232 protein-coding genes, 2 pseudogenes and 2 riboswitches (2 of these 236 running past the window's edge) are annotated in these 230686 nt (G+C 41.7%); of the genes and pseudogenes, 170 read left to right on the top strand and 64 right to left on the bottom strand.

The window, feature by feature from the left end; genetic code table 11:
* The 10 genes from MHB41_RS15470 to MHB41_RS15425 all read left to right on the top strand — a co-directional run.
* A protein-coding gene (locus MHB41_RS15470; RefSeq protein WP_034280922.1) for a histidine kinase N-terminal 7TM domain-containing protein crosses the window boundary here: on the top strand, positions 1–717 show its 3' end. Its footprint begins 885 nt before the window's first position; the window shows 717 of its 1602 coding nt (coding positions 886–1602); the start codon falls outside the window, past its left edge; the stop codon is at positions 715–717.
* Between the two features lie 257 nt (positions 718–974).
* On the top strand, positions 975–1430 hold the full coding sequence (locus tag MHB41_RS15465) for a DUF6376 family protein (RefSeq protein ID WP_034280921.1): 456 nt from the start codon (positions 975–977) through the stop codon (positions 1428–1430).
* Positions 1431–1536: 106 nt separating this feature from the next.
* Positions 1537–1842, top strand: a complete 306-nt coding sequence (locus MHB41_RS15460; RefSeq protein WP_012011272.1) for a metal-sensing transcriptional repressor — start codon at positions 1537–1539, stop codon at positions 1840–1842.
* A 72-nt stretch (positions 1843–1914) separates the two neighbouring features.
* Positions 1915–2121 carry a copper chaperone CopZ gene (copZ, locus tag MHB41_RS15455; RefSeq protein ID WP_024423475.1) on the top strand — a complete coding sequence of 69 codons (207 nt, stop codon included), beginning with the start codon at positions 1915–1917 and terminating at the stop codon, positions 2119–2121.
* Positions 2122–2201: 80 nt separating this feature from the next.
* Positions 2202–4637, top strand: coding sequence for a heavy metal translocating P-type ATPase (locus tag MHB41_RS15450; RefSeq protein ID WP_034280920.1), 2436 nt, complete (start codon positions 2202–2204; stop codon positions 4635–4637).
* Positions 4634–4768 (top strand): hypothetical protein, encoded by a 135-nt coding sequence (locus tag MHB41_RS15445; protein ID WP_255290992.1) that lies wholly within the window; start codon positions 4634–4636, stop codon positions 4766–4768. The genes MHB41_RS15450 and MHB41_RS15445 overlap by 4 nt, the downstream gene beginning before the upstream one ends.
* Before the next feature lie 175 nt (positions 4769–4943).
* Positions 4944–6221 carry a cation:dicarboxylase symporter family transporter gene (locus MHB41_RS15440; protein WP_024426051.1) on the top strand — a complete coding sequence of 426 codons (1278 nt, stop codon included), beginning with the start codon at positions 4944–4946 and terminating at the stop codon, positions 6219–6221.
* Between the two features lie 18 nt (positions 6222–6239).
* Entirely contained in the window at positions 6240–7685 is a 1446-nt protein-coding gene (aspA, locus tag MHB41_RS15435; RefSeq protein ID WP_024426050.1) for an aspartate ammonia-lyase, read from the top strand.
* A gap of 116 nt (positions 7686–7801) precedes the next feature.
* Positions 7802–9118, top strand: a complete 1317-nt coding sequence (locus MHB41_RS15430) for a sensor histidine kinase (protein ID WP_061110091.1) — start codon at positions 7802–7804, stop codon at positions 9116–9118.
* Positions 9115–10047, top strand: coding sequence for a response regulator (locus MHB41_RS15425; RefSeq protein ID WP_101676477.1), 933 nt, complete (start codon positions 9115–9117; stop codon positions 10045–10047). The genes MHB41_RS15430 and MHB41_RS15425 overlap by 4 nt, the downstream gene beginning before the upstream one ends.
* A gap of 19 nt (positions 10048–10066) precedes the next feature.
* Here MHB41_RS15425 and MHB41_RS15420 read toward each other — a convergent pair whose 3' ends face one another.
* Entirely contained in the window at positions 10067–10672 is a 606-nt protein-coding gene (locus tag MHB41_RS15420) for a TetR/AcrR family transcriptional regulator (RefSeq protein ID WP_034280915.1), read from the bottom strand.
* 88 nt (positions 10673–10760) lie between these two features.
* On the opposite strand from MHB41_RS15420, the gene MHB41_RS15415 reads away from it, so the two are divergent.
* Positions 10761–11309: a hypothetical protein gene (locus MHB41_RS15415; RefSeq protein WP_034280914.1), complete on the top strand. Its 549-nt coding sequence runs from the start codon at positions 10761–10763 to the stop codon at positions 11307–11309.
* A gap of 37 nt (positions 11310–11346) precedes the next feature.
* On the opposite strand, the gene MHB41_RS15410 is transcribed toward MHB41_RS15415, so the two are convergent.
* The 3 genes from MHB41_RS15410 to MHB41_RS15400 are packed head-to-tail and all read right to left on the bottom strand — an operon-like array spanning position 11347 to position 13914.
* Entirely contained in the window at positions 11347–12285 is a 939-nt protein-coding gene (locus MHB41_RS15410) for a metal ABC transporter substrate-binding protein (RefSeq protein WP_041115667.1), read from the bottom strand.
* A gap of 13 nt (positions 12286–12298) precedes the next feature.
* Positions 12299–13171, bottom strand: a complete 873-nt coding sequence (locus tag MHB41_RS15405) for a metal ABC transporter permease (protein ID WP_101676476.1) — start codon at positions 13169–13171, stop codon at positions 12299–12301.
* Entirely contained in the window at positions 13171–13914 is a 744-nt protein-coding gene (locus MHB41_RS15400) for a metal ABC transporter ATP-binding protein (protein WP_024423467.1), read from the bottom strand. The genes MHB41_RS15405 and MHB41_RS15400 overlap by 1 nt, the downstream gene beginning before the upstream one ends.
* A gap of 412 nt (positions 13915–14326) precedes the next feature.
* Here MHB41_RS15400 and MHB41_RS15395 point away from each other — a divergent pair, with 412 nt between their 5' ends.
* The 7 genes from MHB41_RS15395 (at position 14327) to MHB41_RS15365 (ending at position 22597) form a co-directional block, all read left to right on the top strand.
* A complete protein-coding gene (locus MHB41_RS15395) occupies positions 14327–16426 on the top strand; it encodes a heavy metal translocating P-type ATPase (RefSeq protein ID WP_041115669.1) in 2100 nt (699 codons plus the stop codon).
* A gap of 141 nt (positions 16427–16567) precedes the next feature.
* On the top strand, positions 16568–17254 hold the full coding sequence (locus MHB41_RS15390; RefSeq protein ID WP_034280910.1) for a DsbA family protein: 687 nt from the start codon (positions 16568–16570) through the stop codon (positions 17252–17254).
* On the top strand, positions 17251–17664 hold the full coding sequence (locus tag MHB41_RS15385; RefSeq protein WP_024423464.1) for a disulfide oxidoreductase: 414 nt from the start codon (positions 17251–17253) through the stop codon (positions 17662–17664). Before MHB41_RS15390 ends, MHB41_RS15385 begins: the two co-directional genes overlap by 4 nt.
* Before the next feature lie 149 nt (positions 17665–17813).
* Positions 17814–18425, top strand: a complete 612-nt coding sequence (locus MHB41_RS15380; protein ID WP_024423463.1) for a trimeric intracellular cation channel family protein — start codon at positions 17814–17816, stop codon at positions 18423–18425.
* A 309-nt stretch (positions 18426–18734) separates the two neighbouring features.
* Positions 18735–20750, top strand: coding sequence for a Na+/H+ antiporter (locus tag MHB41_RS15375; RefSeq protein WP_340900007.1), 2016 nt, complete (start codon positions 18735–18737; stop codon positions 20748–20750).
* A 62-nt stretch (positions 20751–20812) separates the two neighbouring features.
* Positions 20813–21682 carry an ROK family protein gene (locus tag MHB41_RS15370; RefSeq protein WP_034280908.1) on the top strand — a complete coding sequence of 290 codons (870 nt, stop codon included), beginning with the start codon at positions 20813–20815 and terminating at the stop codon, positions 21680–21682.
* Positions 21683–21751: 69 nt separating this feature from the next.
* The gene (locus tag MHB41_RS15365; RefSeq protein ID WP_039181397.1) at positions 21752–22597 is read left to right on the top strand and encodes an aldo/keto reductase; all 846 of its coding nucleotides are present in this window, start codon (positions 21752–21754) and stop codon (positions 22595–22597) included.
* Positions 22598–22636: 39 nt separating this feature from the next.
* Here MHB41_RS15365 and modB read toward each other — a convergent pair whose 3' ends face one another.
* The 4 genes from modB to MHB41_RS15345 form a co-directional block, all read right to left on the bottom strand.
* Positions 22637–23302 (bottom strand): molybdate ABC transporter permease subunit, encoded by a 666-nt coding sequence (gene modB, locus MHB41_RS15360; protein WP_065215167.1) that lies wholly within the window; start codon positions 23300–23302, stop codon positions 22637–22639.
* Entirely contained in the window at positions 23302–24081 is a 780-nt protein-coding gene (gene modA, locus MHB41_RS15355) for a molybdate ABC transporter substrate-binding protein (protein ID WP_046313201.1), read from the bottom strand. The genes modB and modA overlap by 1 nt, the downstream gene beginning before the upstream one ends.
* A 115-nt stretch (positions 24082–24196) precedes the next feature.
* A complete protein-coding gene (locus MHB41_RS15350) occupies positions 24197–26047 on the bottom strand; it encodes an LTA synthase family protein (protein WP_061110085.1) in 1851 nt (616 codons plus the stop codon).
* Positions 26048–26170: 123 nt separating this feature from the next.
* Entirely contained in the window at positions 26171–26656 is a 486-nt protein-coding gene (locus MHB41_RS15345; RefSeq protein WP_034280902.1) for a metal-dependent hydrolase, read from the bottom strand.
* A 170-nt stretch (positions 26657–26826) separates the two neighbouring features.
* Here MHB41_RS15345 and MHB41_RS15340 point away from each other — a divergent pair, with 170 nt between their 5' ends.
* The 3 genes from MHB41_RS15340 to MHB41_RS15330 all read left to right on the top strand — a co-directional run bounded on the left by MHB41_RS15340 (position 26827) and on the right by MHB41_RS15330 (position 29379).
* Entirely contained in the window at positions 26827–27255 is a 429-nt protein-coding gene (locus MHB41_RS15340) for a MarR family transcriptional regulator (RefSeq protein ID WP_034280901.1), read from the top strand.
* Positions 27256–27336: 81 nt separating this feature from the next.
* On the top strand, positions 27337–27480 hold the full coding sequence (gene sspJ, locus MHB41_RS15335) for a small acid-soluble spore protein SspJ (RefSeq protein WP_034280900.1): 144 nt from the start codon (positions 27337–27339) through the stop codon (positions 27478–27480).
* 121 nt (positions 27481–27601) lie between these two features.
* Positions 27602–27780, top strand: a riboswitch (Lysine riboswitch).
* Between the two features lie 192 nt (positions 27781–27972).
* A complete protein-coding gene (locus MHB41_RS15330) occupies positions 27973–29379 on the top strand; it encodes an amino acid permease (RefSeq protein WP_034623868.1) in 1407 nt (468 codons plus the stop codon).
* A gap of 40 nt (positions 29380–29419) precedes the next feature.
* Here MHB41_RS15330 and MHB41_RS15325 read toward each other — a convergent pair whose 3' ends face one another.
* Entirely contained in the window at positions 29420–30358 is a 939-nt protein-coding gene (locus MHB41_RS15325) for an iron-hydroxamate ABC transporter substrate-binding protein (RefSeq protein WP_340900008.1), read from the bottom strand.
* A gap of 259 nt (positions 30359–30617) precedes the next feature.
* Between MHB41_RS15325 and MHB41_RS15320 the strand changes: the two genes are divergently transcribed.
* From MHB41_RS15320 to pdxA, 20 genes are all read left to right on the top strand, one after another.
* A complete protein-coding gene (locus MHB41_RS15320; protein WP_024423451.1) occupies positions 30618–31670 on the top strand; it encodes an iron ABC transporter permease in 1053 nt (350 codons plus the stop codon).
* Entirely contained in the window at positions 31671–32693 is a 1023-nt protein-coding gene (locus MHB41_RS15315; RefSeq protein WP_048237425.1) for an iron ABC transporter permease, read from the top strand. It abuts the gene before it with no gap.
* Positions 32694–32713: 20 nt separating this feature from the next.
* A complete protein-coding gene (locus MHB41_RS15310) occupies positions 32714–33529 on the top strand; it encodes an ABC transporter ATP-binding protein (protein WP_024423449.1) in 816 nt (271 codons plus the stop codon).
* A gap of 174 nt (positions 33530–33703) precedes the next feature.
* Positions 33704–34426, top strand: a complete 723-nt coding sequence (locus tag MHB41_RS15305) for a response regulator transcription factor (protein WP_024423448.1) — start codon at positions 33704–33706, stop codon at positions 34424–34426.
* 3 nt (positions 34427–34429) lie between these two features.
* A complete protein-coding gene (locus tag MHB41_RS15300) occupies positions 34430–36184 on the top strand; it encodes a HAMP domain-containing sensor histidine kinase (RefSeq protein WP_024426036.1) in 1755 nt (584 codons plus the stop codon).
* Between the two features lie 135 nt (positions 36185–36319).
* Entirely contained in the window at positions 36320–37747 is a 1428-nt protein-coding gene (gene uxaC, locus MHB41_RS15295) for a glucuronate isomerase (RefSeq protein WP_340900009.1), read from the top strand.
* 66 nt (positions 37748–37813) lie between these two features.
* Positions 37814–38824, top strand: a complete 1011-nt coding sequence (locus tag MHB41_RS15290; protein WP_340900010.1) for a LacI family DNA-binding transcriptional regulator — start codon at positions 37814–37816, stop codon at positions 38822–38824.
* Positions 38825–38882: 58 nt separating this feature from the next.
* Positions 38883–40340 (top strand): tagaturonate reductase, encoded by a 1458-nt coding sequence (locus MHB41_RS15285; protein WP_101676473.1) that lies wholly within the window; start codon positions 38883–38885, stop codon positions 40338–40340.
* A complete protein-coding gene (locus tag MHB41_RS15280) occupies positions 40337–41830 on the top strand; it encodes an altronate dehydratase family protein (RefSeq protein ID WP_101676472.1) in 1494 nt (497 codons plus the stop codon). Before MHB41_RS15285 ends, MHB41_RS15280 begins: the two co-directional genes overlap by 4 nt.
* A 20-nt stretch (positions 41831–41850) precedes the next feature.
* The gene (locus tag MHB41_RS15275; protein ID WP_101676471.1) at positions 41851–43266 is read left to right on the top strand and encodes a glycoside hydrolase family 28 protein; all 1416 of its coding nucleotides are present in this window, start codon (positions 41851–41853) and stop codon (positions 43264–43266) included.
* 148 nt (positions 43267–43414) lie between these two features.
* Complete coding sequence (locus MHB41_RS15270; RefSeq protein ID WP_034280888.1) at positions 43415–44365, top strand: ABC transporter substrate-binding protein; 951 nt, start codon at positions 43415–43417, stop codon at positions 44363–44365.
* Positions 44331–45389, top strand: a complete 1059-nt coding sequence (locus MHB41_RS15265; protein ID WP_041115703.1) for an iron ABC transporter permease — start codon at positions 44331–44333, stop codon at positions 45387–45389. The genes MHB41_RS15270 and MHB41_RS15265 overlap by 35 nt, the downstream gene beginning before the upstream one ends.
* Complete coding sequence (locus MHB41_RS15260) at positions 45386–46672, top strand: heme ABC transporter ATP-binding protein (RefSeq protein ID WP_101676470.1); 1287 nt, start codon at positions 45386–45388, stop codon at positions 46670–46672. The genes MHB41_RS15265 and MHB41_RS15260 overlap by 4 nt, the downstream gene beginning before the upstream one ends.
* Positions 46673–46852: 180 nt before the next feature.
* Positions 46853–47752, top strand: coding sequence for a 4-hydroxy-tetrahydrodipicolinate synthase (gene dapA / locus MHB41_RS15255; protein WP_217008744.1), 900 nt, complete (start codon positions 46853–46855; stop codon positions 47750–47752).
* Between the two features lie 7 nt (positions 47753–47759).
* Positions 47760–48932, top strand: coding sequence for an iron-containing alcohol dehydrogenase (locus tag MHB41_RS15250; RefSeq protein WP_340900015.1), 1173 nt, complete (start codon positions 47760–47762; stop codon positions 48930–48932).
* 63 nt (positions 48933–48995) lie between these two features.
* Positions 48996–50402, top strand: a complete 1407-nt coding sequence (locus MHB41_RS15245) for a sodium:solute symporter family protein (protein ID WP_034280883.1) — start codon at positions 48996–48998, stop codon at positions 50400–50402.
* Positions 50399–51574, top strand: coding sequence for a sialidase family protein (locus MHB41_RS15240; protein WP_065215179.1), 1176 nt, complete (start codon positions 50399–50401; stop codon positions 51572–51574). Before MHB41_RS15245 ends, MHB41_RS15240 begins: the two co-directional genes overlap by 4 nt.
* A 147-nt stretch (positions 51575–51721) precedes the next feature.
* On the top strand, positions 51722–53503 hold the full coding sequence (locus tag MHB41_RS15235) for a PrpR N-terminal domain-containing protein (protein WP_340900016.1): 1782 nt from the start codon (positions 51722–51724) through the stop codon (positions 53501–53503).
* A 25-nt stretch (positions 53504–53528) separates the two neighbouring features.
* The gene (locus MHB41_RS15230; RefSeq protein WP_101676466.1) at positions 53529–54872 is read left to right on the top strand and encodes a four-carbon acid sugar kinase family protein; all 1344 of its coding nucleotides are present in this window, start codon (positions 53529–53531) and stop codon (positions 54870–54872) included.
* Complete coding sequence (pdxA, locus tag MHB41_RS15225) at positions 54848–55873, top strand: 4-hydroxythreonine-4-phosphate dehydrogenase PdxA (RefSeq protein ID WP_101676465.1); 1026 nt, start codon at positions 54848–54850, stop codon at positions 55871–55873. The genes MHB41_RS15230 and pdxA overlap by 25 nt, the downstream gene beginning before the upstream one ends.
* A gap of 17 nt (positions 55874–55890) precedes the next feature.
* Here pdxA and MHB41_RS15220 read toward each other — a convergent pair whose 3' ends face one another.
* The gene (locus tag MHB41_RS15220) at positions 55891–56637 is read right to left on the bottom strand and encodes a 3-oxoacyl-ACP reductase family protein (protein WP_024423430.1); all 747 of its coding nucleotides are present in this window, start codon (positions 56635–56637) and stop codon (positions 55891–55893) included.
* Between the two features lie 187 nt (positions 56638–56824).
* Here MHB41_RS15220 and MHB41_RS15215 point away from each other — a divergent pair, with 187 nt between their 5' ends.
* The 7 genes from MHB41_RS15215 to MHB41_RS15185 all read left to right on the top strand — a co-directional run bounded on the left by MHB41_RS15215 (position 56825) and on the right by MHB41_RS15185 (position 62282).
* The gene (locus MHB41_RS15215; protein WP_101676464.1) at positions 56825–57394 is read left to right on the top strand and encodes a cob(I)yrinic acid a,c-diamide adenosyltransferase; all 570 of its coding nucleotides are present in this window, start codon (positions 56825–56827) and stop codon (positions 57392–57394) included.
* Between the two features lie 349 nt (positions 57395–57743).
* Positions 57744–58136 carry a membrane protein gene (locus MHB41_RS15210; RefSeq protein ID WP_041115718.1) on the top strand — a complete coding sequence of 131 codons (393 nt, stop codon included), beginning with the start codon at positions 57744–57746 and terminating at the stop codon, positions 58134–58136.
* A 15-nt stretch (positions 58137–58151) separates the two neighbouring features.
* Complete coding sequence (locus tag MHB41_RS15205) at positions 58152–58820, top strand: PspA/IM30 family protein (RefSeq protein WP_024423427.1); 669 nt, start codon at positions 58152–58154, stop codon at positions 58818–58820.
* Positions 58821–58924: 104 nt separating this feature from the next.
* Positions 58925–59794 carry a DUF4097 domain-containing protein gene (locus tag MHB41_RS15200; RefSeq protein ID WP_101676463.1) on the top strand — a complete coding sequence of 290 codons (870 nt, stop codon included), beginning with the start codon at positions 58925–58927 and terminating at the stop codon, positions 59792–59794.
* A gap of 30 nt (positions 59795–59824) precedes the next feature.
* Positions 59825–60589, top strand: coding sequence for a cell wall-active antibiotics response protein LiaF (liaF, locus tag MHB41_RS15195; RefSeq protein ID WP_034281438.1), 765 nt, complete (start codon positions 59825–59827; stop codon positions 60587–60589).
* The gene (gene liaS / locus MHB41_RS15190; RefSeq protein WP_034280874.1) at positions 60586–61650 is read left to right on the top strand and encodes a two-component system sensor histidine kinase LiaS; all 1065 of its coding nucleotides are present in this window, start codon (positions 60586–60588) and stop codon (positions 61648–61650) included. Before liaF ends, liaS begins: the two co-directional genes overlap by 4 nt.
* A complete protein-coding gene (locus MHB41_RS15185; protein ID WP_024423423.1) occupies positions 61647–62282 on the top strand; it encodes a response regulator transcription factor in 636 nt (211 codons plus the stop codon). The genes liaS and MHB41_RS15185 overlap by 4 nt, the downstream gene beginning before the upstream one ends.
* 42 nt (positions 62283–62324) lie before the next feature.
* On the opposite strand, the gene MHB41_RS15180 is transcribed toward MHB41_RS15185, so the two are convergent.
* The 4 genes from MHB41_RS15180 to MHB41_RS15165 are packed head-to-tail and all read right to left on the bottom strand — an operon-like array spanning position 62325 to position 66354.
* Entirely contained in the window at positions 62325–62693 is a 369-nt protein-coding gene (locus MHB41_RS15180) for a hypothetical protein (RefSeq protein ID WP_034280872.1), read from the bottom strand.
* Between the two features lie 37 nt (positions 62694–62730).
* A complete protein-coding gene (locus MHB41_RS15175) occupies positions 62731–63852 on the bottom strand; it encodes a Ger(x)C family spore germination protein (protein ID WP_065215186.1) in 1122 nt (373 codons plus the stop codon).
* Positions 63849–64943 (bottom strand): endospore germination permease, encoded by a 1095-nt coding sequence (locus MHB41_RS15170; RefSeq protein ID WP_034280869.1) that lies wholly within the window; start codon positions 64941–64943, stop codon positions 63849–63851. The genes MHB41_RS15175 and MHB41_RS15170 overlap by 4 nt, the downstream gene beginning before the upstream one ends.
* On the bottom strand, positions 64930–66354 hold the full coding sequence (locus MHB41_RS15165; RefSeq protein WP_034280868.1) for a spore germination protein: 1425 nt from the start codon (positions 66352–66354) through the stop codon (positions 64930–64932). The genes MHB41_RS15170 and MHB41_RS15165 overlap by 14 nt, the downstream gene beginning before the upstream one ends.
* A 112-nt stretch (positions 66355–66466) precedes the next feature.
* Between MHB41_RS15165 and MHB41_RS15160 the strand changes: the two genes are divergently transcribed.
* Together MHB41_RS15160 and fumC are read left to right on the top strand one after the other, a co-directional pair.
* On the top strand, positions 66467–66634 hold the full coding sequence (locus MHB41_RS15160) for a YvzF family protein (RefSeq protein WP_003213147.1): 168 nt from the start codon (positions 66467–66469) through the stop codon (positions 66632–66634).
* A gap of 89 nt (positions 66635–66723) precedes the next feature.
* Entirely contained in the window at positions 66724–68118 is a 1395-nt protein-coding gene (gene fumC, locus MHB41_RS15155) for a class II fumarate hydratase (RefSeq protein ID WP_061110061.1), read from the top strand.
* Positions 68119–68164: 46 nt separating this feature from the next.
* Here the strand turns inward: fumC and MHB41_RS15150 are convergent, their stop codons facing one another.
* Positions 68165–69043 carry a TetR/AcrR family transcriptional regulator gene (locus tag MHB41_RS15150; protein WP_061110060.1) on the bottom strand — a complete coding sequence of 293 codons (879 nt, stop codon included), beginning with the start codon at positions 69041–69043 and terminating at the stop codon, positions 68165–68167.
* Positions 69044–69235: 192 nt separating this feature from the next.
* Between MHB41_RS15150 and spxO the strand changes: the two genes are divergently transcribed.
* Positions 69236–69400 (top strand): anti-adapter protein SpxO, encoded by a 165-nt coding sequence (gene spxO, locus MHB41_RS15145; RefSeq protein ID WP_003212782.1) that lies wholly within the window; start codon positions 69236–69238, stop codon positions 69398–69400.
* 20 nt (positions 69401–69420) lie between these two features.
* Here the strand turns inward: spxO and MHB41_RS15140 are convergent, their stop codons facing one another.
* Together MHB41_RS15140 and MHB41_RS15135 are read right to left on the bottom strand one after the other, a co-directional pair.
* On the bottom strand, positions 69421–70752 hold the full coding sequence (locus MHB41_RS15140; protein WP_061110059.1) for a HAMP domain-containing sensor histidine kinase: 1332 nt from the start codon (positions 70750–70752) through the stop codon (positions 69421–69423).
* A complete protein-coding gene (locus MHB41_RS15135; protein ID WP_034280861.1) occupies positions 70749–71423 on the bottom strand; it encodes a response regulator transcription factor in 675 nt (224 codons plus the stop codon). The genes MHB41_RS15140 and MHB41_RS15135 overlap by 4 nt, the downstream gene beginning before the upstream one ends.
* Positions 71424–71750: 327 nt before the next feature.
* Between MHB41_RS15135 and MHB41_RS15130 the strand changes: the two genes are divergently transcribed.
* Positions 71751–73157, top strand: a complete 1407-nt coding sequence (locus MHB41_RS15130) for a trypsin-like peptidase domain-containing protein (RefSeq protein ID WP_101676462.1) — start codon at positions 71751–71753, stop codon at positions 73155–73157.
* Between the two features lie 46 nt (positions 73158–73203).
* Here MHB41_RS15130 and MHB41_RS15125 read toward each other — a convergent pair whose 3' ends face one another.
* Positions 73204–74046 (bottom strand): oxidoreductase, encoded by an 843-nt coding sequence (locus MHB41_RS15125; RefSeq protein ID WP_101676461.1) that lies wholly within the window; start codon positions 74044–74046, stop codon positions 73204–73206.
* A 113-nt stretch (positions 74047–74159) separates the two neighbouring features.
* Here MHB41_RS15125 and MHB41_RS15120 point away from each other — a divergent pair, with 113 nt between their 5' ends.
* From MHB41_RS15120 to MHB41_RS15110, 3 genes are all read left to right on the top strand, one after another.
* Positions 74160–74606, top strand: a complete 447-nt coding sequence (locus tag MHB41_RS15120) for a YusW family protein (protein ID WP_176544474.1) — start codon at positions 74160–74162, stop codon at positions 74604–74606.
* A 146-nt stretch (positions 74607–74752) separates the two neighbouring features.
* Positions 74753–75583 (top strand): ABC transporter ATP-binding protein, encoded by an 831-nt coding sequence (locus MHB41_RS15115; RefSeq protein ID WP_008347057.1) that lies wholly within the window; start codon positions 74753–74755, stop codon positions 75581–75583.
* 71 nt (positions 75584–75654) lie between these two features.
* Positions 75655–75906 carry a YusU family protein gene (locus tag MHB41_RS15110; RefSeq protein WP_024423411.1) on the top strand — a complete coding sequence of 84 codons (252 nt, stop codon included), beginning with the start codon at positions 75655–75657 and terminating at the stop codon, positions 75904–75906.
* A 33-nt stretch (positions 75907–75939) separates the two neighbouring features.
* Here the strand turns inward: MHB41_RS15110 and MHB41_RS15105 are convergent, their stop codons facing one another.
* The 3 genes from MHB41_RS15105 to MHB41_RS15095 are packed head-to-tail and all read right to left on the bottom strand — an operon-like array spanning position 75940 to position 76714.
* Positions 75940–76287, bottom strand: coding sequence for a spore coat protein (locus tag MHB41_RS15105; RefSeq protein ID WP_024423410.1), 348 nt, complete (start codon positions 76285–76287; stop codon positions 75940–75942).
* Between the two features lie 11 nt (positions 76288–76298).
* The gene (locus MHB41_RS15100) at positions 76299–76532 is read right to left on the bottom strand and encodes a hypothetical protein (protein ID WP_224426662.1); all 234 of its coding nucleotides are present in this window, start codon (positions 76530–76532) and stop codon (positions 76299–76301) included.
* Between the two features lie 44 nt (positions 76533–76576).
* On the bottom strand, positions 76577–76714 hold the full coding sequence (locus tag MHB41_RS15095) for a YuzL family protein (protein ID WP_003212904.1): 138 nt from the start codon (positions 76712–76714) through the stop codon (positions 76577–76579).
* Between the two features lie 199 nt (positions 76715–76913).
* On the opposite strand from MHB41_RS15095, the gene MHB41_RS15090 reads away from it, so the two are divergent.
* The 21 genes from MHB41_RS15090 (at position 76914) to MHB41_RS14990 (ending at position 96755) form a co-directional block, all read left to right on the top strand.
* Positions 76914–79301: a 3-hydroxyacyl-CoA dehydrogenase/enoyl-CoA hydratase family protein gene (locus MHB41_RS15090; protein ID WP_061110057.1), complete on the top strand. Its 2388-nt coding sequence runs from the start codon at positions 76914–76916 to the stop codon at positions 79299–79301.
* Between the two features lie 12 nt (positions 79302–79313).
* Positions 79314–80489 (top strand): acetyl-CoA C-acetyltransferase, encoded by a 1176-nt coding sequence (locus MHB41_RS15085; protein ID WP_024426007.1) that lies wholly within the window; start codon positions 79314–79316, stop codon positions 80487–80489.
* Between the two features lie 14 nt (positions 80490–80503).
* Complete coding sequence (locus MHB41_RS15080) at positions 80504–82285, top strand: acyl-CoA dehydrogenase family protein (RefSeq protein WP_061110056.1); 1782 nt, start codon at positions 80504–80506, stop codon at positions 82283–82285.
* Positions 82286–82403: 118 nt separating this feature from the next.
* Positions 82404–82760, top strand: a complete 357-nt coding sequence (locus tag MHB41_RS15075; protein WP_024423406.1) for an arsenate reductase family protein — start codon at positions 82404–82406, stop codon at positions 82758–82760.
* A gap of 66 nt (positions 82761–82826) precedes the next feature.
* Entirely contained in the window at positions 82827–83210 is a 384-nt protein-coding gene (gene gcvH / locus MHB41_RS15070) for a glycine cleavage system protein GcvH (protein ID WP_008347039.1), read from the top strand.
* Positions 83211–83254: 44 nt separating this feature from the next.
* The gene (locus MHB41_RS15065) at positions 83255–83491 is read left to right on the top strand and encodes a YusG family protein (RefSeq protein ID WP_061110055.1); all 237 of its coding nucleotides are present in this window, start codon (positions 83255–83257) and stop codon (positions 83489–83491) included.
* A 131-nt stretch (positions 83492–83622) separates the two neighbouring features.
* Positions 83623–83967, top strand: a complete 345-nt coding sequence (locus MHB41_RS15060) for a toprim domain-containing protein (RefSeq protein ID WP_034281437.1) — start codon at positions 83623–83625, stop codon at positions 83965–83967.
* Between the two features lie 12 nt (positions 83968–83979).
* The gene (locus tag MHB41_RS15055; protein ID WP_061110054.1) at positions 83980–84282 is read left to right on the top strand and encodes a thioredoxin family protein; all 303 of its coding nucleotides are present in this window, start codon (positions 83980–83982) and stop codon (positions 84280–84282) included.
* A gap of 120 nt (positions 84283–84402) precedes the next feature.
* Positions 84403–84744, top strand: a complete 342-nt coding sequence (locus MHB41_RS15050) for an SCP2 sterol-binding domain-containing protein (protein WP_024423403.1) — start codon at positions 84403–84405, stop codon at positions 84742–84744.
* 102 nt (positions 84745–84846) lie between these two features.
* Positions 84847–84955, top strand: a riboswitch (SAM riboswitch).
* 154 nt (positions 84956–85109) lie between these two features.
* Positions 85110–86135 (top strand): methionine ABC transporter ATP-binding protein, encoded by a 1026-nt coding sequence (locus MHB41_RS15045; RefSeq protein ID WP_061110360.1) that lies wholly within the window; start codon positions 85110–85112, stop codon positions 86133–86135.
* Positions 86128–86796, top strand: a complete 669-nt coding sequence (locus MHB41_RS15040; protein WP_024423401.1) for a methionine ABC transporter permease — start codon at positions 86128–86130, stop codon at positions 86794–86796. Before MHB41_RS15045 ends, MHB41_RS15040 begins: the two co-directional genes overlap by 8 nt.
* A gap of 14 nt (positions 86797–86810) precedes the next feature.
* On the top strand, positions 86811–87632 hold the full coding sequence (metQ, locus tag MHB41_RS15035) for a methionine ABC transporter substrate-binding lipoprotein MetQ (RefSeq protein WP_024426003.1): 822 nt from the start codon (positions 86811–86813) through the stop codon (positions 87630–87632).
* 103 nt (positions 87633–87735) lie between these two features.
* The gene (locus MHB41_RS15030; protein WP_003212803.1) at positions 87736–88104 is read left to right on the top strand and encodes a carboxymuconolactone decarboxylase family protein; all 369 of its coding nucleotides are present in this window, start codon (positions 87736–87738) and stop codon (positions 88102–88104) included.
* 215 nt (positions 88105–88319) lie between these two features.
* Entirely contained in the window at positions 88320–88454 is a 135-nt protein-coding gene (locus tag MHB41_RS15025; RefSeq protein ID WP_254965641.1) for a hypothetical protein, read from the top strand.
* 213 nt (positions 88455–88667) lie between these two features.
* Positions 88668–89453 carry a Fe-S cluster assembly ATPase SufC gene (gene sufC / locus MHB41_RS15020; protein ID WP_007500355.1) on the top strand — a complete coding sequence of 262 codons (786 nt, stop codon included), beginning with the start codon at positions 88668–88670 and terminating at the stop codon, positions 89451–89453.
* Between the two features lie 18 nt (positions 89454–89471).
* Complete coding sequence (gene sufD, locus MHB41_RS15015) at positions 89472–90785, top strand: Fe-S cluster assembly protein SufD (protein WP_061110052.1); 1314 nt, start codon at positions 89472–89474, stop codon at positions 90783–90785.
* Positions 90785–92005, top strand: coding sequence for a cysteine desulfurase (locus tag MHB41_RS15010; RefSeq protein WP_046313268.1), 1221 nt, complete (start codon positions 90785–90787; stop codon positions 92003–92005). Before sufD ends, MHB41_RS15010 begins: the two co-directional genes overlap by 1 nt.
* Positions 91995–92441, top strand: coding sequence for a Fe-S cluster assembly sulfur transfer protein SufU (sufU, locus tag MHB41_RS15005; RefSeq protein ID WP_041115744.1), 447 nt, complete (start codon positions 91995–91997; stop codon positions 92439–92441). The genes MHB41_RS15010 and sufU overlap by 11 nt, the downstream gene beginning before the upstream one ends.
* Before the next feature lie 17 nt (positions 92442–92458).
* Positions 92459–93856, top strand: coding sequence for a Fe-S cluster assembly protein SufB (gene sufB, locus MHB41_RS15000; RefSeq protein ID WP_007500362.1), 1398 nt, complete (start codon positions 92459–92461; stop codon positions 93854–93856).
* 418 nt (positions 93857–94274) lie between these two features.
* Positions 94275–94841 carry a TetR/AcrR family transcriptional regulator gene (locus MHB41_RS14995; RefSeq protein WP_061110051.1) on the top strand — a complete coding sequence of 189 codons (567 nt, stop codon included), beginning with the start codon at positions 94275–94277 and terminating at the stop codon, positions 94839–94841.
* A gap of 57 nt (positions 94842–94898) precedes the next feature.
* Positions 94899–96755: an alpha/beta fold hydrolase gene (locus MHB41_RS14990; protein ID WP_061110050.1), complete on the top strand. Its 1857-nt coding sequence runs from the start codon at positions 94899–94901 to the stop codon at positions 96753–96755.
* A 166-nt stretch (positions 96756–96921) separates the two neighbouring features.
* Here MHB41_RS14990 and MHB41_RS14985 read toward each other — a convergent pair whose 3' ends face one another.
* Positions 96922–97566 (bottom strand): NAD(P)H-dependent oxidoreductase, encoded by a 645-nt coding sequence (locus tag MHB41_RS14985; protein WP_061110049.1) that lies wholly within the window; start codon positions 97564–97566, stop codon positions 96922–96924.
* Positions 97567–97648: 82 nt separating this feature from the next.
* On the opposite strand from MHB41_RS14985, the gene MHB41_RS14980 reads away from it, so the two are divergent.
* Positions 97649–98581, top strand: a complete 933-nt coding sequence (locus MHB41_RS14980) for a WYL domain-containing protein (protein WP_061110048.1) — start codon at positions 97649–97651, stop codon at positions 98579–98581.
* Positions 98582–98659: 78 nt separating this feature from the next.
* On the opposite strand, the gene MHB41_RS14975 is transcribed toward MHB41_RS14980, so the two are convergent.
* A complete protein-coding gene (locus tag MHB41_RS14975) occupies positions 98660–99865 on the bottom strand; it encodes a DUF418 domain-containing protein (protein ID WP_061110047.1) in 1206 nt (401 codons plus the stop codon).
* 250 nt (positions 99866–100115) lie between these two features.
* On the opposite strand from MHB41_RS14975, the gene MHB41_RS14970 reads away from it, so the two are divergent.
* From MHB41_RS14970 to MHB41_RS14905, 14 genes and pseudogenes are all read left to right on the top strand, one after another.
* Positions 100116–100811 (top strand): response regulator transcription factor, encoded by a 696-nt coding sequence (locus MHB41_RS14970; RefSeq protein WP_061110046.1) that lies wholly within the window; start codon positions 100116–100118, stop codon positions 100809–100811.
* On the top strand, positions 100798–102105 hold the full coding sequence (locus tag MHB41_RS14965; RefSeq protein WP_061110045.1) for a HAMP domain-containing sensor histidine kinase: 1308 nt from the start codon (positions 100798–100800) through the stop codon (positions 102103–102105). Before MHB41_RS14970 ends, MHB41_RS14965 begins: the two co-directional genes overlap by 14 nt.
* 37 nt (positions 102106–102142) lie before the next feature.
* Complete coding sequence (psiE, locus tag MHB41_RS14960; protein ID WP_041115758.1) at positions 102143–102571, top strand: phosphate-starvation-inducible protein PsiE; 429 nt, start codon at positions 102143–102145, stop codon at positions 102569–102571.
* Positions 102572–102766: 195 nt separating this feature from the next.
* The gene (locus MHB41_RS14955) at positions 102767–103567 is read left to right on the top strand and encodes an HAD family hydrolase (RefSeq protein ID WP_061110044.1); all 801 of its coding nucleotides are present in this window, start codon (positions 102767–102769) and stop codon (positions 103565–103567) included.
* Between the two features lie 319 nt (positions 103568–103886).
* Positions 103887–104798, top strand: a complete 912-nt coding sequence (locus MHB41_RS14950) for an alpha/beta hydrolase (RefSeq protein WP_061110043.1) — start codon at positions 103887–103889, stop codon at positions 104796–104798.
* A gap of 65 nt (positions 104799–104863) precedes the next feature.
* Positions 104864–105142 (top strand): hypothetical protein, encoded by a 279-nt coding sequence (locus MHB41_RS14945; RefSeq protein WP_254114557.1) that lies wholly within the window; start codon positions 104864–104866, stop codon positions 105140–105142.
* Positions 105134–105415: pseudogene (locus tag MHB41_RS14940) on the top strand (phosphate-starvation-inducible protein PsiE); the annotation flags it as partial. The gene MHB41_RS14945 and the pseudogene MHB41_RS14940, both read left to right, overlap by 9 nt.
* Before the next feature lie 281 nt (positions 105416–105696).
* Positions 105697–106656, top strand: coding sequence for a DUF1837 domain-containing protein (locus MHB41_RS14935; protein WP_034282667.1), 960 nt, complete (start codon positions 105697–105699; stop codon positions 106654–106656).
* Positions 106657–106660: 4 nt separating this feature from the next.
* Positions 106661–108811: a DEAD/DEAH box helicase gene (locus tag MHB41_RS14930; protein ID WP_034282665.1), complete on the top strand. Its 2151-nt coding sequence runs from the start codon at positions 106661–106663 to the stop codon at positions 108809–108811.
* A gap of 173 nt (positions 108812–108984) precedes the next feature.
* Complete coding sequence (locus MHB41_RS14925; RefSeq protein ID WP_051627355.1) at positions 108985–109269, top strand: hypothetical protein; 285 nt, start codon at positions 108985–108987, stop codon at positions 109267–109269.
* 139 nt (positions 109270–109408) lie between these two features.
* Positions 109409–110362, top strand: a complete 954-nt coding sequence (locus MHB41_RS14920) for an iron-siderophore ABC transporter substrate-binding protein (protein ID WP_041115763.1) — start codon at positions 109409–109411, stop codon at positions 110360–110362.
* A gap of 73 nt (positions 110363–110435) precedes the next feature.
* Positions 110436–111452, top strand: a complete 1017-nt coding sequence (locus MHB41_RS14915; RefSeq protein ID WP_034282660.1) for an iron ABC transporter permease — start codon at positions 110436–110438, stop codon at positions 111450–111452.
* Positions 111445–112482, top strand: a complete 1038-nt coding sequence (locus MHB41_RS14910) for an iron ABC transporter permease (protein ID WP_061110041.1) — start codon at positions 111445–111447, stop codon at positions 112480–112482. Before MHB41_RS14915 ends, MHB41_RS14910 begins: the two co-directional genes overlap by 8 nt.
* Positions 112483–112503: 21 nt before the next feature.
* On the top strand, positions 112504–113247 hold the full coding sequence (locus MHB41_RS14905; RefSeq protein WP_340900022.1) for an IucA/IucC family C-terminal-domain containing protein: 744 nt from the start codon (positions 112504–112506) through the stop codon (positions 113245–113247).
* Between the two features lie 13 nt (positions 113248–113260).
* Here the strand turns inward: MHB41_RS14905 and MHB41_RS14900 are convergent, their stop codons facing one another.
* Positions 113261–114139, bottom strand: coding sequence for an endonuclease (locus MHB41_RS14900; protein ID WP_340900023.1), 879 nt, complete (start codon positions 114137–114139; stop codon positions 113261–113263).
* Between the two features lie 171 nt (positions 114140–114310).
* On the opposite strand from MHB41_RS14900, the gene MHB41_RS14895 reads away from it, so the two are divergent.
* From MHB41_RS14895 to MHB41_RS14885, 3 genes are all read left to right on the top strand, one after another.
* Positions 114311–115546 (top strand): alanine--glyoxylate aminotransferase family protein, encoded by a 1236-nt coding sequence (locus tag MHB41_RS14895; RefSeq protein ID WP_046313296.1) that lies wholly within the window; start codon positions 114311–114313, stop codon positions 115544–115546.
* Positions 115547–115704: 158 nt separating this feature from the next.
* Positions 115705–116904: an MFS transporter gene (locus MHB41_RS14890; protein WP_327828539.1), complete on the top strand. Its 1200-nt coding sequence runs from the start codon at positions 115705–115707 to the stop codon at positions 116902–116904.
* A 280-nt stretch (positions 116905–117184) separates the two neighbouring features.
* A complete protein-coding gene (locus MHB41_RS14885; protein WP_041115772.1) occupies positions 117185–117913 on the top strand; it encodes an NPP1 family protein in 729 nt (242 codons plus the stop codon).
* A 64-nt stretch (positions 117914–117977) separates the two neighbouring features.
* On the opposite strand, the gene MHB41_RS14880 is transcribed toward MHB41_RS14885, so the two are convergent.
* Complete coding sequence (locus MHB41_RS14880; protein WP_061110037.1) at positions 117978–119135, bottom strand: oxalate decarboxylase family bicupin; 1158 nt, start codon at positions 119133–119135, stop codon at positions 117978–117980.
* 64 nt (positions 119136–119199) lie between these two features.
* Entirely contained in the window at positions 119200–120369 is a 1170-nt protein-coding gene (locus MHB41_RS14875; RefSeq protein ID WP_061110036.1) for a helix-turn-helix domain-containing protein, read from the bottom strand.
* A 305-nt stretch (positions 120370–120674) separates the two neighbouring features.
* Here MHB41_RS14875 and MHB41_RS14870 point away from each other — a divergent pair, with 305 nt between their 5' ends.
* The 4 genes from MHB41_RS14870 to yunB all read left to right on the top strand — a co-directional run bounded on the left by MHB41_RS14870 (position 120675) and on the right by yunB (position 124179).
* The gene (locus tag MHB41_RS14870) at positions 120675–121526 is read left to right on the top strand and encodes a DUF72 domain-containing protein (RefSeq protein ID WP_034282640.1); all 852 of its coding nucleotides are present in this window, start codon (positions 120675–120677) and stop codon (positions 121524–121526) included.
* 66 nt (positions 121527–121592) lie between these two features.
* Positions 121593–122966: a bifunctional UDP-sugar hydrolase/5'-nucleotidase gene (locus MHB41_RS14865; protein ID WP_061110035.1), complete on the top strand. Its 1374-nt coding sequence runs from the start codon at positions 121593–121595 to the stop codon at positions 122964–122966.
* Between the two features lie 67 nt (positions 122967–123033).
* Positions 123034–123339, top strand: coding sequence for a DUF1805 domain-containing protein (locus MHB41_RS14860; protein WP_034282637.1), 306 nt, complete (start codon positions 123034–123036; stop codon positions 123337–123339).
* A gap of 69 nt (positions 123340–123408) precedes the next feature.
* On the top strand, positions 123409–124179 hold the full coding sequence (yunB, locus tag MHB41_RS14855; RefSeq protein ID WP_080701219.1) for a sporulation protein YunB: 771 nt from the start codon (positions 123409–123411) through the stop codon (positions 124177–124179).
* 26 nt (positions 124180–124205) lie between these two features.
* Here yunB and MHB41_RS14850 read toward each other — a convergent pair whose 3' ends face one another.
* The gene (locus MHB41_RS14850; RefSeq protein WP_340900288.1) at positions 124206–125150 is read right to left on the bottom strand and encodes a M23 family metallopeptidase; all 945 of its coding nucleotides are present in this window, start codon (positions 125148–125150) and stop codon (positions 124206–124208) included.
* 326 nt (positions 125151–125476) lie between these two features.
* Here MHB41_RS14850 and lipA point away from each other — a divergent pair, with 326 nt between their 5' ends.
* Positions 125477–126373, top strand: a complete 897-nt coding sequence (gene lipA, locus MHB41_RS14845; protein WP_008360456.1) for a lipoyl synthase — start codon at positions 125477–125479, stop codon at positions 126371–126373.
* A 39-nt stretch (positions 126374–126412) separates the two neighbouring features.
* Here the strand turns inward: lipA and MHB41_RS14840 are convergent, their stop codons facing one another.
* Positions 126413–127048 carry a YhcN/YlaJ family sporulation lipoprotein gene (locus tag MHB41_RS14840; protein ID WP_024425978.1) on the bottom strand — a complete coding sequence of 212 codons (636 nt, stop codon included), beginning with the start codon at positions 127046–127048 and terminating at the stop codon, positions 126413–126415.
* Positions 127049–127168: 120 nt separating this feature from the next.
* Between MHB41_RS14840 and MHB41_RS14835 the strand changes: the two genes are divergently transcribed.
* The 3 genes from MHB41_RS14835 to MHB41_RS14825 are packed head-to-tail and all read left to right on the top strand — an operon-like array spanning position 127169 to position 128690.
* Complete coding sequence (locus MHB41_RS14835) at positions 127169–127444, top strand: YutD family protein (RefSeq protein WP_024423368.1); 276 nt, start codon at positions 127169–127171, stop codon at positions 127442–127444.
* Positions 127445–127463: 19 nt separating this feature from the next.
* Positions 127464–127898 (top strand): DUF86 domain-containing protein, encoded by a 435-nt coding sequence (locus MHB41_RS14830; protein WP_034282630.1) that lies wholly within the window; start codon positions 127464–127466, stop codon positions 127896–127898.
* Between the two features lie 18 nt (positions 127899–127916).
* On the top strand, positions 127917–128690 hold the full coding sequence (locus tag MHB41_RS14825) for a TIGR01457 family HAD-type hydrolase (protein WP_087978090.1): 774 nt from the start codon (positions 127917–127919) through the stop codon (positions 128688–128690).
* A gap of 39 nt (positions 128691–128729) precedes the next feature.
* Here the strand turns inward: MHB41_RS14825 and MHB41_RS14820 are convergent, their stop codons facing one another.
* Positions 128730–129230 (bottom strand): phosphatidylglycerophosphatase A, encoded by a 501-nt coding sequence (locus tag MHB41_RS14820; protein ID WP_025094161.1) that lies wholly within the window; start codon positions 129228–129230, stop codon positions 128730–128732.
* Between the two features lie 132 nt (positions 129231–129362).
* Here MHB41_RS14820 and yutH point away from each other — a divergent pair, with 132 nt between their 5' ends.
* The 6 genes from yutH (at position 129363) to MHB41_RS14790 (ending at position 137016) form a co-directional block, all read left to right on the top strand.
* Entirely contained in the window at positions 129363–130385 is a 1023-nt protein-coding gene (yutH, locus tag MHB41_RS14815) for a spore coat putative kinase YutH (protein ID WP_061110033.1), read from the top strand.
* A gap of 74 nt (positions 130386–130459) precedes the next feature.
* A complete protein-coding gene (locus MHB41_RS14810; RefSeq protein WP_340900024.1) occupies positions 130460–131428 on the top strand; it encodes a D-glycerate dehydrogenase in 969 nt (322 codons plus the stop codon).
* A gap of 223 nt (positions 131429–131651) precedes the next feature.
* On the top strand, positions 131652–132956 hold the full coding sequence (locus MHB41_RS14805; protein ID WP_041115785.1) for a homoserine dehydrogenase: 1305 nt from the start codon (positions 131652–131654) through the stop codon (positions 132954–132956).
* Complete coding sequence (gene thrC, locus MHB41_RS14800; RefSeq protein WP_034282619.1) at positions 132953–134014, top strand: threonine synthase; 1062 nt, start codon at positions 132953–132955, stop codon at positions 134012–134014. Before MHB41_RS14805 ends, thrC begins: the two co-directional genes overlap by 4 nt.
* Positions 134011–134943 (top strand): homoserine kinase, encoded by a 933-nt coding sequence (thrB, locus tag MHB41_RS14795; protein WP_034282618.1) that lies wholly within the window; start codon positions 134011–134013, stop codon positions 134941–134943. Before thrC ends, thrB begins: the two co-directional genes overlap by 4 nt.
* A gap of 102 nt (positions 134944–135045) precedes the next feature.
* On the top strand, positions 135046–137016 hold the full coding sequence (locus tag MHB41_RS14790) for a S9 family peptidase (protein ID WP_061110031.1): 1971 nt from the start codon (positions 135046–135048) through the stop codon (positions 137014–137016).
* Positions 137017–137232: 216 nt separating this feature from the next.
* Here MHB41_RS14790 and MHB41_RS14785 read toward each other — a convergent pair.
* Positions 137233–137532: pseudogene (locus MHB41_RS14785) on the bottom strand (NifU family protein).
* Between the two features lie 121 nt (positions 137533–137653).
* Between MHB41_RS14785 and MHB41_RS14780 the strand changes: the two are divergent.
* Positions 137654–137983: a YuzD family protein gene (locus MHB41_RS14780; RefSeq protein ID WP_034282615.1), complete on the top strand. Its 330-nt coding sequence runs from the start codon at positions 137654–137656 to the stop codon at positions 137981–137983.
* Between the two features lie 100 nt (positions 137984–138083).
* A complete protein-coding gene (locus tag MHB41_RS14775; protein WP_061110030.1) occupies positions 138084–138314 on the top strand; it encodes a hypothetical protein in 231 nt (76 codons plus the stop codon).
* Between the two features lie 50 nt (positions 138315–138364).
* Here MHB41_RS14775 and MHB41_RS14770 read toward each other — a convergent pair whose 3' ends face one another.
* Positions 138365–139432 carry an NAD(P)/FAD-dependent oxidoreductase gene (locus MHB41_RS14770; RefSeq protein WP_034282611.1) on the bottom strand — a complete coding sequence of 356 codons (1068 nt, stop codon included), beginning with the start codon at positions 139430–139432 and terminating at the stop codon, positions 138365–138367.
* Between the two features lie 255 nt (positions 139433–139687).
* Here MHB41_RS14770 and MHB41_RS14765 point away from each other — a divergent pair, with 255 nt between their 5' ends.
* The 3 genes from MHB41_RS14765 to MHB41_RS14755 all read left to right on the top strand — a co-directional run bounded on the left by MHB41_RS14765 (position 139688) and on the right by MHB41_RS14755 (position 141485).
* The gene (locus MHB41_RS14765) at positions 139688–139924 is read left to right on the top strand and encodes a YuzB family protein (protein ID WP_061110029.1); all 237 of its coding nucleotides are present in this window, start codon (positions 139688–139690) and stop codon (positions 139922–139924) included.
* 270 nt (positions 139925–140194) lie between these two features.
* On the top strand, positions 140195–141049 hold the full coding sequence (gene dapF / locus MHB41_RS14760; protein ID WP_061110028.1) for a diaminopimelate epimerase: 855 nt from the start codon (positions 140195–140197) through the stop codon (positions 141047–141049).
* A gap of 73 nt (positions 141050–141122) precedes the next feature.
* A complete protein-coding gene (locus MHB41_RS14755) occupies positions 141123–141485 on the top strand; it encodes an iron-sulfur cluster assembly accessory protein (protein ID WP_024423354.1) in 363 nt (120 codons plus the stop codon).
* 121 nt (positions 141486–141606) lie between these two features.
* Here the strand turns inward: MHB41_RS14755 and MHB41_RS14750 are convergent, their stop codons facing one another.
* Positions 141607–142023: a hypothetical protein gene (locus tag MHB41_RS14750; protein WP_061110027.1), complete on the bottom strand. Its 417-nt coding sequence runs from the start codon at positions 142021–142023 to the stop codon at positions 141607–141609.
* Between the two features lie 192 nt (positions 142024–142215).
* On the opposite strand from MHB41_RS14750, the gene MHB41_RS14745 reads away from it, so the two are divergent.
* Complete coding sequence (locus MHB41_RS14745) at positions 142216–142422, top strand: hypothetical protein (protein WP_024425965.1); 207 nt, start codon at positions 142216–142218, stop codon at positions 142420–142422.
* A 46-nt stretch (positions 142423–142468) separates the two neighbouring features.
* Here the strand turns inward: MHB41_RS14745 and yumC are convergent, their stop codons facing one another.
* A complete protein-coding gene (gene yumC / locus MHB41_RS14740) occupies positions 142469–143467 on the bottom strand; it encodes a ferredoxin--NADP reductase 2 (protein WP_034282604.1) in 999 nt (332 codons plus the stop codon).
* 391 nt (positions 143468–143858) lie between these two features.
* Here yumC and MHB41_RS14735 point away from each other — a divergent pair, with 391 nt between their 5' ends.
* The 4 genes from MHB41_RS14735 (at position 143859) to MHB41_RS14720 (ending at position 146483) form a co-directional block, all read left to right on the top strand.
* A complete protein-coding gene (locus tag MHB41_RS14735) occupies positions 143859–145076 on the top strand; it encodes an NAD(P)/FAD-dependent oxidoreductase (RefSeq protein ID WP_170825856.1) in 1218 nt (405 codons plus the stop codon).
* Between the two features lie 135 nt (positions 145077–145211).
* Positions 145212–145337, top strand: coding sequence for a YuiA family protein (locus tag MHB41_RS14730; protein WP_157840088.1), 126 nt, complete (start codon positions 145212–145214; stop codon positions 145335–145337).
* 81 nt (positions 145338–145418) lie between these two features.
* Positions 145419–145739, top strand: a complete 321-nt coding sequence (locus tag MHB41_RS14725; RefSeq protein WP_024423349.1) for a YuiB family protein — start codon at positions 145419–145421, stop codon at positions 145737–145739.
* 99 nt (positions 145740–145838) lie between these two features.
* Positions 145839–146483 carry a 3D domain-containing protein gene (locus MHB41_RS14720; protein WP_061110026.1) on the top strand — a complete coding sequence of 215 codons (645 nt, stop codon included), beginning with the start codon at positions 145839–145841 and terminating at the stop codon, positions 146481–146483.
* A 40-nt stretch (positions 146484–146523) separates the two neighbouring features.
* Here the strand turns inward: MHB41_RS14720 and MHB41_RS14715 are convergent, their stop codons facing one another.
* The gene (locus tag MHB41_RS14715; RefSeq protein ID WP_024423347.1) at positions 146524–147000 is read right to left on the bottom strand and encodes a divergent PAP2 family protein; all 477 of its coding nucleotides are present in this window, start codon (positions 146998–147000) and stop codon (positions 146524–146526) included.
* A gap of 324 nt (positions 147001–147324) precedes the next feature.
* Between MHB41_RS14715 and MHB41_RS14710 the strand changes: the two genes are divergently transcribed.
* From MHB41_RS14710 to MHB41_RS14700, 3 genes are all read left to right on the top strand, one after another.
* On the top strand, positions 147325–148815 hold the full coding sequence (locus MHB41_RS14710; RefSeq protein WP_034282598.1) for a leucyl aminopeptidase: 1491 nt from the start codon (positions 147325–147327) through the stop codon (positions 148813–148815).
* Positions 148816–148955: 140 nt separating this feature from the next.
* A complete protein-coding gene (locus MHB41_RS14705; protein WP_034282597.1) occupies positions 148956–150284 on the top strand; it encodes a Na+/H+ antiporter family protein in 1329 nt (442 codons plus the stop codon).
* Between the two features lie 158 nt (positions 150285–150442).
* Positions 150443–151219, top strand: a complete 777-nt coding sequence (locus MHB41_RS14700) for a sporulation protein (RefSeq protein WP_034282596.1) — start codon at positions 150443–150445, stop codon at positions 151217–151219.
* Positions 151220–151258: 39 nt separating this feature from the next.
* Here MHB41_RS14700 and MHB41_RS14695 read toward each other — a convergent pair whose 3' ends face one another.
* From MHB41_RS14695 to MHB41_RS14685, 3 genes are all read right to left on the bottom strand, one after another.
* The gene (locus MHB41_RS14695) at positions 151259–151855 is read right to left on the bottom strand and encodes a biotin transporter BioY (protein ID WP_034282595.1); all 597 of its coding nucleotides are present in this window, start codon (positions 151853–151855) and stop codon (positions 151259–151261) included.
* 116 nt (positions 151856–151971) lie between these two features.
* A complete protein-coding gene (gene ald, locus MHB41_RS14690; protein WP_034282594.1) occupies positions 151972–153108 on the bottom strand; it encodes an alanine dehydrogenase in 1137 nt (378 codons plus the stop codon).
* 110 nt (positions 153109–153218) lie between these two features.
* Positions 153219–154448 carry a PucR family transcriptional regulator gene (locus MHB41_RS14685; RefSeq protein WP_024423341.1) on the bottom strand — a complete coding sequence of 410 codons (1230 nt, stop codon included), beginning with the start codon at positions 154446–154448 and terminating at the stop codon, positions 153219–153221.
* Between the two features lie 406 nt (positions 154449–154854).
* Between MHB41_RS14685 and MHB41_RS14680 the strand changes: the two genes are divergently transcribed.
* From MHB41_RS14680 to MHB41_RS14645, 8 genes are all read left to right on the top strand, one after another.
* A complete protein-coding gene (locus tag MHB41_RS14680; RefSeq protein WP_003213769.1) occupies positions 154855–155148 on the top strand; it encodes a WXG100 family type VII secretion target in 294 nt (97 codons plus the stop codon).
* Between the two features lie 95 nt (positions 155149–155243).
* A complete protein-coding gene (locus MHB41_RS14675) occupies positions 155244–155483 on the top strand; it encodes an EsaB/YukD family protein (protein WP_003213579.1) in 240 nt (79 codons plus the stop codon).
* A gap of 14 nt (positions 155484–155497) precedes the next feature.
* Positions 155498–156808, top strand: a complete 1311-nt coding sequence (essB, locus tag MHB41_RS14670) for a type VII secretion protein EssB (protein WP_061110025.1) — start codon at positions 155498–155500, stop codon at positions 156806–156808.
* Positions 156809–156859: 51 nt separating this feature from the next.
* Positions 156860–161335 (top strand): type VII secretion protein EssC, encoded by a 4476-nt coding sequence (gene essC, locus MHB41_RS14665; protein WP_061110024.1) that lies wholly within the window; start codon positions 156860–156862, stop codon positions 161333–161335.
* Positions 161332–164241, top strand: a complete 2910-nt coding sequence (gene esaA / locus MHB41_RS14660) for a type VII secretion protein EsaA (protein WP_342502601.1) — start codon at positions 161332–161334, stop codon at positions 164239–164241. Before essC ends, esaA begins: the two co-directional genes overlap by 4 nt.
* Positions 164231–164716, top strand: a complete 486-nt coding sequence (gene essA, locus MHB41_RS14655) for a type VII secretion protein EssA (protein WP_061110022.1) — start codon at positions 164231–164233, stop codon at positions 164714–164716. The genes esaA and essA overlap by 11 nt, the downstream gene beginning before the upstream one ends.
* Before the next feature lie 99 nt (positions 164717–164815).
* Complete coding sequence (locus MHB41_RS14650; protein ID WP_034282708.1) at positions 164816–165559, top strand: (S)-benzoin forming benzil reductase; 744 nt, start codon at positions 164816–164818, stop codon at positions 165557–165559.
* A gap of 299 nt (positions 165560–165858) precedes the next feature.
* Entirely contained in the window at positions 165859–166392 is a 534-nt protein-coding gene (locus MHB41_RS14645; protein WP_024423336.1) for an HD domain-containing protein, read from the top strand.
* Here the strand turns inward: MHB41_RS14645 and MHB41_RS14640 are convergent.
* A complete protein-coding gene (locus MHB41_RS14640) occupies positions 166389–167876 on the bottom strand; it encodes an alpha/beta hydrolase (RefSeq protein WP_254114529.1) in 1488 nt (495 codons plus the stop codon). The two genes, MHB41_RS14645 and MHB41_RS14640, sit on opposite strands and share 4 nt — an antisense overlap.
* Positions 167877–168052: 176 nt before the next feature.
* Here MHB41_RS14640 and MHB41_RS14635 point away from each other — a divergent pair, with 176 nt between their 5' ends.
* The 9 genes from MHB41_RS14635 to MHB41_RS14595 all read left to right on the top strand — a co-directional run bounded on the left by MHB41_RS14635 (position 168053) and on the right by MHB41_RS14595 (position 174430).
* The gene (locus MHB41_RS14635; protein ID WP_034282580.1) at positions 168053–168289 is read left to right on the top strand and encodes a YuzF family protein; all 237 of its coding nucleotides are present in this window, start codon (positions 168053–168055) and stop codon (positions 168287–168289) included.
* 183 nt (positions 168290–168472) lie between these two features.
* Positions 168473–169576: an AI-2E family transporter gene (locus MHB41_RS14630; RefSeq protein ID WP_034282578.1), complete on the top strand. Its 1104-nt coding sequence runs from the start codon at positions 168473–168475 to the stop codon at positions 169574–169576.
* 66 nt (positions 169577–169642) lie between these two features.
* Positions 169643–169864, top strand: coding sequence for a spore germination protein (locus MHB41_RS14625; RefSeq protein ID WP_003213446.1), 222 nt, complete (start codon positions 169643–169645; stop codon positions 169862–169864).
* A 98-nt stretch (positions 169865–169962) separates the two neighbouring features.
* Positions 169963–170184 carry a spore germination protein gene (locus tag MHB41_RS14620; protein ID WP_024425952.1) on the top strand — a complete coding sequence of 74 codons (222 nt, stop codon included), beginning with the start codon at positions 169963–169965 and terminating at the stop codon, positions 170182–170184.
* Between the two features lie 96 nt (positions 170185–170280).
* The gene (locus MHB41_RS14615; protein ID WP_061110359.1) at positions 170281–170529 is read left to right on the top strand and encodes a YueH family protein; all 249 of its coding nucleotides are present in this window, start codon (positions 170281–170283) and stop codon (positions 170527–170529) included.
* A 27-nt stretch (positions 170530–170556) separates the two neighbouring features.
* On the top strand, positions 170557–170964 hold the full coding sequence (locus tag MHB41_RS14610; protein WP_034282575.1) for a YueI family protein: 408 nt from the start codon (positions 170557–170559) through the stop codon (positions 170962–170964).
* 60 nt (positions 170965–171024) lie between these two features.
* Positions 171025–171576 carry an isochorismatase family cysteine hydrolase gene (locus MHB41_RS14605; RefSeq protein ID WP_024425949.1) on the top strand — a complete coding sequence of 184 codons (552 nt, stop codon included), beginning with the start codon at positions 171025–171027 and terminating at the stop codon, positions 171574–171576.
* Positions 171577–171593: 17 nt separating this feature from the next.
* On the top strand, positions 171594–173066 hold the full coding sequence (locus MHB41_RS14600; protein WP_041115814.1) for a nicotinate phosphoribosyltransferase: 1473 nt from the start codon (positions 171594–171596) through the stop codon (positions 173064–173066).
* A gap of 137 nt (positions 173067–173203) precedes the next feature.
* Entirely contained in the window at positions 173204–174430 is a 1227-nt protein-coding gene (locus MHB41_RS14595) for an HDOD domain-containing protein (RefSeq protein WP_061110020.1), read from the top strand.
* A 35-nt stretch (positions 174431–174465) separates the two neighbouring features.
* Here the strand turns inward: MHB41_RS14595 and MHB41_RS14590 are convergent, their stop codons facing one another.
* Positions 174466–174822 carry a hypothetical protein gene (locus MHB41_RS14590; protein ID WP_061110019.1) on the bottom strand — a complete coding sequence of 119 codons (357 nt, stop codon included), beginning with the start codon at positions 174820–174822 and terminating at the stop codon, positions 174466–174468.
* Between the two features lie 505 nt (positions 174823–175327).
* Here MHB41_RS14590 and degQ point away from each other — a divergent pair.
* The 6 genes from degQ to MHB41_RS14560 all read left to right on the top strand — a co-directional run bounded on the left by degQ (position 175328) and on the right by MHB41_RS14560 (position 180202).
* Entirely contained in the window at positions 175328–175468 is a 141-nt protein-coding gene (gene degQ / locus MHB41_RS14585) for a degradation enzyme regulation protein DegQ (protein WP_003213123.1), read from the top strand.
* Positions 175469–175619: 151 nt separating this feature from the next.
* On the top strand, positions 175620–176534 hold the full coding sequence (locus MHB41_RS14580) for a polyprenyl synthetase family protein (RefSeq protein WP_034282569.1): 915 nt from the start codon (positions 175620–175622) through the stop codon (positions 176532–176534).
* Positions 176531–176701 carry a competence pheromone ComX gene (gene comX, locus MHB41_RS14575; protein ID WP_073207246.1) on the top strand — a complete coding sequence of 57 codons (171 nt, stop codon included), beginning with the start codon at positions 176531–176533 and terminating at the stop codon, positions 176699–176701. The genes MHB41_RS14580 and comX overlap by 4 nt, the downstream gene beginning before the upstream one ends.
* 53 nt (positions 176702–176754) lie before the next feature.
* Positions 176755–179067: an ATP-binding protein gene (locus MHB41_RS14570; protein ID WP_061110018.1), complete on the top strand. Its 2313-nt coding sequence runs from the start codon at positions 176755–176757 to the stop codon at positions 179065–179067.
* Between the two features lie 80 nt (positions 179068–179147).
* Positions 179148–179789, top strand: a complete 642-nt coding sequence (locus tag MHB41_RS14565; protein WP_034282566.1) for a response regulator transcription factor — start codon at positions 179148–179150, stop codon at positions 179787–179789.
* A gap of 23 nt (positions 179790–179812) precedes the next feature.
* Positions 179813–180202, top strand: coding sequence for a hotdog fold thioesterase (locus MHB41_RS14560; protein ID WP_061110017.1), 390 nt, complete (start codon positions 179813–179815; stop codon positions 180200–180202).
* Positions 180203–180294: 92 nt separating this feature from the next.
* Here the strand turns inward: MHB41_RS14560 and mnhG are convergent, their stop codons facing one another.
* From mnhG to MHB41_RS14525, 7 genes are read right to left on the bottom strand one after another with little or no spacing between them, the layout of a single operon-like run.
* Positions 180295–180669 (bottom strand): monovalent cation/H(+) antiporter subunit G, encoded by a 375-nt coding sequence (mnhG, locus tag MHB41_RS14555; RefSeq protein ID WP_024423320.1) that lies wholly within the window; start codon positions 180667–180669, stop codon positions 180295–180297.
* The gene (locus tag MHB41_RS14550; RefSeq protein WP_024425942.1) at positions 180653–180934 is read right to left on the bottom strand and encodes a Na(+)/H(+) antiporter subunit F1; all 282 of its coding nucleotides are present in this window, start codon (positions 180932–180934) and stop codon (positions 180653–180655) included. Before MHB41_RS14550 ends, mnhG begins: the two co-directional genes overlap by 17 nt.
* On the bottom strand, positions 180934–181413 hold the full coding sequence (locus MHB41_RS14545) for a Na+/H+ antiporter subunit E (protein WP_024425941.1): 480 nt from the start codon (positions 181411–181413) through the stop codon (positions 180934–180936). The genes MHB41_RS14550 and MHB41_RS14545 overlap by 1 nt, the downstream gene beginning before the upstream one ends.
* Positions 181414–181419: 6 nt before the next feature.
* Complete coding sequence (locus MHB41_RS14540) at positions 181420–182898, bottom strand: Na+/H+ antiporter subunit D (protein WP_024425940.1); 1479 nt, start codon at positions 182896–182898, stop codon at positions 181420–181422.
* Positions 182891–183232 carry a Na(+)/H(+) antiporter subunit C gene (locus MHB41_RS14535; protein ID WP_024423316.1) on the bottom strand — a complete coding sequence of 114 codons (342 nt, stop codon included), beginning with the start codon at positions 183230–183232 and terminating at the stop codon, positions 182891–182893. The genes MHB41_RS14540 and MHB41_RS14535 overlap by 8 nt, the downstream gene beginning before the upstream one ends.
* Positions 183232–183663 carry a Na(+)/H(+) antiporter subunit B gene (locus MHB41_RS14530; RefSeq protein WP_024423315.1) on the bottom strand — a complete coding sequence of 144 codons (432 nt, stop codon included), beginning with the start codon at positions 183661–183663 and terminating at the stop codon, positions 183232–183234. The genes MHB41_RS14535 and MHB41_RS14530 overlap by 1 nt, the downstream gene beginning before the upstream one ends.
* Complete coding sequence (locus MHB41_RS14525; RefSeq protein ID WP_034282561.1) at positions 183660–186065, bottom strand: Na+/H+ antiporter subunit A; 2406 nt, start codon at positions 186063–186065, stop codon at positions 183660–183662. Before MHB41_RS14525 ends, MHB41_RS14530 begins: the two co-directional genes overlap by 4 nt.
* A gap of 218 nt (positions 186066–186283) precedes the next feature.
* Here MHB41_RS14525 and MHB41_RS14520 point away from each other — a divergent pair, with 218 nt between their 5' ends.
* A complete protein-coding gene (locus MHB41_RS14520; protein ID WP_024423313.1) occupies positions 186284–186493 on the top strand; it encodes a hypothetical protein in 210 nt (69 codons plus the stop codon).
* Between the two features lie 74 nt (positions 186494–186567).
* On the opposite strand, the gene MHB41_RS14515 is transcribed toward MHB41_RS14520, so the two are convergent.
* The 7 genes from MHB41_RS14515 to malK all read right to left on the bottom strand — a co-directional run bounded on the left by MHB41_RS14515 (position 186568) and on the right by malK (position 195551).
* Positions 186568–187905, bottom strand: a complete 1338-nt coding sequence (locus tag MHB41_RS14515) for a 2-hydroxycarboxylate transporter family protein (RefSeq protein WP_046313348.1) — start codon at positions 187903–187905, stop codon at positions 186568–186570.
* A gap of 176 nt (positions 187906–188081) precedes the next feature.
* A complete protein-coding gene (locus MHB41_RS14510) occupies positions 188082–189041 on the bottom strand; it encodes an ABC transporter permease (RefSeq protein ID WP_024423311.1) in 960 nt (319 codons plus the stop codon).
* Positions 189042–190088, bottom strand: a complete 1047-nt coding sequence (locus MHB41_RS14505; RefSeq protein ID WP_061110016.1) for an ABC transporter permease — start codon at positions 190086–190088, stop codon at positions 189042–189044.
* Positions 190081–191616, bottom strand: coding sequence for an ABC transporter ATP-binding protein (locus MHB41_RS14500; RefSeq protein WP_046313354.1), 1536 nt, complete (start codon positions 191614–191616; stop codon positions 190081–190083). Before MHB41_RS14500 ends, MHB41_RS14505 begins: the two co-directional genes overlap by 8 nt.
* Positions 191617–191775: 159 nt before the next feature.
* Entirely contained in the window at positions 191776–192858 is a 1083-nt protein-coding gene (locus MHB41_RS14495; RefSeq protein ID WP_061110015.1) for a BMP family protein, read from the bottom strand.
* A 394-nt stretch (positions 192859–193252) separates the two neighbouring features.
* Positions 193253–193960, bottom strand: coding sequence for a response regulator (locus MHB41_RS14490; protein WP_024423307.1), 708 nt, complete (start codon positions 193958–193960; stop codon positions 193253–193255).
* The gene (malK, locus tag MHB41_RS14485; protein ID WP_024425933.1) at positions 193953–195551 is read right to left on the bottom strand and encodes a malate sensor histidine kinase MalK; all 1599 of its coding nucleotides are present in this window, start codon (positions 195549–195551) and stop codon (positions 193953–193955) included. Before malK ends, MHB41_RS14490 begins: the two co-directional genes overlap by 8 nt.
* 186 nt (positions 195552–195737) lie before the next feature.
* Between malK and MHB41_RS14480 the strand changes: the two genes are divergently transcribed.
* Complete coding sequence (locus tag MHB41_RS14480; RefSeq protein WP_061110014.1) at positions 195738–196295, top strand: YufK family protein; 558 nt, start codon at positions 195738–195740, stop codon at positions 196293–196295.
* A gap of 42 nt (positions 196296–196337) precedes the next feature.
* Here MHB41_RS14480 and MHB41_RS14475 read toward each other — a convergent pair whose 3' ends face one another.
* From MHB41_RS14475 to MHB41_RS14465, 3 genes are all read right to left on the bottom strand, one after another.
* Complete coding sequence (locus MHB41_RS14475) at positions 196338–196748, bottom strand: thiol-disulfide oxidoreductase DCC family protein (RefSeq protein WP_024425932.1); 411 nt, start codon at positions 196746–196748, stop codon at positions 196338–196340.
* A gap of 18 nt (positions 196749–196766) precedes the next feature.
* A complete protein-coding gene (locus MHB41_RS14470; RefSeq protein ID WP_061110013.1) occupies positions 196767–198668 on the bottom strand; it encodes a transglycosylase domain-containing protein in 1902 nt (633 codons plus the stop codon).
* A 107-nt stretch (positions 198669–198775) separates the two neighbouring features.
* Positions 198776–199954 (bottom strand): MFS transporter, encoded by a 1179-nt coding sequence (locus tag MHB41_RS14465; protein ID WP_286072006.1) that lies wholly within the window; start codon positions 199952–199954, stop codon positions 198776–198778.
* Between the two features lie 218 nt (positions 199955–200172).
* Between MHB41_RS14465 and kapD the strand changes: the two genes are divergently transcribed.
* Positions 200173–200790, top strand: a complete 618-nt coding sequence (kapD, locus tag MHB41_RS14460; protein WP_061110011.1) for a 3'-5' exonuclease KapD — start codon at positions 200173–200175, stop codon at positions 200788–200790.
* On the opposite strand, the gene MHB41_RS14455 is transcribed toward kapD, so the two are convergent.
* The gene (locus tag MHB41_RS14455) at positions 200787–201179 is read right to left on the bottom strand and encodes a kinase-associated lipoprotein B (RefSeq protein WP_061110010.1); all 393 of its coding nucleotides are present in this window, start codon (positions 201177–201179) and stop codon (positions 200787–200789) included. The genes kapD and MHB41_RS14455 overlap by 4 nt on opposite strands.
* Positions 201180–201271: 92 nt before the next feature.
* Between MHB41_RS14455 and MHB41_RS14450 the strand changes: the two genes are divergently transcribed.
* Positions 201272–201451 carry a hypothetical protein gene (locus tag MHB41_RS14450; RefSeq protein ID WP_034282549.1) on the top strand — a complete coding sequence of 60 codons (180 nt, stop codon included), beginning with the start codon at positions 201272–201274 and terminating at the stop codon, positions 201449–201451.
* Here the strand turns inward: MHB41_RS14450 and MHB41_RS14445 are convergent, their stop codons facing one another.
* The gene (locus MHB41_RS14445; RefSeq protein WP_070325962.1) at positions 201452–202744 is read right to left on the bottom strand and encodes a HAMP domain-containing sensor histidine kinase; all 1293 of its coding nucleotides are present in this window, start codon (positions 202742–202744) and stop codon (positions 201452–201454) included.
* A 133-nt stretch (positions 202745–202877) separates the two neighbouring features.
* Positions 202878–204053 carry a MalY/PatB family protein gene (locus MHB41_RS14440; protein ID WP_268422650.1) on the bottom strand — a complete coding sequence of 392 codons (1176 nt, stop codon included), beginning with the start codon at positions 204051–204053 and terminating at the stop codon, positions 202878–202880.
* A gap of 83 nt (positions 204054–204136) precedes the next feature.
* On the opposite strand from MHB41_RS14440, the gene MHB41_RS14435 reads away from it, so the two are divergent.
* Entirely contained in the window at positions 204137–204397 is a 261-nt protein-coding gene (locus MHB41_RS14435) for a YugE family protein (RefSeq protein ID WP_024423298.1), read from the top strand.
* On the opposite strand, the gene MHB41_RS14430 is transcribed toward MHB41_RS14435, so the two are convergent.
* Complete coding sequence (locus MHB41_RS14430; protein WP_224426588.1) at positions 204394–205218, bottom strand: alpha/beta hydrolase; 825 nt, start codon at positions 205216–205218, stop codon at positions 204394–204396. The two genes, MHB41_RS14435 and MHB41_RS14430, sit on opposite strands and share 4 nt — an antisense overlap.
* A 175-nt stretch (positions 205219–205393) precedes the next feature.
* Between MHB41_RS14430 and MHB41_RS14425 the strand changes: the two genes are divergently transcribed.
* The 3 genes from MHB41_RS14425 (at position 205394) to yugI (ending at position 207679) form a co-directional block, all read left to right on the top strand.
* Positions 205394–205894, top strand: coding sequence for an Lrp/AsnC family transcriptional regulator (locus MHB41_RS14425; RefSeq protein ID WP_003213765.1), 501 nt, complete (start codon positions 205394–205396; stop codon positions 205892–205894).
* The gene (locus tag MHB41_RS14420) at positions 205895–207088 is read left to right on the top strand and encodes an aminotransferase (RefSeq protein WP_024423296.1); all 1194 of its coding nucleotides are present in this window, start codon (positions 205895–205897) and stop codon (positions 207086–207088) included.
* Positions 207089–207286: 198 nt separating this feature from the next.
* Positions 207287–207679, top strand: coding sequence for a S1 domain-containing post-transcriptional regulator GSP13 (yugI, locus tag MHB41_RS14415; RefSeq protein WP_008345795.1), 393 nt, complete (start codon positions 207287–207289; stop codon positions 207677–207679).
* Positions 207680–207913: 234 nt separating this feature from the next.
* On the opposite strand, the gene MHB41_RS14410 is transcribed toward yugI, so the two are convergent.
* Complete coding sequence (locus tag MHB41_RS14410) at positions 207914–208150, bottom strand: DUF378 domain-containing protein (protein WP_003212952.1); 237 nt, start codon at positions 208148–208150, stop codon at positions 207914–207916.
* Positions 208151–208294: 144 nt separating this feature from the next.
* On the opposite strand from MHB41_RS14410, the gene MHB41_RS14405 reads away from it, so the two are divergent.
* The 5 genes from MHB41_RS14405 to MHB41_RS14385 all read left to right on the top strand — a co-directional run bounded on the left by MHB41_RS14405 (position 208295) and on the right by MHB41_RS14385 (position 212995).
* Positions 208295–209458 (top strand): iron-containing alcohol dehydrogenase, encoded by a 1164-nt coding sequence (locus tag MHB41_RS14405; RefSeq protein ID WP_061110006.1) that lies wholly within the window; start codon positions 208295–208297, stop codon positions 209456–209458.
* A gap of 121 nt (positions 209459–209579) precedes the next feature.
* Complete coding sequence (locus MHB41_RS14400; protein ID WP_034282532.1) at positions 209580–210752, top strand: iron-containing alcohol dehydrogenase; 1173 nt, start codon at positions 209580–209582, stop codon at positions 210750–210752.
* 126 nt (positions 210753–210878) lie between these two features.
* Entirely contained in the window at positions 210879–212234 is a 1356-nt protein-coding gene (locus MHB41_RS14395) for a glucose-6-phosphate isomerase (RefSeq protein WP_041107612.1), read from the top strand.
* Between the two features lie 111 nt (positions 212235–212345).
* Entirely contained in the window at positions 212346–212564 is a 219-nt protein-coding gene (locus MHB41_RS14390; RefSeq protein ID WP_046313371.1) for a spore germination protein, read from the top strand.
* 29 nt (positions 212565–212593) lie between these two features.
* Positions 212594–212995 carry a YugN-like family protein gene (locus MHB41_RS14385; RefSeq protein WP_024423291.1) on the top strand — a complete coding sequence of 134 codons (402 nt, stop codon included), beginning with the start codon at positions 212594–212596 and terminating at the stop codon, positions 212993–212995.
* On the opposite strand, the gene MHB41_RS14380 is transcribed toward MHB41_RS14385, so the two are convergent.
* Positions 212992–213978, bottom strand: coding sequence for a potassium channel family protein (locus MHB41_RS14380; protein ID WP_046313373.1), 987 nt, complete (start codon positions 213976–213978; stop codon positions 212992–212994). The genes MHB41_RS14385 and MHB41_RS14380 overlap by 4 nt on opposite strands.
* A 126-nt stretch (positions 213979–214104) precedes the next feature.
* Between MHB41_RS14380 and MHB41_RS14375 the strand changes: the two genes are divergently transcribed.
* The 6 genes from MHB41_RS14375 to MHB41_RS14350 all read left to right on the top strand — a co-directional run bounded on the left by MHB41_RS14375 (position 214105) and on the right by MHB41_RS14350 (position 218262).
* Complete coding sequence (locus tag MHB41_RS14375) at positions 214105–214329, top strand: hypothetical protein (RefSeq protein WP_024423289.1); 225 nt, start codon at positions 214105–214107, stop codon at positions 214327–214329.
* An 81-nt stretch (positions 214330–214410) separates the two neighbouring features.
* Positions 214411–215085, top strand: a complete 675-nt coding sequence (locus MHB41_RS14370) for a zinc metallopeptidase (RefSeq protein WP_024423288.1) — start codon at positions 214411–214413, stop codon at positions 215083–215085.
* A gap of 48 nt (positions 215086–215133) precedes the next feature.
* Complete coding sequence (locus MHB41_RS14365; protein ID WP_024423287.1) at positions 215134–216426, top strand: hemolysin family protein; 1293 nt, start codon at positions 215134–215136, stop codon at positions 216424–216426.
* A 113-nt stretch (positions 216427–216539) separates the two neighbouring features.
* Complete coding sequence (locus MHB41_RS14360; RefSeq protein ID WP_034282527.1) at positions 216540–216941, top strand: secondary thiamine-phosphate synthase enzyme YjbQ; 402 nt, start codon at positions 216540–216542, stop codon at positions 216939–216941.
* Positions 216942–216957: 16 nt separating this feature from the next.
* The gene (locus tag MHB41_RS14355) at positions 216958–217989 is read left to right on the top strand and encodes a nitronate monooxygenase (RefSeq protein WP_061110005.1); all 1032 of its coding nucleotides are present in this window, start codon (positions 216958–216960) and stop codon (positions 217987–217989) included.
* A 24-nt stretch (positions 217990–218013) separates the two neighbouring features.
* On the top strand, positions 218014–218262 hold the full coding sequence (locus MHB41_RS14350; RefSeq protein WP_034282525.1) for a hypothetical protein: 249 nt from the start codon (positions 218014–218016) through the stop codon (positions 218260–218262).
* A 21-nt stretch (positions 218263–218283) separates the two neighbouring features.
* Here the strand turns inward: MHB41_RS14350 and MHB41_RS14345 are convergent, their stop codons facing one another.
* Complete coding sequence (locus tag MHB41_RS14345) at positions 218284–219024, bottom strand: protein-glutamine gamma-glutamyltransferase (RefSeq protein WP_041115839.1); 741 nt, start codon at positions 219022–219024, stop codon at positions 218284–218286.
* A gap of 156 nt (positions 219025–219180) precedes the next feature.
* Here MHB41_RS14345 and MHB41_RS14340 point away from each other — a divergent pair, with 156 nt between their 5' ends.
* The 5 genes from MHB41_RS14340 to MHB41_RS14320 all read left to right on the top strand — a co-directional run bounded on the left by MHB41_RS14340 (position 219181) and on the right by MHB41_RS14320 (position 228413).
* The gene (locus tag MHB41_RS14340; protein ID WP_061110004.1) at positions 219181–221172 is read left to right on the top strand and encodes a methyl-accepting chemotaxis protein; all 1992 of its coding nucleotides are present in this window, start codon (positions 219181–219183) and stop codon (positions 221170–221172) included.
* Between the two features lie 125 nt (positions 221173–221297).
* Positions 221298–223289: a methyl-accepting chemotaxis protein gene (locus MHB41_RS14335; RefSeq protein ID WP_041115843.1), complete on the top strand. Its 1992-nt coding sequence runs from the start codon at positions 221298–221300 to the stop codon at positions 223287–223289.
* A 173-nt stretch (positions 223290–223462) separates the two neighbouring features.
* Positions 223463–225439 carry a methyl-accepting chemotaxis protein gene (locus MHB41_RS14330; RefSeq protein WP_041115845.1) on the top strand — a complete coding sequence of 659 codons (1977 nt, stop codon included), beginning with the start codon at positions 223463–223465 and terminating at the stop codon, positions 225437–225439.
* 370 nt (positions 225440–225809) lie between these two features.
* Entirely contained in the window at positions 225810–227798 is a 1989-nt protein-coding gene (locus MHB41_RS14325; protein WP_041115847.1) for a methyl-accepting chemotaxis protein, read from the top strand.
* Between the two features lie 90 nt (positions 227799–227888).
* Entirely contained in the window at positions 227889–228413 is a 525-nt protein-coding gene (locus MHB41_RS14320) for a type 1 glutamine amidotransferase domain-containing protein (RefSeq protein WP_024423278.1), read from the top strand.
* A 62-nt stretch (positions 228414–228475) separates the two neighbouring features.
* On the opposite strand, the gene MHB41_RS14315 is transcribed toward MHB41_RS14320, so the two are convergent.
* The gene (locus MHB41_RS14315; protein WP_061110003.1) at positions 228476–229468 is read right to left on the bottom strand and encodes a Gfo/Idh/MocA family oxidoreductase; all 993 of its coding nucleotides are present in this window, start codon (positions 229466–229468) and stop codon (positions 228476–228478) included.
* 197 nt (positions 229469–229665) lie between these two features.
* Between MHB41_RS14315 and MHB41_RS14310 the strand changes: the two genes are divergently transcribed.
* Entirely contained in the window at positions 229666–230058 is a 393-nt protein-coding gene (locus tag MHB41_RS14310; protein WP_061110002.1) for a DoxX family protein, read from the top strand.
* 66 nt (positions 230059–230124) lie between these two features.
* Positions 230125–230686, top strand: partial view of an AI-2E family transporter gene (locus tag MHB41_RS14305; protein WP_024423275.1) — the 5' portion only. 581 nt of this gene lie beyond the right edge of the window; 562 of the gene's 1143 nt are visible here — the first part of the coding sequence; the start codon lies at positions 230125–230127; its stop codon lies off the right edge, out of view.

Raw genomic sequence — 230686 nt, 5'->3', positions numbered from 1 at the left:
ATTCAATGGCTGCGCTCTCCGCAGGATCATTCGCAATATGATTTAATGTGGAAAAAAGAAAAAGACCAGTCCTATTATTATCATCTGACCGCTTCCTCTCTATTTAATAGAAGAGGAGAGATTGAGGGCAGGCAAATAGTGATCAGTGATGTTACAGAGCAGCGTTTGCTGCAGGAAGAGCTGGAGCGTCGTGCGTATATCGATGGTTTGACGAATATTTTCAATCGATCTTCTTTCATCGAACGAACGCAGTTGATCCTTGAAGAGGATGCGCAGGATACCGCTGTTATGCTGTTTGATATTGATTTCTTTAAACAAATCAATGACACACACGGACATCATATCGGGGATGAAGCGCTGCGTCATGTTGTCTCTATTTGTCAGGAGCATTTACAAATGGATGATTTATTTGGACGATATGGGGGAGAAGAGTTTGCCATTTGTCTGCCTCATCAGTCATTTAAAGAGGCATGTCATATCGCGGAACAAATAAGACATTCGTTTGAAGCAAGTTTCTTTACGAATGATAAGGAAAAAGTGCGAGTGACAGCGAGCTTTGGAATTGCTCACACAGCCAATGATCCTTGTGTATTAGAGACACTTCTATTTGAAGCGGACCAGGCCTTGTATATGTCAAAACGCCAAGGACGGAACCGGATTTATGCATCCACTGGTAAGGGCCATGTGCTGTATCAAGAGCAGGATCTTCCGCATTGACTGTTGTCCTGACATTCGATATGATAAACATAACATTTGAACGGTTTCCTAAAGGGGAGTAGCTTTTACGGTTTTGGTCGTCACTACAGAAACATTCGTTGTTTCTCGGCCATTCCGGCATGAACAATGTTAGCCAGACCTTTGCCTATCACACATGAGGCAAAGGTCTGGCTATTTTTAAGGTCTTTTTGCATCTGTGTGATAGGGAAGCGGAACAAATGATGCTTTTAATCCTACAGATGAAAGGATGATCGATCTTGAAAAAATACGTGATGGCTTGTCTATTTTCCGGAACGCTTGTATTAAGCGGTTGCTCCGGCTTGCTTGATCAGGTCAACGATACAACGACATATGTCACTGAGGCAAATGACTATGTGACGGACATTCAGCAATTTACAGAGGAATTTCCAAAGCTCGCTGAAGAAGCTGTGCAAAACGCCGCCAAAAAGGCAGAATTAACGCAGCAGCTAGAATCGTTGAAGGCAGACATTCAAGATTTTAATGAAGTCACAGCGCCAAAAATGGCAGAAGACCTTCATGCACAAATCATTGAAAAAAATAAAGTGCTGTCAGAGGAGATCCAAACATATATACAGCAATTGAAAGCAGGCGATATCGATGTTGCCGCCATACTGGAGGATCAGCAGGGATTGATGAAACAGCTTCAGCAATCCGTCAATCTTTTGCAGGATATCGAACAATTAACAAATTAGGACAAACACAGCTTTATATGCGGTGCTCAGCATATCTTTGCCTTTTTCGGTGGAGATATGCTTTAATTTAGGTAAAGACAAGTCATAATGAAAAAAAGGTGATCACATGACAGAACATGAAGAAAGACATATGGCTTCGCCTAGAGCCGAAAAGGAAAAGGACCAATTGATCAATCGCTTGAAACGAGTGGAAGGACAAGTTCGCGGGATCCAGCAAATGATTGAAAACGATCGTTACTGTATAGATGTTGTGAATCAAATCTCTGCAGTCAATGCGGCTTTGAAAAAAGTCAGTCTTCATTTGATGGAAAAGCATACACATCATTGTGTTGCAGATGCTATCAAGAGCGGCAATGGGGATGAAGCCATTGAAGAGTTAATGACGGTCTTTACGAAACTGACAAAATCGTAGCATTTATGTTTACATCGATACCCTACTAGGGTATAGTAAATTGTAGAAAATGATTGATGGAGGCGATGAGAAGTGGAACAAGCAACACTTCAAGTGCAGGGCATGTCTTGCGGACATTGCGTGAAAGCAGTCGAAGGAAATGTAGGAGAATTAGCAGGTGTGGAATCTGTGAAAGTCCATTTAGACAAAGGACAGGTGGAGGTTTCATTTCATCCGGATCAAGTCACGTTACACCGTATTTCTGATGTGATTGAAGAACAGGGATATGATGTCGTATAAATAAGTATACGTGCTGCAGTACAGCACGTATTTTTTTCAAAAAATAATACCCCCATGGAGTATGTGGAGAGGTGAGATCAATGAAAAAGGAAATTGACTTTCAAATTACGGGGATGACCTGTGCTGCTTGTGCAGGCCGTATCGAAAAGGGATTGAACAGGCTGGAAGGTGTGGAGGATGCCAGTGTGAATTTGGCGCTTGACACTTCCCATATTGTCTATGAAACAGAGAAACTAACACCAGATGATTTAAAGCGAAAAGTTCAATCGCTTGGCTATGATGTGGTGATGGAGCAAGCAGAATTTGATATAGAGGGAATGACGTGTGCGGCTTGTGCAAACCGAATCGAGAAAAAAATTAACCGAATGGACGGTGTCGATCACGGGTCTGTAAATTTTGCGCTTGAGACACTTCAGGTCACATATCATCCGGGCCAAACGTCTACAAATGACATAAAAGATGCGGTGCAGTCTATTGGGTATTCTTTAATTGAACCAGCTGCAGATCAAGCAGAGGAAGGAAAGAAAGATCACCGCCAAGCAGCAATAGAGAAGCAAACGGCACGCTTTTTATTCTCGATGATTTTGTCACTGCCGCTTCTTTGGGCAATGGTCAGCCATTTTTCTTTTACGTCCTTTATTTGGCTGCCTGAAGCGTTTATGAATCCATGGGTACAGCTGGCGTTAGCAGCGCCTGTGCAGTTCATTGTCGGCTGGCCCTTTTATGTAGGGGCGTATAAGGCTTTAAGAAATAAAAGTGCCAATATGGATGTTCTTGTCGCTCTTGGGACATCTGCCGCGTTTTTCTATAGTTTATATGAAAGCATTCAGTCAGCGGTTCAAGGCACACATGAGGCAGCCCTCTATTATGAAACAAGTGCTGTCCTCATTACGTTGATCGTGCTCGGAAAATTAATGGAAGCAAGAGCAAAAGGAAGATCATCAGAAGCGATTCAAAAGCTCATGGGCTTACAAGCGAAAGAAGCGGTTATCGAGCGAGATGGCAAACAGATGACTGTGCCTATTTCTGACGTGAAAGTGAATGACCTTGTGTTTGTCAAACCCGGGGAAAAAGTACCGGTAGATGGGGAGATCATGGAGGGGACATCCGCAATAGATGAGTCCATGATTACAGGAGAAAGTCTGCCTGTTGATAAAACAGCAGGAGATATGGTCATCGGGGCAACGATCAATAAAAATGGATTCATCAAAATAAAAGCGACTAAAGTCGGGAAAGAGACCGCTCTTTCACAGATTATCCGAGTTGTAGAACAAGCGCAGGGCTCAAAAGCACCAATTCAAAGAATGGCAGATCAAATATCAGGAATATTTGTTCCCATTGTTGTAGGAATTGCTGTGCTCACATTCCTCATATGGTTTTTCTTTGTTGACCCAGGAAATGTGACGTCAGCACTTGAAACCTTTATAGCCGTCATTGTCATTGCATGTCCGTGTGCGCTCGGCCTTGCGACACCAACCTCTATTATGGCTGGCAGCGGCCGTGCGGCTGAATCAGGCATTCTGTTTAAAGGCGGAGAGCATTTAGAAGTGACTCAATCACTCGACACGGTCGTGTTAGATAAAACAGGGACTGTAACAAAAGGAGAGCCTAGTCTGACAGATGTACTGGCATATGCCAACTGGACAGAAGATACGCTGCTTCAGCTAGCAGGATCGGCAGAACAGCAGTCGGAACACCCGCTTGCCCGGGCGATCACAGACGGTATGAAAGAACAAGGTCTTGAAGCAGTCGAAATTGAAGCCTTCCAAGCAGATCCAGGTCATGGAATTGAAGCAAAGGCAGCAGGACACAAGCTTTTGATTGGAACGCGTAAGCTATTACAGAAACATCATATCCAATATGAGCAAATAGAAGCATCTGTCACAACGCTGGAGGAGCAAGGAAAAACGGCTATGCTTGTTGCGATTGACGGCGAAGTCGCCGGCATTGTCGCGGTCGCAGATACAATCAAAGTATCCTCTCCTCAAGCCATCGCTCGTCTGAAAGAGCAGGGGATTCACGTTGTGATGATGACAGGTGATAATAAACTAACAGCAGAGGCGATTGCGAAACAGGCAGGCATTGATCATGTCATTGCTGAAGTGCTTCCTGCAGAAAAAGCGGCTCACATTACGGCACTTAAGGAACAAGGAAAAAAAGTCGCCATGGTCGGAGACGGTATCAATGATGCCCCAGCTCTTGCAACAGCGAATATTGGGATGGCTGTGGGAACAGGGACAGACGTTGCCATGGAAGCAGCAGATATTACGCTCATGACGGGAGATCTCCATGCCGTTGCAGATGCGCTGGAATTTAGTAAAAAAACAATGAGAAACATTAAACAAAACCTATTTTGGGCGCTTGCCTATAACTGTATTGGGATACCGATCGCTGCATTTGGTTTCCTTGCACCATGGCTTGCAGGAGCAGCAATGGCCTTTAGCTCCGTGTCCGTTGTGCTGAATGCACTCAGATTGCAGCGATTGAAGCCAGTCAGAGAGGGAGTGGCAGAATGAAGATGAATGTCAAATGGGTTTGGACCGTTAGTGCATTGCTCTATGTTGCTCTTGTGCTCATTGGATATACGATTTATGATGAATTTTTTTCAAATCAACTTACACCAAGTGAACAGATGCAAAATCATTAAGACTTCGCCAAAAGCGAAGTCTTTTTTTAACAATATTGTGGAAAAACCCACCTTTTTAAAGATTTTTCATAAAAAATTCACTTCTTTTTGTTCTTTTTTGTCGTTTTTTGTAGGTTCGTCGTTAAGATGCGATTAAGCAACAAAGAAAGCGTTATCAATAAAAGGGGGTTCACGTATGAAAAAGTTAGGGTTAGCTTCTCAAATACTCATTGCACTTGTTCTGGGTGTTGTCGTGGGAGCGCTGTTTTATCAAAATGAAACCGTTATTAATGTGTTAACGCCGATTGGCGATATATTCATCCATTTAATTAAAATGATCGTTCTTCCAATTGTTATTGCTGCATTGATTGTAGCAGTTGCAGGTGTTGGAGATATGAAAACGATCGGAAGACTCGGCGGAAAAACCATTCTGTACTTCGAGATTGTGACAACGATTGCATTAGCAGTTGGACTGCTTGCAGCAAACTTGTTCCATCCTGGTACAGGAATTGATATGAGCAACATGGAGAAAGGCGATATCTCTAAATATGAAGAGACATCTAAGGCTTCTTCTGAAAAAGCGACTTTCTCAGAAACGTTGGTGCATCTTGTACCGACAAACGTTTTCCAATCCATTGCAGAAGGTGATCTATTACCAACCATCTTCTTTACAGTCTTATTCGGATTAGGAATTGCCGCAGTTGGAGACAAAGGAAAACCAGTATTAGGATTCTTTGAGGGTATACTCGAAGCCATGTTCTGGGTAACCAATAAAGTGATGAAGTTTGCACCATTTGGTGTATTCGCGCTCATCAGTGTGACGGTGATCAAATTCGGGGTCGGAGCGCTTCTCCCGCTAGGCAAACTGGTACTTGTCGTTTACGGTACAATGGCATTCTTCGTCATTGTTGTACTTGGCATTATTGCGAAAATGGCTGGAACAAGCGTCTTTACACTATTTAAAGTATTAAAAGAAGAAATCATTCTTGCATTCTCAACAGCAAGTTCAGAAGCTGTACTGCCTAGATTAATGGACAAAATGGAGAAGTTCGGCTGCCCGAAAGCGATCACGTCGTTCGTTATTCCAACAGGCTACACCTTTAACTTAGATGGAAGTGCCATCTATCAATCCATTGCTGCGATATTTGTTGCACAAATGTACGGCATGCCGCTTTCCATCTATGAGCAAATTACGTTACTATTAATTTTAATGCTGACATCTAAAGGAATGGCTGGTGTACCAGGTGCATCGATCGTTGTTGTCATCACAACTCTTGGTGCCATGGGACTGCCGCTTGAAGGACTTGCCTTCATCGTTGGGATCGACCGACTTCTTGACATGGTTCGTACAACAGTGAACGTATTTGGTAACTCACTTGCAGCCATTGTCATGTCTAAGTGGGAAAAAGTATTTGATCAAGAGAAATCGAAGAAGTATATTGAGGAATTAAAACAACAAACAAAAGCAGCGTAAAAAAGGAGATCTTTTCAAATGACGAAGCTACAGGACAAGCAAGTTCGAATCGAACGAGACTTTCTAGGTGAAAAGGAAGTAGACACTCAAGCATATTATGGAATTCAAACATTACGTGCAGTGGAGAACTTTCCAATTACAGGCTACCGTATTCATGAGGAACTCATCAAAGCATTAGGGATTGTCAAAAAGGCAGCCGCACTTGCAAATATGGATACACAGCGACTATATTCTGGTCTTGGAGAAAAAATTGTTCAAGCCGCAGATGAGGTCATCGAAGGAAAATGGAACAATCAATTTATTGTCGATCCAATTCAAGGCGGGGCTGGCACTTCAATGAATATGAATGCCAATGAAGTCATTGCAAACAGAGCGCTTGAACTACTAGGAAAGGAAAAAGGCGCTTATACTGAGCTAAGTCCAAACACGCATGTGAACATGTCGCAGTCAACAAACGACGTTTTCCCAACAGCGATTCATATTTCAACATTGAATATGATTGAAAAACTACTTTATACGATGGAAAACATGCATCAAGTCATGACCGAAAAAGCGCAGGAATTCGATCATGTCATCAAAATGGGACGCACGCATCTTCAGGACGCTGTTCCAATCAGACTTGGACAAGAGTTTAGTGCTTATGCAAAAGTTCTTGCTCGTGATATTAAACGTATCAAGCAGTCTAGACAGCATTTATATGAAGTCAATATGGGTGCAACAGCAGTCGGAACTGGATTGAATGCAGATCCTAAGTATATTCGCCAAGTGGTTGGCTACCTATCTGACATTAGCGGATTACCGTTAGTTGGTGCTGAAGACTTAGTCGATGCAACGCAAAATACGGATGCTTATACAGAAGTATCGGCTGCGCTTAAAGTATGTATGATGAACATGTCCAAAATGGCGAACGATATTCGTCTAATGGCTTCAGGTCCAAGAGCGGGCTTTGGTGAGCTGCACCTGCCGCCGAGACAGCCAGGTTCATCCATCATGCCAGGAAAAGTCAACCCAGTTATGCCTGAGGTCATGAACCAAGTGGCATTCCAAGTTATTGGGAACGATCACACAATCTGTCTTGCATCAGAGGCTGGTCAGCTTGAACTAAACGTTATGGAACCAGTGTTAGTGTTCAACCTGCTTCAATCTCTCAGCATGATGAAAAATGTATTCGAGTCCTTCGTGGACAACTGCTTGCGTGACCTAAAAGCAGATGAATCTAGATTAAAAGAATATGTAGAAAAGAGTGCCGGTGTCATGACGGCGGTGAACCCGCACATTGGTTATGAAGCGGCTGCACGAATTGCAAGAGAAGCCATCCTTACAGGTGCATCTGTACGTGAGCTTTGTCTGCAAAATGATGTGTTAACAGAGGAAGAGCTTGATGTCATCTTAAATCCTTTTGAAATGACAAAACCAGGTATTGCTGGTGCATCACTTTTAGAAAAGGATCGTTTAGAAGATTAAGCGGCATCATGAGAAGCGCACACCGGCAAAGTTCCGGTGTGCGCTTTTTCATGGAGGTTTGTTTTTCTTTAGCTCACATAGTATACTATCGTCAATTATTAGGGATGTGACTGCGTTTGAATCTACTGAAAAAATGGCTGAATACAGAGCCTTATTTAATTGTGCTGCTCATTGTACTGACGCCGATTGGCGGAGAGTTTAAATTTTATCCATTTGAGGACAGCTTTCGGGTCAGCTTTGGAACCGTTGTCTTTTTCTTTATCCTGCTTCAAATGAAAAGATTTCCGGCATGGGCAAGCGGCATCATCGCTGGGATATCTGTTTTTGCGTTTCGTGTGCTGGTTGATACAGCTGTGACAGGGCATCTTCCGCTTGAAGAGGCAGTTTCATTAAGATTTCCTTCCCTGCTTTATTATGTTGTCTATGGCACACTCTTTTATTTATTGAAGGTCAGACGTTTCCGCGATCAGCCATGGCTGATTGGCGCAACAGGCATTGTCATGGAGCTGTGCGCAAGCGTTGTTGAGATCATCGCACTTCGAGGCACGATGGATGAAATGTTAACGGTGCGGACGCTGTTTCAATTATTTGTTTTGGCGATATTCAGAAGCTTTTTCGTGTTGGCTTGTTATACAATGATTCGCTTATATGAAGAGCAGGCGAGAGAGCGTCAGATGAAAAAGGAAAAGGAACATCTGCTGATGCTCCTGTCCAACCTTTACACAGAATCTACATATTTTCATAAAACACTCGCACATGCTGAGCATATTACGGCTACATCCTATCAATTGTATCAATCCCTTCACCACGCAAAGGATGCGGAATCATTGGATTTGAAAAAGCTCGGTAAAACCGCCTTGCAAATTGCAGGAGAGGTGCATGAAATCAAAAAGGATAACCAGCGGATTTTTTCTGCCTTATCAAAGCTGATTCATGAGGAAAACTTCCAGGCTTATGAGAGTCCTTCTCATATCGCTGGGCTTGTCATTCGCATTCATGAAAATTACGCAGAATCTCTTAAAAAAAACATCGTCTTTCATTATGATGAAGATGGGAAGCATCCCGCCTATCACGTGTATACCATTCTATCTTTGTTAAATAACATCGTATCCAACGCTGTTGAAGCCATTCCTGTAGATGGAGAGGTGTCACTTTCTATTTCACAGAAAGAAAACCACGTGATTTTTCAGATCAGCGACAACGGGCCTGGCATAAAAGAACGTAATCATCATGTGATTTTTAAACCGGGCTTCACTTTGAAATACGACCAGGCTGGGAATCCATCTAGCGGTATCGGGCTTGCCTATGTAAAGGATACAGCGGAGAAGCTTGGCGGAAGTGTTGAGATGAAGAGTATCCCAAATAAACAAACGATTTTCACATTAACGATACCAGTAGATCAAGTCAGTAGAAAAGAGGGGATTGGGAGATGAGATTTTTTATAGTTGATGATGATGAAGCCGTTCGTTCTTCACTGGCTCAGCTCATTGAAGAAGAAGAGCTTGGCATTGTGGCCGGGGAAGCAGAGGATGGCGCAGAGTTAACAGCCAGCTACTTAAATGATTTGCACATTGATATCTTATGTATTGATCTATTGATGCCGGAAAGGGACGGGCTTGAAACGATTCGAGCGATCAAGGATGAGTTTCATGGGAAATACTTAATGCTGTCACAGGTTGAAACAAAGGAATTAATCGGACAGGCGTATACGCTTGGCGTCGAATATTACGTGACAAAGCCGATCAATCGTGTAGAGGTCTTAAGTGTCCTTCATCTGATGATTGAACGTCTTCATTTAGAGCATTCAATTGAAAATATTCAGCACTCACTCAAATCGGTCATGCAATTTCAGCAGCGCGGTCAGACGAAAACGAAGCAGCGGGGGAAAAGTCTTGCAGAGGCAGGTCAGTTTTTGCTGGCGGAGCTTGGTATTGTTGGTGAGAAGGGATCTAAAGATTTATTAGATATGATTCTGTTTACAGACCAGTATTTAGCGCTGCATGCTGATCATCATGATTCCTTTCCTTCTTTAAAGATCATTTTTACTGGGATTACGGAGGATAAGTTAAGTGAGCCCTACACATCGGCAGACATCGCAAGAGAAGCAAAGGCAGCCGAACAGCGGGTAAGACGTGCGATCAACCAATCATTAAAGCACATCGCATCACTTGGGCTAACCGATTTTTCTCATCCAACGTTTGAAAATTACGCATCTAAATTTTTCGATTTCACCATCGTACGAAAGAAAATGAGTGAATTGACGAAAGAGATGAGCGGAAGAGAAGAACACACCCGCATCAATGTGAAGAAATTTGTGCAGGTGCTTTACTACGAAGCGAAACGTATTTTTATGGAAGATTAAAAAAAGACATGCTCTCCAATTAAGGAGACATGTCTTTTTTTGTGATGGATTGCAAGTGCATCTGCAGTACGGAGCGTATGAGCTGAGGCGGTATACGTTCGGGCTGCACGATTCCATTCAATGCAAGCCCATTGATGACCGCATAAAGCCGTTCGGTTTCTAATAAAAGATCGATATCATTTAGCAGCAGCCCATCCTCTTTCAATTTCATTAAACAATATTGGACCGTTTGGAAAAGCTCGTCATACATCTTTGCATTGAGCGGCTGTAAATCTGGTTCAGTCAGCGCCTTGACTGCAAAAGCCTGCCACACCTCCATTTCAAATTTTCTTTCTTCATCAAGTGGAAGAAGCTGCTCCAATAAAGTGAGGACATTTTCCTCCGTTGAACCGTTTAATGAAAGCCCTGTAATCCGCTCCTTGACTCTTTCTTGAATTAAATTCATAGAGAATAGAAATAACTCTTGCTGTGTGGAAAAATAATGACGCATAGAGCCGGCTGAAATTCCAGCTTCGACTGCTATTTTTCGTACAGAAGCGCTTTCCAATCCCTCTTGTTTAATCACTCTCATTGCAGCTTGAGCGACCTTTTGTTTTTGTTTATGGTGATCGACGATTTTTGGCATACATTGATTTTAGCATAGCTGTTGTTTTTTTAACACATCTGTGTTATTTTTTATTTAATACAATCGTATTAAAAAGGATGTGGAGAAATTGGTCGGTTTATTGATTGTGGCATGTGAAATTGGTTTTTGGCTGTTTATTCTAATGGGCTTAACGCTGCGTTATGTGTTTAAACAGAAAAAGTTGGGTGCTTTCTTTCTTGTCTGTACGCCGATTTTGGATTTAATCCTTCTTGCTGCAACTTATATAGATTTAAGGCAAGGGGCTGTGGCGAGTGTCATCCACGGGCTTGCGGCTGTTTATATTGGTGTGAGCCTTGCCTTCGGACATCAAATGGTGAAATGGGCAGATGCTAGGTTTGCCTATCGATTTGCAGGAGGTCCTAAGCCAAAGGGAAAACCAAAGTACGGGAAAGAGCGGTCTGTGTATGAAATGGTCGGCTGGGCGCGGCATTTCATTTCTTATGTTATTGGAGCGGGGCTGTTATATGGATTAACCTATCTCATCCAAGCACCAGAGCGGACGGAAGCACTGATGCAGCTTGTCAATACATGGGGGATGATCTTAACTATTGATTTCATCATTAGCATCAGCTACGTCATTTGGCCGAAAAAACATCCAGAAAATATAACAGGCTGACAAAAAAGACAGGCGGATTCACTCCACCTGTCTTTTCTTATGATGACAGCCCTTTGTAAATGGTGTCGATATTCCATTTCATCATCTTATAGTAGCTGTCTCCATCTTCCCCTTCTTTTCCAATAGAGTCAGTGAAGACTTTTCCTTTGATCGGAACCCCGGTTTCCTCAGAGAGGCTTTCAAGGCTGCGTTTATCAACACTTGTTTCAAGAAAGAGCGCAGGAACTTGATGATCTTTGACAAAATGAATAATGCGCTTCATTTGTCCTGGTGTTCCTTCACTTTCTGTGTTGATCTCCCAAATATAGCCGGCTTTCAATCCATACGCTTCTGCAAAATACTTGAATGCACCTTCACTTGTGACAAGGAGCTTTTTATCTTTTGGCAGCTGATCAAACTTGTCTTTTGCTTCATCGTGAAGCGCTTGAAGCTTTTTGATGTAGACTTCTGCATTTTTTTCGTAATCCTCTTTATGCTCAGGGTCTGCTTGAATGAGCGCATCTCGGGCATTTTGGGCATAAATGATCCCGTTCTCGACATTCAGCCATGCGTGCGGATCCTGCTGGCTTTCAAGGCCTTTTGATGACAAATGCTTCACTTTGACGCCTTTACTCAGCTCGGCTACAGGTGCATCATCCCCGTCCTTGCCGCTCGATTCAAGCAGCTTTTGAAACCAGCCGTTTCCTGTTTCAAGGTTCAAGCCATTATATAGAACAAGGTCTGCATCCGTCGTATACTGAACATCCTTTGGCAGCGGGTCAAATTCGTGTGGATCTGTACCAATGGGAACAATGCTGTGAATAGAGACATGCTGCCCGCCTACTTCCTTCACAATGTCATAAAGAATGGAGTAGGTCGTGACAACTTTTAATGTGCCGTCATCTTTACCGGAATTACTTTGCTGGGTCGAACAGCCTGCGATGATCATAAGGGCAATGAATACTGCGGTCAAACGGATAGCAAATACCTTCTTCATATATGTCCTCCTTTTACATAGACGCTTCCTTTTTTAAGTGCGTTCGTTTTCGTTTAGATTTTAATGCTCTCCATAGAATGCCTTGTTTTGGTGAAAAGATAAAGGCACTGCCGAATAAAATGGTCGCGACCAGCACGATGGAAGCGCCTGATGACAAGTTATAGGTAAAACTAAGCCCTAGACCTACGACAGCAGAAACAGCACCGAAAAAAGCAGATAAATAAATCATGATCCATAGCCGGTCCGTTAAGAGATAAGCGGTGGCTGCCGGCGTAATCAACATGGCAACAACAAGAATAATCCCAACGGTTTGCAGTGATGCAACGGTCACAAGGGTCAATAAGGTCATGAGAAAATAATGAATCATACGATTCGGCAAACCGTAAACCGAAGAAATCACCGGATCAAATGAACTAATGAGCAGTTCCTTGTAGAAAACTATGACAGCTAGCAAAATAAAAATACCGATTCCCAGTGTAATCCACATATCAGATGATCGAACAGCTAGAACGTTTCCAAATAGAATATGATATAGGTCACTTGAACTTTTCAAAAATGTGATCAAAATAATTCCGATTGAGAAAAAGGCTGTAAAGACAATGCCGATGGCAGAATCATTTTTTATGCGGCTGTTTTGACTCACATAACCGATCCCAATCGCTGTTAACACCCCAGTTAAAACGGCCCCGAAGAAAAAGTTAATTCCAAGCATATAAGAGATGGCGACCCCTGGCAGTACGGCGTGAGAAATGGCGTCTCCCATCAGGGCCATGCCGCGTAAAATGATAAAGCAGCCGATAACGCCGCAAATGATGCCTACCATGACAGATGTAAATAGCGCTTTTTGTAAAAAAGCATATTCAAAGAGTCCGGTTAAAAATTCCATTACACGTCTCCTCCTGCTGATTTTAAGAATGGCAGCTGTGTTTCATATGCTTCCAGCATGATTTCTGGGCGAAGGATGTCGTGTACAGGCCCTGCTTTGATGAGTTTTTTATTTAACAGAACAAGATGGCTGAAATAATCATCTGCCTTACTCAAATCATGATGGACAACCAAAATGGTTTTCCCTTCATCTCGTAATTCCTTCAAAATGCGAACCATCGTTTCTTCACTTGCCATATCAATCCCGACAAATGGTTCATCCAAACAGAAAAGCTGTGCGTTTTGAGCAAGTGCCCTTGCAAGGAAGACACGCTGCTGCTGTCCGCCGGATAACTCACCGATTTGTCTTTTGGCAAAGTCCTGCATCCCGACTTTTTCTAAACAGTGATACGCATATGCCCGGTCTTCTTTTTTTGGACGTTTGATTAGTCCGAGCTTCGGATATGTTCCAAGTAGTACGGTATCCAGTACATGAATCGGAAACGTCCAATCTAAATCATTTCTCTGCGGTACATAGGCGATTTGTTTTCTGACTTGTTTAAAGGGCTGCTCAAAAAAACGAATATCCCCTTGGTCTTTTTCAATGAGATCCAAACATGCCTTGAGTAACGTCGATTTACCAGCACCATTTGGACCGATGATTCCTGTCATTGTCCCTTCCTGTATGGAAAGAGAGACATTCTCTAATGCATCCTGTCCGTGATATGAGACATGAAGACGGTCGATTGTTAAAGCATTTGACATCTCTTGCGGCCCCTTTCAATCATCATTGCACTTCCTAAAGATATATGCATACATTAAATAATTTTGACTAAAGGATGAAATGATTCACTAACGCTAATTTGTTTCCTTAGGGAAACTTTTATTTTATTCTAAGCTTATGTCCTTCTTTTGTAAAGAGAAAAACTGCAAATGATCGTTTTTATGTTATGCGGGGAGCGGGGGACATGAGCTTGGTTTATTGAAAATCCGTGTGACAGAATTGGACACAAAAAACCAATGATTTCTTCAGAAATGATTGACAGAAGACAAGAACTCCTCATATAATAAAGGTAATCTAATATATGAATATATGCTCATATATAAAGTTTTTGATTTTTAATAGGTTTCATCGATCCAGGGAACGTTACTTATCATATAGAAAAAAGGTGAGAACATGAAAAAAATGAAGGATGAATACGTATTAAGCGGTCTTGATTGTGGAAACTGTGCACGTAAAATTGAAACAGGTGTCAGCAAAATGGATGGCGTTGAAGCTTGTTCCGTTAATTTTGCGACAGGGACATTGACTGTCACACATGCAGATAAGCAAGAAACGATGTCAAAGCGTATTGAAAAAACGGTTCAGTCCATCGAACCTCATGTGAGTGTATCACCAAAAGAAGAGGGACATCACCACGATCATGATCATGGGACAAAGAATTTAAAAGCGATTGTGCTGAAATTAATTGGCGGTGCAGTTATTGGAACAGCAGCTTATTTTATACCAGAAGATGGCTTACTGAAATTTATCATGTTTTTCGCAGCGTATTTACTAGTCGGCGGTGATGTGGTTTTTAAAGCGCTGAAAAATATCGTGCGCGGCCAAGTATTTGATGAGAACTTCTTAATGACCATTGCAACAGCTGGCGCTTTTGTGATTCAGCAATATCCAGAGGCACTGGCAGTGATGCTGTTTTACCAAATTGGAGAGCTGTTCCAAGGGGCAGCAGTGAATCGTTCAAGACGATCCATTAGTGAATTAATGAATATTCGCCCTGAATATGCAAATCTCAAAGTAGGAAATGAAACAAAAAAAGTGAAGCCGGAAGAAGTAAAAGTCGGTGACCGTATCGTCGTAAAACCGGGCGAAAAAATTCCACTTGATGGTCTTGTCATTGAAGGATTTTCACTTGTGGATACCTCTGCATTAACAGGTGAGTCTGTGCCGCGGGATGTAGAAGCAGGGAAAGAAGTTCTTGCAGGATTTGTGAATCAAAACGGTATTCTTGAAATTGAAGTGCAAAAAGGGCTAAGTGAATCGGCCGTGACGAAAATTTTAGATTTGGTTGAAAATGCGAGCAGCCGAAAAGCACAGACAGAAAACTTTATCACAAAGTTTGCAAAATACTATACACCGGCTGTCGTTGTATTAGCATTGCTGCTTGCCTTTGTGCCGCCGCTTCTCATTCCATCAGCACAATTGTCTGACTGGGTTTACCGGGCACTCGTTTTCCTAGTGATTTCTTGTCCTTGTGCGCTTGTCGTGTCCATCCCACTAGGGTTCTTCGGGGGAATTGGGGCAGCTTCTAAACGAGGCATCTTAGTAAAGGGCAGTAACTATTTAGAAGCACTAAACTCTGTGAGCTATGCTGTATTTGATAAGACGGGCACACTCACAAAAGGGAACTTTACGGTGACCAATATCGTGACAACGAGCGACAAGTGGTCAGAAGAGGAGCTGCTTTCTTTTGCAGCTTTAGCAGAAGCTCACTCCTCACATCCGATTGCTGAATCGATTAAAGCGGCATATGGTTCGCCGCTTGATGAAAGCCAGATCGAAGCCTATGAGGATATTGCTGGACATGGAATTAAAGCGACCATCAGTGGTTCACAAGTGTTAGCGGGTAATCATCGCTTGATGGAACGAGAAGGCATTTCGTATGAAAAAGAAAAACGAAGCGGAACAGTTGTGTACATGGCCATTAACGGTGAGTTTGCCGGATCGATCTTGATTGCAGATGAATTAAAGGATGATGCAATTGAAGCGGTCTCAGCTCTAAAAGCATCTGGCATTCAAACAGTCATGCTGACTGGTGATGCCAAGCAAGTTGGAACAGCGGTCGCCCAGCAAATTGGCATTGATGAAGTACATGCCGAATTATTACCGCAGGATAAAGTAACGAAATTAGAAGAAATTGATCAGAAAAAAGCGCCTCAAGAAAAATTATTATTTGTTGGGGACGGCATTAATGATACACCGGTATTAGCAAGAGCAGACATAGGAATTGCGATGGGCGGACTTGGTTCAGATGCAGCGGTAGAAGCGGCTGATATCGTCATTATGACAGACCAGCCGTCAAAAGTAGCAGAAGCCATCGCTGTCGCTAAACGAACAAGAAGAATTGTATGGCAGAACATTGCATTTGCTCTTGGAGTTAAAGGGGTTTTCCTATTACTCGGAGCATTTGGTATTGCGACCATGTGGGAAGCCGTCTTCTCGGATGTCGGTGTGACTGTACTCGCTGTTTTAAATGCCATGAGGGTAATGAAATAAAATTGTTAGGAAAAATTCATGAATACCATCTTTCATAATGAACCCCCTCTTGTTAAAATAGAAGAAGTTGGATAATGGCATTATTCTAAGCTATTATCCTTTTTCTTTTGAAGGAATGAAAAAGATAAGGTAGGTGCTTATGTGAGTAAAAAAAATAATCAATCATCATCCATTAAATTTGCTGTCATTTTAACCATTATCGCAGCTCTTCTCATCGGATTATTCGTCGTCATTGGAAATAACAACAGCAAAGAAGCACAAACGGTTGACAGTAAGCCTTCTATTAAAGGACAGCCTGTCATGGGAGATAAAAACGCAGCCGTACAAATTGTCGAGTTTGGGGATTATAAATGTCCATCATGTAAATCATTTGAAACAGACATTTTCCCAAAGCTGAAAGCGGACTACATAGATAAAGGTGATGTATCATTTTCGTTTATTAACTTGCCACTTCCTGTTCATGGAGATGGCGCAGTGCTGGCAGCACTAGCTTCTGAAGAAGTGTGGAAAGAAGATCCGAAAAACTTTTGGGCATTTCATGAAGCTGTCTATCAAGCACAGCCAGATAGTGAAGCAGAATGGGTCACGCCTGCTAAGCTGACAGAGCTAGCGAAAAAGACAACAAAAATAGACACGGACAAGCTTAAAGATCATCTATCAAAGAAAACATATCAGCCGCAGCTGAACACAGACGATCAGCTTGTGAACCAATATAAAGTGAATGCAACACCAACTCTTTTCATTAACAATAAACAAGTCGAAAACTTTTATGACTATGATGAAATCAAAGAATTAATTGATCAAGAGCTCAAAGGGAAAAAATCATGAAGAATAAGCTTGTTTACTTATACAGTGCTTGGATCGTTTCTATCGTTGCGACGATGAGCAGCCTGTATTTAAGTGAAGTAAAGAAGTTTATCCCATGTGATATGTGCTGGTTTCAGCGCATTTTCATGTACCCGCTCGTGCTTTTACTTGGAATTGCGACATTCAGAGGCGATGTGAAAGTGAAATATTACGTTCTGCCTCTGGCTGTGATTGGCGCTTGTTTTTCTATCTATCATTATATGGAACAAAAGATACCTGGCTTTGCATCGATCCGCCCTTGCCTGAGCGGTATTCCTTGTTCTGTTGATTATTTGAACTGGTTTGGTTTTATCACCATTCCACTGCTAGCCCTTATTGCATTTATTCTCATCATCATTAGTATGCTGCTGTTAAATGCAAAAGAAGATTGAAAGAGATAGCCTGCTTATAAGCGGGCTATTTTTTATTTTTGCAAAAAGATAAAATTTAAAGAAAATTTGTATTGCTTTTCACCTGTGTCAGATATACATTAAGGGAGTAGTGTTAGATGATCAGATAAAGGTAAGGAGATAAGCGGAAAATGGCATGGGAAGTCTTAAGTATCATTGGCATTGTCGCATTCGCTATTAGTGGTGCGATTGTGGCAATGGAGGAAGAGTACGATATTCTTGGTGTGTACATTTTAGGGATTGTGACAGCATTTGGCGGTGGAGCGATTCGGAATCTATTAATTGGTCTTCCGGTGTCTGCTTTATGGTCACAGGGTAAAATGTTTACGATTGCCCTTGTATCCATTACGATTGTGTTTCTTTTTCCAAAGCTTTTGCTCAAGCACTGGAGCACATGGGGAAATTTCTCGGATGCGATCGGTTTAGCAGCGTTTGCGATTCAAGGCGCATTATTTGCTGTGCAAAGAGAACTCCCGCTCAGTGCAGTCATTGTGGCAGCCATATTGACTGGAAGCGGCGGCGGAATTGTGCGTGATTTATTAGCAGGGCGAAAGCCGCTTGTGCTAAAAGCAGAGATTTACGCCGTATGGGCAGCTCTTGGCGGCTTATTCGTTGGACTCGGCTTAGCGCAAGGAGAGCTTGCTTTATATTTGCTGTTTGTCATCCTCGTCGTATGCAGGGTTTGTTCCTACTTATTCAAATGGCGCCTTCCCGCCAGGTCTTATTTTTTAAATAAAGGGTAAAACGAAAAAGGGCGATTCCGCTCTTTTTTTTGTGTTTAATAAGAGCTGAATATCAGCAGATGATGGAGTTTTCGTGTAAAATAAAAGAAGGGTCTTTTGTTCATCATTTGAACAATACATATGATGAAAATTTTGTCAGCAGGCTGAATATCTGGATTCAGCCTTTTTTTGCCTAGATGGATTGTTATGTGTTGGTTTCACTTTTTGCGGAATACTAAAGAAGCACTTCTGAGCGGACGGATGTAATGAACACATCTTTGCATGTAAGCAAAACTTGACGAAAAATATACATAGGAGGGACATGTACTAGTGGAGATTTTTTTGGCAGTGCTCGTACTACTGGCACTCATAGCAGCATCTAATATTATCAATCGTTTTGTCCCCTTTATTCCCGTTCCGTTAATTCAAGTGGGCTTAGGAATATTGGTGGCAGCTTTTCCTTCAGGTTTACATATTTCTTTAAATCCTGAACTCTTCTTCGTTCTATTTATTGCGCCGCTGTTATTTAATGACGGGAAGCGTACCCCAAGGGACGAGCTATGGAAATTAAGAGCACCGATTCTTCTTTTAGCGCTTGGTTTAGTGTTTGCGACCGTCATTGTAGCGGGATATACCATTCATTGGATGATTCCAAGCATACCGCTTCCAGCCGCATTTGCGCTTGCAGCAATTTTATCACCGACAGATGTGGTGGCAGTAAGTGCTTTATCCAGCCGTGTGAATATGCCAAAGGGCATCATGAGACTGCTGGAAGGCGAAGGGCTGATGAACGATGCATCAGGACTTGTCGCCTTTAAATTTGCCATTGCTGCAACGGTGACGGGAGCTTTTTCAATTGCTCAGGCATCCTTTAGTTTTGTACTGATTGCAGCAGGCGGGTTATTGACTGGATTTATTCTATCCTTTTTTATCATTCGTTTTCGCTATTTCCTCCGCCGTTTAGGAATGGACGATGTCACAATGCATATCATCCTGCAAATCCTTACACCATTTGTGATTTATTTAGCAGCGGAAGAAATCGGTGTATCCGGCATTTTAGCTGTTGTGGCTGGCGGTGTGACACATGCCATTGAGCAAGACCGAATGGAAGCGAATTTAGCCAAGCTGCAAATTGCTTCATCAAACACCTGGAATATTATTTTATTTATTTTAAACGGCCTTGTTTTCGTCATACTTGGACTGCAGATTCCGGATGTTTCCACAGTTATTTTCCAGGATGAAGCCTTTAACAACATGCAGGTGATTGGCTACATCTTAATTATTACACTATGTCTCATGGTGCTGCGGTTCTTATGGGTATGGCTGTTCTGGGCAGGAAAATGGAGTGCAACGAAAAAGCAAAATGTGAAAAAGCCGAAGCTTCGCGCCTCGATGCTCATGACATTCTCTGGTGTCCGCGGGGCTGTGACATTGGCCGGTGCCTTCTCTATTCCATTTACGCTTGCGGACGGATCACCATTTCCAGAGCGGCACTTGATTATTTTCCTCGCAGCTGGTGTGATTTTATGTACGCTCATTTTAGCCAGTGTGTTACTGCCTCTTTTATCAGAGAAAAAAGACAAGCAAGTCGACGTGGACTTGGATACAAAGATTCAGCATGCAAAACGAAAGCTGCTGAGAAGTGCCATTAAAACCTTAAAAGAAGGAATGAATGAGGACAACAGGGAAGTGTCTCTTTCACTCATCAATGATTATAGAATGAAGCTGAGAAATATCCAGCGTGAACCATACCAATTCGGGATGAGAAAACAAGAGCGAAAAATCAGACTGCACGGTATCAAAGCAGAACAGATGAAACTTCAACAATTAATTGAGGAAGAGAAAATTGACAAGGAAGAAGCCTATGAACTGCAAGAAAGATTTCATGAGCTGGAAATGCTGTATTCAAACTCCTTCAAAATTCGCTTTTCAAAGGTGAAGTTTCTGCGCTTGCTTCAATGGCTGCAATTATGGCGGCCGAATCAGCACATTTCAAGCGGCATTTTAGAAAACGAGGAATCGTACAAACAAATCCGTAAGAAAACCGCTGAAGCTGCAGTAGATTCGATCAAACATCATATGACAGATGAAAACCAACAAACGTGCCACCAAGTCATTGGTTTTTACAATCAAGTGATTTTCCGCTGTGAACACGGTCCAAGCTTCTTCCAGCAAAAAGACCGTTCATTTGACCGGAAGAAAAAAGAGCTGAACTTCCAAGCTGTACAGACGATTCGAAATGAAATTCAAACCTTATATGAAGACGGTGAGATCAATCGTGATATTGCCCATCATTTAAGGGAGTATATCAATGACATGGAGGCTGTTCTGCTCACCAATACGTGATGTTGTCATCTTCTCCCCCATGTTTTATGATGAAGAAAGAGAACAAGCAGGGGGGATCAATGATGGCGTATTATGGAGCAATTGAAGCTGGGGGTACAAAATTTTGTTGTGCAATCGGCAATGAGCATGGAGACATCTTAGAGGAAATGACGATTCCGACAGAGCACCCGGAGAAAACAATACAAAAGCTCATTCCATTTTTTGAGCAGCATGACATTGCAGCATTAGGGGTTGGCTCCTTTGGACCCATTTGTGTTCAAAAGGATGATCCTTCATACGGTTATATCATGAACACGCCAAAAGTGGAGTGGAAGCATTATCCGTTCATTCCTGAGCTTGAGAAGCAATTAGGTGTCCCAGTATCCTTTACAACCGATGTCAATGCTGCAGCACTAGGTGAATTAACAAAGGGGGCAGCCAAAGGGCTAAGCAGCTGTTTGTATATCACGGTCGGTACAGGCATTGGTGCGGGAGCTGTTGTGAAAAATGAGCTTCTACACGGCCATTCACATCCTGAGATGGGACATATCCTTATCAGACAGGATGAATCGGATTCGTTTGCAGGTATCTGTCCGGCACATGGAAATTGTTTAGAAGGACTGGCAGCTGGACCAGCGATTGAGAAAAGGTGGGGGAAACCTGCCAAAGAGCTTACGAAGGAAGAAGCAGTTTGGTCACTTGAGGCGGATTATTTAGCGCAGGCGCTTATGCAGTACTCGCTCATTTTAAGCCCAGAGCGCATCATCATGGGCGGAGGCGTTATGAAGCAAAAGCAGCTATTCCCACTAATTCGTGAGAAGCTGGCTGCTTATGTCAATGATTATGTGGACCTGCCGCCGCTTGATACATACATTGTCTCCCCTGGACTTGAGGACAAGGCTGGCATGACAGGTGCGCTGCTCTTAGCCATCGAAGCAAAGAGAAACGCCTGATAATAGAGTTTTGAAGTACAACATGAGATAATGAAAGAGATGGAATCTATAAAAAAGGTGGTTGTTAAAATGGTCAAAAGCTTGAATGATACCGTAACATTGAATAACGGAGTCGAAATGCCTTGGTTTGGTTTAGGTGTATTCAAAGTGGAGGACGGCAATCAAGTGGTAGATGCCGTAAAAGCAGCCATACGAAACGGATATCGCAGCATTGATACGGCAGCTGTTTATAAAAATGAGACAGGCGTAGGAAAAGCGATTAAAGAATCTGGCGTGAAACGAGAAGACTTATTTATTACGTCTAAAGTATGGAACACAGATCAAGGCTATGACAAAGCGCTTGAAGCGTTTGACGCAAGCTTAAACCGATTAGGTCTTGATTACTTAGACCTCTATTTGATTCATTGGCCTGGACCAAATGCAGATACATTTAAAGACACATGGCGCGCACTTGAGAAGCTTTATAAAGACGGGAAAGTCAGAGCCATTGGAGTCAGCAATTTCTACATTCAGCATTTAGAAGAGCTGTTAAAAGATGCTGAGGTTGTTCCAGCTGTGAACCAAGTTGAATTTCATCCGAAACTGACACTTGTTGAACTGCGTCAATATGCAAAGGAAAAAGGCATTCAAATTGAGGCATGGTCTCCGCTGATGCAAGGGAAGCTATTAGATCATGACGTATTGAAAGACATTGCTGCACGCTACAACAAATCTGTTGCTCAAGTCATCTTGCGCTGGGATCTGCAAAGCGGTGTTGTGACAATTCCTAAATCAATCAATGAAGAACGCATTAAACAAAATGCAGACATCTTTGACTTCGAGCTTTCCAAAGAAGACATGGAAAAAATCGATGCATTAAACAATAACGAACGCGTCGGCTCAAATCCAGAGACAATGACGGTTGGGTTTGAATAAATAATAAAATCCTCTTTCTTATATGAGAAAGAGGATTTTTTACGTACTGCTTCGGCGCACAGCCAAGAGCATGATAAAAGATAAGATCACAATACAAATCGTCCAGGCCCAAGCGAGCTCCATTCGTCCAGAATCAATCGCCACATAGATAGCGGTTGGAAGAGTTTGCGTTTTTCCTGGGATGTTGCCGGCAAACATTAAGGTCGCCCCGAATTCCCCAAGGGCTCTGGCAAAGCTGAGGACGCTGCCTGACAAGAGGGAAGGCAGGGCAAGTGGTACTGTAATATAGGCAAAGACTTGGAATGAATGAGCACCATCTACTTTTGCAGCCCCTTCAATGTCTGACTCAATCGTAGAAAATCCAGCTTTTGCTGATTGATACATAAGCGGGAATGCCACAACCGTTGATGCAATTACCGCCGCCCACCATGTGAAAATGACCGGCTGGTGGAAGATCCATTCAATCACGCCTCCGATCATGCTATGCCTTCCGAATATGACGAGCAATAAAAACCCTACAACCGTTGGCGGGAGGACAAGCGGCATCATCAAGAGTGTTTCTACGATCATTTTCCCCTTAAATGATGTTCGCGCCATCCAATAGCCAATCATTGTACCAAAAACAGTTGCCAGCAGCCCGCTCACAACGGCAACTTGCACGGACAGCCAGATGGGAGATAGAAATTCTTCAGTCAGCATGGGCATTATGTCACTTGAAAGCCGTACTTTTTAAAAATGGATTTGGCTGCTTTTGATTGTAGAAATTGAAAAAAGGACTTGGCTTCCTCTAAATGTTCTGTCCCTTTTACGATCCCTACTGGGTAAATGATCGGGGAATGCATGTCCTGATTGGCTTCAGCCGCAATCTTTACTTTTTTGGAAACGAGGGCATCTGTCTTATACACAACACCTGCTTCCACATTTCCTGTTTCTACGTAGCTTAAAACCTGCCGTACATCCTTGCCGTACACAGTATTCTTTTTCACTTGATCCCAGATGTTCAGTTTTGTAAAAATCTCTTTGCCGTATGTACCAGCAGGAACGGATTCAGGGGTGCCAAGAGCAACCTTTCCTTTTATGTGCTCGACATCTTGAAAGCTTTTAATAGAGGAAGAGTGATCTTTTGGCACAATGAGTACAAGCTCATTTTGGATGGCATCCTTGATAAAATGTTGATCGATGTCTCCAGATTTCACAAGCTCATCAAAGGGCGCTTCAGCTGCTGAGAAAAAGAGATCCGCCTTTGCCCCTTGTGCAATTTGCTGCTTCAATGCGCCGGATGACCCGAAATTATTTGTTAATGTCACATTCGGATGCTCATCGTTAAAGGCAGATTCAATTTCTTTAAGTGCATCCTGAAGACTTGCCGCAGCTGAAATGACAAGCTCTGTTTTTTTGGTTGTTGTATCCGATGACTTCATCTCTGTTTGACACCCGCTCAGGAGCAAACAGATGGCGATGAAGGCGAAGAACGTATACTTCATGTTCACACCTCTTATTATTCAATATCATCTGTATCCTTTATTATAAGCAAACTTATTTGACCATTCATAGGCTTTCAGTAAAAAGAGAAAAGAAAAAGCCGCCAGAAGGCGGCTTTTATTGCTGATAAAAACGGAGCAAATTCCCATTGATCACTTTGTCTGATAAGGAAAGCTCTTTATTGGCTTTTTCGATATAAGGCTGACACACCTCATCCTGTTCAACAGGTTCTTTTGTTTTTTGATCATAGCAGGTGTTCTTTGTATAGAGATAATCATCTGTAATAAAGTTCCCGTTTCTCAAAACAGCAAAAGGCGTCCGTTCGTTTGAAAATAAGTCATTGCCAAATTGAATGGCATCCTTCGTTTCAATACCGAGTAAGTGCAGGAGTGTCGGCTTCACGTCGATTTGCCCAGCTGTTTCAGAGATTGTCTGCGGTGCTTGATCTGTGACTCCCGGAATGTAAATCAAAAATGGAACACGCTGCAATTTCACAGCATCATACGGTGTAATCTCATCTTTTTTGAGCAGCTCTGCCATTGCCTGATGATGTGCCTCGGAGATGCCATAGTGATCTCCCATGAGAACAAACATTGTATTGTCATAAAGTCCTTCTTCTTTCATGCGGTCAAAAAAGTTCTTAATGGCTTCATCCTGATAGCGGACGGTCGTCACATAGCGGTTTAAAATGGCGCTGGACGAATCATATTCATCAATCAATTGATCCTTTGGATCAATTTCAAATGGAAAGTGATTGGTCAAGGTAATGAACGTGCTGTAATAAGGCGCCTTCAACTTTTTTAAATAATCAATGGATTGGTCAAAGAAGTCGATATCCTTTAAGCCCCAGCCAGTTGAATTCTGTTCATTGACCTGATACGAATCGACATCATAAAAGCGGTCAATCCCAAACGCTTCATACATCACATCACGATTCCAAAACGTTTTATTATTCGCATGAAATTGGACGGATTGATAGTTCTCTTTTTTCAACTGCTTGTATAACGTGTCGTATTCGTTGTCACTAGCTGTGAAAAAGACAGCGCCGCTGCTAGATGGATAGAGGGAATTTGCGACAATAAACTCTGAATCCGACGTCTTCCCTTGCTCAGTCTGCTGATAAAATTCATCAAAATAAAAACTCTTTTTAGCGAGTTGATTTAAAAAGGGGGTGATGTATTGTCCATTCACCTTTTGATCAACGACAAATTGCTGGGTTGATTCGAGTGAAATGAACACAACGTTCTTGCCTTTAGCAAGTCCAAAATACTCTTCGTTTGGTGCACTGTAATCAGCTTTTGTGTAGTTTGCTACGGTTGAAAGTGTATCTTCATCTGCAAAGGCTTTTTGTCCAATACGCGCTGTTTGGGCAGCGCCGTCATACAGGTGGAACTGGAACAGCCCAAGGTTTCGAACAATCACTTCTCGATCATAAGAGCTTGTCAGAAAGCGAGGGTGATCCAGCATGGCTGAACTGACATGAAACAATAGAAAGCTGCAGCACACGGCATAATATGTTTTGATCGTCTTGAAGGAGGCTTTTGGCGCTAAAGGTTTGCGCTTTAACAGCCAAGCCAGCACCACGAAATCAATGAGCATCAGCAAGAACAGCGGGTGGAATAATTCTGTCATACTGCTGCCCATATCTCCCATGTTTTTCGCTTGGAATAATACAGGGATCGTAATGAAATCAATATAAAATCCATAAAAAATCGTATTCGATATGAGAATCGCCGTCAAAATCAAATTTGCGGTCAATAAAAAAAACTTTTGCTTCGTTTCATTTAAAAAAAGAGCAATCCCAAACAAAGGGAGCAAAAAGCTAAGTGGATTGATCAAAAGCAGCCATTCATGAAACAGATTGGCTGTTCGTATGTGAAATCCGAATTGATAAATGATGTATGTTTTCATCCACATGAAGAGGATGGAGTACACTAAAAACCAGTGATCTTTGAAAAACGCTTTCATTTATGTAGCTCCTCACCATTCTGTATTCAGCTGCAAGGCAAAAACACTTATCTTAAACCTACTAAAAAAATGAGGAATGATCAATTCATATCCTGTGTTTTTTGGAAATCTCTTTTTGATTCATTAGAATGGGATGGATATGCCGCAGATGACAGCGATGTAATAGCAGGTAACGACGGTAAGAGCAGCCAGTACGACTTGTTCTCCTGCGCTGCCTGTTTTGACATAGAAGGGAAGACGCACTTTAATAGAAGCTGGAAATAAAAATTTAATCCCGTTCACTGTTCCTGCATCCAGGATGAGATGGCTTGCCATCCCGACTAGTAAACCGATACTTAGGCTGTCATTTGGAATGTATGTTGTCGCTAGAAAATAAATGATCAGCAAAAATAATAAACTGTGTGTAAACGTGCGATGACCGAACACACTGCTGATCAGCGCCGAGAGCAGCGGGAATTTTCTGCCGATCTTACTTTTTGTATGGCAAAGGTCAGGGATCAGGGCACCTGCTGATCCAGCGGCAGCCATTATCACTGGGTCGAATCCATAATAGTAGGCAACGGCAGTGGAGGCGGCAATTCCGCCCATGATGTGTGTTTTTCCTGTCATGATGCGTACTCCTGTTCTATCTTAGTTCAAGTACTCACTATATCAAGGGTGGATTCATTCAGCAAGGCTTATTTCTAAAGAAAAAGAGGCCAAAAGGGTTGGCTGAATGGAAAAACATTCTATAATAAGGGGGAAGTCATGTTGATACTAACGATAAGGATGCGATTCGGATGGGTAATGCAGACATTTTAAAAGAAATTGTTCTTGTACATTATGAAGTCAGCCGTAAATTAAACCGCAAGTTACTTGAGTTAGAGAAAGACATCACGCCTCCGCAGATATATGCTCTTTCTATTTTGATACAAGGAAAAGTATCACATGCTGAAGAGCTGAAGCAAAGACTCTCCTTAAACCCTGGTGCAGCCTCTATTGCGCTCAATAAATTATGTGAGCAGGGTTATATTCAGAGAGAACGGGACAAGGACGATTCATCACTTGTTCGTTTAGAAGTCACGGAAAAAGGGATGGCGATTTATGAAAAGCATACACGTCTTTTCGGAAAAGTGATTCAGCATATGATGTCAGACTTCACAAAGGAAGATTTAAAAACCTTTCTGTCGTACTTGCAAAAAATGAGACAGACCTTTCATGATGATTGAGCCTCTTCCCTTGAATAAGTCTGAGCGCTGTAGCACAAATTAAACAGGCAATCGCATTTTATGAAAAGGGAGGAAACAGCGATGTCATTTTTCCAAAAGGATAAAAAGGCGAAAAGTGAGAAAGACCATCAGCAGGTAGATCAGCTGTTAGAGGAAGCAAGTAAAGAGCTAGCAGGCGACCCGCTTCAGGAAGCTGTACAAAAGAAGAAAAACAACCAACAATAAGCAGGTAAAGGGCAGAGAAACACTTCTCTGCCTTTTTTCTATGTTTTTCCCTTTGACAGATGTGAGAATGTTTGATAACCTTCGTGTAGTAAAAATGAATAGAAATCCTCACGCTATGTCTCAGTGAGGTAGAGGTTGCGCGGATGATGAGTCACTCATAGGAGAGATGGAATCGTAGATCATGAGAAAAAAGGCATCAGCGCCGAAGTGTAAAGAGAGCTCCAACTTTCTTTATGCTGGGTCTGCATTGAATAAATGCAGGACTGCCACGTCTTTAAAGCGTGGAGGGCTATCCGGAGATCAAGGTGTATGTTTTGAAAAGCATGGACTTTTGTTCAGGCTTTTTTTTATGTTCTGAGTAACAAAAATAAGGGTATGCTGTTAAAAAGGTAATCCATGATGAACATAAAGAATGCAAGTCATTGCTTCACAAATATATCAATGAAGATACTGCCGGGTCTGGTCCAAAGTGAATAAAACGGAGGTACGGAAATGGAACAGACAAAAAAATGGGGTTTTTGGTTATTGACGGCCTTTGTCGTCGGAAATATGGTAGGTTCAGGCATCTTTATGCTGCCAAGTACGCTTGCCCAGCACGCCAGTCCTTTAGGTGTGACGATGGCATGGCTTGTCACAGGCGGCGGTGTGCTGATGATTGCGCTTGTATTTGGGCATTTGTCCATTCATAAGCCGCAGCTGACGGCTGGACCACAAAGTTATGCAAGGGCGCTTTTTAAAGATCCGAAAAAAGGGAAAGCGGCCGGTTTTACAATGGTTTGGGGATATTGGGTGGCAAGCTGGATTAGTAATGTCGCGATTATTACAAGCCTTGCTGGTTATTTAACGACTTTTTTCCCTATTCTCACCGTGAAGACTGAGGTTTTTACCTTTGGAAAAGAAGCGGTCACACTTGGCCAGCTCATGACGTTTATCGTATGTACTCTTCTTCTATGGGGAACACATACCATTTTAATCACAAGCTTAAGTGCTGCGAGTAAATTGAATTTTATTACGACCTTTTCGAAGGTGCTTGGATTTGTCCTTTTTATTGTTGCGGGATTATTTGCTTTTCAAACGGCATTATTTGAACATTATTACTTCCCGGTTGAAACAGGCGGGGAAGGAGTGCTCGGACTTGGAGGCCAAATTCATCATGCGGCTATTTCCACACTATGGGCATTTATTGGGATTGAATCAGCTGTCATTTTATCAGGAAGAGCATCCTCACAGCGTGATGTGAAACGTGCGACGATTACAGGTCTTTTAATCGCACTTTCGATCTACATGATTATCACATTGATTACAATGGGCGTTCTGCCGCATGATCAATTGCAAGGCTCTGACAAACCATTCGTGGATGTGCTTCAGCTTATTATTGGGCCGGCTGGCGGAATTGTCATGGCACTGCTGGCGATTATTTGTTTGTTTGGTTCGATGCTTGGCTGGATTTTACTTGGTTCAGAAGTACCGTATCAAGCAGCAAAGGCTGGTGATTTTCCAGCAGTATTTGCAAAAACAAACAAAAAAGGAAGCCCTGCTTTCGCTTTGACTGTTACAAATATTATGTCACAGCTGTTTATCTTCTCTGTGATGTCACGTACGATTAATGAAGCTTTTACCTTTTTAACCACATCAGCGACACTTGCGTATCTTATTCCGTATATTGTGTCTTCCATCTACAGCTTTAAGGTCATCATGCAAGGTGACACATATGAGCTTCAAAAAGGAAATCGAACAAGAGACGGTATCATTTCACTTGTTGCGATGGGATATTCAGCTTGGGTCATTATTTCAGGAACAGCCGACTTGAAAACTTTTGGTCTTGGAATCGGTCTATTCTTAGTGGGTATTTTGCTTTATCCACTTATGTCAAAAGGATTTGCCAAAGAAACGGTATAAGATAAGGAAGACGTTTCTCCATCTCTGGAGAAACGTTTTTTTATGATGCAGATGTCAATCGGTCCACAATGAACTCTAGCTGACCTTCTAGTGACACTGGGTCATTAAAGAAGTAACCGACGGGATCTATTTCAAATACATGTTTATTTTTGACGGCAGGAAGTGATGTCCAAATGCTGCTTTGATACACTTGGTCACCATTACTTTTTGAGCCGCTCCATGGACCTGTGAAAATATAGTCGCCTGCGAATTCTGGCAGCTTCTCAAGAGAAATGTTTGCATAACCGACACCGTTGTCGATCGCTTCTTTTTTGACGGCCTTCGGTGCTTTTAATTTCAGCTCGTCATAAATGATTTCGCCCCCGCGGCCGAAGGTGTTTCCAAAAATATAAATACCTTTATCAAATGGCGATACGATCGAAACCGTTTTGCTGCCGACCGCTTTTGTTACCTTTGGTTTCACCTCAGCAATTTTGGTATCCCATTTCGTGATCCATTCTGTTGCTTTTTTTGGTGTACCTGTCATTTTACCGAATTCTTTTAACTGGTCTTTGAAGGAATATTGGTTGTATTTAACCGCTACAGTTGGGGCGATTTTTTTGTATTGATCAAACTTCTCGTCTTCTCCCCATGCAATAATCATATCTGGCTTCAAAGCGGCTACCTTTTCGACTGATGGGGTTCTTCCGAGATTTTCCACTCCATCTGTTTTCCCTTTATAAAAAGGGTTTTTAAAGATGGGTGATGTTGTAGCAACCGGCGTCTTGCCGAGCGTGACGAGATCCCCGTAATAGCTTTCTGCAAGAAGCACTATTCGTTTCGGATTTTTCGGTAGCTTCACTTCACCTTTGGCATCCTGATATGTGATCATGTCATTCTTTTTCGCTGCAGATTGTTTATTTGAAGTGCTGCCGCAAGCGGCTGTAAAGATCATAAGGATGGATAAAGAAATCAAAAGAAATCCAGTTCGTTTTTTCACAAAAGTTCTCTCCTATTCACTTTCCTTTGATAATGATTCTCATTTTCAATTTTATCGTAACATGGTAGGAACAAAAATGCATCGGCTAATTTAGAACCAAAAGAAAAATGATGAAATTCTCACAGTTTTTTGCCGAAAATAAAGAAATTTATCAGAACAGTGATTTCAAAAAGAAAAGAAAGTGATATACTAGACTTCGAGATTGATAATCATTATCACTAATACAGAATAGACATGAACGGAAAGGAAGAGACTGGTTTTGGGCTCACAATCGAATAAACAGCTGCCAGCCAGCGATGATACGATCGATATTGTCACGAAGCCTTTTGGAACAGCAGCTGTTATCATCATAGGAATGATCGCTTTAGCATTTGGTCTTTTTTTATCAGTATCATTAGGAGCGGCAAACATTCATCTACAGACTGTATGGGAAGCCGTTTTTCATTTTGATCCACATCAAACTTCACATCAAATCATTCGGGAATTGAGGCTGCCGCGTACAGTTGGAGCTGCCCTCGTCGGTGCCTTTTTAGCGGTATCAGGTGCCATTATGCAAGGAATGACAAGAAACGCGCTTGCGTCACCTGAGATTATGGGTGTGACAAATGGCTCCGCATTTGCGATTGCCATTGCATTAGCATTTTTCCCTGGCCAATCTTCTTTTACATTAATTCTTTGGTCATTTGTTGGAGCCGCACTCGGTGCCTCTATTGTATTTGGTGTCGGTACTATGTCAAAAGGGGGGCTGACTCCTGTAAAGCTCGCACTAGCTGGTACAGCGGTTGGAGCACTTTTGAGCTCCATCTCCTCAGCCATTGCCATCCGTTTTGACGTCGCTCAAGATATGAGCTTTTGGTATGCTGGCGGAGTAGCAGGTGTGAATTGGAGTAACATTCATATCATCATTCCAGTTGCCATTGCAGGACTAATCATTGCAATGATCCTTGCCCGTTCGATCACGGTTTTGAGCTTAGGTGAAGAACTGGCGAAAGGACTTGGACAATATACAAAAACGGTCAAGGTGCTTGGTATATTGGTTGTTATTCTTTTAACGGGTGCTGCCGTGTCGGTAGCAGGCTCTATTGGTTTTATTGGGCTTGTGATCCCTCATGTCACTCGATTCTTGGTTGGAGTGGACTACCGCTGGATTATCCCATGCTCCGCTATTTTAGGGGCCACTTTGTTAATTTATGCAGACATTGCTGCAAGACTGGTCAACGCTCCGTTTGAAACGCCAGTCGGTGCCATTACAGCGATTATAGGCGTTCCTTTCTTCTTATACTTAGCTAGACGTGAAAGGAGCGGGATTTAAATGGAAATGGTGCAGCAAGCAAAGAAAAAGAAATATCAACGAACGATGCTCATGATCTTTTTCGCGATCGTAGCTGTGTTTCTCATTAGTTTAAATACCGGAGAAATTCGAATCTCTCCGATGGATACATTGAAAACACTTTTTGGATTCGGAAGTGAAATGGATGAACTCGTATTATTCGAGTTCAGGCTTCCAAGAATGGTCATCGCTTTACTTGTCGGCGCTTCTATCGCTGTATCAGGAGCGATTTGGCAAGGTGTTTCTCAAAATGGTTTAGCTGACCCGGGTATTCTCGGTGTCAATGCCGGTGCTGGTTTTGCCGTTGTGCTATTTATCTTTGCATTTCAAGGCACGATGACAAATTTAGGTGATTTTACGATTTTTGTACTGCCGCTTTTCGCGTTCGTAGGTGCAGGCTTTGCTGCATTTCTCATCTATGTGTTAGCGTGGAAAAAAGGCATCACACCTGTTCGATTGATTTTAACTGGTATTGGTGTGAATGCTGCGTTTTCAGCAGCAATTGTGGTCATCCAGTTGAAAATGAGCCCAAATGATTTTAACCAAGCCATCGTGTGGCTATCTGGAAGCATTTATGGCTCGAGCTGGACGTACGTCTTATCTGTTCTGCCATGGATGCTGATTTTCCTTATATTAGCGCTTGTCAGATCACGCTACTTAAACATTATGAATTTAGGTGATCAGCTGTCCTATGGATTGGGCATTTCTGTTCATAAAGAAAGAAGCCTTCTCATGCTGATTGCCGTTGCATTAGCAGGTGCGAGTGTTGCTGTTGCAGGAAGTATCTCTTTCCTAGGATTAGCCGCACCGCACTTAGCTAGAAAGCTTGTTGGGCCAAAGCATCAAGGAATGATACCGGCCTCCGCGCTGATTGGCGCGCTGTTATTATTACTGGCAGATACAATTGGCCGCGTCATCCTTGCACCATCAGAAGTGCCAGTTGGCCTTGTCGTTTCTGCTTTAGGCGCACCTTACTTCATTTACTTATTGATGAAATCGAACTAATGAGGAAGGAGAGACAACATATGAAATCACTCGAAACAGAAAAGCTTTGTATCGGTTATCAAGACCGTTTGATTGTAGAAGATTTGAATGTCAGTATCCCAAAAGGCAAGGTGACAACACTGATTGGACCGAATGGCTGCGGGAAATCAACCATTTTAAAAACGATGTCTCGTATAATGAAATCCAATCGAGGAGCTGTTTACTTAAATGGCAAGGCTATCCACGAGACGCCGACAAAAGAAATTTCAAAACAAATGGCGATCTTACCGCAAACGCCCGAAGCACCAAGTGGATTGACAGTGTATGAGCTCGTGTCATATGGACGTTTCCCGCATCAAAATGGGTTTGGCCGCTTATCAAATGAAGATAAACGAATCATTAGGTGGGCACTTGAGGAAACGGGAATGATTGCTTTTCATGATCGGCCAATTGAAGCACTTTCCGGTGGACAGCGTCAGCGTGTATGGATTGCGATGGCACTTGCCCAAGAAACAGAGCTGCTCCTATTAGATGAACCTACAACGTATTTGGATCTTGCACATCAGCTCGAGATTCTTCAGCTGTTAGAACGCTTAAATAGGGAGCAGGGCCGAACTGTGTTGATGGTCATCCATGATTTGAATCATGCGGCGCGTTTTTCACATTACATGATTGCCCTCAATCAAGGGAAAGTCATAAAAGATGGTACGCCTCATGAGGTCATGACCAAAGATGTACTCAGTCGGGTATTCCATATTGATGCAGAAATTGTGCTTGATCCTAGAACGAATAAGCCGATCTGTTTAACATATGACTTAATGAATCATGAACGAAAGCTAGAAGCTGTGAATGGATAATAGATGTATAGGAACCCGGTGCAGCTGCCGGGTTTTTTTGCATGTTTAAAACTTCCTAGTCCTGCCATTTTCTCCAGTTGATATTTTTTCGCTTTTATGCAGAAAAGAGGTACTTTTTTACTTTAGACAATGGTAATATACGGTTAGAGATCATGCTAGAAAGGAAAGAGATGCGTGGAAACAGCAAAAATATTGATTGCAGATGACGAAGAAGCAATTGTGAAAATGGTTGAACGCGTATTAAAAAAAGAAGGATTCAAGCATATTTATAAAGCCTACCATGCAGATGAAGCATTAGATATTGTCAAAAACGAGGACATCCACCTCTTACTTCTAGATGTAATGATGCCCGGTAAGTCTGGCTTTGACGTTCTGCCTGAAATCAGAAAGTTAACGAAAGTGCCTATTTTCTATTTAACTGCAAGAACGTCTGATGTCGATAAACTGACGGGCTTTGCACAGGGGGCAGATGATTACATCACGAAGCCATTTAACCCGCTTGAGCTAGTGGCTAGAATTAAGGCTCACCTAAACCGAACATATATCTCCTTACAGGAGGAGCAAGAAGACACTCAAAGCCAATATCATTATGCCCATTTCTCCTATCATCCTCATGCAGCCGAATTGAAAGTAAGAGGAGAGGTGACGGCATGCTCTGCTCAGCTTCTTTCTTTGCTGAAGTACTTTTGTGACCATCCGAATGTGGTACTCTCAAAAGATCAAATCTATGAGAAAGTATGGGGCGTCCCATCATATGGTGATAACAACACTGTCATGGTTCATATTCGAAAGCTGAGAGAAAAGATTGAATTAGATCCGAGTCAGCCAGAATATATTGTGACGATCCGTGGTATGGGATATAAATTTATACCGCACCCTGCAAAGGTCCTTCAATAATTTATGAATTTACGAGCAAAACTTTTCTTTCACTTTGTCGGACAAATGTTTATTGTGATTGCCATTCTGACGATCGGCAATACGTTCTCTGAGAACTTATATTTAAATAAATACTATGAGAACATGACCGAAACTGGTTTAACAAAAGCTGATGGAGATACACTCATGAGCTGGCTTTATTTTAACGAGGATGGAAAAATGGAAGCCGACGATCAGCTCAAGCAAGCAGTAAAAAAAAGAGACGGCTGGCTGCAAGTGATTGATTCAAAGAAGAATACCGTTTATAGCTATCACCGCCCTAAATCAATTCCAACGTCTTATCAAAAGGATGAAATGATCAAGATCTTTGAAAAAAGACAATTTAAAGATTACAAGATGTACTTCTGGCCAATTGAGATTGATCAAGAAAGTTTTACTGTGTTATATGGGTTCAAAACGAACAGCACAAAGGTAGCCAATTATCTGAAACAGCACGAGAAAAATTTGGCTGCATTATCTCAATATTCGGTTGAAACGAAAGAATTCTTGAAGAGAATGAATGGATCGGTTCATTTGTTCAATGACGAAGGAAAATATTTAAAAGGCATTCGAGCCAACACCGATTTGAAACATAACGTAACAGATGTTGAACTGCTCAAGTATCAATCGAAGCCTTGGGAGTTTAGAAGTGATCTGTCTTATATGAAAGTGAATAAAAACCTGTATATTATTGTTTCGGTACCAAATAAAGTATACAGCCCGGACGAGCTTTACGATAAAGAGAGAGACGCTTTAAATCAATATACAACCATCTTAATTGCAGGTCTTGCACTCACTATTATTATTGTCATGACATTATGGTATTCGTATCGTTATGGGCTGCCAATTTATCACATTATTCGCTGGCTGATTTTCTTATCAAAAAATAAATTGCAGGAACCAACAAATAGAAAGGGAATTCCAGTCAGCAAAAATAAAAAAGGCCGTATTAAACGGGAATACCGATTATTTGAGGATATCCTAAAAACAATGGAGCAGCTTACACTTACATTAAAAGAGAATGAAGCAAACCGAAGAAAAATTCAAACCACAAGGGAAGAATGGATTGCAGGATTGTCTCATGATTTGAAAACGCCTCTAAGTACGATATACGGCTATGGACTCATGCTTGAATCCGATCAATATCAATGGTCCAAGGAAGAAGTCATGGAAATGGGACAGGTGATTCGTGAGAAATCAGAATACATGTCGACACTGATTGAGGATTTAAACCTCACGTACCGATTGAAGAATGGTGCCCTGCCTATTAATCGGAAACCGGTTGAACTCAGTGAATTTTTAGCTTCCATTATGGACGAGTTTTCAAGAAGCTCTTCATCTGAGGATTATCCATCCTCCTTTGAAGATCAAACAGATGGTGTCATATTTGAGATCGATAAAGCATGGTTCAGACGAGTGATTGAGAACCTGCTGGCGAATGCAGTGAAGCATAACGAAAAAGGCACACATATTACAGCTGTTTTATCTGAAACAAATGAAGAAGTTCGAATCGAAATGAAAGACAATGGCCGCGGAATGGCACAGGAAACGGTGGATCACCTATTTAACCGCTATTACAGAGGGACAAATACAAACGATCCAACGAACGGAACAGGTCTCGGGCTTGCGATAGCAAAAGAGCTCGTCTTGCTGCATGACGGTGACATTCAAGTTGAAAGTGAACTAGGCATTGGAACAACTATTGCGATTATCCTAAAAAAATCATCACCTGTAAAATAGCCAAAAAACGATTTTCTTTTCTAAAGGAGATCGTTTTTTCCTGTTTTAGGATTGAAATCAATTTTGTAAACGATTACAATAAAATTGTTAACGTGAACAAATTATTTTTATCTATAAAAGAGATGGGGGAGTTTGATGAAAGCCTTTTTAGATGAGCATTTTTTACTCAACAGTCAAACGGCGGAAAAGCTATACCATGAGTTTGCAAAGGACCTTCCAATTATAGATTACCATTGTCATTTAAGCCCCAAAGAAATCTATGAGAATAAAACCTTCCATAATATCACCGAAGCATGGCTTTACGGAGATCATTATAAATGGCGTGCCATGAGAGCAAATGGCATACCCGAATCGCACATCACAGGGGATGCCTCAGACTATGAGAAATTTCTGGCGTGGGCGAAGACTGTTCCCATGACCATTGGTAACCCGCTCTATCACTGGACTCATTTAGAGCTGAGACGATATTTTGGAGTTGAAGAACTTTTAAACGAAAAAACCGCACACATCATCTGGCAAAAAGTAAATGAAAAGCTGCAAGGAGAGGGTTTTGGTGCAAGAGACTTCATTGTGAAATCGAACGTTGAAACAGTCGTGACAACAGATGATCCAGTCGATTCGCTTTGTTATCATCAAAAACTGCGGGAAGAAGGATTCACTGTGCAAGTACTGCCCGGATTTCGGCCTGACAAGGCACTAGATATAACGAATCACTTATTTACAGTGTATGTTCACGAACTGGCAGAGGCTTCATCTACTTCAATACAATCCTATCAAGACTTTTTGACAGCTCTCCTCGCAAGAATTGATTTTTTCCATGAACAAGGCTGCTTGATCTCAGATCATGCAATTAACGAAATGACGTTTGAAGAAACGACGGAAGAAGAAGTGGAAGCCATCTTTCATAAAAGAATGTCTGGTCATTCATTGACAGAAAAAGAGAAGATCAAATTTAAAACACAAACATTCATTCAGCTAGGTCAGGCTTACTATGAGCGGGGCTGGGCAATGCAGCTGCATATCAATGCGCTTAGGAACAACAATACGAAAATGTTTGAGCGGCTTGGACCAGATACAGGGTATGATGCGATGAATGATGAAGACATTGCCAAGCCGCTTTGCCGAATATTGGATCGTTTAGAACAAGAACAGGCACTGCCAAAAACCATTCTCTATTCCTTAAATCCTCGGGACAATGTTGTGATTTCCACATTGGCTGGAAGCTTTCAAGACGGGACGACACCTGGGAAGATCCAGCACGGCACAGCTTGGTGGTTTAATGATACGAAACAAGGGATGACAGAGCAGATGATGGCTCTATCCAGTATTGGACTGATCAGCCGTTTCATTGGGATGCTGACAGATTCACGAAGCTTTTTGTCGTATACAAGGCATGAATATTTTCGAAGACTGCTATGCGATATCATCGGAGATTGGGTAGAAAAAGGAGAAGCCCCTTATGATCTTGAACTGTTAGGGGGAATCGTGAAAGGAATCAGCTATGAAAATGCCAGGCAGTATTTTCAATTTGACCGGGCAAAGCAGCTCCAGCATCCAAACTGAATGACATGAAGAAAATGAAAGCGGTTTTATGATAAGATGGTAAAAAATCATAAAAGGCGGAATAGCATGACAGTCACAATTAAAGACATAGCAAAATTGGCAAACGTCTCTCATACCACGGTATCAAGGGCTTTGAATAACAGTCCTTTTATTAAAGAGAAGACAAAACAAAGGATTTTGTCGATTGCAAAACAGCTGAATTATTCACCGAATGTCCATGCGAGAGGCCTAGTATCACAAAAATCATTCACAATTGGTCTGTTTTTTACGAGTTTAACTGAAGGCACATCTTCAAGCTTCTTTGTGGATGCGTTAAAAGGTGTCAATAGCGTCATGACAGAGTATTATAATCTCTTTGTAAGAGGAATTGACGACTTTCACGATTACACAACCATTCATAAACAGCGCTACGATGGCATTTTGCTCATGAGTCAAAGCGAACAAGATGAAGCATTTATCCATCATGTGAAGAAACAGGGCATTCCCATCATTGTGCTGAATCGCCGTGTAGAAAGTCATGAGGTCATGAATATATTAGCAGATGATAGTCAAGGAGCTTACCAGGCTGCACACCATTTCATTCAGCAAGGTCATGAACAAATCGCCATCATTGAAGGGAAAAAAGGCTTTAAATCAACTCAAGAAAGAAAAGCTGGTTTCCTGCAAGCGTTAATTGATCACCAAATACCTATGAAGAAAGAATATATGATGAAAGGCGACTATCATATGAAAAGCGGCTATGAATCAATGGAATCGCTGCTGGCCCTTGATGATCCGCCAACAGCGCTCTTTTGCTCAAACGATGACATGGCGATTGGTGCAATGAATGCATTATTTGCAAAAGGCAAAACGTGTCCAGGTGATATTTCTATTATTGGTTTTGATGATATTGCCTTTTCATCCTATACCACACCTGCATTGACAACGGTGAAAAAACCGATTGAAAAAATGTGTGCACTTGGAGCAGAAGCTATCCTTTCAGTGATAAACGGTGAAGAGCAAGAAGAGGATCATATGGAAAAAGTGTATGTCCACACAGAGCTGATGATCAGAGATTCAGTCAAAAAGGTGCAGTAATCTGCACCTTCTTAGATAAATGTTCACGTGTGCATAATACTTGGAGAGGGGAATCCATTTGAAACGATTATCAAAAGCCATATACCCGGCACCTGAGTATCCGGAAACGATTTTGCAGATTGGTGAAGGAAATTTTATGCGAGGATTTATCAATTGGCACATCCAGAAGCTGAACGACTGCACAGATTTTAAAGGAAGAGCGGTTGTTGTTCCTCCTCGAAAAGGATCGGTAGCAGCCTTAAATGAACAAGATGGCCTGTATACATTATGTATTCAGGGATATCATGACCAGCAAGAAATGAATGAACGTATGATCATTCAATCGATTAGCAGAGGAATTAGTACGTATACGGATTACGAGGAATTTTTACACGTAGCGGAAAACCCGGATCTTCGCTTTGTTTTCTCAAACACGACAGAGGCAGGACTTGTGCTCAGAAAGGAGGATCGTTTGGAGGATCGGCCGCAAGCCAGTTTTCCAGGAAAGCTGACAGCGTTCTTGTATCACAGGTTTAAAGCATTTGCTGGAGATGAGCAGAAAGGACTGATCATTCTGCCTTGTGAATTGGTTGAACAAAATGGTGATCGATTGAAGGAATATGTGATCAGTATGGCAGCTGAGTGGGAACTGCCGCCTGCGTTTTTTACATGGATTAAGGAAGCCAACACGTTTTGTAATACGCTTGTGGACCGGATTGTCCCTGGATTCTCTAAGAAAGCGGCTGACATCGTACGAAAGGAAGAAGGGTATATCGACGAATTGCTTGTCACGGCAGAATATTATCATCTTTTTGTCATTGAAGCGCCCGCTTTTGTGAAAAAGGAGCTCCCCTTTCAAGAAGCAGGATTAAATGTACTTTTTGTAGAGGATATTGCGCCTTATCGTATGAGCAAGGTACGAATTTTAAATGGTGCACATACGGCGATGGTGCCGATTGCCTATTCATGCGGTTTAGAAACTGTAAAGGAAGCTGTGGATGATGAGCATGTTGGTCCGTTCATCCGGCGTATGCTGAAGGAGGAAGTATTGCCAGGGCTTGAACTCCCTGAAGATGAGCTTCTTCTTTATACACAATCCGTTTGGGATCGTTTTTGCAATCCATTTGTAAAGCATCAATTGCTGGATATTGCGCTGAATGGGGTATCCAAATTCCGAACCCGTAATCTTCCGTCATTGCTTGATTATGTCGAGCGAAAGAAACAGCTGCCAATGAAACTTGTGTTTTCACTTAGCAGTCTCATTTATTTCTACAGAGCACATGCAGGAAGGGTAAAGGATGATGAAACTGTGCTAACGCTCATGAAGGAAGCATGGGACGAGGAAAACCATTCTAATGAAGGAGTTGCAGCGAAAATTCTTTCATGCGAGTCATTATGGGGCAGAGATTTAACAGATATAAATGGATTGAGTCAAGCTGTAGCTGATCAGCTTACCCTCATACAGACGCATGGGATGAGAGCAGCTGTTCATCGAATGATGCTTCATCAATATGAAAGTCAGGGGGAGAAAGCATGAAAGACTTTATTGTCATCCACCCTTCAGATAATGTCGGTATTGCTTTAAAAGGACTTGAGCAAGGGGAGGAGCTGCAGCATCAAGGACATACGATTATCTTAAAAGAGACCGTCGCCAAAGGTCATAAGTTTGCATTGGCTGAAATCAAGCAAAGAGAGAATATTATCAAATATGGCTATCCCATTGGTCATGCAGTGACTGCCATTTCTGCTGGAGAATGGGTGCATACGCATAATATCAAAACCAATCTATCTGGCAAGCTGGAATACGAATACCAGCCTTCATTATCAGAAAACCCCTATGAAAAAACGAATCTTACATTTAAAGGGTATAAACGAAAAAATGGCGGAAGCGGAATCCGCAATGAGCTTTGGATTGTTCCTACCGTTGGATGCGTGAATGGCATCGCCGATCAAATGATCCAAATATTCATCGCTGAAATGGGTGGAAACATCCATCCTTTTGAAACAGCCCTTGTATTAAAGCACAATTATGGCTGCTCACAGCTTGGGGACGATCATGAAAATACCAAAACCATTTTACAAAATGCGGTGAAGCATCCTAACGCTGGAGGAGTACTCGTTCTTGGGCTTGGGTGTGAAAACAATGACATTGAGGATTTTCAGTCCACATTAGGTGAATATGACCGTACGAGAGTGAAATTTTTAAGAAGCCAAGAAGTAGGAGATGAGATTGAGACGGGAGTCGCTTTACTCAAGGAAATTTATGATGCGGCGAAAGAAGATCATCGTGAAGACATTCCGTTATCTGAGCTGAAAATTGGCTTGAAGTGCGGAGGATCAGATGGATTCTCTGGTATTACCGCAAATCCGCTTTTAGGCAGACTGTCCGATTTTCTTGTCGCGCAAGGCGGAACAACTGTGCTGACAGAAGTGCCCGAAATGTTTGGTGCTGAAATGATTTTAATGGAGAGAGCAGCATCAGAAGCGACTTTCGACAATATTGTGCAAATGATCAATGACTTTAAACAATACTTCATGGATCATCGACAGCCGGTATATGAAAATCCTTCCCCGGGAAATAAAGCAGGTGGAATTTCGACATTAGAGGATAAATCTCTTGGCTGTACACAAAAAGCAGGTACTTCTGATATTAAAGATGTATTGAAATATGGAGAGCTGCTGAAACAAAAGGGATTGAACCTATTAAGTGCACCTGGTAATGATTTAGTTGCTTCATCTGCACTTGCTGCTTCTGGCTGTCAAATGGTGCTTTTTACAACAGGCAGGGGGACACCCTTTGGTACGTTTGTGCCAACAATGAAAATCTCGACCAACACAGCCTTATATGAAACAAAAAAGCACTGGATTGACTTTAATGCCGGAGAACTGCTTGAAGATGTACCGGAAGATGTTGTATTAGAAAAATTCATTTCAACTGTCATTGATGTGGCGAGCGGGAAGCTGTTAAATCATGAAAAAAACAATTTTAGAGAGCTGGCTATTTTCAAAACAGGTGTCACACTTTAAGGCGACTGGGGGATGAGAAAGTGTCTAAAAAACGGGATTTGATGTATATCACAGCAGGAACGGTATTAACTGGAGTTGGAATTGCTCGTTTAGCAAAGCAAGGGAAGAAAGATAAAAAAGTAAACGGAATTGATCAAGTGCTAAAGCAGATAAAAGCACCGCAGTTCCCAGATCGTGAATTGAATGTGGTGCATTATGGAGCAGATGCGGAAGGGCAAGAGCTTTCTACAAATGCTATTCAGTCTGCCATTGATGATGCCCACCGGTTGAAAGGGGGACGGGTGCTGATCCCAGCAGGGACATTTATGACAGGTGCTTTAGAATTGAAAAGCAATGTAGAACTTCATCTGCATGAGAAAGCCTATGTGACATTCAGCCAAGACCCAAAGGATTACTTGCCTCTTGTACTGACAAGATATGAAGGGGTTGAACTTTATAATTATTCACCTCTCATTTATGCACACCATGCAGAAAACATCGCTATAACTGGAGCCGGAACCCTTGATGGCAGAGGGGATGAGCATCATTGGTGGCCTTGGAAGTATGGGACAAATGGCCAGCCCTCTCAGGATCGGGATCGCCAGCTTTTGTTTGAAATGGCGGAAAAGAGAATACCGGTAGAAGAAAGGGTATTTGGAGAAGGTCATTATTTAAGGTCGAGCTTTATTCAGCCATACCAATGTCAGCATGTGCTAATCGAAGGAGTGACAGTGAAGGATTCACCGATGTGGCAAATTCATCCTGTGTTAAGTGATAACGTCATCGTCCGCGGCGTTAAAATCATTGGGCATGGACCAAACACAGATGGTGTCAATCCGGAATCTTGCCGGAATGTGCTCATTGAAGATTGTTATTTTGATAACGGAGATGATTGTATTGCCATCAAATCGGGCAGAAACGAGGATGGACGGAGATTAGGGATTCCATCTGAAAACATTGTCATTCGTAGAAATGAGATGCGGGATGGACACGGCGGTGTGACGATCGGGAGCGAAATCTCTGGCGGAGTAAGGCATGTTTATGCAGAAGATAATGTCATGGACAGTCCGAACCTTGACCGGGCACTGCGTATTAAAACCAACTCTGTCAGAGGCGGCACCATTGAACATATTTATTTTAAAAACAATACAGTCAAAAGTCTAAAGCATGAAGTGGTCTGTATCGACATGATGTATGAGGAAGGAGATGCTGGTCCGCATCGTCCTGTTGTACGTCATATTGAAGTGGAAGGACTCAAAAGCAGCGGCGGACGATATGGTGTGAAAATAGCCGCATATGCACATTCTCCTGTGACTCACTTTAAAATGAAAGATTGTGTCATAGATGATGTGGCGTATCCATTATCTTTAGAGCATGCCGTTTCTCCTGCTTTTCAGAAAGTCGTCATCAATGGAGAACAAATCAATTCATTGAAGAGTGAAAAACAGTCTTTTTAGAGGCTGTTTTTTTGTTTTATGAACAGAAAAGACGCTTTTAGAAATCACATATACAACCTATCTGCACTGTAGTATAATATTCCCGAAATTAGAAAAGAATTGACGAAAGAGATTTCGTTAAGCAGTACATAAACCAGGGGGTTCACTCATGAAAAAGTTAACAGCTATTTGGCTATCGTTATTGCTTGTGATGGGTGTTTTAGCAGGATGTGCAGGCGCTGAGACAGATCACAAAGCAAAAGGGTCACAAAATAAAGAAACGGCCACTGCGGCATTTCCCGTATCGATAAAAGATGCAGCTGGCAAAACAGTCGAAATCAAAGAACAGCCTAAACGAATTGTTTCGTTAATTCCAAGTAATACGGAGATTGCTTATGCACTCGGTCTTGGAGATAAAATGGTTGGACGATCAGACTTTGACAATTATCCAAAGGAAGTCGAAAAGGTAGAGAAGATTGGCGGACTTGAATTCAATGTCGAGAAGGTCATTTCCTTAAAGCCAGATCTTGTCTTAGCACATGCATCTCAGATGGGATCAAAAAATGGATTTAAACAGCTTGAAGATGCAGGGATCCAAGTGCTGACTGTAAATGATGCAACGTCCTTTAAGGATGTGTACAAATCAATCAATATGATCGGTGAAGCAGCCGGCGTGAAAGAAGCATCAACAAAGCTTGTAGACGAAATGAAAACAAAGCTGAATGACATCAAGAAACAAGCAGAGGGGATTTCGAAAGACAAGCAAAAAACAGTCTTTGTCGAAGTATCAGGTGCACCTGAAATCTATACAACTGGTAAAAATACATTTATGGATGAAATGCTTTCTGTTATCCATGCCAAAAATGCTGCAGGTGATCAAACTGGCTGGGTGCAAATGACGGAAGAATCGATCATCAAGCGAAATCCTGATGTCATCGTTACAATTGATGGATCAGGCTTAGCTGATTTGAAAAAAAGAGACGGCTGGAATGCAATGAAAGCAGTGAAAGAAAAACAAGTCTTTCAATTGAATACGGATCTCGCATCAAGACCGGGACCGCGATTGGTTGAAGGAGTCGAGGCTCTTGCGAAAAACGTCTATCCTGACACGTTCAAATAAATTGATCATCGCATATACACTAAGTGTTTTACTTCTTGTGATGAGCATTGGAATGGGAATCTCCTTTGGAAGCTTAGGGATTCCCATTCCTTCTATTCTTCGTATATTTGTTCATGAACTATTCGGAGTGCAGTTTGGAACCATTGATTCCATCGATCGCAATATTATGATGAACATTCGGCTGCCAAGAGTCATATTAGCGGCATTAGTCGGAGCAGCACTTGCGTTATCTGGTGCAGCTTTTCAAGGTTTATTAAAAAATCCTCTCGCTGACCCTTATACGCTGGGGGTATCTCAAGGGGCATCAGTTGGAGCCGTAGCGACCCTGTTTTTCAGCTTGCAGCTCCCGCTTTTTGGCAGTTTCACACTGCCATTATTCAGTATGACAACAGCGCTTGTGACCCTCTGTCTCGTTCTCTTTTTTGCGCGTCTTGTTCATCGGGGGATGAGCATTTCTTCTTTAATTTTGACAGGAGTAATTTTCAGCTCTTTTTTGGGTGCGCTCATTTCATTGATGATTGCTTTAACAGGTGATGATCTAAAAGAGATCATTCATTGGCTGCTTGGCAGTGTGTCCATGAGGGGCTGGCGTTATATTGTGCTTTTTCTTCCTTTCTTTCTTATTGGGACCTTTGCGTTAATGTTGATGGGGCGGGATTTGAATGTGATGACGTATGGCGAGGAGAAGGCAAAGCTATTAGGTGTTCATGTGAAAAGGAGCAAATATATTGTGCTGCTGGCGGGCTCGATCCTGACCGGAAGTGCAGTAGCGGTATCAGGGACGATCGGTTTTGTAGGACTTGTGATTCCGCATTTTATCCGCCTCTTAACTATCACAGATCATCGGCATCTGCTGCCTTTATCTATGCTGAACGGTGCTTCCTTTCTTGTATTAGCAGATGTGTTATCCCGTACCATCATTGAGCCGACTGAATTACCGATTGGCATCATTACTGCGTTAATTGGTGCACCTGTATTTGGCATCATCCTCATTCGTAAATATAGAGGGGGGACGCACGTATGATTCAAGTGAAGGAAATCAGAGGTGCATATGGAGAGAAAGAGGTTATTCGAGGCATTAATCTTGAAGTAAAGCAAGGAGAATTTCTCGGTATACTCGGTCCAAACGGGAGCGGTAAGACGACCCTTCTTAAAATGATGGCAGGGATTTTAGCACCTAAGAGCGGAGAGGTGCGTATCGGCGGTCACCTTATTCAATCCTATCCGCCAAAGGCGCTTGCGCAAAAGGTGGCCGTTCTGCCGCAGAAAACGGACCAAGCTTTTTCATTTACGGTGGAAGAAACCGTCCAATTCGGTCGTTATCCATATCAAAAAGGGTGGCTGCAATCTGTCACGCGAGAAGATGTGCAGGTCGTCAGCAAAGTAATGGAACAAACGGGTGTTGCACAGTTTAAGAATCAATCCATCCATGAGTTAAGCGGAGGAGAACAGCAGCGTGTATATTTAGCACAGGCATTGGCGCAGCAGCCTGAATATTTATTGCTGGATGAACCAACGAGTTTCCTTGATTTAGCCTATCAAAAAGATTTGCTTGATTTAATTAAAGAAGAAACTGATTCCTCTAGGTTAACGGTCATTGGTGTATTCCATGATGTGAACATCGCTAGTTTATATTGTGATCGGCTGCTTCTGCTTCATGAAGGAAAGACAGACATGTTAGGACTGCCGCATCACGTCTTGACCACTGAACGAATCAACCGTGTGTATGAAACAAATGTGACACCGCTCCAGCATCCATTTAGGGCTAACCCCCAGCTGATGGTTGAGCCTGCAGCCCCTTCAAAAGCATCAATTGTAAACATAGCGGATGGCTGGAGGACTTATAGCTCAGAAGGAATGACGTTTTCCATTAATCAGCCTCTTCGCATCCTTTCCTCACATAAGAAAAACGGCGGGTTCTTTTGGAAAAGGTCTATTGGAACGGGAAAGAAGACGCTTCATGAGCAGCTAGAGTCATCTGAAGATATGCTGTTTTTCGAGCAAGCTAACGGATTAGCACAATTTGCCGCAGAAGACGCCGAGGACGATATGATCCTTTGCGGCATGCTTCAGCAAGAAGAGTTGGCCATTTGGCTTATCCTGAAACGATCTTTATCAGACGGAGCAGCTGTTCAGCTCATGGGGCAGCTTATGCACATCATGAAGCAAGAAACAAGCATTCCATTCCATCATCTTTGTATTGCTACACCCAATACGCATGAAACGGAAGATGCTGACCTTTTACACGAAAGATTAGGACAAAAGGTGCATGGGCTTCTTCAAAAGTTGAATGCCATTCAAAAGTGAACCAAAATGGTTCGCTTTTTTTGTTGAAAACATCAACAGCTGCATAAGAAATGAACTTAATATAACGAAAAATCAAAAAAGTGTTGCTAATTAAATCACAATCCTTTTATAATAAAAAATATGAAAGCGCTTAAAATATGAAGTGTTTAAAAATGCAACACATAAGAAAGGGAGGATTATTTGGACATTCAAGGGATTATACCAGCTATTTTGACACCGCTTACTGAGGAAGAACATTTTCATCCCGAAGTGGCAACGCAATTAGTGAATCGTTTGATCGACTCAGGTGTACACGGCATCTTTGCTTTAGGCACAAATGGAGAGTTTCATTTGTTTTCAGAGGAAGAAAAGCTTCAAATTGCTGAAACTGTCGTGAATGCTGTTGACAGACGAGTGCCGGTATTCATTGGAGCAGGTGAAAATAGTACGGAGGCAACCATCAGGCTGTCAAACAAACTGGCAGATCGAGGGGTAGATGTTCTGTCTATCATTACACCTTACTTTGTTGCACCAACCCAAGAAGAGCTGTATGAGCACTTTCGTCACATATCTGAGAATGTGAATATTCCGATTCTGCTTTATAACATTCCATCTAGAACAGGAGTATCTCTAGCACCAGAGACGGTTGCTCGGCTCAGTGCACTGCCGAATGTGCTAGGCATTAAAGATAGCAGTGGAAACATTGAAAATATCAAGGCATATCTGGATGTCACAAAAGATGAAGATTTTATTGTCCTTGCAGGTACGGACTCACTCATTTTGGAGACATTGAAACTCGGCGGAGCAGGGGCGGTCGCAGCAACTGCAAATGTACTTCCTGAAACTGTCGTTGGACTCTATGAATCTTTTCAAAAAGGGAAGCTTGACGAAAGTGAGCACTTCCAGAAGCAGCTGCAGCCATTAAGAGCAACATTCGGTTTAGGGACATTACCAGCGCCTTTGAAAAAGGCAGCAGAGCTTTATGGAATTCCGGTTGGCCCGCCCAAAAGCCCTGTAAAAGAGCTGTCAGGTGAGGCATTGGAAGCTGTGGCACAAATGGTTGAAGACTATCGCAAACAAGGAAAAGCGGCAAAGGAGTAGTGAAGAGATGACGATCACGCATTATCACTTTCAGACGGCATCACACATTGTATCTGGCGCAGGTTCTTTAGACCTTCTTGGGGAGAAATTAGATAGTTTAGGGCTTAGCAGACTCACATCCATTTTTATATTAACGCAACCATCTATCGTATCACTTGGTTATGCAGATCACATCAAAAGAGAACTTGCGAAAAAGGGGATAGCAAGTGAGATAAGTACAGAAATCAAACCTGAACCAACAGAAGAAAATATCGAGGACGTATTCCACACCTTTTTAAGAGGAGAGCATGACGCCATTATTGGAATTGGTGGCGGGAGTGTCCTTGATGCTGCAAAAATTTTAGCTGTTCTTAAGACAAACGATCAGCCGATTTCTGCTCTCGTTGGCACAAATCTTGTGGAAAAAAGGGGAGTGCCAACGATTCTCATTCCGACAACATCTGGTACGGGATCTGAGGTGACACCAAATGCAATTGTGACTTTTCCAGAAAAGGAATTGAAAATTGGAATGGTTAGTCCGCATCTTTTGCCAGACCTTGTCATCTTAGATCCAGCACTTACTCTCAACTTGCCGAAATCTATTACCGCAGCTACAGGTATGGATGCTTTTACGCATGCGCTTGAATCTTATATTTCAAATAAAGCCAATCCATTCAGTGATATGTTTGCACTGGAATCGATGCGGCTGATTTCAGGAAGTATTCAGGAGGCATATCATCACGGGGAGAACTTGAAGGCAAGAGAAAATATGCTTGTTGGTGCAATGTATGGAGGAATGGCGCTTACAAGTGCCGGAACTGCTGCTGTTCACGCTATGGCTTATCCATTAGGGGGGAAATACAAGATTTCTCATGGTGTTGCTAATTCCATGCTGCTTCCGCATGTCACTGCTTTTAATGCAGATCATATCATTGATCGGCTTGAACATGTGGCAAGAGCAATAGGACTAGCGGGAGTTCACACAAAGCAGGAGCTTGCAGAGCGTGTGATTCATCAAATTGAAGAATGGACAGCGGATTTACACATTCCACAGCAGCTCAAAGCTTTTGGCGTGTCCAAGGAGGATGTACCGGCACTTGCTCAAGCAGCTTCAGAGGTGAAGAGATTAATGGACAACAATCCAAAGCCAATGTCTGTTTCTGATATTGAACAGGTATACATGAAACTGCTCGACGCTTAACGCTTCATTGGGATGGGAATGAGAAGTTGCTTCACACGGCTTGCACACAAAGGGGGATTTTAAATGAATGTCTTAAGCAGTTCTGTCATCACATTTATTTTGATCGTCATTATTCTCTATATACTCTTTACGACTTGGCTGACGATGCGTTTCCGCAGTAAATCCAATTCAGAATTTAACAATGCTGCTAAGTCACTTCCAGCCATTGTAGTCGGTATTTTGCTCATGAGTGAATTCATTGGAACGAAATCCACTGTTGGAACTGCAGAATCTGCCTTTACGCATGGGCTTTCTGCTTCATGGTCTATTGTGACTGTTGCTATCGCCTTTTTTATCTTTTCCTTTTTCTTAGTAGGCAAGTTTTATCGAACAGGACAGTACACCATTTCAGGTATTATCGATCAGAAGTTTGGAAAATCAACGAAGCTAGTTGTTTCTGTTATTATGATTGCTGCATTACTGCTTGTGAATCTAGGAAACTATTTAAGTGGGTCAGCTGCTATTGCATCTATTTTGGGGCTTCCTTTAATGACCTGTGCGATCATTACGGCCGTTGTGAGTACATTTTATTTTACATTCGGAGGAATGAAAGGGGTTGCATGGGTCACGATCCTTCATTCGATCGTGAAGTATGCGGGAATTTTAATTACACTAGGGGTAGCTCTTTACTTAACAAAAGGCTTTGAACCAATGAAACAAACGATGCCTGATCATTTCTTTACATGGGACGGGACAATTGGATGGGGGACGATAGGAGCTTGGTTTATAGGAAACATGGGTGCCATCTTTGCTACGCAGTTTATCATTCAAGCAATCACTTCGTCGAAAAGTGAGCGTGAGGCAAAGAAATCAACACTTTATGCGGCTCTGCTTTGTTTGCCGCTCGCCATTGCAATCGGTGTGATCGGCGTAGCTGCACATTATTTGTATCCAGACATTGATCCTATTTATGCCTTCCCTGTCTTTTTACAGCATATGAATCCAATTTTGAGTGCCATTGTGGCAACATCGCTTGTGGCATCCATCTTTGTCGGTGTGTCGACGGTTGCGCTTGCGACAACAACCTTAATTATGGATGACTTTTATGTACCGAAAATGAAACCAACACCGGAGCAGAGAATGAAAGTCACGAGGTATGTGGCTGTACTCGTTGGAATTGTGCCTCTTGTAGGAGTAGCACTTGCGCCGGAGCTGCTGTCCCTTTCCTTTTTTACAAGGGCGCTTCGAACATCAATCGCTGTTGTAGCAGCAATGGGCTTTTACTTGCCGTACTTTAATTCAAATAGAGGGGCGACCATTGGCCTTGCTGCTTCAGGTGTTACCACGACGGTTTGGTATTTACTCGATAATCCATTCGGAATCGATAATATGTATATTGCCATTATCATTCCTTTCCTTGTGCTGGTAATCGATCGACTTTTCAGTCCGCCTGCTAAAAAGGATCAACCATTGAAAGGAGAATTGTCATGAAAAATGAAGAGACTGTGATAAAAATAGATGGAATTTTGCGACAAAATGAACAAGATACAGAGAGAAAAGAAGCCTTTCTGCCAACAGACTGCGTGCAGAATCATGCGGCGAATCTACTTGAGCTGGATAATGGAGATGTATTATGTGTTTGGTTTGGCGGAACGCAGGAGGGAATACCTGATATCTCAATCTATATGTCGAGACTCAAACGGGGAAGTAACAAGTGGACAGAGGCAGTGAAGTTATCTAACGATCCTGCACGCTCTGAACAAAATCCAGTTCTGTTTCAAGAGGAAAATGGCAGGCTATGGCTGCTGTATACCGCACAGCTATCTGGGAATCAAGATACGGCCATCGTGAGATACCGGCTATCAGAGGATAGAGGTGAGACATGGGGTGAGATTGATACTTTGTTTGAACAGCCGGGTACGTTTATACGTCAGCCGATTGTTGTACTGGATAATCAAGATTGGCTGCTGCCCGTCTTCTATTGTAAGACCATTCCAGGCGTCAAATGGACAGGGAACCGGGATGTCAGTGCTGTGAAGATTTCATCCGACCAAGGAAAGACATGGGATGAGGTCATTGTACCAAACAGCACGGGCTGTGTTCATATGAATATTGGAAAGTGTGCAGACGGCTCCCTCATAGCCCTCTTTAGAAGCCGGTTTGCTGATTCGATTTATATCAGCCGTTCCTTCGATCATGGGCGGACATGGTCTGAGCCAAAGGCGACGGAGCTGCCCAATAATAATTCATCCATTCAATTTACCGTGCTCCAAAATGGACATCTTGCCCTCGTCTATAATCATATCAATGCGGATGAGCAAACAGAACGAAGAGCTTCTTTATATGATGAAATTGAGGATGAAGGCGATACGCGCACGGTGGTTGATACAGAAGCACGCCCAGCCTTTTGGGGAACACCGCGTGCACCGATGACTTTGGCGCTCTCTGAGGATAATGGTGATACATGGCCTATCAGACGTAACCTTGAAGTGGGTGATGGATATGCGATGACAAACAATTCAAAGGATAAACTAAATCGAGAGTATTCTTATCCATCCATCACGGAAGGAAAAGACGGGAAGCTGCATATTGCGTTTACGTATTATCGGCAGGCGATCAAATATGTGTGTGTGACAGAAGAATGGGTCAATCGCACTTCTTAACTGCAAGAGGGCCCTGCTTCTGGTGAATTGTAACCCTCATTTGCTTCATTTATAATTGATGTTTGGAGGGTTGTCCCCATTTTCTATCGGCTGGACTCCCTCAAGCTATGTCTCGTGATGAAGAGATAAAAAATGGGGGTCCTTTTCATGAATATCAAAGTGTTAGGTGTTGCGCCGTATAAAGGGTTGGGCGATGTGTTAATCGACCTTGCCAAAGAAGAAGAAAATATGACATTCCAGCTTGTAGTCGGAGATCTCCGGTCTGGTGTTGCTCTTGCAGAACAAGCAGAAGCTCAAGGAATGGATATCATTATGAGCCGGGGCGGAACAGCTGCGCTCATTCAAAAACATGTGAACATCCCAGTAGTTGATATCCCTGTGTCAGGGTATGACTTGCTTCGTGCCTTAACACTGATAAAAGATTATCAAGGTAAAAAAGCGGTCGTGGGTTTTGAAAATATTACACAAGGTGTACGCACCATTGGGGAATTATACGGGATTAAAATTGATATTTACACAGTGCAGCAAGAGGAAGAGGTATGGGATCTCTTAAAACAATTACAAGAACAAGGGACTCAGGTCGTGCTTGGAGATGTCATTACTGATAAAGCGGCTAAAGAGCTGGGAATGCAGAGTATGCTCATTACATCAGGTCGTGAATCGGTCAAAGAAGCATTTCATCAAGCAAAACAAATGTATCGTTTATATAAAGAGGCGACAGCTGAACAGCGTCTCTTTCGTGAAATGATTGATCAAGAGCCGAAAGGGATGCTCATCATTGATCCGCACAACCAGCTACATTTTATGAATCAACAAATGAAACAATGGACAGAAAAAGGATTATTTGCACCGTCTACTTCTCATGCTGATGTGATTGCGTGGTGTCCAGCACTTGAACCGGCACTAAAGGCGATTCGAGAAGGGAAACAAAATGGCTATTCTCAAATATCCCATCAGCAGCAAGTGTGGCATGTCAAAGGAAGCATGCTATCGAAAGGCGAGTTGCTTGTCACGATTGAAAAGCCTTCGGCTGTGATGAATCAAGAAGGTCATCGTATTTGGACGCTTGCGTCGCCTATTCATTCAGAACATCCATTTGCTCTTTTTACAGAACAAAGCCCAAAAATGAAAGATGTGATCAATAGGGCAAAAGCGTTTAGTCAAACGGAGCGCTCGATTTGCCTGTATGGTGAACAAGGAACGGGTAAATCATGCCTTGCATTTGCTATCCATCAAATGAGCGAGAGGAAAAATGAGAGCTTTACGACAGTACATTGCAGACGTTTGACAGAACCGGAAGACATAAAATCAATCCCTCTGCATCAAAAAGGGACGATGTTTCTAAAGGATATTGAGAGCGTTCCAATGGATATACAGCAGCTCATTGCCGAGCAGCTGCATTATCATCAGAATATTCGCTGGATGGCTGCGTCTCAAGTGGATTTGTTCAAATTGATGCAATCTGGAGCGTTTAGTGAGGAATTATATACAGGCTTACAGGAGCTCACAATTCATGTCCCTCCGTTGTCTGAACGGCCGGAAGATATTGAGGACATGAGCAGGTTATTTATTGCGGAACTGAATTCTCTTTACGGGACGCAGGTGGTTGGGCTGTCAGCAGATGTGATTGAAGCCTTTCAACACCAGAAATTCAGAGAAAATGTCAGGCAGTTCAAGCGGATCATTGAGGAACTGGTACTGACAACAAAAAGTGGATATATCACGTTGAATAGGGCAAAGGCAGCAATTGATCAGCTTGCCTTTGAAAATGAAGAAAAACAGCTGTCCAGCTATTTGAATGGAACGCTTGATGAGATTGAAAGACGGATTATCAAAACGGTGCTGGAAGAAGAAAATATGAATCAATCAAAGGCGGCAAAGCGGTTGAATATCAACCGTACGACGCTATGGAGAAAGCTAAAGGAATAATATGTAATGAGGCCGAGGTGTCTAAATGACAAACGATCTATTAAAAAAAGGAGCGAAATTAGAGCAAAAGGTAATCATTGTGGCGGATGATTTGACAGGTGCCAACGATACAGGTGTTCAATTTGTCAAAGCGGGCTTAACAGCCTCTGTCCTGTTTCAGCCGTCATTTGAAGGCATTGACAGGTATAAAGAGGATGTGCTGATTGTGGATACCGATTCACGAAGTATGTCTTCAGAGAACGCCTACCATGAGGTCAGCCAAATGGTGCAGCCATTTCTCCAAGATGAATCGCACCTTTTCTTTAAAAAAATAGATTCAACGTTAAGAGGCAATATAGGAATTGAACTGCAAGCACTAATGGATATTGGCCCATTTGATGCGGCGGTTATCGCTCCTGCCTACCCAGATGCACAAAGAGCAACCAATAATGGCATACATTATGTGGAAGGAGTGCCTGTTCATCTGTCAGAGGCAGCAAAGGATCCGAAAACTCCAGTTTTGACATCCAGCATATCAGATTTAATTGAGGAGCAGACGAACGTCAGACCAAAAAACCTTTCTCAACAGACAATCGGCGAAGAGCTAAAAGTAACGAGTGATGAGGTATCATCCTTATTGAAGCATGGTCATCAATGGTTTGTGTGTGATGCAGAAACAAGTGATGATTTAGGGCGGATTGTGGAAGTGTTTATGAAGATGGATAAAAGAATACTATGGGTCGGTTCAGCGGGACTAGCTGGTGCATTATCTGCATATGTCGCTAAAAATAGAAATACTTCTCGTCTTAAAAAACAGAGACCTGTCCTCATCGTATCTGGAAGTGCCTCTCAAAAAACAAATGAGCAGTTTGCTTATTTAAGAGAAACTCACGATTGTTTTGAGATAAAAGTGAACCCACTGAATGTATTAAACGGCCGTGAAGCATGGGAACGAAAATCAGTTCTCGATCAACTGCGTAAGCGTCAGAACGAAGATATTCTCCTTTATACAGATGCACGGCCAGAGATGGTTGAAAAGATGCTGGTTTACGGAGAAAAGAAAGGGCTGTCAAGACAAGAGGTTGGAAGTGCTTTGTCCGTCTTTCTTGGAATGATCACAAAAGACATTGTCACATTATCAGGAATGAGACGACTTTTCCTAACTGGCGGAGATACAGCGCGGGCGATTTGCCAGGAGCTTGGAGCAGGAGGTATTCGGCTGCTGAAAGAAATTGAACCTGGCATCCCGCTCGGCCAGCTCGTTGATACGAATTTATATGCGGTTACGAAAGCAGGAGCTTACGGTCAAAAAAATTCAGTACTCCACGCGGTAGAAGTGCTGAAAAAGATAGAGGGGGAAGTCGAATGTCAAAACCAATCATTGCTGTAACGATGGGAGATGCGGCTGGTGTTGGTCCTGAAATTATTTTAAAAGCTTTTCAGCAAACGCGTTTACATGAAGAAGCCGTTCTATTTGTGATCGGAGACACCAGTATATTAAATAGGGCGAAAGACTTTGTGAATACAGATGTGGAGATTGTAAGTATCATAGAACCAGAGGAAGCGGAGCAGGTGAAAGCCGGAGCTGTTCCCTGCTTAGACCTTAAGCTCTTAACGAACGAGATGCCGATTGGGGACATATCAAAAGAAGCAGGAAATGCTGCTTTCCGATATCTTGAAAAAGCCATTAGTCTTGCAAATGACCGTAGAATTGACGGCATTTGCACAGCGCCGCTAAACAAAGAGGCACTTCATAAGGCAGGTCATATGTATCCAGGACATACAGAAATTTTAGCTGACCTGACGGGTACAGAAGATTATGCGATGATGCTGGCGGCCCCTAACTTAAAGGTAGTTCATGTCACCACACATATTGGATTAATGGATGCCATTTTAAAGATTAATCCTGAGCGTGTATACACGACGATTAAGCTGGCACATGATACACTCGTCCGTTCTGGAATCTCTGACCCTAAAATTGCTGTATGCGGGATTAACCCGCATGCTGGGGAGAATGGGTTGTTTGGGAACGGAGAAGAAGAGGAGAAGATCATCCCAGCGGTTGAACTAGCACAGGAAGAAGGGATTCAAGTATTTGGGCCGCTGCCTGCTGATACCTTGTTCTTTAGGGCAGCAAGAGGTGACTTTGATATCGTTGTGGCGATGTATCATGATCAAGGGCACGGACCGATTAAGGTGCTTGGCTTAGAATCGGGTGTAAACATTACAGTTGGGCTGCCGATTATTCGTACAAGTGTCGATCATGGGACGGCATTTGATATCGCAGGAACAGGAAAAGCCGATTCTGCGAGCATGGAAGAAGCTATTAGACAGGCCATCATGCTTTCTGGTACGAGAGAAAATCAATATGAGAAGAAAAAGAGCCTTTAAGAGGAGGCTCTTTTTTTCTAGTTCATATACGTTCCGCCATTCATATTGATGGTTTCTCCTGTGATAAAATCCGACTGGTCAGAAGCTAAAAATGTCACAACATTTGCGACTTGTTCTGGTGTTCCAATCGTTTTCAAAGGAATTCTATCTAAAACCGAACGCCGGTATTCATCGCTCCACTGTTTGCTCATGTCTGTTTCGATTGGACCAGGGCAGACAGCATTCACATGAATGTGGTGCTCTGCTAATTCTTTGGCAAGATGCATGGTTAAATAATTGATGCCTGCCTTTGATGCACCGTATGCAGGTGATGCATTGTGATGAGGGGTTTTGCCAGTTGTAGAACTCATATTAATAATCTTTCCGCCTTGTTGTTTGATCATGTCAGGAATGACCGCTTGGCACATGAGGAACGTGCCGGTCAAATTAATATCAATCAATCGTTTCCACTCATCAAGGGATGTCTCGACTGTGGATTTTCGTAAATTGATCCCAGCATTGTTGACCAGCAGATCAATCTGTCCAAAATGTGTTTTCGCTTGCTCCACGAGTGAAGAGGCTGTCTCTGGTAAACTAGCATCACCAGCAACATAAACGGCTCGTTTCTCTTTTTTATTCAGTGAGGAGCAAACCTCTTGCAGCAGCATGTCGTTCGTTCCATTGAGAACGACGCGCACTCCTTCGCAGGCAAGTGCCTCCGCAATGGCGCGGCCAATCCCTCTGCTTGCACCTGTAATGATCGCTACTTTATTTTGTAAACTCACGTACATCCCACCCATCTCTCATTTTAAAAAGCGCTTTCATTCATTATAAAACGGTATGTTTCATCATTCAACATATATAAGGGGATTAGGGGGATTTTCAGTTAAGGTGTTTCATAATTAAACAAATACTTCCTTTCAACTTCAGGTTATACTAAAAGGACAAAGCAGTAGAAAAGGGGGCAAACCGTTGAAACTTTATACGAAAACCGGGGATCAGGGTCAAACAGGCTTGATCGGCGGAAGAGCTGATAAAGATGATGTGAGAGTAGAGGCGTATGGAACGCTAGATGAGGCGAATAGCTTTATTGGACTCGCGCATGCAAAATTACGGCAGCATGGCGAATTGTTTCAGGACCTTTTGCCAGAGCTGATCGTTATACAGCATGAGCTGTTTGACTGCGGCGGTGATTTGGCAGCAGTCAAACCACGTAAAGAAGGCAAATTAACAGAAGCCTCTGTGACAGCCCTTGAGAAAAGGATGGATGTCTATGTAGAAGAGGCCGCGCCGCTCACCAAGTTTATTTTACCAGGCGGTCAGGAAGGCGCTGCTCTCTTACATGTGGCGCGGACAGTCGTCAGAAGAGCCGAGAGGCATATTGTGACGCTTGCGAAACAGGAGGAGATTCCAGCTGTTGCGCTCACATACGTAAACCGTCTATCCGATTATTTATTTGCAGCCGCCCGAATCGTGAATCATCGGCTTGGTGAAGCTGATGTTGAATATGAACGAAGTGCCGACGTGTTTCGTTCTAAATAAGGAAAGCACTCTTCAAATAGAAGAGTGCCCAGCGTGTAGACAAACCCTCGCATTCTTTGTCAGGTCTGCGCTCCGGTGCTCACGAATGTTCAATTCGCTCCGCTCCTCGTCCTTCCTAGACTGCAAAGGTTTTCTATCACACTGAAAAAAGAAGACCAAGGGCTAAAATTGCCCTTGGTCAACAATCTGAGCACTCTTCAAATAGAAGAGTGCTTTTTTATTAGGTTCTGCCGCTCAGTCTGAGCATTGTTACGACTCTAGTCGCAATCAAAGATCAATCTGTGACACGTTTTGCCGGCTTTCTTTTTTGACTATAGTTAAAGCAAGGAGCAAGAAAGGAGGCATGAAGATGAAAATAACAAGTAAAACCATTATCGGTTCAATTTTATTGTTTGTCGGTTTATCCATCTTCTTTGGTGGTTCATTTGGTGGACTGATCCCGGTTTTGATTGGGGCAGGGCTCATCTATGTAGGTGTTAAAAAATACGAAAAAGGCAGTAAAACCTTAGGTGTCATTCTAGCAGTCATTGGTGTATTGATCGTCGTGCAATTTTTGCCGTTTATACTTGGCATCGCATTTGCAGGGGTACTTCTTTATTTTGGCTGGTCGATGATCAATGGTGAATCTACCAAAAAATCATCAAGCAGAGCATATATGGAGCCAAACACGGCACCTAATACGGAAGAACCGCTTCACACGTCTTTTGATCAAGAATGGGAAGACTTTTTAAAGAAAAAATAAAAGGAGGAACATCAAATGGTATTAAGAAGAGTAAGAGATATGTTTGTTGCAACTGTCAATGAAGGCTTAGATAAATTGGAGAATCCGCGTGTCATGCTGAATCAATACGTTCGTGATATGGAGGATGATGTTGCGAAAGCGAAACATGCCATCATCAAACAGCAAACGATTCAGCAAGGCTTCCTGCGCAAAGCAGAAGAGACGGAAGCATTTGCTGAAAAGCGAAAGAAGCAGGCCGAGCTGGCATATCATGCGGGAGAAGAGGAGCTTGCACGAAAAGCGCTCACAGAAATGAAGTATTTTGAAGAAAAGCACAACGAATATCAGGAAGCCTACCAGCAATCTGTGAAACAATTGAAAGAGCTGAAAGAGCAATTGCAGCACTTAGAAACGAAGCTGCGTGATATAAAAGACAAGAAGCAGGCACTGATTGCAAGAGCCAATGCCGCACAGGCAAAGCAGCATATGAATGATTCCATCAATAAAGTAGACAGTGAAAGTGCATATAAAGAGTTTCTCCGAATGGAGAACCGTATTGAAGAAATGGAAACAAAAGCAGGCAGCTATGCACAATTTGCGGATCAAGGTGCATATGCTCATTTAGATTATGCCGACGAGGTTGAAAAAGAATGGCAGAAGCTGAAGCTCGAGAAAAAGCCTGAACAACAGCAAGCAAACGTATAGAGATCACATCGGAAGAAAAGCAGGCTTTTTCTTCCGATATTTGATTTCTTTCTGTTTCGCTTTTCCTTATAATGAAAAGGTCAGAAGATAAAGGGATGGTATGAATGAAGCGATTAATCGGTCTAATTTGTATACTTGTAGGTATCTTTTTAATGATTGGCATGCTTTTCAAAAATGAAGATCTCTTTCATTTAAGTTTTTCCCGTGAAAAACCAGTGACAAAAGCTTCAGCGAAAAAAGAGGAGATTGATCAATTAGATATTTCTCTTTCTGGGTTTCGCGTGAAGGTAAAACCTGAAAATCGTTCCGATATTTCCGTGACTACTGTCAATGGAAAAGGGAAAATGTATGCGGAGCAAACAGGCGGTACGTTCAAAATTCGCGCTGAAAATAAAAGCTTTTTGTTTTTCACTCAATTTGAAAAAGGAGAGCTTTTAGTTAAAATTCCAACAGATTATCATAAAAATGTGAAGATTACGGGTGGAAGCGGAGTCAGCGAGATGAACGGAGAAGGAAAACTGTCCCTTCAAGATGTGATACTCAAATCAACGAGCGGAAACCTCACAGCTGAGAATTTCTCAGCAAAAAATGTAGAAATCAAAGCAACCTCTGGCAGGCTGGCAGTGTCGCACATCGATGCGAAGGATAGTGATATTGGGGCAACTTCAGGGCGTGCCGATATTAATGATGTCAAAGGCGAGCTGCAATTGGGCATGACAAGCGGCCGGTTGACAGCAAGTTTTGATACAATTGAGTCACCTGTCTCCTTTCATATGACATCAGGGAGCGCGAAATTTAATTTGCCAGATGACGGAGATTTCAACGTTCAGGTGAAAAAAACAAGTGGAAGCGTCGATCACTCGTATGACTTTGATCAAGTGGATAGTGAAGGTCGAGGCTTTACAGGTACGCGGGGGAAAGGGACACATTTAGTCGATATTGAAATGACAAGTGGTAACCTCAAGCTGCGGTAATGATTGAAAGAAAGGAAGGAGGCGAGTCAACTGCGTTTTACAAGGAATCAAATTTTAGGCATCATTGTCGTGATATTTGGTATTAATTTATTTCTCAAAATTATTGGGATCGGAGCAGATTTGTTTTGGCCTGTGTTTTTTGCGCTGGCGGGTTATTGGCTGCACTCACGATCCAAACGTTGGCTCGGTTCAGTTTCCTATATTTTTGCCGGCTTTCTCTTCTTAAAATTTCTGCTCAATATTACATTTAGTTTAACAGGTTACTTATTTGCGGCCTTTTTGATTTATGCCGGCTATCGCTTATTGAAAAATAAACCTGTTTTTGATGTCGATAAAAAGGAAACATCAGACGACGGGAAGCCTTCACTGAAAGTCAATCTTGAAAAAAAGGACGATCAGAAGAAAACAAAAAGCCAGACAAAGCCGCGCAAAGAGCATGACTTTTTTATCGGTGAAGTCAGGCTGATGAAAAAGCCGTTTCAATTAAGTGATTTGACGATTTCAGGTTTTATTGGCGATGTGAAAATCGATTTATCAAAGGCGATCATCGCAGAAGAAGAGAGTACGATCGTGATTAGCGGGCTGATCGGAGATGTGGATATTTACGTACCGCAGGATATTGAAGTATGTGTGAGTGCTTCCGCCGCGATTGGTGATATGAAAATCATAGATGAAAAAAGGAGCGGGTTCGGCAGTAAAGTGTACGTGATGACCAACGATTACGATGAGAGCAAACGAAAAGTGAAAATCTCCATCTCTCTATTGATCGGAGATGTGGATGTGAGATACTTATGAGGAAATTCCATTTAGGCCTCCAGTGGCAATCTGTTCGTCTTGGCGTCGGTATCTCGCTCGGTGTTGTGACGATGACGACACTGCCGATGTTTTTTTATTATCAGCTTGATCCGATGATCCTGCTTTCTACCCGCTGGTTTGGCATACCGTTTTTTTGTATTTTACTCATCGTTAGTCTTGCGATTGGGATTTCTGCCGGGAGTGTATTTGGCTATCAGCATAAGAAGCGCCTCGATCAGCTTGTAGAGTCGATTTTGAAATTTGAAAATGGAAACTTTGCATACAGACTGCCGTCTCTTGGCGACGATGAAATTGGCTTAGCCGCCGATCAATTAAATGAAATGGCGAAGCGGGTGGAAGGGCAAGTAGCCTCTTTGCAAAAGCTTTCAAATGAACGGGCTGAATGGCAGGTTCAAATGAAGAAATCGGTCGTCTCAGAAGAGCGGCAGCGGCTTGCACGAGAGCTCCATGATGCGGTCAGCCAGCAGTTATTTGCGATTTCGATGATGACTTCAGCTATTCTTGAAGGCATGAAGGAAAAGGACGAAAAGATATTAAAGCAAATGCAGCTTGTCGAACGAATGGCTGGCGATGCACAAAATGAGATGCGTGCTCTTCTGCTTCACCTAAGACCGATCACGCTAGAAGGAAAAGACCTGAAAAAAGGCTTAATTGAGCTGCTAAATGAATTTCAAGCAAAGCAGCCGATTGATATTGATTGGGAAATCGAAGATGACGTTCCGTTATCTAAAGGAGTAGAGGACCACCTCTTCCGAATTGTGCAAGAAGCCCTGTCTAATGTATTTAGGCATGCAAAGGCGACAAAGGTAACTGTGCGCCTGCTCATAAGAAACCGGCAAGTGCAGCTAAAGATTATTGATAATGGTATCGGCTTTCAAACAGACCATGTGAAGACAGCCTCCTACGGACTTGAATCGATTCGAGAGAGAACAAGTGAAGTAGGCGGTGTCGCAGAGATTATGTCATTTGAGGGAAAAGGCACACAAATTGATGTGAAGGTTCCCATTTTTGATGAAGGAAAAGGAGAGAACGTTCGATGATTCGAGTGCTTTTAATCGACGATCACGAAATGGTGAGAATGGGTCTTGCGGCCTTTTTAGAGGCGCAGGCTGATATTGAAGTCATTGGTGAAGCGTCAGATGGACAAAAAGGTGTAGAGCTAGCCGTTGAATTAAAGCCAGATGTGATTTTAATGGATCTTGTCATGGAGGGGATGGATGGCATCGAAGCAACGAAAAGAATTTGTCAGGAAATTGAAGATGCCAAGATTATCGTTCTGACGAGCTTTATTGACGATGATAAAGTCTATCCAGTGATTGAGGCGGGTGCTTTAAGCTATTTATTAAAAACATCCAAGGCAGGAGAAATTGCTGATGCCATCAGATCTGCAAGTATCGGCGAACCAAGACTTGAATCAAAAGTGGCTGGAAAGGTCATGAATAAACTCCGTCATTCATCAAATGGGTCCATCCTTCACGATTCATTAACGGCAAGAGAAATGGAGATCTTGAAGCTGATTGCGGATGGGAAATCGAATAAGGTCATTGCCGAGGAATTATTTATTACAATTAAAACGGTGAAGACCCATATTACCAACATTCTTTCCAAACTTGATGTGGAAGATCGAACGCAGGCGGCTGTGTATGCGCACCGTCATAAGCTGATTCAATAAAAAAACAGCTTTCAAGTGAAAGCTGCTAGAACATGCGTAAAATTAGTCCTTCTGTCCTGTGATCGGACGTTCGGATAGTTGATGGAGCTCAGGAACTGGAAAAGCCTCCTGCTCCTTGGCCGGTTTTTCTTCCAGGGTTTTCTTCATTTCGGATAAAAGCTTTACGCTCTCCTTTGCTGCTGCCGCTTTTTTTTCCTGCAAATCAATGATCTGTGAAAGTCCGACGAATAATCCGCCTCCCAACAGAAGGAGCGCAGGGGTTTGTCCATAATAAACCACGATCAAAAATGTGCTTGAAAAGCTGTCGGCTTCAATGAAGAAATCTTCTTTTGATTGCGTGAATACAACGATTAACAGAAGTATCCCTAGAATCAAAAATAGAATGCCGGCCGAAAGTAAAGCTCGTTTCATGATTGACACCCTTTTTTTCTTACCATTTTAACATACTCTATAAAGATTGTGTTGCGCCCTTAGTCCCGAAGTCACGGATTTTCACATTTGCTTTGTAACGAATGTCCGATTCACTAAATATTTCATCCCAATGCTTCGCTTCTTTTCGAAAGTCCTTTGGATACGCAATACTCGCTTTTTGATAAAACCCGCAAATATCTGCTTTGATCTCATGCTGTAATTCCCCAATGAAATCTTTTACGTTTTTCTCTAATCGACGCTCCACAACACCTTCAATCTCTTGGAGATACTTTTCATTAAATGCATTTTCCCGCTCATTCCAATCCTCAGATAATCTTCCTTCAAGCGCCACTGACACATTAAATTGATATTTTCCGCTGGCTGTTTTATTCGTTTCAATGTTGTGTTTCAGTTTAAAAATCTCAAAAGAATAGATGCTGTGATCATATTCAAATTCAATGACTCCGCCTTCTCCGTCTCCGGTCAACAGGTTATACGACTGCACGGCTAACGGAGAGATGTTGGTGAGAAATCGTCTGTTCTTTATAATAGAGGCTCCGTCCAGCATTAATTTCCCTTGATCCACACCGACTTTCGGAACAGCAAAAGATACGTTGTTTTGCATAGCAGAAGAAATATCTCCTAATGAAGCGGGCTTGAGCATACGTATAGTCGATTTAGTATTCCTAGAAATATCATATAATGTAGAAGAAGCTGGCTGTCCATCGTCATTGATTTTCAGCAAGTCCCCAGGCTTCTCAGAAGTCATAAAGACAAGGCTTCCTCTCCGTGTTTCATTGTCGCGAATAAATTGATTAATGACGAGGTCGAAATTATTCTCATTGATGAGCTCCTCAGAAAATAAATACACCCTCAGCTGCTGGGCGAAAATCCGGTGACTCTTGAGCGTTGTTGTTCGGAATATTTGATGTACGGAATCACCACTAGTTTCAATAATCTTTGTTGGGTCTTTTACGCTGGATTCTTGCTCAATTTTTTGAGGAACAAGGACTTGCATAGATATTTTAAGCTTATGACCGTCATCTCCTTTATCTAAGCCAAAACCAATCGCCATGTTGAGCTCCTCAATATTGGTACTATCCCAGCATCCACTTAATAGAACAAGGGCCAGGTATGCAAAGGCCGCCTTTTTTTTCATGCTGCTTTCCGCCTCCTTTTAAAAAACACGATGATAAATAAGAGAAACGGGAGGATGCCGAATAAAAGGAAAAATAAATGGTTCACATAGGTTAAATAATCGCGCACTGTATCAACATCCTTTGGGAAAACGGCGGCAAAGTAGATGACAATTCCCATCAACGTGAGTACGACTTTTTTGGGTAATTTTGTTAGTTTGGATACCCCCATTGCAGCAAAAAACGTATATCCTACAAAGCTCGTATAAAGCTGAACAAGCCAAACGATAAGCAAAAAAGATTCAATTCGCTCAATAAAAATCCCCTGTATATCGAACGATTGAAATAAAGCAATCGTCGGCCAAGTCAACGTCGCAGTTTCTTTCACAGTGAACGCACCAACGACAAGAATATAGGTGAATATATAAATGATCGCAGGAATTAAAAAGCCGATTGCGCCATAAGCAAAGGTGTGTTTTTGCGTGTTCATATAGACAGGCATAAACAGCATCATTTCAATGCCGACAAACGAAATGGCTGATGCGTTAAGGGATTTGAAGACAGGGGAGAATCCCTCTCCTAAAACAGGCCGGAGGTTATCTAACTTAAATTCTTGAACACTGAGTCCATATGCAACAAATAAGATAATCAAGGTCACAATGAGGAAAAAAGGGCAAAGTCTGGCAAAATCACCAATCCCGCCGACTACGAGATAAAGACCAACCAAAATAAAGCTGATCATTGTCACCGCTACAGGTGTGTTTTGAAGCAGAAAGAACTTCACCATTTCTGACATAGCCCGTACTTCATAGCTGGCAACGCCAAGAAAATAAACAATAATGAGCAGGTTAGCAAGAGCACCAATCCACTTTCCAAGCCCCTCATTTGTATAATCATAGTAAGAGGAGAAGGGGACTTTTTTCATCATAAGGACATTCACAAAAATAAATACAATGTAAATGACGCTCATGAGTAAGAGTGCAATCCAGCCATCAGGTGTAGTTGCAGCCTGTGCCATTGCTCTGGGCAGAATCATCATACTTGCACCTAATGTTGTATTGGCAATAATGGCACTTGCCTGATAGCTGGTGATCGACTCTTTATGATTGACCATATCGTTCTCCTTTCTTTTGATTTTTCAAAGGCAATCGAATGATGGAATTGTCTTCATTTTTATAGCTGAACACAAAGTCTGGCGAAAAATAAGGCGTACCAAAACTTTTTTGCCGTGTTAAATGGGTAAGGAGAACGAGCATGAACAGCACAATCCCATATAAACCCAAAGTAGCTGCCGTAAACATGGACACAAAGCGGAGCACGCGGAACGACATGCCCATCCCGTATTGAGGCACAGTAAAGGAAGCAAGGGCAATCACACTGACGATAATCACCATAATCGAGCTCACAATATGAGCCTGAACGGCCGCCTGCCCAATGACGACTCCGCCTACAAGTCCAATCGTTTGACCGAGCGGATTTGGCAGCCTTAAACCAGCTTCCCGCAGCAGCTCAATCGTTATCTCCATGATGAGTGCCTCCACAATAGGCGGAAAGGGGACATTTTCTCTTGTACTTGAGATCGAAATAGCCAGTGTTGTTGGTAAAAGTCCTTGATGGAAGGACACAAGCGCAATATAAATGGCTGATAAAAATAATGTCAGAAAGATAGAGGTAAACCGCAGCATACGAATGAGAGAGGCGGCGATCCACCTTTCATAATAATCATCAGGTGATTGCATAATCGTCGCGAGAGAAGCAGGTACAATTAACACAAAAGGTGAATGATCAACAAAAATGGCGACACGTCCATTATTTAAAGCAGATGCCACTTTATCCGGCCGTTCTGTGTTTTGGATTTGCGGGAAAGGCGAGTACACATTGTCCTCAATCAGTTCCTCAAGAACACCAGAATCTTGTATATCATCAATCGTGACCTGTTTGAGCCTTTTTTTCACTTCTTTTAAAACAGACGATTGAGCCATACCGTCAATGTACATGATGGTCACTTGGGTGTACTTTTTTTGACCAATTTTCATGTCAACGGTTTTAAGATTGGGGTTTTTCAAGCGCTGTCTCACAAGAGCTAAGTTCGTATCTAAATCTTCAATAAAGCCAATTTTCGGGCCTCTCACAATTGTTTCAGAGGTAGCGTCACCTATACTGCGTTTCTTCGTTCCATGCGTTTCTAAAATATACGCATGCTGAAATCCGTTAATCAGTACCACACAATGCCCTTCAAAAATCGCATCGACCAATTCCTCGGTGGTCTTCACAGAACGGGTGGTCATCATCGATAAATTGGATTCCAGCTTCTCTTTTGTGAGAGACGTATGATCTTGGAGAAGCAGCTTTAAAAAGGTTTGAATCTCCATCGTTTCGTTCATTTCTTTTATGTATAAATAGTAAACCACCTGTCCGTGAGGCAGTGTTTTTTTCTCATGGACCAAATCGTCCATTTCTTTTAATTGCGGAAGGATGACGGAGAGATTATCGTATAAGTGCTCTTTTAATGGAGTCTGATTCATTTGGATCACCCGCCTCAAATCTTTTTCTTAGCATTACCTGCTTGAAAAAACAATATTCTGTGTTACATTATTTTGTGGTAAAAGAAAGAATGAGGGTTTTGGAGGAAACAAGATGGCACAGATTCGTTTAGCAGGAACAAAAGAGGAGATCGACCGTATTCTACAGTCGTTTGACAAGCATTATGAGGTGACCTATACATCAAAGGATTACGGAAAAACGAACCCAAAATACAAATATTCGAAGGATGTTCGCGTTTATATTGAACTAAAATTAAAATAAAGATAAAATTTTAATTGAAAACGCTTAAAGGATTTTCGTTTTTTGTATAGAATAGAGTTGAGTGATGAGAAGCTATGGAGGGATACATAATGACAGAATTTAGAATCGAAAAAGATACAATGGGCGAAATCAAAGTGCCGAAGGACAAGTTCTGGGGTGCACAAACACAACGAAGCAAAGAAAATTTCAAAATCGGTTCTGAGAAAATGCCAAAGGAAGTTGTGAATGCGTTTGCAATTTTGAAACGTAGCACAGCGATTGCGAACGAACGACTTGGCAACCTTGAAAGCGAAAAAGCAGAAGCAATTGCTGCTGTATGTGATGATATCATCAGCGGAAAGTATGACGAGCATTTCCCGCTTGTTGTTTGGCAGACAGGCAGTGGAACACAAAGTAACATGAACATGAACGAAGTCGTTGCAAACAGAGCAACTGCTTACTTGAAAGATAAAAATAGCGAGTTCAGCATTCACCCGAATGATGACGTTAACCGCAGCCAAAGCTCAAATGATACATTCCCAACGGCTATGCACGTGGCAGCTGTTTTAGCTGTGTACAAAAAATTGCTGCCTGCAATTGACCAGTTAAGAACAACTCTTGATGAGAAAGCAAAAGCGTATCAAGAGATTGTGAAAATCGGCCGTACGCACTTGCAGGATGCAACACCGCTGACAGTTGGTCAAGAGATTAGCGGCTGGGTATACATGCTGGATCGTTCAAAAGAAATGATTCTAGAATCAACTGAAAAAATGAGAGAATTAGCCATTGGCGGAACTGCTGTTGGTACAGGAATTAACGCACATCCTGAGTTCGGTCAATTTGTTGCTGAGGAAATCAGCCAGCTGACAGGTCAAACTTTCAATTCTTCACCAAACAAATTCCATGCGCTGACAAGCCATGATGAAATTACGTATGCACACGGTGCCTTAAAAGCACTTGCAGCTGATTTAATGAAAATTGCCAATGATGTAAGATGGCTTGCAAGTGGTCCTCGCTGCGGAATTGGCGAATTGATCATTCCTGAAAATGAGCCGGGAAGCTCCATTATGCCAGGAAAAGTTAACCCAACCCAAAGTGAAGCATTAACTATGATTGCAGCGCAAATCATGGGTAATGATGCCACAATCGGTTTTGCGGCAAGCCAAGGAAACTTTGAGCTGAACGTATTTAAGCCAGTCATCATTTATAACTTCCTGCAATCAGTTGAACTACTTGCTGACGGCATGAACTCATTCCATGACAAGTGTGCAGTTGGAATCGAACCAAACCTTGAAACGATTGAGAAAAACTTGAACAATTCATTGATGCTTGTGACGGCACTAAACCCGCACATCGGATATGAAAATGCAGCGAAAATTGCGAAGCTTGCGCACAAAGAAGGATTAACACTAAAAGAAGCAGCACTTCAATTAGAGCTGTTAACTGAAGAGCAGTTCGAGCAATTTGTGAAACCAGAGGAAATGGTGACACCGAAAGCAAAATAAAAAACCAGGGGCAGCTGCCCCTGGTTTTTTCATTGAAAATATGTGTTTACAAATGATCCTCTTTCAAAATGCGCAAAAGAGATTCGGAGTTGGTTTGAAGCGGTGCATATAATTTCAATTGGTACAGCATGCCTTTCACGATGACTTGTCTTGGTTTTTGTTTGTTTAATTCATTTTCCAGGATGCCAAGCGCTTCAAATAACTCAGGCTCGTCTTTCACTTCATAGTGTGCTTCAGCAATCTCTCTTAATTCCTTTAAAAGAGATTCTGTGAGCGGATCGAATGACCGTTCATAAATTGGGCCAAACCAATCGCTCGCTTGATCTACAGAAATGAGAGGAAGATCATTTCGCTTCATCATACCGCCCATCAAATCATCGATACGATGAATCATGGTTTTGGCAAGCTCTTCTGCTTCCAGCTGAAAATCATATAAAATGGCAAGCTCGAAATAAACGTGGCTCATGCCCTCAATCGTCAAACATAAATCAGCCATATATGGAATAGCAGCGTCTCCATACACTTGTTTAATGTTATCGATGTGAAGCTGGATGGTTGCAAGCCTAATTTGTTTTGCGAGCTGCTGCGTTTCTTCATTCAATGGAAGCGCCCTGTCGCTCAGCTGCATTTTAATAAAATCCTTTTGCTGCAAAATATTATCGTAATAGACAGTGAGCTGTTTGCGGTAGGCTTCTTTTGGTGTGCCGCCCTCTGTTTGAACCTCATGAATCCGGGTAAATACCTTATCATAATAGTAATGAAGGATCGAAATGAGCAGTGCTTCCTTTGATTTAAAATAAAGATAAAAAGCACCCTTTGACATGTGGCATTCATCTGCAATTTCCTGAACAGACGTTGTGTTATAGCCTTTGCTGGCAAATAATTTCATGCCAGCCTCAATGATCATTTTTTCTTTCTTTTTCAAAATGAATGTCATCCTTTCTTACCGAGAGACAAATGTCTTAGGAAACGTGCGCAAAGAGATGTGACTTATCGGTCATAAACGACGAAAGTTTTCAAAAATTAATCAGATTGTAACTTGTTTTTTACAGTGTAATTCTTTATATTATAAAGTAAGGTGACCAACTGGTCAAAATATGTGAAAGGATGATGTTCCATGAGAGAAATCGATGATATGATTAGACGCCTGCGAACAAAAGGGATTCAAGTAGAAAAAGTCAAAATGCCGAAAGAGACAACCATTGAAAAGAAATGGATGTATCAAGCTGGCAAAAAGATCAAAGCCACATACCGTGATTTCAATGGGTATTCATTCATCTAAAAAAGACTGCGGTCAAAAACCTACAGTCTCTTCTTTGGAACCATAATTGTATAACGTACACCTAGATCATCATTTTCAATAAATATGGACGCTTGATGCATTGAAAGAATTCTTTTGACAATGCTTAATCCAATACCGAATTCGCCCTTTTTTCCCTTACTAAAAGGCTCGTATAGGTTGGACAGCATATGTTCTTCAATTGGAGGACCGTCATTACGAATGACAATGCGGATTTGATCCTCTTCCTGTTTCATCTGAATATCAATCTTACTTTTTGCGTACCGAAGTTGATTTTCTAGTACATTCTCAAATAATTTACTCCATTGTTCTGGATCGCCTTCAAGAGCAGCCTCATCATCTAAGTCCACGTTCCACTGCAATTCATTTTTCGACCAGCGTATTCGGTCGACCACTTCCAGCATCGTATTACTGAGTAGGAAGGAAGAATGTGCGGGATGTTGTTTTGATAAATAATCTAGCTTTGTTAAGTACAGCAGATCCTTGATTTTCTTCTCAAGCTTTTCCGCTTCACCTTCAATGACTTCCACCGTTTGTTCAAGATCTCCCTTAGGAAAAATACCATCTTTAATGGACTGAGTGTAGCCGCGGATGACCATGACAGGTGTCTTTAAGTCATGTGAAATATTCTGCAAAAGTGTCCGTTCTGTTTCATCTTTTTGAATGAGTTTTTGTCTCATTTCTTCAATGGTATGACCAAGTTTGCCAATTTCATCTTGCCGGTCAACGATGACAGGATCGTCCCAGTCCTCTTGTGCAATCCGTTTGACGTGCTTTTCAAACGCAACGATTGGTCGGGATAAATAGCGGGCAAGCCAAATCGATGGAATCCAGCTTAGTAAAATAACGGTGCCTAAGATAAAGATCAGCTGTTTAAACAGCGTAAAGGACAGGTCATCTCGATAAGAATCTGGTGCATAGGACAGAAGAATATATTGTGTATTGCCTGATGATACCTTTTTGATGACAAAAAAGATATGCTGGCCGTTCACCTCTTCAGAATACCGTTTCGTTGCGCTTTTCTGTTTTTTCACAAACGATTGGATTTTCTCAATAAAAGCATGCGGAAAAAACTGCGCCATTTGATCTAATTCATCTGATGGGATCAAAATGTGCTGCACGGAGCGGTTTTCCGGTGTCGATTTTGGCGAGCCGTCTCGGTTCAATGGATATTCTGTCAGCACTTGCTGTTCATTTTCGATATTTTTATAAATTTCATTTGTGAAGAAGTCACGTAATGTATTGGAAAATAGAATAATCAGGACAATGGAAATGGTGAGCAAAATGCCAGAGATCACGACCCAAATTTGAAAAGCGAGCGGTTTGTTCTTCATCCTTTCAGCATCCTATAGCCAAATCCATAGATGGTCTCGACCTTTAAGTCGGGCATTTTTTTGCGCAGCCGTCTGACAAGGTCATCCACCACACGATCTGTCCCGAAGTAATCGTGTCCCCAAATCTTGACGAGGATATCTTCACGAGAAAAAGCATGTCCCTGGTGATGTGTAAATAAAAGCAGCAAGTCAAATTCCTTAGAAGTTAAGTTAATGAGCTGTCCCTCTTCATAGACCTCTCTTACATCCTCATGAATGACATAAGAAGAAACTGAAGTGACGCTTTGCTGCGGTGTATCGCTGTTTTTATACACAAGCTCCAGCAGCTTTTGAACCCGAATGATCAGCTCACGCGGAAGAAACGGCTTCGCAATATAATCACTGCTTCCCAGCTCTAAACCGAGGACACGGTCGATATCTGCATCCCGGGCTGAAATGAAAATGACCGGTACGTCAGGTGATGCGGCTTTAATTTCTTTAATGAGGGTATAGCCGTCTGTATCAGGCAGCATGATATCTAAAATCCATAGATGCGGCGGCTTGTTCATTGCCTCGCGTGCCGCTTCTCCGGTTAAAAAAGAGGAGACATTCCAACCTTCACTCTCTAAATATTTGGTTAACAGTTCATTTAAATTTTGTTCATCTTCAACTAAATAAATGGTGTACGACAAAGTCTTCCACATCCTCTCAACGTCATTATAACGGGATACGAAGGCGGCATGTCAACAATCACACGCTTTTTTCACAATTTCACATATTCTTCTCATCATTATCCCATAATGTTTGATTATGATAAGGTCAAGGGAAAAAAGGGCATAGACAAAAGGCGGATGAATAGGTGCTTTTCATCAATGTGCGCACCTTGCTTTTTTTCTATGAATAAGTATTATATAATTTGACATATTGCCATAAAGTATTTTTCAATGATCTTTCCATTAAGAGGACCTGAAGTCCTATCTAGACATATGAATGAAACATGATGTAAAGGAGTGCAAGCGATGGATTTCCGAAGAGAAGATGAAGAGAATAAGATGAATCATCATGAAAACGCGAATCAAGACAATGAAATGAATCAGCAAAAAGATACCTATCCAGAGAATGAGAAACAAATAGACGCACCAGAAAAAGAGAAGGAACTTGTTTTTCACCAGCATGAAAACGAAGCATCTGCTACAGAGGAGAGTGTGACAAATCATTCTCCTCAAATGGTGGATGACCGTGCGTCGAAAAAAGAGAAAAAGCGGAAGGCGGCATGGCTGAGCCCGATTCTTGGAGGAATTATTGGCGGTGGTCTTGTACTTGGCATTACACCGCTTTTGCCGCAGTCACAGGATACAGCTGCCAACACGCAAACGCAGACAGCATCAAGCGAGCCGGCAGCCTCAGATAATTTCTCGACAAAACAAATCACCAATGCCACAAATGTGGCTGATATGGTAGAAGATTTAGAGCCAACCATTGTTGGGGTCTCAAACTATCAATCTACACAAAATTCGTTTGGCCTGAGCGGTGATCAAACAGAAGCTGAAGCTGGAACAGGCTCTGGTGTCATCTTCAAAAAAGATGGCAAAAAAGCGTACATTATTACAAATAACCATGTTGTCGAAGGTGCCAATAAAATCAAGGTCACCCTTTATGATGGAAAAACGAAAGACGCAAAGCTTGTCGGCAGTGATGTCATGACAGATTTAGCCGTTGTTGAAATGAACGCAGACGGTATTGATAAAGTGGCGAGCTTTGGTGATTCTTCTAAGCTTCGTGCTGGAGATAAAGTCATTGCCATTGGGAATCCGCTCGGTGCACAGTTCTCAGGTACTGTGACAGAAGGAATTATTAGTGGTCTTGATCGTACTGTAGAAGCAAATACGTCATCTGGTACGGTGGAGATGAATGTGCTGCAAACAGATGCAGCGATTAACCCAGGAAACAGCGGGGGGCCACTGATCAATACTGACGGTCAAGTCATTGGCATCAACAGCTTGAAAATCAGCGAAAGCGGTGTGGAATCACTCGGATTTGCGATCCCAAGTAACGATGTCAAACCGATTGTAGATGAGCTGTTGAAAAATGGAAAAGTTGAACGTCCATACCTTGGCGTACAAATGATTGACCTTGAGCAAGTGCCTGAGACATATCAGGAAAATACGCTCGGCTTATTTGATAAACAAATCGGCAAAGGCATTTACGTAAAGGATGTTTCAAAAGGTTCACCTGCACAAAAAGCAGGCTTGAAATCTGGAGATGTCATCATCAAGTTCAAAGGGAAAGACGTAGTGAACAGCTCTCAGCTGAAAGAAATTCTTTACAAAGAAACAAAAGTCGGCGATAAAACCACAATGACTGTCATCCGTGAAGGAAAGAACAAAAATCTAGATATTACCCTTGGACAGTCAGATAGCGAATAAATAAAAAAACAGGTGGATGTCAACATATCCACCTGTTTTTTTGTGCTTATTTTTTTGAAGAGAGTGTACGTAGTATGATCCGTTCCCACATGTTCCAAGGCAGAAGCTGCTTTGCTGTGAATGAAAGCCGTACGCCTTTTCCAACAAGATATCTCAGCCGTTTCAGCCGCTTCTTTTCTGCTAATCGTACAACAAGCTCTGCCACTTCACGAGGATCTCCATAGTTGGATTTCTGGGCATCAATATGGGCCATCATCTTTTGATAGAGTTTTGTGTATTTCGATCCTTCTGCTGGCTGAATCATTTGCTCTTTCATGGAGGTGTTCCAAATATTCGTCTGGAAAGAGCCCGGCTCGATCAAGGCCGCCTGTATACCGAACGAAGCCAGTTCAATCCGCAAGCTTTCTGTATAGCCTTCCAACGCAAACTTAGACGATACATATGGAGAAAGTGCAGGCATCCCCATTAATCCGCTGATGCTGCTCATATTGAAAATCTTTGCACCACTCGTCATAAACGGCAGCACTGCTTGGGTCATTTCCATCACACCGAAGACATTCACTTCAAATTGCTGGCGGTACGTGTCGACAGGAACCTCCTCCGCAAAACCAGCAAAGGCTGTTCCCGCATTGTTCACAAGCAGGGTAATGGGTGCATAGGCATGAAGCTTCTTCTGAAATGCTTGAATCGACTGCGTATCGGTCACATCTAACGCTTCAATATGTATCATGCCAGATAAAGAGTCTTGATCAATTTCTTCAGCGAGCTTTTTGGCATTGGTTTCCTGTCTGACGCCGGCAATCACTGTATAGCCCCGCTTGGCGAGACGCATCGTGATGAGCTTGCCAAAGCCGCTATTGGCACCAGTTACAATGGCTGTTCTTTTCATCATCCCATTCTCCTTTTTGTTTCAATTTATCATAGTGCGATGTTTTATTGAATAACGAAAAGGAGCTTGGAGAAGAATAAAAAGCGATGCTGTGAAATAGGAGGAAACACATGATGTGTTGGAAGAAGGCGGGACGAATAGGAGTGCTGCTCTTTATGCTGTCCGGCTGTCAATCAGTTGAACCGTTACAACAAACACATGAAGCAGAAGCAGAAAGTCTGTCAGCTGTTCAAATGAAGGAACTGCCATTTCAGCATGTGCATCTGCATGTACAATATGGACAGAAAAACGAATTATACGAAGCGACTTATCGTCAGGCAAGAGGCAAAGAGGAAGCGATCATCCGTGATCATATGAATGGGGTCCGCTATGAAGGAGAAGAAGCCTTGCGCGAAATGAAGATGAAGCTGAATGATATGTCGATTCCTAGTGAAAAGATCAATGAAGTGTATGTAAAGGAACTATTAGCTGCTTTTAATTTAGATGATGATTATCAGCGGATACAGATCGATCTGAAGCTAGAAGATGGGACCAAACGTACATTCCAAAGGAAGAAATAAACGAGAGTTTCTCATTTTTTAATTGAAAATGATTTTCAAGATCACTTAAATCTGATACACTAAATTGAGATAAGTGATCTTTTACGTCTGTACATAGACGATATTTCATATAAAAATTTGGATGAGAAAAGGAGCGTTTGAGCGGAATGAGTGCCATTTCTACTGAAGGTTTAAGCTTAGGCTACGGAGAAACAATGATCATCGATGAACTAAATGTATCAATCCCTAAGGGTGAAATCACAGTATTTATTGGCAGTAATGGATGCGGTAAATCCACGCTACTTCGCTCTTTGGCCCGTCTCATGAAGCCAATGGGTGGTTCTGTCCTGCTTGAAGGTCATTCCATTGCAAAATTACCTACAAAAGAAGTAGCAAAACAACTCGCCATTCTTCCACAAGGACCAGAAGCGCCAGAAGGATTAACCGTGCATCAGTTAGTGAAGCAAGGCAGATATCCTTATCAAAATTGGCTGAAGCAGTGGTCGAAGCAAGATGAAGAAGCAGTGAACCGCGCATTAAAGTCAACAAAGATGGAAGACCTTGCTGATCGGACCGTTGATTCATTATCAGGTGGACAAAGGCAGCGTGCATGGATTGCGATGACGCTGGCCCAAGAGACCGATATTATTTTGTTAGATGAGCCGACGACATATTTAGACATGACACATCAAATCGAAATTTTGGACCTTCTGTTTGATTTAAATGAGAAAGAGCAGCGCACAATTGTGATGGTTCTTCATGACCTCAATCTTGCATGCAGATATGCTCATCATCTTGTGGCGATTAAAGACAAGTCAATCTATGCAGAAGGCAGACCAGAAACAGTGATTAATTGTGATCTCGTGAAAAATGTCTTTGATATGAATTGCCAAGTGACAACAGATCCTTTATTTGGAACACCATTATGTATTCCGCACGGTAGAGGACGCTGTATTGTGCAGCAAGCGCAAGCTGAAACATTTCTTGCTGCAAGATAATCGTATGTCAAAAGCCTGACATCTGTATCTCACAGAGTCAGGCTTTTTTCTGAAAAAGGAGCGGAATATCAATGGGAAATGAATTAGATGAAAAGCTGGAAGGCTTGCTTGATAAATATACAGAGCTGCTGCTTGGTGAATCAACAGACGAGCTGAAACAAGATGTGAAACAGTGGGTGATCTACTCTCATATTGCAAAAAGCATGCCGCCGCTAGCAAAGCATTTCAATGAAACGTATCCAGAAGCAAAAGAAGAAATCAAACACACGATTCAACGGATCAAACAGTTGAACGAAGCTCATCGCGCCAATAAAGACCGTTAAAAAACTGCCAGCACTAGACTGGCAGTTTTTTTCTTATGACATTTGTGATGAACCGTACGGCGATTGATCTGTCAGTGTTTGCTGGAATTTCTGGTGTGCCTGCTGGAGCTTTTGCTGATCAGCGGCTTCAACAGAATACCAGCCATATCGGAACATGACATCATATAAATGTCTTTGTGTTTTCTGTGTTTCCAGTGCAATTCGCTGAATATCCTGATAAAGAGATTCATGACTGAATTCATTGAGCGCTGTGTTGTATCCACTTGTCATATATTTTTCAGTCGACAAGAGATCTGTGACAAAATCACGATCGTTCATGTTGGTTGTTGTGGGAACGGGAGTTTGTGGATTCCCGATTTTTTGTTGGTTTTGCTGTTCCATGTTTTTTCCTCCTATTGCATAAAGCCAGTAGACTGGCCTTGCCCTGAGCTGCCTAAATGCTGAAGAATTTGTGTGTAATGCTGATGATGCATTTGCCCAACTTGATTCAATTCTTGTTTCAAGGTTTGGTCCTGGCAATGCTCGGCCATAAAATGAGCCTTTTTCATGGCGATCAAGTTCCAGTTGAGCATATCCTCTAAGTACAAGGAATCCTTCACTGAAATGACTTCTGGGGGCATATTCATTTGCTGATTGTTCAACTTGTGTTCCTCCTTACGAATTTGTTTCCTTACTGATTCTTTTTATATTGCTGATTTTGACTGGTTTTTTTCCCGCCAAGGTCTGCTTCCTGTGATGGACCTGCGTTTCCTTTTACACTTGCAGCACTTACGCCTGCTTTCGATGGGTTTTTCTTCAAACGAGACATGTGGACATCACCTCCATTCTTACAATTCCCTCTCATCTGTAATTCATACGCCGCAAACGGAGGCACACGAGAATGTGTAAATTTTTGAAATCTGCTATTGAACTGTTTCGGAAAATCTTTTAAGATAAAGAAAGAGGCATTGCTTTTTTTTGGACAAAAAATGAATGACTGTTCATTCAAAATGTTTAGGGGGATATTTATGGGCAAACATATTCGCAAGGCGGCTGTCATTGGTTCAGGTGTCATGGGCTCAGGCATTGCTGCACATTTAGCCAATATTGGGATACCAGTTACACTGCTAGATATTGTGCCAAATGAACTGACAAAGGAAGAAACGGCGAAAAAGCGGACGCTTGATCACCCTAGTGTTCGGAATCGATTAAGTCAAGAAGCGATGAAAAAATTATTAAAGCAAAAGCCAGCACCTCTTACTTCAGCAAAAAACCTATCATACATCACACCGGGAAATCTCACAGACCACCTTTCCTTATTACACGATGCTGACTGGATCATTGAAGTCGTCACTGAAAAGCTCAGCATCAAACAACACGTATTCTCTCTCATCGACGAACACCGCAAAGAAGGAAGCATCGTATCAAGCAATACATCCGGTATTTCAGTTGAAAAAATGGCAGAAGGCCGATCAGATGATTTTAAACGCCACTTTTTAGGCACACATTTTTTTAACCCAGCTCGTTATCTAAAGCTCTTAGAAATCATTCCTATTCAAGAAACAGATCCAGAAGTACTGTCATTTATGAAAACATTTGGCGAGGATGTACTCGGCAAAGGGGTGGTTGAAGCAAAAGACACACCGAACTTTATTGCAAACCGCATTGGCACTTATGGACTTCTTGTCACAGTGCGTGAAATGCTTGAGAACAAATACACCATCGGAGAAGTGGATTCTGTCACAGGGCCCCTCATTGGAAGACCGAAAAGTGCGACCTTCCGTACACTTGATGTCGTGGGGCTCGACACGTTTTCTCATGTGGCACGAAACGTATATGAACAGGTAGAAGGAAAGGAAAAAGAGATTTTTCAGCTGCCTGAGTTTATTGAAAGAATGCTCGAAAAAGGATGGATTGGCAGCAAGGCAGGCCAAGGTTTTTATCAAAAAAATGGGAAGGTCATTTTAGAGCTTGACCCAGTGACGCTCACATATGGTGAACGCACAAAGCTAAAAGATCCAGGCATTGAAATGGCGAAACAGCAAAAGGGTGCAAAAGCAAAGTTGAAAGCGCTTATTTATCAGGATGGTCGTGCAGGGCAACTACTTTGGAATATGACAGCGCCCGTACTTCTTTATTCAGCTCATCTAAAAGGTGAAATTGCGGATGATATTCAGTCTATCGATAACGCCATGAAATGGGGATTCGGCTGGCAGCACGGCCCATTTGAGCTGTGGGATGCAATAGGTGTCAAAAAAGCCGCCGAACGCATGGAAGCAGAAGGCCGCATTATTCCAGCATGGGTGCAAGACATGCTGTCAAAAGGACACGAGACATTCTATCAAGAGAATGCTGATGGAGTGCGAGCGTTTTATCATAACGGGGCTTATGAACAGGAAAAAGGAAACGACAAACATATTTCTTTAGCTAGATTGAAAAAGAAACATGACGTCATCTTCAAAAATTCTGGTGCGAGCCTGATCGATATTGGTGATGATGTCGCCTTGCTCGAATTTCATTCTAAAAGCAATGCCATTGGACTAGATGTCATTGATATGATCAATCGCGCTGTTGATGAGACGGAAAAGAATTATAAAGGGCTTGTCATCGGAAACCAAGGGAAGAACTTCTGTGTTGGCGCAAACCTTGCCCTGATTTTAATGGAAGCACAGGACGATAATTTCTTTGAGATTGACTTTGTGATCAGGCGCTTCCAGCAGGCGATGATGAAGGTCAAATATAGCGAGCGCCCAGTCGTAGCCGCACCGTTTGGGATGACATTAGGAGGCGGAACAGAAGTTTGTCTGCCGGCAGCAGCTATACAGGCGTCCAGCGAAACGTACATGGGACTTGTGGAAGCGGGAGTAGGACTGATTCCAGGAGGCGGCGGAAACAAAGAGTTATATCTTCGTCACCTGCAAGGGTCAATGAAGCCGTCGCAGACGGCTATACAGGATGCCACGCTGAAAACATTTGAAACAATTGCGATGGCAAAAGTATCAACTTCAGCTGAGGAAGCGCGGGATATGAACATGCTCCGCGTGAACGACCGGATCAGTATGAACGGGGATCACCTGATCTATGATGCAAAACAACTGGTGCTCTCTCTTGATGAAGCCGGTTATCGTGCGCCGCTCAAGCAAAAGGTGCCGGTCATGGGAGAAACAGGCTATGCAGCGATGATTTTGGCTGCTGAAAATATGAGACTGTCTGGATACATTTCAGAGCATGACATGACCATTGTAAAAAAATTAGCTCATGTCATTTCCGGCGGGAAACTGCCATTTGGAACCGAGGTAGAGGAGCAATATTTATTAGAGCTTGAAAGAGAAGCCTTTTTAAGTCTTGTAGGAGAAGTGAAATCACAGGCACGTATGCAGCACATGCTCGTCAAAGGAAAACCTTTACGTAACTAAGGGGGAGTCAAAATGAGAGAAGCAGTCATTGTCGCTGGCGCAAGAACACCAGTAGGAAAGGCGAAAAAAGGATCGTTAAAACATGTCCGGCCTGATGATATGGGCGCATTATGTGTAAAAGAAACGTTAAAGCGTGCCGGTGAATACGACGGACAGATAGATGATTTAATCATTGGCTGTGCAACGCCAGAAGCAGAGCAGGGGTTAAATGTGGCCCGGAATATTGGAGCATTAGCGGGACTGCCTTATACAGTACCTGCCATCACCATAAACCGTTACTGCTCGTCTGGTCTTCAATCTATCGCTTATGCGGGTGAACGTATTATGCTCGGGCAGGCAGACACGATTTTAGCCGGAGGAGTCGAATCGATGTCGCAGGTGCCGATGATGGGGCATTCCATTCGTCCAAATGCTCTCTTGGCAGAGCAAGCGCCTGAATACTACATGAGCATGGGGCACACGGCAGAGCAAGTGGCGCAAAAGTATCAGGTCACACGTCAAGATCAGGACGCCTTTGCGGTGAGGAGTCATCAAAAGGCAGCAAAGGCACTTCAAGAAGGGAAATTTTCAGATGAAATTGTGCCTGTTGATGTAACAGAGCGACGAGTAGGAGAGCAATATCAATTAGAAGAGCATCAATTCACGTTCTCACAGGATGAAGGTGTGAGAGCAGGTACAACGGAGGAGATTCTTTCCACATTGCGTCCAGCCTTCTCAACAAAAGGCACGGTGACCGCAGGTAACTCTTCGCAGACAAGTGACGGAGCTGCGTGTGTGATGATGATGGACCGCGAGAAAGCATCCTCACTTTCTCTTCAGCCGCTCGCTAAATTCAGAGCATTTGCTGTTGGCGGTGTACCGCCTGAAGTGATGGGAATCGGTCCGGTTGAAGCCATTCCGCGTGCGCTGAAAATCGCTGGACTTGAGCTGAAGGATATTGGCCTGTTTGAATTAAACGAAGCGTTTGCTTCTCAGGCAATTCAAGTCATTCGCCATCTAGGGATTGATGAAGAAAAGGTGAATGTCAACGGCGGGGCCATTGCGCTCGGACATCCGCTCGGCTGTACAGGAACGAAACTAACGCTGTCACTAATTCATGAAATGAAACGGCGAAACGAGCAATTTGGCATTGTCACAATGTGTATCGGCGGGGGCATGGGAGCAGCAGGAATTTTTGAATTGATCTAAAGGGGGAAATCAGGATGAAAGCATTGGAAGATGTAAAAAAGGGTGGAAGCTTTTTAATTGATGAGACGAATTATGAGCATATTTTTACACCGGAGGATTTCTCTGATGAACATCAAATGATTGGAAAAACAACAGAGGATTATATTTTACAAGATGTGGTTCCGCATATAGATCAAATTGAAAACCATGAGTTCGAGCATTCAGTCAGGCTTCTCAAAAAGGCTGGTGAGCTTGGACTTTTAGGAGCCGATGTGCCGGAAGAATTCGGCGGGCTTGGATTAGATAAAATCAGTTCAGCGATCATTACTGAAAAATTCGCTAGAGCAGGAAGCTTCTCACTTTCCTATGGTGCTCATGTCGGTATTGGTTCTCTGCCGATCGTGCTCTTCGGAAATCAAGCGCAAAAGGAAACGTACCTGCCTGGACTCGCCTCTGGTGAAACCATTGCGGCGTACGCACTCACTGAGCCAGGATCAGGCTCTGACGCTCTTGGAGCAAAAACAACCGCAGTTCTGAATGAAGCAGGTACCCATTATGTCCTCAATGGAGAAAAGCAGTGGATCACAAACTCCGCATTTGCCGATGTCTTTGTTGTGTATGCGAAGATTGATGGTGAACACTTCTCTGCTTTTATCGTCGAAAAGGATTTTCCAGGTGTCAAAACGGGGCCTGAAGAGAAAAAAATGGGTATTAAAGGATCATCGACAAGAACATTGATTCTTGAAGATGCCCAAGTACCGAAGGAGAATTTGCTCGGTGAAGCTGGCAGAGGTCATGTGATTGCGTTTAACATTTTGAATATTGGGCGCTATAAGCTGGCAGTCGGCACAATCGGTGCATCAAAGCGCGTCATTCAATTGTCGGCAGAATATGCGAACCAGCGTAAGCAGTTCAAAACACCAATTTCTCGATTCAGCCTTATTGGTGAAAAAGCAGCCAATATGTCAGCAAAGCTCTATGCGATGGAAAGTGCTGTTTACCGTACGGTTGGATTATTTGAACAGCGGATGGGGCTCTTAAGTGATGAAGAGCAAAAAGACGGCAAACAAATTGCCCAATCCATTGCGGAATATGCGATTGAATGTTCTCTCTGTAAAGTGCTCGGCTCTGAAACGTTAGATTATATTGTCGATGAAGGCGTGCAGATTCACGGCGGATATGGATTCATGCAAGAATACGAGGTCGAAAGAGCCTATCGCGACTCACGAATTAACCGGATTTTTGAAGGGACAAACGAAATCAACCGTTTGCTTGTACCAGGTACATTCTTGAAGAAAGCGATGAAAGGAGAGCTTCCGCTGCTTCAAAAAGCGCAAACCTTACAGGAAGAGCTAATGATGATGATGCCGGAAGAGCCAGGCGATCAGCCGCTCGATCAAGAAAAATATTTGCTCGCCCATGCGAAAAAGATCGCCTTAATGGTGGCTGGTATGGCAGCCATGAAATACGGGAAAGCCTTAGACAAAGAGCAAGAAATTCTTGTGAACATAGCCGATATCGTCAATGAAATTTTTGCTGCTGAATCAGCGGTTCTGCGTACAGAAAAGGCAATCGCTGCAACAGGGGCAGAAAAGAATGAACAAAAGCTTGCTTACACACAAATTTTCACACAGGAAGCTTTCTTAAAGATTGAAGCCCATGCAAAAGAATCCTTGATTGCGATGGAGGAAGGAGATTCACTCCGCATGAGCCTGTCAGCCCTTCGCAAGCTGACAAGGTTTACTCCGATCAATGTCATCGCTAAAAAGCGCGAAGTGGCGAAACGAATCTTTGAAGCAGAGAAATATATTGTATAAGGTATAAGGATGGCTTAAAAGGTGCGGATAACACTCCGCACCTTTTTGTAAGCATACATTTAGGTTTTTAAAATATTTTGTGATAAAATGTTGTCACAATTTGCAGGAGGTGAAAATGGTGGCTTTAGATTTTTACGAATACCCATCTTGCGGTACATGTCGAAAAGCAAAAAAGTGGCTGGAAGCACACAATAAAGACATCAACAGCATACATATCGTCGAAGAGACGCCTGATAAAGAAACATTAAAAGCCCTTTACGAAAAAAGCGGTTTAGAGCTGAAGAAATTCTTTAATACAAGCGGGCAAAAATACCGGGAGCTGCAGCTGAAAGATCAACTTCCTGCAATGTCAGAGGACGAGCAGCTAGAATTACTCGCGTCTAACGGAATGCTGATTAAGCGCCCGATTACAACAGACGGAAAACGAGTCACGGTAGGATTTAATGAAGATACATTTAAAAGCGTCTGGAAATGATGTAACTTTCATTCAGATTGTGGTATCTTCAATATAGATTGTAAGAAAAGACTGGAGGGGTATTGAATGAGCACACCAAAAGATTTACGTTATTCAGAAGAACATGAATGGGTCAAAGTAGAAGGAGATAAGGTGCGTATCGGTATTACGCATTTTGCTCAATCTGAGCTGGGCGATATCGTGTTCGTTGAGCTTCCTGAAGTAGGAGACAAAATCACAGCGGACGAGCCTTTCGGAAGTGTAGAATCAGTGAAAACAGTTTCTGAACTTTATGCACCGATCAATGGCACAATCGTTGAAGTGAACGATGAGCTGGATGACAGCCCAGAATTCGTCAACGACTCTCCATACGAAAAGGCATGGATGATCGTTGTAGAACCAGCTGATGCATCTGAAATCGAGAACTTAATGACAGCTGAGCAATATGAAGAAATGACAAAAGAAGACTAATTCATGAGAAATTGGACACTCTACCTTTATGGGGGGTGTCCAATTTGTCTTTTCAAAAAGAACACGTGGATATAACAGAGCATGTCACTGGACGATTCAAAGAAAGCGGCATGGTGCTTTATCATCAAAATGAAGAGATTGGCACGATGATTAGTGAAAACCAATATGAGCTGAAATCGGGATATTCCTATGATCAAAATCGTTTTTATCGTTTAACGGATACATTGATCGATGGGACAGAAAAATATGTTGACTGTGACGATGAAAATGGCTGGTGCTAATCACAGATGAGACTGCAGTGAACAGAAGCTGCAGTCTTTTTGATGACGAGGCGCTCAATCTTTACAACCTGAATGAAAGATTGTAATCTAAGGAAGAAGTGAATCAACGTCAAAAGGGCCGGGTGATCGTGATGAATGTCGAGATAGAAAAGGTCATCATTGTAGAAGGTAAAACAGACAAACAAAAGCTAAAAGAAGTCATAAGTGAACCTGTTACCATCATTTGCACCAATGGCACGATCAGTACATCGAAGCTGGATCAGCTTGTGGACGATTTATTGGGGAAAGACGTTTACATATTAGCTGACAGTGACGATGCAGGCGACAAACTGCGGAAGCAATTTCGAAAAGAATTCCCTGAAGCACTTCATCTTTTTGTCGACAGAACGTACCGCGAAGTGGCCGCTTCACCCTCAGCCCACATTGCATCTATCCTATTAGCTGCAAACATTGATGTTCATTCGAAATATTTATGAGGGTGGACGTATATGAAAGAGATTGAAGAACACGAATTCAAGGAGATAGAGGACGATTTATTTCTTTTATACTTATATACACCGTTTTGCGGAACATGCCAGCTGGCAAAGAAAATGCTGGCAATCGTAGACGCCATGCAGCCGGATGTACCATTTTACGAAAACAATTTAAACTATTCACCAGGCTTTGCGAAAGCATTTGAAATCGAGAGTGTTCCTTGCTTTCTCCTGTTTAAAAAAGGTGAATTGGTGCAAAAAGGCTATGCCTTTCACTCAGTTCCATATCTTCATGAAATGATTGAAACCGCTAAATAAAGCGGTTTTTTGTCATATTTCAAGAAATTCATTTGAAAATTTGTCGAGTTATTTATAAAGGACAAGAAGATGTTTGTAGAGAAATGTTATGTATAACCAAATGACAGGGAGGTTATACATGTGGAAAATGTGAAAGCCCATGGTAACACAGGGCAGCGTTTATTATTAAAGCCGCTGCTCTCATCATCATCCTTGAAGATTACATTTGAGGCGGAAACTGACTCTTGTACATTGATTGTGGATGAACGTGGTGAAGTGAAGAAACTACCTGCAATTGAGTTATCGGATCTCATCTTTTATGGTGAGAGGAAAGAGATTCTACAATTATTAGATGGAGATATGTCCTTACAGCAGTTAATCAGCAGGGGACAAGTCAAAGTCAAAGGGTCGTTCCGTGCGCTCCTTAGACTAGAGGCAGTGCTTTGGCTGACGAACGGTTTTTTTCGAAAAATGATAACGTAGTTGTTTACTTGGAAATTAGCGATTTACAGCGTTGACATATCTCGGGTAGCATGATATTCTACGTTAGTAAAAACATGAACATCACATAAAACAACATATTTTCTCTTATTAAGAGAGGTGGAGGGACGTGCCCTATGAAACCCGGCAACCGTCAGCATAGCTGAAATTGGTGCCAATTCACTCAAAGCCGCAGCGCTTTGAAAGATGAGAGAAAGGCGTAATTGACATAAAAGGCCTTTCTGCTTGCGTTGCAGTTAGGTCTTTTTTACTGACCTGGCGTCAGGCTAGAGTCATGACAGAAAGAAGAATAAATAACGTATGTGATGGAAACCTATAGATTCAGCAAGAAAGCAGGTGATCAGACTGTGATTCATTTACAGAATGTATCAAAAACGTACCATTCAAAAAGCGGAAATGTTGATGCCGTGAAAGACGTCAACCTGGATATTGATAAAGGTGAAATATTCGGAATTATCGGGTATAGCGGTGCAGGAAAAAGCTCGCTTATTCGCCTATTAAACGGTCTGGAGCTGCCAACAGAAGGAATTGTTGAAGTGGCAGGCAACCGGATCAATGAAGTATCGAATGCGAAACTTCGGAAAGCAAGACAAGAAATCAGCATGATCTTCCAGCACTTTAATTTGCTTTGGTCAAGAACAGTGAGACAAAATATTATGTTCCCGCTTGAGATCGCAGGTGTACCTACATCAAAACGGAGAGAACGTGCGAATGAACTGATTAAATTGGTCGGTTTAGAAGGAAAAGAAAATGCATATCCGTCTCAGCTGAGCGGCGGGCAAAAACAGCGTGTCGGCATTGCGAGAGCATTAGCGAATGATCCAAAGGTTCTTCTATGTGACGAAGCGACATCTGCGCTAGATCCGCAAACGACCGATTCGATCCTTGAACTTTTGGCGGATATCAATAAACGACTAGGGCTCACGATTGTGCTGATAACACACGAAATGCACGTCATTCGCAAAATTTGTCATCGCGTTGCGGTCATGGAAAATGGACGCATTGTCGAAGAAGGCGAAGTATTACGCGTCTTCAGACAACCGAAGGAAGAAATGACGAAACGATTTGTGCAACAGCTTGCAGAACCAGAGGAAGCGAAAGAAACAATTGAGCACGTCTTAGAACGAGTAAAAGAAGGTCAGGTCGTACGGTTGTCCTTTATCGGAGATTCTGCCGAGCAGCCGCTGATCACTGAAATCATTCGATCCTTCAAGGTCGATGTGAACATCCTTCAAGGGAAGATTTCTCAAACGCAGGAAGGCGCGTTTGGAACACTCTTTATCCACATTAATGGAGAAGTGACTGAGGTAGAAAAAGCCATCGCCTATATCCAAAGCAAACAGGTTGAAATCGAGGTGATGACACATGTTTGAGAAATGGTTTCCGAACGTTGATTTAGACGTCATCTGGAGTGCAACAGGTGAAACGGTGTATATGACACTGATTTCATTGGCATTTGCCTTTGCAATCGGGATTATCTTAGGGCTCCTGCTCTTCCTTACAGGAAAAGGCGGTCTTTGGGAAAATAAACCGATAAATGCTGTCATCGGCGCTGTCGTCAATATTTTCAGATCGATTCCTTTTATCATTTTAATTATTTTATTACTAGGGTTTACGAAATTCTTAATGCATACGATTTTAGGCCCAAATGCAGCACTCCCTGCCCTTGTCATAGGGTCAGCTCCATTCTATGCACGTCTTGTCGAAATTGCACTGCGTGAGGTAGACAAAGGAGTCATTGAAGCAGCACGATCAATGGGAGCAAAAACGTCGACAATCATTTTCAAAGTATTGCTGCCAGAATCATTGCCAGCCCTTATTTCAGGTATTACCGTAACAGCAATTGCTCTGATTGGCTCTACTGCGATTGCAGGTGCAATTGGAGCAGGCGGACTTGGAGACCTCGCCTATGTGGAAGGGTACCAATCTGGTAATACAGATGTCACACTTGTAGCTACTGTGTTTATTCTCATCATCGTCTTTATTATTCAAATAATCGGTGATTTGATTACAAATAAAATTGATAAACGTTAAGGGAGGATTTATTCATGAAGAAATTGATTTTAAGTGCACTATTTCTAGCATTTGCAGGTATTTTAGCTGCGTGCGGTTCATCTAATAACGCAAGTGAAAGCAAAACCATTACGGTTGCCGCTTCAAAAACGCCTCATGCCGAAATTCTTGAAGAAGCAAAACCACTTCTAAAAGAAAAAGGCTACGATTTAAAAGTGAAAGTGCTTAGCGATTATAAAATGTACAACAAAGCGTTAGCTGAAAAAGAAGTGGATGCGAACTTTTTCCAACATATCCCTTACTTAAACGAAGAAAATAAATCAAACAAAGATTATAACCTAGTGAGTGCTGGTGCGGTTCACCTTGAGCCTTTCGGTATCTACTCTAAGAAATACAAATCTGTAAAAGATATTCCAAACGGCGGCACAATCATCATGACAAACAACGTAGCTGAACAAGGCCGTATGCTTGCCCTGCTGCAAAATGCTGGTGTCATCAAGCTTGATCCAAAGGTTGATACAATCAACGCAACAGTAAAGAACATTAAAGAAAACCCAAAGAACCTAAAATTCAAAAAAATCGCGCCTGAATTAACTGCGAAAGCTTATGAAAACAGTGAAGGCGATGCTGTATTCATCAACGTCAACTATGCGATCCAAAATAAATTGAATCCGAAAAAAGATTCAATCGAACTTGAGCAAACAAAGAACAACCCATATGCAAACATCGTTGCGGTTCGCAAAGGTGACGAAAAATCAGATAAGATCAAGACATTAATGGAAGTTCTTCACTCTGATAAAATCAAAGAATTCATCGACAAAAAATATGATGGTGCAGTATTGCCTGTATCTGAATAACAACATTTCAACCTCGCTTCTACCAAAGCGAGGTTTTTTGTGTATTTTTTCAAATCTCGCTCATAATAAAAACGTACAAATGACCTGAAGGGATGGAATCAAGATGAATGAACAGCATATGAGCGGATCCATGCAGCAATCACTGACTGATTATAAAACCGCAATGGGTGAATTCCAGAAGAAAATGCCGGTGTTTGGAAAGAAATTCAATGAATTTACGGAGCAGTGCTTCCAAAGCGATTCATTAACGCAAAAAGAAAAACAAATGATTGCCCTTGGCATCAGTATTCATGCACAGGACGAATACTGCATGATTTATCATACAAAGGGAGCGCTCGATCAAGGGGCGACAGAAGAGAATTTGCTGGAGGTTGTCAGCGTAGCAGCAGCTTTTGGCGGCGGGGCAGCACTAAGCCAAGGAATCACTGTCGTTCAGCAATGTATTGATGAATTTGGAGGACAGACGCATTAAGGGAAGCATAACACGGTATTTTTCCATCTCAGGGAGTTGAGCGCTTCTCATCCGTTTGTGTGAGAAAATATGCCAGCATAGGGTGTCATATCCCTTTTGAGTGAAGCCGCATACGTTTGCTACAATAAAGCTACACTCAAGGAAGGGAATGGTTTATTATTTGTTCGGACCATAGTACACTAGGATTGGATTATACCGCCGAGATGGAAAAGGCCATGCATCAAGCTCATGGCATGAGCTATGCAGAGTACGAAAGAGACCATGACTTACGGATGAAAGTGGAATATAAACGAGAGCAGTCCTATCGAGATGAGAAAAGACAGCTCGCAAAAATGAATATACGAGGCTAATAATAGCTGAGGGGCGGGGAGAACAGTTTCCCGCCCTTTCTTTATGAAAACAGTCTTTTCGACATAAATCCTTTTATCTACCTGCTTTTTTTGTTAGAATTTTGAGAGCATCCTCTCACGCTTATCGTGAATGTGTTGTATTCAGTTTTAATTTGTTATAAAATTAGAATGAGAATAAATTGAGAATAATGATTATTTTGGAGGTATCGATATATGACTGCTTCGACATTAACAATTAAGGACTTGCACGTTGAGATTGAAGGGAAAGAAATCTTAAAGGGTGTAAACCTCGAGATAAAAGGTGGAGAATTCCACGCAGTAATGGGACCTAACGGAACAGGTAAATCTACTTTATCTGCTGCCATTATGGGTCACCCTAAATATGAAGTAACAAAAGGCAGCATCTTGCTTGATGGCGAAGATGTCCTTGAAATGGAAGTAGATGAGCGCGCTCAAGCTGGTCTTTTCCTTGCGATGCAATACCCATCTGAAATCAGCGGTGTTACAAATGCTGACTTCCTTCGTTCTGCAATTAACGCACGCAGAGAAGAAGGCGATGAAATCTCTCTTATGAAATTCATCCGCAAAATGGACGAAAACATGGAGTTCCTTGAAATGGATCCAGATATGGCACAGCGCTACCTAAACGAAGGTTTCTCAGGCGGGGAGAAAAAACGCAACGAAATTCTTCAATTAATGATGATTGAACCAAAGATCGCCATCCTTGACGAAATCGATTCTGGTCTTGATATCGATGCCTTGAAAGTTGTTTCTAAAGGAATTAACAAAATGCGCGGCGAAAGCTTCGGCTGCTTAATGATCACTCACTATCAGCGCCTGCTGAACTACATCACACCAGATCACGTTCATGTCATGATGCAAGGCCGTATTGTGAAATCTGGCGGACCAGAACTTGCGCAGCGTCTAGAAGCAGAAGGCTATGATTGGATTAAAAAAGAGTTAGGAATTGAAGACGAAACTGTTGGTCAAGAAGCGTAAGCGTTAGGAGGATTATTGATGACATTAGAAACGAAATTATCAGTAGATCAAGATTATGTCAAAAGCTTCTCCGAGAAGCATCAGGAACCGGCATGGATGAGCTCCCTTCGCTTACAGGCTCTTGAAAAAGCAGAAGACCTCCCAATGCCAAAGCCTGACAAAACGAATATTTCAAAATGGAATTTAACGAATTTCAAACAGCATACAGTCGAAAGTGCGCCATTTGGATCATTAGAAGAGCTTCCTGAAGAAGTGAAATCTCTTATTGATTTAGAGGACACAGATAAGACAGTTTACATTCAGCGTGATCAAACGCCGGCCTATTTGTCTCTTTCAGCTGAAGCGAAAGACAAAGGTGTGATCTTCACTGATCTTCATACAGCGATCCGCGAGCATGGAGAATTAGTGAAACAATACTTCATGACAGATGCAGTGAAAGTGGATGAGCATAAACTAACAGCTTTACATGCTGCTTTAGTGAATGGCGGGGCTTTCCTCTATGTACCGAAAAACGTAGAGCTTGAAGCACCAATTCAAGCTGTTTATCTTCATGAAAATAACGAAACGACTTTGTTCAACCATGTCATCGTTGTAGCAGACGATCATAGTGCTGTGACATATGTAGAAAACTACATCAGTACAGCAAAACCGGAAGAAGCGATCTTCAATATCGTTTCTGAAGTGTTCACAGGCGCTAACGCCCGCGTCACATACGGTGCTGTAGATAACCTTGCAGAAGGAGTCACAGTATATGTAAACAGACGCGGTATGGCAAATGGCCGTGACAGTAAAATCGAATGGGCGCTTGGCCTGATGAATGATGGAGACGTCGTATCTGAAAACATCACAAAACTGATGGGCGACGGTACATTCGGTGATACGAAATCAGTTGTTGTCGGCCGAGGAAACCAAACGGAAAACTTCACAACAAGCATCATCCACTTCGGTAAAAACTCTGAAGGATATATCTTGAAGCATGGTGTGATGAAGGATCAAGCATCCTCTATCTTTAACGGAATTGGTAAAATCGAGCATGGCGCAACGAAGTCAAATGCAGAGCAGGAATCACGTGTCCTCATGCTGAGTGAGAAAGCACGCGGTGACGCAAACCCCATTCTTTTAATTGATGAAGATGATGTGACAGCAGGGCACGCCGCTTCTGTTGGACGTGTCGATCCAATTCAATTGTACTACCTCATGAGCCGCGGGATTTCCAAAGAAGATGCAGAAAGACTTGTGATTTACGGCTTCTTAAATCCAGTTGTAAAAGAACTGCCGATTGAAGGAGTTAAAAAGCAGCTTGTTTCTGTGATTGAAAGGAAAGTAAAATAATGAATATCAAAGACGTTCGTGAGCAATTTCCAATCCTTCATCAGCAAGTGAACGGACATGATTTGGTGTATTTGGACAGTGCAGCGACTTCTCAAAAACCAAGAGTGGTCATTGATGCAATGAATGAGTATTACCGGTCTTACAACTCGAACGTCCACAGGGGTGTTCATACCCTTGGCACAAGAGCAACGGACGCATACGAGGGTGCGAGAGAGAAAGTTCGTGCATTCATCCGTGCTTCATCTGTTCAGGAGATTATTTTTACTAGAGGTACAACAACTGCGCTAAACACAGTGGCGATCAGCTATGCTAGAGCCAACCTCAAAGAAGGCGATGAGATTGTCATTACGCATATGGAGCATCATGCGAATATCATCCCTTGGCAGCAAGCAGCAAAAGCAACTGGCGCCACATTGAAATACATTCCGTTACAGGAAGACGGCACGCTATCGCTTGAAGATGTGAAGCAAACGATCACACATCAAACGAAAATCGTCGCTGTCACACATGTCTCAAACGTATTAGGAACCATCAACCCGATTAAAGAAATCGCCAAAATTGCCCACGATCATGGGGCAATCATTGTCGTCGACGGTGCGCAAAGCACTCCGCACATGCAAATTGATGTTCAGGATCTAGATTGTGACTTTTTCGCATTCTCTGGGCATAAAATGTGTGGACCGACTGGCATCGGTGTGCTTTACGGGAAGAAGGACCTTTTGAATAATATGGAGCCTGCTGAGTTTGGCGGTGAAATGATCGACTTTGTGGATCTATATGATTCCACATGGAAAGAGCTGCCGTGGAAATTTGAAGCGGGAACACCGATTATTGCTGGAGCAGTTGGACTAGGAAAAGCAATTGACTTCTTAAATGACATTGGTATGGAGGAAGTCAGCCGTTACGAGCATCAGCTTGCGACTTACGCGCTTGAGCGCTTTAAGGAACTTGACGGTGCGACTGTTTATGGACCGCAGCACCGAGCTGGGCTTGTGACGTTTAACTTAGACGATGTCCATCCGCATGATGCATCAACTGTTCTGGATACGGAAGGTGTCGCCATTCGTGCTGGACACCACTGTGCACAGCCGCTTATGAAATGGCTTGGTGTATCAGCGACTGCAAGAGCAAGCTTCTATCTGTATAATACAGAAGAAGAGATTGACAGGCTCATTGCAGCGCTCCGTAAGACAAAGGAGTATTTTACGAATGTCTTTTAATGTAAACTTAGACACACTGTACAGACAAGTGATTATGGATCATTATAAAAATCCGAGAAACAAAGGTGTGCTAAACGACAGCATTGTCGTCGATATGAACAACCCAACGTGTGGTGACCGCATTCGTCTTACGATGAAAATCGAAGACGATAAAGTCACGGATGCGAAATTTGAAGGAGAAGGATGCTCGATTTCGATGGCATCTGCCTCGATGATGACGCAGGCGATTAAAGGGAAAGATATTGAAACAGCATTGAAAATGTCTCAGATTTTCTCCGATATGATGCTAGGAAAAGAATACGACGATTCCATTGATCTTGGTGACATTGAGGCGCTGCAGGGAGTGGCAAAATTCCCTGCCCGCATCAAATGTGCAACATTATCATGGAAGGCGCTTGAAAAAGGCGCATCTGCCGAAGATAACGGCAAATCATAAGATTGGAGTGAAAATGGATGGCTAAAAAAATGCCAGATGTTGGTGAATATAAATACGGCTTTTCTGATAAAGACGTTTCCATTTTCCGTTCAGAGCGCGGACTGACAAAAGAGATCGTTGAAGAAATTTCTCGTATGAAAGAAGAGCCTCAGTGGATGCTCGACTTCCGTTTGAAATCTCTTGAGCACTTTTACAACATGCCGATGCCTCAATGGGGCGGAGATTTAAATGCATTAAACTTTGATGAAATTACGTACTACGTAAAGCCATCAGAGCGCTCTGAGCGTTCTTGGGATGAAGTACCAGAAGAAATCAAACAAACCTTTGATAAGCTTGGTATCCCAGAAGCAGAGCAAAAATATTTAGCTGGTGTATCTGCTCAGTATGAATCTGAAGTTGTGTATCACAACATGAAGCAAGACCTTGAAGATTTAGGAATTGTGTTTAAAGATACAGACAGCGCATTAAAAGAGAACGAAGACATCTTCCGTGAGCACTGGGCAAAAGTCATTCCTCCGACTGACAACAAATTTGCTGCGCTTAACTCGGCTGTATGGTCTGGTGGTTCATTTATCTACGTACCAAAAGGCGTAAAAGTAGATACTCCACTTCAAGCATACTTCCGTATCAACTCTGAAAACATGGGTCAGTTCGAGCGTACACTGATCATCGTTGATGAAGGCGCACATGTGCATTACGTAGAAGGCTGTACAGCTCCAGTTTACACAACAAACTCACTTCACAGTGCGGTAGTTGAAATCATCGTGAAAAAAGGCGGCTACTGCCGTTATACAACGATTCAAAACTGGGCAAACAACGTCTTCAACCTTGTGACAAAACGTACAGTATGTGAAGAGAATGCAACAATGGAATGGATTGATGGAAACATCGGTTCTAAGCTGACAATGAAATACCCAGCAGTCATCCTAAAAGGTGAAGGCGCTCGTGGTATGACATTAAGTATTGCCCTTGCAGGTAAAGGTCAGCACCAAGATGCAGGTGCGAAAATGATTCACCTTGCACCAAACACATCTTCAACGATCGTATCGAAATCGATTTCGAAACAAGGCGGTAAAGTCACATACCGCGGAATCGTTCACTTCGGACGCAAAGCAGAGGGTGCACGCTCAAACATCGAGTGTGACACACTCATCATGGATAACAAATCAACATCTGATACGATCCCTTACAATGAAATCTTAAACGACAACATTTCATTAGAGCACGAAGCAAAGGTATCAAAAGTATCAGAAGAACAGCTATTCTACTTGATGAGCCGCGGAATTTCTGAAGAAGAAGCAACAGAAATGATCGTCATGGGCTTCATCGAGCCATTCACAAAAGAACTGCCAATGGAATACGCAGTTGAAATGAACCGTTTGATTAAGTTTGAAATGGAAGGTTCAATCGGTTAACCGTTGATATAGCGGGGATTAAAGGTGTTTAGATGTTATATTTATATTAAGCACCCACAAAGCGCCCACAAAATTTAATTATTGAACATACCGCAGATACATTTCCTTTGGTCCTCAATTTTTGGGTGACATGGAGATACGTGTCTGCGGTTGTTTTTTATACTAGAATGTCTTAACCTTTCCCCATACATAGTTCTTATTCAAAATGTTTACAGCATGGCTATGTCTCAATGCATGTCTTTTACAAACTTCTTTGAAATACTCTCTCACAACATTTGTTATGAACCTTTTAAAGGAGAAATGATTTTACCTTTAAGGCCGCAACAACTTCGAGGTTCAGATCAACTTTATTCAAAATAAATACTTGCAACATTTAAATTAGTACTGTATAGTTCTAATTATGACAAAGGCAAAATTAATGAATCAAAAGCGTGTACTTGAAGTAGCTGCAACATTATTTTTGGAAAAAGGGTTTGCTTATACCAGTATGGATGAATTGGTACGTGTAAGCAAAGTGTCAAAGTCGAATGTGTATTATCACTTTTCTAATAAGGAAGAATTATTAGAAGGGGTCGTTGATTATTGGATTGACATGTATCAATCTGCAATTGATGACGTAATGTCTCAGAATCAATTTTTGGTTGAAGAGCGTGTCCAAATGTTTTTAAAGCAATTATCACAAGGCGTTCAGTCGAGAGAGTATCAGGGAGGCTGTCCATTTATTACTCTTTATATTCAAAGTCCTGCACAGGCCACGCAAATAAAAGAAAAAATAGGTCTTTTTTTTACAGGATTACAAAAGAAAGTTTCTCTATTACTGAAACAAGGTGTAGAGAACGGGGAATTCAGAGAAACGATTCAGATTGATGAGGTGGCATCACTTTTTATTACAAATCTTGAAGGGGCGTTATTTATTTCAGAAACATTGAAGGATGCCACTGTCATCACAAAAACAGCAGATCATTTATTTAACTTGCTTCGATAAAGAAGCATTTTTTTTACATCAAATTAGTACTATGTAGTACTAAAAAGGAGCCTTCATATGAAAACAGTATTTTTAATTGGTGGAACAGGCTTTATCGGAAAGCAATTAGTGGAAGAATTAGCCAAAGAGGATGTGAACATTCTTCTTTTAGTGAGGTCGAAAAGTAAAGCGACATGCATTTTTCAAGAAAGAGGCATTTTAAAAGAGTCAGTGATGCACTTTGTTGAAGGTGATTTGACGAAAATAGATTTAGGTCTAAGTGCTGAAGATAAGGAAAGGGTATTGAAAACGGATGTGATCATTCACGCAGGAGGCCCCATGGATATTCAAGCGACAAGTAATGAGGCAGCTTCCGTCTTTTTAAATGGCGCCAAACATATGAGTGAATTAGCTAAAAGTATTCATCAATCGAAGGGCTTGCATCAATTTATTCATGTTGTCGGTTATATGAGTCCCTTTGACGATCAAAATAGCAAGGTTACAATTGATGTGTTTAAAGAAGGAAACAACTATTTGAAAATAAAAAATCCATATGAGAGAACAAAATTTTTAGCAGATCTTTATATCCGTCAACAGGCATCAGCAATAGGTTATCCGCTGTCTGTCATTAATCCGCCAACTGTGGTCGGTAGTAGTAAAACAGGGAGTACAGAGCAGATAGCAGGATTAGGTTTGCTTGTAAAGAGTATGCGAAGAGGTCTCATGCCAGTGATTCCTGGAGGTAAAGGATATAGACTGCCACTTATTTCAAACGATATGTTTGCGAAGTTTATTGTGCAGGTTTTCAGGATGGAGCAGCCGGCTATTCAAACATTTACACTTGTTGAAGACAAAGAGCATGATCAGAACATTGCTGAATTATTAAGTGTGATGTCGGAAAGTATGAATATGAGGGCACCAAAAATCTCTGTCCCAATGCCACTAATGAAAGCTGTTATGAATAGTGGCGTAAGCAAAATCACTAAAATTCCTTCTGACGGACTGAATTTTATGACAAAACGAACATTCTCAAATGTTTCAGCGAAAAAAATAATGGGAGACGATTGGTTTAAGAAGACGAGTGTCATGAACTTTTTCCCTGCCGTAGCAGCTGATCTAGATTATCGAATGATGGATCAACATGGTGAGCATCATCATGTATTTGAGCGAACATTATGCGATAACAATACCCTTTACCAACTAAAAGGAGAGGGGAAACCATTTATTTTATTACATGGTTTATTGAGTGATGGAGAGGATTTATTTCCTTTAGCACAAGAGCTTCAAGAAAAAACGGGTCAACCGGTATGGATCTTGGATCTTCCAGGTTTGGGACGTTCTCCATTTAAACGAGAGAAACATCTTCTAGATCTCTATTTGAATGTAGTGAAAAAGGTATTGGAGAAAGCGGCTAATGGTGCACATCTCATTGGCCATTCATTTGGTGCGTTTATTTTACTAGAAGCATTGGGACAAGGGTACATAGATAAGAAGTATTCAATCACTTTACTTCAGCCGCCTGTTGCCAAAAAAAATGCTAAATCGCTAAATGTTCCACAATGGATGAACAAATGGTCTTTAAAATTAGCAACTCCTAAAATGATAGAGCGTTATTTATTAAGTAATGGTTTGTTTGAAAGGATGGAGAGCATCCCTGAACATTATATTGAAAAAATCAGAAACAGTTTTACGTCTCCTAGAATTTTAAATACGACGGTTCAGCTTAACCATTTACTATTGAAAAACGATCACGGTGATTTCAATGAAATAACAAAGGATAATCTTCATATTATCTGGGGGGAGTACGACAGAGGCTATTCTGCTCCATCGCATTTTGGAAAAGTTGATGTTGTCCCATATGGTCATCATTTCCCTCTTAGCCATCCGAGTGAAACGGCAGCATTGGTTATAAAAAATAGTCTTATTAGCAGTTGAGAATGTGGGATAAATAAAGTATGTCGTAATTGAAAAATCGCATTGCTTGTGGTCCCGCCGATGCCCGCATCAACTGAAAGATTATATAGCACCCTAAAACGAAAAAGGTGATTTTTATTAAAAAAAGCACGATTTTTCGTTTTGGGTCTTTTTGATTAAATAGAGGTTAATGAGGAGCATAAAACTCCTCTAAGGTTTTCGTCATATCATCAGATGCAGATTGTAAGATCGCATCTTGCTGTAAAACCGCTGTGCCTTGTGCTCGGACAATATGAAATTGATGAAACCCCATCAAGTTTTGAAATATTTCTTTTAGGTAATAATGTGAAAATTCTAGAGGTGTATATCGATCGTTATTTGTGAAAATTGAGCCGCTTGCTTGAAGTAAAAGTACACGATAATCGTCAGTCATCAGACCAACAGAACCATTTTCTGTATATTTGAACGTTTCTCTCGCAATAAAGATATTATCTATATAATCTTTCATTCGTGAAGTCACATTGAAATTATGAACAGGTGACACGATCACAATTCGATGATGTGCTTTGAATTGGGCCAATAAAGCAGATGAAGCAGCGGCGATTTTTTCTTCGGCAGCCGTTAATGTTTGTTCGGATGCTTGCTTATCCCAAATACGTAGCAGCTGGTCTTTTTCGATACGAGGAATTTCAGTTTCATGTAAATGTAATATTGTTGGTTTGTCATGAGGGAATCTTTCTTTAAACTGTTCTAAAAATAGTGTTTGCAGTTTGTTTGAATAACTTTCTCGATGAGTGAAATGTGGATGCGCGTTTATGATTAATGTTTGCATGTACATGCTCCTTTTCTTTTGATAAGCTGAGTATAAATGATAAAGGTGACAAAAGAAGGCACCTTTTTAAGAGGGAAAACAAATGAAAAAATCAGAACGATTAAACCAAGAACTTATTTTTTTAAGCGATAAACACTCTTTTCAGTTAAAGGACTTACAATCCGAATTTGGCATTTCTAAAAGGACGGCTTTAAGAGATATAGAAGAGCTAGAGTCAATGGGTTTAGCTTTTTACGTTGAAAATGGAAGACATGGAGGATATCGACTGGTGAATCAATCTCCATTGGTTCCTATTTATTTCAATATTGAAGAAGTCCAAGCTATTTTTTTCGCTCTTAAAGCGCTAGACCTGGTGTCAGCAACACCATTTAAAAAATCCTACTCACAAATTCGGCAAAAGTTGTTTGCCACAATGTCTGATGAGAGAAAGCAAATGATTACGGAGACTTTGGATGTGATTCATTACTATAATGTCGCACCAGTTAGTGAACAAAATCATTTGGAATTGATTTTACAGGCAATGATGAAAGATCAAATCGTGAAGATGACGTACACTCAATATGAAAATAAATGGATCAGGCTGCAATTTCTTGAGTTGTTTTATCGAAATGGCATTTGGTTTTCTCAAGCATATGATGTTCAAAATAAAAAGTGGGGCATCTATAGATGTGACTTTATGAAGGACATGATGATTGAAGAAGAAATGAGAGACACATTTACGAAGGATGAATTAAAAGAACTGCAGCTCGAGTACGAAAAAACTTATCATGATATCTCATTTAAATGTCGATTAACGGAACAAGGAAAAGAAAAGTTTTTGAAGCATCATTACCCAAATATGAGATTGGAGATCATTGATCAGATTCCTTATATTGTGGGTGGGTACAACCAAGAAGAATTATCGTATATGACACACTATTTGATGTCTTTTGGGAAACATGTGAAAATTGAATACCCAGATGAATTGAAAGAAAGTTATTTGAATCAATTGCGAGAAGTGATTGATCAGTATTGAAAGTAAACGAATTGTCTCTGAATCACAAAAAACTCCACATATTAAAAGAGGCGAATTATAGCAATTCGCCTCTTTTTTTTACTTCGCCGCATGAAAGGTATTTGTTTTCGGTTGATCATCAACCTTCCCATACGTCAGCTGACGCCAGATAAACTCCATCGGACCGTATTTAAACCGCTTTAACCATAATGTACTAAAGAGCAAGAGGAAGACATAAACCCCGAGTCCAATCATGAACGTGCCAGCCGGCTGAAGATGATCGGCAAGTCCGGCTCCATATTTCAGAAATAGCATTGTGCCAATGATGGAGTGAAGCAAATAGCAGGTCAATGACATCCGTCCAACTTTGGTAAAGACCATCAAAGCACCACGCAGCTGAGGGACGTGAAGAAACAGCATCGCAAGTGTACTCATATAGAACATACTGCCTGTTAATCCGCCGTTTTGTTCAAGGGCAGAGGCTATGTTCATCCAGAGTGTATTTTCAAAAGGATTGACCGCTGTTATGATCGTACTGCCTTGGGTGATGAGAAAAGCAATAGCAAAAATGATCCAAATGCGATTCCAAATCGCTTTTTTCGCCTCCATGTTTTTGAAAAACTTCATTTTCACAAAATACACACCAAGTAAAAACATGAAAAACATAGAATAGACGGTGGAAAAAGAACTGGAAGCCATTGTGACCATATCTGTCCACCGATCACTAATTGATGCTAAATAAGTCAGACTGTTGTGGCTGGTCAGCTCGAAATCAGCAAAATCCGGCTTGGCTGATGATGCTGTGTTCATGGTATTGAACAGCATCGTGAAAAAAGGTGTAAGCAATTGAATCACAAATAGTGTAATCAGCCAGTATAGGATGGTTTTAGCTGTGCGTTTGTAAAAGAAAAGCAATAAAAAGCCAGCGACTGCATAATAGGCCAAAATGTCACCAATCCAAACAAAGGTCAAATGCAGAAGGCCAAATCCTAAGAGAATGGTTAATCTGCGGGCAAACAGCTTGTTCGGGCTGTCCACCTTCTGAGCAGCTCGGTCCATAAAAATCATAAAACCAACCCCGAATAGAAAGGAAAACAGTGTAATGAATTTCCCCGAGGCAAACCAATTCACCACATTGTGAAAGACATCATTTGACAGCATGTCAAATCCCTTGGCTGAATCCACGATCAAAAAGTAATTGACTAGAATAATCCCCATTAAGGCGAATCCTCGTACAATGTCCAAGAAATGAACCCGTTCGCGCAGACTCATCGGTTGTCCGTGTGCTACTTTGTTTGCATTCATATCCATGCTCCTTTTCTTGTTATGATAAATGTAATGCGGATCAATTCATCGATCCTTACAATGAATCAATATACGGCCCAATTCTTAACAATTTATGAAGATCCAATTTTTTGAAAATGAATGTGACGAATTGATGGCAGATGATCAAATTCATAAACTGTTAAGGTTTATGCTGTATCTTTTCATATAGCTAGATGATATATAGTAAAGACATAAAAGAAAGAGCATCACATTACATGAGGTGAGAGACATGACCCATCGAATATTAGTCGTAGAAGATGATCAGGATATTGGTGACCTTCTGCAGGAATCCCTTACACGTGCAGGATATGAGGTGCTAAGAGCGATGAATGGCGAGCAAGCATTGAAGCTTGTGGAGGATTCGCTCGATTTGGTGATCTTAGATGTGATGATGCCGGGGCTCTCAGGCATCGAAACATGCCAACACATAAGAGCCTCATCTAACGTTCCGATTCTATTTCTGACAGCCAAGTCGAGCACTTTCGATAAAACTGAAGGATTACTTGCCGGCGGGGATGATTATATGACAAAGCCCTTCTCAGAAGATGAGCTTCATGCTAGAGTCATTGCACAATTACGCAGATATACCATTTATCAGGAAAAAAGGGAGCAGGAAGATACGTTTCTTGTCGGGGGCAAGCTGAGGGTAAGTGAAGAATTTAATGAAGTATGGAAAGAAAGCCAGCAAATTAAGCTTTCTGATCTAGAATATCGGATGTTAAAGCTGCTCATGAGCAGGCGAAACAAAATATTTTCTGCCCAAAATATTTATGAAAGCGTGTGGGGACAGCCCTATTTCTATTGTTCCAACAATACGGTGATGGTGCATATTCGAAAGCTTCGTGCCAAAATTGAAGATGATCCTGCGCGTCCTGTATATATCAAAACTGAATGGGGAAGAGGATACCGATTTGGCACATCGTAAATATACACTGGCCAAAAAGCTGTCACTGCTGATTTTGGCGGCTGCAATCGTGAGTGGTATTGTCTTTTTGACGCTGCAAAAGATCACCAATGATTTGATCGATGGATATTTGAGTTCAGACGAGTATTACGAGCAGGAGTCAGCCAAGTACATTCAAAAATTCAGCCGCTATGTGTCTGAGAATGAGCTGTCTTCAACGGATCGAAAAGCGTTTGGCGAGTGGGTGAAAAAAGAAAATTACATTAATTTGACCATCTTCAAGGATCAAGTGCTGCAATATGACTCTATTTATTCCGCTGACGATGAATCGGCGTACGGAAAAGAAAGGATGACCCAGTACGCTGAGCATCATTCATATCCGGTTCAGTTTAGCGACGGTAAAGGCTGCGTCATGGTGGACGGTTTCTATTCATCTCGCTACCACGATCTTGCCTTTACACTCGAGCTGCTCGGGGCGACGCTTATTTTTCTCCTCATTGTTCTTCTCGGTATTCGCAAAAGTCTGCGCTATCTGCAAACGATTCATCAAGAGATTCATATTCTTGAAGGCGGAGAGCTGGACTATGAAATGACGGTAAAAGGGCATGATGAATTAGCGATGATTGCCAAAAGTATTGAGGATCTGCGTAAAGCCTTTTTGGACAAGCTTCAAGCCATTGATGAGCTGCAAGAAGAGAGCCGCAGCTTGGTCACCGAAATGTCCCATGATATGAGGACACCGCTGACGTCGCTGATGATGAATCTGGAGTTTGCGAAAAAAGAGGAGACTGGAGCGGATACCCGTAAGGATCAATATATAGCGAGTGCCTACGGGAAAGCACTGCAATTAAAAAATCTGTCTGACAATCTGTTTGCCTATTTTCTGCTGGATAAAGAACATGAATCTGAGCTTGAGACCGTTGCAGTCAAAGAGGTGATTTACGATCTTCTGTCAGATCAGGTGGCCATCCTGCATCAAGAGAACTTTAAGGTTCATCTTTTAGGAGAGCTGCCTGACAGCTATATCAATGTGAATGTCGAACTGCTTGGCCGAGTATTTGATAATGTGATGTCCAATTTACGGAAATACGCAGATCCTAAAAAGGATATCAATCTCACGTTTTTATCCGATCAAGAAATCTTTGAGATCCATGTCAGCAATGCGATAAAAGAGACAAAGGTTACGCCGGAAAGCAATGGACTTGGTGAACGAAGTATCAGACGAATGATGACCCGCATGCACGGGCAGTTTGAAAGTATAGAAAGGAACGATGTTTACTACATCGTGCTGCGATTTTGGAACATCAAAATGTAGAAAACAAATGAATATACTGGAATGGAGAGACAGCCCAATGAAACGATTCAACAATTTCCAAAAGATACCTGATCTCTTGCAAGGCCTTCTCAATATCTGTTTGTTCTTTTTGGCCATCGCTTTAAGCGTTCTCTTAATCAGTGAAACATGGTACATTGTCCAATTTGTTTATAAGACACTGTTCAACAAAGGAGAAAGCTATTATGGAATGCTTGGGGAACTGCTGATCTTCTTTATGTACTTTGAGTTTATTGCCTTAATTATTAAATACTTTAAATCTAACTTTCATTTTCCGCTTCGTTATTTTATTTATATAGGGATCACAGCTGTCATCCGTTTGATTATCATTGATCATGAAGAGGCAGTATCGACATTCTGGTGGGCGCTGGCCATTCTTGCCATGACCTGTGCACTCTTTATCGCGAGCAAAAGAAATGCTGCTCAAGAGCATGATGAAGTGAAGTAAGGAAAGAAGACGAACGATGACCGTTCGTCTTTTATGTATAGAATGATTCATGAAACACCGTGTGATGTACATGTAACAAGTGCCTTTATGTGTGATGACAAACAACATGTTCCTGGCTTATTTACTTACTGACACGTACACATATACAATTTTCATCGTATAGTGTTTGTTCAGCTAAGGAATTGGAGGAAGAACATGATTAAATTAATTATTACGGATTTAGACGGCACCTTTTTAAACCGCCAAGGATCATTTGATCAAGCTTTATTTCAGAAAATAAAAGCATTAATGGAAGAGAAAAATGTGGCGTTCGCTCCTTGTACGGGTAAGCAGTGTGAACGAGTAGAGGCATTGTTTGGTGATGATGCAAAGGATTTTTGGATTTTAGGGGATAGTGCAACGCGAATTAAAAAGGATGGGCAATTTGTTTATGAATCATTAATAAAAAATGATCTAGGTTTATCGATCATCCATAAGCTGGAGGAGATAAGCAAAGAGCAGACGATCATTGCATGTACGAAAGATGGTGCAGTGGTCAATGAGCATTTATCTGAGAGTGAAATGAGATTTGTGACGGGCTCTTATACAAATGTACTCAAGGTATCAAACTTTGCAGACATACAAGATGACTTTGTGAAAATTACCGTTCATGATCCTGAGGCAAAATGCGTACAGACAAGGGAGAGAATAAGTGAATTCTTTGAACAAGTATATGTTGTTGCTTCAGAGGGTACGTGGATCGACATTGCCAATATTGGCGTTCACAAAGGAACCACCGTGAAACAGCTTCAGCACATATTGGGTGTGACAGAAGAGGAAACGATGGCATTCGGTGATGGTCGTAATGATCTAGAACTGATGGAATCCGCTCAATACAGTTTTGCTGTAAGAAATGCCATCCAAGAGGTAAAAGATGCTGCTCATTTTATTACGCTTTCAAATGAAGAGAGCGGGGTCATGCATACGATTCAAAAAATCCTAAGCTTGCAGCCTTAATCGTACTCAATTAAGAAGACGAACTTGTCCAGTTCGTCTTTTTTCATGTCTGGACATTGACGAGATGAACACTCGGTCGTTATCTGTCTATTAATGAACGGTTAGGGTCAGATTGACAATTGATTGTCATGCGTCTAAAAAGTAGAATATGAGTAACAATAAATAAACAGTTGCTCATTAATGAATAAGTGTTTGTTGTGGTGAGTGATCAGCTGGATAAAAGGTTTTTCCTGATGTACGTCTTCATATGGTATGCTTTAGAAGCCTTATCTTTCCATCGGCATCGATCATCATGATTCTATGAACAGGGGTCGATCATATGCGAAGTATTCAAAGTTTTTTAGTAGAACAGCTGCTTATTTTGACGAAAAAGAAACTCAACGTAAATGATTATCTAGAAGAACGAAGAAGGGCAAATCAATTACCTTATGAATTGCCTGAAAAACTTAAGAATAAGTACAAAATCACTCAAAATCACTCGTTTCCAGTCGATACGTATATGCTGAAATCAAATGTCCAGCCGGATGACCATCAAGTGTTGTTTATACACGGTGGCGGCTATATTGAACAGCCTTTGACTTGGCATTGGCGTTTTTTAGACCGATTGACGAAGCAATTAAATAGTACGGTGTATGTGCCGGTTTATCCAAAAGCACCAAACCATCAGTATATGGATGCGATCGAAAGTGTCCTTCCTGTGTACCAAGCTCTTTTAGAGAAAGGAACGCCTGAAAATATCGTCATCATGGGTGATTCTGCTGGCGGAGGTTTATCGTTAGCCTTTGCTCAATACTTGGCAAAAAAGGGATTGCCGCAGCCAGGGAATATCATTCTTTTATCACCATGGCTAGATGTTACATTAAGTAACCCTGATATCGCTGCTATGGTTCCAAAAGAACCAATGCTCAATCTAGCATTATTAATTGAAGCAGGAAAAAGATATGCGGGTGACATGGATGAAACACACTACTTAGTCAGTCCAATCTATGGAGAGATCAAGTCACTGGGACGAATTTCTGTTTTTATAGGCACTCACGAATTCTTCCTCCCAGATGCCCGTAAATTCAAAGAGATGGCAGATAAGCAGGGGGTTCCAATAAACTATATAGAATATCCTAAAATGAATCACGTGTTTCCTGTCTTCCCTATACCAGAAGCAAAAAAAGCGTTAAACCAAATTGTCGCGATTATTGAAAGTAATACCTTTCCTTTGAAAGAGTGCAATGAATAAGAAATAGAAATGAGGATGACTAGCGCGGCTGGCCATTCTTGTTTCTGTTTGAAGGAGCGAAAAAATTGACAGACATCAAGACCGAACCATTCTCGTTTGCAAGTATGCAGCAGGCAGTCCCTGTACATATTCCAGAAAGACAATACATTTCATCACATGATGGTACAAGCCTTGCGTATTATCCATTTTTATCAGAAAAGAAGACGCAGGCCAATGTGATCTTAATTCATGGCGGTGGTGCTCATAGTTTGGCTGGTTATGAGCATATCGCCCATACGCTGCAGCATGATTTTCATGTGAATACGTTTTTGCTCGATTTAAGAGGTCACGGCCATTCGGAATGAGAAAGCTATTATGGAATGCTTGGGGAACTGCTGATCTTCTTTATGTACTTTGAGTTTATTGCCTTAATTATTAAATACTTTAAATCCAACTTTCATTTTCCGCTTCGCTATTATATATATATAGGGATCACGGCTGTCAACCGTTTGATTATCATTGATCATGAAGAGGCAGTGTCGACGTTCTGGTGGGCGCTGGCCATTCTTGCCATGACCTGTGCACTCTTTATCGCGAGCAAAAGATATGCTGCTCAAGAGCATGAGGAAGTGAAGTAAGGAAAGAAGACGAACGATGGACGTTCGTCTTTTTTTGTATGTGTTAATGGTGAAACGCCTAGATGTTACATTAAGCAATCCTGACATTGCTACGATGGTGCCAAAAGAACCTACGCTGTAAATAAACTTTTAAAAAGCTTTAAAGCTATCCATATTTTAAGAACTTATAATAAATTATATATAATTTCATCAAACTTAAAAGGCTATTGGACAAGCGAGAAAAGTTTGAAAAAAATTGGGATTAGTGGGAGAATAAGAAAAAAGATTATGAGAGGCTAGGTATGAATAAGAAAAACAAAGTTCAAAAAATTCTTTCATGTAAAATATCAGAAGCTAATTTTCATTCGTATTATATAGATTTTGATATTGGTTCTTCAGGAGAGTTAACTCAACGAATAGATGAATTTGTACAGATAATGTGTGAAGAGTTACCCAATTTTGCCTTCGGTTTTCATAAAGGTGAAAGTATTTCTGTGGATGAAATACTTCCAGTATTAATAGAAGCTGCAGCATCTATCTACAGAGTGACCAATTTTAAACAAGTAGCTGAAATATATAAACGTGGAGAAATAATAGAGGATGAAATAGATGATAAATATCTTAGACGAGGGGAATTTGGTGAATTATTTCTTCATTCAATTTTAAAATATTTATTTGGAACTTACCCTTTAATAGCTAAAATTTATTTTAAAGATTCATACGGACATGCTGTTCATGGATTTGATTCCATTCATATTCAACCAGATACAAAAACTCTCTGGTTAGGAGAATCTAAATTATATACTGATGGGAAAAGTGGAATTGATGCATTAGTAAAAGATTTGTTTGACCATTTTAATTCCAATTATTTTGAAAGTGAATTCAATATAATCTCCAAAAGAATTGAAGATTCTAGGGACACTATTGATTCAAAAGGTTTTAATTCTGAATATTGGATAGAATTATTAAACAAGTATACTAGTCTTTCGGAAAAATTAGAAAATATTGTTATACCTATGTTTTGTGCATATGAAACTTCTACTTTAGATTCCTATGAAAATGATTACGATACGTTTGAAACAAGATTTGATGAAGAAGTTAGAAACCTTAATAAAAGATTTATGGAAAAAGGAAACAAACATCCCCTCTATAGTAAATTAAATATTATTGTAATACTTATGCCAGTAAAGAGTAAAAAAGAACTTGTCTCTAAACTACATAATAAATTATCAATCATTCAATCTTTAGGAATAGGGGGATAGAAAATTGAATTGGGAAGATATAAATATTTATAATATCAATAATTTAAATTTTCAAGATAGCTTTTCTTTGGCGAAGTATGTTTCAAATTTATCTTTAAGTGATAAAAAAAATGAGGCAAGGAAGATACTAATTCATATTTTAGAAATTTGGGATTATGTTAATAATGATACAAAAGATATATGGCTAGATATAGCTGAGAGTCAGGGCTTCTACCCATACATAAAAGATAGACTAGATATTACTTCTGAAATTAGACAGGCATATCATTATTCAGAAAACATAGAAAATATAGTTTTCCATAAAGAACAAAAAATTCTTTCTAATTATTTAAAAAGAAAGGAGAATATTGTTGTTAGTGCACCAACTAGTTTTGGGAAAAGTTTGTTGATTGAGGAGATAGTAGCTAGTAATAAGCATAGGAACATTTTAATTATCCAGCCTACTTTAGCTTTAATTAATGAAACTAGATTGAAACTGAAAAAATATAAAAATTACAATATGATTGTAAACACATCTCAAAAAATTGAGGGTAAGAATTTGTTTATTTTAACAGCTGAACGGGTTTTAGAGTTTAAAAACTTTCCCAAAATTGATTATTGTATATTAGATGAATTTTATAAAATAAGTTCAACACGAGATGATGAGAGATCAGATGTATTAAATATAGCTCTAAAGAAAATTTTAAGTAATAAAGAGACAGCTTTTTATTTTATAGGCCCTAATATTGACTCAATTTCTTCAGGTTTTGAGGAAAATTACAATGCGAAATTTGTGAAAACAGATTATTCCTTGGTTGATACTAGAGTGGAACTGGTGAAAGTAGACTTTAAAAGTAACAAACCACGTTTAAAAGAAAAAGATAGAAAGATAAAATTATTTGAAATGCTATTTAGAAAGAAAAAAGAACAATCTATTGTATATGTCTCATCGCCTGATCGAGCAATAAAAATAGCAATGGAATACTATGATTATTTAGAAGAGAAGAAGCTTCTAGAAAAACAATCAGTATTACCAATAAATGAATGGATATCTGAAAATATTAATCCAAGTTGGAGTTATAATAAATTATTGTTACAGAGAATAGGCGTTCATTCAGGAACAATACCAAAACATTTAACTCACTCAATTATTGAATATTTTAATAAAAAGAACTTAGATGTACTTTTCTGTACATCAACTATAATTGAGGGAGTAAATACTTCTGCTAAAAATGTTTTTATTTTTGATAACCGTAAAGGTTCTAATGAAATAGACTATTTTGATTTTTCTAATATAAGAGGAAGAGCTGGAAGGTTATTGAAACATTACTCTGGGAATGTGTATGTTTTTCATTCGATTCCCAAAAAAGCTAAAGTTGAATTAGATATGCCTTTTTATGATCAAGAAAAAATTTCAGATGAAATATTAATTAATTTTAATAAAAGTGAAGTTAAAGCAAAAAACCTTGAAAGATATGAAGAGCTTACTAGTTATGATGAAAGGTTATTATCCATTATAAAAAAGAATGCTGTTTCTGTAAGTGGACAAAAAAAGATTATAGAAAGTATATTAACCACGCTAAGATCTAATCCAGAGCTAATTTTATGGACTGGTGAACCTTCATTTAAAGCAGTTAAATATATAACTGATATTTGTTGGGATAACTTATTGAAGGAAACAGAAACAACTAGGCCTATGACAAAGAAAAAATTACCTGTAGTTGTATATAATAGCTTAAGAAGCAAGTCAGTAAAAGAATCATTAAATAAAGAGTACAAATATTTAAAAGATCAATTTACTAAGTTGACAAAACAACAACTGATAGATAAAGCAATTAGTAATTATTTTAGAGAACAGCGACATTGGATTTCTTATAAAGTTCCTAAGTGGCTTGAGGTCGTAGATTCATTACAGAAGGAAATATGTAAAATAAATGGAGTGTCAAAATCAGGAGATTACTCATACGTTGCTTCTCAATTGGAGAATGAAGGGGTAGAAGGTGATTTTTCAGTCTTGTTAGATATGGGGGTACCATCTAGTGCTATTAATAAAATTAAAAACCAATTTTCTAAGGGAATAGATATTAAAGAATTAATTTCTGAAGCTAAAAATATTGCTGATTCATCAAATACCAATTTAATTGAATATGAAAAAGAAAAATTAAACGAGCTATAAGATAGTGTCAGAAACTATACAAATGGCTTTTCTTACTTTGGTTATAAATCTAATAAGACGAATTATACTCAAATCCCTTTTGCAACCGTTCAAGTATGGAAGTTCGTTCTGTCTGCGATGACAAAAGGGGGGCTGATGAGTCATTCTGAAGCCGTACGTTTTCACTATCCTGCATGGGTGGTCGAGCAGGATCCACTTCTATTGACGACCATGCCTTAACCCCATCTACACCTAAAAACCAATTTGCGAAGATGGATCGGCCATATGGCATGTTTGTAGGCAGCAAGGATGAACTGTATGACGTCGAGACTTTTCTCCACTATCATGAGCTGCCGATGGAACCAATTAAAAAGCAATCAGTCTATCAAGTGCTTGAAGGACATACCCATTTGTCGGTTTTACTAGAAGCAGGAAAACAGATTGGCAGGACGATCCAAATGTGGAATGCTTCTATTTAGCATGAACAACTAGTCAACACTCTCCCGTTTTCTTAAAAATTTACATTGACACCATCCTTTTCTATGATAAAATCATAGTGTGATAATGAGAATCGTTATCAAACGATATGACTACATATAGAATGGATAGGTGAGGTACATGTTCAAGAAATCTTTTTGGTCGCTTTTAGTTGTGCTCTCCATCGTTTTACTTGCAGCTTGCGGCAGCAATAGCAGTAACGGCAAGTCAGATAGTAAAGAGAAAACAAGAACCGTTGAAAGCGCTATCGGTTCAACTGAAATTAAAGGATCGCCTAAACGTGTGGTGACACTGTACCAAGGAGCAACGGATGCTGCAGTCGCTATGGGCATTAAACCAGTAGGTGTTGTTGAATCATGGCTTGAAGCACCTACGTATAAATATTTAAGAGATGACTTAAAGGATGTTAAAATTGTTGGGCAGGAAACACAGCCAAACTTAGAGGAAATTGAAAAGCTCAAGCCTGATTTGATCATTGCATCGAAAATCCGCCACGAGCAAATTTTTGATCAGCTGAAAGAAATCGCTCCAACTGTTGCAACAGAAACAGTGTTCACCTTTAAAGACACAGTGAAATTAATGGGTGAAGCATTAAACAAGCAAGACAAATCAAAAGAATTGCTGACGAAGTGGGATGACCGCGTCGCTGATTTCAAAGAAAAAGCGAAAAAAGACATCAAAAACTGGCCGATGAGTGTATCTGTGGTGAACTTCCGTGCAGATCATGCTAGAATCTATCAAACTGGTTTCGCAGGATCCATTTTAACAGAGCTAGGCTTTGAAGGACCTAAGAATGTCAAAGATAAAAAGCAAGACATCATTACACTTACAGACAAAGAGAGCATTCCACAAATGGATGCAGATGTGATCTATTACTTTATGGATGATCAGGATAAAGCAGTTGAAAAAGCATATAAAGAGTGGACGAGTCATCCTTTATGGAAGCAGCTTGACGCAGTGAAAGCGAAACAAGTGCATAAAGTAGATGAAATCACTTGGAACATGGGCGGCGGTATTATCGCAGCAAACATGATGCTTGATGATATTTACGATCGTCTAGGAATTGATAAATAAGACATAACAGAGGAGAAAATGTGAACATACCATTTTCTCCTTTTTTCCATAACAGATTGAAAGCGGGAATCAGATGAGAAGTTTATTAAAAAAGGATTCAAGCAAGGCACTGCTTTTTGCTGGATTCATTGTGTTGATGTTGGTATTTTTTATGCTCAGTATTTCCCTTGGGCAAACCTCTATTTCCCTCAAAGCCACAATCCATGCTTTTCTTCAATTTGATGAATCGGATCCAAACAGTGTCATTGTCATGACATCCAGATTATCAAGAGCTTTAATCGCAACGGTCGTTGGATCTAGCCTGGCGATTTCAGGTGCACTCATGCAGGCATTGACAAGAAATCCGCTTGCGGCGCCTGATTTATTAGGAATTAATGCAGGCGGGCTATTTTTTATCGTAATTTCGATTGTTTTCTTTTCAACAGAGTCGTTAACAGGCTATATGTGGACAGCCTTTCTAGGCGCAGCGATTGCAGGGATGCTCGTTTTTCTATTGGGCTCCATTGGAAGAGATGGATTGACGCCGGTCAAAATTGTCCTTGCAGGTGCGGCGATATCTGCACTGTTTGCGTCTTTTACACAAGGTCTTTTAATCGTGAATGAACAGTCGATTCAAAGTATTCTGTTCTGGATGGCTGGTTCAGTGTCTGGAAGAAGTATTGATATGTTAATCCCTGTTTTGCCTTATATTTTAGGTGCGACTATTGTGGCGCTGCTTCTGGGACGTTCTATTAATGTTCTTTTGTCGGGAGACGATATTGCCAAAGGACTTGGCCAGCGTACACTGCTGCTGAAAATAACGATGGGTGTACTCGTTGTCTTTTTAGCAGGTGGTTCCGTCGCTGTTGCTGGTTCAATTGGTTTTGTTGGTTTTCTTGTGCCGCATATTGTGAAAAAGCTTGTCGGGCCTGACCACCGCTGGGTACTGCCGTATTGTGCCGTAGTGGGGGCGTCGCTTTTACTTGCCGCGGATCTGGCGGCTCGTTTTCTGATCATGCCGCAGGAAGTGCCGATTGGTGTCATGACGGCGGTAGCAGGAGCGCCTCTATTTGTTTATCTTGTGCGCAAGGGGTTGAAGACAGGTGGCTAAAACATATACAGTGCGTTCTAAAGGCGGGCGCATTTCATTTCAATTTTCAAAGCGGACATTTTTGATTTTACTTTTATTGACGGCCATTGCCTTTGGCTTATTTATTCTCAGTCTCAGTATGGGAAGCCGGTTCATTCAGCCGGTCGATGTGCTGCTTCATTTAATCGGTCAGGGAGAGGGAAACTCCTTTGTGTTAAATACGCTGAGGATTCCACGAACGCTGCTGGCTGTCTTAGTCGGAGCCGCGCTTGCGGTATCAGGGCTTATTTTGCAAGGATTGATCCGCAACCCGCTGGCATCACCTGACATCATTGGAATTACAAGTGGTGCTTCGTTTGGTGCGATTATGTTCATTGTCTTTTGGATGGGCACTGTGCCCATTGCTTATCAATCCTTATGGGCGATTGCGGGTGCTTTTGCAGTATCGTGCCTGATCTATTTGCTTTCATGGAAAAAAGGGGTCAAGCCGATCACACTTGTCCTGATGGGAATCGGGATTTCTGCCATTATGAAGGCATGTGTGACGTTTACGCTTGTACTTAGTGATACGATGACAACGACAAAGTCATACATCTGGCTGACGGGCAGCTTATATGGTTCTACGATGAAAGACGTCACTGCGATGCTTCCTTGGGTGATGATCATTTTACCGATTGTCATGGTGTTAGCAAGAACGATGAATGTAAAAGAACTTGGCGATGATCTTGCAACAGGTCTCGGGGTAAAAGTGCAGGCGAAACGATTATTCTTTCTCCTGATGAGTGTGACATTGGCTGGTGTTGCAGTCGCATTTGCAGGCGGCATTGAATTTGTTGGACTCATGGCGCCGCACGTTGCACGGATGATTATTGGCCGTTCTTTCATAGCACTTGTCCCAGCATCTGCGCTTGTTGGTAGTATTCTCGTGATGCTGGCTGATCTAGTGGCTAGAACCGCATTTCTACCGTTAGACGTCCCAGCAGGTGTATTTACGGCGGCCATTGGTGCACCATTCTTTATTTATTTGTTATATCAACAGCGAAATCGATAAACAGAAGATGGGGGTTTTGATATGAGGCCAGAGTGGGTTGAGAGAGAATTACTTGATTTTGGGGTACACATCACAAATGGACCAATGACATCTGATCGCACACTTGCTGCGCTTTTTTCAGAATCAGCCGTCATGCGTTTATTAGAAGCTGAAAAGGAAGCGATGCATGCACCGAATCTGGCGGTAGCAGCTTCTATGTTTTCAAAGCGGTACGCCTACTTAGCCGTCAGTTCCTCTTTATACTTGATGACGCTGTATGACGGTGTCTATCAGTTTCCACTAGCAGCATGTGCATTTAGAGTGGATCGGAAAATTGAATTGGATGAGACGGCGTCTTCGTTTGTTCCACTAGAAGGAGACCGGCATGAGTGGAGAGAGAAGGTCGTGCGTGCACTGTTTACGGAGTGTGTCACGCCTCTTTTAGACGTGCTGAACCGCACATCAAAACTCTCTTATCGTATTTTATGGGAAAATGTAGCGGTTCGAATCAACTCTCTTTATCGAAGCATGATGCGAGAAGCGGAAGAACCTGCGGTGAAGCAGCGTGTGCGGGAGGATTATCTGTATCTGAAGCAAGCGGCTGGTGATGTATTCGGAGCTCAGCAAAATCCATTTCAGCACAGCCTAAACCTAGACGACAGTTTACTAGAAACATCCAACCGGAAGACCTGCTGTATGTATTATAAGCTTGAGAAAAAATCGGAGAGTCTCGATTATTGTCTTGTTTGTCCGCTTGAACAAAAGAAAGGCACTGCTTGCTCGTAGCAGTGCCCTTTTTTTATTCCCAAATCTCGCCTGCCCATTCAGGATGATCAATAAAAGGGTTGCGGTTGTGCTGATACGTTTGATAGATAATCTCATTGCGGTTCCGTTCGATTTGATCGACTGGGTCCTGCTTGTGCCATTTGAGAAGTACAGACATTTTGCCGTGAAGGGGAGAGCTTCCATTATTCACTTTGTCGTTCAATTCTAAATCTGGAAAGCGGTCATCGCCTTCGTAGCGAACCGCCATATAAAAGAGCATTCTCGCGACATCTCCTTTGACCCGGTTGTGAGGTTCGAATGAGTCGCTGTCGTAGAAGTTGCCCGGCGCTCCTTTGTATTCATTACCACCCGTGTCAAAATCTAAATTTCCGCGTGTGCTGTTCGTTTGCACATCTGCCGCACGAAGGTGATGGAGATCTGTCCCAGGCCCTTGGCTTGTCCCGAAATTGCCGTGAGACTTGGCCCAGACATGCTCCCGGTTCCACTGGCCCACATTTCCGCCATTCGACTGTTTTGAGCGGGAGGCACCACTATAAAGCAGCAGCACATTGTTTGGGTTATTGGGGTCTTCATCTGTTTCCTTTAATGCATTCCAAACCTGGCTGTAGGAGAGCTGCGTATGATCATCAATGATATCGTGTAAGGCTTTCTTAAGAGCGGGTCCTGACTTGCCAGCAGCAGATTGGTAATAGGAATCGATTTGACTTGTAGCGGCAGTTTGCGTTTGTTGTGCAGATGTTTCGTTTTGAAGCTGTAACGGGGAAAAGGTGATCGTTTGACTAGGTTCACTCAGATTGAAACCTTGAGCATTTGCAGCTGGAGGCAGCGGGGCGGCGAATGTGCCGAATATCATGATTCCGGCGGCCACAGTTCCAAATAAAGTTCTTTTCATTCGATTTCCTCCTTGATAGGGAATGTATTCTCTTTATTTCTATCATATTGCCATGAAGAAATAAATGGATTTCTCGTAAATTTTATGTAATAAGTTCATAGGAAAAGAGATTGCTATTTTAGGCGTATTCCTGTATAAGTGGGCTTATAAGGATGGACAGCAAGGGAGAGGATGGATCACGTGAAAGAACTGCAAACACCTTCAAGAACGATTATGACACCGGGACCCGTTGAAGTAGATCCGAGAGTGCTCCGTGTGATGAGCACGCCAATTCTCGGTCAATTTGATCCAGCATTTACACACATTATGAATGAAACAATGACCTTATTGCGGTCACTTTTTCAAACAGAAAACAGATGGGCTTATCCAATTGACGGTACGTCCCGTTCAGGGCTTGAAGCTGTGCTCGCCAGTGTGATTGAGCCGGGAGATTCAATGCTTGTGCCTGTCTTTGGCCGCTTCGGTCACCTGCTCATTGAAATAGGACAGCGCTACGGTGCTGAGGTACATACAATGGAATGTGAATGGGGGACGGTTTTTGATCCTGACGACATCATCAAAGAAATAAAGCAGGTCAAGCCTAAAATCGTTGCCATGGTTCATGGGGAAACATCCACCGGGCGATTACAGCCGCTCAAGCAAATCGGGCAAGCATGCCGGGCTCTTGATGCGCTGTTCATTGTAGACGCTGTGGCAACCATTGGCGGTGTCGAGGTAAAAGTGGATGAATGGAAAATTGATGCGGCGATTGGCGGCACGCAGAAATGTTTATCTGTTCCATCAGGTATGTCACCTATTACGTATAATGACCGGGTCGCAGCTGTCATTGAATCGAGAAAGAAAGTAGAAAAAGGCATTGCGACACAGGATGAATTACAAAAACAAATGGACATTTCTCCAATCAAAAGCAATTATTTTGATTTAAGCCAGCTTCAGGATTATTGGAGCCCAAGACGATTAAATCATCATACAGAAGCGACAACGATGCTCTATGCACTGCGAGAAGGGGTTCGTCTTGTGCTGGAAGAAGGGCTGTCTGAACGTTTTCAAAGGCACGCATTTCATGAGAAAGCCTTGATGAAAGGTCTTGAAGCAATGGGGCTTGAATTGTTTGGTGATCCAGATTGTAAAATGCCGGTTGTGACTTGTATTGTCATTCCAAGTGGTATTGACGGAGAAGCGGTCCGTGCCGACCTGCTCCATCATTTTGGGGTTGAGATTGCAAGCTCCTTTGGACCGCTTGCCGGCCGTATATGGAGAATTGGGACAATGGGCTACAGCTGCCGAAAGGAAAATGTGCTGTTTGTGTTAGCAGGGCTTGAAGCGATCCTCATCAAACATGGTGCGTCTATCCATTGCGGAGCAGGGCTTCAGGCGGCTCTTTCTATCTATGAACAAGCTGAATAACGATATCTAAAATACCCGCCATTGGCGGGTATTTTTATTTTGGAAAAGAACGCTAATTTTTGAAAAACTAGACTTATAGATGAGGTTATCGCTATACTGGAGAAGTTCTCACCATTTTTGTCATCATTTTCATTTATTTTGCAGAAAGAGGTTTTTATATGAAGAAGATGGGCAGATTATACATTTTGATGCTCAATATTTTTATTGCCATGCTTGGCTTTGGCCTCATTGTACCTGTTATGCCGAGTTACATCGAAGCCTTTGGTGCAACAGGGAAAACACTCGGTTTTCTTGTCGCTGCAACAGGTTTTACACAATTTGCGTTATCGCCGGTTGCCGGGGCACTGACCGATCGATTTGGACGAAGAAAATTGATCATTGCGGGGATTGCGGGTTTTACGATTGCTCAGTTTATTTTTGCTTTTGCTGATCAGCTTTGGATGCTGTTCGTGTCTCGGTTTTTAGGCGGTGCTGCCGGGGCTTTGCTTATGCCGGCCATGTTTGCATACATCGCTGATATCACAAGTGAAAAGGATCGAGGGAAAGGAATGGGTCTATTCAGTGCAGCGATGACACTAGGTTTTGTCATTGGGCCTGGCGTAGGCGGCTATTTGGTTGAGTACGGGATCGCATTTCCATTTCTGATTGCCGGTTCCTTTGCTGCTCTTTCTACTTTGTTATCCATCCTCTTCTTACCTGAAACATTAACAAAGGAAAAACAGGAAGAGGCGCGGCTCAACAAGGATATTCATTTCAATCCTTTTGTACAAATGATCGAGGCTCTAAGGACATCGTACGGCTTTTTGTTTATATTGGCCTTTGTCCTCAATTTCGGAATCATTCATTTTGAATCGATTTTCGGCTTATATGTAGACCAAAAACACGGATTTTCACCTAAAGATATTGCGTTTGTGATTACGGTTGCAGGTCTTGCCGGGGTGCTTGTCCAGGGTGCGTTAGTGAATGTTTGTGTGAAACGATTTGGGGAGATGAGAGTCGTGCGTTATGCGCTGTTAGGTGCGGCTTTCATGCTGATCGCCTGCCGTTTTGCGCCGTCCTTTTGGTTGATTTTTACAGGTTCGATTTTATTTTTATCGGCTACGTCATTCGTCCGTCCAGCCCTCAATACATTGCTGTCCAAGATGGCAGGCAATCAGCAAGGGGTAGCAGGCGGTCTCAATACATCCTTTATGAGTCTTGCCAATATCGTCGGACCGAGTCTGGCGGGTATATTATTTGATATGAATATTGAGTTTCCTTTTATGTTTGGAACACTGGTGCTTTGCGTAAGCTTCGCTGCATCCATCGTGTGGGGGAAAAAAGTGCAGCATGCTCATGCAGCGCAAGGAAGATTGTAGTTGATCTACAGTCTTTTTTTATTGAATGAAATGTATTTAGAAAAATTTCAATTAGAAATAGTATATGTTTTATATTTTATCTAAATGAATAGTAGAGTTTATCAATATTTCTAAGAGAGAATCCATATATTTAGGTCTTTGGGATCGATAAAAACTTGTTAATAAAATACTGAATTGTACATTTTATATAAAAAGTGATTGATTGGTTTTTTCCGCAATGGTAACATCAATCTCGACAGCATGAGGTAACTGAGATAATCAAGAGAAAAGGGGATAGAAAATGAAGAAGTTTATTTTTGCCATTATATTTTTTATCGTCACCATGTTTAGTACAGCAGTGCCTTCAGCAGTTCATGCGGCAGAAATTGATCATGACAAAGTAGTTGGTTTTAGAGAAGTCAACCCAACAACTGTTACACAAAAAGCGGCGAAAAAATTTCAGCCTTATTTGAAAGTATGGCATGGATGTGTACCATTCCCAGCTGTAGATGCTGCTGGAAACACAAGCAGAGGGTTAAAAACGAGCGGTTCACATAATGGTGGATGCAGCAGTAATATCGGTCAAGTATATTCACGTTCAGATTGGTACAATGGCAGCTGGGCGATTATGTATGCTTGGTATTTCCCAAAAGATAATCCTTCACCAGGCTTTGGTCATCGTCATGATTGGGAATCCATTGTCGTTTGGATTGACAATCCAGCTGTAGCCAATCCGCGTGTTCAATCAATTGCTTACTCAGGTCATGGACAATATAAGAAAGTAGCACCGAGTGCAGCAAGTATTTTAGGGACAAATCCTTTAGTAGGTTATGATAGCAACTGGCCATTAAATCATGAGTTGAATGTAAGCGGCAATGTGAGCGGAAAAGGAATGCAGCCTTTAATTGGCTGGGATGATCTAACGCCGGCTGCAAGACATGCACTGAATACAACAGACTTTGGTAGTGCAAACGTACCTTTCAAAGATAGTAACTTTAAAAACAATTTAGCAAAAGCGTGGTATCGATAAGGGTTAACCATGATTAAAAACCGATCATCTAAAAATGATCGGTTTTTTTATAAACAAAATCGCATCATCTTTCATATTTCACGACAGGTGATTTTTCTTTATGAAGCGCACGAATCATCGCTTCATCTACGTGTAAATGCTCTTTCACTAATTGAGGCGGGGTTAAGGCCATCCACTGATTCAACGAAATATCTGCAAACCGGTCACTTTTAAAAATCTCTAAAAACCAAAGGCTCGTTTGGCCGATATTTTGGATGTAATGCCCCATGCCAAAAGGAACATATCCAACATCACCGGCTCTGTAATTAAAGGTGCGGGCAGTACCTCCTGCTCCAAAGACCGTCATTTTAGCTGTACCTGTTAAATAGTATTGCCACTCATCATTATTAGGGTGCCAGTGCATTTCTCTCATGCCGCCAGGTTTTACTTCAACAAGTGCAGCTGCAATCGTTTTTGAAATCGGGAAATTCCGTGAATCGACAATTCGGACGGTTCCGCCAGAGGTCGTTATCGGTTTTTGACGAAGAAGCTGGTGCGTAAATGGCGGCTTGATGCTGCCGTATGGATCAGATACCATTTGGCTTTCTAAGGATGACGGCGGCGAGCCTTGAAACATATAGCGCTGCTTTTTCGGAATATGGTCAAACAATTTCTTAGGAACACCAAAATTGGCGGAGAGAATCTCTTTCGGTGTATGGGCAAACCAGTCTGTAATCGTGAATGTATCAAATTCAGAAAAATCGCCATCATCAAATACAAGAAGGAACTCACAACCATCCTCAAGTCCTTGAATAGAGTGCGGGATACCAGGTGGAAAATACCACAAATCGCCTTCTTCTATATCAGCCATCATATTTCGCCCTTCTGCATCTACAGATGTGATGCGGGCTTTGCCTAAAATCATATATGCCCATTCCGCCTGCTTATGCCAATGAAGCTCACGAACACCTCCGCGTGTGAGCCGCATGTTGACACCTGCAATCGTTGTTGAAACCGGCAGCTCCCGCTTTGTAATTTCCCTCGACCAGCCGCCGTGATTCAAATGCATGTGTGTATCAGAAAATGAAAATTTTAAATTGGGGATTGTTCCGGCATCGGTTTTAGGGGGAACGAGCATATCTGGGTTCTCTAAATCTCGAAGGACATCGCGCGGGCCTAAGTCGGTGGCACCCGCGCCATCCTTTCGAATGGGCTGCGGGATGTGACGGAGCTCATCATCCATTTATCATCCCTCCTTGAGTCTCATTTTTCTCCTCCAAACTATATGAAGTTTCAGAAGAAAAAATTCAATCAGGATGGGATGAGAGAAACATTTGAATACGGAATGCTAAGCGCAGCCGCAATGTTGCGTCAGAATCTTTTAAGCTGATTCGAAGCAATTCTTCACACTTCTCGAGGCGATAAATGACCGTGTTGCGATGAATGGACAATCGTTTGGCTGTTTCTGAAATGTGGCAATGGGTTTCTAAATAGACAGATAAGGTGTGAAGAAGGGCTTGATCGACTTGTGATGGTTCAGATAACGGGTGAAGGTGCAGCTGGTGAAACGTGATCATATCCTTTCTTGGAATGAGCCTTAGTAAATCTGGCACATCCTTCGCTTGATAAAATTGAATATATTCAGTACGCGATGAGAGATGTCCTGTTTGAAGAGCCTCTAATGCTTCATTGTAGCCTTCAGACAGATGGGAGATGAGGCAGCCCGTCAAGCTCACCCCAAAAGAAATAGTATGATTCACTTGCAGTTTAACAAGCATCTGCAACTGTTTTAAAAAAGAGCTGAGCCTGCCGCTAACCTCTGGCCAACTGCCAGTCTCCTCCATCAATACAACACCCATATCACCTTTGACAAACAGAAAAGCAGGAAATGGGCAGCTTGGAAGTGCACTTTCGAGCAGATCAACCATTTGATCTAAAACCATTTGCTGCTTCATAAAACATGTGGTATCACTGCGCTCGTCAAGCTGACAGATCATACATAGATAGCGGTATTCGGCGTTTAATCCAAATGCCTGAGCGAAATGTAAGGGATCTTGCTGGGAAGACGATGCCCTCTCTATCCATTTGCGAAAGCCCTCATTTCTAGCACGCTTGGCCGTTTGCAGGGCGGCATATTGTCTCATACGTGCAATTGACATTTCGTTTACTGCTTTTGCAATGATCCCATGCAAAGTTTTATTCTGCGGGTGAATGAAAGCGAGGATGACCAGATAATCACATGTTTGTTCGTTTAGATCAATTGGAAAGATGGAAAAGGTTTGTTTTGCATGTATCATTGAAAAAGAATGAGTTGTCCTGCTTTGGAAAAAGGGGAGAATGTGCATCCATTCTGGGCTCGTGATCATGGGGGAAGAGGTATAGAGAATACGTCCATGCTGGTTAAACAAATAGATGGGCTTGTGAATCTTTTTGGCCAATTTTTGTAAAATTTCAAACTGATTATCGTCTATGTTCATATCCACTGGGTCTCCTTTATTGGTGAAGATGAATAAAAAAATGGACAATCACTGTCAACATCTCTGATATGCATTTTATGTTATCAGCTAAAATCATTTTAGATAGAAAGTTGTCAATTCATATAACAAACAAACAGAGCGTCAGGACAAAATCACGTGCCACCAGTCATCTTCATTCAGAATTACGAGCAAATATGATATGTTGTAGACAGAAGAATTTCTTTCAGAAATATGGGTATCACAAGGAATAAAGGCTTTGATGTGAGGAAGCCGTCTATACATGAGAGTGGCAAGAGGTGAGAAACATGATTTATATCGGATTAACTGGCTGGGGAGATCATGACAGTCTTTATCCGCCGAGAATCGGCAGCGCGCAAAAGCTGTTTCACTACGCATCAACGTTTCCGATTGTGGAACTGGATGCCAGCTTTTATGCGGTTCAGCCTGAGCGTAATCATGAAAAGTGGATAAAGGATACGCCAGATGACTTTCAATTTGTTGTGAAAGCATACCAAGGAATGACTGGACATCAAAGGGGCGAGATTCCGTTTGCTTCGAAGGAGGACATGTTTGATGCATTTATTCTTTCGCTGACTCCGCTCATTCGTGAAGGGAAACTGGCCATGGTGCTCTTTCAATTTCCACCTTGGTTTGATTGCAAAAAAGAGCACGTTCACTATTTAAGATGGTGTAAGGAGAAGATGGGCGATATTCCATGTGCACTCGAATTCCGAAACCGTACATGGTTTTCAGAGGAATTTTATGAGCAGACTTTGTCCTTTATGGAAAAGGAAGGATGGATTCATTCCGTCTGTGATGAACCGCAAGTCGGAGAAGGCTCCATTCCCCCAGTCATACAAGCTACACACCGTGATAAAACCTTGGTCCGATTTCACGGGAGGAATAAACAGGGCTGGCTTCACCCGGCAGACCATGAGAATTGGCGTGAAGTGAGATACTTATATTTATATAATGAAGCTGAATTAAAAGAGTGGAAAAAGAATCTCGACATCCTGCATCAGCAATCGAAAGATGTCTATGTCGTGTTTAACAATAACTCTGGCGGAGATGCAGCGGCGAATGGCCAGCAGATGATTGATTTGCTGGATATCACCTATTCAAACCTGTCTCCGAAGCAGTTAGATTTATTTAGTTAACCGAGAGCTGACTGAAGCTTTCAACCTGAATGAGACGGTCAGTGACAACTTGAGGGAGAGATCAACATGCTGCAGAAGCTATGGTTATATCATACAAACGACTTGCACAGCCACTTTGAGAACTGGCCAAAAATTGCAGCTTATATTGAAGAAAAGCGTCAAGTTCACGATCAGATGCTCTTGTTTGATATTGGCGACCATATGGATCGAGTGAACCTCGTATCCGAAGCGGATTATGGAAAGGTAAACGTCAAGCTCCTCAATCAGCTTGGCTATGATGGAGTCACGATCGGGAATAATGAAGGCATTACGCTGCCCCATGATCAGCTGGATCACTTGTATGAGAATGCACAATTTCCAGTGGTCCTGTCTAATTTATTTGAGAAAGGCAAAAGGCCATCATGGGCAAAGCCCTATCATATGATCACAATGGAAAACGGACTGAAGATATGTCTCTTAGGCGTGACCATTGCGTATACACCTGTATATGAAAAGCTGGGCTGGAACATTACTGATCCGTTTGACAGCATACGGGACATGCTGCAGGAAGTGAAGGGACAGGCAGATGTCATTGTGCTTTTATCCCATCTCGGTATCATCCATGATCGAGAGGTCGCCCGTGATTTCCCTGACATCGACATCATCCTAGGCTCACACACGCATCATCTGTTAGAACAAGGTGAAATGGACAATGGTGTGCTGCTTGCATGCGCTGAAAAGTATGGGCATTATATTGGCTGTGTTGAGCTGACGATCGATACAGCGCGTAAAGAGCTGATAGAGAAAAAAGCGACAGTACAGTCAGTAGATCAGCTCATCAGTGAATCAGATGAAGCCATCACCACCTTACAGCAAGCAGAAAGAAGAGCAAAAGCACTCATGCAGGAAAAAGTGACAACGATTGAGTCGAAGCTAGAAACGAAGTGGTTCGACGAATCTCCGCTTCCGCAGCTCTTAACAGATGCCATTAAAGATTGGTGCGGAGCAGATATTGGCATGATGAATGCAGGAATGGTGCTTGATTCATTAGAGGCAGGGATCGTCACAAGAGAAGAAATCCACCGGATATGTCCGCATCCCATTAATCCCATTCGGGTGACGCTTACCGGTCAACAGCTGATCGAAACAGTTCGACGGGGCTGTGAAGAAAAAATGGAACAGCTGCGCATCAAAGGCTTCGGATTTAGAGGTGAGCTAATGGGGAAAATGCTATATAGCGGACTCAGCTATACGTTAGAAGAAGGCGATGCCAAACGGGTGAAGGATGTCTTTGTACATGGTCAATTGATCAAAAAAGACGCCTCCTATACAGTTGGCACAGTCGATATGTATACATTAGGCTCTCTTTTTCCTCATATCCGTGATCACGAACACATTGAATATTTCATGCCTGAATTTTTACGTGATGTTCTGACATGGCGCTTGAAGGAAGCCACTTGAAATCCGCTTCAGCCTAACAACACGCGCCCTCTTTTCACATAGATTGTGATGAGAGGAGTGAAGGGATTTGGTGAATTTAACACCTATTACAATTGATGGCCATTCCTTTACAGCGGTCACCGTCAAGCTGCCGAAGACAAATTTTATGGCAGTATCAAATGAACATGGGTATATTATGTGCGGTGCACTGGATGTCGGGCTCTTGAATGAAAAGCTTGCAGATAGAGGAATTATTGCAGGAAGAGCAGTTGGTGTAAGAACCATTGAGCAATTGCTCGATGCTCCTTTAGAATCTGTGACATACGCCGCAGAAGCGCTGGGCATCTCAGCTGGAACAATTGGAAGAGATGCATTATTAAAAATGGTGAAATAAAATAGAGAGATGATTCCTATCCCCCCGCCTGTCTGCATACACATGTAATGGAGAAGGGGGGATTTTTTATTGAGAATGAACCGCCGTTATCGCCCCTACAAGAAGGGCCCTTTGCCATTTCGTTACGTCATGCTGCTTGCGATCTTATTCTTTGTGCTCTCAACCGTAATTAGTTTATTTTTTATCAACCGATCCATTAAACCTACCCTTATTCACATTGCTGAACTAGAAACAGAGCGCATCGCCAATCACCTCATACAATATTCAGTGCAAGACTTTGCAGATGATCAGGAGAATATGAAGGATATGGTGGTCATGAATACAAGTGAGAACGGAAAAGTGACGACCATCGATTTTAATGCGCAAGCAACATCGAAAGCAATGGCTGACCTCTCGCGTCATCTTCAAAAAAATTTAGAGGACATTGAAAAGGGGAACTTTCAAAAAGAGGCAAAAGAAGCATTAAAGGATCAAACAGATGGACATGACGGCATTATATATAACATTCCGCTTGGGCAAGCATCCGGAAATGCACTCATCGCCAACCTCGGACCAAAAGTGCCTGTGCGCTTTAGTGTGATTGGTGATCCGCATACGGACGTTGAAAAAAACATTAAGCCTTATGGCATCAACAATGCCTTGATTGATATTAGTGTTCTGATCGAGGTCAAGGTAAGAGTCATTATCCCATTTGCTTCTGAAACAATTGTAGTTAAAAACTCTGTTCCTGTCTCCATACAAGCCGTTCAAGGAGACGTACCAGATTATTATAATGGCAGCGGAACAAACTCAGGTGCTCCATCAATTGTTCTCCCAGAGAAAAAGGAGAAAAAGGAATAACAGCCCAACAATGATTGGGCTGTTATTTATTTTCGTTTCCGTTCAGCTCTTTCCCACGCCCTCAAATGAGGATATGGATCAAATGACCATTCGGTTCTGCCGTTATCTTTGTACATGCCATAGTGAAGATGCGGCGGAAACTTTCCTGCAGTGCCTGGAGGACCGTAACCGGAGCTTCCGACAGACCCAATCACCTGGCCAGGTTCAACAATTTGACCTGTCCTGAGTCCTTTCGCAAAGCCATTTAAGTGAGCGAAGTAATGATAATGATTATGAATATCTCGAATGCCTATCCGCCAGCCGCCAAAACGGTTCCAGCCTTTCATTTCAATCACGCCATACGATGTTGCACGAACGGGAAGTCCATAATAGGCAAATAAATCGGTTCCCTCGTGAATTCTTCTGCCTCCAAACCCTCTCGCATCTCCCCATGTACTTCGGTAGCTGTAGTCAGCTCCAACTGGAAGAGGAAAAGCATGCTTTCCAAGATCAAGATGGCCGTAGTGCTTATATAGCTTCATAAAAGATGAAATGATTCCAACGGTTTGATCACGTCCATAATAGTCCCATAAGCCAATTTTTAATTGATCAATGCTGCTGCCGTAGTGAAGCAAGTATTGAGCAAACGTGAACAATACATCCTCATCGTCATCGCTGCTTGCTTTGCCATCCCCATTTCCATCAAGACCAATTCCGTCAAACACTTTAATGCTTAAAGGAGAGGTATCCTGTTTATTCGGGTTTTCTGGTCCAATCCACATTTCCCGGGGAATGTAGATGCCAATGACGCCTTTTTGTTTCGGTAAATCTCTTCTGCTTTTTCGAATATTGTGTTCATACTGATCAACTGCAGCAAGTACATACCATGGAACCTGTGTTGTGATGGAGACTTTTTCATATAGGGCCATTCTTTGCTTCAATTCATCTGGCTGCTTGCCCGTCCCTTTTGCATGAACAGGTAAAGGGAGCATTGAAAGAGCAATCATGATGGCTAAAACCACTTTCACAAACGTCCATCTCCTTTCATCGAGCATTGTCTTCTACCGTTTAGTGTGGTTAGATCACTCTATTTCATAAGAAGAAAATGTTAGTAATTTTCTTCTGTTTTTTTAGGAGGCTTTTGGGTATTTTTGCAGCTCATTCCCTTGTTGTTCAATCTGTACTATGTTAAAGTGTCTAAAGAAAAGGCTTTAGGCCGAAGATTCAATTTTTTGCAGCTTCTTGGCTGCATCCATCGTATATAGCAGGAAGATTTTTGTAGATGCACCTTTAACGAATTCATATGGAGATGATGGAATTGGCAAAGAAGGAAGAGCACGTAAGAAAACCGGACTGGCTTAAAATTAAGCTGAATACGAATGAAAACTATACCGGTTTAAAGAAAATGATGCGGGAAAACAACCTGCATACCGTTTGTGAGGAAGCAAAATGTCCGAATATTCATGAATGCTGGGCAGTGAGAAGAACCGCTACATTTATGATCCTTGGATCTGTTTGTACGCGCGCATGCCGTTTCTGTGCGGTGAAAACTGGACTTCCGACTGAGCTTGACCTGCAAGAGCCAGAACGCGTGGCAGATTCAGTAGCCTTAATGAATTTAAAGCACGCTGTCATAACAGCGGTTGCAAGGGATGATCAAAAGGATGGCGGAGCAGGTGTGTTCGCTGAAACCGTTCGTGCGATTAGAAGAAAAAGCCCATTCACGACCATTGAAGTTCTCCCTTCAGACATGGGCGGTAATTATGATAACTTGAAGACATTAATGGACACTCGTCCTGACATTTTAAATCACAACATTGAAACAGTTCGCAGATTAACGCCAAGAGTTCGTGCGCGTGCTACATATGATCGTTCATTAGAATTCTTGCGTCGTGCAAAAGAAATGCAGCCAGACATTCCAACAAAATCAAGCATTATGATTGGACTTGGTGAAACGAAGGAAGAAATCATTGAAGTCATGGATGATCTTCTTGCCAATAACGTGGATATTATGGCGATTGGCCAGTATTTACAGCCTTCGAAAAAGCATTTGAAAGTTCAAAAATACTACCATCCGGATGAGTTTGCAGAGCTGAAGGAAATTGCGATGTCAAAAGGTTTTAGCCACTGTGAAGCTGGGCCGCTTGTGCGCTCTTCCTACCATGCAGATGAACAAGTAAACGAAGCGTCTAAAAAACGTCAGGCGCAAGCATAACAAAGAAAACGCCAGAGCTCTCTGGCGTTTTTTCTCGTATTAATTTTGGCCGTAAGGGGCGTTTCTTCTCATCGTACGGTCGGAATTCGTCATCCCATTTGCATCTTCTTGATTTGATATGTTCCCGCCTTGAGGGGAATACTTCATTTGCTGAATCGTTTTGGTTAAAATTTGGTCAAAATCACGTGAATTGGTTTGAAGACGTGAAAAATTGGCAATGGATTGAAAGTGCTCTGGATTATCAGAGACGTATACATGATAATAACGAGGGAGAACAGAAACCGCCGTTTTCTTTACTTGATCGGCAGATTCATCACGGTTTTTGTTTCCTGTTCGATACACGATGAGTGCATCCTCATCTGTCACAAGTGTGGCTGCATCTTTGATGTTTGGCAGCTGCACCGTTAAACTTGTAATCACGTGGGCAAGATGCTCACGATTTAAAGCAGGGGTTCTTTCTTTTTGATCCGTTACTTGCTGGCGCTGATAACGAACATATCCTGCTCTGTTTGTATCTGCTTCTGGCATGTTGGAATTATTTCCTTCATGACGATCCGACAGACGGATGGTTTTACTTGAAGAATCTTCATCCACTTGCCGGTTCATACCTGATTGAAAGCCGCACCCGCCTAAAAGCATGCTGAGGAGAATCGCGGCTGTCAGTTGTTTCTTCATAAATGTGACCTCCTTTTTCCTTTAGCTTCGTCTAAATCGGAAAAAACATGCTTTAGCAATTGATGGAGTTCTTCCAATGAATTATCATTAAAGATGGATCGTTTAAAAAGAGGTGAGAAGATGATCGTCGTTCAGAATGCTACCTTTGATCTTGTAAGAGATATCAAAGACGGCTTTAATGAAGAAGCGTTTAAAGCAAGGTACTCAGATATTTTAAATAAGTATGATTATATTGTGGGGGACTGGGGCTATAATCAGCTCAGGCTGAAAGGGTTCTTTGATGACCAAAACCAAAAGGCCACATTTGATACTAAAATCAGCACACTCGATGAATACATTTATGAATACTGTAATTTTGGCTGTGCCTATTTTGTCTTAAAGCGAATCAGAAAATAACGCAAAGGGGAGCGTCATAATGTATTTCGTAGACAGAAAAAAGATTGAAGAGACATTACGTTTTTTCGAGGAGCAATATGGATTGATGCAGAGTCATCAAACATGGACAAGTCCTCTTGAGAAAAAAGCGCTGGAACGAATTGTTCATTTGCTCGTCGAATGTATTCTTGATACTGGAAATGACATGATTGATGGCTTTATTATGCGTGACCCAGGAAGCTATGATGACATCATGGATATACTTGTTGATGAAAAGGTTGTACCAGAAGTGGAAGGAAGTCAGCTGAAAAAGCTTGTCTCATCCCGCAAAACACTTGTGCAGCAATATCAGGAAGTGGTTCATCATGACTTATTGCAGGTGATCAGCGAAGTAGAGCAGGCGCTAGAGGTCTTTCCAAGCCGCATCCGTACCTACTTGGAACAGGAGCTTGGCCCAGTATCAGCGTTTAAATAAACCATTGGAGTTGTGAGCATCATGAAATACAAAGGCTATTTAATTGATTTAGACGGGACCATGTATAAAGGAACAGAAAAGATCGAGGAAGCAGGTCAATTTGTTCAAAAGTTAAATGAGTTGAACATCCCTTACTTGTTTGTCACGAATAACTCATCACGTACGCCAAAGCAGGTAGCGGAAAAACTCGTTTCATTTGATATTCCAGCAACAGAAGAACAAGTGTTTACAACAAGTATGGCGACGGCCAATTATATTGCTGAACAAAAGAAAGATGCGTCAGTTTACGTGATCGGTGAAGAAGGAATCAAGCAGGCCATTGAAGAAAAGGGGCTGACGTTTGGTCAGGAAGACGCAGATTTCGTTGTTGTTGGAATTGATCGAGGCATTACATATGAAAAATTAGCAGTAGGTGCGATTGCCATTCGTCAAGGCGCACAATTTGTCTCAACAAATGGAGATATAGCTATTCCAACAGAAAGAGGGCTTTTGCCAGGGAACGGCTCGTTAACATCCGTACTGACCGTGACGACAACGGTTCAGCCAACATTTATCGGAAAGCCGGAATCCATTATTATGGAACAAGCGATGCGTGTGCTTGGGACAGATGTGTCTGAGACGCTCATGGTGGGTGATAACTATGATACGGATATTATGGCAGGAATGAATGCAGGAATGGACACATTACTCGTCCATACAGGTGTGACAACAAAAGAGCTGCTTCAGAAGTATGAAAAGCAGCCAACCTATGTCATTGATTCATTATCCGAGTGGATCGAGCGATTATCATAAAAAAAGAGGACAAGCGTTATGCGCGCGTCCTCTTTTTCTTTATTCCGCATTTCTTGCACTATGTGCCAACCTGCTTGATGCGGCAGCAGCAATAGCGCCAACAATGTCATCTAAAAAGGTGTGGCATTCGCCTGTGGATTTATCGTTGAGTTTCCCCAGAATACCCGGTTTTTCTTTATCGATATATCCGTAATTTGTAAAGCCGATTGAACCATAAATATTGACGATAGCAAAGGATAAAATTTCATCAACGCCATACAGGCTTTCGTCCGTTTCAAGTATTGATTGAAGCGGCTCAGTCAGCTTTTTTTGTTCGGCGAGTACGTCTAGTTCAACGCCCGTTAATATCGCATTTTGGACTTCACGTTTTGCGATGACACGCTCCACATTGTGGATGCACTCTGTCATGTCTAAGCCAGGATGATATTTTTCCTGTAAAAAGTAGACAAGGTCTGCTATATCTTGAATGGTTACGCCTCGTTCTTGTAAACGGCGTCTTGCTGTTTTTTCTACTTCGTTCATCTCATGATGATGCGGCATGTATTCCTCACCCAATCCTCGTAATTTGTCCACAACGTGTAAAAAGCTTCGGATAGTAAATAGTATTCATAAATCCCTCAACCTGCGACTACGATATGATAAGAGATTGATCATAGGAACGCAGGTGAAAACATGAAAGAAACCATTTATCACACATTTGGTATTGATGTTCGTCAATTTACGCCATATGGCAGTTATCAGAGCTTTCAAACGGCGGAGGCTCTCTTCCTCATTGTTCCTGTGTCTCATTTGCGAGAAGAAGAACTCTCAGAGTTGTATCATATCAGTCAGTATTTACTGAATGCTGGAGACCCATACGTCGCTGTGTTTGAATTAACAAATGAAGAGAAGCCCACCTTTACTCATGGAAAGGAGCAGTACGCTTTATTAAAAGCGGCGCCACCGATCTCAAGCCGCTCGTTTCAGCAAGCGTCAGAGCTGGCAGCCTTTCATGTCAGGGGAAGAGGCTTTCCATATGAAGTATCCGAAACAAAACGTGTCGGTGCCTGGAAGGAATTATGGGCAAAACGATTAGATCAGCTCGAAGGCTTTTGGTTGCAGCAAATGCATCAAAAACCGCTGGAACGGTTTGAACAAAAATTCATTGAATCGTTTCCGTATTATCTTGGATTAACGGAGAATGCCATTCAATATTTAGTCGATACTGAGCTTGATGATGAACCGAAAGAAGGTGACTCAGGCACTGTCTGTCATCAGCGCTTTTCACGTATGACATGGCCGCATGAGCAGCCGCTGCGTTTACCTGTGGATTGGGTCTTTGATCATCCAACCCGTGATATTGCCGAATACTTAAGAGAGACCTTTGTACAGCATAAGGAGGATTTAATTGAAGAAGGCTTTTCCTTTCTTCAGCAATATGAGGAGGTGACACCTCTTTCCTCCTTTTCAAAGCGTTTGTTATACAGCCGCCTGCTGTTCCCGCTTCATTACTTTGAAATTGTGGAAGGCTACTATATGTCGGGAGAAAATGAAAAGTCATACTATGAAGAGCGGTTAGATTACGTCTTAAATGATGCCAATCGCTATGAATACTTTCTAAAGGTCTTTCAAGAAATGAGTGCCATGCGAAGCGGCGGGAGCCCCATTCCGGCTGTTGGCTGGATTCAGCCTGCAGCTGATTTGAAGTTTCAGTGAACAGACGAAACGTCTCTTTTCTCTTGAGGCGTTTTTCGTTATGCTTAAAGAAATCAATTAAAGGAGTGTTCTTCTTGCCAAAACCTTATGTCTATATCACAAGAAAGCTGGATGAAGCATCACTTACACCATTAAAAGAAGTCGCTCATGTTGAGATGTGGCAAAGCGAGGATGAGCCGTGTCCAAGAGAAGAGTTAGAAACACAAGCTGCTAAAGCGGATGCGCTTCTCACCATGCTGTCAGATCAAATAGATGAGCCGCTTTTATCAAAGGCTCCGAATATCAAGGTGGTTGCAAACCTTGCTGTTGGCTATGACAATATTGATCTTGAAGCAGCCAAAAAGCACGGAATCACCGTATGTCATACACCAGACGTCTTAACAGAATCGACGGCGGATTTAGCCTTTGCTCTTCTGATGGCGTCAGCTAGACGCATTGTCGAGGCGAGTGATTGGATTAAGGATGGAAACTGGACAGGCTGGGGGCCGCTTCTTCTTGCCGGTGCTGATGTTCATCACAAAACGCTCGGGATTGTTGGAATGGGCAGCATTGGAACAGCACTTGCCAAGCGGGCCAAAGGCTTTAATATGAATGTCCTTTATCATAATCGTTCCAGAAAACCCGAAGCAGAAGCGCAGCTTGGCGTGACCTATGCGGCTTTTGAGGAACTTCTCAAGCAGTCTGATTTCATCGTCTGTCTGACGCCGTTAACCCCGGAAACGAAAGACATGTTTAATGAAAAAGCATTTGATCTGATGAAGAACTCTGCTTATTTCATTAACGTATCAAGAGGACAGACTGTGGATGAGGATGCTTTATACGAGGCTGTCACAAAAGGAAAAATTGCCGGCGCTGGTCTGGATGTATTTAGACAGGAACCTGTCAGCCCGTCTCATCCGTTAACGACATTACCTAACGTCACAGTCCTTCCTCATATTGGAAGTGCTAGTGTCGAAACAAGAAAAACAATGATGCGTTTATGTGCTGAAAATATTGCGCTTGTCTTACAAGGCGAGCCAGCCAAAACGCCGGTTCGTTCATAATATAAGGCTTCCCGGTGTTCGGGAGCTTTTCTGACAAATATATTTTGAAAATATAGAATCTTGATATAAATAGCTGTTAAGCGGTTTCATTATGACAATCTCGTATTTTATTACCTTGTCAAAATGAGGATACCCCTTTATAATGTGTGTACATTGAATGTCTGTGTAAGGTTAACAAATGTCTTTTTAGAGAGGACATTTACGTAGAAAGGTGGAATTTCAGGTGAAGGCAATTCGAGTTGGGCTATTAGGATTAGGAACAGTGGGAAGCGGTGTCGTAAAAATTATCCAAGACCATCAGGATAAATTAATGCACCAAATCGGCTGTCCGGTATTAATACAAAAAGTGCTTGTGAGCAATCCCGATAAAAAAAGAGATGTGGATGTCGCAAGAGAGGTCTTCACAACTGAAGTATACGATGTGATTAGAGATCCAGAGGTCGACGTCATCATTGAAGTGATGGGCGGCATTGAAGAGACAAAACAATATTTAATAGATGCGTTGAATGAGAAGAAGCATGTCATTACAGCCAATAAAGATTTAATGGCGCTTTACGGTACGGAGCTTTTACATGTAGCGAAAGAAAATGGCTGTGATCTTTATTATGAAGCAAGTGTCGCCGGAGGAATTCCGATTCTGCGTACGCTGGAGGAAGGGCTGGCCTCTGACCGAATCACGAAGATGATGGGGATTGTGAACGGTACAACGAATTTTATTTTAACGAAAATGAATGTCGATAAAAGCGCATATGAGGACGTCTTAAAAGAAGCACAGGATTTAGGCTTTGCAGAAGCAGATCCGACAGCTGATGTAGAAGGACTGGATGCAGCAAGGAAAATGGCGATTCTTGCAAGGCTCGGCTTTTCCATGAATGTAGATTTAGAGGATGTAAAGGTGAAAGGTATTTCTGATATCTCTGATGAGGATATTAATTTCAGTAAGCGGTTTGGCTATACAATGAAGCTGATCGGAATTGCTCAGCGGGATGGAGAGAAAGTAGAGGTCAGCGTTCAGCCAACCTTACTTCCTGATCATCATCCATTATCATCTGTCAACAATGAATTCAATGCGGTGTATGTCTACGGAAGTGCTGTAGGAGAAACGATGTTTTACGGTCCTGGAGCAGGAAGTCTGCCGACAGCAACAGCTGTTGTATCAGACTTAGTCGCAGTAATGAAAAACATGCGCCTTGGCGTGAACGGAAGCGGATTTATCGCCCCGCAGTTTGAGAAGAAGATCAAATCCTCATCAGAAATATTTGCTCAGCAATTTTTAAGAATTCATGTTAGAGATCAAGTCGGGGCATTCTCCCGCATTACATCTATTTTTTCTGAAAGAGGCATCAGCTTTGAAAAGATCCTTCAGCTTCCTGTGAAAGGACATGATGAGCTGGCTGAAATTGTGATTATTACACATCAGACCTCAGAAGAAGATTTCTCAAATATCCTGCAAAAATTAAACGACCTCGACGTGGTGGTTCAAGTGAAGAGCACGTACCGAGTAGAAGGGAACGGTTTAAGCCGATGAAATGGAATGGACTCATTGAAGAATTTCAGGAATTCTTACCAGTAAACGAATCTACACCTAAACTAACATTAAATGAAGGGAATACACCGCTGGTCCACCTCGCCAAGCTTTCAGAAAAGCTGGGGATTGAGCTTCATGTGAAAACAGAAGGCGTCAATCCAACAGGCTCTTTCAAGGATCGAGGAATGGTCATGGCCGTTGCAAAGGCGAAAGAAGAAGGCAATGATACGATCATGTGCGCCTCAACAGGGAATACCTCTGCAGCAGCAGCGGCTTATGCAGCCCGTGCTGATATGAAATGTATTGTCATCATTCCAGACGGGAAAATTGCCTTCGGTAAGCTTGCACAGGCCGTCATGTACGGAGCAGAAATCATTGCCATTGACGGCAACTTTGATGATGCACTGAAAATCGTCCGCAGCATTTGTGAAAAAGCGCCGATTGCCCTTGTGAACTCGGTCAACCCTTATAGAATTGAAGGACAAAAGACAGCGGCATTTGAAATCTGTGAGCAGCTAGGCTCTGCCCCGGATGTACTGGCGATTCCTGTTGGAAATGCCGGGAACATCACGGCCTACTGGAAAGGCTTCAAGGAATATCATGAGAAAAAGGGAACAGGACTGCCTGTCATGCGCGGTTTTGAAGCAGAAGGTGCAGCGGCAATCGTTCGAAATGAAGTGATTGAGCAGCCAGAAACAGTGGCAACGGCTATCCGTATCGGAAATCCAGCGAGCTGGAAACAAGCTGTGGCAGCCGCAGATGAATCAAACGGAAAGATTGATGAAGTGACTGATGAAGAAATTCTTCATGCATATCAATTGATTGCACGTGAAGAAGGTGTGTTTGCAGAGCCGGGCTCATGTGCGTCGATTGCGGGCGTTCTAAAGCAGGTGAAATCTGGAGAAATCAAGCCAGGCAGTAAAGTTGTTGCGGTACTAACAGGCAACGGACTGAAAGATCCAAATACGGCTATCGATATTTCACAAATCAAGCCGGTCACACTCGATGCAGATGAAGATCAAATTCTTGAACACCTAGAAAAGGCCGCACGCGTATGAGTGAAGCCTCCATGCTTTTTTCAATCACAGTACCGGGAAGCACTGCCAATTTAGGACCAGGCTTTGATTCAGTTGGAATGGCGCTCAGCCGCTATTTAAAGCTATCGGTCTTTGACCATGATAGCTGGCTGTTTGAAGCAGAAACAGATGTCGTGTCTGGGATTCCATCAGGCACCGACAACCTGATTTACCAAACAGCCAAAAAGGTCGCAGATGACTTTGGAAAAACACTCCCGCCTGTTCATGTCAAAGTGTGGAGTGATATTCCATTGGCACGGGGGCTTGGAAGCAGTGCTGCTGCCATCGTGGCCGCCATTGAACTTGCCAATCAGCTTCTTGAATTAAACATGACAGATGATCAGAAGCTCTTTTATGCAAGTGAGGTAGAAGGTCATCCAGATAATGCGGGTGCCTCATTATTCGGTGGTTTACTGATTGGTCTCCATGAAGAAGACAAAACACATGCCGTGAAAGTGCAGCATGTGGATGTAGATGTCGTCGTGGTAATTCCTTTTTATGAAGTGCTGACAAAGGATGCCCGTGATGTCCTGCCAGAGGATTTTTCCTATAAACATGCCGTCAGTGCGAGTGCTGTGAGCAACGTCCTAGTGGCCGCCTTAATGACGCAAAACTGGCCGCTTGTTGGAGAAATGATGAATAAAGATTTATTTCATCAGCCTTACCGCACAATGCTTGTGCCAGAGCTGTCGAAGGTAGAGCATGTCGCTTCGCTCAAAGGAGCGTATGGAACGGCTTTGAGCGGTGCTGGACCGACGATCCTCACTTTAGTGGAAAAAGGGAAGGGAGAAGCGCTGAAAGAGCAGCTTGCCCAAAACTTCCCGCATTGCGAAGTCGATTTGCTGACGGTGCCAGTAGAAGGTGTTGTCGTGCAGCATTATCCTGTTAATCAAGTAAAGAACGTGCTGTGAATCTGCACGTTCTTTTTTTATGCTTGTTTTTATATGAAGAAGCAGGGATTATTATTTAGAGGATCGAACTATTTTTTAAGCATAAAAGGGGGAGATACGTGCATGAAGAAATTGATGACGGCAGAAGATTTAACGAAGATTGTTTCTGTTTCCCATCCGGTTTATTCACCAGATGGAAAAAAGGCAGTCTTTACAAAAGTCACTGTGAATGAGAAAAAGGACGATTACAATATCCATTTATGGGTTCGAGATGAAGAGACAGAGGAGCTGGCACAATGGACATTTGAGGATGGAAAGCATCATCAGCCAGTTTGGTCAAAAGACGGCAGGCAGCTTGCTTTTATTTTACAAAAGCCAAAGGAAGTCCCTCAGCTGGCGCTCATGAAGAGCGAAGGAGGCGGCGTGCGAACCTTAACGATGATTCCTTACGGAGTATCTCATCCTGTCTTTTCTCCAGATGGTGCTTTTCTTTATGCGGCTGTGTCATTGAAACAATCAGAATCTGTTCATGATGAAAAAAAGGAAGAGCAAGGTGACTTTGCTCCAGCGGTATATGATGATTTGACCTATAAAGCAGATGGAAGAGGCTTTTTAGATGGGCGTGTCACGCAGATCGTGAAGGTGGATATCGATTCAGGAGAGATAGAGCCTGTCACGAGCGAGCAGGTTCATCATATGAATCATACGATTTCTCCTTGCGGCAAATGGCTAGCCTTTATTCAATTAAATCCACAGATACCTTACATAAGTGACGTGTGTCTTCTGTCATTAGAAGATGGTCAGACAAAAAAGATCACACAAGCAAACGGCGCTTATTCCACCGTATCTTTTTCTCCAAATGGAGAGAGTCTTTTGTATATTGGACATGAGCGCGAATTTCAAAATGCCACCTTCCCATCACTATGGCTGTATGATCTGAAGGAAGAAAAGACGGTTCAACTGTCAGAAATGCTCGATATGTATGTTGGGAACTGTATGGCAGGAGATAGCGTGATGGGAGAGGTCTATCAGCTTCCGCAGTGGACAAAGGACAGCCAAGGGTTTTATGCGCTTGTTTCTGATCAAGGCAGTACAGGGATTTATTATTTCTCTATTGAAGGTTTAGCCTATCCTGTTCGACTAGAGGCGGAACATATCACCAATTTCAGCCTTCATCCAGATGAATCCAAACTGCTGCTCAGCCGGCTTTCACCTGTTTCGCCAAGTGAGCTGTATGAGATGACATTAGGGGAGACAGAACTAAAGCAAATCACATTCGAGCATCATGATTTTCTAAAGGAGCATGTCGTATCGGAACCTGAACCATTTTCTTTTCAGTCAAAAGATGGCGACGAGGTGCATGGCTGGTTTATGAAGCCTTCCAAGATGGAAGAGGGGGAGAAATATCCGCTCATTCTAGAGGTTCATGGCGGACCGCATGCGATGTATGGTCATACGTATTTTCATGAATTTCAAATGCTCGCTTCTGAAGGCTATGCCATCGTGTATATCAATCCGCACGGCAGTCATGGGTATGGACAGATGTTTACCGATCGCGTGAGAGGAAGCTATGGTGACGTTGATTATGACGATGTCATGCAGGCTGTTGATCATGTGCTCAAAGCCTATGATTTCCTTGATGAAACAAGGCTTGGCGTGACAGGCGGCAGCTATGGCGGTTTTATGACCAACTGGATTGTCGGTCAGACCGACCGCTTTCGCGCAGCGGTCACACAGCGCTCCATTTCAAACTGGATTAGCTTTTACGGTATCAGTGATATTGGTTATTTCTTTACAAGGTGGCAGATTGATGGGGATATTTATGATTCCGTCGATAAGCTATGGGATCGTTCGCCGCTAAAATATGTGAAGCAGATGAACACGCCGCTGCTCATCTTGCACAGTGATGAAGATTATCGCTGTCCAGTTGATCAAGCAGAGCAGCTTTTTGTGGCCTTGAAGGAGCTTGGGAAAGACACAAGATTGGTCAAATTCCCGAAGGCATCTCATGATTTATCCAGAAGCGGCCACCCGGGGCAGCGTATTCAAAGACTGACTTTTATAAAGGAATGGTTTAGAGAAAAGCTAGCCTAATAAAAAACGACCCTTCAGCGTGCTGACAAACCCTCGCATTCGGTGTCAGTCCTGCGTGCTGGAGCTCACGAATAGAAAATTCGCTCCGCACCAGTACTCGTCCTTCCTAGACTTCAAGGGTTTTCATATCACGCTGAAAAGAAGACAAAGGGCTAAAGCCTTTGTCAATCATGAAAAAAACGACCCAAATCGGGTCGTTTTCATGTCATATATGAATTAGAAAACCTGTTCAACTTCTACAACGCCAGGCACTTCTTCTAATAATGCGCGCTCAATACCGGCTTTCAATGTAATGGTTGAACTTGGGCAGCTGCCGCATGCACCAAGAAGACGTAATTTCACAATGCCATCTTCAATGTCTACAAGCTCACAGTCTCCACCATCACGTAATAGAAATGGACGAAGTTTGTCCAGTACTTCCTGTACTTGGTCTTTCATTTCGACTTCAGTCATTAGATATAATCGCTCCTTTCACAACATATCACCATTATATTCATCTGGACGATAAAAATCTATTGATTGGTTTCAAAGTTTCCTTTTCATTATAGCACAATCTCATCTTGAAACAAAAAGTGATTTTTGCTTTTTTCATCCAGAAAATTCAGCTAAAATGAAGTAAGAATAGGGGGCTTGTCAAATGAACAAAACCGTCGATCTTTATGTTTATGGAAGAGATGTACTGTGCGCCAGCTGCGTGAATCTGCCTTCTTCAAAAGATACGTTTGAATGGTTAGATGCAGCATTAAAACGAAAATATCCGAATCAGCCATTTCGCATCACATATATTGATATTGAGCACCCGCCAGAAAATGAACAACAAAAGGAATTGTCTGAACGAATTCTTGATGATGAATTCTTTTATCCGCTTGTCTTAGTAGAGGATCAAATCGTTGGAGAGGGCAATCCAAAATTAAAAGACATTTATCAAGAAATGGAGAAATACGGGTACAAGGAGAGCAGTGAATAAGCTGTTCTTTTTTTGAGGAAGAAAATAGAACAAACGTTCCCTTTTGTGTTGAAAAAGAACGTTTGTTCGTTTATAATGAAATGAAAGGAGCGTGAGCATCATGAATTATTTACTGAAACAATCTCTTCATCAGCAAATACCGATTGAGATGATTTATTTGAAGAAAAATGGAGAGTGCACAAAGAGAAAAATCATTGTCCACCGTCAAACGGATCAGCTCATCCAAGCATATTGTTTATCGAAAAAGACGATGAGAACCTTTCGTAAAGACTGCATCCTTGCCCTTGCTCCGATCAAATGGACCCACTCATCGGCACATGCTGTTTCATAGAAAAAAGCTCCCTCATCATGAAGGAGCTTTGAGAAAAAATTCACATAATTTTAGCCGTTGTGATGTTTGTACATCCAAAGGAGTCCAGATTTCAGGAGTCTTGGCACCCGCCCAACAAGTGGACGATCAGCCACTAAGCCAAAGCCGGCTTTTTTCCCTAAAGAACCTAAAACACCTTTTAGCTTAAACTGTGGATAAGCCTCAGGAAGCGGCTCATTTTTCCATCGTTTTTGCAGCGATTGGACAATTTGTTCTGCCTGCGCCTCAGCAAGCTGTGCACTTGGGGCATGCGGCAGACTTGCGCAGTCACCTACAACATATACATGCTCATCCCCTGGGAGGTTGTGATGAGGAGTTAATACGACGCGGCCTTGTGCGTCTTTTTCAACATCCATCTCACGTACCACTTTGCTTGGCTGTATTCCTGCTGTCCACACGATGACATCTGCTTCAATCGCGTCATCATGGTTGTAAACGACACCTTCTTCAACCTTTGTAATATTGGCACAGTTAATGATCTTCACGTCATTTTCTTCAAACCACTTTTGCACATACAAACTTAATCTTTTTGGAAAGCTCGATAGAATCAGCTCTCCGCGGTCGAAAAGAATAATGTTTAAATCAGCACGGCTTTCTCTTAGTTCACTGGCCAGCTCTACCCCGCTAAGTCCAGCACCGACGATGCCAACCGTTGCACCTGCGCTCAAATTGTTTAATTTGTTATACGCATGTCTTGACTGATCAATGGTTTGAATGCTGTATGTATGTTCTTTCGCACCAGGGACATTATGATACTTGTCCTCACAGCCGAGTCCAATCACCGTGTCATCATACGGAATCGGTTCACGGTCGCTGAATAAAATCTGTTTGTTTTCAATATCAATTTTTTCTACTTCCCCGTATTGAATATCCAGCTTCGGATGCTCTGGAAAAGATACTCGAATGTGATGATCAGAGATCGTTCCAGCAGCAAGTGCATAATATTCTGTTTTTAAACAGTGGTAAGGATTTCGATCAATTAATGTGATAGTGACATCATCAGGTAATTGATTTGGCAATAAGCGGTGGAGAACCCGCATATTCCCGTAACCTCCGCCGATCAAGACTAAATTTTTCATGACGATTCTCCTTTTCCCCGTAGACATTGAAAAACACTTATACTAAAAAACTTTAAGTTAAAATACCAAATAAAATTATATCGAATTTACTGTGAAACCACAATAATTGTTTCAAAATAACCTACATATTCATCAGTTAGTCCTAAATAGTAAAACATTTTACGAGGAATAGGCGTAACGATACAGATGAAGCTCATATTTTGACTAATACAAGGAATTTCGGTAGGATGGTAAGGCAATGTGAGGTGAAGCACAGTGTTTCCACTGATCGAATTTTGTGTAAGTAATCTTGCACAAGGGTCTCAAGAAGCAAAAGAGAAGCTTGAAAAAGACCCAAACCTAGACGTAATGGAATACGGCTGTTTAAGCTATTGCGGCAAATGTATGGACTCCCCATTTGCACTTGTGAATGGAGAATTTGTTTCAGGAGAAAATACAGAGCAGCTAGTCGAGCGTATTTATGCTTTTATAGAGGAAAACGACATGTTTTAAATGCACCACATGGGTCATGAGGTGCATTTTTTTCACATTTTCATCTTCCATTTTTAAGGAGAATTAATAGAAAGCGCATCCAATATGTTATGCTAATAAAATATCATCAATATGAAGCATCACACGAGAGAAAAAGAGGCATATGCATAATAAAAGCCCTTTGCCATGGCAGCAAAGAGCTTCTATGTATGAAAAACGGGGGATGATAAGATTGTCTCCTGAATCGACTCCTTTTATACTATAAAGAAACAACATTTTTGGAGGAAGCTCATGACATCATTTCAATTCACGAAAATGCACGGATTAGGAAATAATTATATTTACGTCAATCAGATGAAGGAACAGCTTCCAGAAGAGCAGCTATCAGAGATAGCGATTCGCGTTTCTTCTGTTTATACAGGAATCGGTTCTGACGGGATGATTCTTATTTGCCCATCAGATGTTGCACCTGTGAAGATGCGCATTTTCAACAATGATGGATCAGAGGGTAAAAACTGCGGTAATGGGCTGCGCTGCGTTGCAAAGTATGTGTATGAGCATCAAATTGTGACAGACACAACGTTCCAGATTGAGACATTGTCAGGACTCGTTGAAGCGACCGTTCACGCTCAGGATGGTCACGTTCAGTTAGTCACAGTAGATATGGGAAAACCACGTTTTGAAAAAGAAGCGATTCCAATGCTTGGTGAACCGGCCAGCACAACGATTAATGAGCCACTTGATTTTGGCACTGCGAATTTAAATGGAACAGCCGTTTCAATGGGAAACCCGCACATCGTTTTTTATTTAGAGGACATTGAAAAAGCACCGCTTCATACACTTGGACCAATCATCGAAAAACACGACATGTTCCCAGAAGGCGTCAATGTAGAATTTGTTGAAGTTGTCAGTGAAACAGAACTGCATTTTCGTGTGTGGGAAAGAGGTTCAGGGATTACACAGGCCTGCGGAACAGGGGCCTGTGCTGCGGCTGTATCCACAATTGTGAATGGTCAGGCGAAAAAAGAAACAGACATGACCGTTCATTTAGCAGGCGGAGACCTCATCATTCGCTGGAAAGACAATGACCACGTGCTCATGACAGGACCTGCTGAAACGATTTGTGACGGCACATTTTATCTCTAAACCATTTATTTGAGAAAAGGCATCATCACGTTTATAATTGAAAAGAAACATCCAGTCAAAAGGAGGGATGATCATGAGTACACCAGTAACCATTACAGAAGCTGCTGCACTGCAGATTAAAGATATGATGAAAGAACATGAAGAAGAAAATGCGTTCCTTCGAGTGGGCGTAAAAGGCGGCGGCTGCAGCGGTCTCTCATACGGCATGGGCTTTGACCATGAAGTCTCAGAGAAAGACACGCAGTTCGAACAGCACGGCATCAATGTCCTTGTCGATTCCGAAAGCCTTGATATCATGAACGGAACCATCATTGATTTCAAACAATCACTCATGGGCGGCGGTTTCACGATTGACAATCCGAACGCCATCGCGTCATGCGGGTGCGGTTCTTCTTTCAGAACAGCAACGAACACCGGTACGCCGGAAGAGTGTTAACAACTGATCATGGATAAAGATAAGCCTGCTTGTTCGTTTGTTTTGTAAACAACACGATCAAGCAGGCTTTTTTAATCGAACTGAGAGCAAAGATAAAAGACACTCACTCAGCATCTTTTTCTCATATTTCTTCTTCGATTTTTAACAGTTCTTTGTCGAGGACATAGATCAACTCATGTGTACTATACAAATAGATCAAGACTTCTTTATTGACATCTTCCACATGTACTTCAACCTCAACTCGAATCTTTGCTGGTTCTCCGCGATACATGACTTCAAACGTACCGATTTCTTTCGTTTCATTGTCCTTTTGCATTTTCTTTATTTCAGACTGTATCTGTTTGATGTCTTGATAATTCAAACCAGAGTCCAAAATCGAAGAGGAGACATGCTTTAAAAAAGGTTCTAGTTGATCAACATCAATATTTAACCCTGCTGCGAACTCAGCATCACGTTTGTTAAAGTCTTTTGCAAACAGTTCAACTGAGCCGCCAATAATGAGTAACAAGCAAAAACTAATTATGAAACGCCTCAACATCTTTCACCTAACCTTCATGATCTATTTTACTTTCTTTATATCGGTAGAACAGATGATACCTTCATTAAATTTCCATACATCGCAAATCGCTCAATTTTGTTACAGCTGGCACGAACAACTGGCTATTTCCACTCGAAAAGAGTATCATGAGAACCAAACATAAACTGTAGTCAGAAAAGAGGTTGCTGAGGTTTGAGTGAACAAATCAATTGCAGGAACTGTCATGAACTGATTCCGTATCGGTCCAAAACGTGTCCGTCTTGCGGGATTGAGAAGCCGCTTCCGAAAAAGGAACGTGTGAAGGATCGGGTGATTTTGGTTGTGGCAGGGATTGTTGTGGTGCTGCTTGCTGCAATGGTACTTGGGATGGCAAATGCCTATATTGGGATTTTTAAATAAACGAAAAAGGAGTTCCGCGAGTGGGAACTCCTTTTTTGATCCGCTCTTATTTGTTTTCAAATAAGCTTGTGGAATGGAGAGGCTGTACACGGGCTTTCGGGTCCATGTAAGCTTTCGCATTGTTGACAGCAGTTGGTGCTTCACCAAATCCGCTTGCAATCAATTTGACTTTTCCTTCATACGTACAGATGTCTCCTGCCGCATAGAAGCCTTCAATGTTTGTTTCCATTGTAGATTTCACCACGATGGAGTTCTTTTCGATTTCAAGGCCCCATTGTTTGATTGGTCCAAGGGAGGAAACAAAACCGAAGTTGACGATCACGTCGTCCACATCAAGCACTTGTTTTTTGTCGCCTTTGACTTCTTCGAGCACGATTTGTTCAATGCGGTCTTCACCAATGAGCTCAGTTGGTACAAATGGTGTCAGTACATTGACTTTCGAGTTGTGCAGGTTTTCTACACTGTGCTCATGCGCGCGGAATTTATCGCGGCGGTGAATAATGGATACTTCTTTTGCGATTGGTTCAAGCATAAGTGCCCAGTCCACCGCAGAGTCTCCGCCCCCAAGAACGGCAACACGTCTGCCGGCAAATTGGTTCAAGTCATTAATGAAGTAATGCAGGTTGCTTCCTTCAAATGATTCTGCTGCATCTAGTTCAAGCTTTCTCGGTTGGAATGCACCGTTACCAGCTGTGATGATGATTGTTTTAGAATAATGAATCTCTTGATTTGTCACAAGTTTAAAGATCCCATCTGCCTGTTTTTCAACCGTTTCAACTGCCTGCTCTAAGCAAATGGTTTGATCAAATTTATCCATTTGTTCCTTTAAGTTATCAACTAATTCTTGTGCGCGGATTTTTGGGAATCCAGCCACATCATAAATATATTTTTCAGGGTAAAGAGCGGAAAGTTGACCGCCGAGCTGAGGAAGGCTTTCAATGATTTTCACACTTGCCTGTCTCATGCCTCCGTAAAACGCAGTAAATAATCCAACTGGGCCGCCCCCGATAACGGTAATGTCATATACCTTAGAATCTTCTTGCATTCCTTTAATCCTCCCAAATGAAAATTGTTATCACTATATCATATCATACCACATATCGTCGTTTGACTTGTTTTGAAAAACTTGTCGTTTTTTGATGCTGAAGCTTTGAAAAGGAGGAAAAAGTGAGAAAGACCGTTTATCATAAGGATTTTCAGTTTAAAGCCTTGAAAATTGGAGCAGAACTCGCTATTATTGTTAAGGGAACTAAATATTAATTTTTTATGAATTTTTGTCGGATACGGTCAAATGCTTTCGTTTTATGTAGGTGAAAGTTCAGATTTTCACATACTTATTTTTTTGTTTAAATTTCATAAAATGCCGCAAAGCGGTTGAGAATAACGATATGTAATTCTTTATCCGTTTTACAGCAAATTTAAAAAAGGTGGATGTGATTCCAGTGAATAAACCGAAAATCGTTGTATTAGGTGCAGGTTATGGCGGATTAATGACTGTAACAAGATTAACAAAACAGCTTGGCACAAATGATGCGGACATTACTCTTGTGAACAAGCATAATTATCATTACGAAACAACATGGCTTCATGAAGCAAGTGCAGGTACTCTTCATCATGACCGCTGTCGTTATCAAATCAAAGATGTGATTAACAGTTCCCGTGTCAACTTTGTACAAGCAACAGTTGAAAGCATTGATAAGGAAGCAAAGAAAGTTGTGACATCAGAGGGCGAACTTTCTTATGACTACCTTGTTGTTGCACTTGGTGCTGTTCCTGAAACATTTGGTATTGCAGGACTGAAAGAATACGCATTCTCAATCTCTAACATCAACTCTGCTCGTCAGCTTCGTGAGCACATTGAGCTTCAATTTGCGACGTATAATACGGATGCTGAAAAACGTCCAGAGCGTTTGACAATCGTTGTCGGCGGCGCAGGATTCACAGGTATTGAGTTCCTTGGTGAGCTTGGAAACCGTGTGCCTGAGCTTTGCAAAGAGTATGACATTGATCAAAAAGACGTGCGTATCATCTGTGTAGAAGCTGCGCCAACAGCTCTTCCTGGATTCGATCCAGAATTGATCGACTATGCGATGAACTACCTTCAAGGTAAAGGTGTTGAGTTCAAAATTGGTACAGCGATCAAAGAATGTACGCCTGAGGGGATCATTGTTGGAAAAGACGATGATACAGAAGAAATCAAAGCTGCAACTGTTGTTTGGGCTGCAGGTGTACGCGGTAACCCAATCGTTGAAGAAGCTGGTTTTGAAAACATGCGCGGCCGCGTAAAAGTGTCTCCAGATCTTCGTGTACCAGAAAATGATGATGTCTTCATCATTGGTGACTGTTCATTGATTATCAATGAAGAAATCAACCGTCCATACCCACCAACTGCACAAATCGCTATGCAGCAAGGTGAAACAGTAGCGAAAAACCTTGCAGCACTAGTAAAAGGCGGTTCTCTTGAAAGCTTTAAGCCAGACATCAAAGGAACAGTTGCTTCTCTTGGTGAACACGACGCTGTAGGTGTTGCGTTTGGTAAAAAACTTCAAGGAACAAAAGCTTCTGCAATGAAGAAAATCATCGACAACCGTTCTTTATTCATGGTTGGCGGACCAGGACTTGTTCTGAAAAAAGGAAAATTCAAGTTCTTCTAAACCATTATAGACAAAAACGTGTATCCTCGTGATACACGTTTTTTTATAAGTTGTGGTATATTTTCTCACTTGGTCATCGGCAGCAAAATATGTTATGATAAATTATCAGAAAATTTAGATTAAGGAGTGAGCAATATGAATGCACAAACAAAGGAAAAAACATCAACCTGTCAATATTGTTCAGGAAAAGGGTATTTTCAGCTATTGCTCGGCGGATCTGAAACGTGTGAGGAATGTAAAGGGACAGGAAAGAAGCGTTAATCGATCTGCTTTTTCCATTGATTGACTTCATCTCTATTTCCAAGTTAAACTAATGATGGGATATTTGGGGGTGGAGATGAAGTGATCAGTTTACCAGTCGTTATCATTTCAGTTATTTTATTTTTCGTGTTATTCTTCGGCATTGGCTTTTTGCTCAATATGCTGCTGAGAATGTCATGGATTATGGCTATTTTATATCCAATTGTATGCCTTTTCATTATCAACAATCAAAAGATGATCGCTTATGTAAGAGAGCCTGGCACCGCTTTTTCAGGAATAGGAGACCGGATCGTCTCACTCGCTGCGGCAGATATCATCATTTTATTAAGCGGCTTGATCGGTGCAATCACATCAGGTTTTGTCATTAATGCACTTCGAAAAAGAGGGTATCAAATGTTTTAACTCACTTGTGGACACGCAAGTGGGTTTTTTTGTTTCTCCTTTGCATAGTTTCCATTTTGTTTGGAAACAAATAGATGGGTAGAGGAGTGACAAATAGAGATGAAAACATGGATGAAACGATTGTTCATGACAGCCCTATTCATGCTTGCACTTTTGACAAGCTTTACGGGCATATCTGGAGTCGAACCAAGTGATTTAGCTGCGTGGGTGAAAGAGACCGATGCGGGCAGGCAAGTATCTTCTTTTTTTCAGCAGCCAAAAAGGGAAACGATGGCACTCAAAAGTGAAGATGCGCGGTCTGTTTCTCTCGAAGAGGCGTTTAATTGGAACGATTACCCGAAACAGAAGGTTGTGGCAACCGGCTATACAGCAGGTGTGGAATCAACAGGCAAAACGAAGGAACATCATGCATATGGCATTACATATTCAGGCGTTAAAGTGAAACGTGATTTATATTCAACAGTGGCAGCCGACCCAACTGTTTTTCCGATTGGAACGGTGCTGTTTATCCCGAACTATGGCTATGGTGTGGTTGCAGATACTGGGAAAGCCATTAAAGGTCATAAGCTTGATTTATACTATGAAACCGTTGATGATGTGTATAGAGAATGGGGTAAAAAAGTGCTCGATGTGTATATCATCAAAAAGGGTGAAGGGACGTTAACGGAAAAAGACTTAAATCAGCTCAATGAAGCAGAATCGATGCAAGTATTCCGTCAGCAGTTTCAAGCCAATAAAGAATAAAAAAGCTTTGGGCCGTTTAAGGTCCAAAGCTTTTTCGCTTCTACATAAAGTAATAATCTAAGATGAGTGTCAGCAAGATCCCTGTTAAGCCGCCGAAGAAGACTTCAATCGGCTTATGACCAAGAAGCTCTTTTAATTTCTTTTGCTTTTCTTTTTCTTCCGCATTTGGGAAATTCTTTGCTTCGGAAACAAATCGGTTAAAATCTGTTACGAGCTTGTTGAGAACAGTCGCCTGTTCTCCTGCCTGTCTGCGAACGCCTGTCGCATCAAACATGGTAATAATGGCAAAGATGGCGGAAATGGCAAAGATAGATGTATCTAGCCCGTGCTCTAAAGCCACTGCTGTGGAGAGTGCTGTTACTGCTGCGGAGTGTGAACTTGGCATTCCGCCTGTGCTTGTAATGAGCGACCAATCTAGTCGTCTAGAAATGATAAATTGAATCGGTACTTTTACAAATTGTGCAAAAAAGATGGCTGCTAGGCTGGCAAGCAGCGGAAAATTCGTCAGTACGCTCATGAACAAGAAACATCCTCTCTTTAAGAAAAAATATCGTGCGAAATGATGAACTAAAAATCCTAGTATGATGAAAAAATGATAGCAGTAAAAAAAGCTGCCAAGTCCATGTTCATTATAACATTAAAGAAAGTAGATGTGGAACGAGGAGAACACGGACAGGCTGCTCAGGTTTTCGCCGCTTTTTCATGATGCCCTTCCGCGTGTGAAAATATAAATGTTCATCAAGTAAAGACAGACTGGCAATGATCGTATAGGAACGCAAATTTTGATATAATAGAAGTTCCAATGTGAAAAATGGAGTTCATTAAGGAGCGTGTGATAAATATGTTTTTCTCGACAAATGAATTGCAGCATAAAGATACACTGGCGATCGGACTTTTTCAAAAGAGCCAATTATCAGGAAAAGCAAAAGAAATGGATGAATTACTTGAAGGAAGAATCACTGAATTATTAAAAGAAGGCGACATTTCATCCAAACGAAATCAGCTTTCGAAGTTTTTCCCATCCCCTGAAACAGGCATCAAACGCATTTATTTTGTCGGGCTTGGGAAGGAATCAGATTACACGTTTGAAGAGGCAAAAGAAGTGTTTGCCCATTTATTCAAAAAGCTTCATCAAGATAAAAAGCAAGCGGTTTCTGTCTTGCTGGATACGTTTATTGGAAAGGATCTGCCTGCTCAAGATGCAGCTCATGCCCTTTCTGAAAGCTGCCTTTTAGCTACATATGAATTACAGGATTTTAAACATAAAACAAATGAACCGGATCGTTTTATCGAGTTTGTTTATGCAACGACAGAGCATGATCAAGCTGAAATTCAGGCAAGTTTGAAAGTCGGCGAAGTGTACGGACAGTCAGTCAATTCAGCTCGTACCCTTGTGAATATGCCGCCAAACATGCTCACATCCTCTGATCTGGCTTCGTATGCGGCAGAGCTTGCATATAAATATGAATTTGAGATTGAAATCTTAGATAAAGAACAAATGGAAGAGCTCGGAATGGGCGGTATTTTAGCCGTCAATAGAGGCTCAACAGAACCGCCAAAACTCATCGTATTGAAATATCAAGGCAAGGAAGAATGGACAGACGTCATCGGCCTTGTCGGTAAAGGCATCACGTATGATACCGGCGGCTATTCTTTAAAGCCAAGAGCGAGTATGGTTGGCATGAAAACAGATATGGGCGGCTCAGCGTCTGTTTTAGGTGCAATGGAAATCATCGGCGAACTTCGTCCAGAGCAAAATGTCATTGCGGTCATTGCCTCAACCGATAATATGATTTCGGCAGACGCTATGAAGCCGGACGACGTGATTGTGTCACTAAGCGGTAAAACAATCGAAGTGCTCAATACGGATGCAGAAGGCCGTCTTGTTTTAGCAGATGGGGTGACATATGCGAAGCAGCACGGTGCCTCTGTCCTTGTAGATGTGGCCACATTAACAGGCGGTGTCATTGTGGCGCTTGGAAATGAGACAACAGGCGCGATGACCAATAACGATGAGCTGTACGCTCAGTTTAAAGAAGCATCAGAAGAATGCGGTGAAATGATCTGGCAGCTGCCCATCACGGAAAAAGATAAGAAACGAGTACGAAACAGCAAAATGGCGGATCTCAATAACTCGCCAGGCCGTGATGGTCATGCGATCATGGCAGGTGCTTTCATTGGCGAATTCGCAGAGGATACCCCTTGGGTTCACTTAGATATTGCAGGAACAGCTACAACAGAAAAACCTTCATGCTTTGGACCAACAGGGGCAACAGGTGTAATGGTAAGATCACTCGCAACATTTGTGGAACGATTTGAAGGAAAGAAATAAAGGAGAAGGCTCTGCCAAGTGGCAGAGCTTTTTTATGTAGGACATACGCCATTTGACGAAGTTTTTTTTCTATGGTAACATACGTTGGTACTTTAATTATCTACTACATTAGTAAACTAAAGGATTTCGGGGGTTTCACCATGAATGCAGTTGTTTTAGCGGTTGTTTTAATGTTGATATTAAGCTTGCTGCGGGTCAATGTCGTGATTGCGCTGGCTATAGGCGCTTTAGCTGGCGGACTTGCAGGTGGATTAGGCTTGGGAGGAACAGTGGACGCCTTTACGGACGGACTCGGAGGAAATGCAACAGTGGCGATTAGTTATGCGTTATTAGGGGCATTTGCTGCGGCGCTGACGAAAACAGGTCTACCAGATGCTATGGTTGAAGGAGCAGTGAAACTTCTAGGAAAAGAAGGCGATTCAAGACGGAAAACACTATCAAAAGTGCTCATCGTTCTTGTCATTTTGATCGTGTCCTGTTTTTCACAGAACGTCGTCCCTGTTCATATTGCCTTTATCCCAGTCTTAATTCCGCCGTTATTAAAGGTGTTTAACGAGCTTCAGATTGACCGCAGACTGCTAGCGTGTGTCATGACCTTCGGACTCACTGCACCATATATATTACTTCCAGTTGGTTTCGGACAGATTTTCCACGGAATGCTTCGTGACAATATGAAGGAAGCGGGGCTGACTGTAAACTTAGCAGATATTCCATATGCCATGCTGATTCCTGTTGCGGGGATGGTTCTTGGTTTGATCGTTTCCATTTTTGTGTATCGAAAGCCGAAGGTATATGAGGATCGTGAAATTACAGATGTAGAAAAATCGGCTTATACGAAAAAAAGCTTATTCTTTGCCGGTCTTGCTATTCTTGTTTCGTTGATTGTCCAGCTTTATCTATCGCAAAGCCTTGGTGTGGAAGGAATGATCTTCGGTGCACTCTCAGGACTGCTTGTCTTGTTTGTGACAGGAATGATGAAACGTGATGAAGCAGATGAACTGATTACATCTGGAATGAATATGATGGCATTTATCGGTTTTGTCATGCTTGTTGCGGCTGGATTTGCCAACGTGTTAACAAAAACAGGAGACATTGAATCCCTTGTCAAAGCATCTTCCCAATTTATCGGAAACAGCCAGAGTCTTGCGGCGATTTTAATGCTGCTCGTTGGTCTGCTTGTGACAATGGGAATCGGATCATCATTTGCAACGATTCCGATTATTACAACCATCTTTGTTCCACTTTGCTTACACTTAGGTTTTAGTCCAATGGCTACCATTGCCATTATTGGCTCTGCTGCGGCTGTTGGAGATGCAGGTTCACCTGCAAGTGACAGTACGCTTGGACCAACATCTGGATTGAATATGGATGGACAGCATCACCACATTTGGGGAACTTGTGTCCCAACTTTTATCTATTATAATATTCCGCTTGTTCTGTTCGGCTGGCTGGCGGCGATTATTCTGTAAGATGAAAAGCTTGTAGAGAAAACGATGATGTTTTTTCTATAAGCTTTTTTGTTGTTCGCAGATGAAAAATAATTAGGACAAAAGTATGAATTAAATGAATCTTTCTTCCTCTATCTTACGTATATATGCTGATAAAAATGAAAAGGGGAAGATGGGACATGTCATTTTTTAAAAAGCTAGCGGCAAGTGCAGGAATTGGTGCGGCAAAGGTAGATACCATTTTAGAGAAAAACGCTTATTATCCAGGACAAGAAGTAACTGGAACTGTCCATGTAAAGGGCGGGAAAATTGCTCAGGACATCCGTTATATCAATGTCAAGATTCAAACACAGTATGTGATTGTGAAAGATGATGAAGAGCATAGAAAATATGTGAATATCTTTACTTTACGGGTGACGGATTCTTTTACCATCCAGCCTGGAGAAAAGCATGAATTTCCGTTTTCATTTATTCTTCCTATTGATACCCCGATGACGATCGGAAAAGTAGAAATTGCAGTAATGACAGACCTTGATATCCAAGGCGGAATCGATAAATCTGACTATGACCGTATTTTCGTTGAAGCACATCCTTGGGTGAAAAATGTGCTGGAAGCCACTAGCAATCTAGGTTTCCACCTGAACGAAGCAGACTGTGAGCAAGCACCTTACTTCCAGCGGCGCCTGCCATTCGTCCAAGAATTCGAGTTCATTCCGACATCAGACTACTATCGCTATATGCTTGATGAGTTAGAGCTGATTTTTCTGATAGATGAAGGCGGATTAGACATTGTTTTCGAAGTCGACCGTAGAGCAAGAGGCCTGAGAGGCTGGCTTGAGGAGATGTATAATGATGGAGAACAGCTTGTACGCTACCGCTTCAGTCCATCTGATCTTGAAGATGTAGAAGTGCTTGAAGGAATGCTGGAAGAAATCATAGACCAATACGCTGAGTAATGATGAAAAAAGAGCCTAAATGAAGACAGGCTCTTTTTTCTATGATACAGCTTCTTGTTTTCGAAAGGATGTGGCTTTGGAAACAGAGCGATAAATTTTAGGTGCCAGCATCGCAAGTAATATCGTCAATGCGTAGTCTTTTACCATAAACCAGATCATAAAGAACCACGTGGTTTGATAGGAAATCGGTGCATTGAGCCATACATTTAATGCGAGGTATGTATAGGTGGTTCCGATCACATACATCACGGTCGTACCAGCAATGGCTGCAAGCAAAAAGCGGCCAAAGCCAGGGTTTTTTCTTTTCTCTAGAATGAATCCAGCAAGCCAGGCAGCAGGGATGTACGATAATACAAAGCCGCCGCTTTTGCCTAAAATGACCCCAAAGCCCGCAGAGAACTGGGCGAATACAGGTGCACCAGCAATTCCGACCAAGGCATAGACAATCATAGCTAATGCGCCAAGCCGTCTGCCGAGTAAGAGACCAGCAAGCACACAAAAAAACGGCTGCATCGTAAGTGGAATTCCGCCGACCTGTAAAAACGGCACAATGGATGTGATATTGGCTCCGATAGCCATGAGTGCAGCAAACATTCCCACTAGCACAAAGTCAGCAGTTCTTGTCTTCTTTTGCATGATGTTTCCCCCTGTCTTATCTGTACAAATAGATTAAGGGGAAGAAGGATTTTTGTCAACTTGTTTTTATTTTAGGTTAACAATAAAACCCGCCCATCAATAGGGCGGGTAGCTGATTAAGCTTCGGTCATAAAAGTGGCATCGATGGCTTTGCTGACAGGTACGTAATCATAGCCGAGATCACGAGCGACCGCTTCGTACGTGATATGTCCGTTCATGACATTGACACCTTCTGCGATGGCATTGTTTTCTCTAATGGCTTTTGCAGCGCCTTTATTCGCAATTTGCAGCGCATATGGAACAGTGACATTCGTTAACGCAACAGTTGATGTCCGCGGAACGGCGCCTGGCATGTTGGCGACAGCATAGTGTAATATGCCATGTTTTTCATAAGTAGGCTGGTCATGGGTTGTGATATGATCAATGGTTTCGACAATGCCGCCTTGATCAATCGCTACATCCACAATGACAGAACCAGGCTTCATTTGTTTCACCATTTCTTCTGTCACTAGCGTCGGTGCTTTGGCACCAGGAATCAGCACAGCACAAATGAGAAGATCAGCTTCACTGACTGAATCTGCAATGTTGACAGGATTGGACATTAACGTTTTCATTTGATGGCCAAATTGGTCGTCCAGCTGACGCAGGCGTTCTGCGTTTACATCAATCAGGGTGACATCTGCGCCAAGTCCGATCGCCATTTTCGCTGCGTTTGTTCCAACAACACCGCCGCCAATAATGGTGACCTTTCCTCTTGATACCCCTGGTACCCCTGCAAGTAAAATACCTTTTCCGCCTTTTGGCTTTTCTAAAAATTGTGCACCAATTTGAGCGGCCATTCTGCCTGCTACTTCAGACATAGGTGTGAGAAGAGGGAGTGATTTTCCGTCCGTTACTGTTTCGTAAGCAATGGCTGTAACGCCTTTTTGTTTTAATGCTTCAGCCAAGGAGGGCTCTGCGGCTAGATGCAGGTACGTAAATAAGATGAGTCCTTCTCTGAAATAAGGATATTCCTCAGGTAATGGTTCTTTTACTTTCATGATCATATCAGAAGATGCCCATACATCTTTCGCTTGATCAAGAATCTCTGCACCAACAGATACATAATCGTCATCAGTGAATCCGCTTCCAAAACCAGCGTTTGTTTCAATTAAAATCTGATGTCCAGCTGAAAGCAATTGAGAAGCTGCTCCTGGTGTTAAAGCCACTCGGTTTTCATTGTTCTTAATTTCTTTCGGAATGCCGATGATCATGTTTATTCCTCCTATGCTTATCTATTGATATTGTATGTCTAGTGTATCCGGAAAGTTTAGAAAATTCTTCGGTTGAAATAAAAAATAAAAAAACGCCTCTTTGTGAAATTTCACAAATGGACGTTTTTTAGCTTCATATCAAGGTAGATGGTCATTTTCTCATTCATGTTTTTTAAATCAATTTCTGCGATGTCTGTAATCCGTTTTAATCGATAATTTAAGGTATTGATGTGGATGTTTAATTGCTTTGCGGCAATATTGGCATTGCTGTCACAGTCAATAAACCGCTCAAGGGTTTCGACAAGGTTGGAATGATGCCTCAGGTCGTAATCCTCCAGCTTTGATAAAGAGTAACTGGAGTAAGAAGATCCCTTTCGCTTCTCAGCAAGCACATCTAGATATTGATAAATGCCTAGTTCAGAAAAGCTGTTTAAACGTTCTGTTTCAACTGGAAAGCGTTCTTTCGTCTTTAATACAGCCAGTGCTTCTTTATAGGAAGGCTGAATTTGAGAGATGTTATCGTAAATTCCTCCAATTGCTGCCTGAACATGCTGAATATGATACCGGTCCGCAAGCTGCTGCAGCATGCCGCTTGTGAATTGTTTAATATCTTGAAGCGGATGTTCTGTTTTTGGTGAGACAAGAATAATGAATTCGTGAAAATCAACAGTCGTTAACAGTACCTGTACTTGCTGTGTTGTTTCAAGCAGATAGGACAGCTTTTTTTCTGTCTCCTCTGTGAGTTCGTCACGAAGACGGAAGATGATGATGGCATATGTGTCTGGACATCTGATGCCAAGTCTTAAAAATAGGTCAAGCATCTCATCCTTTTCATGAATATGACCCGTGAGCATCTTCCAGAAAAGCTCCTGATTACGTTCTTCTGTTTTCGTTTTTCGAATTTGTAAATTGAGTAATTTGTTTTTCACGGCATGCGCTGCCATTTTGAGAAGGTCCATTTCTTCTTCTGAAAAAGGCTGTGCGGATTCAATCGCCCAAATAAATCCGAGCACTTCTTTGTCCTTCCAGATCGAAATGGCGACCCTGCTAGATAAACCCACCTCTGCAATTTGAGGGACACGAAGCGGTTCGTCTGTTTTAAGGAGTGTAGGAATGATGCCGTCCTTCCAAAGCCGATTAATGACTTTTTCCGGTACTCGGCGGGAGATAATGGTTGAAGTTCTGGCGGGATCAGTAAAATCATTGTGTGTGCTATATGCCAATAATCGATGATGAGTATCTTCTATAGTAATAGGGCAATTGAGCACATCACTAATTTGGTCTGCCACATCCTCTAAACGATCAAGACTATACTTAAACGGATCTGTCTTTTTTGTCATAAAAAACCCCTGCTTTTTCGAATATTTCACGTACTTACATTATGAAGAGAATGAGGTACGTAAATCAACAAAAAACTGCCATAAACTTAAAAAAACAAAAAGTGTGAGAAGCAAGCAAATGGATGTTGAAGCACGCTGAAAAAGAAATAGTACAATAATAACGTAGTAAAAAATCAATAGGCGGAAAGGTCCACCGAAGCAGGTGCATACTTATTAAGAATATATGACCAAAAAACTGTTAAATACTAGATAAAAAGCGAAAAAACAGTAATTCTATAGACTCATTTTGTAAAATAAAAACAGATTTGTTTGACTGTGTATCATTTCTGTTTTTATAATAATAACGTCAAAAAATAAGTGGATTAGCCCATTATATGGCGGCTATGCACGGGAGGTAATGAGGAATATGTCAGGAATTATTCGCGTAACCCCAGAAGAACTAAGAGCGACCGCTAAGCAATATGGTGTTGAAAGTCAAGAAGTGTTAAACCAAGTTGATCGTCTAAATAGAATGATCTCTGATTTAAAAGGAATGTGGGAAGGTGCTTCTAGTGAAGCATTTGCTGATCAATACGAGCAGCTTAAGCCTTCTTTTATCAAAATGTCTGATCTATTAACAGATGTCAGCAATCAGCTTGATCAAACGGCAAATACACTTGAAAGCACTGACCAAGACATCGCAAGCCAAATTCGCGGCTAATCAAAGGGATTTCCTTTCTAAGTGTGAAATGCAGAAAAAGCGCCGAGTCTGTCAATGGATGCCGGCGCTCTTTCTATTTTGTGAGGTGGAAATTTGTGTATATCGATATTACCATCGACTTAAAAAATTATGATGGCAGTGTGTTTGATTTGAGACTATCAAATTATTTACATATTAAACAAGTCATCCATATCGCCTGGCAGGCAAAACAAATCTCACTTCCAAAGAGGGAAGGCGGATGGGTGCGAGTAGTCAATAAGAAAGCTGTGTTTTCAGGCGAATATAAGCTGTCAGACTGTGGAATTACCACAGGAGACAGGCTGGAAATACTATGAAAGGACTTTTGTAAATGGCAGATAAAAAGAGTTCCTATTTAGAAGAACAATTAGAAGCAGTCATGAAAAAAGAGGGAGGCACCTATACCTTTATTTTTCAAAAAGAGACGATTAAACTCTTAGACGGTTTAGAAGCGGCACCGATCAAAGACATCAATCCTTCATTTCAGAAAGAGATTCAATTAACTGAAGATGAGGTCATCATTTCTATACAACCGCCTCCTGCCTATCAGGAATTTCGTTTCATCCATGCAAAGGATGAAAAAAGCAAATGGATTTTTTCATACCAGCTCGTCGATGCAGTTCTTAAACACGATGTGAAACGGCTGCATCCTATTGTTTCTCCTGAAAACATTGTTTTTCATCAAGGCTTAGCTCCTGCATTTCTGCATTATGGGGTTAAAGAAAGCATTCCGCCATATGAAACCGATGAGTATCGCCTGTTAAAAGAGGTCAAGGCTGTTGTTCTTCGAGTGGTCGACCATGAATATCAATTTCAAGAATATGCGGCTTACAATGAAACGTTGAAATTATCTGAGCTGGCAAAAGAAATTAGTGAAACGAAGTCGCTGGAAGAATTGTCAGCTTTGATTGAGCAAAAGATCAAAGCAATCGATGCGAAAGAAAAAACGCTCTTAACCATACCTAAAAAGAAATGGAAGATCGAGCGATACATCGGACTAGGTCTGCTTGTCCTGTTAATCCCTGCATTGGTGTACACCATTTACACCTTCTTTTTTGCCATGCCAAAACAAGAAGCGTACGTCGAGGCAAACAAATATTATCTCAACAAGCAGTACAGTCAAGTGGTGGATACGTTAGAGAAATATCCAGCCAATCAAATGCCAGTCTCTCTTCAATATGAACTGGCCATTTCGTATGTACAAACGAACCAAGGCAGTCTGTTGCTTGATCAGCATAAAAAAGAAATCACAGAAACGTACACATTGCAGACAGATCCGCAATATTTCCTTTTTTGGATTCATATTGGACAAGGAAATAGCAAGGAAGCACTTGATATTGCACGGGTACTTGGAGACGACAGGTACATATTTACGGCACTCGTCGCCTACCGCAATGAAATTCAAAACGATGACAGCCTTTCTGCTGAAGAAAAACAAAAACAGCTAGATCCGGTCATTAAGGAAATGGCGAAATATGAAGAAAAAGAAACAACCGAGACAAGCACAAGTGACTCCTCAGACGCAAGCCAAACAGATGAAACAGCTGAACAAAAAGAGTCAAAAGCCGATCAAGAGAAAAAAGAGAAAGAATCTGAAGCGAAAAAGAAAACCTCTCAGACGAAAAAAGATGAGAAAAAATAATTCTTTCGATACAACTGACAGTTGGTGCTGTCCCATGAGGAGGTGGAGCGTTTGAGTCTTCTTTGGGTTTTTTATGAGGAGGATTATCAAACTGTCCGTTTAGATGAGCAGTTCAATCGAGAAGCTCTGATAGGACCTGAAATAGAGCATACGGTGACAATCCCTTCACTTTCGTTTGATGAAGGGGTCATTCGTTTATCTCCTGAAGAACCGAATGATGGTTTTTATATTTATCAGGGAGATGAGAAGAAGGGCAAATTACTTCCACATGAACCATATCAGCTTGGTTCACTTACACTTATTTTAATGGATGCACATCATGATCAACATATTTATTACCTAGGAAATAGAGTTGAGCTGTCTTTTTCACGTGAAGAGAAAGATGAGATAGATGTGTGGAAAGAACAAGCCCATTCCATGTTTCAAGATGCCAGCCAGTTCACTTTAGAGAAAATTGAAGGAACATGGTATGTCATGCCTCAAGACGAGAAGATTTACGTGAACGGAAAGAAAATTCACGGTCCAGAGGAGGTAGATGCAGGAGATGAGCTGTTCTGGAACTTTCTGACGGTGACATTTAAAGACGATGATTTATTACAGGTGACAGCTTACGAACCTTTTCATACACGTTTGGAAAAAACAAGACCGCCAAGTACGGAAACAAAACAAAAATACCCTTCATACAGACGTACACCGCGTTTGATTTATGATTTGCCAGATGACAGGGTATCCTTTAGCTTTCCTTCGCAGGAGAGTGAAAATAACAGCAGAGGGCTTTGGCTTGTTGTCCTTCCGCCGCTTGTGATGCTCCTTGTGATGGGGATTGTTGCCCTAATCCAGCCGCGCGGAATCTTTATTATCGTGTCGATGGCGATGTTTATCATGACGTTAATTACATCGTCCGTTCAATACTTTAAGGAAAAATCACAGCGCAAAAGACGAGAAGAGAAGCGTCAGCGAGTCTACTCTCTTTATTTAGAAAATAAGCGGAAAGAGCTGCAGGAGCTGTATGACCGCCAGCAATATATTTTGACGTATCATTATCCGTCATTTGAACAAATGAAGTATTTAACATCAGAAATCAGCGGACGCATTTGGGAAAAGACGCTTGTGAGTGACGACTTCTTGCACCTGCGTCTTGGCACAGGCGCAGTCCCATCAAGCTACGAATTATCGATGAGCGGCGGCGATATGGCCAATCGAGATATTGATGACTTAATGGAACAAACGCAGCACATGCAAAAAGTATATCGTGAAGTGAAGAATGTCCCAATTACATTCGGTCTTGCGGATGGTCCAACAGGATTAATTGGGAAGCCTGCGATTGTGAAAAATGAGCTTCATCAGCTTGTTGGACAGCTTGCTTTCTCGCACAGCTATCACGATTTGAGATTTGTCTTTATCTTTCATGAACAGGAGTATGAGAATTGGGAATGGATGAAATGGCTTCCGCACTTCCAGCTGCCTCATACATATGGCAAAGGGTTTATTTACAACGAACAAACACGCGATCAGCTGTTGTCCTCAATCTATGAAATTTTACGCGAGCGTGATTTAGAAGAAGAAAAAGAGAAGAAACTCTTTACGCCTCATTTTGTGTTCATCGTGACAAATCATGAGCTCATTGCCGAGCATGTGATTTTAGAATACTTAGAAGGCAGCCGGACAGACCTTGGTATCTCCATTCTCTTTGCAGCAGAAACAAAGGAAAGCTTAGCTGAAAATATTTCGACGCTTGTCCGTTATATTAACGAAGAAGAAGGAGATATTCTCATTCAGCACAAGAAGGCAGTACGAATTCCGTTTCAGCTTGATACACATCAGCGCGGGGACAATGAACTGTTTGCCAGAACACTGAGAACATTAGATCATCAAGTCGGTATGACCAATTCGATTCCTGAGACGGTCTCATTCCTTGATCTTTTCCATGCCAAACAGGTAGATGACATTGGCATTCGTGAAAAATGGCTGACTTCAGAAACGGCCAAATCATTATCAGTGCCAATCGGTTATAAGGGGAAAAACGACATTGTCGATCTGAACCTGCATGAAAAAGCACATGGCCCTCACGGACTGTTGGCGGGGACAACGGGATCAGGGAAAAGTGAATTTTTACAGACGTATATTTTATCGCTCGCTGTACATTTTCACCCGCATGAAGTTGCTTTTCTGTTGATTGACTATAAAGGAGGCGGAATGGCGCAGCCGTTTCGAAATATTCCTCATTTACTTGGAACGATCACCAATATTGAAGGCAGCAAGAACTTTAGTGAAAGAGCGCTTGCCTCAATTAAAAGTGAATTGAAGAAAAGGCAGCGGCTGTTTGATCAGTATCATGTGAATCACATCAATGATTATACGAAGCTCTACAAGGAGAAAAAGGCTGAGCAGGCAATGCCTCACTTGTTCTTAATCTCTGATGAGTTTGCTGAATTAAAAAGTGAAGAGCCAGACTTTATTAGGGAGCTTGTCAGCGCTGCACGTATCGGCCGAAGCCTTGGGGTCCATCTCATTTTGGCTACCCAAAAGCCAGGCGGGGTCATTGATGACCAGATTTGGAGTAACTCCCGTTTTAAGGTCGCACTAAAAGTACAAGATGCGTCAGACAGTAAGGAAATTTTGAAAAATAGTGATGCAGCGTCCATTACGGTCACAGGCCGCGGTTATTTACAAGTGGGCAACAATGAAATTTATGAATTGTTCCAATCGGCTTGGAGCGGTGCACCATATATGGAAGATGGCTACGGCTCAGAAGATGACATTGCCATTGTGACAGATACTGGTCTTATTCCGTTATCAGGGGTAAGCACAGAGCCAGCAGTGAAAAAAGAGACAGTGACGGAGATTTCCGCTGTCGTGGATGAAATTGAACGTATGCAGCAGGAGCTTGGAATTGAGAAGCTGCCAAGTCCATGGCTTCCACCGCTTGAAGAACGGATTCCAAAAACGCGTTATGCGTCGAGTGAAGAGCATGTCTTCCATTTTGCGCTTGTTGATGAACCAGATCAGCAAAGCCAGCATCCACTTTCTTATCAAATGATGGAAGATGGGAACATTGGCATCTTCGGTTCCTCCGGCTACGGCAAATCACTTGCTGCTACAACACTGCTGATGAGCTTTGCGGAGAGGTATTCACCTGAAGAATGGCACGCATATATTTATGATTTCGGAAACGGAACATTGCTTCCGTTAGCCAAACTGCCGCATACGGCGGATTATTTCTTAATGGATCAGATGAGAAAGATCCAAAAATCAATGAAGCGTCTGCGGGAAGAGGTTGAATATCGCAAGCGGTTATTTAGACAGCAAGAAATGAGTCATATCAAAATGTACAACGCCTTAAATGAGAAAAAGCTTCCATTCATTTTTATCGTGATTGACAACTTTGACATTGTCAAAGACGAAATGCATGATCTCGAATCTGAATTTATTCAGCTGAGCCGTGACGGACAATCACTAGGTATATACTTCTTGATTACAGCAACCCGGGTAAATGCAGTGCGTCAATCGCTGATGAACAATTTGAAAACAAAGATTGTCCATTACTTAATGGATCAAGGAGAGGCGTACTCGATTATTGGCAGACCGAAATTCAGCTTAGAGCCGATCCCAGGACGAGTCATTATTAACAAAGAAGAGCTTTATTTTGCGCAAATGTTTCTGCCAGTTGAAGGAGAGAACGATCTCGAATTGTTTGAGCATTTGAAACAAGAGATACAGCTTCTTCATGACCGCTTTGAAGCATCCGAAAAACCAAAGCCTGTGCCAATGCTTCCTGATAAGCTGACAGTTTGGGAGCTTGAGAGTCGTTTAGATGAACAAAAACCGCCTTATGACATTCCAGTCGGATTAGATGAGGAATCTGTGGCACCTGTTTATTTTGACTTGAAAAAGAATAAACATTGTCTCATCATCGGTCAAACGCAGCGCGGGAAAACAAATGTGACAAAACTGATGCTCGATCAGCTTTTAGTGGCAAAGCCTGAAAAGCTGGCTGTCTTTGATTCAATTGATCGAGGTCTATCCCATTATGCAAAAGAAGAGAACATTGATTACCTTGAAACAAAAGATGATATCACCGAATGGGCAGAAGAAATGGACCGCATATTCAAGGTGCGGGAAGAAATGTATGTCGAAGCTGTGCGCCAAGGGGAGACCGATCAGCTGTCATTTCCTCAAATTGTGCTTGTGATTGATGGCATTACGCGTTTTCAGCAGACGATCGATCCGCGTCTTCAAGATCAATTAGCTGATTTCATGAAGTCATATGCACACTTAGGCTTCAGCCTGATTGCATCAGGGAATCATACCGAGTTCAGTAAGGGCTATGATGCACTCACAAACGAAATCAAACAAGTTCGTCATGCTATGTTACTTATGAAAAAATCAGAGCAAAACATCATACCGCTTCCGTATGCAAGACAAGAACCAGAGATTCAGCCAGGCTTCGGGTATTTGGTTGAAAACGGAAAAGAGAAGAAAATCCAGGTTCCTTTATGTGCGGTAGAAAGGAAGAGTGTTCAATGACAGAGCAGCAAAAAAGCTCCATCAAAATCGTATCCACCATGATATTGATTCTTGTGCTGCCGGTTTTATTTTTCCATCTGATTGGAGATGACCCGGCAAAACAGAAGAAGAATGCCACACGAAATATTGCAGTGGTCAATGAGGATATGGGAGCGAGCGAAAGTGAAAACACGGCTCGTTTCGGACAGGATGTTGTGGCAGCATTGTCAGAGCGTCCTGATTATACATGGACTGTAGTGAATCGCAGTGCGGCGGAAAATGGACTGAAAAACAGAAAATATGACGCTGTCCTTTATATTCCGTCTGATTTCTCTAAAAATGTGCTGAGCTATGATAAAGACCATCCTGAAAAGGCGTCCATTCAATTTTCAATTCAAGACCAGCTCAATGCAGTCAATAAAGAGAAAGTGCAAAGAGAGCTGGAAAATGCACAAAAGAAAATGAATGAACAGATGTCGACGCTATACTGGAGTTTTGTATCACAGGAAATCGGCAATGTAAGAGAAGAGTTTGAGCATATTGTCGGCAAAGAAGTCGAATTCCAAAACACGATGTACAACTTCTATAAACCGAACTCAAACAAACTATCAGATGCCGTCCAGCAGCAGAAGAAACAAATAGAAGAAATAAAAAATGCGATGGCCGATTCACAGAAAGAGTATAAAGACGGCTTGAGTACAACAGAAGAAGCAAAGAACCAATTAAAGGACTTTGTGAAAGCAGTCGATCAATATCAGCAGTATCAAGACAAACAAAAGGATCTCTTGATCAAAGCGCAATCAGCAAGCCAAAAGCAAATCCAGCAAGGGCTCAAACAACTCGCTGACATTCAAAACCAAAATGCCCGCAGCTTTAGTGATCAAATGGGCGGACTAAAAACAGACATCAACGGGGTACAAAGTCAGCTGAAAACAACGGACAGCGCCATCCAATCTGTTCAAAAGTCGAGAGAAGACGTTATTCCTAAGCAATCCACGGGGTTAAAGGAACTTGTGAAGACGTCTCAGGAAGAACTGATTAGAAATTATGAAGCTCAATATCTTGCATACATAGGGGATAAAATTACTCCATTGCAAGAGCAATTGAAAGCTTCAAGAAAGGCATTGCTTGAAGCAGAGAAACCGAAAGAGGATCCGAATGAGGATTCGAATAATCAAGGTGAAGACCAAAAAGACTCGACAGACGATTTGAAAATCGATCTTGAAGAAGAGACGAAGAAATTAACTGAAATCTCAACAGAAATAAATCAAGTGGCAGATGAGTTGTCTGGAAATGAAGAAACGCCGCCTACTTCAGAAAATGGTGAAGAAAATCCAGAACAAACTGAGGAAACCAAATCAACGTCTGTTCAATCAAAAGAGCAACTAAAAGCACTGTCCCTAAAATTAGAAGAAGTGAAAAAGAATATCGAGGAGAAAACCACAGCTCATAATGATCAATTACAAGGAAAAGTCGATCTTTTGAGTAAAGTATTAAAATCTTTAACAGATAAAATAGATAAACTAGAAGAAAAAATAATAAGAATAGAAACTAGCAACAATAAAAACATAAGTGATATAAAGAAATCCATCATCAAACAAGAATCTGCTATTACAAGAAAATTAGAACGAATAGAAACAACTCAATCTCCATTAAATCAATATACATCGAAAATGGATAAACTTAGGGATTTTAATACAAAATCAGAAAATGCATCAGAATTATTAAAGTATTCAAATGAATTAGTACATTATGAAGCATTACTTAACAGCTTCTATCAAGAGAAGGATCCTTCTTCTTTGGTCGACACCAAACCAGATGAAATCCAGTCCATCCTCTCCATCAAAAAAGAAGAAACAGAAAACTGGGATAAGCTCAAAAACCAGATGCTGACATCAAACGATGATGTGTCTACTTTTATTGATGAGATGCAGAAGTTTTCAGATGGTTATGCGGAGTACATTACGACTCAGCAGGCAAGCATGGAACAGGAATTACAGACAATTTCTGAAAGTGCGGACAATGTAGCTGAGCAAATGGCTGATCAAGGAGATGCGGTGTATACAGCAGACCTTGCAGGCAGTTCAATTGTTGTCAGTGCACAGGATTCAATTGGTCAGGAAGTGCTTCGTCTTTCTGAAAATATGAGTTCGTTAACCGACCGCCAAAAAGGGGTGGCGGATTATACGAATAACATTGAAGAGAGTGTCACAACAGTTCAAGAGAAAGCAGATACGCTGAATGAAAACTGGAGCAAGAATGTCGATTCTACAAAGTTTGTTCAGCAAGATTTAAAGGGTATTTTAGGAAATACATTAAGTGATCAAGGCAACAGCAACTATGTGTATAACCATTTAGCCAATCCGCTGAAAATCAGCGGCGATGTGCCGGAAGAAAAAACGCAGACTGTACCGCCGGTCGTCATTTTGGTTATTGTGATGATCAGCAGTTTGTTAATTGGCTTTTTCAGCTCGTATTATGCGTCAGCTCCGATGCTGGTCAAAGGTGCACTGTTTGGCATCTTGAATCTATTAGTCGGACTCATGATCAGCTTGTTTGGACTGAACATTTACAAACTTGCAGATGATCAAGCCATTCAATGGTCGATCTTCACCATTTTGTTATTAGTGGCGTGTTCTGCCTTTATTCGCACGGCCTTCCTTTTCGGTTCCATTGCCGGATGGATGGCAGCAACGGCACTGATTTTCTTCTTTGTCGCACCGTTAATTGATTTGGTGATGCCGAATTTCCACTTTACCAATCCAGTGACAGACGTATACCTGTCGATCCAATATGGAAATGGAGATACCTTTGGAATGGGCGTCACAGGGTTAGTGATTTTAACTGTCCTTTTCATGGTCGTACCGCTTGTGAAAAAGCTATGGAAAGATAAAACAGAGGAACGTGATGTGACTCATGAAGCTTAATCTATTCGTGAAAGGGGCGGCATTCGTTGCCGTTTCCCTTTTTCTCCTCATCCCTGCTGCTTTCGCTGCTGATGAAGATACGGATACGAATGTCAAGCCGAATGAATATCAGGAAAAGGAACTTAATATTAACTCGAGTATATTGAGGGATCAAACGAAATACGAACAAAGCAAAACGACGTCAAAAATCAAAACAGACATTCATTTTGCTGAACCGCCCAAAGCCCCGGGGGGATCTCTTTCTCCGCAGCTTTTTAGTGATCTAAAGGAGAACCCGCCCAAAACACCGGCTCGTATGATGAAAGAGATGAATATCTCTTTTAGTGATTCGGCTGTATCAGCACCATCTGAGGATGATCATGAGAAGCAGACATCGGCACTGCTTCCGATGATCTTTGGTTTCTTGATAGCCCTTGGTCTCGTTGTGATGATCATCCTGATTCCAAAGGTGAATGTGAAGGCTGAAAAGAAATAGTCTGTCTCTTTTAATAGAGGCAGGCTTTTCTTTATGCAGATTGCTTGATGTCATACCGTTTCACTACGTAAAATAGTGATATCAAGGGAGGAGATTGTCATTCGAATTTCAATCGTTACAGGCGGATCAAAAGGCTTTGGCTTAGCACTTGTGAACAGGCTGCTTTCACGTGGGGATCATGTGTACACAGCAGCAAGAAGTGCATCGCCGATATCCCATCCGAAGCTTACACATACCCAGGTTGATCTGACCGATGAAGAAGCAGCGGCCAAATGGATTCAAGATAGTCTCACGCCGCAAACTCTGGCAGATGCTGATGACATCTTACTTGTCAACAATGCAGGAATGGTCACACCTATCAAGCGCGTTGGACAAGGCGGACAGGATACGCTTCATCAGCATTACAAGCTGAATCTTGTCATTCCTGTTTTACTGAGCCATATGTTTGCTAAGCAGACTCAATCATTTAACGGAAAGAAAACGATCGTTCATCTTTCTTCTGGAGCGGCGAAAAACCCATATAAAGGCTGGAGTGCGTATTGCAGTTCAAAGGCAGGACTCGACATGTTTATGAGGACTTTTCATGAGGAACAACAGGACGAGGCGCATCCGATCAACACGTTTTCCTTTTCACCCGGCACGATCGATACAGATATGCAGGGGGAAATTCGGAAGTCATCAAAACAAGACTTTGAACAAATAGACCGTTTTCAGCAATTATATGAAACAGGCACGCTGAAGAGCCCAGATGAAGTCGCAGGTATTTTGCTCGATCTTTTAGCGGATGATCCAGCTGGCGGATGTGTCTACGATGCACGTGAGTATGGGAAAAAGCAGTCATAACGACTGCTGCAGCGTGAAGAAAAACCCTCGCATTCGGTGTCAGGCCTCGGTGCTGGTGCTCACGAATCTCAAATTCGCTCCGCGCCAGTACTCGGTCTTCCTAGACTTCAAGGGTTTTCATATCACGCTGAAAAGGAGAAAAAAAGCAGTCATAACGACTGCTTTTTTCGTATTGTACAAGCAAAAACAGCTCATTTGACATAAGCTGTTCTTGAGACTCATAGAAAATATAACAGAACATTTGAGTTTCTTTTCAGAATATGTTAGGATGCTAAAAATATAGATAAGGAGGGGTTTCCATGAGAAAGGTTACATTAATGGATGTTTACACCCATCCAGTCGCTCAAAAATATTTAAATCGTTCAGGAAAAGCCCATGCGATTGCTTGTGCTTATCACGCATTCAAACTGGCGGTGCAGGCTGGGATTAATCCAGATCTCGCTGTGAAAGCAGCCCTCTTGCATGACATCGGCCACTATGAATGGTATACAGCTGGCGGAGAATGGGATTACGAGACATATAGACGGAATGATATCCATGCCATTAAAGGCGCAGAGCGGGCTCACAAACTGCTCATACGCCTCGGTGAGGAACCAAAGGCAGCCAAAGATATTGCGCTTGCGATTCTGCTTCATACAGATTCATATTTGCCAGAGGGCGACCTTCATAAGGACACACTTCAGCAAATCGTCAAGAAGGCAGATGAAATGGATGAAGAGCCTGGCGGACATCACCATTACAGACAAATAGACGAGTCACTTGCAATGAAAAAAATCACGGAATTGGATCAGAAAGTGCAGCAGGCACTTCAGCCCATGAAACGTTCTGTTTAGTATGGAATGTCTCCATGAATATTTCCATGCTGATCGACATACAATGTGCGAATAACGGTACGGTTAAATGCAGATGTACCTGATGCAGTGAGTCCGGTGTAATGAACCGTGACAGAATAAGCACCTTCTTTTTTCAATTGAACAGCTGATGAAGCAGTTGTTTTGAGTGGATGATCTTTTTGGGCATCCTTAAAGTAAAAGGTTTCGACTTTCTTGCTTAATCGTTTAATCAGACCGCTTGAATGGGTCGATGCATCATCCCCTGATTTCGCTGCCTCTGCTTTGATTTCGTCATTTAATGGTGAATCAAAGGATACGAGCAGCAAATAAGGAGCCTTTTTTCCTGAATTTGATCGAATCGTCCATTTTCCAGGAACGGGTTTATTGATTTGTACATGGTGCGAAAATGCGCCTTCATATGGGAAAGATGCTTCCGATGTCTTCAGATTTGTTAAGACGTCTCCATTTGGGGCGATGATTTTCGGCCGCGCCTCATGACTTTCATTTAACCACTGAATCGATAAGCCATTCGTTCCTTCCTCTACATAGAACGCTTCTGTTTTATCCTTTTCACTTTCACCGCCTTTCACATAAACATCTGTATTCAGCTCAGTAGAGTTGGGGCTCTCTATATTTTCTTTTTCAGCGCTTGCGGCATTTGCCAGCAGCTGATGCTGAAACACAGGGAACATGCTTGTGCCGTTTTTAATGGAGTTGTGATCCCATTTCCCTGTTAAAATATTGTTTGCATATGATAGTCTTGTGCTGCTTACTGTGACGGCGCCATCATTTGCACCAAAGCTCTTTAAATACATGCCGCCTAAATACAGCACCCCGCCAAATGTTCCCCATTCCGATCCCGAATACGTGATGTATTTTTGAGGAAACTTCTCCAGCTTGTCGGTTTCACTTCGAAAAGCCGCCATGAGCCCCGTTTGCAAAGAATAGAGCGCGTCGCTTTTTTGTCCAAGAATTTCTGCGAGCCAGCTTCCGCCCTTGCTATACGCTAAATCTGCCAGCGGCGTCCCGTAATGAGGGGAGCCGAGTGTGATGACCTTCTCTACATATGGATGGGCATCGTGATACACGAGTGCGGACTGTGTATCCACCCCGCCTTTACTATGACCAATCACAATAAGTTTTCGACCGAACACATCATAGATTTCTTTTAGCTTTTCTGCTAATAGTTTGCCATTCTTTTTCGTATCCTGATCTGGATACAAATCTATGAATGCGCTTTCGTATCCGTTCAGAACAGCTTGCTTTGCCATGTCGTTTCGGTCGAACCATGTGGAGGAGGAGCTGTTAATGCCGTGAACAAAAACAAGTGGTGGTTTTGACTCGTCTTTTTGAACCGGCTCTTCTCCTTTAAACCACTTTCCTGGTGTCCCAGGTTCATCTCCAATTGATCCTGCATACGCATAACTTGCAAAGGAAAAAAAGAGCATGACAGCAGCGAGACAGATGAGTTTTTTCAAGATCATTCACCTCTTCAAATGATTTAAGTTGTTGGCAGCACCAATTTATTATACTTCCAAAAGATGTAAAATTAAATAAAATGTTAAAATATGGTATTTGAGTTGTAGGTTTGCCCTGAGTGACATTCACATGGGTCATTGCATACGATGTGGGTAAATACACAAGTAAAGGGGCAGGTAGGATGGCACAACAAGGAAGTCCGCAGCTTGTTTCATTAGTTGATCCATATGTTTATCAAACATTGCAGAAAGTGATCGGTATGAGATTGATTGTTCAAACAGTGAAAGATACAGTGCGCGGAAAATTGAAGGAAGTCATGCCGGATCATATTGTCATTGAGGCGGGGACAAAATCAGTTTTTTATGTGCGGATCCAGCAAATTGTATCGGTGATGCCTGATCACAGTGAAAGAGTGTAACAAGCAGACGCAAAGGTGTCTGCTTTTTTCACGCTTATAGAATGTATATCTGGAAAAAGTGCATGATATACCAATTGTTCTTTTTTTTACAAAAAATAAGGTTCTAAAACAAGAAGCAGTTGACAGAAGGTGGGTGGAATAGTAGTTTTTTAATAAGATCAATACGTAACAGGAGGAGCATCTTTGTTAAAATCTAAAGTTCATTTTTGGACATTCCAAATATTACTTGTTTTACTCATTGTTTATGTATCTACAAAGGTTTCGTTTTTATTTCAGCCGATTATTTTATTTGCATCTACCTTGTTTGTTCCCATCTTGCTGGCTGGAATTCTCTTTTTCATCTTTAATCCAATTGTTCGATTTTTGTCCAGGAAAATTCCTAGGACACTTGCTATCCTGATCATTTATCTTTTGTTCATCGGACTCATCACGTTCATTGTGAATGCTGCGGGACCGGTTATTGTCACGCAGGTTGGTGGACTTGTCAAAAGCTTCCCTGGTTATGTGACGGATATGCAGAAATTTATCAACGACTTCTCGCATTCTAAAACATTTACTTGGATGATGAACCAAGATTATGTCTCCGTCTCGAAGTTTGAACAGACAATTGTTTCGACATTAAAAGGTTTGCCGGAAAATATTGCTTCAAGCATGTCTGCTGTGTTTGGTGTGATTGCCAATATTGCTTTAGCTGTGATCACAGTTCCGTTCATTTTGTTTTATATGTTGAAAGATGGACATAAGTTTCCGGACAAGCTCGTTCAATTTTTGCCAATGCCTTACCGTAAGGAAGGATTGAAAATCTTTAAAGAATTAAACGATACGCTTGCAGCTTACATACAAGGGCAGATTGTTGTCTGTTTATTTGTTGGAGTGGCTTGTTTTATCGGATACTTATTAATCGGTGTGAAATATGCGCTCATTCTCGGCATTATCATTGCGGTCACAAATGTGATTCCGTACCTTGGGCCATATCTTGGCGCGGCACCAGCTGTGCTTATTGCGTTTCTTGATTCGCCTGGAAAAGCGGTGGTGACAGTCATTGTCATTCTTGTCGTTCAGCAAATTGACGGAAATGTCATTTCTCCATTGATCATTGGGAAACGTCTCAACACACATCCTTTGACCATCATCCTGCTATTAATTGGGGCAGGAAGCTTTGGCGGAATCCTTGGCATGATTTTTGCGGTCCCTGTCTATGCACTGCTCAAAGCCATCACCTTGAATATTGTCAGATTGGTGCAGCTGCGTCAGCGATCTCGCAAAGAACAGCATTTAAACGTCTAGGACAGATGCACACTTTTTCCCTTCTTGCATAAGATGATTGAGATAAGCAGATAGGGGGAGATTCTGATGCCTGCAATCGTTGGACCTATTCATATCGAGTCGTTAGGAGGAAACGGTGCAGCTACTTTCGGTGATGTCCTGGCCATTGCCCCTTTGGCTGTAGACCACTCTACTGGCGGTGCGGGAGCCTTTAATTCAGGTGATTATATGTCACTTACAAGTGATCCGAATGCCACGATGCTTTGGGACTTTACATTGTTTGGCCAGCCTCAATCATTTAACGCATAGAAAGGCAGCTGATGGTCACAGATCAGCTGCCTTTTTTATTTTTCATACACGTATTTTTGAGCTGGGCATATGATGTGGGGAGAAAAGGTGGTGGAAAGATGCCAGCGATTGTTGGGCCTATTCATATTGACCGTGTGATTGGAAATGGTTCTGCACATTTCGGTGATGTTTTTGCCATTTCGCCAAAAAGTGTCGATCACTCCGCCGGTGGATCAGGTACCTATAATGCAGGGGACTTTGTCCAATTTTTTAGCAGTCCAAACGTTACGTTTATGTGGGATATAGACCTGATCAGTCAGCAAAAGAGCTTTAATGCATAGCCAGCTTTGAAAGAGAATTCCTTTTCAGAAGCTGTCTTTTTTTATGGTACAATGGATATGGATGTAAGAAGAAAAAAGAGGTGTGAACTGAGTCAAATGAAAATTAGAAAAGCACACATCACAAGCGGACAACCAAAGACCTACAATGTATATTTACATGAAAATAAAAAAGAATATAAAACGCTTGTAGCCGTACCTGACATTGAATGGAGTATGTCCATTGCGTATGAGGACGAAAAGGAGCAGCTCAACCATACGCTTGAACAATCCTTAATGGAAAGAGTAGAAACAGACGAAGCCCGTGACCTCGCACTCAAGATTGTGCACTGGGTCACAGAAATGTAAATTTAGAAACCAGGAGTGAACACAGCGATGAAAGAAGAATCCGTAGACTTTTATTTGCAGCAAGGGATATTTGGACATGCTGAAACAAAACCTGATGAACGAAGAATGTTTCTTGGTTCATTAAGGGAACGAGCGCTTCTCGCCCTGACAAAGGGACAAGTATCAAGAAATAAACCGTATCAAGAAGTCGAACAAATATTGAAGGCCAATCGCCAGGCCACAGTTCTATTAAATGGTGAACTTTCCTATGCTTCTTATTCTCAATATGTCAAAATGGCAAATGCCGCTGGATGTTCCTTTAAAGTGGTGAATCATCACGAAGCGCACTCTCCTTTTGGTCTTGTCATAGAGATGCCTGATGCGGTCAATCAGGAGCATATCTATATAGAGGATGAGCTGTTTCAAAAAGCTTTTTCTCATGAATCTGTTGAATAGGTTTCCCTAGTGAAATGAATAAGCTATAATGATTCAAAAGAGCATATGGGAGAGATGCGGATGGGCAAAGCGTTGATTTGTATAGATTATACAGTTGATTTTGTTGCAGACGATGGAAAACTGACATGCGGAAAGCCTGGACAGGCGATTGAGTCTAAGATCACAGAAATCACTTCTTCATTTATTGATGAAGGCCACTTTGTCGTCTTTGCTGTCGATCATCATGAAGAAGAGGACCCTTATCATCCAGAGACAAAGTTATTTCCGCCCCATAATATTCGCGGAACAGAGGGTATTGAACTTTATGGACAACTAAGTTCACTATTTCACACGTCAAAACATTTAAAACATGTCTACTATATGGAAAAAACAAGATACTCTGCTTTTGCAGGCACTCAATTAGAAATGAAACTGCGCGAGCGCGGCATCACGGAACTTCACTTAGCCGGCGTATGTACCGATATTTGTGTACTTCATACAGCTGTTGATGCGTACAATAAAGGCTTTGAACTTGTGATTCACCAAAATGCTGTGGCGAGTTTTAATGAAGCGGGGCACGAGTGGGCACTTTCTCACTTTGAGCAGTCGCTTGGTGCGAAAGTGGTTAAGTAAGGGAAGGAGAATGGAAGTTGGAGCATCGGTTTAATGACGACAGTTTATCACTACATACAGATCTTTATCAAATTAACATGGCAGAAACGTATTGGAGAGACGGCATTCATGAGAAGAAGGCAGTCTTTGAACTCTTCTTTAGAAAGCTTCCATTTGACAATGGCTTCGCTGTATTTGCTGGCTTAGAGAAAGCGATTGAATATTTATCGGACTTTTCCTTCACCGAAAGCGATCTAGCGTATTTAAAAGATGAACTCGGTTATAAAAGCGATTTCATTGACTATTTAAGCGGATTGTCCTTTACAGGTACACTTCATTCAATGCGAGAAGGGGAAATTGTCTTTGCGAATGAACCGATTATGCGCATCGAGGCAACGCTTGTTGAAGCTCAGTTAATCGAAACGGCATTGCTCAATATCGTGAATTTCCAGACGCTGATTGCAACAAAAGCGGCCCGGATTAAAGGAATCATAGAAGATGAGACAGCATTAGAATTCGGAACAAGACGTGCGCATGAAATGGATGCAGCGATGTGGGGAGCAAGAGCGGCACTCATCGGCGGCTTTCAGGCGACAAGTAATGTTCGTGCTGGGAAACGCTTCAACATACCAGTATCAGGAACGCATGCCCACGCACTTGTACAAGCATACCGCGATGAATATACGGCATTTAAAAAATATGCTGAAACACATACAGACTGCGTCTTTTTAGTCGATACGTATGATACCGTCAGATCAGGTATTCCGAATGCGATTAAGGTAGCGAAAGAATTTGGAGATAAAATCAACTTCATTGGTGTCAGACTTGATAGCGGAGACCTTGCATACTTGTCTAAAAAAGCTAGAACAATGCTTGATGAAGCAGGTTTCCATGATGCTAAAGTCATTGCATCAAGCGATCTTGATGAACACACCATTATGAATTTAAAGGCACAGGGCGCCAAAATTGATGTGTGGGGTGTTGGGACAAAACTGATCACAGCATTCGATCAGCCAGCCCTCGGTGCAGTATATAAGCTGGTGTCCATTGAAGAAAACGGCAAAATGAATGATACCATCAAAATTTCATCCAACCCAGAGAAAGTGACAACACCAGGCCGTAAACGTGTGTACCGGATTATCAATCAATTGAATCATCATTCTGAGGGCGACTACATTGCACTTGAAGAGGAAGATGTTCATAGTGAGGATAAACTAAAAATGTTCCATCCTGTGCATACGTTTATTAGTAAATTCGTGACAAACTTTGTGGCGAAAGATCTTCACGTCCCGATTTTTGATCAAGGAAAACTTGTCTATGACAATCCAGATATTCAAACGATTCAAGCCTACGTGCAGGACAGTCTTGGACTCTTCTGGGAGGAATACAAACGAATCAGCAAACCAGAAGAATATCCAGTCGATTTGAGTCAAAAATGCTGGGATAATAAAATGCAGTTTATCCATGATGTGAAAAATAAAATCAAAAAAGAGCTTTATGAAAGCGAATGATTTGAAGAAAGGGAGACCATCAAGCCAGGTGGTCTCTTTTTTTTATTTTGACCGATTGAAATTGAACTAAAACCGCAATCATTTGGTATACTGAAAGCACATCTTGTTTGTCATGGCATAAAGGAGGATTGGAGCAGTTGAGGGTGTTTGTTGCGAGACAGCCTATTTTTAACAGAAAAGAACAAGTCGTATCATATGAGCTGCTTTATAGAGATAGTGAAACCAATACATATAGCGCTGAAGACGGTGATCAAGCGACAACGGACCTCATTATCAACAGTTTTCTAAATATCGGCATCGAAACACTGACAGAAGGAAAACGATGCTACATTAATTTCACCGAAAGCTTGCTTTCATCTGATCTGCTCACCTATTTTGATCCGCATCAGCTTGTGATCGAGATATTAGAAAATGTACCGATTACCCCGGCACTTATTATGAGATGTAAGCAGTTAAAAAAATGGGGATATACGATTGCACTCGATGATTTCTTCCTAAACGGAACACATTATAGTGACAAGCTGCTTGAGGAACTCCTCTACTGCATAGATATTTTAAAAATTGACTTTCTGAAAACCACAACGCAAGAACGAAGAGATATTCTGCATTCGTATAAAAAGTATCGCCTTCGATTCCTAGCAGAAAAGGTAGAAACGAGAAGAGAATATGAAGAGGCGCTTGAAGCGGGCTTCCACTTGTTTCAAGGGTATTTCTTTAGTGAGCCGCATGTGATATCGGGACGAGCATTATCGACCAGCTTCCATGCGTACCATCAGCTTTTAAATGAGTTAAGCAAGGACCAGCCGAATATCCAGACCGTGACCCATTTTATTGAAAGTGACCTTTCGCTATCATATCAATTATTAAAAATGCTGAATTCAGGCGGCATGAGACGTCTTTATCAAATTAAAAGTATCCGGCAGGCGATTATCCTGCTTGGGTTTAATGAAATTCGGCGCTGGATCTTTATCCTTTCATTTAAAGAACTGAATGTCCAAGCTAATTCAAGCCAAAAAGAAATCATCAAAATGTCATTCATTCGTGCCAAAACGTGTGAACTGATTGCTTCTCGTACTGAACGAGAGCACCCCGCCTCTTATATGCTGACAGGTATGTTTTCTCTCATTGATACGCTTGTCAGGGCAGATATCACAGAACTTGTGAAGGAACTGCCGCTTTCTGATGAAGTTGGCGAGGCACTGCTTGGCTATGAAAATGATTATTCTTTTGTACTAGGTGTGGCCAAACGTATTGAACGAAATGAATGGGATGATGAGATATTAGATGGAAATCTCCCGAAACAGGAAGCCTATGGCTGTTATATAGAAGCCATTGAATGGTGCCATAAAATGTTTGAATCTTAAGAAAAGCCGCTCGCGTGAGAGCGGCTTTTTCTTTGTCATGCCCACTTTAAAAGAAGGAAAAGTCTGCTGGAGGCAAGAGACAAGTAGATTCGAATCCCTTCTGGACTAAAGCGGATATCAATGCCGCTTTTCACACCGATTTGCTTCAGCATTCGGACGACACTTGTTGAATCAGAGCGCTCAGCAGCCTCCATGATGCGCTGCGCAAACAGAAGGGAGCTTGAAATTTGCTGTGTAATGAGTGAAGCATCAGCAACGAGGCGGGCTGATTCTTTTGCGGCTCGTTGAAATGAGTGGGCATCTACTGGAGGAAAAGTCATTGGCGTGCGCGGCGGGTATGCGCGGCTCATTGCGGGAACCTGCAAAGCAGGATAAGGAACATAGTAAAACACATGGTCACCTCTTCTCTCATTGACGTGAAATTGGACGGATATCTGTTCTAAATGTATGTAGAAAATCAGAATAAAGAATCAAAATGATCTTTCTATCTTTGTAATTCCAGCATAAAAATAGGTACTTTTGCGGTCAATTTCGGTGAATGTCGCCAAAAAATTGCGGTGTCCACAATAGCATCTGTCGTCTGACCTATGACACGCAAAACCGAAGATACAGAGGGGATCGTACGTTCTATCGGGAGAGAAGTGTGACGAATGATGCTTATTCCTGTCGCAAAAATGACGCAATTCCTTTGAAATTGAGATAAAAGTATGATTTGAAAAGTCAGAAAATGATGAAAAAAGACCTATTGAATTTTGCGGTATCGCGCACACGTTTTGTGTATACTTTTCGGTGAAAAAATACTCAATTACATTTACACTGTTAGTAACAGATCAAATACTTATGACCCAATCACCATACACAAATACATTGATCTTCCAAAAAAGGAGAGTGGAATCGATGGAAAAGTATGAAATCGAAGAACTTAAACAATTATTATGGAAACTTGAAAACGAAATCAGAGAAACAACGGCTTCTCTTCATAACATTAACAAAAGCATTGATCAATACGACAAATATGAATATGTGAAAATTTCTTAAAGACTTGATAATCATCAAGTCTTTTTTTTATCCAAATACATACAAAAAAAGGATATATTATTATATAATTGTTAAATAGTGATGTCAGTGGACATTTGCTCATGTCTTTTTAGTAAAATAAAAGGCGGAAGGGTGAGGTACAAGATCGAGTATGCTAAACTATCTAGAGAATACAAAAATCAAGCAGAATATGTCTGATTTTATTCAACATGCAGTCAGGCAGAATGATTTACAAAAGCTGCTTTTGAAATTTACAGATAGAAAAAAAGAATTTCCTCTTGGTCAATTAGCTTATCAGCATTATGAGGCATTTGACGGACAAGACAAGCAAGCGATTACAAAACTGGCAGCAGGGATTGAACTTCTCATCTTAGCTGCCGATATATTAGATGATATTGAAGATCAGGACAATGATTCGTATCCTTGGATGAACGTCGACCAAGGAGTGGCCATCAATGCTTCTACGTATTTGTATACGGTGAGTATTCAATTCATCACGTCAATATGTGAAAATAATTCTCAACTAGTAGAGAAACTGTTCCATTTCATCAAAATGTCAATGGAAGGTCAGCATGAGGATTTGCGACATTTGCATGGAACAGAAGAAGAGTGTGTAGAGGTTTTAAGGAAAAAATCAGGATCTTTAACAGCTCTTTCTAGCGTACTGGGTGTTTATTTAGCGACAGGAAAAATAAACGCTACTGTGGAATCTTATTCGATATATTATGGTGTTGCTGAACAGATCAGTAACGATTTTTTTGCGTTATTTTCAAAATCAAACGGAGATTTTCAAAAAAAACAAACGCTGGCATTCAGTTATTTACAAAGACGTTTTAACGATGCCAGTCAAGAGCTTCTTTCCTTCTTTTCTAAGCGGCTGGATGAGTCAGAGCAAAAGTCGTTTCAATTGAAGCAGAAGTTACTTGAAGCTGGTTTGACTCAGTACATGGTATCGATGAGAGAGATTATGCTGTTAAAAATGAAGCGAGGAATTGAACAACTTGATTTACCTAAAACGAAGAAGGAACAATTATATGCATTTATGACAAAGGAGGGCAATGATTGAACATTCAAAATGTTATTGCATATTTAGTCAAAAATCCTGGTGTTGTGAATGAATTGGACTTAGGGAATGCAAGTTTAATTCACACAGATGAGCAAACCATGCAAGCAATCATTCAGGGGATTAAAAAAGGGCAAATGTCTGCAGATTATATATGGTACTATAAATGATACTATTCATTTAAAAATGATTTAAAAGTTCTCCAGTTAAGGATGTTTTATACATGAAGATAACTTATACGAAACTATCTGCTTTTTTGGTTTTTCTGTCTTTTTTATTTGTGATCTATGTTTCATATATTTATGTATTTGATATTTTTAATGGAGCACGTGTAGCGGAGAACAAGAACGGTCAAGCAGAAGTTGTCAAAGTTGAATATCTTTCTTTAGCCTACACATCAGGATTAGAAGAAGGAGATATTATACTTAAAATCAATGGGGAACCTGCTAACAACAAAGATCATTTGATCAATGGTGAGCTTAGGAATGTGCAAAGAATTGATATTCAAAGAGGCAACCAAATGATCACCCTAAAAAATAAGACATTGATTGGCCAAGAGAGTTTATTTGTCTATATAATTCCTCTCATCCTGTATTCAATTTGTTTATTTTGTATCTTCTTTATCATTCGAATTAACAAAGAGGCTCAACGAAAATCAGCATTTCTTTTAGTTGTATTTTTATTAACGATTTGTATCGGATATCTTAGTGCAGGTACTTCAGGTATTGGTGAGAGATTTAGCCATTATGTGATCGTATTTTGTTTATCAAGTGTATTTATCTTTTATATTCACTTCATTTATCAATATTTCAAAGAGTTTGACCTGCATATTACGACTCAAAAAACGATTCGCTTTTTATATAGTCTTCCTATAATTAATCTAGTAATAGAGTTATTTGTTCCAATTGATTCGGCGTTAGCCAGATACATGCCAAGTTTAAATCTTTTATTCTTTTTCGCTTCTATTATCATGTCATTCAAAGTGATTATCAATGGAATGCGGAAATATAAAGAGACAGAGCAGGGGTCTGTTTTAAAGTTTTTTGTCATGATAAACATCATAGCATTTTGTCCATTTATCTTTTTGTTTGCAATTCCATATGTTTTGTTTCGTATTTATGTGGTAGATCCCTTTTTCTTAACTTCTTTTGTCTTGCTCATTCCTTTTTCACTCGTGTATCAATTTATGACGAACAAGCTTTACAATATGGATTTTTTGATAAGCAGACTGAAATACTATGGGTTTCTTGCCATTACACCGACCGTTTTTGTTGTTGTCACGTTTTACATTCTGCAAAAGCCAGAAGATTTGAAGTACACACTGAAGCTCGCATTAATCACCTATACACTCATGCTGGCTGTATTCTATTTCAAAGAAATTCTAGATTTCCGCTTCCGTCTGAAGCGTTTTTCAGAAAAGTATAATTACCAAGACAGCGTGTTTAAATTTACACAGCTTATTCGTGAGGCGTCATCACTTCATCAAGTGCTGTATCATTTGAAATACACCATTTTAGAAGTGCTAGTTGTGAATAAAGCCTTTGTGCTTGAGGTGAAGGCTGATGGACAAATTATTGAAATTGATGAGTCAACAAATGATAGTAAGCTATGGAAAGAATACGTGGATCAATTTCAAGATATTTTAGGTGAAGTTGGTAAAATCATCGAGCTTGATAAAGGGTTTATGATGAAAATTGGCGAGCGGGGCGGTCAGTCGTTTATGATTTGCTGCTTATCCAATATACAGACACCGAAATTGACCCGCGATGAAATCTCATGGCTGAAAACATTGGCCTTTTATACAAGTGTCAGTTTAGAAAATGTCGTCAAGATCGAAGAATTGATGGAGCACCTTGACGATTTGAAACAGCGCGAGGCCAATCCTGCATGGTTGAAGAAAATCATGTTTGCTATGGAAGAAAAGCAGCGTTCAGATTTAGCGAGAGATCTTCATGATTCCGTGCTGCAGGACTTGATATCACTAAAAAGGCAGTCGGAGATGTTTTTAACGAATTTCCAAAACAACCAATGCCCGACATCTATTGAAAATTCGCTTATCTCATGGAATGATCAAATGTCCAAAGTGATTCAAACGACGAGAGAAACGTGTCATGAGCTTCGGCCGCAGCTGCTGTATGATTTAGGTTTAGTAAAGGCGATATCGAAGCTGACTTCTCAAATCCAGGAGGAAGCACCGTTTCATATTAGGCTGAATACGACACGCTTTGATAAAGAATTGGACATTGATATTGATTCACAGCTGAATATTTACCGAATTGTTCAGGAGCTGTTATCCAACGCCCTGAAGCACTCAAAAGCCACTCAAGTGTTAGTGATGCTGATTTGTATTAAAGATCAGGTTGTTCTTCACTATGAGGATGATGGAGTCGGTTTTGATGCCAGTCATCTTGATCAGCACACAATGAGCATGGGTCTGTCGGGAATTAGAGAAAGAGTGAAAGCGTTAAATGGAAAGCTTCAAATTCACACAGCCCCGGAAAAAGGGCTCAAGGTGAAAATTGAAATGGAATTGTAACGATTTATTAAGGATTAAGACTTGGCATCAGCCAAGTCTTTTATATAAAATGGAAGTGAGTGATTTAAAGGGAGGAAGACATGAAGAAGATATTGGTCATTGATGATCATCCGGCTGTCATGGAAGGGACAAAAAGCATATTAGAATCAGACCAGCAGCTATCAGTCGATTGTTTAAGTCCTGATGCAGAAGCCGCCTTTTTAAAGACGCATGACTTTTCCATCTATGATGTGATTTTAATGGATTTAAATCTCGGGGATATCAATGGAATGGACATTGCGAAACAAATTTTAGAAACCAATCATCAAGTGAAAATTATCATTTATACAGGGTATGAAGTAGATGATTATTTTGAAGAGGCTATTCGGGCTGGATTACACGGTGCAATTAGCAAAACAGAGACGAAAGACAAAATTATTGAATACATACACCGCACATTGCAAGGGGAAGTTGTCATTCAGCTGTCCTATTTAAAGAAATTAATTTCACAGCAGCAAGAAAAGCCAGAACAGGCGCAGCAGACTGATCACGAGCTCTTAACCGAACGGGAGTGTTTGATCCTTAGAGAAGTGGAAAAAGGATACACGAACCAGGAGATTGCCGATGTGCTTCATTTGAGTAAACGGTCAATTGAGTACAGTTTGACATCCATCTTTAATAAACTGAATGTTGGATCTCGTACAGAAGCGGTGTTAATTGCCAAGTCTGAAAGTGTGCTGTAAACGTGTGAAGGGAGAGGGCCTTAATGGATGTGAGCGGATCAAATACACTGCTTGAGGCACTAGGCATTGAGATTGTAGAGTGCAATAAATCACGATGCGTTGCAACAATGCCAGTCGATCACAGAACAAAACAGCCATTTGGACTGCTGCACGGAGGAGCATCTGCTGCTCTAGCAGAAACAGTGGCGAGCATGGGGGCTGCTGCTCATTTGGACTTAACGCAGCAATTTTGCTCAGGTATTGAAATCAATGCCAATCATTTAAAATCTGTACGCGATGGAGTGGTGACAGCGACAGCTGTTCCAGTACATGTAGGACGGCGTACAATGGTATTTCAAATCGATATAAAAGATGATCGAGACCGGCACATCTGTACGTCAAGATGCACACTTGCTGTCATTGATCGCATATAAAAAAGCTCCCGGTGCAGCGGAAGCTTTTTTTGTATGCTGTTGCGCGATAAAAAAAGAATGGCCCAACATGGCAGGCCATTCTTTTTTGCTTTTTATAAATAAGAATCTTCTTTTCGCTTAATCACAAAGTTACGGAAACCGCCATAATCATCTTGGACACTGCGCTTGTCGAGCTTAACACCAGTATTGTACGCGGCTCTTCCGATCAAGTGCGCGCCGACTGGTGCTGTCAGGAAGATGAATACGATCCCGAGAAGGATTTTTGCAGAAATAACGCCTGCAAGAAACCATTCGTGAAAAAACACACCTACTAAAATCAGAACAACGCCAAGGGTCGATGCTTTTGATGCAGCATGCATACGTGTGTAAACATCCGGCAGGCGAAGGACACCAATGGCTGAAATCAAACAGAGGATAGCGCCTAGCAGGATAAAGAAAATCACGATGGCTTTAGCGATGACGATCATTTTCAATCACTTCCCCTTTCTCAAGGAATTTGGAAAAAGCGACAGTACCGATAAAGGCAAGGATGCCGAGCAGTAAAATAATCTCAAAGAAAGCAGTGGTTTTCAGTAAAATTGAAACGATGGCTGTCATCCCAATTAAATTGATTCCTATCGCATCAAGTGCACTCACGCGATCAGGAATAGAGGGACCTTTGATCACTCGTATCACAAAAAGCAAAGTAGACAGCGCAAGAATGCCAAGTGACATTTGCAAAATGAGTTCCATTACTTACCGCTCACCTCCTGAATCGCTTTTTCAAATGAAACCCGGATATCGTGAATGGCTTTTTCAGCATCTTCAATATCCATTGCATGAATGTATAAAATGGACCGATCATCGGAAATATCAATCACTAGTGTACCTGGTGTCAATGTAATCATATTTGCCAGTATGGTGATTTCCCAATCTGTTTTCAAGTCCGTACGAAAGGCGAAAATACCGGGCTTAATCGTGAGCTTTGGAGATAATACGGTCTTTAATACACTTAAATTGGCAAGAAGCAGCTCGCGAATAAAAATGATGATCAGCTTGAAAATCGCATAAAGGGCATAGCCGTAAAAACGCTGCGGGAAAAATCGGCGCAGCATAAAAATGGCGATCATCCCTAATGCAAAACCTGATACAAAGTCTGCGGCTCTGTATGTATCATTCATAAACATCCATGTAAAGGCGAGGAGTGCGTTTAGTAATATTTGAAAGGCCATGTTCATCTACTCCTTCAGCACAGCTTGAATATATTTTTCTGGTGTAGAGAGCATTTCCGCTGCTTGATTGATATAAGGGGCAATGAACTCTGTCCCTAACCCAATGGCAAGCGATAAGACGACAAGCAGTACGCCAGGGTACACCATTCCTTTAATTGACGGCTTTCTTCTTCGCATATCCTGTTCCTCGCCCCAAAATGCGGACATGAAAATCTTCATAATAGAGTAGAGGACAAGAAGACTGGACAGTAAGACCAGGATAGAAAACGTCATGTGTCCAGCAGAAAATCCACCTTCCACAATTTTTAGTTTTCCAACAAAGCCGCTCAGCGGCGGAATTCCTGCAAGCGATAAAGCCGATATGAAGAACATCCATCCTAATAGAGGCTGGGATTGAATCAGTCCGCCCATTTTTTTCAGTTGATTTGTACCAGCATACACAAAGAGGGCACCTGCCAGCATAAATAAAGCTCCTTTGATCACCATGTCGTGAATGAGATAATAAATGGCACCTTGGAGTGATGCAGGTGTGTTGGCTGCAAATCCAAACAAAATGACCCCAACAGCTGTGACAATGTTATAAATCACGATCTTCTGCACATCAGAATAGGCGATCGAGCCTATCACACCGAATATCACCGTCAGTGCGGCAAGCCACGCCATGAGTGTATGGGTGAAGCCTGTATCGTGTATAAAAATTAATGTAAAGACTCTGGCAATCGCATATAAGCCAACCTTTGTCAGCAAAGCCCCAAATAGAGCTGAAATCGCTGCTGGCGGCGCGTGATACGATCCTGGCAGCCAGAAATAAAGCGGGAAGATCCCAGCTTTTAAGCCGAATACAATGAGGAACAGGATGGAAATAACAGTGATTAGCCCTGTTTGCCCTGATTCAGCTATTTTCACACTTAAATCAGCCATATTGAGCGTACCCGTCACTGCATATAAACAGGCGACTCCGACAATAAATAATGCCGACGAGATGATATTAAACACAATATATTTGAGTGATTCACGAAGCTGAGGCTTTGATCCGCCTAATACAATAAGCATATAAGATGCCATCAGCAGTAATTCAAAGAATACAAACAGGTTGAAAATATCTCCCGTTAAAAAGGCTCCGCTCACGCCAGCTAACAAAAACTGTACGCCAGAATAATAGAAGAGACGCTCTCTTTCTTTCCCAATCGTTTGAAAGGAGAAGAGGACTGTCACAAGCCCGACAACGGAAGCGGTCAGTACAAGGAGTGCAGCAAATTGATCGGCCACAAGGGCAATCCCAAATGGCGCTTTCCAGCCGCCCAAATAAAGGGTTTGTATCCCATTTGTGAAAATCGTTTGAACCAAATATGCATTACATATAATGGCTGAAAGAGATGCCAAAACACTAAAGACTCTTGACAGCATGATGTTTTTATTCATAAAGATCAACAGTGTAGCAGCTAGTAATGGAATTAAAATAGGCAGGATCACGAGATTATTCATGCTGATCATTTCCTCTCATTTGATCCATGTCATCTGTTCGCAGCTCTTGGAAGGCACGGAAGGCCATGACAAGTAATAAGGATGTCACACCAAAAGCAATGACAATGGCTGTTAAAATTAATGCTTGTGGTAATGGATCTACATAGGATGTGAGCCCCTCTTTTAGAACGGGAGGCGCTCCTTTTTTTAAACCGCCCATTGTTAAAAGAAGCAAGTGGACGCCGTGACTCAAAACAGCAGTACCGACGATGACCCGCAGAAGGCTCTTTGACAGCATCAAATAGGTCGCCGCCATAAAAATAATTCCGACGATAATAGACATTAGAAATTCCATTATTCCTTCTCTCCAATCATTTGAATAATGGTCATGGTGACACCGACAACAACCAAATACACACCGATATCAAACAGGACGGCTGTCGCTAGTTCTGTTTTTCCTAAAAACGGTAATTGGAAATAATCAAATGCATGGGATAGAAAAGGTGCACCGAATAGAAAGGATCCCATACCTGTCAGGATCGCAACGAGCAAACCGGCTCCAGTTACATAAATAAAGTCAAATGGCAAAATGCGTCTTACTGTTTTCAGATCATAGGCTAAAAGCAGAAGAACGACAGCCGCAGCACTCATCAGGCCGCCAATGAATCCGCCGCCAGGATTGTTATGTCCTGCAAGAAATAGGTGAAGGGAGAAAAGCAAGATGATGAATGCTGTGATTTTTGTTGTGACTTGCAAAAGCATATCATTCGTATCAATCTTTCTCATCGCCGCACACCTCTCTTCCGTTTTACTTGTGTTTTTAATAACCCATAAATACCAAGTGCCGCAATGGCGAGCACGGTAATTTCAAAAAGGGTATCAAAGCCCCTGAAATCTACAAGAATGACATTGACAATATTGTCACCGCCAGCAAGTTTGTAGCTGTTTTCAATAAAGTAAGTTGAGATGGTGTCAAGTGACTGCTGACTTGTGGAAGCGAAGGCTAGACAAGTGACAACAACCCCAACACCTAAAGAAATGATGAAATTGGTCATTTTGAATCTTCTCGTTTTTTGCTTTAAGCTCAGCTTCGGCAAATGATAGAAGCAAAGCAAAAACAGTGCGACTGAAATCGTTTCAATAATCAACTGCGTCAGCGCAAGGTCAGGTGCTCTGAAAATCACGAAGAATAGTGACAGCGTGTAGCCCATGACACCTAGAGCAATAATAGCTGTTAATCGTGAGCTTGCGAATACTGTGGCAATCGTCGCCGCCACCATCACAAGTGAAAGAATCACCTCATACGTGCCAATTGAGGCAGCCTGATCTGTTTGAAATGAAAAGGCCTGCTGATAAAACATCACGCCGCCAATGACGATAATCATGAACCCAAACACATAGACAAGATAGTCACGAAGAAAACCAGTCATATAACTGTTTGTCAGGCGGTATGAACCTTTTTCCAAACCGATAAGAGAGCGGTCGTATAAAGCGTTAAATGACCATTTTTCCTTAAAGATGTTGTATATTGGACGCCATTTTGAAAGCGTCAAGTAGCCGATTGTGCCGAGTACAACAACACCTATTGTCATATAGAGTTCTGGCTGGAAGCCATGCCATGCTTCAATTTTCACAGAAAACCGGCTTCCTGTTTCAATCGCTTCAGGAATGATCGCCGCAATTGCGGGTTCAATGACAGAATAGGCAAGAATATTAGGGAAAAAGAAGAAGGTGACCACAAGTGCAGCTAGAATGATGGGCGGAATGAGCATGCCGATCGGTGCTTCATGCGGTTTTTTCTCCAATTGGTCTATATTCAGACGGCCTCTAAAAGTTTTAAAGAGGAGCATCATACTATAAATGAACGTAAAGACACTAGCGAGCCAAGCGAGTGCTGGGAAGATGGCACCCCATGTTGAAACGTCCGTAAAGCTGATATCGGAAATCCGTATCATACTTGTGAAAAATAGCTCTTTACTTAAGAAACCGTTAAATGGCGGTAATCCGGCCATTGAAAATGTACCGATTAACGTAATGGTGAAGGTAATCGGCATGATCGTCATTAATCCGCCTAATTTCCGAATGTCACGAGTTCCTGTTTCATGATCGATAATACCAGCTGCCATAAAGAGACTGCCTTTAAACGTAGCATGGTTAATGAGGTGAAAAATAGCTGCAAGAACCGCTGCACCAAAAAAGGCAGGATTGTTTTCATGAATCGCAGCTGCGCCGACACCAAGCATGAGCATAATCATGCCGAGCTGACTCACTGTCGAATAGGCCAGAATGGCTTTCAAATCGTTTTGCCGGACGGCGTGGAATGATCCCCAGAATAATGTGACAAGTCCCACGATGGAAATGGTCCAGAACCATACCTCTGATATAGCAAAGATTGGACTGAAGCGGGCAACAAGATAAATACCGGCTTTCACCATCGTAGCAGAATGCAGATAACTGCTCACAGGGGTCGGTGCTTCCATTGCATCAGGCAGCCAGATATAGAATGGGAACTGCGCTGATTTCGTAAAGGCACCTAGTAAGATTAGGATCATGGCAGGGATAAAGTAAGGTGATGCCATAATGAGCTGAAGCTGATTCACTGCTTCACGAATACTGAATGAATCAGTAATCAGGTAAATGAGGATGAAGCCGCCAAGCATAGCTAATCCGCCAAAAACAGTAATAAGCAGTGATTTCGTTGCTCCATACCTAGAGCGGTCCCGCTTATACCAATACCCAATTAAGAGGAAGGAAGAGATACTCGTTAACTCCCAAAACAAGTATAGAACGACCATGTTGTCAGAAAGAACGACACCCAGCATCGCGGTCATAAACATGAGCAAATACGTGTAGAAAGAGCCAAGCTGTTCTTTTTCCTTTGATAAGTAGAAAATACTGTACAGCACCACTAGTGAGCCGATACCTGTAATTAATAAAGCAAATAACAGGCTGAGACCATCGACATACACAGTGAAATTCATCCCTAAAGATGGAATCCATTCAGCCTGTGAGAAAAGCGTTCGTCCATTCGAAGTGATGTGTAACATTTGGATGAAATAGGTAAATAAAAGAATCGGCAAGATGAGAACAAACCATCCTGTATGTATACGTCTCACATATTTGTAAAGGAAAGGTACAACAAAAGCGAGTAAAAAAGGTGATAGGATGGCGAAGTGAATAAGCTGCAAGAAAATGAACCTCCTTTGATCAATATAAATTCACGTTCTAAAGAACTGGTAATTAAAATTATAGCGTAAATACAGCCATAGTGCATTGGTTTGAAACGATTTCAAGCAAACTGTATTTGTTTTAGGTTCTTTTGACCACAAAATAATTTTATCAAAAATGATACTCATTGTATATTGTTTTGTTTTTCGTACATGCTTTTCTTAAAGGAGCTGATCAAATGAAACGAAAGATCGCCATCAGCTTAAGCCTATTCTGCACGATTTTAGGAGGAGCATTCTTGATCGACCGAAATGATCAAAAAAGGTGGCAGGCCGGGAGTGAATGGCCGCTGTTTTCTGAGCATCTTCTTCACATGAGCTATCAAGAAACCAAGCTGTATCCTTTTCAGCCCAGGGAATATTTACGAATTGTATTAGCTGATGAATAAGATCCTATAGGAGAAAAGAAATATAAAAAAAGCATGGGTCCATGTGAGAGCCCATGCTTTTTATGTGTGAATGTTTAACTAAACATTCTGAGTAAGATCGTTGCACAGATGACTGTTGCTGCTCCGCCAAGTCGTGTAGATACTTGTGCGAAAGGCATAAGACCCATTCTTCCAGAAGCTGAAAGAATGGCAACGTCACCAGTACCGCCAAGTCCGCTGTGACAGCCAGTGACAATAGCTGATTCTACTGGATACATGTTCATTAGTTTTCCAACGAAGTAACCAGAACCAACCATTGCGAGTACAACAGCGATACATACGCATACGAATGGAATGGAGATGACAGTTGCTACATCATCAAGTGGAATGTACAGAATACCAAGACCAACCATTAGCGGCCATGTAAAGCTTCTTGATACAAACTTGTAGAACTGCTGTGAGCCATTTTGAAGATGCTGAGGCATCACGTTTAAGTATTTGATTAAAGCGGCAAGAACAATCATCAAGATTGGACCTGGAATATGAACAAAGCTTTCTAACAAACCACCAAAGATGAAGGTTGTACAAGCAACGAGTACACCAGCACCCATTAACCCGAAATCAACTTTTGCATCCAGATCTGGCTGTTCAAATATTTCGTTTGCTTCTTTTGATTTCACAAGACGGCCATTTCCGTTTAGTTCAGGACGTTTCTCACCAAGCTTCTTCATTGCGCCAGCACAGATAATGGCAATGACGTTCCCAATGACAGCTGCAGGAATTAATTGAGAAATTAATGACTCTGCTGACACATCAAGAATTTGTGAATAAGCGATAGATAATGGCAAAATCCCTTCACCAACACCACCGGCAATAATCGGTACAATAATAAAGAAGAATGAATGATGCGGTGTGTAACCAACTAAAAGGCCAACAAGGATACCAGCACTCACAGCTGCAATTGTACCTGCAACTAGAGGAACAAACATACGAATAAGGCCTTGTACTAAAACAGTTCGCTGCATCCCAAGAATACTACCTACTACAAGAGCAGAAATATAGAAGTAAAGGAAGTTCGACGTTTTCATAAGAGACGTAACCGCTTCCAATGAGTTCGGATTCAGAACATTAAAAAAGACCAGGAACGATGGTACGAATAAAGAAAGAATCGCCGGTCCACCAATATCTTTTAAGATTGGAATACGTTGTCCTACATCTCCAAGGAAAATCCCCAAAATCATAATAACAGCGAAACCACCAAGCATATTTGCTGGAATTTTATTAAAATAAGCGGCAGTTAAAATAATCGCTGCAAGTACTAAATACACAGGTAGATCAATAACACCAATTTTCCAAGACATGATCTTACGGAAAACGCTTTTATTATTGTCAGAATCGTCTGTAATCGATTTCAATTGTTGTGCATTAGCCACATAAACACCCCCAAATGCTATTTGTCTCAATTGTAGAAGATTCAATGACACTCTTCTATTTATTAAACTAAAATAAGTGTAATAAAAGTAAAATAAACAGGGGTTTTTGAGTTTTTTATCATACAAAAATCCCCTGAAGGTAGTTTGTCCTTCAGGGGATTGATCATACATCGTATTTATCGTTTTCCTTTTAGATAAGGCGTACCAAGTGCTTTCGGTGCATCGGCACGTCCGATGAAGCCAGTAAGTGCTAAAATGGTGAGCACATATGGTGCTATGAGCATATACACATTCGGTATATCTTGGAACAGCGGCAGGAGAGAGCCAATGATGCTTAAACTTTGAGCAAATCCAAAGAATAAAGCGGCGCCCATTGCGCCAAATGGATGCCATTTACCGAATACAAGCGCAGCTAGTGCGATGAAGCCTTGTCCAGTAATGGTGGCATGTGAGAAATCAAGCGCGATCGTTGAGGCATAAACAGCTCCGCCAAGACCGCCAAACAGTCCACTAATGAAAACAGCGATATAACGCATCCGATACACTTTGATACCCATTGTATCAGCTGCCATTGGGTGCTCTCCGACTGCACGAAGACGAAGACCAAACGGCATTTTAAATAAAACAAACCAAGCAACAACCGCAAGAGCTAAGGCGAGTATAGACGTATAATAAACATCTTTAAAGAAAATATCACCAATGATCGGAATGTCACTTAAAAGGGGGATATCTCCTTTATAGAAAGGCTCTGTAATTTTATCAGTTTGTGCTTTCCCATAAATCAGTTTGACGACAAACAATGTTGCGCCAAGTGCCAGCATGTTAATCGCCACACCACTGACCGTTTGATCAGCTCGGAAGGTAATGGTCGCCACTGCATGAATCAGTGAGAACAAACCGCCAACGGCCATTCCGACGAGAAGCCCAAGCCACGGGGTCAAGGCTCCAAACGTATCAGCAAAAAATAAGTTAAAGATAATACTGGAAAATGCTCCGACGACCATCAACCCTTCAAGACCGATATTGACAACACCTGATCTTTCTGAAAAGACGCCTCCAAGAGCGGTTAAAATAAGTGGTGCAGCATAAACAAGTGTAGCTGGGACGATGATTTCAAGTATTTGCAGAAATCCCACTTATTTTCCCCCCTTTTTCTTCATTTGTTGAATCACAAGACGGATAATATAGCTTGAGGCGACGAAAAGAATGATGATCGCAATGACAATATCAACAACCTCAGTCGGTACGCCTGATTCAAGCGGCATATTTAATGCACCGACCTTCAATCCACCAAGCAATAATGCAGCAAGGACAACACCAACAGCCGTATTTCCACCTAATAAAGCGACGGCAATTCCATCAAAACCTACGCCTGTGAAGGCATCTTTTATTGAAGCATATTCGAAGGTTCCTAATCCCTCCATTGCCCCTGCTAAACCTGCAAAAGCACCAGAAATTAGCATTGAATATATAATATTTTTTCTCACATTCATTCCTGCATAATGGGAGGCGTGTTGATTCATACCAACAGCTCGCAATTCAAAACCTTTAGAAGTTTTTTGAATAATGATCCACATAATAACGGCAGATATAATGGCTACAATAATGCCGTTATGCATGCTTGAAAAATCCGTTATTTTTTCAAAGAAGTCAGAGTGCAAAGAGGCTGTGGATTTGATATTATCTGTTTTATCTTTATGATCTGTAAGAACATTTGTAATAATAAAATTTGTCACATGAAGGGCAATATAGTTCATCATAATGGTGACAATTACTTCATGAACATAAAAACGAGCTTTTAAAAAACCAGGAATAAAGCCCCATAATGCACCAGCAGCAGCTGCGGTGATGAGTGCAAGCGGCAGATGAATATATAGAGGTGCATGGACAGTTGTTCCAATCCATACAGCAGCTACCCAGCCAACAAGCATTTGACCTTCTACACCGATATTAAACAGGCCTGTCCGAAATGCAAAGGCAACAGCAAGACCTGATAATATATAAGGTGTCACTTGCCTGATGGTTTCTCCCATATAATAAGTTTCACCGAAAACGCCATTCCAAAGGGCGCTATAGCCTTCGATGACACTATAACCGCTTGCCAGCATAATAATGGCCCCAACCAAAAGACCAAGTACAATGGCTATAAGCGGAATCAGCAGATTTGTTAAGCGATTAGACATTTGCTTCTTTCCCCACTTCCTGTTGCGTACTTCCAGCCATTAATAGACCAAGCTCTTGCTCTGTTGTTTCTTTTGGATCAACAATGGCGACAATGCTGCCTTCGAAAATAACAGCGATCTTATCACTGACATTGATAATTTCATCAAGCTCAAAGGAGATGAGCAAAACAGCTTTACCTGTGTCTCTTTGCTCAATTAGACGTTTATGAACAAATTCAATCGCACCAACATCAAGTCCTCGTGTCGGCTGAGCGGCAATTAATAAATCAGGATTGCGGTCAACTTCACGGCCGATAATGGCTTTTTGCTGGTTACCGCCTGACAGAGCGCGCGCTTCTGTATATTCACTCGGTGTTCTGACGTCATATTCCGCAATGATTCGTTTTGCTTTTTGATAAATATTTTTCATATTCAATAAGCCGAATTTTGAATAAGGACGCTGATAATACGTTTGTAAGGAAATGTTTTCTCCAATTGAAAAATCGAGTACAAGTCCATGTTTATGACGATCCTGAGGAATATGTCCAATCCCAGATTCGGTCACTTTACGAGGCGGGAGATTTTGAATGGCTTTCCCGTTTAGCATGATTGTGCCAGATTCTGATTTTTTTAGACCGGTAATGGCTTCAATTAATTCAGACTGGCCATTGCCATCTACCCCAGCAATTCCGACAATTTCGCCAGCCTTCACTGAGAGGTTCAACTGTTTGACCGCTTCAATTCCTCTGGCGTCTTTTACTGTGAGGTCTTGAATTTGAAGAACTTCCTCAGCTGGAGAAGCAGCTTTTTTATCTGTTTTAAATGACACTTCACGGCCAACCATGAGGCTTGCAAGTTCGTCTTTATTGGTGCTTGCCACATCAAGTGTACGAATGCCTTGGCCTTTTCGGATAATGGTCACGCGATGACAGGCATCCATAATTTCTTTCAGCTTATGGGTGATTAAAATAATGGATTTGCCTTCATTGATTAAGTTTTTCATAATTTGTATGAGTTCTTTGATTTCTTGAGGTGTTAAAACGGCCGTTGGTTCGTCGAAGATCAAAATGTCAGCGCCGCGGTAAAGTGTTTTTAAGATTTCTGCACGCTGCTGCATGCCGACAGAGATGTCAGATACTTTTGCGGCAGGATCTATTTTCAAACCATAGCGGTCAGAAAGCTCTTGTACTTGCTGTATGGCTTGTTCTTTGTCAATCTTTCCAAACTTCTTGGGCTCTTTACCTAAAATGATGTTTTCAGCGACAGTGAAGGTATCGACCAGCATAAAGTGCTGATGCACCATTCCGATGCCTAAATCACTAGCATCATTTGGACTAGAGATGGTCACAGGTTTTCCGTGTACCTTGATTTCACCTTTTTCAGGCTGGTACAGTCCGAAAAGCACGTTCATGAGCGTTGATTTTCCAGCGCCGTTTTCACCAAGCAGCGCATGAATTTCGCCCTTTTTTAGCTGCAGCGTAATGTTGTCGTTTGCTACAATGCCAGGGAATTCTTTGCGTATATTCAACATTTCAATGACATAATCCACAGGTTTAACCGCTCCTTTTTTAGGGTGCTGATGAAGATAAAAACTAGCAAAAGAAAAGCTGCAAAACGAGGCTGCAGCTTTTCTTTTACCACCTTTTACAAATAAAGAGGAGGTAAAGGAGAGGCAAGGGGATAAGGTGCGCTTATCCCGCTGCTCAAATTAAGCTTTAAAATCTTTTAGTTCATCACGTGTTGCAGGGATTTTCACTTCTCCCTTGATGATTTTTTGTTTCCATTCTTCAATTTTCTTTAATACATCTTTATTAAGGTTGTCCTGAGATGGAGAGATGTCAACGCCGCCTTCTTTCAGACCGTATGTGATCACTTCACCGCCAGGGAATTTACCTTCTTTTGCTTTCGTTGTTAAGTCTTGTACTGCTGTGTCAACTTTCTTAATCATAGAGGTAAGGGTGACACTTTGTTTTGTTCCAGATACTTTTCCTTCGTCATACTGATCTTTATCAACACCGATGACCCAGACATTTCGATTTGGATCTGCCTTTTTTAAATTAGTTGCTTCTGTGAAGACGCCATTTCCAGTGCCCCCAGCAGCATGATAGATGATGTCGACGCCGGATTTGTACATACTTTCAGCTGTTGCTTTTCCGATGTCAGCCTTATCGAATGCTCCAGCATATTTGACTTCAACTTTTGCTTTCGGATTAGTTGCTTCAACGCCTGCGCGGAAACCAACTTCGAATTTTCTGACTAATTCAGAATCAACTCCGCCAACAAAACCAATTTTGTTCGATTTTGTTGTAAGAGCAGCCGCAACACCCACAAGGAATGATCCTTCGTTTTCGTTAAACATAATGCTTGCTACATTGTCTTTTTTCACGACTGCATCAACGATAGCAAAGTGGTTTTTGTTACGTTGATCGGCTATTTTTGAAATGGCGCTCTCCATTTTATAACCGATACCATAAATGAGGTTAAATTTTTGCCTAACAAGTGTATTTAAATTTGTTGGATAATCCGCATCGGTTTTGGACAGTAGATAATCAAAGCCGTTTTTACCTTTTTTTAGATTGTTGTCTTTCCCAAATGCTTGTAAACCTTCCCAAGCTGATTGGTTAAACGATTTGTCATCGACACCACCGACATCAGTTACCATTGCAACAGTGAATTGATCTTTATCTTTTTTGCTTTCACCGCTGTTTGAGCCAGAGTTGCCGCATGCTCCAAGGATGGTTCCTGCTGCTACGACTAAGGACAATGCTAGTCCAATTTTCCGCTTCTTCAAAACATAACCCCCTATAAAATTTAAAAGTTTCAGAAAAGTCTCGCGAAAAAAGACCGTTCTATCTCTTCTCACCCTTCTGAAGAGGGTATTTTATCCTGCTTTCTCATGAAACTTATGGAGGGCAGGAGAGAAGATGTAAGACATCAGACTTATATCTCGTTGAACTAATCAATCATAATTTATCATTTCCGATCGAATAAATAAATAGAAATTTGTTTTATTTTTAAAAAAATGTTAAATGGCTTTATTTGATGTCTTTTTATCTGCTGAAATATGATATAATGCCGCTTTTGTGATGTGCTCCGCTACAGCAGAACTACTGATATCAAGGGGTTTGTTACATCGTATGCCATAAAAAAACATCTGGCCTTTGTGAAAGGTCAGATGTAGTATTTTAAAGATATTGCTGAATCAAATTCATATTGCTCGTGTTCAGTTTATATTGGAAAACAGGACGTCCAATTGTCCCATATGCCATTTCAACATCCACCACTTCGATATCCTCAAGGAACTTCAAGTATTTTCTAATGGAGACTTGAGAGATTTCTGTATGATTGGCTAGGTCTTCAGTTGTGAAAGCCTGCTGGCCAAATGATTGAATGCTTGTCCAGATGAGTTTAAGTGTGCTTTTGGTCAGTCCTTTTGGCAAGAGGACTTTTTCCGCCTCTGCTTTTTTATGAAAAAGCTTCGCATCTAAATCATTTTGCGAAATGCTGTTCATGGATTGATACAAGGCGTGTTTCCGTTTGTACTCTGCCAGTGCTGATTGGAATCGTTCGAACTCAAAAGGCTTAATTAAATAATCAACTGCTCCGTTTCGCATCGTTTGCTGTACAACATCGACTTCATTTGCAGCCGAAATGACAATGACATCAACGGCATGATTTTGCTGGCGAATTTCTGTTAGTAATGCCAGTCCATTTTGACCAGGCATATAAATATCGAGCAGGACGAGGTGTATGACTTCTGTTTTTAACACTTCAAGTGCCTGCTGAAAGGAGGTGGCAATCCCCTTTAACTCAAAGCCGTCGATTTGGGTCAGGTAGCGTTTGTTCAGCTCCCCAACCATTGGATCATCTTCTACTATTAACACATTAATCATGTGAATCCTCCTTTTGTTTATATGGAATGCGGAGACTAAAGGTCGTTCCTTCTCCTTTTTCACTCGTGACAATCATATGTCCGTTCAATTTCTTGATGCTTTGGTCAACGAAGTAGAGTCCGAACCCTCGGTCTTCTCCTTTAGTTGAAAAGCCTTGATCAAACATGATGTCTTGTTCTTCTTTCGTGAGACCAACACCTGTGTCCGTGATTTCAATGTGAAGCTGCTCATGGACGTATCTGAAGGAGATCGAGATGTTTTTCGTGTCAGTATGTGAAACAGCATCGAGTGCGTTATTTAACAAGTTGCCAATCACGGTAATGAGATCATGCGTCACTGCCGGGTCCTCCGTATTTGGCACTTGTGTGCTGCAAATAACTTCCAAGGCAGCGCCTTGTTCCCTGATATAGCTTTGTTTTCCTAGTAAAAATCCTGCTAAAACAGAGTTTTTCACATGGTTGATGATTTCATTTGTTTCCGTTTGCTGATAGATCGCAATATCTTTGATATAGGTGCCAAGATCATCGTAGTTTTTGAGCTGAACCAATCCTAAAATGACATGCAGCTTGTTCATAAATTCATGTGACTGGGCACGGAGCGCATTCGCATACATTTTGACCCCGCTAAGCTGTTCAGCCAGATGTTTCACTTCTGTTTTGTCACGGAAGGTGGCGATGGCTCCGACAATTTCACCTTTTACCGTAATTGGTACTTCATTAAAGACGAGCTCCAGTCCATTCATTCTCACGTCACGATCAAGCAGCGGCTTGCGTGTTTCAATGACCTGTTTTAAGCCGCTTGAAGGGAGGAGAGTTTGAACATCTTGTTCTCTAGGATCAACCATAATGCCCATATTATGAAAGAGCCGTTTTGCCTCTGCATTGGCCAGTTTGATTTTACCGTGCTGATCGACGGCAAGAATCCCTTCTTTTGTTGATTCTAGCATGGCACTTCGTTCTTTTAACAATGTGGCGATCTCATCCGGCTCAAGTCCAAACATAATCTTCTTCACTTTTCTTGCCACAATGAGTGCTCCAATGATGCCAGATAGAAGGCTGAGTGATGTGACGAAGTAGAGTGGAAGTAAGCTTTGATGAATAATCAAGTCAATTTCCTTTAACGTAATCCCGACGGCCACAGCCCCAAGCTGCTTTCCATTTTGATCATAAACAGGAACAAAAGCACGCATGGATCTGCCGAGTGTTCCAGAAGCCGTACTAATATGTTCTTTTCCCTGTAATGCTGCTTTTTCATCACCGCCGGCAAACCGCTTTCCAATCTTCTGCGGATTCGGGTGTGTTTTGCGGATACCGTTCATATCCATGACGACAACGAATTCGGTTTTGGTGATTTGCTGAACACTTGTTGTATATTTTCGTAATGCGGAATATGAATGATTTTCTAATGATTGTGCGGTGATCGGTGCCTCTGCGACCATTTTGGCAGTAGAGAGAGCAATGTCACGTTCCTGCTGATGGATGTTCTTGGCTGTTTCCGACCATATCGTAAAGAATGTGATACAAAGGGAGATCAGGACAACGATACACACAAAGATCGTCAGCCGTGTTTGCAGTCTTAAAGTTTTTTTCACGAGTATACCCCTAACGCACGATTTTTTTCGTAACAGTAATACTTTAACGGGAAAATGTAAGTTTGTGAAGGAATGTACGTGCAAAATCATAAATTTGATTTTGCTGTCAGTTTACTTTGAAAGCATCTTGTCAATCCGTTTTAAGTGAGCCATAATAAATGTGAGCTTATGAGAAAGGATCTATTTATGAAAAATACATATTTGACTGGATATTTTCCGCTGATTTCAATTTTACTATTCAGCTCTGCTTTTTCGATTTTCACAGTAGGTATCACAACTGATTTCTTGACTCAAGCAGGTATTTTAAAAGGAATGCTGGAATTTTTCTCAGAACAGGGCATCCGTCTTGCTCTCTTTGCCGCTTTTGCACTTGTTTATTTTATGATCTTATCTGCCTTAAAACTGATTGCAGATACGGTATTAGAGCTGGCGTTGCTCTTTTTCGCTAAGGACCCTGAAGGGGAGAACTTAAAGAAAATTCGGATTGCATCCGTTGTTTATTTATTTGCCAGCTTGCTTGCATTTCTGTTGACGCAGCAGCTCATTCTGCTTGTTGGACTTTTTGCATTAGCAAGTCTTGTCTATTTTATCTGGATTGTGGTTCGCATTTATCAATCGCTTTCTATGCTGAATTTGATTGGATTTATGATGTTTATTCTGCTGTTTTGGGCGACGTTTTTGATCGGTATTTTGTACTTATTTATTAAGCTTTATAACAGTGTGATGGCAAGTCTGCCTTCATAAGCAGACAAAGAAAGCATCCTCCAATGATGGAGGATGCTTTTTTTATGAAAGAAACCGCTTTTGAATATCGGGTGTAGGCATCATACAAGATGTTTTTTGACCAAACCATTTATAGCGATTTTTTGCCATCAGCTGATAAAACCAATCACGGATTGGGCGAGGTATGGCAAGGAGTAAAAAGCTCCATCTGTAGATTCCTTTTAAATGCCGCGCGGCTTTTAAGATGCCTGTCGATTTCGTATAAAGGGTCCCTTTTTCGATATAAATGAATGAATTGAACTCATCTAAAGGCAAACCGTTTTCCTTTAAAATACGCTGCCCTGTATCTGATTGTAATGAAGCGAACATCATCCGTTCATTCGGATCACGCTTAATCACAAACTGAACAGCGCCGCTGCACACGTTGCAGACACCGTCAAATAAAATTAAATGGGGTGGATGTGTTGAATGCATCGCAATCAAACCTCCTGTTTATCTGGCGTATTGCATCGTATTTTTCCAAATACGTAAGTGCGGGCTTGAATTGTAAATCGATTCGACCGTTCCTCTATCTCTTCCGACCCAGACACCCATTGTGTACTGATCTGTCAGTCCCACAAACCAAATATCTTTGTAGTCATTGGATGTCCCTGTTTTACCACCGATGTAAGGGGCATTGAAATTCGCTTTTTTCCCTGTCCCACTTTTCACAACGGAGGTAAGCAGCTTACGCATCGTTTCATTTGTACGCTGAGAATATACTTGCTTTGGCGACTCTTTCCACTTGTAAAGGGTCTTACCGTTTAAGTCTGTCACTTTTGTGATCGAATGACTTTGTGTGTAGGCTCCTTGGTTGCCAAAGACGGTATATGCATCTGTTATTTCTAGCGGGGAGAAGCCTTTCGTAAATCCGCCAAGTGCAGAAGGAAGGCGGTAATCATCCGCTACAATATGCTCAAATGAGAACTTCTCTAAATAGCTGAAGCCTTTTTTCACACCTACTGTATCCAGCATTCGGATCGCAGGGGTATTGTAAGAATGTTTAAAGGCTGTTTCAAGTGTGACTGTTCCATACGTTTTATGATTATAGTTCTGCGGACAGTATCCGCTGCTGCAAAACTTGCCGGCACTGATGGTGCTTGAAGCCGTTGCGCCGGTTTGATCAATATAAGGTGCATAGTCTAAAAGCGGTTTAATTGCAGAACCAGGCTGTCTTTGCGCTTGATAAGCGTAGTTAAAATCAAATTTCTTATAGTTTTTCCCGCCAGCAAGTGCAACAATTTGATGCGTTTCATGATTAATGACGGCTGATCCGCCTTCCACACCTTGGTAAGGCAATTGAGTATTGAGCTGATAGACGGCTCTTTGCTGTAAGGAAGGATCAAGTGCCGTATAAATTTTCACACCATCCTGGAGCAGGGCACTGACCTTTTCGGATAATTCTTTTTGAATCGCCTTTTTCGCTTCAGCTGTTTTGGCTTTCTTCAATCGTTTTGTAAAGCCCTCCTGATCAGACACAAGATCGGTAAACTCTTCATTGGCATATGTCACATAGTCAGGGTATAGGTTTTTCTTTTCACTTAAAGAAAGGCTGATTTTTTCTTTGACGGCTTTTTTGTATTGCTTTTTGGTGATGACGCCATCTTTCTTCAAAATACCAAGCAGTCGTTCTTGGCGTTTCTTTGTGTGCTTGAACTGCTTTAATGGGTCATACAGTGTTGGGTTGTTTGGAATAGCAGAGATAAATGCCATTTGTGCAAGTGTTAAAGAACTAAGCGGCTTATCAAAATAGTAATTAGCCGCAGAACCGACACCGTAAACACCATTACTGAAATAAATCGTATTTAAATAGCTTTCGAGAATTTCATCCTTCGAGAATTTCCGCTCAAGTTCATAGGAATAGAGCAGCTCCGTAAACTTTCGGCTGAACGAACGTTCATGGCTTAAATATAAGTTGCGGGACAGCTGCTGTGTGATCGTACTCGCTCCTTGGCTGATGCCATGGTTTTTGACGTTTGCAGCAAGGGCACGAACAACCCCCATAAAGTCAATTCCCTTATGGTCATAAAAGTTGCGGTCCTCTGAACGAAGGAACAGCTCCTTCACAGGTTCAGGGATTTTATCGTATTTCACGAACACCCGGTTCTCATCGTTTGAGACGATCTCGGAGATAAGAGAACCATCCCGGTCATACATATAACTGTTTTGGGAAAAATCTATCTTTTCCAGCTTGATTTTTTGATCAAGCACTTCGTTAACAGGCTTTACACTTGCAGCTTCTTCCTTTGATAGATAAAAAGTCAGAACAAATAGTGGGATGAGGGCAGCAAGTAATAACCAACCAATGATTGCACGAAACATGAGGTCACTCACTTTCTTCAATTTTCTAGCCATATCGTACCATTGTTTTGCGAATACGAGAAGGTTATTTTTAGAAAAGAATGGGCGTGAAGTCTAGTGAATAAGGCTTTTACGCAAGAAAAAAGAGTATCTGAAGATGATCAGACACTCCTTTCATTCGTCTTCGCATGCGAGCGGACCGCCCATAAAAATAACGCACCAAACAGAAAAATGCCGGCAGTGACATAAAAGACAGCTGGAATCCCGTAATGACTCGCCACAATGCCGCCGATCACCGGACCGACGACATTCCCAAGAAAACGGAAGCTGACATTGTATCCGAGCACTTCCCCTTGCATAGAAGCAGGTGCTTTGATCCGGATATACGCCGTCGTACACGGAATAATTCCGCCAAGTGCCATCCCGTATAGGAAACGGAAAATGACTAACATGACGTATGAATCCGCCATCGCTTGCGGGATGAATAAAATAGAGGAGAGGATGAGAAGGGCAAGCAGCACCTTGTCGTGACCAATTCGATCTCCGAGATCCCCCCATTTTCGCGTGAACAGCAAATTGCCAAGTCCAGTTGCAGAAAAAGCAAGCCCCGCATAAAAAGCGAGATTGACAGGACCATGTAAATCATGAATGTATAAAGCCAAAAGCGGCTGTATGCTAAAGTTCCCTACCTGCGTAATAAACGTTAAAAGCATCGTGACCACAAGCAAAGGCTGTTTGAAAATGTGAATGAGTACATCCTTCCGTGAGTAAGAAACTCGCTTTGCTTCATTTGACCGGATCGGCTGTTCCTTTACTCCGAAGATAATCACAATAGCTGACACATAAATGACAGCCGCTGTGAGGAAAAACGTATAAATAAATCCGACGCTGTCTGCCATGAATCCGCCCATTAACGGACCAAACAATCCTCCGGCGACATTACTCATCTGCATCGTTCCGAGGGTTTTACCGGCAGTTGCCTTTTCAGTCTGTGCAGAAATCAGTGCCATTGAAGTCGAGATAAAGCCTGTGACAAGCCCCATGAAGAGCCTTAGTGCAAATAGCTGATACACGGTGTGCACAAGCCCCATTAATAGAATACTTGTGGCGATGCCAATACCGTTAATTAATAATATCTTTTTATAGCCATGCCGGTCGCCAATCCGCCCCCAAATCGGAGAAATCAGGAAGGCTGTTAAAAACGTGACCCCAAAGACATAGCCGCTCCATCTTTGAACAAATTCATTTGAATAGCTGCTATCAAGAGATTCTATGTAAAGTGATAAAAAAGGGACGATCATTGTAATACTCGCAGATACAAAAAAGTTCACAAACCACATGATGTACAAGTTTTTCTTCCTGTTTGTGATAGAGACCACCTTCTTTATTTATTTCGTGTTCCTTAATAATTATAAAGGAAAATAAACGATCTTTCATCAGATGAATAGGTTGGGCATAGTGAATCTGCATTATTTTCACGAAAATGAAGTGATTTCAAGGTCCGTCTTAATATAATGGTATGAGAATGAAAAGCTGACGAAAAAGTGAGGTGAAACTGGTGGAACAGAAGACGGTGCTTGTGGTCGATTTTGAATTTACGATGCCTGATGGAAAATATCATCCACAAAACTTTTTTCCTGAAATTATTGAAGCTGGGGCAGTGAAAGCAGCAGATGAAACGATCATAGACACATTCTCTAGCTACGTCAAACCGAAAAAGTTCCCGAAGCTGACGAAGCGCTGTAAATCTTTCCTCGGAATTACGCAGGAGGATGTAGAGAGCGGGATTTCATTTGAGGCGTTTATCGAGAAGCTCGTGTCACTTGATGGGGGAGAGAATTGTGAGATTATTACGTGGGGCAACATGGACATGAAGGTACTGAAGCAAAATTGTATGCTCAATCATATTACCTTTCCTTTTAAGGGGAAGCTGAGGGATCTGGCTTTTGAATATAAAACCTTTTTTGGTGACCGCACACTGACAGGGCTTCGAAAAGCGGCAAAGGAATACGGCAGTGAAGGAGCTGGTAAGCATCATAAAGCACTCGATGATGCCATGACGACTTATCAGCTGTTCACCCTTTTTGAAAAAGACAGAGCCTATGTGGAAAATCCGCAAACAACCAAAATTGGTGAGCTGATCGATTTCTCACATTTTTTTGATTCGGCTGATTAGCGGATGTCTTCTGGAAAATAATCTTTTTCAAGAGAAGATAGGCACGCTCTTGATTTTTCAGCCCATTTAGAATCATCCGCACGGAGTGCTTGTTTCAATTTATCTACAGCTTCTTTCAGTGACTCTTCATAATCAGGTATATCGCCATCATAAGGCTTCACCATATGATGAGGGATATTTGTCTGTTCTCTATAGGCCAAAGCCCGCCTCTCTTGGAAAAAAGGCACGTCTGCTTCTTTCGGATGATGCAGGTCGCCTTGAGTGGGATGTGTCAGAACGGCTTTTACTTGAACGAGATAGGTCGATGGTTTCACTGCTGTCACTTCCCCAACATATACACCTGTTTTATAAAAACCTTTCACAACTTGTCCAATTTGAATGTCTGTCATGTGAAATTCCTCCATTTCCTTCTCATCGGAAGGTATTTCATTTCTTTTAGCCAATATAGTGAAGTAAACGAGCAAAAGGGGGGGAATGGCGAATGATGTCGTTCATCGTACTTTTTCTACTATATTTTCCTGAAGATAAAAGGGAGTACATCCCAGCGGCTATCACCACGGTGATTTTCTTTATTGCTGCATTTATTTGTTTTCGGCTCATCGTTCGTGCATCTAAGAAGCAGGAGCGCATAGATGAAAAAAGAACAAAAAAAATGGATTAATCATTTTCTTCTTGTATCTTCAGGAAATTTCACGGTGACGGTTGTTCCAGATTGCAGCGAGCTTTTGAAACGAATGGTTCCATGGTGATTTTCAATAATAGAAAAAGTCACTGTCAGCCCAAGCCCAGTCCCTTTATTTTTCAAGGTGTAATAGGGTTCGCCAAGCTTTTTCATTTGGCTTTCTGTCATACCTACACCGTTATCAACGAAATAAAGGCAGATCTTATGATTTTCTTTTGAAGCAAAAAGTTCTATTTTCCCTTCATGTTCAGGAGCCGCTTCTATCGCATTTTTGATTAAATTAATCATGACTTGCTTGATCTTCGTTACATCCCCTTGAATGTATAAGTCAGGTTCAATGGATTGATGAATTGTGACCGATTTAAAATTCGCATAGGATGTCATCAGTGATGCACATTCCTCAAGTAATTTAGAGAGATTAAGAGATTCAATTTGATAATAGTTTTGTTTTGCAATGTCAAGATAGCTCGTGATAATGTCCTGCGCACGGTCTAACTCGGACAGAACGAGATTCTTATAATCTTTATTAGCAGGTGGTTCTTTTGTATTATCACTCGAAAAGAGCAATTGAATAAAGCCTCTCACAACTGTCAGCGGATTGCGTACTTCATGGGCAACGCTTGCAGCAAGTTCACTTACAATGGTCAGTTTTTCTGACTGGACAAGCTGTGATCTCATTTCCGCATTTTCTTTCACGAATTCAATGGAATAGATACTGAGCACAAGAAAGAATATGTAGTAAAGAGTTGAGAAAAATAACTCAAGGAGCTTTTGCTGCATAATAAAAGCTGGGTTGTATGCCATTAAGCTGACCGCAAGCAGGCCAATGTAAATAAAGAATCCTTTGGATAAACCGATAAGCACTCCGTAAAACAGCTTATTTGGCTTCGAATATTGATGCCATTTTCGGTAGAACAGGAATGGGATGAAAAAGTAAATTGGGACAACGATGAGCCCAATCCATAAGAAAGAGCCGTACATCACGAATTTGACAATGATGCTTATCAAGATGGCAACGATTCCCGCCATATATCCTCCGTATAAAATAGCAAGTACAAGGGGAATGGATTGAAGCCCAGTCTGCAAATCTAAAATCGAACCAACTGGATACATAATACATAGTGCTGAAGAGATGGATGCGAATACTGTGATGAGCAGTTTATTCGTTTTTGGGAAATGAGCAGGGGTCCGGCTTAACCATAGCGCATGATATAAAAAGATTGGAAATAGAATAAAAGATACATGGAGCAGAAAATCCTTGAACATTTCCATTTAAATGCTCTCCTCGTAAATAATTGTAATTCCTCTCATTATATCATTTCATGTACAAAGTAGATATGATAAAAGGAGGGTTTTTTTCTTTAAAAAGAACACCCGTTAGGATGTTCTTTCTATCGTATAGGTCTTATTCAGCTGATAGCGTGAACGCTTGGTGGAGACGTTTCAGTCCTTCTTTGACTGTTGCAGCAGGACAGCCGAGATTCATCCGAATAAAGCCGTCTCCTTCGTGTCCGTACACGTGGCCAAGCTCTAGGATCACTTTCCCTTTTTTCAGCAGATTCCGTTTCAATTCCGCTTGACTGAATTGATAATCCCGAATGTCCAGCCATAATAAATAAGAAGCATCTGGTTTCATATAACGCATATTTGGAAGATTTTCGTCGATATAGTCCATCGCCGTCTTCATATTGCCTTCGAGATAAAGAACAAGGGCATCAAGCCACTCATCCCCGTGTCGGTATGCTGCTTCCATCGCTGGAATCGCAAAGGCATTCAGTTTGGACAGTCCGTTTCTTTGCACTTCATTGTTGAAAAGGGTTCTTCTTTCTTTATCTGAAATGATAATAGCAGATGCCTGAAGCCCCGCTAGATTAAAGGTTTTACTCGGCGCAATACACGTTACCGTGATATGTGCAATGTCGTCAGAAAGGCTGGCGAAGGGCACATGCTGTTTCCCGTAAAGCATCAAATCCGAGTGAATCTCATCTGAAACGACTGTGACTCCATGCTTCACACATAGGTCTCCAACTCGCTTTAATTCCTCTTTTGACCATGCTCTTCCGGACGGATTATGCGGATGGCAAAGGAACATGAGCTTTGCTTTTGGTCTGCTCAGTTTTTTCTCTAAATCATCAAAATCCATCATATAGCGGTTGTTTTCTATTTTTAAAGGATTGGTTGAGACTGTACGGCCATTTCGCTCAATCATTTGATAAAAAGGTGTATACACTGGTGACTGTATAACTACTTCGTCGTGCGGTGCTGTAAAGGCTTGAACAGCAAAACTAAGTGCCGTTACGATTCCTGGTGTGAAGGTGACGGCATCTGTCTGGATTGTCCATCCATGTCTTCTTTTGAGCCAGCCAGCGACTGCCTGCTGCGTATCCTGATCCTGAAATGCATAGCCAAATACACCGTGATCTAATCGCTCTTTCAATGCATCAAGGACGACCTGCGGTGCTTTAAAATCCATATCGGCCACCCACATCGGAAGGGCATCTGTTGTCAGGAACAAAGACTCTGCCTGATCCCATTTCACTGATTTTGAACCTTTACGTATGATCTGTTCGTCGAAATTCATGAAACCCACCTCTAGCTGTTTTTCAACCATTCTTGGTTGTGCTAAAATAAACATCACAAAATTTATTATAAGCGGTGATACCGATGAAAGATAGTCAAGCTGTAGAAGAGATGATTCAATTCATTAAGGCATGGGACCCTTTTCATTATGGAGAGGATTTTTATGAAACGGAGCCTGCTGACGTCATCAGTGCATTATACGACGCAGAAGACCCGTTATCTTTAGCAAAAGAGATTCAAGCCATCTACCATCACTCATTTGAACAGCTTCTTCCGATAGAGAGCTGTCAGCATATAGCGAATCAGCTTTTTGTCATACGAGACAGCAGCTCCTGTTCACGCTAAGACAGGCTGAAATGTCCGATTTGATCAGACACAAAGACCGGATTTTCCTCAGGGATGAGGTGCCCGGTTTTTTTTAATGCATGTAAGGTCGAATTTGGCAGATCTTTATGCAGTCTTTCGCCTATTTGAATGGGAACGATTCGATCTTCCTCGCCCCAAATGAGCAGCACGGGTGTTTCCATTTTCTTCAAAATGTCCGAGGTTAAATCTCCTTCCCGGTGCCGAATCAAACGAAAGATCCCCCGAAAGATTTGATCATCTGAAAACGGCTTTAAATATCCGTCGACCATCTCTTGATCAATGATGGAATGATCATGTACAACAGCCGTTAAATTTTTCATAATGCCCTGCTTTAAAAGTTTTCTTTTTAGATACAGATAAAAATAAGGAATATATGTGCTGTAAACAAGTGATCTTTTTGACTTATTCAAGTAGCCTGAGCTGCACAATAGAACCGCCTTTTCAAATAGATCCGGCCGTTCAGTAGCAGCGTATAAGGCGATTTGTCCGCCCATTGAATGGCCCACTAGAATTGCATGCTGAATCTGTAAATAACCAGCTAGCTCTATAATAATTTTTCCCATGTTGCGATAGCTGTAAATAAACGTATTCGACTTCTCGGACTGTCCAAATGGCGGTAGATCAATCGCAATTAAATTGAAGTCCTGTTTCAGAAGCGGGATGAGCTTTCGATAGCTGAAGGTAGAAGAGAAGAGACCGTGAATTAAGATCAATGTTTTCTTGCCTTCATTTGGATAGTGCTCGTAATAGATATCTAAACCGAATGTACTTTTCATATAAGCTGGCTGCACAATGTCCACATTCTTCACTCCGATACTTGATACTCTCTCTGTTAGGTGACTGTATTGTACCCTAAAAAGTGGATTTTAAGCTATCATTAGAATCTTTTCCCTGCTTAGCATAATGGGAAAAACGTGCTATAATGTTCAGAAGATTTTTTAAAACTAGCTTTTATAATCTGAGGTGTGAAATCAAATGAAACTAACAGAAAAAGAAACTGAAATATTAGAGATTTTAGATGAAAACAGCCGCGCCGATTTAAATACAATTGCAAAAATGGCAGGCGTGACAACAGAAGAAGCCGAAGCCATCATTCAAAAACTTGAAGATCAAAAAGTTATTATTGATTATTCAACCATGATTGACTGGCGAAAAGTGGATGGTCATGAAGGCGTTACAGCAATGATTGATGTAAAAGTGACACCAAAAAGAGGCGTCGGATTTGATGAAATTGCTGAACGGATTTATCGGTTTCAGGAAGTGGAGTCTGTCTATCTCATGTCAGGTGTTTACGATCTTTCCGTTGTGATCCGCGGAAGATCAATGTCTGATATTGCCCGCTTCGTATCTGAAAAATTATCGACACTTGATTCCGTTGTTTCAACAACTACCCACTTTATTTTGAAAAGATATAAACATGATGGGAAAGTGTTTGAAACAGGAGACGATGACAAAAGAATCGTGGTGTCTCCTTAAATGAAAAAGTCTTATTTATCTGAAACGGTACAAAGCATTCAGCCGTCAGGTATTCGGAAATTTTTTGATTTGGCAGCCACAATGGAAGGGGTTATCTCCCTTGGTGTCGGTGAGCCGGATTTCGTGACAGCTTGGAATGTCAGAGAAGCAAGTATTATGTCATTAGAACAAGGGCTAACCTCTTATACGGCGAATGCAGGTTTAATTTCTTTGCGAAAAGAACTGAGCCACTATTTATATAAGCGGTTTCACATTGATTACAGTCCAGAAGAAGAACTCATTATCACAGTTGGCGGAAGCCAGGCACTTGATTTGGCCTTTCGTGCGATTTTAAACAGCGGGGATGAAGTAATCATTCCAGAGCCTTGTTTCGTAGCATACGGGGCACTTACGACACTAGCAGGCGGAGTGCCTGTCTATTTAAGTACAACCGCTGAAAAAGATTTCAAAGCAGATTCTGCTGATCTTCGCACAAAGCTGACGCCGAAGACAAAAGCCATTTTGCTTTGCTCGCCATCAAATCCGACTGGGTCTGTTTATTCAAAGGAAGAGCTTGAAGATATTGCTCAATTTGCGAAAGAGCATGACCTACTCATTATTACGGATGAGATTTATGCAGAGCTGACGTACGATGAAGCTTTTACAAGCGTCGCGGCTATTCAAGATATGAAGGAAAGAACGATCTTGATTTCGGGCTTTTCTAAAGGGTTTGCCATGACGGGCTGGCGCTTAGGATATGTGGCAGCACCACCTGTACTGCGGGATGCCATGCTGAAAATACATCAATATTCTATGATGTGCGCACCGGCGATGGCACAATATGCGGCAGAAGAAGCATTAAAAAATGGGCTTGAAGATGTAGAGAAAATGAAGAAAAGCTACAGAAGACGCCGTAATTTGTTTGTCGGCTCCTTAAATGAACTAGGACTGACATGCCATCAGCCAAACGGAGCGTTTTACGCGTTCCCATCGATTAAAAGCACAGGCATGACTTCAGAACAATTTGCTGAGGAGCTGCTCCTTAGTGAAAAAGTCGCTGTTGTGCCTGGGAATGTATTCGGACCGAGCGGTGAGGGTCATATCCGCTGTTCATATGCTTCGTCACTTGATCATCTTCAGGAATCACTTTCAAGAATTCAGCGATTTTTGCAGGCTCGACAAGTGAAGGAAGAAGCATCAGCCATTTTAAAATAAAAAAAGGCATCAATCCAAATGGACTCATGCCTCACAAATTAGGGGGGAATACTAGAAAGCATTCTTGTTTTCAGGTATTCCCCCTTTTGTTCTCATCTAAACCCATTTAAAAAATATTTTGCGTAACTGCCCGTTCTGTGATATAGTTTTTAATTGCGTATAAACGAATATTAAAACATTTATTTAGGAGTTGTTATCATGGCGACAAAGTTTGAAGTAGGCAGTGTTTACACTGGTAAAGTAACAGGATTACAAGCGTATGGTGCGTTTGTTGCATTAGATGAAGAAACTCAAGGACTTGTGCATATTTCTGAAGTAACACATGGCTTTGTAAAAGACATCAACGAGCACCTTTCAATTGGTGACGAAGTACAAGTAAAAGTTCTTTCTGTTGATGAAAATGCAGGTAAAATCAGCCTTTCTATCCGTGCGACACAAGAAGCACCTGAAAGAAAAGAAAGCAAACCAAAGAAACAAAGACCACAGCAAGTGAAAGAAGAAGCTGCTGCACCACAAGGTTTCAATACGCTTAAAGATAAACTTGAAGAGTGGATTGAGCAATCAAACCGTAAAGACCTTATCAAGAAATAATAAAAAAGCACCGCTTCAAACGGTGCCTTAGATTGTTGACAAAGGGCTAAAATTTTAGCCCTTTGTCTTCTTTTTCAGCGTGATAGAAAACCTTTGAAGTCAAGGAAGAGCGGCTACTTTTGCGGACGAATTTAGAATTCGTGAGCACCAGCGCGCAGACCTGACAAAGAATGCGAGGGTTTGTCTACATGCTGAGGCTGCCTCATGTAGGCAGCCTTTTTTATGTCTTTTTATTTAACGAACTTCTGGGTTCGGCTCGTCACGGCGAACAGCTTCTTCGCTTGGTTTGAACAACAGACCAAGGTTGACAAGACCTGCAATTCCAACAAGACCATAAATAATACGTGATAATGCAGAACCTTGTCCGCCAAAGATCGCTGCTACTAAGTCAAATTGAAAAAAGCCGATTAGTCCCCAGTTAATAGCACCGATAATCGTGAGCACGAGGGCAATACGCTGAATAGCACTCATCGTGATTCCTCCTTTCGCTACAGCATCAATACATTTATATTTTGCAGATTTTTAGCCAAACTATGCGTAAGAAAATGGATGAAAGCAAATTACTTTACTTTTGGAATGAATGAGACGCATAATGTAGCGCGAGGAGGAGATCACATGGATCGATTTACTTATTGGAACCCAACGAAATTAATTTTTGGAAAGGGAGAAGTATCAGCCCTTTCAGATGAACTCAAACACTACGGAAAAAACGTATTACTTGTATATGGTGGAGGCAGTATTAAACGAAACGGCCTTTATGACCAAGTTGTCAGCATCCTAAAAGAATCAGGAGCTGCAATCACTGAACTTGCTGGTGTGGAGCCTAACCCGCGCTTAACAACAGTAAGAAAAGGGATCGAACTGTGCAAAGAGAACGACATTGATTTTATTTTGGCAGTTGGCGGCGGCAGTGTCATTGATGCGACGAAAGCAATCGCAGCTGGTGCGAAGTACGATGGAGATGCTTGGGATATCGTGACACGCAAGCACGTCCCAATGGAAGCTATTCCGTTCGGTACTGTGTTAACACTTGCCGCAACAGGCTCTGAAATGAACTCTGGATCAGTCATCACAAACTGGGAAACAAATGAGAAGTATGGCTGGGGAAGTCCAGCAGTTTTCCCGAAATTCTCTATTCTTGATCCAGTCAACACATTCACTGTGCCTAAAAACCATACGATTTATGGCATGGTTGACATGATGTCACATGTGTTCGAACAATATTTCCATCACACAGAAAATACACCTTACCAAGATCGTATGTGTGAAGGACTTCTTCGCACTGTCATTGAAACGGCACCGAAGTTGATCAACGATCTAGAGAACTATGAGCTCCGTGAAACGATTTTATTCACTGGCACAATTGCGCTTAATGGCATGCTTTCAATGGGGGCACGTGGTGACTGGGCTTCTCATAACATTGAGCATGCAGTATCAGCTGTTTATGATATCCCCCATGCAGGCGGTCTTGCAATCTTGTTCCCGAACTGGATGAAACATGTGATTCAAGAAAACCCAGGCCGTTTTAAACAATTAGCGGTCCGTGTATTCGATGTAGATCCTGCGGGCAAAACAGATGAAGAAGTCGGCTTAGAAGGAATTGACAAGCTGTCAGCTTTCTGGACAAGTCTTGGTGCACCAAGTCGTTTAGCCGATTATGACATCAACGATGAGAAAATTGATTTAATTGCAGACCGTACAATGGCACGCGGTGAATTTGGCCAATTTAAAAAGCTGAACAAAGAAGATGTTTTAGCCATTTTGAACGCTTCTTTATAATTGAACAATAAAGGGATAGCTGCTTGCGGGCAGTTATCTTTTTTTGAGTTCATCGTGTACATATGTTACAGTAGTCTTTCATGTTTTTGGATATATTCGTTGTAAGGAGATGTTTCAACAGATGGAGAATTTTATTTACTATAATCCAACAAAATTGATGTTTGGAAAAGGACAGCTAGAAGGACTCAAAAGCGAACTCGCTCGTTATGGAAAACGAGTGTTACTTGTATATGGCGGAGGCAGCATTAAGAAAAATGGTCTTTATGACAATGTCATCAGTGCGTTAAATGAAGCAGATGCAGAAGTGTTTGAGCTGTCTGGCGTTGAACCAAACCCGCGCCTCACAACAGTGAAAAAGGGAATCGATATCTGCCAAAAGGAGAACATTGATTTCTTATTAGCCGTTGGCGGCGGAAGTGTGATCGACTGTACAAAAGCAATTGCAGCCGGAGCAGAGTATGACGGTGATGTGTGGGATATTATTTCAAAGAAAACAACCGCTCAAAAAGCACTGCCGTTTGGCACAGTGCTGACACTTGCAGCAACTGGTTCAGAAATGAATCCAGACTCTGTCATCACAAACTGGGAAACGAATGAAAAATATGTGTGGGGCAGCTCTGTCACTCACCCAGCTTTTTCAATTCTAGACCCTGAGCATACGTATTCTGTGCCAGAAAACCAGACGGTGTATGGTATGGTCGATATGATGAGCCACGTTTTTGAGCAATACTTCCATAATGTGAAAAACACGCCTTTACAGGACCGGATGTGTTTTGCTGTTCTTCAAACAGTCATCGAGACAGCACCAAAACTGCTGGAAGACTTACAAAACTATGAGCATCGTGAAACGATTCTATATGCAGGAACGATTGCTTTAAATGGCACGCTGCAAATGGGTTACTTTGGCGACTGGGCGTCCCATACGATTGAGCATGCTGTATCGGCTGTCTATGACATTCCGCATGCAGGCGGGCTTGCTATCCTCTTCCCAAACTGGATGCGCCACACGCTCGATCATAATGTAGAACGTTTTAAAAACCTTATGCTGAACATGTTTGACATCGAAACAGACGGAAAGTCAGATCGTGACATCGCATTAGAAGGGATCGACAAACTGTCAGCGTTCTGGACAAGTCTCGGTGCACCAAGCCGTTTAGCGGATTATGATATTGGTGAAGATCAGCTGGACAAAATTGCCGACATTGCAGCAAAAGAAATGGAATACGGTGGTTTTGGTAACTTTATGAAACTTAACCGTGATGATATTCTATCCATTTTGAAAGCTTCTTTATAATCCAGATTGCCGCTTCTCATCCAGAGAAGCGGCTTTTTGCCATGCCAGTGACGATCACTTGATTTCAAAAGCTAGTTCCGCTAAAGTGAAAGGGACAGAACTAACGTAATGGAGGGCTTACAAGCGATGACACATATTCAATTTGACTACTCGAAAGCGTTACCTTTCTTTCAAGAACATGAGCTTACATATTTAAAAGATTTTGTGAAGGTAGCCCATCATAATATTCATGAACAAACGGGTGCAGGCAGTGACTATTTAGGCTGGGTGGACTTGCCGAAGCAATATGACCGCGAAGAATTTGCCCGCATTAAAAAAAGTGCAGACAAAATTAAATCTGACTCTGACGTCCTGCTCGTTGTCGGAATCGGCGGGTCATATCTAGGGGCACGTGCCGCGATTGAATTTTTGAACCATTCTTTCTATAACACTTTGCCAAAAGGCAAGCGCAAAACACCGCAAATCATTTTTATTGGAAACAACATCAGTTCTTCTTATTTAACAGATGTAATGGATCTATTGGAAGATGCAGATTTCTCCATTAACGTGATTTCAAAATCTGGTACAACAACAGAGCCAGCCATTGCGTTCCGCATCTTTAAAAAGCTCCTCATTGAAAAATACGGTGCTGAAGAAGCGAAAAAACGTATTTATGCGACAACTGACAAGGCACGCGGTGCACTTAAAACATTAGCAACTGAAGAAGGCTACGAATCATTTATCATCCCGGATGATGTTGGTGGACGCTATTCAGTATTAACAGCAGTCGGTCTTTTGCCAATCGCTGTGAGCGGTGCAGATATTGATCAGATGATGGAAGGTGCAGCAAAAGCAAGCGAAGACTTCGCTTCATCGGAGCTTTCTGAAAATGCGGCTTACCAATATGCTGTCGTCCGCAATGTCCTTTACAATAAAGGCAGAACGATTGAAATGCTGATTAACTATGAGCCAGGTCTGCAATATTTCGCAGAATGGTGGAAGCAATTATTCGGTGAAAGTGAAGGGAAAGATGAAAAAGGAATCTATCCTTCATCTGCTAACTTCTCAACAGATCTTCATTCACTTGGCCAATATGTTCAAGAAGGAAGAAGAGACTTGTTTGAAACAATCGTGAGTGTAGACAAGCCTCGACATGAGCTTGTAATTGAAGCAGAAGAACAAGACCTTGATGGCTTGAACTATCTGGCAGGAAAAACGGTTGATTTCGTCAATAAAAAAGCATTTGAAGGAACGATGCTTGCCCATACAGATGGAAAAGTACCGAACCTTATCGTGACAATTCCTGAGATGGATGCTTATACATTCGGATACCTCGTGTACTTCTTTGAGAAAGCATGTGCGATGTCAGGATATTTACTAGGCGTCAATCCATTTGATCAGCCTGGAGTAGAAGCTTATAAAGTGAATATGTTTGCTTTACTAGGAAAACCAGGCTTCGAAGAGAAAAAAGCTGAGCTTGAAAGCCGTTTAAAACAATCATAAGAACAAAAAGCACACCTTTTCATAAAGGTGTGCCTTTTTTGTTTTCTTCAGGTTCCTGTGCAAGCTTTCCTGTGTGCTGTACATAGAATAATGAATGGAGGAGGGTGAAAAATGAGGACGAATCATATATATATTCATGATATTTCTGGGCAGGCGATCGTTAACTTTGGCAATGTCGGACGCATTTGTTCTAAGAGTGCTACGAAGGAAACAGCGGGTTCCGGCAGTGATAACGAGACGAATCAATCATCCAATCAAAGCCTGTTTGATGCCGCGTTTACAAACAATGTACAAATCACGAGGGGGAAATGTATGAATTCCTCTCTTTAACGAACCCTATACAAAAAGGAGGGTTTCGTATGATTCATGTACCATCCAGGTTGCCTGGTGAAAGCTTTTCACTTTACCATTTAGAAGAAACGATGAAGCCGCTCGGTTATGTCATTAATGGCAACTGGGATTATGATCACGGGTATTTTGATTATAAAATTGATAACCGTGATGGCTATACCTTTCTCAGAGTTCCTTTTACAGCCGAGAAAGGCCAGCTCGATCAGCCAGGTGTTGTGGTGAAAATGGGACATCCATTTCTCTTAAAGCATGTCTATCAAGATAAGTTAGATGATCATGCGATGGTTGGAAATGTGGGTGCATCCTTTAATCAATTCCAAGAACCAAAAGAGAAAGATGGGGATGTATCAAAGGCTTATGCTGAGATTGGCTTTTCGCTCGTCAAGGAATTAGAAGACGCACTGCTTTAAAGGCTGATCAATTCATCCTCTGGATGAAGCTCATAGCCAAAGGGAGGATTCATCATGGGTCCTTCTTTTTTTTGTACGCCAACGATAATTACATGATGCTCTAGAAAGTGATGGAGCGCCGTTAAGAATGTTTCTCCAGCCAATGAAGCCGGTACAGGTATGATGGTGACGTGTTTATGCAGCGTCATATGTCGTTTTTTCTTAAACGCCGTAAGCTGTTCCTTTATCAGAAAATGTTCAACCATTAAATGATTGACAGCATCAGAGGTATGAATGACTTGGTTAGCGCCAGCACGCTCGGCATTCTTCACGTAACGATCTGTTAAGATTTCAATTAAACAATATAGAGAAGGGTTTAATCCTTTTGCTGCAAGTAAGGTTAAAACACTCTGCATATCGGCTGTCACTTCATTTTCATGCTGATCTGCGGTAATCATGATTGCATCTGCACCGGTAATGTTGGCTTTACGCAGTGTGACATCTTCGGTCCCATGTCCTTTAATAAAATGAACATTTTCCAAAAGAGGCCCTTCTTTCAAGGAGTCATCAATCAGCACAATCGGCATGGCTGGATCAATCGTTTGAAACGACTGAAGCAGTTTGTTCGTTTTCTCATTCCAGCCGACGATAATGAGGTGTCCTTTCCCCTTAAAGGCTACCTTGCCTTCAACATAATGGTGCTGCTTGCTGAACACAGCGGCGGCAAGTGTGGCGAAATAAGCGGTGACAAAGCTGGCTCCGATAAAAATGAGCGCCATACCTGCCACCTGCCCTGGCATGGTTTGCGGCACAAAATCACCGTAGCCAACCGTAGAGACTGTAATGAGTGCCCACCAGATCCCATCAAAGATTGTATGATACTGCTTCGGTTCAAGTAAAACGATTAATTGTCCAAAAAAGAGAAGCAAGAAACAGATGATAATGGCAATTCGAAGATAAAGTGGCCACCTTAGCCAAGCGATAAAGATACGGTTTGATTTCATCGGACTCTTCCTTTCAGGAGACTGCTAATGTCAGTATGCCCGATTGAGGAAACATTTTTTCATCTTCGTCATGTATTGAAATAGAACCCATATCTTAAAATAAGGGAGAAGAAGGAGGGAATTCGAATGTCGTTTGTTCAAAAGACCGTACTTCTTTTTATTGGTGTGCACTTTTTATCATCAGCTGTCATCTTACTCGTGTTTGATTTAAATGCTGTGAATCATTTTATGAATGATTTTTCATGGCTGCACTTTTTTCAAGACCTTTATGGTACAGGGACCTTTTATACAGCTTGCTTAGGTGTGTTCTTCTTTTTCATTGGTGCGGTTATTCCCCTAAAAAAGACCTAGTGCTTTTTGCTGTACATGGTACATAAAAGTCATTAAAATTGTAAATAAATATATAAAATAAAAAGGAAGCTGATGAGCATGCTGTTTTTTTATTTTTTAACGTTTGCCGCATTGGGTTTATCATTTTGGGCACAATTTAAAGTGAAGAATAATTTTGAAAAGTATTCAAAGGTGGAAGCATCCAGTATGAAAACAGGTGCTGAAACCGCTCGATATATTTTAGATCGCAACGGGTTATACGACGTGCCTGTTGAACCGGTAAGAGGAACTTTGACTGATCATTACGACCCGACGCAGCGTGTGGTTCGTTTATCTGAACCTGTGTACTACGGCCACTCCATTTCGGCCATTTCAGTCGCATCACACGAGGTTGGACATGCCTTGCAGCATCAGGAATCCTATGGTGCGCTTGTTTTGAGACATAAGATCTTTCCTGTCGTGAACTTTGCATCTGGAGTTGCTCCGCTTCTTTTCCTTGGTGGAATTTTGCTCAGCAGCCTTAACTTAATCGGGCTTGGGATCATTTTGTTCTCAGCAGCTGTATTCTTTCAGCTTGTGACATTGCCTGTCGAGTTTAATGCAAGTTCTCGTGCAAAAGATATCATTGTTTCAGAAGGAATCATTAGAAGCAGTGAAGAAAGAGGCGTGAACAAGGTGTTAAATGCTGCAGCTCTGACGTACGTAGCAGCGGCCCTTGTCTCCCTGTTTGAATTGCTCCGTTTTGTAATGATCTTCCTAAATGGCCGTAATGATTAATTGATGCCAGAGGAGGTGAGCCCTTACCATTGTTAGGTAAGGGTTTTTTTGTACATTTTAAACGTATTTTTAGTCATATTACTCATTGCTGCGACAGCATTTTTTGTTGTCACTGAATTTGCGATTGTGAAAATTAGAGGCTCTAAAATCAACCAGCTGATCGAAAGCGGGGATAAGAGAGCCATTCATGTTCAAAAGCTGATATCAAATCTTGACGAGTATTTATCCGCCTGCCAACTTGGCATTACCATCACGGCTTTAGGTCTAGGATGGCTGGGTGAGCCGACGGTGGAGCATTTTCTGCATCCGCTGTTTGAAAAAATCGGGCTTCATTCTGCATTGACTGACATCCTTTCGTTTATCATCGCATTTGTGATCATTACATTTTTACATGTCGTTGTGGGAGAACTCGCGCCTAAAACAATTGCCATTCAAAAGGCAGAGGCGGTCAGCCTTGTGACAGCAAAACCACTCATCTTTTTCTATAAAGTCATGTACCCGTTTATTAAGGCATTAAATGGGGCTGCACGAAGCATCGTGAAATTATTTGGTTATCATTCTGTCAAAGAACATGAAGTGGCGATCAGTGAGGAAGAATTGCGTCTCATTTTATCTGAAAGCTATGAGAAGGGTGAGATTAACCAATCTGAGTACAAATATGTGAATAAAATCTTTGAATTTGATAACCGAGTGGCAAGAGAGATCATGATTCCGCGTACAGAAATTTCAGCTATAGAGATTGAACAGACCTTAGAAGACGTGACCCATTATATGCTGAACGAAAGGTACACACGCTACCCTGTTATTAAAGAAGACAAAGATCATGTGATTGGTGTTATTAACAGCAAAGATGTATTTAAGGCCAGCTTTCTAAATCAAGATGTATCGATTGAAGACTTAATGCGTCCGGTGATCCGAGTGATTGAAAGCACCCCTGTTCAAGAATTGCTCATTTTGATGCAAAAGGAACGGATTCATATGTCAGTGCTCGTAGACGAATACGGAGGTACAGCGGGACTTGTCACAGTGGAGGACATATTAGAGGAAATTGTCGGAGAGATTCGAGATGAATATGATCAGGATGAAACACCTCACATCGTTAAAAAAGGTGATTTTCATTATGTGATGGATGGGAAAGCATTGATTGATGAAGTAAATGATTTATTGGATTTAGCCATTGAGAATGATGATGTTGATACAATTGCTGGCTGGATGATGACGCATAAATTTGATTTTGACATTGGGGATACGATTGAAGCAGAAGGCTGTGAATTTACGATCATTGATGCTGAAGACCACCATATTCGAACCATTGAAGTCAAAAAGGTTCACTTTTCTTAAAAACCTCGCATTGCTTGACGAGGTTTTTTTGCTTGGTAAACTTTAGATAAGAAGATTTGTTTCACATAAAAAGGGTATGGTTTTTATAGAAACGTGAAAAAGGAGCAGCTCATATGAAAAAAATCAATCTACAAACAGACAGACGCGATGATATGATCGACGTCACACATGAGGTTCTCCAATATGTCAGGGAAACAGGCATACAAAACGGAACTGTCATCGTCTATTGTCCACATACGACAGCAGGGATCACCATTAATGAAAATGCGGATCCAGATGTGAAACGAGATATGCTTCGCCGGCTTGATGAAGTTTTTCCGTGGGAACATCCAAAGGATCGCCATATGGAAGGAAATACGGCTGCACATATGAAAGCGAGTTATATGGGGGCGTCTCAGCATGTTCTCATTCATGATGGAGATCTTGTGCTTGGCACGTGGCAGGGAATCTATTTCTGTGAGTTTGACGGGCCGAGGCATCGTCATTTTTATGTACAAGTGTCGTCAAACGAGTAAGAGATGGGGGAAATAAATGGGGGACATCAAAAAGTTACTGCAAATCGAACATGGAATCATCCAAGCACCAATGGCAGGAGGAGCTGTGACACCGCAGCTGGCAGCCGCTGTTTCAAATTACGGAGGGCTTGGCAGCTTGGCAAGTGGATATGTGCAGCCTGACGATTTGAGACAGCAGATTAGACAGGTCAAACAGCTGACATCTTGCCTGTTTCAGGTCAATGTGTTTGTACCAGAGCCAATTCCAGATGTGAAAAAAGAGGATGTGGCGTTTTGGGAGAAGAGACTGCCTGTATGGCCCGAAGCTCATAGGATGTCAAGCGAAGAAGAGTTGTGGGATGATTTTGAACGGAAAATCAACATTCTTCTGGAAGAAGACGTTCCGATCGTTTCCTTTACATTCGCCTGTCCAAATGAACAAACGATTCACCACCTAAAACAAAAGGGAATCTTTTTAATCGGAACGGCGACAACAAAAGAGGAAGCACTGCTTCTAGAGGAAAAAGGAATGGATGCCATTGTGCTGCAAGGAAGTGAAGCAGGGGGACATCGCGGCACATTTTTACATGCAAAAGGAGACGCCTTGGTGGGGCTGATCAGTCTGATCTCTGACGTCAAACCGCTCTGCCGTGTGCCTTTGATAGCTGCAGGAGGCATCACGAACCGATTAGGTATGAAAGCAGCGCTAGCGCTTGGAGCGGATGCGGTTCAAATCGGCACACGATTTTTAGCCAGCCAGGAAAGTGCTGCGGCAGAGGTATACAAGAAAGCCATTTTAAAGGCAGAAGGCAGTGAAACGAGGGTGACAAGGCTTTTTTCTGGGAAAAGAGCGAGAGGTATTGTGAATCAGTGGATGGAGGATGAAAGTCTGCATGAAGATAGGGTTCTTCCTTACCCAGTTCAGCATCTATGCACAACACCGATGCGAAAAGCAGCTGCTGCCGGAGGTAACCCTGATCAAATGGCTCTGTGGGCAGGACAGGGCGTTGGACGTATTCACTCGATTTTAAGCGTTGAAGACATCATGCACGAACTGACGCAGACATAAAATCATGATGGGTGGTGTGACAGGATGGACATCTTAAAACATTCCTACCGAAAAAAAGGCCAGATTGAATTTTGGTTTGATGATTTCCCTCATTCTCCTGCTGTCCTTACGCCCATTCGTCATTACTATTTTGTTCGATACGTGAAATGGAGCCGGCACGACTCGCCGGTCACAAGAAAAGATTTAGAAGAAATGGAGGTCCTTGCGAACACGATGCTTGGCACACTCCAAAATTATCGTAAACGCAAGGCATACAGAAGCCCCTTGTCATAACCAATAGACAAGAGGCTTTTTTTAGCTGCCAAACATTTGCCTGAGATAAATTACATCCATCCGGGTAGTCTGCGGTAATAAATAAGCGGATTGAACCGCACCTGGCCGTCTTCTCTTATTCAGTTTGTCGATAATTTCTGCTGCTGTTAAAATTCCAAGTCCATGACCGTAATATTGATCTTCTCCTAAGTAAATCACATTTTCCCCGCGCCATTGCGACTGCTGATAGCTAAACTCTGGATTTTCGAAATATAAACAATCCCCATAGATAAAATCATTCCCGCGCTCTGTATAAATCGACAAAGTATCATAGTGCCAGTCATACAGTGTTAAACTGCGAAGTCTTCGATTAAACTTCTCCTCTCCTACTGTTTGCAAAACCCCCATATAAAACACAATGACAATCGCTGTTGCGCATTCAAATGCATATTTTGAACCATTTTCAAAAATGTCTTGAATGCCTCTTGATGGCTCCACTTGATAGCGCAGCTCTAGTGCTCCTGCTTCCGACACACGCCAAAACGCATCATTTGCACGCGACCTTTGAAAGATGGCGAATGAGGCACCGCTTTTATTCAAATCTCTTGCAGCATTCATAATGTTCGATCTTAAAGTGACCTCAAATAACAAATCAGATGCTTGCCTATAGCGGAACGTATCATTCGAGGCCTGTAACTGCATCAAAATGATCCGCTTTTGTCCCTCTAGCTGAAACGATGCCAGCTGCTCATTTGTCACTGGCTGTCCTGAAAGGATAATCATATGAAAAGCGCCCCCTTTTGTATTAGCGTATGCAGGGTGCTTGGGCAAGGAATCAATTTGTGAAAATAAACAAAATAGCATCCTTTTTATTTGAAAAACATGAAAATACTATGAAGATGTCCGATATAAAACATATCGTTTAAAAGGAGGAAAAACATGAAAAGTGCAATAAAATGGTTGAAAAAACCATCGATTTCCAAAAGACTGATTATTTCATTCACACTTGTTCTCGTCTTGCCAATCATTACACTCAGTACGATTTCATATCAGATTGCCAAAGAAGAATTAGATCATGAAATCATGTACGGAGCAAAAGCAAGAGTCAATGATATGAATGACATGATCGAGCAAAAGCTTTTGAATAAAGAAAACGCGGTGAAACTTTTTACTCAAACAACTACTGCTGCAGACTTTAAAAAGAAAAACCAGGACGAACTGTATGAGCATTTTGAAATATACAGCAAAATCAACGAAGATGATGTGGTTGGATTTTATGCAGCAAGTAAAAATCGTGATTTCATTCAGTTTCCTAAAGTAGACATGCCAAAAGGCTATGACCCAACAACACGCGATTGGTATCAGCAAGCGATGCAGGATGAAAAAGGTGAGCCAGTTGTCACCAATCCATACATTTCTGCTACAACAAACGGCATGGTGGTCACGATTGCCCAGCGTCTGAAGGACGGGTCGGGAGCGATCGGAATCGACATTGATGTGCAAGACATTGTTGATAAAATCAAAGAAATTAAAATTGGACGAGAAGGATATCCAATTATTGCAAATAAAAGCAAACAAATTGTAGCCCATCCAGAAGAAAAGTCAGGATCTGAGGTCACAGGAAATATTTCATCAATCCTTTACAGCGGCAAAGAAGGAACATCAACTTATGAGAATAAAGGAGAACAAAAACGTATCGTTTTTGTCACAAATGATTTAACAGGTTGGAAAATTGCTGGAACGATGTTTGTATCAGAAACAGAAGAAGCAGCACAGCCAGTTTGGAATTCTGCCATTATTCTTTTAATTTCTTCATTTATCCTTGGCGGTGTCGCTATCTTCTTCATTGTTCGCTCGATTACCATTGGACTGAGAAGGCTTGTTGATTTCTCAGAAAAGGTGAGTGAAGGGGATTTAACAGAAACCCTCGAAACCAAATCGAAGGATGAAATAGGAGATCTCACAAGAAGCTTCAGCAAGATGAGTGAATCTCTTCGTGACGTCATTCGCGCTGTACAGCAATCTGTCGACAACGTGGCTTCGGCTTCAGAGGAGCTGACGGCAAGTGCCAGCCAAACGAGTCAAGCAACAGAGCATATCACGATGTCAATTGAACAATTTTCAAATGGAAATGAAGCACAAAACGAGAAAGTCGAATCTAGTACGAATCAGCTTGTGGCAATGAACGAAGGATTACAAGATATGTCACAAACCTCATCTGAAGTGGCTGCTGTCTCTATTCAATCAACAGAAGCTGCTGGTCAAGGCGGCCGAATTGTTGAAAGCACAGCAAGCCAAATGAAACATATTGATACATCTGTACAAGAAGCAGAGCAGGTCATGAAAGAATTAGAATACAAGTCTAAAGATATTACGAGTATTTTAAATGTCATTAATGGCATCGCGGATCAAACGAATCTACTTGCGCTTAATGCAGCAATCGAAGCAGCAAGAGCAGGTGAATCAGGACGCGGCTTCTCCGTCGTTGCAGAAGAAGTGAGAAAACTAGCTGTCCAATCCGCAGATTCAGCGAAAGAAATTGAAAAGCTCATCCAAGAAATTGTGTTAGAAATTGCTAAATCTCAAGATATGTTCAAAGCAGTCAATCGAGAAGTAAACGCAGGACTAGGTATGACAGAAGAAGCAAAAGAAAGTTTCCGGCACATTTATGAGGCGGCAGAAGGAATGTCGAAAAAACTGACGCAATTAAACGATACAGCCATTGACCTATCAAGCGGTTCAAAGCTTGTTTCACAAGCGATGCAGGAGATGCGCCAAGTCTCTAGAGAAAGCGCAGCAAACATTCAGGACATTGCGGCTTCCGCAGAAGAGCAGCTAGCATCTATGGAAGAAATCACATCTTCATCTGTGACACTTGCCAACATGGCAGAGGAACTAAAAGAGCTCACAAGTCAATTTAAAATTAATTAAATAACGATGAAAAAATATCCAGAATTGTCTGGGTATTTTTTTTATTTTTAAACGTCATTTCCAGCCTCTAAAAATACACCTTTCATCCGATAATAACTTTAGAGAAGTAAAGGGGGAAAGTTAAAATGGGAAAAATGATCCAATGGTTCAAAAAACCATCCATTTCAAAAAAATTAATCATTGCCTTTTTGGTCGTCCTTATCCTGCCAACTGTGGCACTGACAATTAGTGCGTTTTTTACATCAAAGACAGAGCTAGACAAACAGATTATGGGCAGTGCGATGAGTCAGGTTAATGCATTTGATACCTTAATCAATGAGAATATTGGCAACAAATCAGATGCTGTGACACTGTTTTCAGACTCGCTCAAAGCGTCTAATCTTCAAGAAAAAAATAGAAATGCGACCATTAAAGAATTACAGCAATTTGGAAAAATTAATGAAAAAGATGTATCCGCAATCTATGCAGGCTCTGAAAAGGGATTGTTTATGCAATATCCAGTTCAAAAGATGCCAGATGGTTACGATCCAAGAGAACGTCCATGGTATCAAGAGGCATTGAAAGCAGAAAACGGCAAACAAGTCATCACAAAACCATATGTAGCAGCATCCACAGGCAAAATGGTTATCACGATTGCCCAAAAAATGAAAGATGGTTCAGGTGTCATTGGTCTTGATATGGAAATTGACAGCCTGCTCCAAAAACTAAAAGAAATCAAAATTGGGCAAAAAGGCTATGCTTTCATCATGGAGAAAGATAAAACCGTTTTAGCAGATCCAACCCAAAAGCCAGGAAGTCAAGTCAATGAAAATCTGGCCAGCATTATTTTTAAAAACAAAGAAGGAAGCGGCAGCTATACCCTCAAAGGAACAGATAAAAAGGTTGCATATGTCACCAATGAATTAACCGGCTGGAAAATTGGTGGAACGATGCTCGTATCTGAAGTAGAAGAAGCGGCAAAGCCCGTTTTCAATACAGCCATTATCGTATTCAGTGTCACACTCATTGTAGCAGGAACCCTCATTTTCTTTATCGTCCGCTCTATTTCAAAAAGGTTATCCAACCTTGCCCGCTTCTCGAAAAAAGTCAGCGAAGGTGATTTACGCGATAAGCTTCAGATCCAGTCAGATGACGAAATTGGACAAGTTGGTAAAGGCTTTAATACGATGATTGACTCATTGCGATCTCTCATTGGAGCCGTTCAAACTTCAGTCGAGAATGTCGCATCTTCATCAGAAGAACTGACTGCCAGCGCAGGACAAACAAGTAAAGCAACAGAGCATATTACACTAGCCATTGAACAATTCTCCAGCGGAAATGAAAGCCAAAATGATAAAGTCGAATTGAGCTCAGAAGAGTTAGAGGAAATGAACCGCGGTCTTCAGAATATGAATGAATCGGCTGAATCCATTACTGCTTCATCGATCAAATCAACAGATATCGCAGGGGAAGGCGGCCAGCTTGTTGAAAAAACCGCTTCTCAAATGAATGTCATTGATCAGTCCGTGAAAAAAGCAGAGAATGTCATCAGTGCACTTGAAAGTAAATCGAAAGACATTACCCAAATTCTCGGTGTCATCAATGGAATTGCCGATCAAACGAATTTACTTGCGCTAAATGCAGCGATTGAGGCAGCAAGAGCTGGTGAATCTGGCAGAGGATTCTCCGTTGTAGCAGAAGAAGTAAGAAAACTGGCGGTTCAATCTGCCAACTCGGCAAAAGAAATTGAGAATTTGATTAAAGAAATCGTACAAGATATTGACGTATCACAGGAAGTATTCACTGCGGTGAATCGAGAGGTTCAATCAGGCCTAAGCTTCACTGAACAAACGAAAGTAAGCTTCCACAATATTTTCGAAATGACAAAAGAAATTTCTGACCAGCTTCAAACAATGAATCAAACCGTTGTTCAGCTTTCAAAAGGCTCGGCACATGTGTCAGAGGCTGTTCGTGAGATCGCAGACGTATCACGTGAAAGCTCGGCAAATATTCAAGACATTGCGGCTTCAGCAGAAGAACAGCTGGCATCAATGGAAGAAATCAGCTCGTCCTCTGCCACACTCTCTTCGATGGCAGAAGAATTACGCGATTTAATTAGCAAATTTAAGGTTGAATAGACAGGAAGAAAAGAGCCTCCAGATAGAGGCTCTTTTTCATTGAGTAAATCAAAAGAAATGGGTAATTATACTTATTTTTTGGGTTTTTTGAACATTATTCCTTGAAAAATAATTCATATTACCTAAGAATAGAAGAGGAAGACCACAAATCATAAATCAAAAGGAGTAGAGTCATGAAAAAAATCAACTTTTTTAAGCACTTTACGATGTCGAAGAAATTAATTACTGCATTCTTAGCGATTCTCCTAGTGCCAATTCTCGTATTGGCTGCATTTTCTTATGAAGTGGCATCAAAGTCTCTTAATGATGAGATTATGTCTAGTGCTGCAAATGGTGTTCAACAATTAAACGAACTCATTAATAAAGATATACAGCCTAAAATTGACATGGTTTCATACTTATCTAAATCGATCAAAAAGGGTGAATTGACTGCTAAAAACAAAGATTTACTCAAAGTGAAATTAGAGCAATTATCGGAAACAGATGACGATGTAGTAGAAGTATTTGTTGCAGATCAAAATGGTAAACTAACTGAATATTCGGAGATTCACAAAGGTAATGCAAAGAGCGCAAAAAATGAAACTTGGTTTCAGAAATCGATGGGAGAGAAGAAACTCATCATTTCAGATCCTTTTGCCGATAAGTCATCAGATGACCTGCTCATCACAATATCAGAACAGCTAGCAGATGGATCTGGTGTGATCGGGGTGAATGTACGCTTAAATACGGTTGTAAAAGATACAAACAGCATCAAAATTGGCCAAGAAGGCTATGCGTTTATCGCCACATCAGATCAGCGTTATGTGGCCCATAAAACCGATAAGGCTGGGACAAAGCTGACTGGTGACTTCATCTCAAAACTATATGATAAAAAAGAAGGCAGCTTTGAATATGAATACAATGGCCAGCCGAAGCAAATGTTTTTTGACACAAATGAAGCAACCGGCTGGAAGCTTGCTGGAACGATGTATGTGAATGAAGTAAAAGAAGCCGCACAGCCAGTGCTCGACTTAACAATGATCATTCTTGCGGCTGCGATTGCCATTGGCGGAATCGCGATTTATTTTATTATTAAATCGATTCGAAAGCCACTGATAGAGCTCTCTGAATCGGCTGAAAAAATCAGTCAAGGTGATTTGACCCAGCATATTGAAGTTCGTACGCACGATGAAATTGGTAAGCTAGCGCAGAGCTTTAACGACATGTCAGCAAAGCTGAAGCAAGTCATTCAAGCTGTCCAAAATTCCATTGAAAATGTTGCTGCTTCGTCTGAAGAGTTAACGGCAAGTGCAGGACAGACAGCTCAAGCGACCGAGCATATCACATCATCTATTGAACAGTTCTCAAACAGCACTGAACATCAAAATGATATGATCGAAAAAAGCTCAGTTCAGTTAAACGAAATGGATCGGAGCTTATCGCATATGGTCGACACAACCTCTCATATGATGGAATCGTCGATCGAATCGAGCAAAACTGCTCAGGCTGGAGGAGAACTCGTTCAAAAAACAGCAGGTCAAATGCAAACGATTGAGCAGGCAGTAAAAGAAGCAGAGCTTGTCATTGCAGGCTTGGAGCAGAAATCAAAGGATATTACAAACATTCTTGGGGTCATCAACGGTATTGCGGATCAAACGAATCTCCTTGCTTTAAACGCTGCGATCGAAGCCGCACGAGCAGGTGAAGCAGGCAGAGGCTTCTCTGTTGTCGCAGAAGAAGTCCGCAAGCTGGCAGAGCAGTCAGGAAGCTCTTCAAAAGAAATTGAAAGCCTGACGAACGAAATTGTGGAGGAAATAGAAAAATCGCAGAAAATGTTTAAACAAGTAGCAGGTGAAGTACAATCTGGATTAAACATTACAGATGAAACGAAAGTGAGTTTTGAGAAAATCACTGATAAAACATCAGAAATGACAGAACAAATGAAACAAATGAACAGATCAGCCGAAGAGCTATCGCATGGCTCAAATGATATTTCTCATGCGGTGAATCAAATCAAAGAGCTCTCAAGAGAAAGCTCAGCAGGCTTCCAAGATATCGCGGCATCAGCAGAAGAACAGCTTGCATCTATGGAAGAGATCAGCTCATCTTCTGCCACTTTATCTCAGATGGCAGAAGAACTAAGGGAGCTTATTAAACAATTTAAAATGTAAGAGAGTAGCGAAACACCTGACGCCAAAACGTCAGGTGTTTCAGCGTGTAGACAAACCCTCGCATTTGGTGTCAGGTCTGCGTGCCGGTGCTCACGAATCTTTTATTCGCTCCGCTCCGGTACTCGTCCTTCCTAGACTGCAAAGGTTTTCTATCACACTGAAAAAGAAGACAAAGGGCTAAAATCAAGAACATTTTAGCCCTTTGTCAACAATCTTAAGCACCTGACGCCAAAACGTCAGGTGTTTTTCCATTCGATGCATATAAATTGGGTAATTTGGACTTATTTAGACTTTAATAAGTTAAAAAAGTAAAGAACCTAGTAGTACTTCCGATATATATACTATCTTACTAAAAGGAGTTTTCTTTTTTATGAAATTCATACAGTATTTCAGAAAGCCATCTATTTCAAAAAAGCTCGTATTCTCTTTCTTATTTATTCTTTTATGTCCAATCATTGTATTGGCTTTCTCTTCATACCATACGGCAAGCACCTCTTTAAATGATCAAATTATGCAAAGTGCAAAGGAAAACGTAGAGCAGCTAGATAAAAATATTACGAAGGTTGTCAAAGTGAAAACAGACGCAGCCGATTTCTTTAGCAAATGGATCACGGAGAAAAAGCTCAAGCAAAAAGGAACGACCGATATTCAAGGACGCTTTGAGCAGTTCATGAGTATGAATGATGACACAGAAGGCATTTTTGTCGCTTCAAGTGACGGCAAAGTGTTTTCAAGATATCCTAATCAAAAAATGCCTGCAGGTTATGTCGCAACTGAGAGGGATTGGTACAAAGACGGCTGGGCGAAAAACGGTGAGCTGTCTGTTTCAGCCCCATATGCAACGGCTTCAACCGGTACACTTGTGGTAACCATTTCTAAAAAACTAGAGGATGGATCAGGCGTCATCGCGATGAACCTAGACATTGCGAATCTAGTTAAAGAGTCCAATAGCATTAACATTGGGAAACAAGGCTATGCCTTTATTGGAAGTCCAGACCGTACATATGTGGCACATCCAACGAAAAAAGCAGGAACAAAATTATCTGGTGAATGGTTAGAAAAAATGTATTCACAAGATAACGGATCTATGAGCTATATGTTTGAAGGAAAAGAAAAGCAGATGGAGTTCACCACAAACAAGGCGACTGGCTGGAAAATTGTCGGGACGATGTTTGTCAGTGAAGTAGAAGAAGCTGCACAGCCAGTCTTTAACATGGCCGCCATCATTTTAGCCGGCGCGCTTATCATTGGCGGGATTCTGATCTTCTTTATCATCCGTTCCATTACAAAACCACTTTCCACTCTTGTCTCTTCTTCGAAGAAGATCAGTCAGGGAGATTTAACAGAAAAAATTGATGTCCGCTCAAAAGATGAAATTGGACAGCTTGGCACAAGCTTTAATGAAATGAGTGAGTCCCTAAGAGATGTCATTCAAGCAGTACAAACATCTGTTGAGAATGTTGCTTCATCATCTGAAGAACTGACGGCAAGCGCAGGTCAAACAACTAAAGCAACCGAACATATCACATCATCTATTGAAACATTCTCTAACGGCAACGAAAATCAAAGCGAAATGGTGGAACAAAGCGCGGTTCATTTAAAACAAATGAATGAAGGACTGAACGAAGTTGCCGAAACGTCTGATGTCATCACAGCGTCATCTGTTCAATCAAAAACAGTCGCAGAAACAGGCGGACAGCTTGTGGAGCAGACTGTTGGCCAAATGAAGACGATTGACCATTCAGTGAAAGAAGCTGAAGGCGTGATCAACGGGCTAGAGCATAAATCAAAAGATATCACAAACATCCTAGGCGTGATTAACGGCATTGCGGATCAAACGAATTTACTTGCACTAAATGCTGCCATTGAAGCAGCACGCGCAGGTGAATCAGGCAGAGGCTTCTCTGTTGTTGCGGAAGAAGTGCGTAAACTAGCGGTTCAATCATCGGATTCAGCAAAAGAGATTGAAAAGCTTGTGAATGAAATCGTTACTGAAATCGAAACATCTCAAAATATGTTCAAAGCAGTGAATGAAGAAGTGAAAAGTGGTCTTACTATTACAGATCAAACGAAAGAAAGTTTCTCACAAATAAATGAGCAAACAGCGGAAATCGCAGCAAGAATGAATGAAATGAATACAACGGTGCGCGAGCTGTCGAAAGGATCTGAGCAAATTTCTAAAGCAGTAAATGAAATTGCAGATGTATCAAGAGAGAGTTCAGCAAGCATCCAAGATATCGCAGCATCTGCTGAAGAGCAGCTTGCTTCTATGGAAGAGATTAGTTCTTCATCCACAACTCTTTCCCAAATGGCGGAAGAATTACGTGATTTAATTAAAAAATTCAAGATCAGCGAATAAGGTCAAGTGGTTCTCCTCAAGGGGAACCGCTTTTCTTTTTAAGAGGACATCTCGTACAATAGAGGAAATCGAAAGAAGAGGAGAGATAGTATGCGTTTATCAGATAAGAAGGTCATTGCGTTTGTCAGCGATGATTTTGAAGATTTAGAGCTATGGTATCCGGTTCTGCGTTTAAGAGAAGAAGGGGCGACTGTCCATCTTGTAGGTGAAAAAGCAAATCATGAGTACATCGGGAAGTATGGTGTGCCGGCGGTATCTGATGCAGATTTTTATTCCATACAAGCTGATGATTATGATGCTGTGCTAGTCCCTGGCGGATGGGCGCCTGATAAACTGCGCCGTTATCCAGAAGTATTAGACATCGTCCGTACATTTGATGCGAAGGCAAAACCAATCGGTCAGATTTGTCATGCCGGCTGGGTGCTGATATCAGCAGGAATCCTGAAAGGCAGACAAGTGACAAGTACACCAGGTATTAAAGACGATATGACAAATGCTGGTGCGGATTGGTTCGATGAGGCAGTCGTCACAGATGGCCACCTCATCTCCAGCAGACGCCCGCCGGACCTTCCGCCGTATGTGAAAGCATTTGCGGATGTGTTAGCCGCAAAATAAACGACTGACACGAAACAAAGGGCGAACAAAAAAATTTCGCCCTTTGTTCATCATTTCATGCCCTATACATTTTGTCTGTCGGCAGGATACAACACGCCCATTTGTCTTCTCGCTTCGTCCATGACGGACATGGTTTGAACAGATAGGGCAAATGTATTGACAGGAGACTGCCCCATTCCCTGCTGAATACACTCAATAAAATGATTGATTTCATAAGACATAGCTGGCTGATCATCTTTGAGAGAGATGTCAGTTTGATGTCCGTCACGGTCGTGTATCGTGATTCGTGAAGGACGGTGGAATTGATCAATCACCATGGTGGCATCCTCGCCTTGAATTTCAGCCGATAAATGAGACGTTGAAATTTTAGAATGAAAAAGAAGTGCTTGATGCCCGTCATACTGTAAAAGGACTGAACCGTTCCCATCCACACCAGAAGAAAGCTTATAGCCTCTTGCGGTGATTTGATTCGGCAGACCAAATAAGTATATGACTGGGTAAACGAGGTACACCCCGATATCCATTAAAGAACCGTTGGATAGCTCAGGCTTAAAGGCATTTGGAAGCTCGCCGCTTCGATAGGCATCGTATCTTGAAGAATATTTACAGTAATGCGCGACCACTTGCCTGATAGGTCCAAGCTGATCAAGATGCTGTTTGATTTGAAGGAAATTAGGCAGAAATGTCGTTTTCATCGCTTCCATCAAACACACTTGATGTTTTTTCGCTGCGGCAATCATTTCTTCCACTTCTTTTCGATGAGAGGCGAATGGTTTTTCGCATAAAACATGCTTTTGATGCCCCATCATCAACATGGCCTGCTCTTTATGAAGGGCATTTGGACTCGCAATATACACGGCATCAAACGTATCACTTTCCGCCATTTGTTGTAAGTTCGTAAAAACCATATCAATCCCATATTTTTCGGCAAAGGCCTGTCCTTTTTCAGCGGACCGTGAATAGACGGCTGTACATGTAAAATCAGCTAGTTCTTCACCAGCTTGTAAGAACCGATCTGTAATCCAGTTCGTTCCGATGACAGCAAATCGAATCATGTGATTCCCTCCTTCTGCTTTTCTCTGATTATACATGCTTTGAAAGCGTTTGTATGAAAGAATATTCTTTTTATTGCAAAGCGGATGAAACCTTTATATAGGCTGATGCGTCTTACATAAAGGATATAAATGTACGAAAAGTGGGTAGTTTCTTCCTTCTTCGGGTAATACTCAGGATAGAAGGGAGAGGAGGAAACATGAAGCGCGTCCTGCATATAGGAAGTACATACATCTTTGCGCTTTTATTCATAGCGGCTGGTATTTTTCATGTGATAGAGCCGAGCGGCTTTGCCCGCATGATGCCAGGCTGGCCATTTCCATATGTAATGGTCTATGCGACTGCATGTCTTGAATGGCTGCTGGCCGTGCTGCTGCTTTTGCCAAATGTCAGGATTACAGCGGCAAAATCCATTGCTGTCTATCTTGTACTCATTTTCCCTGCAAACTTATTTGCTGCTCGTGAGGGAATACCGTTTCCAGGTCAAGAAAATACAGAACAAGCCTTGCTATGGATAAGGCTTATTGGACAGCCGATTCTCATTGTATGGGCAATGTCCATTGCAAAATGGGAAAAAAAGCTCAAACAATGACGACCATAATCATGATCAAGTAGTGTACAATTTACTCATAAAATAGCCCGTGTTTGGAGGAACAATATGAATTCTATGCAAATGTGGAGCAGTCGATTTAGAAAATTTTTTCTTGATAACAAGTTTGTTCTCTTTTTACTCGTCCTGTTATTAATTGGATTGAATATCCTTGTTTTCATGAAAACATCATTTATTTTCACACCGCTCATTGTACTCGTCAAAACCATTGCCTTACCGATTATTTTAACGGGAGTCGTGTATTATTTATTAAATCCAATTGTTAACTTGTTAGAGAAAGCAAGAATCAAGCGGATCTATTCCATTTTGCTTTTATATATTGTCATTATTGGGATTATTACAGTGACCATCGTGTCCATTATTCCTTTTTTACAAGCTCAAACCATGAGTCTATTTCATAATCTTCCGAAATACGTCGATACGGTAGAAGATCAAATTAGACAATTAACAGGAAGTAACTTTATTAATCAAGTGCAAAACTCGATGAACTTTAACGTGTCTGAATTGGTAAGTAAAGCATCCAGTCAAGCGACGAAGATTTTGGAAAGCACCTTTACCGGTGTAGGAACATTCTTAGGGGCGCTCACAGAAGTCATCATCTCGATCGTGA

Origin of the sequence: Bacillus sp. FSL H7-0578 (assembly GCF_038630855.1) — a bacterium.
Classification (GTDB): Bacteria; Bacillota; Bacilli; order Bacillales; family Bacillaceae; genus Bacillus; species Bacillus safensis.
Note: the sequence above shows the minus strand (reverse complement) of the source record. Positions and strands in the feature narration are given on the sequence as shown.

Bases quoted from the DNA above. Each gene is read 5' to 3' on its own strand.
- MHB41_RS14625 (WP_003213446.1), top strand. From the start codon at position 169,643: ATGCCTGCAATCGTTGGACCTATTCATATCGAGTCGTTAGGAGGAAAC.
- MHB41_RS14560 (WP_061110017.1), top strand. From the start codon at position 179,813: ATGGATGTGAGCGGATCAAATACACTGCTTGAGGCACTAGGCATTGAG.
- MHB41_RS14830 (WP_034282630.1), top strand. From the start codon at position 127,464: ATGTATTTCGTAGACAGAAAAAAGATTGAAGAGACATTACGTTTTTTC.
- MHB41_RS14640 (WP_254114529.1), bottom strand. From the start codon at position 167,876: ATGATCTTGAAAAAACTCATCTGTCTCGCTGCTGTCATGCTCTTTTTT.
- yugI (WP_008345795.1), top strand. From the start codon at position 207,287: ATGGCGACAAAGTTTGAAGTAGGCAGTGTTTACACTGGTAAAGTAACA.
- MHB41_RS15460 (WP_012011272.1), top strand. From the start codon at position 1,537: ATGACAGAACATGAAGAAAGACATATGGCTTCGCCTAGAGCCGAAAAG.
- MHB41_RS14950 (WP_061110043.1), top strand. From the start codon at position 103,887: ATGCGAAGTATTCAAAGTTTTTTAGTAGAACAGCTGCTTATTTTGACG.
- MHB41_RS15205 (WP_024423427.1), top strand. From the start codon at position 58,152: ATGGTATTAAGAAGAGTAAGAGATATGTTTGTTGCAACTGTCAATGAA.
- MHB41_RS14360 (WP_034282527.1), top strand. From the start codon at position 216,540: ATGAAAAAAATCAATCTACAAACAGACAGACGCGATGATATGATCGAC.
- MHB41_RS14990 (WP_061110050.1), top strand. From the start codon at position 94,899: ATGAAAACAGTATTTTTAATTGGTGGAACAGGCTTTATCGGAAAGCAA.
- MHB41_RS14325 (WP_041115847.1), top strand. From the start codon at position 225,810: ATGAAATTCATACAGTATTTCAGAAAGCCATCTATTTCAAAAAAGCTC.
- MHB41_RS15105 (WP_024423410.1), bottom strand. From the start codon at position 76,287: ATGGAACAGCAAAACCAACAAAAAATCGGGAATCCACAAACTCCCGTT.
- MHB41_RS15300 (WP_024426036.1), top strand. From the start codon at position 34,430: ATGAATTTACGAGCAAAACTTTTCTTTCACTTTGTCGGACAAATGTTT.
- MHB41_RS15380 (WP_024423463.1), top strand. From the start codon at position 17,814: ATGGCATGGGAAGTCTTAAGTATCATTGGCATTGTCGCATTCGCTATT.
- MHB41_RS15250 (WP_340900015.1), top strand. From the start codon at position 47,760: ATGACGATCACGCATTATCACTTTCAGACGGCATCACACATTGTATCT.
- MHB41_RS14310 (WP_061110002.1), top strand. From the start codon at position 229,666: ATGAAGCGCGTCCTGCATATAGGAAGTACATACATCTTTGCGCTTTTA.
- MHB41_RS15055 (WP_061110054.1), top strand. From the start codon at position 83,980: ATGAAAGAGATTGAAGAACACGAATTCAAGGAGATAGAGGACGATTTA.
- MHB41_RS14490 (WP_024423307.1), bottom strand. From the start codon at position 193,960: ATGATTAATGTGTTAATAGTAGAAGATGATCCAATGGTTGGGGAGCTG.
- MHB41_RS15245 (WP_034280883.1), top strand. From the start codon at position 48,996: ATGAATGTCTTAAGCAGTTCTGTCATCACATTTATTTTGATCGTCATT.
- MHB41_RS14350 (WP_034282525.1), top strand. From the start codon at position 218,014: ATGGACATCTTAAAACATTCCTACCGAAAAAAAGGCCAGATTGAATTT.
- MHB41_RS14580 (WP_034282569.1), top strand. From the start codon at position 175,620: ATGCTAAACTATCTAGAGAATACAAAAATCAAGCAGAATATGTCTGAT.
- MHB41_RS14355 (WP_061110005.1), top strand. From the start codon at position 216,958: ATGGGGGACATCAAAAAGTTACTGCAAATCGAACATGGAATCATCCAA.
- MHB41_RS15115 (WP_008347057.1), top strand. From the start codon at position 74,753: ATGAGTGCCATTTCTACTGAAGGTTTAAGCTTAGGCTACGGAGAAACA.
- MHB41_RS15450 (WP_034280920.1), top strand. From the start codon at position 2,202: ATGAAAAAGGAAATTGACTTTCAAATTACGGGGATGACCTGTGCTGCT.
- MHB41_RS15060 (WP_034281437.1), top strand. From the start codon at position 83,623: ATGAATGTCGAGATAGAAAAGGTCATCATTGTAGAAGGTAAAACAGAC.
- MHB41_RS15315 (WP_048237425.1), top strand. From the start codon at position 31,671: ATGGAAATGGTGCAGCAAGCAAAGAAAAAGAAATATCAACGAACGATG.
- MHB41_RS15120 (WP_176544474.1), top strand. From the start codon at position 74,160: ATGTGTTGGAAGAAGGCGGGACGAATAGGAGTGCTGCTCTTTATGCTG.
- MHB41_RS14390 (WP_046313371.1), top strand. From the start codon at position 212,346: ATGAGGACGAATCATATATATATTCATGATATTTCTGGGCAGGCGATC.
- MHB41_RS14635 (WP_034282580.1), top strand. From the start codon at position 168,053: ATGGCACAACAAGGAAGTCCGCAGCTTGTTTCATTAGTTGATCCATAT.
- MHB41_RS14900 (WP_340900023.1), bottom strand. From the start codon at position 114,139: ATGAAAAGAACTTTATTTGGAACTGTGGCCGCCGGAATCATGATATTC.
- MHB41_RS15405 (WP_101676476.1), bottom strand. From the start codon at position 13,171: ATGGAATTTTTAACCGGACTCTTTGAATATGCTTTTTTACAAAAAGCG.
- thrB (WP_034282618.1), top strand. From the start codon at position 134,011: ATGAGTGAAGCCTCCATGCTTTTTTCAATCACAGTACCGGGAAGCACT.
- MHB41_RS14480 (WP_061110014.1), top strand. From the start codon at position 195,738: ATGAAAAATACATATTTGACTGGATATTTTCCGCTGATTTCAATTTTA.
- MHB41_RS14905 (WP_340900022.1), top strand. From the start codon at position 112,504: ATGAGGCCAGAGTGGGTTGAGAGAGAATTACTTGATTTTGGGGTACAC.
- MHB41_RS14915 (WP_034282660.1), top strand. From the start codon at position 110,436: ATGAGAAGTTTATTAAAAAAGGATTCAAGCAAGGCACTGCTTTTTGCT.
- MHB41_RS15160 (WP_003213147.1), top strand. From the start codon at position 66,467: ATGGCACAGATTCGTTTAGCAGGAACAAAAGAGGAGATCGACCGTATT.
- MHB41_RS15385 (WP_024423464.1), top strand. From the start codon at position 17,251: ATGAAGAATAAGCTTGTTTACTTATACAGTGCTTGGATCGTTTCTATC.
- MHB41_RS15330 (WP_034623868.1), top strand. From the start codon at position 27,973: ATGGAACAGACAAAAAAATGGGGTTTTTGGTTATTGACGGCCTTTGTC.
- MHB41_RS15140 (WP_061110059.1), bottom strand. From the start codon at position 70,752: ATGAAGAACAAACCGCTCGCTTTTCAAATTTGGGTCGTGATCTCTGGC.
- MHB41_RS14565 (WP_034282566.1), top strand. From the start codon at position 179,148: ATGAAGAAGATATTGGTCATTGATGATCATCCGGCTGTCATGGAAGGG.
- MHB41_RS14875 (WP_061110036.1), bottom strand. From the start codon at position 120,369: ATGAACATAGACGATAATCAGTTTGAAATTTTACAAAAATTGGCCAAA.
- MHB41_RS15040 (WP_024423401.1), top strand. From the start codon at position 86,128: ATGTTTGAGAAATGGTTTCCGAACGTTGATTTAGACGTCATCTGGAGT.
- MHB41_RS15310 (WP_024423449.1), top strand. From the start codon at position 32,714: ATGAAATCACTCGAAACAGAAAAGCTTTGTATCGGTTATCAAGACCGT.
- degQ (WP_003213123.1), top strand. From the start codon at position 175,328: ATGGAAAAGTATGAAATCGAAGAACTTAAACAATTATTATGGAAACTT.
- MHB41_RS14400 (WP_034282532.1), top strand. From the start codon at position 209,580: ATGGAGAATTTTATTTACTATAATCCAACAAAATTGATGTTTGGAAAA.
- MHB41_RS14935 (WP_034282667.1), top strand. From the start codon at position 105,697: ATGAATAAGAAAAACAAAGTTCAAAAAATTCTTTCATGTAAAATATCA.
- MHB41_RS15180 (WP_034280872.1), bottom strand. From the start codon at position 62,693: ATGAAACGAGCTTTACTTTCGGCCGGCATTCTATTTTTGATTCTAGGG.
- MHB41_RS14535 (WP_024423316.1), bottom strand. From the start codon at position 183,232: ATGGAATTTCTAATGTCTATTATCGTCGGAATTATTTTTATGGCGGCG.
- MHB41_RS14750 (WP_061110027.1), bottom strand. From the start codon at position 142,023: ATGTTGAGGCGTTTCATAATTAGTTTTTGCTTGTTACTCATTATTGGC.
- MHB41_RS14520 (WP_024423313.1), top strand. From the start codon at position 186,284: ATGAAACGAAAGATCGCCATCAGCTTAAGCCTATTCTGCACGATTTTA.
- MHB41_RS15420 (WP_034280915.1), bottom strand. From the start codon at position 10,672: ATGCCAAAAATCGTCGATCACCATAAACAAAAACAAAAGGTCGCTCAA.
- MHB41_RS15130 (WP_101676462.1), top strand. From the start codon at position 71,751: ATGGATTTCCGAAGAGAAGATGAAGAGAATAAGATGAATCATCATGAA.
- MHB41_RS15260 (WP_101676470.1), top strand. From the start codon at position 45,386: ATGATTCAAGTGAAGGAAATCAGAGGTGCATATGGAGAGAAAGAGGTT.
- modA (WP_046313201.1), bottom strand. From the start codon at position 24,081: ATGAAGTATACGTTCTTCGCCTTCATCGCCATCTGTTTGCTCCTGAGC.
- MHB41_RS14890 (WP_327828539.1), top strand. From the start codon at position 115,705: ATGAAGAAGATGGGCAGATTATACATTTTGATGCTCAATATTTTTATT.
- MHB41_RS14685 (WP_024423341.1), bottom strand. From the start codon at position 154,448: ATGACAAAAAAGACAGATCCGTTTAAGTATAGTCTTGATCGTTTAGAG.
- MHB41_RS14920 (WP_041115763.1), top strand. From the start codon at position 109,409: ATGTTCAAGAAATCTTTTTGGTCGCTTTTAGTTGTGCTCTCCATCGTT.
- MHB41_RS15200 (WP_101676463.1), top strand. From the start codon at position 58,925: ATGAAGCGATTAATCGGTCTAATTTGTATACTTGTAGGTATCTTTTTA.
- MHB41_RS14710 (WP_034282598.1), top strand. From the start codon at position 147,325: ATGTTTTTCTCGACAAATGAATTGCAGCATAAAGATACACTGGCGATC.
- dapF (WP_061110028.1), top strand. From the start codon at position 140,195: ATGACATCATTTCAATTCACGAAAATGCACGGATTAGGAAATAATTAT.
- pdxA (WP_101676465.1), top strand. From the start codon at position 54,848: ATGTCAAAACCAATCATTGCTGTAACGATGGGAGATGCGGCTGGTGTT.
- MHB41_RS15030 (WP_003212803.1), top strand. From the start codon at position 87,736: ATGAATGAACAGCATATGAGCGGATCCATGCAGCAATCACTGACTGAT.
- liaS (WP_034280874.1), top strand. From the start codon at position 60,586: ATGAGGAAATTCCATTTAGGCCTCCAGTGGCAATCTGTTCGTCTTGGC.
- MHB41_RS14850 (WP_340900288.1), bottom strand. From the start codon at position 125,150: ATGCTCCCTTTACCTGTTCATGCAAAAGGGACGGGCAAGCAGCCAGAT.
- MHB41_RS15210 (WP_041115718.1), top strand. From the start codon at position 57,744: ATGAAAATAACAAGTAAAACCATTATCGGTTCAATTTTATTGTTTGTC.
- MHB41_RS14955 (WP_061110044.1), top strand. From the start codon at position 102,767: ATGATTAAATTAATTATTACGGATTTAGACGGCACCTTTTTAAACCGC.
- MHB41_RS14315 (WP_061110003.1), bottom strand. From the start codon at position 229,468: ATGATTCGATTTGCTGTCATCGGAACGAACTGGATTACAGATCGGTTC.
- MHB41_RS14775 (WP_061110030.1), top strand. From the start codon at position 138,084: ATGAATTATTTACTGAAACAATCTCTTCATCAGCAAATACCGATTGAG.
- essB (WP_061110025.1), top strand. From the start codon at position 155,498: ATGGCAGATAAAAAGAGTTCCTATTTAGAAGAACAATTAGAAGCAGTC.
- MHB41_RS14605 (WP_024425949.1), top strand. From the start codon at position 171,025: ATGGGCAAAGCGTTGATTTGTATAGATTATACAGTTGATTTTGTTGCA.
- MHB41_RS15280 (WP_101676472.1), top strand. From the start codon at position 40,337: ATGAAAGACTTTATTGTCATCCACCCTTCAGATAATGTCGGTATTGCT.
- MHB41_RS14570 (WP_061110018.1), top strand. From the start codon at position 176,755: ATGAAGATAACTTATACGAAACTATCTGCTTTTTTGGTTTTTCTGTCT.
- MHB41_RS14455 (WP_061110010.1), bottom strand. From the start codon at position 201,179: ATGACAGACATTCAAATTGGACAAGTTGTGAAAGGTTTTTATAAAACA.
- MHB41_RS14980 (WP_061110048.1), top strand. From the start codon at position 97,649: ATGAAAAAATCAGAACGATTAAACCAAGAACTTATTTTTTTAAGCGAT.
- essA (WP_061110022.1), top strand. From the start codon at position 164,231: ATGAAGCTTAATCTATTCGTGAAAGGGGCGGCATTCGTTGCCGTTTCC.
- MHB41_RS14445 (WP_070325962.1), bottom strand. From the start codon at position 202,744: ATGGAAATGTTCAAGGATTTTCTGCTCCATGTATCTTTTATTCTATTT.
- MHB41_RS15175 (WP_065215186.1), bottom strand. From the start codon at position 63,852: ATGAAAAAAAAGGCGGCCTTTGCATACCTGGCCCTTGTTCTATTAAGT.
- MHB41_RS14530 (WP_024423315.1), bottom strand. From the start codon at position 183,663: ATGAGAAAGATTGATACGAATGATATGCTTTTGCAAGTCACAACAAAA.
- fumC (WP_061110061.1), top strand. From the start codon at position 66,724: ATGACAGAATTTAGAATCGAAAAAGATACAATGGGCGAAATCAAAGTG.
- MHB41_RS14375 (WP_024423289.1), top strand. From the start codon at position 214,105: ATGTCGTTTGTTCAAAAGACCGTACTTCTTTTTATTGGTGTGCACTTT.
- MHB41_RS14385 (WP_024423291.1), top strand. From the start codon at position 212,594: ATGATTCATGTACCATCCAGGTTGCCTGGTGAAAGCTTTTCACTTTAC.
- MHB41_RS14540 (WP_024425940.1), bottom strand. From the start codon at position 182,898: ATGAATAATCTCGTGATCCTGCCTATTTTAATTCCATTACTAGCTGCT.
- MHB41_RS14780 (WP_034282615.1), top strand. From the start codon at position 137,654: ATGAACAAAACCGTCGATCTTTATGTTTATGGAAGAGATGTACTGTGC.
- MHB41_RS14880 (WP_061110037.1), bottom strand. From the start codon at position 119,135: ATGGATGATGAGCTCCGTCACATCCCGCAGCCCATTCGAAAGGATGGC.
- gcvH (WP_008347039.1), top strand. From the start codon at position 82,827: ATGAGCACACCAAAAGATTTACGTTATTCAGAAGAACATGAATGGGTC.
- sufU (WP_041115744.1), top strand. From the start codon at position 91,995: ATGTCTTTTAATGTAAACTTAGACACACTGTACAGACAAGTGATTATG.
- yumC (WP_034282604.1), bottom strand. From the start codon at position 143,467: ATGCAAGAAGATTCTAAGGTATATGACATTACCGTTATCGGGGGCGGC.
- sufD (WP_061110052.1), top strand. From the start codon at position 89,472: ATGACATTAGAAACGAAATTATCAGTAGATCAAGATTATGTCAAAAGC.
- MHB41_RS14505 (WP_061110016.1), bottom strand. From the start codon at position 190,088: ATGTCTAATCGCTTAACAAATCTGCTGATTCCGCTTATAGCCATTGTA.
- MHB41_RS15025 (WP_254965641.1), top strand. From the start codon at position 88,320: ATGCATCAAGCTCATGGCATGAGCTATGCAGAGTACGAAAGAGACCAT.
- MHB41_RS14870 (WP_034282640.1), top strand. From the start codon at position 120,675: ATGATTTATATCGGATTAACTGGCTGGGGAGATCATGACAGTCTTTAT.
- MHB41_RS15095 (WP_003212904.1), bottom strand. From the start codon at position 76,714: ATGTCTCGTTTGAAGAAAAACCCATCGAAAGCAGGCGTAAGTGCTGCA.
- MHB41_RS15090 (WP_061110057.1), top strand. From the start codon at position 76,914: ATGGGCAAACATATTCGCAAGGCGGCTGTCATTGGTTCAGGTGTCATG.
- MHB41_RS14450 (WP_034282549.1), top strand. From the start codon at position 201,272: ATGATGTCGTTCATCGTACTTTTTCTACTATATTTTCCTGAAGATAAA.
- MHB41_RS15345 (WP_034280902.1), bottom strand. From the start codon at position 26,656: ATGACAGGAAAAACACACATCATGGGCGGAATTGCCGCCTCCACTGCC.
- mnhG (WP_024423320.1), bottom strand. From the start codon at position 180,669: ATGATCGTCATCGCTAAAGCCATCGTGATTTTCTTTATCCTGCTAGGC.
- MHB41_RS14885 (WP_041115772.1), top strand. From the start codon at position 117,185: ATGAAGAAGTTTATTTTTGCCATTATATTTTTTATCGTCACCATGTTT.
- MHB41_RS14705 (WP_034282597.1), top strand. From the start codon at position 148,956: ATGAATGCAGTTGTTTTAGCGGTTGTTTTAATGTTGATATTAAGCTTG.
- MHB41_RS14975 (WP_061110047.1), bottom strand. From the start codon at position 99,865: ATGAATGCAAACAAAGTAGCACACGGACAACCGATGAGTCTGCGCGAA.
- sufC (WP_007500355.1), top strand. From the start codon at position 88,668: ATGACTGCTTCGACATTAACAATTAAGGACTTGCACGTTGAGATTGAA.
- esaA (WP_342502601.1), top strand. From the start codon at position 161,332: ATGACAGAGCAGCAAAAAAGCTCCATCAAAATCGTATCCACCATGATA.
- MHB41_RS14700 (WP_034282596.1), top strand. From the start codon at position 150,443: ATGTCATTTTTTAAAAAGCTAGCGGCAAGTGCAGGAATTGGTGCGGCA.
- MHB41_RS15370 (WP_034280908.1), top strand. From the start codon at position 20,813: ATGGCGTATTATGGAGCAATTGAAGCTGGGGGTACAAAATTTTGTTGT.
- MHB41_RS14985 (WP_061110049.1), bottom strand. From the start codon at position 97,566: ATGCAAACATTAATCATAAACGCGCATCCACATTTCACTCATCGAGAA.
- MHB41_RS14695 (WP_034282595.1), bottom strand. From the start codon at position 151,855: ATGCAAAAGAAGACAAGAACTGCTGACTTTGTGCTAGTGGGAATGTTT.
- modB (WP_065215167.1), bottom strand. From the start codon at position 23,302: ATGCCCATGCTGACTGAAGAATTTCTATCTCCCATCTGGCTGTCCGTG.
- MHB41_RS14425 (WP_003213765.1), top strand. From the start codon at position 205,394: ATGAAACTAACAGAAAAAGAAACTGAAATATTAGAGATTTTAGATGAA.
- MHB41_RS14620 (WP_024425952.1), top strand. From the start codon at position 169,963: ATGCCAGCGATTGTTGGGCCTATTCATATTGACCGTGTGATTGGAAAT.
- MHB41_RS14730 (WP_157840088.1), top strand. From the start codon at position 145,212: ATGAATGCACAAACAAAGGAAAAAACATCAACCTGTCAATATTGTTCA.
- MHB41_RS15010 (WP_046313268.1), top strand. From the start codon at position 90,785: ATGAATATCAAAGACGTTCGTGAGCAATTTCCAATCCTTCATCAGCAA.
- spxO (WP_003212782.1), top strand. From the start codon at position 69,236: ATGAGAGAAATCGATGATATGATTAGACGCCTGCGAACAAAAGGGATT.
- ald (WP_034282594.1), bottom strand. From the start codon at position 153,108: ATGATCATCGGCATTCCGAAAGAAATTAAGAACAATGAAAACCGAGTG.
- MHB41_RS14340 (WP_061110004.1), top strand. From the start codon at position 219,181: ATGAAAAGTGCAATAAAATGGTTGAAAAAACCATCGATTTCCAAAAGA.
- MHB41_RS15235 (WP_340900016.1), top strand. From the start codon at position 51,722: ATGAATATCAAAGTGTTAGGTGTTGCGCCGTATAAAGGGTTGGGCGAT.
- MHB41_RS14680 (WP_003213769.1), top strand. From the start codon at position 154,855: ATGTCAGGAATTATTCGCGTAACCCCAGAAGAACTAAGAGCGACCGCT.
- MHB41_RS15395 (WP_041115669.1), top strand. From the start codon at position 14,327: ATGAAAAAAATGAAGGATGAATACGTATTAAGCGGTCTTGATTGTGGA.
- sspJ (WP_034280900.1), top strand. From the start codon at position 27,337: ATGTCATTTTTCCAAAAGGATAAAAAGGCGAAAAGTGAGAAAGACCAT.
- MHB41_RS15445 (WP_255290992.1), top strand. From the start codon at position 4,634: ATGAAGATGAATGTCAAATGGGTTTGGACCGTTAGTGCATTGCTCTAT.
- MHB41_RS15410 (WP_041115667.1), bottom strand. From the start codon at position 12,285: ATGAAGAAGGTATTTGCTATCCGTTTGACCGCAGTATTCATTGCCCTT.
- MHB41_RS14615 (WP_061110359.1), top strand. From the start codon at position 170,281: ATGAAAATTAGAAAAGCACACATCACAAGCGGACAACCAAAGACCTAC.
- MHB41_RS15340 (WP_034280901.1), top strand. From the start codon at position 26,827: ATGGGTAATGCAGACATTTTAAAAGAAATTGTTCTTGTACATTATGAA.
- MHB41_RS14835 (WP_024423368.1), top strand. From the start codon at position 127,169: ATGATCGTCGTTCAGAATGCTACCTTTGATCTTGTAAGAGATATCAAA.
- MHB41_RS15230 (WP_101676466.1), top strand. From the start codon at position 53,529: ATGACAAACGATCTATTAAAAAAAGGAGCGAAATTAGAGCAAAAGGTA.
- thrC (WP_034282619.1), top strand. From the start codon at position 132,953: ATGAAATGGAATGGACTCATTGAAGAATTTCAGGAATTCTTACCAGTA.
- MHB41_RS15110 (WP_024423411.1), top strand. From the start codon at position 75,655: ATGGGAAATGAATTAGATGAAAAGCTGGAAGGCTTGCTTGATAAATAT.
- MHB41_RS14925 (WP_051627355.1), top strand. From the start codon at position 108,985: ATGGGTGGTCGAGCAGGATCCACTTCTATTGACGACCATGCCTTAACC.
- metQ (WP_024426003.1), top strand. From the start codon at position 86,811: ATGAAGAAATTGATTTTAAGTGCACTATTTCTAGCATTTGCAGGTATT.
- MHB41_RS14475 (WP_024425932.1), bottom strand. From the start codon at position 196,748: ATGCATTCAACACATCCACCCCATTTAATTTTATTTGACGGTGTCTGC.
- MHB41_RS14335 (WP_041115843.1), top strand. From the start codon at position 221,298: ATGGGAAAAATGATCCAATGGTTCAAAAAACCATCCATTTCAAAAAAA.
- MHB41_RS15350 (WP_061110085.1), bottom strand. From the start codon at position 26,047: ATGAAAGCGTTTTTCAAAGATCACTGGTTTTTAGTGTACTCCATCCTC.
- MHB41_RS14380 (WP_046313373.1), bottom strand. From the start codon at position 213,978: ATGAAATCAAACCGTATCTTTATCGCTTGGCTAAGGTGGCCACTTTAT.
- MHB41_RS14895 (WP_046313296.1), top strand. From the start codon at position 114,311: ATGGATCACGTGAAAGAACTGCAAACACCTTCAAGAACGATTATGACA.
- MHB41_RS14410 (WP_003212952.1), bottom strand. From the start codon at position 208,150: ATGAGTGCTATTCAGCGTATTGCCCTCGTGCTCACGATTATCGGTGCT.
- MHB41_RS14970 (WP_061110046.1), top strand. From the start codon at position 100,116: ATGACCCATCGAATATTAGTCGTAGAAGATGATCAGGATATTGGTGAC.
- MHB41_RS15125 (WP_101676461.1), bottom strand. From the start codon at position 74,046: ATGAAAAGAACAGCCATTGTAACTGGTGCCAATAGCGGCTTTGGCAAG.
- yutH (WP_061110033.1), top strand. From the start codon at position 129,363: ATGAAAGAAACCATTTATCACACATTTGGTATTGATGTTCGTCAATTT.
- MHB41_RS14840 (WP_024425978.1), bottom strand. From the start codon at position 127,048: ATGAAGAAACAACTGACAGCCGCGATTCTCCTCAGCATGCTTTTAGGC.
- MHB41_RS14395 (WP_041107612.1), top strand. From the start codon at position 210,879: ATGACACATATTCAATTTGACTACTCGAAAGCGTTACCTTTCTTTCAA.
- MHB41_RS15185 (WP_024423423.1), top strand. From the start codon at position 61,647: ATGATTCGAGTGCTTTTAATCGACGATCACGAAATGGTGAGAATGGGT.
- MHB41_RS15400 (WP_024423467.1), bottom strand. From the start codon at position 13,914: ATGTCAAATGCTTTAACAATCGACCGTCTTCATGTCTCATATCACGGA.
- MHB41_RS14465 (WP_286072006.1), bottom strand. From the start codon at position 199,954: ATGTGGTTTGTGAACTTTTTTGTATCTGCGAGTATTACAATGATCGTC.
- MHB41_RS14790 (WP_061110031.1), top strand. From the start codon at position 135,046: ATGAAGAAATTGATGACGGCAGAAGATTTAACGAAGATTGTTTCTGTT.
- MHB41_RS15170 (WP_034280869.1), bottom strand. From the start codon at position 64,943: ATGGTCAATCATAAAGAGTCGATCACCAGCTATCAGGCAAGTGCCATT.
- MHB41_RS15425 (WP_101676477.1), top strand. From the start codon at position 9,115: ATGAGATTTTTTATAGTTGATGATGATGAAGCCGTTCGTTCTTCACTG.
- MHB41_RS14420 (WP_024423296.1), top strand. From the start codon at position 205,895: ATGAAAAAGTCTTATTTATCTGAAACGGTACAAAGCATTCAGCCGTCA.
- MHB41_RS14770 (WP_034282611.1), bottom strand. From the start codon at position 139,432: ATGAAAAATTTAGTCTTGATCGGCGGAGGTTACGGGAATATGCGGGTT.
- sufB (WP_007500362.1), top strand. From the start codon at position 92,459: ATGGCTAAAAAAATGCCAGATGTTGGTGAATATAAATACGGCTTTTCT.
- MHB41_RS15080 (WP_061110056.1), top strand. From the start codon at position 80,504: ATGAAAGCATTGGAAGATGTAAAAAAGGGTGGAAGCTTTTTAATTGAT.
- MHB41_RS14330 (WP_041115845.1), top strand. From the start codon at position 223,463: ATGAAAAAAATCAACTTTTTTAAGCACTTTACGATGTCGAAGAAATTA.
- MHB41_RS14715 (WP_024423347.1), bottom strand. From the start codon at position 147,000: ATGAGCGTACTGACGAATTTTCCGCTGCTTGCCAGCCTAGCAGCCATC.
- MHB41_RS14865 (WP_061110035.1), top strand. From the start codon at position 121,593: ATGCTGCAGAAGCTATGGTTATATCATACAAACGACTTGCACAGCCAC.
- MHB41_RS14545 (WP_024425941.1), bottom strand. From the start codon at position 181,413: ATGGCCTTTCAAATATTACTAAACGCACTCCTCGCCTTTACATGGATG.
- MHB41_RS15365 (WP_039181397.1), top strand. From the start codon at position 21,752: ATGGTCAAAAGCTTGAATGATACCGTAACATTGAATAACGGAGTCGAA.
- MHB41_RS14470 (WP_061110013.1), bottom strand. From the start codon at position 198,668: ATGGCTAGAAAATTGAAGAAAGTGAGTGACCTCATGTTTCGTGCAATC.
- aspA (WP_024426050.1), top strand. From the start codon at position 6,240: ATGACGAAGCTACAGGACAAGCAAGTTCGAATCGAACGAGACTTTCTA.
- uxaC (WP_340900009.1), top strand. From the start codon at position 36,320: ATGAAAGCCTTTTTAGATGAGCATTTTTTACTCAACAGTCAAACGGCG.
- MHB41_RS15440 (WP_024426051.1), top strand. From the start codon at position 4,944: ATGAAAAAGTTAGGGTTAGCTTCTCAAATACTCATTGCACTTGTTCTG.
- MHB41_RS14645 (WP_024423336.1), top strand. From the start codon at position 165,859: ATGAGAAAGGTTACATTAATGGATGTTTACACCCATCCAGTCGCTCAA.
- MHB41_RS14610 (WP_034282575.1), top strand. From the start codon at position 170,557: ATGAAAGAAGAATCCGTAGACTTTTATTTGCAGCAAGGGATATTTGGA.
- MHB41_RS14820 (WP_025094161.1), bottom strand. From the start codon at position 129,230: ATGCCGCATCATCATGAGATGAACGAAGTAGAAAAAACAGCAAGACGC.
- MHB41_RS15290 (WP_340900010.1), top strand. From the start codon at position 37,814: ATGACAGTCACAATTAAAGACATAGCAAAATTGGCAAACGTCTCTCAT.
- MHB41_RS15165 (WP_034280868.1), bottom strand. From the start codon at position 66,354: ATGAATCAGACTCCATTAAAAGAGCACTTATACGATAATCTCTCCGTC.
- MHB41_RS14720 (WP_061110026.1), top strand. From the start codon at position 145,839: ATGAAAACATGGATGAAACGATTGTTCATGACAGCCCTATTCATGCTT.
- MHB41_RS15240 (WP_065215179.1), top strand. From the start codon at position 50,399: ATGAAAAATGAAGAGACTGTGATAAAAATAGATGGAATTTTGCGACAA.
- MHB41_RS14405 (WP_061110006.1), top strand. From the start codon at position 208,295: ATGGATCGATTTACTTATTGGAACCCAACGAAATTAATTTTTGGAAAG.
- MHB41_RS14755 (WP_024423354.1), top strand. From the start codon at position 141,123: ATGAGTACACCAGTAACCATTACAGAAGCTGCTGCACTGCAGATTAAA.
- MHB41_RS14320 (WP_024423278.1), top strand. From the start codon at position 227,889: ATGCGTTTATCAGATAAGAAGGTCATTGCGTTTGTCAGCGATGATTTT.
- psiE (WP_041115758.1), top strand. From the start codon at position 102,143: ATGAAACGATTCAACAATTTCCAAAAGATACCTGATCTCTTGCAAGGC.
- MHB41_RS14995 (WP_061110051.1), top strand. From the start codon at position 94,275: ATGAATCAAAAGCGTGTACTTGAAGTAGCTGCAACATTATTTTTGGAA.
- MHB41_RS15100 (WP_224426662.1), bottom strand. From the start codon at position 76,532: ATGAATATGCCCCCAGAAGTCATTTCAGTGAAGGATTCCTTGTACTTA.
- MHB41_RS15085 (WP_024426007.1), top strand. From the start codon at position 79,314: ATGAGAGAAGCAGTCATTGTCGCTGGCGCAAGAACACCAGTAGGAAAG.
- MHB41_RS14345 (WP_041115839.1), bottom strand. From the start codon at position 219,024: ATGATTATCCTTTCAGGACAGCCAGTGACAAATGAGCAGCTGGCATCG.
- MHB41_RS14435 (WP_024423298.1), top strand. From the start codon at position 204,137: ATGAAAGATAGTCAAGCTGTAGAAGAGATGATTCAATTCATTAAGGCA.
- MHB41_RS14440 (WP_268422650.1), bottom strand. From the start codon at position 204,053: ATGAATTTCGACGAACAGATCATACGTAAAGGTTCAAAATCAGTGAAA.
- MHB41_RS15270 (WP_034280888.1), top strand. From the start codon at position 43,415: ATGAAAAAGTTAACAGCTATTTGGCTATCGTTATTGCTTGTGATGGGT.
- MHB41_RS14550 (WP_024425942.1), bottom strand. From the start codon at position 180,934: ATGGAACTCATTTTGCAAATGTCACTTGGCATTCTTGCGCTGTCTACT.